At 66.0% G+C, this 213,818-nt stretch carries 194 protein-coding genes, 1 tRNA gene and 3 pseudogenes; 118 read left to right on the plus strand and 80 right to left on the minus strand.

Annotated features, from left to right (window positions below):
• The first annotated feature begins 323 nt into the window (after window positions 1-323).
• Genes ABIB49_RS09880 through fmdA form a run of 3 tightly spaced genes read left to right on the plus strand, consistent with a single transcriptional unit; the run spans window position 324 to window position 2,596 of the window.
• A complete protein-coding gene (locus ABIB49_RS09880) occupies window positions 324-962 on the plus strand; it encodes an AmiS/UreI family transporter (RefSeq protein WP_226774326.1) in 639 nt (212 codons plus the stop codon).
• Window positions 963-1,012: 50 nt separating this feature from the next.
• Entirely contained in the window at window positions 1,013-1,303 is a 291-nt protein-coding gene (locus ABIB49_RS09885) for an FmdB family zinc ribbon protein (protein ID WP_226774327.1), read from the plus strand.
• 36 nt (window positions 1,304-1,339) lie between these two features.
• The gene (gene fmdA / locus ABIB49_RS09890) at window positions 1,340-2,596 is read left to right on the plus strand and encodes a formamidase (protein WP_226774328.1); all 1,257 of its coding nucleotides are present in this window, start codon (window positions 1,340-1,342) and stop codon (window positions 2,594-2,596) included.
• A gap of 162 nt (window positions 2,597-2,758) precedes the next feature.
• Here the strand turns inward: fmdA and arfB are convergent, their stop codons facing one another.
• Window positions 2,759-3,181, minus strand: coding sequence for an alternative ribosome rescue aminoacyl-tRNA hydrolase ArfB (arfB, locus tag ABIB49_RS09895; protein WP_226774329.1), 423 nt, complete (start codon window positions 3,179-3,181; stop codon window positions 2,759-2,761).
• A gap of 111 nt (window positions 3,182-3,292) precedes the next feature.
• Here arfB and ABIB49_RS09900 point away from each other — a divergent pair, with 111 nt between their 5' ends.
• From ABIB49_RS09900 to ABIB49_RS09940, 9 genes are all read left to right on the plus strand, one after another.
• Window positions 3,293-3,664 carry a helix-turn-helix domain-containing protein gene (locus ABIB49_RS09900; protein ID WP_226774358.1) on the plus strand — a complete coding sequence of 124 codons (372 nt, stop codon included), beginning with the start codon at window positions 3,293-3,295 and terminating at the stop codon, window positions 3,662-3,664.
• Window positions 3,664-4,641, plus strand: coding sequence for a TIGR03086 family metal-binding protein (locus ABIB49_RS09905; protein ID WP_354157015.1), 978 nt, complete (start codon window positions 3,664-3,666; stop codon window positions 4,639-4,641). Before ABIB49_RS09900 ends, ABIB49_RS09905 begins: the two co-directional genes overlap by 1 nt.
• A gap of 154 nt (window positions 4,642-4,795) precedes the next feature.
• Window positions 4,796-5,122, plus strand: coding sequence for a YciI family protein (locus ABIB49_RS09910; RefSeq protein ID WP_226774331.1), 327 nt, complete (start codon window positions 4,796-4,798; stop codon window positions 5,120-5,122).
• Between the two features lie 137 nt (window positions 5,123-5,259).
• On the plus strand, window positions 5,260-6,516 hold the full coding sequence (locus ABIB49_RS09915) for an MFS transporter (protein WP_354157060.1): 1,257 nt from the start codon (window positions 5,260-5,262) through the stop codon (window positions 6,514-6,516).
• Window positions 6,517-6,700: 184 nt separating this feature from the next.
• Window positions 6,701-7,003 (plus strand): hypothetical protein, encoded by a 303-nt coding sequence (locus ABIB49_RS09920; protein ID WP_226774332.1) that lies wholly within the window; start codon window positions 6,701-6,703, stop codon window positions 7,001-7,003.
• A gap of 23 nt (window positions 7,004-7,026) precedes the next feature.
• Entirely contained in the window at window positions 7,027-8,490 is a 1,464-nt protein-coding gene (locus tag ABIB49_RS09925) for a protein adenylyltransferase SelO (protein WP_354157016.1), read from the plus strand.
• A 263-nt stretch (window positions 8,491-8,753) separates the two neighbouring features.
• On the plus strand, window positions 8,754-10,160 hold the full coding sequence (locus tag ABIB49_RS09930) for an MBL fold metallo-hydrolase (protein WP_354157017.1): 1,407 nt from the start codon (window positions 8,754-8,756) through the stop codon (window positions 10,158-10,160).
• An 82-nt stretch (window positions 10,161-10,242) separates the two neighbouring features.
• Window positions 10,243-11,559 (plus strand): MFS transporter, encoded by a 1,317-nt coding sequence (locus tag ABIB49_RS09935; protein ID WP_354157018.1) that lies wholly within the window; start codon window positions 10,243-10,245, stop codon window positions 11,557-11,559.
• Between the two features lie 82 nt (window positions 11,560-11,641).
• Window positions 11,642-12,850: an alanine racemase gene (locus ABIB49_RS09940; protein ID WP_226774336.1), complete on the plus strand. Its 1,209-nt coding sequence runs from the start codon at window positions 11,642-11,644 to the stop codon at window positions 12,848-12,850.
• Between the two features lie 34 nt (window positions 12,851-12,884).
• Here the strand turns inward: ABIB49_RS09940 and ABIB49_RS09945 are convergent, their stop codons facing one another.
• A complete protein-coding gene (locus tag ABIB49_RS09945) occupies window positions 12,885-13,790 on the minus strand; it encodes an MBL fold metallo-hydrolase (protein WP_354157019.1) in 906 nt (301 codons plus the stop codon).
• 760 nt (window positions 13,791-14,550) lie between these two features.
• Between ABIB49_RS09945 and ABIB49_RS09950 the strand changes: the two genes are divergently transcribed.
• The gene (locus ABIB49_RS09950) at window positions 14,551-14,853 is read left to right on the plus strand and encodes a DUF4193 domain-containing protein (RefSeq protein WP_226774338.1); all 303 of its coding nucleotides are present in this window, start codon (window positions 14,551-14,553) and stop codon (window positions 14,851-14,853) included.
• 22 nt (window positions 14,854-14,875) lie between these two features.
• Window positions 14,876-15,889, plus strand: a complete 1,014-nt coding sequence (locus ABIB49_RS09955; RefSeq protein WP_226774339.1) for a prenyltransferase/squalene oxidase repeat-containing protein — start codon at window positions 14,876-14,878, stop codon at window positions 15,887-15,889.
• Here ABIB49_RS09955 and ABIB49_RS09960 read toward each other — a convergent pair.
• Window positions 15,864-16,199 carry a YegP family protein gene (locus tag ABIB49_RS09960; RefSeq protein WP_226774340.1) on the minus strand — a complete coding sequence of 112 codons (336 nt, stop codon included), beginning with the start codon at window positions 16,197-16,199 and terminating at the stop codon, window positions 15,864-15,866. The two genes, ABIB49_RS09955 and ABIB49_RS09960, sit on opposite strands and share 26 nt — an antisense overlap.
• 392 nt (window positions 16,200-16,591) lie before the next feature.
• On the opposite strand from ABIB49_RS09960, the gene ABIB49_RS09965 reads away from it, so the two are divergent.
• Both ABIB49_RS09965 and hrpB read left to right on the plus strand, forming a co-directional pair.
• Window positions 16,592-17,605: an isopenicillin N synthase family dioxygenase gene (locus tag ABIB49_RS09965; RefSeq protein ID WP_282359973.1), complete on the plus strand. Its 1,014-nt coding sequence runs from the start codon at window positions 16,592-16,594 to the stop codon at window positions 17,603-17,605.
• Between the two features lie 170 nt (window positions 17,606-17,775).
• Window positions 17,776-20,439: an ATP-dependent helicase HrpB gene (gene hrpB / locus ABIB49_RS09970; RefSeq protein ID WP_283479703.1), complete on the plus strand. Its 2,664-nt coding sequence runs from the start codon at window positions 17,776-17,778 to the stop codon at window positions 20,437-20,439.
• Between the two features lie 194 nt (window positions 20,440-20,633).
• Here the strand turns inward: hrpB and ABIB49_RS09975 are convergent, their stop codons facing one another.
• Together ABIB49_RS09975 and ABIB49_RS09980 are read right to left on the minus strand one after the other, a co-directional pair.
• Entirely contained in the window at window positions 20,634-21,599 is a 966-nt protein-coding gene (locus tag ABIB49_RS09975; RefSeq protein ID WP_354157020.1) for a hypothetical protein, read from the minus strand.
• Window positions 21,596-22,318, minus strand: a complete 723-nt coding sequence (locus ABIB49_RS09980) for a cytochrome b N-terminal domain-containing protein (protein WP_226774344.1) — start codon at window positions 22,316-22,318, stop codon at window positions 21,596-21,598. Before ABIB49_RS09980 ends, ABIB49_RS09975 begins: the two co-directional genes overlap by 4 nt.
• 361 nt (window positions 22,319-22,679) lie before the next feature.
• Between ABIB49_RS09980 and ligD the strand changes: the two genes are divergently transcribed.
• Together ligD and ABIB49_RS09990 are read left to right on the plus strand one after the other, a co-directional pair.
• Window positions 22,680-23,702: a non-homologous end-joining DNA ligase gene (ligD, locus tag ABIB49_RS09985; RefSeq protein ID WP_226774345.1), complete on the plus strand. Its 1,023-nt coding sequence runs from the start codon at window positions 22,680-22,682 to the stop codon at window positions 23,700-23,702.
• A gap of 279 nt (window positions 23,703-23,981) precedes the next feature.
• Window positions 23,982-25,265: a class I SAM-dependent methyltransferase gene (locus ABIB49_RS09990; RefSeq protein ID WP_354157061.1), complete on the plus strand. Its 1,284-nt coding sequence runs from the start codon at window positions 23,982-23,984 to the stop codon at window positions 25,263-25,265.
• Between the two features lie 13 nt (window positions 25,266-25,278).
• On the opposite strand, the gene ABIB49_RS09995 is transcribed toward ABIB49_RS09990, so the two are convergent.
• On the minus strand, window positions 25,279-25,950 hold the full coding sequence (locus ABIB49_RS09995; protein ID WP_354157021.1) for an alpha/beta hydrolase family protein: 672 nt from the start codon (window positions 25,948-25,950) through the stop codon (window positions 25,279-25,281).
• Between the two features lie 70 nt (window positions 25,951-26,020).
• On the opposite strand from ABIB49_RS09995, the gene ABIB49_RS10000 reads away from it, so the two are divergent.
• Window positions 26,021-27,019, plus strand: coding sequence for a pirin family protein (locus ABIB49_RS10000; protein ID WP_354157022.1), 999 nt, complete (start codon window positions 26,021-26,023; stop codon window positions 27,017-27,019).
• 137 nt (window positions 27,020-27,156) lie between these two features.
• Here ABIB49_RS10000 and ABIB49_RS10005 read toward each other — a convergent pair whose 3' ends face one another.
• Together ABIB49_RS10005 and ABIB49_RS10010 are read right to left on the minus strand one after the other, a co-directional pair.
• Complete coding sequence (locus tag ABIB49_RS10005; protein WP_354157023.1) at window positions 27,157-29,415, minus strand: putative bifunctional diguanylate cyclase/phosphodiesterase; 2,259 nt, start codon at window positions 29,413-29,415, stop codon at window positions 27,157-27,159.
• 118 nt (window positions 29,416-29,533) lie between these two features.
• Complete coding sequence (locus tag ABIB49_RS10010; RefSeq protein WP_226774361.1) at window positions 29,534-29,836, minus strand: DUF4193 domain-containing protein; 303 nt, start codon at window positions 29,834-29,836, stop codon at window positions 29,534-29,536.
• A 231-nt stretch (window positions 29,837-30,067) separates the two neighbouring features.
• Between ABIB49_RS10010 and ABIB49_RS10015 the strand changes: the two genes are divergently transcribed.
• Window positions 30,068-30,334: a hypothetical protein gene (locus tag ABIB49_RS10015; RefSeq protein ID WP_226774349.1), complete on the plus strand. Its 267-nt coding sequence runs from the start codon at window positions 30,068-30,070 to the stop codon at window positions 30,332-30,334.
• A gap of 66 nt (window positions 30,335-30,400) precedes the next feature.
• Here ABIB49_RS10015 and ABIB49_RS10020 read toward each other — a convergent pair whose 3' ends face one another.
• The gene (locus ABIB49_RS10020) at window positions 30,401-30,904 is read right to left on the minus strand and encodes an HtaA domain-containing protein (RefSeq protein WP_226774350.1); all 504 of its coding nucleotides are present in this window, start codon (window positions 30,902-30,904) and stop codon (window positions 30,401-30,403) included.
• Between the two features lie 375 nt (window positions 30,905-31,279).
• Between ABIB49_RS10020 and ABIB49_RS10025 the strand changes: the two genes are divergently transcribed.
• Window positions 31,280-32,221 (plus strand): AfsR/SARP family transcriptional regulator, encoded by a 942-nt coding sequence (locus tag ABIB49_RS10025; RefSeq protein WP_354157024.1) that lies wholly within the window; start codon window positions 31,280-31,282, stop codon window positions 32,219-32,221.
• Between the two features lie 189 nt (window positions 32,222-32,410).
• On the plus strand, window positions 32,411-32,698 hold the full coding sequence (locus ABIB49_RS10030; protein ID WP_354157025.1) for a hypothetical protein: 288 nt from the start codon (window positions 32,411-32,413) through the stop codon (window positions 32,696-32,698).
• A gap of 13 nt (window positions 32,699-32,711) precedes the next feature.
• Here ABIB49_RS10030 and ABIB49_RS10035 read toward each other — a convergent pair whose 3' ends face one another.
• The 11 genes from ABIB49_RS10035 to ABIB49_RS10085 all read right to left on the minus strand — a co-directional run bounded on the left by ABIB49_RS10035 (window position 32,712) and on the right by ABIB49_RS10085 (window position 43,666).
• On the minus strand, window positions 32,712-33,332 hold the full coding sequence (locus tag ABIB49_RS10035) for an L-threonylcarbamoyladenylate synthase (protein ID WP_226774353.1): 621 nt from the start codon (window positions 33,330-33,332) through the stop codon (window positions 32,712-32,714).
• A 120-nt stretch (window positions 33,333-33,452) separates the two neighbouring features.
• On the minus strand, window positions 33,453-34,139 hold the full coding sequence (locus ABIB49_RS10040; protein WP_354157026.1) for a DUF5134 domain-containing protein: 687 nt from the start codon (window positions 34,137-34,139) through the stop codon (window positions 33,453-33,455).
• A gap of 10 nt (window positions 34,140-34,149) precedes the next feature.
• Window positions 34,150-35,277 carry an XdhC family protein gene (locus ABIB49_RS10045; protein WP_354157027.1) on the minus strand — a complete coding sequence of 376 codons (1,128 nt, stop codon included), beginning with the start codon at window positions 35,275-35,277 and terminating at the stop codon, window positions 34,150-34,152.
• Window positions 35,270-36,085 (minus strand): SRPBCC family protein, encoded by an 816-nt coding sequence (locus ABIB49_RS10050; RefSeq protein ID WP_354157028.1) that lies wholly within the window; start codon window positions 36,083-36,085, stop codon window positions 35,270-35,272. The genes ABIB49_RS10045 and ABIB49_RS10050 overlap by 8 nt, the downstream gene beginning before the upstream one ends.
• Window positions 36,085-37,317 (minus strand): vWA domain-containing protein, encoded by a 1,233-nt coding sequence (locus ABIB49_RS10055; protein WP_354157029.1) that lies wholly within the window; start codon window positions 37,315-37,317, stop codon window positions 36,085-36,087. Before ABIB49_RS10055 ends, ABIB49_RS10050 begins: the two co-directional genes overlap by 1 nt.
• A gap of 38 nt (window positions 37,318-37,355) precedes the next feature.
• The gene (locus tag ABIB49_RS10060) at window positions 37,356-38,279 is read right to left on the minus strand and encodes an AAA family ATPase (RefSeq protein WP_354157030.1); all 924 of its coding nucleotides are present in this window, start codon (window positions 38,277-38,279) and stop codon (window positions 37,356-37,358) included.
• Window positions 38,276-38,926, minus strand: a complete 651-nt coding sequence (locus tag ABIB49_RS10065; protein WP_354157031.1) for a nucleotidyltransferase family protein — start codon at window positions 38,924-38,926, stop codon at window positions 38,276-38,278. The genes ABIB49_RS10060 and ABIB49_RS10065 overlap by 4 nt, the downstream gene beginning before the upstream one ends.
• Complete coding sequence (locus ABIB49_RS10070) at window positions 38,910-39,830, minus strand: XdhC family protein (protein ID WP_354157032.1); 921 nt, start codon at window positions 39,828-39,830, stop codon at window positions 38,910-38,912. Before ABIB49_RS10070 ends, ABIB49_RS10065 begins: the two co-directional genes overlap by 17 nt.
• 1 nt (window position 39,831) lies before the next feature.
• Window positions 39,832-42,225 (minus strand): aerobic carbon-monoxide dehydrogenase large subunit, encoded by a 2,394-nt coding sequence (locus ABIB49_RS10075; protein ID WP_354157033.1) that lies wholly within the window; start codon window positions 42,223-42,225, stop codon window positions 39,832-39,834.
• A complete protein-coding gene (locus ABIB49_RS10080) occupies window positions 42,222-42,782 on the minus strand; it encodes a (2Fe-2S)-binding protein (RefSeq protein WP_282468151.1) in 561 nt (186 codons plus the stop codon). The genes ABIB49_RS10075 and ABIB49_RS10080 overlap by 4 nt, the downstream gene beginning before the upstream one ends.
• Window positions 42,783-42,787: 5 nt before the next feature.
• Window positions 42,788-43,666, minus strand: coding sequence for an FAD binding domain-containing protein (locus tag ABIB49_RS10085; RefSeq protein ID WP_226773163.1), 879 nt, complete (start codon window positions 43,664-43,666; stop codon window positions 42,788-42,790).
• Window positions 43,667-43,786: 120 nt separating this feature from the next.
• Here ABIB49_RS10085 and ABIB49_RS10090 point away from each other — a divergent pair, with 120 nt between their 5' ends.
• A complete protein-coding gene (locus ABIB49_RS10090) occupies window positions 43,787-44,767 on the plus strand; it encodes a LysR family transcriptional regulator (protein WP_226773162.1) in 981 nt (326 codons plus the stop codon).
• A gap of 108 nt (window positions 44,768-44,875) precedes the next feature.
• The gene (locus tag ABIB49_RS10095) at window positions 44,876-45,193 is read left to right on the plus strand and encodes a DUF6457 domain-containing protein (protein ID WP_354157034.1); all 318 of its coding nucleotides are present in this window, start codon (window positions 44,876-44,878) and stop codon (window positions 45,191-45,193) included.
• A gap of 160 nt (window positions 45,194-45,353) precedes the next feature.
• On the opposite strand, the gene ABIB49_RS10100 is transcribed toward ABIB49_RS10095, so the two are convergent.
• Window positions 45,354-47,705, minus strand: coding sequence for an FdhF/YdeP family oxidoreductase (locus ABIB49_RS10100; RefSeq protein WP_283479692.1), 2,352 nt, complete (start codon window positions 47,703-47,705; stop codon window positions 45,354-45,356).
• A 214-nt stretch (window positions 47,706-47,919) separates the two neighbouring features.
• Between ABIB49_RS10100 and ABIB49_RS10105 the strand changes: the two genes are divergently transcribed.
• Window positions 47,920-48,747 carry a dienelactone hydrolase family protein gene (locus tag ABIB49_RS10105; protein ID WP_226773159.1) on the plus strand — a complete coding sequence of 276 codons (828 nt, stop codon included), beginning with the start codon at window positions 47,920-47,922 and terminating at the stop codon, window positions 48,745-48,747.
• Window positions 48,744-49,259: a TspO/MBR family protein gene (locus ABIB49_RS10110; protein ID WP_226773158.1), complete on the plus strand. Its 516-nt coding sequence runs from the start codon at window positions 48,744-48,746 to the stop codon at window positions 49,257-49,259. Before ABIB49_RS10105 ends, ABIB49_RS10110 begins: the two co-directional genes overlap by 4 nt.
• A 9-nt stretch (window positions 49,260-49,268) precedes the next feature.
• Here the strand turns inward: ABIB49_RS10110 and ABIB49_RS10115 are convergent, their stop codons facing one another.
• Window positions 49,269-51,056 carry a long-chain-fatty-acid--CoA ligase gene (locus ABIB49_RS10115; RefSeq protein WP_226773157.1) on the minus strand — a complete coding sequence of 596 codons (1,788 nt, stop codon included), beginning with the start codon at window positions 51,054-51,056 and terminating at the stop codon, window positions 49,269-49,271.
• Between the two features lie 216 nt (window positions 51,057-51,272).
• On the opposite strand from ABIB49_RS10115, the gene ABIB49_RS10120 reads away from it, so the two are divergent.
• The 7 genes from ABIB49_RS10120 (at window position 51,273) to ABIB49_RS10150 (ending at window position 57,957) form a co-directional block, all read left to right on the plus strand.
• A complete protein-coding gene (locus tag ABIB49_RS10120) occupies window positions 51,273-52,655 on the plus strand; it encodes an MBL fold metallo-hydrolase RNA specificity domain-containing protein (RefSeq protein WP_226773156.1) in 1,383 nt (460 codons plus the stop codon).
• Complete coding sequence (locus tag ABIB49_RS10125) at window positions 52,652-53,965, plus strand: erythromycin esterase family protein (protein ID WP_354157035.1); 1,314 nt, start codon at window positions 52,652-52,654, stop codon at window positions 53,963-53,965. The genes ABIB49_RS10120 and ABIB49_RS10125 overlap by 4 nt, the downstream gene beginning before the upstream one ends.
• Before the next feature lie 171 nt (window positions 53,966-54,136).
• Entirely contained in the window at window positions 54,137-55,006 is an 870-nt protein-coding gene (locus ABIB49_RS10130; RefSeq protein WP_226773154.1) for a universal stress protein, read from the plus strand.
• 51 nt (window positions 55,007-55,057) lie between these two features.
• On the plus strand, window positions 55,058-55,648 hold the full coding sequence (locus ABIB49_RS10135) for a hypothetical protein (protein ID WP_502913791.1): 591 nt from the start codon (window positions 55,058-55,060) through the stop codon (window positions 55,646-55,648).
• A 281-nt stretch (window positions 55,649-55,929) separates the two neighbouring features.
• The gene (locus ABIB49_RS10140; RefSeq protein WP_282468152.1) at window positions 55,930-57,141 is read left to right on the plus strand and encodes an inorganic phosphate transporter; all 1,212 of its coding nucleotides are present in this window, start codon (window positions 55,930-55,932) and stop codon (window positions 57,139-57,141) included.
• A complete protein-coding gene (locus tag ABIB49_RS10145; RefSeq protein WP_226773152.1) occupies window positions 57,141-57,362 on the plus strand; it encodes a hypothetical protein in 222 nt (73 codons plus the stop codon). The genes ABIB49_RS10140 and ABIB49_RS10145 overlap by 1 nt, the downstream gene beginning before the upstream one ends.
• A gap of 43 nt (window positions 57,363-57,405) precedes the next feature.
• On the plus strand, window positions 57,406-57,957 hold the full coding sequence (locus tag ABIB49_RS10150) for a dihydrofolate reductase family protein (RefSeq protein ID WP_226773151.1): 552 nt from the start codon (window positions 57,406-57,408) through the stop codon (window positions 57,955-57,957).
• A 34-nt stretch (window positions 57,958-57,991) separates the two neighbouring features.
• Here the strand turns inward: ABIB49_RS10150 and ABIB49_RS10155 are convergent, their stop codons facing one another.
• On the minus strand, window positions 57,992-58,456 hold the full coding sequence (locus tag ABIB49_RS10155; protein WP_226773150.1) for a hotdog fold thioesterase: 465 nt from the start codon (window positions 58,454-58,456) through the stop codon (window positions 57,992-57,994).
• A 208-nt stretch (window positions 58,457-58,664) separates the two neighbouring features.
• Between ABIB49_RS10155 and polA the strand changes: the two genes are divergently transcribed.
• From polA to ABIB49_RS10175, 4 genes are all read left to right on the plus strand, one after another.
• Window positions 58,665-61,301, plus strand: a complete 2,637-nt coding sequence (polA, locus tag ABIB49_RS10160; protein WP_502913796.1) for a DNA polymerase I — start codon at window positions 58,665-58,667, stop codon at window positions 61,299-61,301.
• Between the two features lie 47 nt (window positions 61,302-61,348).
• On the plus strand, window positions 61,349-62,638 hold the full coding sequence (locus ABIB49_RS10165; protein WP_226773149.1) for a GNAT family N-acetyltransferase: 1,290 nt from the start codon (window positions 61,349-61,351) through the stop codon (window positions 62,636-62,638).
• Between the two features lie 198 nt (window positions 62,639-62,836).
• The gene (gene rpsA, locus ABIB49_RS10170; RefSeq protein WP_226773148.1) at window positions 62,837-64,318 is read left to right on the plus strand and encodes a 30S ribosomal protein S1; all 1,482 of its coding nucleotides are present in this window, start codon (window positions 62,837-62,839) and stop codon (window positions 64,316-64,318) included.
• A 379-nt stretch (window positions 64,319-64,697) separates the two neighbouring features.
• Window positions 64,698-65,135, plus strand: a complete 438-nt coding sequence (locus tag ABIB49_RS10175) for a VOC family protein (protein WP_226773147.1) — start codon at window positions 64,698-64,700, stop codon at window positions 65,133-65,135.
• Window positions 65,136-65,298: 163 nt separating this feature from the next.
• Here ABIB49_RS10175 and ABIB49_RS10180 read toward each other — a convergent pair whose 3' ends face one another.
• Window positions 65,299-65,823 carry a GNAT family N-acetyltransferase gene (locus ABIB49_RS10180; protein WP_354157036.1) on the minus strand — a complete coding sequence of 175 codons (525 nt, stop codon included), beginning with the start codon at window positions 65,821-65,823 and terminating at the stop codon, window positions 65,299-65,301.
• Window positions 65,807-66,508, minus strand: coding sequence for an IMPACT family protein (locus tag ABIB49_RS10185; RefSeq protein WP_354157037.1), 702 nt, complete (start codon window positions 66,506-66,508; stop codon window positions 65,807-65,809). The genes ABIB49_RS10180 and ABIB49_RS10185 overlap by 17 nt, the downstream gene beginning before the upstream one ends.
• Before the next feature lie 22 nt (window positions 66,509-66,530).
• On the opposite strand from ABIB49_RS10185, the gene coaE reads away from it, so the two are divergent.
• The 4 genes from coaE (at window position 66,531) to ABIB49_RS10205 (ending at window position 72,478) form a co-directional block, all read left to right on the plus strand.
• Window positions 66,531-67,736 carry a dephospho-CoA kinase gene (coaE, locus tag ABIB49_RS10190; protein WP_354157038.1) on the plus strand — a complete coding sequence of 402 codons (1,206 nt, stop codon included), beginning with the start codon at window positions 66,531-66,533 and terminating at the stop codon, window positions 67,734-67,736.
• Window positions 67,737-67,818: 82 nt separating this feature from the next.
• Complete coding sequence (gene uvrB / locus ABIB49_RS10195) at window positions 67,819-69,900, plus strand: excinuclease ABC subunit UvrB (RefSeq protein ID WP_282359950.1); 2,082 nt, start codon at window positions 67,819-67,821, stop codon at window positions 69,898-69,900.
• Between the two features lie 178 nt (window positions 69,901-70,078).
• Window positions 70,079-71,107: a TerC family protein gene (locus ABIB49_RS10200; protein ID WP_354157039.1), complete on the plus strand. Its 1,029-nt coding sequence runs from the start codon at window positions 70,079-70,081 to the stop codon at window positions 71,105-71,107.
• Window positions 71,108-71,143: 36 nt separating this feature from the next.
• Complete coding sequence (locus tag ABIB49_RS10205) at window positions 71,144-72,478, plus strand: MFS transporter (RefSeq protein WP_226773382.1); 1,335 nt, start codon at window positions 71,144-71,146, stop codon at window positions 72,476-72,478.
• Between the two features lie 27 nt (window positions 72,479-72,505).
• On the opposite strand, the gene ABIB49_RS10210 is transcribed toward ABIB49_RS10205, so the two are convergent.
• From ABIB49_RS10210 to ABIB49_RS10220, 3 genes are read right to left on the minus strand one after another with little or no spacing between them, the layout of a single operon-like run.
• Window positions 72,506-73,867: an alpha/beta fold hydrolase gene (locus ABIB49_RS10210; RefSeq protein WP_354157040.1), complete on the minus strand. Its 1,362-nt coding sequence runs from the start codon at window positions 73,865-73,867 to the stop codon at window positions 72,506-72,508.
• Window positions 73,868-73,922: 55 nt separating this feature from the next.
• A complete protein-coding gene (locus ABIB49_RS10215) occupies window positions 73,923-74,423 on the minus strand; it encodes a GNAT family N-acetyltransferase (RefSeq protein ID WP_226774870.1) in 501 nt (166 codons plus the stop codon).
• A gap of 22 nt (window positions 74,424-74,445) precedes the next feature.
• A complete protein-coding gene (locus ABIB49_RS10220; RefSeq protein ID WP_226774871.1) occupies window positions 74,446-76,992 on the minus strand; it encodes a DEAD/DEAH box helicase in 2,547 nt (848 codons plus the stop codon).
• A 116-nt stretch (window positions 76,993-77,108) separates the two neighbouring features.
• Here ABIB49_RS10220 and ABIB49_RS10225 point away from each other — a divergent pair.
• The 17 genes and pseudogenes from ABIB49_RS10225 (at window position 77,109) to ABIB49_RS10305 (ending at window position 96,807) form a co-directional block, all read left to right on the plus strand.
• Window positions 77,109-77,889 (plus strand): annotated as a pseudogene (locus ABIB49_RS10225) (trans-aconitate 2-methyltransferase).
• Window positions 77,890-78,034: 145 nt separating this feature from the next.
• Window positions 78,035-79,762 carry an ABC transporter ATP-binding protein gene (locus ABIB49_RS10230; protein ID WP_226774873.1) on the plus strand — a complete coding sequence of 576 codons (1,728 nt, stop codon included), beginning with the start codon at window positions 78,035-78,037 and terminating at the stop codon, window positions 79,760-79,762.
• 200 nt (window positions 79,763-79,962) lie between these two features.
• Window positions 79,963-81,699 (plus strand): ABC transporter ATP-binding protein, encoded by a 1,737-nt coding sequence (locus ABIB49_RS10235; protein WP_354157063.1) that lies wholly within the window; start codon window positions 79,963-79,965, stop codon window positions 81,697-81,699.
• A complete protein-coding gene (locus ABIB49_RS10240; RefSeq protein WP_226774874.1) occupies window positions 81,696-82,088 on the plus strand; it encodes a GntR family transcriptional regulator in 393 nt (130 codons plus the stop codon). Before ABIB49_RS10235 ends, ABIB49_RS10240 begins: the two co-directional genes overlap by 4 nt.
• A 206-nt stretch (window positions 82,089-82,294) precedes the next feature.
• A complete protein-coding gene (gene uvrA / locus ABIB49_RS10245; RefSeq protein WP_226774920.1) occupies window positions 82,295-85,135 on the plus strand; it encodes an excinuclease ABC subunit UvrA in 2,841 nt (946 codons plus the stop codon).
• A 111-nt stretch (window positions 85,136-85,246) separates the two neighbouring features.
• Window positions 85,247-86,023, plus strand: a complete 777-nt coding sequence (locus ABIB49_RS10250; RefSeq protein ID WP_226774875.1) for an HAD hydrolase-like protein — start codon at window positions 85,247-85,249, stop codon at window positions 86,021-86,023.
• The gene (locus ABIB49_RS10255; protein WP_226774876.1) at window positions 86,010-86,678 is read left to right on the plus strand and encodes a lysophospholipid acyltransferase family protein; all 669 of its coding nucleotides are present in this window, start codon (window positions 86,010-86,012) and stop codon (window positions 86,676-86,678) included. The genes ABIB49_RS10250 and ABIB49_RS10255 overlap by 14 nt, the downstream gene beginning before the upstream one ends.
• A gap of 44 nt (window positions 86,679-86,722) precedes the next feature.
• Entirely contained in the window at window positions 86,723-88,750 is a 2,028-nt protein-coding gene (gene uvrC, locus ABIB49_RS10260; protein WP_226774877.1) for an excinuclease ABC subunit UvrC, read from the plus strand.
• Window positions 88,751-88,872: 122 nt separating this feature from the next.
• Complete coding sequence (gene rapZ / locus ABIB49_RS10265) at window positions 88,873-89,796, plus strand: RNase adapter RapZ (RefSeq protein ID WP_226774878.1); 924 nt, start codon at window positions 88,873-88,875, stop codon at window positions 89,794-89,796.
• Entirely contained in the window at window positions 89,796-90,815 is a 1,020-nt protein-coding gene (locus ABIB49_RS10270) for a gluconeogenesis factor YvcK family protein (RefSeq protein WP_226774879.1), read from the plus strand. The genes rapZ and ABIB49_RS10270 overlap by 1 nt, the downstream gene beginning before the upstream one ends.
• Before the next feature lie 10 nt (window positions 90,816-90,825).
• Window positions 90,826-91,806 (plus strand): DNA-binding protein WhiA, encoded by a 981-nt coding sequence (gene whiA / locus ABIB49_RS10275; protein WP_226774880.1) that lies wholly within the window; start codon window positions 90,826-90,828, stop codon window positions 91,804-91,806.
• 172 nt (window positions 91,807-91,978) lie between these two features.
• Entirely contained in the window at window positions 91,979-92,602 is a 624-nt protein-coding gene (locus ABIB49_RS10280) for a superoxide dismutase (RefSeq protein ID WP_226774881.1), read from the plus strand.
• A gap of 255 nt (window positions 92,603-92,857) precedes the next feature.
• Window positions 92,858-93,868, plus strand: coding sequence for a type I glyceraldehyde-3-phosphate dehydrogenase (gene gap / locus ABIB49_RS10285; protein ID WP_226774882.1), 1,011 nt, complete (start codon window positions 92,858-92,860; stop codon window positions 93,866-93,868).
• A gap of 10 nt (window positions 93,869-93,878) precedes the next feature.
• Window positions 93,879-95,105 (plus strand): phosphoglycerate kinase, encoded by a 1,227-nt coding sequence (locus ABIB49_RS10290; RefSeq protein WP_226774883.1) that lies wholly within the window; start codon window positions 93,879-93,881, stop codon window positions 95,103-95,105.
• Window positions 95,106-95,186: 81 nt separating this feature from the next.
• Window positions 95,187-96,002, plus strand: coding sequence for a triose-phosphate isomerase (gene tpiA / locus ABIB49_RS10295; RefSeq protein WP_226774884.1), 816 nt, complete (start codon window positions 95,187-95,189; stop codon window positions 96,000-96,002).
• Between the two features lie 49 nt (window positions 96,003-96,051).
• Window positions 96,052-96,309, plus strand: a complete 258-nt coding sequence (gene secG / locus ABIB49_RS10300) for a preprotein translocase subunit SecG (RefSeq protein ID WP_226774885.1) — start codon at window positions 96,052-96,054, stop codon at window positions 96,307-96,309.
• A gap of 117 nt (window positions 96,310-96,426) precedes the next feature.
• A complete protein-coding gene (locus tag ABIB49_RS10305; protein ID WP_354157041.1) occupies window positions 96,427-96,807 on the plus strand; it encodes an RNA polymerase-binding protein RbpA in 381 nt (126 codons plus the stop codon).
• Window positions 96,808-96,838: 31 nt separating this feature from the next.
• Here the strand turns inward: ABIB49_RS10305 and pgl are convergent, their stop codons facing one another.
• From pgl to tkt, 6 genes are all read right to left on the minus strand, one after another.
• Window positions 96,839-97,645, minus strand: coding sequence for a 6-phosphogluconolactonase (gene pgl / locus ABIB49_RS10310; protein ID WP_226774887.1), 807 nt, complete (start codon window positions 97,643-97,645; stop codon window positions 96,839-96,841).
• Window positions 97,635-98,576 carry a glucose-6-phosphate dehydrogenase assembly protein OpcA gene (locus ABIB49_RS10315; RefSeq protein ID WP_226774888.1) on the minus strand — a complete coding sequence of 314 codons (942 nt, stop codon included), beginning with the start codon at window positions 98,574-98,576 and terminating at the stop codon, window positions 97,635-97,637. The genes pgl and ABIB49_RS10315 overlap by 11 nt, the downstream gene beginning before the upstream one ends.
• Window positions 98,573-100,135, minus strand: coding sequence for a glucose-6-phosphate dehydrogenase (zwf, locus tag ABIB49_RS10320; RefSeq protein ID WP_226774889.1), 1,563 nt, complete (start codon window positions 100,133-100,135; stop codon window positions 98,573-98,575). The genes ABIB49_RS10315 and zwf overlap by 4 nt, the downstream gene beginning before the upstream one ends.
• A 15-nt stretch (window positions 100,136-100,150) precedes the next feature.
• Complete coding sequence (locus ABIB49_RS10325) at window positions 100,151-101,785, minus strand: glucose-6-phosphate isomerase (protein WP_226774890.1); 1,635 nt, start codon at window positions 101,783-101,785, stop codon at window positions 100,151-100,153.
• 4 nt (window positions 101,786-101,789) lie between these two features.
• Window positions 101,790-102,920 (minus strand): transaldolase, encoded by a 1,131-nt coding sequence (gene tal / locus ABIB49_RS10330; protein ID WP_354157042.1) that lies wholly within the window; start codon window positions 102,918-102,920, stop codon window positions 101,790-101,792.
• A 66-nt stretch (window positions 102,921-102,986) separates the two neighbouring features.
• On the minus strand, window positions 102,987-105,104 hold the full coding sequence (tkt, locus tag ABIB49_RS10335) for a transketolase (protein ID WP_354157064.1): 2,118 nt from the start codon (window positions 105,102-105,104) through the stop codon (window positions 102,987-102,989).
• A gap of 516 nt (window positions 105,105-105,620) precedes the next feature.
• Here tkt and ABIB49_RS10340 point away from each other — a divergent pair.
• Window positions 105,621-106,583: a heme o synthase gene (locus tag ABIB49_RS10340; RefSeq protein ID WP_226774892.1), complete on the plus strand. Its 963-nt coding sequence runs from the start codon at window positions 105,621-105,623 to the stop codon at window positions 106,581-106,583.
• A gap of 106 nt (window positions 106,584-106,689) precedes the next feature.
• Here ABIB49_RS10340 and ABIB49_RS10345 read toward each other — a convergent pair whose 3' ends face one another.
• From ABIB49_RS10345 to ABIB49_RS10355, 3 genes are read right to left on the minus strand one after another with little or no spacing between them, the layout of a single operon-like run.
• Window positions 106,690-107,634, minus strand: coding sequence for a COX15/CtaA family protein (locus ABIB49_RS10345; protein ID WP_283479667.1), 945 nt, complete (start codon window positions 107,632-107,634; stop codon window positions 106,690-106,692).
• Window positions 107,635-107,641: 7 nt separating this feature from the next.
• Window positions 107,642-108,466, minus strand: coding sequence for an ABC transporter permease (locus ABIB49_RS10350; RefSeq protein WP_282359940.1), 825 nt, complete (start codon window positions 108,464-108,466; stop codon window positions 107,642-107,644).
• On the minus strand, window positions 108,463-109,431 hold the full coding sequence (locus ABIB49_RS10355) for an ABC transporter ATP-binding protein (RefSeq protein WP_226774895.1): 969 nt from the start codon (window positions 109,429-109,431) through the stop codon (window positions 108,463-108,465). The genes ABIB49_RS10350 and ABIB49_RS10355 overlap by 4 nt, the downstream gene beginning before the upstream one ends.
• Window positions 109,432-109,578: 147 nt before the next feature.
• Between ABIB49_RS10355 and ABIB49_RS10360 the strand changes: the two genes are divergently transcribed.
• The 6 genes from ABIB49_RS10360 (at window position 109,579) to ABIB49_RS10385 (ending at window position 114,816) form a co-directional block, all read left to right on the plus strand.
• On the plus strand, window positions 109,579-110,445 hold the full coding sequence (locus tag ABIB49_RS10360; protein ID WP_502913792.1) for a helix-turn-helix transcriptional regulator: 867 nt from the start codon (window positions 109,579-109,581) through the stop codon (window positions 110,443-110,445).
• Entirely contained in the window at window positions 110,445-111,908 is a 1,464-nt protein-coding gene (gene sufB / locus ABIB49_RS10365; RefSeq protein WP_226774897.1) for a Fe-S cluster assembly protein SufB, read from the plus strand. The genes ABIB49_RS10360 and sufB overlap by 1 nt, the downstream gene beginning before the upstream one ends.
• On the plus strand, window positions 111,908-113,194 hold the full coding sequence (sufD, locus tag ABIB49_RS10370) for a Fe-S cluster assembly protein SufD (RefSeq protein ID WP_226774898.1): 1,287 nt from the start codon (window positions 111,908-111,910) through the stop codon (window positions 113,192-113,194). The genes sufB and sufD overlap by 1 nt, the downstream gene beginning before the upstream one ends.
• A gap of 31 nt (window positions 113,195-113,225) precedes the next feature.
• Entirely contained in the window at window positions 113,226-113,585 is a 360-nt protein-coding gene (locus ABIB49_RS10375) for a non-heme iron oxygenase ferredoxin subunit (RefSeq protein ID WP_226774899.1), read from the plus strand.
• Between the two features lie 87 nt (window positions 113,586-113,672).
• Window positions 113,673-114,470, plus strand: a complete 798-nt coding sequence (sufC, locus tag ABIB49_RS10380; protein ID WP_226774900.1) for a Fe-S cluster assembly ATPase SufC — start codon at window positions 113,673-113,675, stop codon at window positions 114,468-114,470.
• A 13-nt stretch (window positions 114,471-114,483) separates the two neighbouring features.
• The gene (locus tag ABIB49_RS10385) at window positions 114,484-114,816 is read left to right on the plus strand and encodes a metal-sulfur cluster assembly factor (RefSeq protein WP_226774901.1); all 333 of its coding nucleotides are present in this window, start codon (window positions 114,484-114,486) and stop codon (window positions 114,814-114,816) included.
• A 93-nt stretch (window positions 114,817-114,909) separates the two neighbouring features.
• On the opposite strand, the gene ypfJ is transcribed toward ABIB49_RS10385, so the two are convergent.
• A complete protein-coding gene (gene ypfJ / locus ABIB49_RS10390; protein ID WP_226774902.1) occupies window positions 114,910-115,800 on the minus strand; it encodes a KPN_02809 family neutral zinc metallopeptidase in 891 nt (296 codons plus the stop codon).
• A 58-nt stretch (window positions 115,801-115,858) separates the two neighbouring features.
• Here ypfJ and ABIB49_RS10395 point away from each other — a divergent pair, with 58 nt between their 5' ends.
• Both ABIB49_RS10395 and ABIB49_RS10400 read left to right on the plus strand, forming a co-directional pair.
• A complete protein-coding gene (locus ABIB49_RS10395; protein ID WP_283479660.1) occupies window positions 115,859-117,265 on the plus strand; it encodes a class I adenylate-forming enzyme family protein in 1,407 nt (468 codons plus the stop codon).
• On the plus strand, window positions 117,258-118,463 hold the full coding sequence (locus ABIB49_RS10400) for a thiolase family protein (protein WP_354157043.1): 1,206 nt from the start codon (window positions 117,258-117,260) through the stop codon (window positions 118,461-118,463). Before ABIB49_RS10395 ends, ABIB49_RS10400 begins: the two co-directional genes overlap by 8 nt.
• 139 nt (window positions 118,464-118,602) lie before the next feature.
• Here ABIB49_RS10400 and ABIB49_RS10405 read toward each other — a convergent pair whose 3' ends face one another.
• The 3 genes and pseudogenes from ABIB49_RS10405 to ABIB49_RS10415 form a co-directional block, all read right to left on the minus strand.
• The gene (locus ABIB49_RS10405) at window positions 118,603-119,286 is read right to left on the minus strand and encodes an energy-coupling factor transporter transmembrane component T family protein (RefSeq protein WP_354157044.1); all 684 of its coding nucleotides are present in this window, start codon (window positions 119,284-119,286) and stop codon (window positions 118,603-118,605) included.
• Window positions 119,283-119,972 (minus strand): annotated as a pseudogene (locus ABIB49_RS10410) (energy-coupling factor ABC transporter ATP-binding protein); the annotation flags it as partial. The gene ABIB49_RS10405 and the pseudogene ABIB49_RS10410, both read right to left, overlap by 4 nt.
• Window positions 119,973-120,070: 98 nt before the next feature.
• Window positions 120,071-120,763, minus strand: coding sequence for a biotin transporter BioY (locus ABIB49_RS10415; RefSeq protein WP_354157045.1), 693 nt, complete (start codon window positions 120,761-120,763; stop codon window positions 120,071-120,073).
• A 286-nt stretch (window positions 120,764-121,049) separates the two neighbouring features.
• Between ABIB49_RS10415 and ABIB49_RS10420 the strand changes: the two genes are divergently transcribed.
• Window positions 121,050-122,648, plus strand: a complete 1,599-nt coding sequence (locus ABIB49_RS10420) for an ABC-F family ATP-binding cassette domain-containing protein (RefSeq protein WP_226774908.1) — start codon at window positions 121,050-121,052, stop codon at window positions 122,646-122,648.
• Window positions 122,649-122,661: 13 nt separating this feature from the next.
• On the opposite strand, the gene ABIB49_RS10425 is transcribed toward ABIB49_RS10420, so the two are convergent.
• From ABIB49_RS10425 to ABIB49_RS10440, 4 genes are read right to left on the minus strand one after another with little or no spacing between them, the layout of a single operon-like run.
• Window positions 122,662-123,138 (minus strand): YbaK/EbsC family protein, encoded by a 477-nt coding sequence (locus ABIB49_RS10425; RefSeq protein WP_226774909.1) that lies wholly within the window; start codon window positions 123,136-123,138, stop codon window positions 122,662-122,664.
• A 3-nt stretch (window positions 123,139-123,141) separates the two neighbouring features.
• Window positions 123,142-124,011, minus strand: coding sequence for an SURF1 family cytochrome oxidase biogenesis protein (locus ABIB49_RS10430; protein ID WP_226774910.1), 870 nt, complete (start codon window positions 124,009-124,011; stop codon window positions 123,142-123,144).
• Window positions 124,012-124,260, minus strand: a complete 249-nt coding sequence (locus tag ABIB49_RS10435) for a hypothetical protein (protein ID WP_226774911.1) — start codon at window positions 124,258-124,260, stop codon at window positions 124,012-124,014.
• Window positions 124,257-124,781: a DUF3099 domain-containing protein gene (locus tag ABIB49_RS10440; protein WP_226774912.1), complete on the minus strand. Its 525-nt coding sequence runs from the start codon at window positions 124,779-124,781 to the stop codon at window positions 124,257-124,259. The genes ABIB49_RS10435 and ABIB49_RS10440 overlap by 4 nt, the downstream gene beginning before the upstream one ends.
• A gap of 151 nt (window positions 124,782-124,932) precedes the next feature.
• On the opposite strand from ABIB49_RS10440, the gene fabG reads away from it, so the two are divergent.
• Window positions 124,933-125,658 (plus strand): 3-oxoacyl-ACP reductase FabG, encoded by a 726-nt coding sequence (gene fabG / locus ABIB49_RS10445; RefSeq protein WP_226774913.1) that lies wholly within the window; start codon window positions 124,933-124,935, stop codon window positions 125,656-125,658.
• A gap of 281 nt (window positions 125,659-125,939) precedes the next feature.
• Window positions 125,940-126,692: an SDR family oxidoreductase gene (locus ABIB49_RS10450; RefSeq protein WP_226774914.1), complete on the plus strand. Its 753-nt coding sequence runs from the start codon at window positions 125,940-125,942 to the stop codon at window positions 126,690-126,692.
• Window positions 126,693-126,764: 72 nt separating this feature from the next.
• Here ABIB49_RS10450 and serB read toward each other — a convergent pair whose 3' ends face one another.
• Window positions 126,765-127,661 (minus strand): phosphoserine phosphatase SerB, encoded by an 897-nt coding sequence (gene serB, locus ABIB49_RS10455; protein WP_226774915.1) that lies wholly within the window; start codon window positions 127,659-127,661, stop codon window positions 126,765-126,767.
• A gap of 133 nt (window positions 127,662-127,794) precedes the next feature.
• On the opposite strand from serB, the gene ABIB49_RS10460 reads away from it, so the two are divergent.
• The 5 genes from ABIB49_RS10460 (at window position 127,795) to lplAB (ending at window position 131,861) form a co-directional block, all read left to right on the plus strand.
• A complete protein-coding gene (locus ABIB49_RS10460) occupies window positions 127,795-128,580 on the plus strand; it encodes an ABC transporter ATP-binding protein (RefSeq protein WP_226774916.1) in 786 nt (261 codons plus the stop codon).
• Window positions 128,581-128,598: 18 nt separating this feature from the next.
• Window positions 128,599-129,384, plus strand: a complete 786-nt coding sequence (locus ABIB49_RS10465) for a sulfite exporter TauE/SafE family protein (RefSeq protein WP_226774917.1) — start codon at window positions 128,599-128,601, stop codon at window positions 129,382-129,384.
• A 40-nt stretch (window positions 129,385-129,424) separates the two neighbouring features.
• Window positions 129,425-130,234 (plus strand): TrmH family RNA methyltransferase, encoded by an 810-nt coding sequence (locus ABIB49_RS10470; protein WP_282359936.1) that lies wholly within the window; start codon window positions 129,425-129,427, stop codon window positions 130,232-130,234.
• A gap of 136 nt (window positions 130,235-130,370) precedes the next feature.
• A complete protein-coding gene (locus ABIB49_RS10475) occupies window positions 130,371-130,628 on the plus strand; it encodes a type B 50S ribosomal protein L31 (RefSeq protein WP_024365679.1) in 258 nt (85 codons plus the stop codon).
• A gap of 123 nt (window positions 130,629-130,751) precedes the next feature.
• The gene (lplAB, locus tag ABIB49_RS10480) at window positions 130,752-131,861 is read left to right on the plus strand and encodes a lipoate-protein ligase LplAB (protein ID WP_282359935.1); all 1,110 of its coding nucleotides are present in this window, start codon (window positions 130,752-130,754) and stop codon (window positions 131,859-131,861) included.
• Between the two features lie 68 nt (window positions 131,862-131,929).
• On the opposite strand, the gene pepN is transcribed toward lplAB, so the two are convergent.
• Both pepN and ABIB49_RS10490 read right to left on the minus strand, forming a co-directional pair.
• Window positions 131,930-134,533 carry an aminopeptidase N gene (gene pepN / locus ABIB49_RS10485; protein ID WP_354157046.1) on the minus strand — a complete coding sequence of 868 codons (2,604 nt, stop codon included), beginning with the start codon at window positions 134,531-134,533 and terminating at the stop codon, window positions 131,930-131,932.
• A gap of 4 nt (window positions 134,534-134,537) precedes the next feature.
• The gene (locus ABIB49_RS10490; protein WP_354157047.1) at window positions 134,538-135,569 is read right to left on the minus strand and encodes a YeiH family protein; all 1,032 of its coding nucleotides are present in this window, start codon (window positions 135,567-135,569) and stop codon (window positions 134,538-134,540) included.
• 163 nt (window positions 135,570-135,732) lie between these two features.
• Here ABIB49_RS10490 and ABIB49_RS10495 point away from each other — a divergent pair, with 163 nt between their 5' ends.
• The 3 genes from ABIB49_RS10495 to ABIB49_RS10505 all read left to right on the plus strand — a co-directional run bounded on the left by ABIB49_RS10495 (window position 135,733) and on the right by ABIB49_RS10505 (window position 139,139).
• A complete protein-coding gene (locus tag ABIB49_RS10495; RefSeq protein WP_226775878.1) occupies window positions 135,733-137,289 on the plus strand; it encodes a circularly permuted type 2 ATP-grasp protein in 1,557 nt (518 codons plus the stop codon).
• A gap of 75 nt (window positions 137,290-137,364) precedes the next feature.
• Complete coding sequence (locus ABIB49_RS10500; RefSeq protein ID WP_226762129.1) at window positions 137,365-138,291, plus strand: alpha-E domain-containing protein; 927 nt, start codon at window positions 137,365-137,367, stop codon at window positions 138,289-138,291.
• Window positions 138,288-139,139 (plus strand): transglutaminase family protein, encoded by an 852-nt coding sequence (locus ABIB49_RS10505; protein WP_226775877.1) that lies wholly within the window; start codon window positions 138,288-138,290, stop codon window positions 139,137-139,139. Before ABIB49_RS10500 ends, ABIB49_RS10505 begins: the two co-directional genes overlap by 4 nt.
• A 90-nt stretch (window positions 139,140-139,229) precedes the next feature.
• Here the strand turns inward: ABIB49_RS10505 and ABIB49_RS10510 are convergent, their stop codons facing one another.
• Complete coding sequence (locus ABIB49_RS10510; RefSeq protein ID WP_226775876.1) at window positions 139,230-139,718, minus strand: pyridoxamine 5'-phosphate oxidase family protein; 489 nt, start codon at window positions 139,716-139,718, stop codon at window positions 139,230-139,232.
• Window positions 139,719-139,887: 169 nt separating this feature from the next.
• On the opposite strand from ABIB49_RS10510, the gene ABIB49_RS10515 reads away from it, so the two are divergent.
• Window positions 139,888-141,588 (plus strand): GAF domain-containing sensor histidine kinase, encoded by a 1,701-nt coding sequence (locus ABIB49_RS10515; RefSeq protein ID WP_226775887.1) that lies wholly within the window; start codon window positions 139,888-139,890, stop codon window positions 141,586-141,588.
• 43 nt (window positions 141,589-141,631) lie between these two features.
• Here ABIB49_RS10515 and ABIB49_RS10520 read toward each other — a convergent pair whose 3' ends face one another.
• On the minus strand, window positions 141,632-142,360 hold the full coding sequence (locus tag ABIB49_RS10520) for a response regulator (RefSeq protein ID WP_226775875.1): 729 nt from the start codon (window positions 142,358-142,360) through the stop codon (window positions 141,632-141,634).
• A gap of 290 nt (window positions 142,361-142,650) precedes the next feature.
• On the opposite strand from ABIB49_RS10520, the gene ABIB49_RS10525 reads away from it, so the two are divergent.
• Entirely contained in the window at window positions 142,651-143,103 is a 453-nt protein-coding gene (locus ABIB49_RS10525) for a universal stress protein (protein WP_226775874.1), read from the plus strand.
• Between the two features lie 38 nt (window positions 143,104-143,141).
• On the opposite strand, the gene ABIB49_RS10530 is transcribed toward ABIB49_RS10525, so the two are convergent.
• From ABIB49_RS10530 to glgC, 3 genes are all read right to left on the minus strand, one after another.
• Window positions 143,142-143,612 carry a pyridoxamine 5'-phosphate oxidase family protein gene (locus ABIB49_RS10530; protein ID WP_226775873.1) on the minus strand — a complete coding sequence of 157 codons (471 nt, stop codon included), beginning with the start codon at window positions 143,610-143,612 and terminating at the stop codon, window positions 143,142-143,144.
• Between the two features lie 87 nt (window positions 143,613-143,699).
• Window positions 143,700-145,163 carry an SDR family NAD(P)-dependent oxidoreductase gene (locus ABIB49_RS10535; protein ID WP_283479638.1) on the minus strand — a complete coding sequence of 488 codons (1,464 nt, stop codon included), beginning with the start codon at window positions 145,161-145,163 and terminating at the stop codon, window positions 143,700-143,702.
• 72 nt (window positions 145,164-145,235) lie between these two features.
• The gene (glgC, locus tag ABIB49_RS10540; RefSeq protein ID WP_226775886.1) at window positions 145,236-146,651 is read right to left on the minus strand and encodes a glucose-1-phosphate adenylyltransferase; all 1,416 of its coding nucleotides are present in this window, start codon (window positions 146,649-146,651) and stop codon (window positions 145,236-145,238) included.
• Between the two features lie 95 nt (window positions 146,652-146,746).
• On the opposite strand from glgC, the gene glgA reads away from it, so the two are divergent.
• Window positions 146,747-147,952 carry a glycogen synthase gene (glgA, locus tag ABIB49_RS10545; RefSeq protein WP_226775871.1) on the plus strand — a complete coding sequence of 402 codons (1,206 nt, stop codon included), beginning with the start codon at window positions 146,747-146,749 and terminating at the stop codon, window positions 147,950-147,952.
• An 85-nt stretch (window positions 147,953-148,037) separates the two neighbouring features.
• Here glgA and ABIB49_RS10550 read toward each other — a convergent pair whose 3' ends face one another.
• Both ABIB49_RS10550 and ABIB49_RS10555 read right to left on the minus strand, forming a co-directional pair.
• Window positions 148,038-150,164 (minus strand): acyl-CoA dehydrogenase family protein, encoded by a 2,127-nt coding sequence (locus ABIB49_RS10550; protein WP_226775870.1) that lies wholly within the window; start codon window positions 150,162-150,164, stop codon window positions 148,038-148,040.
• An 83-nt stretch (window positions 150,165-150,247) separates the two neighbouring features.
• Window positions 150,248-150,994 carry a TetR/AcrR family transcriptional regulator gene (locus ABIB49_RS10555; protein WP_226775885.1) on the minus strand — a complete coding sequence of 249 codons (747 nt, stop codon included), beginning with the start codon at window positions 150,992-150,994 and terminating at the stop codon, window positions 150,248-150,250.
• Window positions 150,995-151,062: 68 nt separating this feature from the next.
• Here ABIB49_RS10555 and ABIB49_RS10560 point away from each other — a divergent pair, with 68 nt between their 5' ends.
• Genes ABIB49_RS10560 through ABIB49_RS10570 form a run of 3 tightly spaced genes read left to right on the plus strand, consistent with a single transcriptional unit; the run spans window position 151,063 to window position 154,736 of the window.
• Complete coding sequence (locus tag ABIB49_RS10560; RefSeq protein ID WP_282359929.1) at window positions 151,063-152,475, plus strand: acetyl-CoA C-acetyltransferase; 1,413 nt, start codon at window positions 151,063-151,065, stop codon at window positions 152,473-152,475.
• Between the two features lie 9 nt (window positions 152,476-152,484).
• On the plus strand, window positions 152,485-153,825 hold the full coding sequence (locus ABIB49_RS10565; protein ID WP_282359928.1) for a 3-oxoacyl-ACP reductase: 1,341 nt from the start codon (window positions 152,485-152,487) through the stop codon (window positions 153,823-153,825).
• Window positions 153,822-154,736 carry a MaoC family dehydratase gene (locus ABIB49_RS10570; RefSeq protein ID WP_226775867.1) on the plus strand — a complete coding sequence of 305 codons (915 nt, stop codon included), beginning with the start codon at window positions 153,822-153,824 and terminating at the stop codon, window positions 154,734-154,736. Before ABIB49_RS10565 ends, ABIB49_RS10570 begins: the two co-directional genes overlap by 4 nt.
• Window positions 154,737-154,813: 77 nt before the next feature.
• Here the strand turns inward: ABIB49_RS10570 and ABIB49_RS10575 are convergent, their stop codons facing one another.
• From ABIB49_RS10575 to ABIB49_RS10590, 4 genes are all read right to left on the minus strand, one after another.
• Window positions 154,814-155,944 (minus strand): FUSC family protein, encoded by a 1,131-nt coding sequence (locus ABIB49_RS10575; protein ID WP_226775866.1) that lies wholly within the window; start codon window positions 155,942-155,944, stop codon window positions 154,814-154,816.
• A gap of 117 nt (window positions 155,945-156,061) precedes the next feature.
• Entirely contained in the window at window positions 156,062-157,126 is a 1,065-nt protein-coding gene (locus tag ABIB49_RS10580; protein WP_226775865.1) for a glutathione S-transferase family protein, read from the minus strand.
• Window positions 157,123-157,923: a M50 family metallopeptidase gene (locus ABIB49_RS10585; RefSeq protein WP_283479635.1), complete on the minus strand. Its 801-nt coding sequence runs from the start codon at window positions 157,921-157,923 to the stop codon at window positions 157,123-157,125. The genes ABIB49_RS10580 and ABIB49_RS10585 overlap by 4 nt, the downstream gene beginning before the upstream one ends.
• Complete coding sequence (locus ABIB49_RS10590; protein WP_253032769.1) at window positions 157,920-158,306, minus strand: TraR/DksA family transcriptional regulator; 387 nt, start codon at window positions 158,304-158,306, stop codon at window positions 157,920-157,922. Before ABIB49_RS10590 ends, ABIB49_RS10585 begins: the two co-directional genes overlap by 4 nt.
• A 134-nt stretch (window positions 158,307-158,440) precedes the next feature.
• Here ABIB49_RS10590 and malQ point away from each other — a divergent pair, with 134 nt between their 5' ends.
• On the plus strand, window positions 158,441-160,675 hold the full coding sequence (gene malQ, locus ABIB49_RS10595) for a 4-alpha-glucanotransferase (protein ID WP_226775862.1): 2,235 nt from the start codon (window positions 158,441-158,443) through the stop codon (window positions 160,673-160,675).
• 218 nt (window positions 160,676-160,893) lie between these two features.
• Here malQ and ABIB49_RS10600 read toward each other — a convergent pair.
• A tRNA-Leu gene (locus ABIB49_RS10600) sits at window positions 160,894-160,976 on the minus strand.
• A 163-nt stretch (window positions 160,977-161,139) separates the two neighbouring features.
• On the opposite strand from ABIB49_RS10600, the gene ABIB49_RS10605 reads away from it, so the two are divergent.
• Window positions 161,140-162,444, plus strand: a complete 1,305-nt coding sequence (locus tag ABIB49_RS10605) for a M20/M25/M40 family metallo-hydrolase (protein ID WP_226775861.1) — start codon at window positions 161,140-161,142, stop codon at window positions 162,442-162,444.
• Window positions 162,445-162,464: 20 nt separating this feature from the next.
• Complete coding sequence (locus tag ABIB49_RS10610) at window positions 162,465-163,631, plus strand: acyl-CoA dehydrogenase family protein (protein ID WP_226775860.1); 1,167 nt, start codon at window positions 162,465-162,467, stop codon at window positions 163,629-163,631.
• 19 nt (window positions 163,632-163,650) lie between these two features.
• On the opposite strand, the gene ABIB49_RS10615 is transcribed toward ABIB49_RS10610, so the two are convergent.
• Window positions 163,651-163,884 (minus strand): DUF5703 family protein, encoded by a 234-nt coding sequence (locus ABIB49_RS10615; RefSeq protein WP_226775859.1) that lies wholly within the window; start codon window positions 163,882-163,884, stop codon window positions 163,651-163,653.
• A gap of 39 nt (window positions 163,885-163,923) precedes the next feature.
• Between ABIB49_RS10615 and ABIB49_RS10620 the strand changes: the two genes are divergently transcribed.
• Complete coding sequence (locus ABIB49_RS10620) at window positions 163,924-164,187, plus strand: hypothetical protein (protein WP_226775858.1); 264 nt, start codon at window positions 163,924-163,926, stop codon at window positions 164,185-164,187.
• 30 nt (window positions 164,188-164,217) lie between these two features.
• Here the strand turns inward: ABIB49_RS10620 and ABIB49_RS10625 are convergent, their stop codons facing one another.
• The gene (locus ABIB49_RS10625) at window positions 164,218-165,153 is read right to left on the minus strand and encodes an aldo/keto reductase (RefSeq protein ID WP_282359924.1); all 936 of its coding nucleotides are present in this window, start codon (window positions 165,151-165,153) and stop codon (window positions 164,218-164,220) included.
• A gap of 52 nt (window positions 165,154-165,205) precedes the next feature.
• On the opposite strand from ABIB49_RS10625, the gene ABIB49_RS10630 reads away from it, so the two are divergent.
• Window positions 165,206-166,039: an undecaprenyl-diphosphate phosphatase gene (locus ABIB49_RS10630; protein WP_226775856.1), complete on the plus strand. Its 834-nt coding sequence runs from the start codon at window positions 165,206-165,208 to the stop codon at window positions 166,037-166,039.
• A 15-nt stretch (window positions 166,040-166,054) separates the two neighbouring features.
• Window positions 166,055-167,335, plus strand: a complete 1,281-nt coding sequence (gene mshC, locus ABIB49_RS10635; protein ID WP_226775855.1) for a cysteine--1-D-myo-inosityl 2-amino-2-deoxy-alpha-D-glucopyranoside ligase — start codon at window positions 166,055-166,057, stop codon at window positions 167,333-167,335.
• Window positions 167,336-167,355: 20 nt separating this feature from the next.
• Here the strand turns inward: mshC and ABIB49_RS10640 are convergent, their stop codons facing one another.
• Window positions 167,356-168,261, minus strand: coding sequence for a PAC2 family protein (locus ABIB49_RS10640; RefSeq protein WP_354157048.1), 906 nt, complete (start codon window positions 168,259-168,261; stop codon window positions 167,356-167,358).
• A 130-nt stretch (window positions 168,262-168,391) separates the two neighbouring features.
• Between ABIB49_RS10640 and ABIB49_RS10645 the strand changes: the two genes are divergently transcribed.
• From ABIB49_RS10645 to ABIB49_RS10730, 18 genes are all read left to right on the plus strand, one after another.
• A complete protein-coding gene (locus ABIB49_RS10645) occupies window positions 168,392-169,141 on the plus strand; it encodes an HAD family hydrolase (RefSeq protein WP_282468153.1) in 750 nt (249 codons plus the stop codon).
• Window positions 169,134-170,342 carry a site-2 protease family protein gene (locus ABIB49_RS10650; protein WP_282359921.1) on the plus strand — a complete coding sequence of 403 codons (1,209 nt, stop codon included), beginning with the start codon at window positions 169,134-169,136 and terminating at the stop codon, window positions 170,340-170,342. Before ABIB49_RS10645 ends, ABIB49_RS10650 begins: the two co-directional genes overlap by 8 nt.
• A gap of 113 nt (window positions 170,343-170,455) precedes the next feature.
• Window positions 170,456-171,556: a tRNA (adenine-N1)-methyltransferase gene (locus tag ABIB49_RS10655; protein WP_226775851.1), complete on the plus strand. Its 1,101-nt coding sequence runs from the start codon at window positions 170,456-170,458 to the stop codon at window positions 171,554-171,556.
• 193 nt (window positions 171,557-171,749) lie between these two features.
• The gene (arc, locus tag ABIB49_RS10660) at window positions 171,750-173,435 is read left to right on the plus strand and encodes a proteasome ATPase (protein WP_396021308.1); all 1,686 of its coding nucleotides are present in this window, start codon (window positions 171,750-171,752) and stop codon (window positions 173,433-173,435) included.
• Window positions 173,436-173,494: 59 nt separating this feature from the next.
• Window positions 173,495-175,105, plus strand: coding sequence for a depupylase/deamidase Dop (dop, locus tag ABIB49_RS10665; RefSeq protein ID WP_354157065.1), 1,611 nt, complete (start codon window positions 173,495-173,497; stop codon window positions 175,103-175,105).
• Window positions 175,106-175,194: 89 nt separating this feature from the next.
• On the plus strand, window positions 175,195-175,398 hold the full coding sequence (locus tag ABIB49_RS10670; protein ID WP_282359918.1) for a ubiquitin-like protein Pup: 204 nt from the start codon (window positions 175,195-175,197) through the stop codon (window positions 175,396-175,398).
• A 69-nt stretch (window positions 175,399-175,467) separates the two neighbouring features.
• Window positions 175,468-176,301: a proteasome subunit beta gene (gene prcB, locus ABIB49_RS10675; protein WP_354157049.1), complete on the plus strand. Its 834-nt coding sequence runs from the start codon at window positions 175,468-175,470 to the stop codon at window positions 176,299-176,301.
• Between the two features lies 1 nt (window position 176,302).
• Window positions 176,303-177,010, plus strand: coding sequence for a proteasome subunit alpha (gene prcA, locus ABIB49_RS10680; RefSeq protein ID WP_253032757.1), 708 nt, complete (start codon window positions 176,303-176,305; stop codon window positions 177,008-177,010).
• Window position 177,011: 1 nt separating this feature from the next.
• A complete protein-coding gene (gene pafA / locus ABIB49_RS10685) occupies window positions 177,012-178,376 on the plus strand; it encodes a Pup--protein ligase (protein ID WP_282359916.1) in 1,365 nt (454 codons plus the stop codon).
• A 110-nt stretch (window positions 178,377-178,486) separates the two neighbouring features.
• Window positions 178,487-179,419: an FKBP-type peptidyl-prolyl cis-trans isomerase gene (locus ABIB49_RS10690; RefSeq protein ID WP_354157050.1), complete on the plus strand. Its 933-nt coding sequence runs from the start codon at window positions 178,487-178,489 to the stop codon at window positions 179,417-179,419.
• 43 nt (window positions 179,420-179,462) lie between these two features.
• Entirely contained in the window at window positions 179,463-179,858 is a 396-nt protein-coding gene (locus ABIB49_RS10695; RefSeq protein WP_282359914.1) for an FKBP-type peptidyl-prolyl cis-trans isomerase, read from the plus strand.
• Window positions 179,859-179,995: 137 nt separating this feature from the next.
• Window positions 179,996-182,005 (plus strand): helix-turn-helix transcriptional regulator, encoded by a 2,010-nt coding sequence (locus ABIB49_RS10700; protein WP_354157051.1) that lies wholly within the window; start codon window positions 179,996-179,998, stop codon window positions 182,003-182,005.
• Window positions 182,006-182,010: 5 nt separating this feature from the next.
• Window positions 182,011-182,415, plus strand: a complete 405-nt coding sequence (locus tag ABIB49_RS10705) for a hypothetical protein (protein WP_354157052.1) — start codon at window positions 182,011-182,013, stop codon at window positions 182,413-182,415.
• Between the two features lie 29 nt (window positions 182,416-182,444).
• Window positions 182,445-182,714 carry a Sec-independent protein translocase subunit TatA gene (gene tatA / locus ABIB49_RS10710; protein ID WP_226775840.1) on the plus strand — a complete coding sequence of 90 codons (270 nt, stop codon included), beginning with the start codon at window positions 182,445-182,447 and terminating at the stop codon, window positions 182,712-182,714.
• A 6-nt stretch (window positions 182,715-182,720) separates the two neighbouring features.
• On the plus strand, window positions 182,721-183,557 hold the full coding sequence (tatC, locus tag ABIB49_RS10715) for a twin-arginine translocase subunit TatC (protein ID WP_226775839.1): 837 nt from the start codon (window positions 182,721-182,723) through the stop codon (window positions 183,555-183,557).
• Between the two features lie 24 nt (window positions 183,558-183,581).
• Window positions 183,582-186,488, plus strand: a complete 2,907-nt coding sequence (locus ABIB49_RS10720) for a DEAD/DEAH box helicase (RefSeq protein ID WP_354157053.1) — start codon at window positions 183,582-183,584, stop codon at window positions 186,486-186,488.
• An 88-nt stretch (window positions 186,489-186,576) separates the two neighbouring features.
• A complete protein-coding gene (locus ABIB49_RS10725) occupies window positions 186,577-188,220 on the plus strand; it encodes an amidohydrolase (RefSeq protein WP_282359911.1) in 1,644 nt (547 codons plus the stop codon).
• Window positions 188,221-188,658: 438 nt separating this feature from the next.
• Window positions 188,659-189,402, plus strand: coding sequence for a polyprenol monophosphomannose synthase (locus tag ABIB49_RS10730; protein WP_226775836.1), 744 nt, complete (start codon window positions 188,659-188,661; stop codon window positions 189,400-189,402).
• A gap of 92 nt (window positions 189,403-189,494) precedes the next feature.
• Here the strand turns inward: ABIB49_RS10730 and ABIB49_RS10735 are convergent, their stop codons facing one another.
• The 4 genes from ABIB49_RS10735 to ABIB49_RS10750 form a co-directional block, all read right to left on the minus strand.
• Entirely contained in the window at window positions 189,495-189,842 is a 348-nt protein-coding gene (locus ABIB49_RS10735) for an RNA polymerase-binding protein RbpA (protein WP_024367218.1), read from the minus strand.
• A 297-nt stretch (window positions 189,843-190,139) separates the two neighbouring features.
• Window positions 190,140-191,144 (minus strand): SPFH domain-containing protein, encoded by a 1,005-nt coding sequence (locus ABIB49_RS10740; protein ID WP_226775835.1) that lies wholly within the window; start codon window positions 191,142-191,144, stop codon window positions 190,140-190,142.
• Between the two features lie 97 nt (window positions 191,145-191,241).
• The gene (locus ABIB49_RS10745; protein WP_226775882.1) at window positions 191,242-191,703 is read right to left on the minus strand and encodes an NfeD family protein; all 462 of its coding nucleotides are present in this window, start codon (window positions 191,701-191,703) and stop codon (window positions 191,242-191,244) included.
• A gap of 96 nt (window positions 191,704-191,799) precedes the next feature.
• Window positions 191,800-192,711 carry a methyltransferase domain-containing protein gene (locus ABIB49_RS10750; RefSeq protein ID WP_354157054.1) on the minus strand — a complete coding sequence of 304 codons (912 nt, stop codon included), beginning with the start codon at window positions 192,709-192,711 and terminating at the stop codon, window positions 191,800-191,802.
• Window positions 192,712-192,819: 108 nt separating this feature from the next.
• Here ABIB49_RS10750 and ABIB49_RS10755 point away from each other — a divergent pair, with 108 nt between their 5' ends.
• Entirely contained in the window at window positions 192,820-194,913 is a 2,094-nt protein-coding gene (locus ABIB49_RS10755; RefSeq protein WP_226775833.1) for a S9 family peptidase, read from the plus strand.
• 50 nt (window positions 194,914-194,963) lie between these two features.
• On the opposite strand, the gene ABIB49_RS10760 is transcribed toward ABIB49_RS10755, so the two are convergent.
• Entirely contained in the window at window positions 194,964-195,635 is a 672-nt protein-coding gene (locus ABIB49_RS10760; protein ID WP_226775832.1) for a peptide deformylase, read from the minus strand.
• Window positions 195,636-195,644: 9 nt separating this feature from the next.
• Window positions 195,645-196,526 (minus strand): hypothetical protein, encoded by an 882-nt coding sequence (locus ABIB49_RS10765; protein ID WP_282468155.1) that lies wholly within the window; start codon window positions 196,524-196,526, stop codon window positions 195,645-195,647.
• A 149-nt stretch (window positions 196,527-196,675) separates the two neighbouring features.
• Here ABIB49_RS10765 and ABIB49_RS10770 point away from each other — a divergent pair, with 149 nt between their 5' ends.
• The gene (locus ABIB49_RS10770; RefSeq protein ID WP_226775830.1) at window positions 196,676-197,080 is read left to right on the plus strand and encodes a nuclear transport factor 2 family protein; all 405 of its coding nucleotides are present in this window, start codon (window positions 196,676-196,678) and stop codon (window positions 197,078-197,080) included.
• 46 nt (window positions 197,081-197,126) lie between these two features.
• Here ABIB49_RS10770 and ABIB49_RS10775 read toward each other — a convergent pair whose 3' ends face one another.
• Genes ABIB49_RS10775 through ABIB49_RS10785 form a run of 3 tightly spaced genes read right to left on the minus strand, consistent with a single transcriptional unit; the run spans window position 197,127 to window position 200,196 of the window.
• A complete protein-coding gene (locus tag ABIB49_RS10775) occupies window positions 197,127-198,260 on the minus strand; it encodes an FAD-dependent monooxygenase (protein ID WP_282359909.1) in 1,134 nt (377 codons plus the stop codon).
• Entirely contained in the window at window positions 198,253-198,954 is a 702-nt protein-coding gene (locus ABIB49_RS10780) for a class I SAM-dependent methyltransferase (RefSeq protein WP_282359908.1), read from the minus strand. Before ABIB49_RS10780 ends, ABIB49_RS10775 begins: the two co-directional genes overlap by 8 nt.
• 6 nt (window positions 198,955-198,960) lie before the next feature.
• Entirely contained in the window at window positions 198,961-200,196 is a 1,236-nt protein-coding gene (locus ABIB49_RS10785) for a type III polyketide synthase (protein WP_226772958.1), read from the minus strand.
• A 131-nt stretch (window positions 200,197-200,327) separates the two neighbouring features.
• Here ABIB49_RS10785 and ABIB49_RS10790 point away from each other — a divergent pair, with 131 nt between their 5' ends.
• Complete coding sequence (locus ABIB49_RS10790; protein WP_354157055.1) at window positions 200,328-202,721, plus strand: ATP-binding cassette domain-containing protein; 2,394 nt, start codon at window positions 200,328-200,330, stop codon at window positions 202,719-202,721.
• Between the two features lie 19 nt (window positions 202,722-202,740).
• Here the strand turns inward: ABIB49_RS10790 and ABIB49_RS10795 are convergent, their stop codons facing one another.
• The 4 genes from ABIB49_RS10795 to ABIB49_RS10810 form a co-directional block, all read right to left on the minus strand.
• On the minus strand, window positions 202,741-203,658 hold the full coding sequence (locus ABIB49_RS10795; RefSeq protein ID WP_226772961.1) for a cation diffusion facilitator family transporter: 918 nt from the start codon (window positions 203,656-203,658) through the stop codon (window positions 202,741-202,743).
• Window positions 203,655-203,831 (minus strand): hypothetical protein, encoded by a 177-nt coding sequence (locus ABIB49_RS10800; RefSeq protein WP_226772963.1) that lies wholly within the window; start codon window positions 203,829-203,831, stop codon window positions 203,655-203,657. The genes ABIB49_RS10795 and ABIB49_RS10800 overlap by 4 nt, the downstream gene beginning before the upstream one ends.
• Before the next feature lie 220 nt (window positions 203,832-204,051).
• Window positions 204,052-204,288: a hypothetical protein gene (locus tag ABIB49_RS10805; protein ID WP_354157056.1), complete on the minus strand. Its 237-nt coding sequence runs from the start codon at window positions 204,286-204,288 to the stop codon at window positions 204,052-204,054.
• A gap of 196 nt (window positions 204,289-204,484) precedes the next feature.
• On the minus strand, window positions 204,485-204,787 hold the full coding sequence (locus ABIB49_RS10810) for a DUF4193 domain-containing protein (protein WP_226772966.1): 303 nt from the start codon (window positions 204,785-204,787) through the stop codon (window positions 204,485-204,487).
• A 319-nt stretch (window positions 204,788-205,106) separates the two neighbouring features.
• Between ABIB49_RS10810 and ABIB49_RS10815 the strand changes: the two genes are divergently transcribed.
• Both ABIB49_RS10815 and ABIB49_RS10820 read left to right on the plus strand, forming a co-directional pair.
• The gene (locus tag ABIB49_RS10815; protein WP_226772967.1) at window positions 205,107-205,547 is read left to right on the plus strand and encodes a DUF3054 domain-containing protein; all 441 of its coding nucleotides are present in this window, start codon (window positions 205,107-205,109) and stop codon (window positions 205,545-205,547) included.
• A gap of 99 nt (window positions 205,548-205,646) precedes the next feature.
• Window positions 205,647-205,928, plus strand: a complete 282-nt coding sequence (locus tag ABIB49_RS10820) for an Lrp/AsnC family transcriptional regulator (RefSeq protein ID WP_226772968.1) — start codon at window positions 205,647-205,649, stop codon at window positions 205,926-205,928.
• A gap of 56 nt (window positions 205,929-205,984) precedes the next feature.
• On the opposite strand, the gene trpD is transcribed toward ABIB49_RS10820, so the two are convergent.
• Window positions 205,985-207,043, minus strand: coding sequence for an anthranilate phosphoribosyltransferase (gene trpD, locus ABIB49_RS10825; RefSeq protein WP_354157057.1), 1,059 nt, complete (start codon window positions 207,041-207,043; stop codon window positions 205,985-205,987).
• Between the two features lie 148 nt (window positions 207,044-207,191).
• On the opposite strand from trpD, the gene ctaE reads away from it, so the two are divergent.
• From ctaE to qcrB, 4 genes are all read left to right on the plus strand, one after another.
• On the plus strand, window positions 207,192-207,830 hold the full coding sequence (gene ctaE / locus ABIB49_RS10830; protein WP_446698744.1) for an aa3-type cytochrome oxidase subunit III: 639 nt from the start codon (window positions 207,192-207,194) through the stop codon (window positions 207,828-207,830).
• Window positions 207,831-207,916: 86 nt separating this feature from the next.
• The gene (gene qcrC / locus ABIB49_RS10835; protein WP_226772971.1) at window positions 207,917-208,702 is read left to right on the plus strand and encodes a cytochrome bc1 complex diheme cytochrome c subunit; all 786 of its coding nucleotides are present in this window, start codon (window positions 207,917-207,919) and stop codon (window positions 208,700-208,702) included.
• A 101-nt stretch (window positions 208,703-208,803) separates the two neighbouring features.
• On the plus strand, window positions 208,804-209,874 hold the full coding sequence (qcrA, locus tag ABIB49_RS10840; RefSeq protein ID WP_226772972.1) for a cytochrome bc1 complex Rieske iron-sulfur subunit: 1,071 nt from the start codon (window positions 208,804-208,806) through the stop codon (window positions 209,872-209,874).
• Entirely contained in the window at window positions 209,852-211,531 is a 1,680-nt protein-coding gene (qcrB, locus tag ABIB49_RS10845) for a cytochrome bc1 complex cytochrome b subunit (RefSeq protein WP_282359905.1), read from the plus strand. The genes qcrA and qcrB overlap by 23 nt, the downstream gene beginning before the upstream one ends.
• A gap of 314 nt (window positions 211,532-211,845) precedes the next feature.
• Here qcrB and ABIB49_RS10850 read toward each other — a convergent pair whose 3' ends face one another.
• A complete protein-coding gene (locus tag ABIB49_RS10850; RefSeq protein WP_354157058.1) occupies window positions 211,846-212,613 on the minus strand; it encodes a GntR family transcriptional regulator in 768 nt (255 codons plus the stop codon).
• 188 nt (window positions 212,614-212,801) lie between these two features.
• Between ABIB49_RS10850 and ABIB49_RS10855 the strand changes: the two genes are divergently transcribed.
• Entirely contained in the window at window positions 212,802-213,095 is a 294-nt protein-coding gene (locus tag ABIB49_RS10855) for an HPr family phosphocarrier protein (RefSeq protein ID WP_354157059.1), read from the plus strand.
• Window positions 213,096-213,213: 118 nt separating this feature from the next.
• Here the strand turns inward: ABIB49_RS10855 and ABIB49_RS10860 are convergent, their stop codons facing one another.
• Both ABIB49_RS10860 and ABIB49_RS10865 read right to left on the minus strand, forming a co-directional pair.
• Complete coding sequence (locus ABIB49_RS10860; protein ID WP_226772978.1) at window positions 213,214-213,615, minus strand: cytochrome c oxidase subunit 4; 402 nt, start codon at window positions 213,613-213,615, stop codon at window positions 213,214-213,216.
• Window positions 213,612-213,818 (minus strand): annotated as a pseudogene (locus tag ABIB49_RS10865) (aa3-type cytochrome oxidase subunit I); the annotation flags it as partial. The gene ABIB49_RS10860 and the pseudogene ABIB49_RS10865, both read right to left, overlap by 4 nt.

Here is a 213,818-nt window from a genome sequence, read left to right on the forward strand (position 1 = left end):
ATGAATCCAGCGGGTCCGGCTTGGTCTGTCAGGAGTACTTCGGGAACACCCCCCACCCCGGATGGGTCACCCGGGAACCGTCACCAACCCGTTACTTATCTCGGGCCCAAGGCCCGGGCCGCCGCTCCGATAACCGCCCCGTCAATTCGGCCCTAGCGGCAGGGCCAAAGGACCTTAGTGGGTGCCGCCCGGGAGGTCTAGTCTAGGGATAAATCCTGAGTTCAGGACATTCTTTTGCTTCGGCTCTTTAGGCGGGCACAGCACTTGCCAAAGAACGCCGGGAGCGCCCGCAAAGTCTCTATTCACCTCGCGCTGGAGTTGACATGGGTAGTGTTGGTTTGCTTTACGTTGGAGCAGTTCTGTTTATCAACGGGCTGATGCTTTTGGGGGTCATCCCGGGGAAGTCTGCGGCAATCCTCAATTTTTTTGTTGGCACCATGCAGGTGGTGTTTCCGACGATTATCATCCTTCAGGCCAACAACGATCCCACTGTTATCTTCGGTGCGGCCGGTCTGTATCTGTTCGGGTTTACCTACTTGTATGTAGGGATCCTGCAAATGACAGGAATCAGCGGCGAAGGCCTGGGCTGGTTCTCGCTGTTTGTGGCAGCCTGTGCCGTTGCGATCGGAGTCCTGCAATTTACCTTGGTGGCGGACCCGGTCTTTGGCATCATCTGGTTTGTCTGGGCCGTCCTCTGGTTCCTCTTTTTCCTGGTCCTCGGGTTGAAGAAGGATTCGCTCACCACCATGACCGGTTGGTTCACCGTCTTCATCAGCCACCTGACCGGCACCATCCCCGCGTTCTTCCTGCTTCTTGGCCGCTATGAGACCAACAACGGGTATGCGGCCCTGGTTGCCGCGATTGCCGCGGTGGCCCTGGCCGCGGCCTACTTCCTCGGCCGGAAGGCGATGCGCAACAGGGCCCTGGCGCCCCAGCCCACCAATGTGGCCCGGACCGCTTAAACATCCCGTACGGGGAATAGTCTCCCACCCGGACAAGAGAGGACCCGGCCATGGCCACCTACGAATACCGTTGCCCATCCCATGAGGTTTTGTTCGAATCGCAGCACCCGATCGGAGAGGCGCCGGAGACCGCAGTATGCCCGGCCTGCGGCGGCGTATCCCGCCGCGTCATCAGCAGTCCCTACCTTTCACGGTCCGGGTCAGCCGCGTTCAAACTTATCGACAGCACCGTGCGCAGCGCCGCCGAACCCCAGGTGGTGAACTCCCGCATTCCGGGCGCCCCCAAGAGGGTCCAGCCATACACCTCCAACCCGTTACATCAGAAACTACCGCGGCCCTAGGAATCTAAGAAGCGGAACCTAGTCAAAGGAGACACAATGCCCGCAAAGATATTTAACCTTGACTCGTCAAAGAAGTTCGAGGACCAGGAGAAAATAGGCCATAACCGATGGCATCCGGAAATCCCTGCCATTGCCACGGTCAAGCCTGGTGAGTCGTTCCGGGTGGACTGCCGGGAATGGTTCGACGGCGCGATCGTCAATGACGACTCGGCAGACGATATCCTGAATGCTCCCCTGCTGACCGTCCATAAACTCAGCGGCCCCTTCGCCATCGAAGGCGCAAAACCAGGGGACCTGCTGGTGGTTGATATTCTCGACGTTGGTCCCATTCCGCAGGAAGATTCCGGCCCGCTCGCCGGGCAGGGCTGGGGCTACACCGGTATTTTCTCCAGAAACAATGGTGGCGGATTCCTGACCGATCAGTTCCCGGACGCTTATAAGGCCATTTGGGATTTCACCGGACAGATCGCAACATCGCGGCACGTTCCCGGCGTTTCCTTTACCGGGCTGATCCACCCGGGACTGATGGGCACGGCGCCGTCGGCTCAACTGCTCGCGAAGTGGAACAAGCGCGAAGGTGACCTCATTGCCACCAACCCCAACCGCGTCCCACCCCTGGCGCTGCCGCCCGAGGCCGGGCACGCTGTACTCGGACACCTGCCCGAGGCGGATTTTAGCCGGGTCGCAGCGGAAGCGGCCAGGACTGCCCCGCCGCGTGAAAACGGTGGAAACCAGGACATCAAGAACCTGTCCAAGGGCAGCCGGATCTTCTATCCGGTCTTCGTTGACGGCGCCAACCTCTCGTTGGGTGATCTGCATTTCTCCCAGGGCGACGGCGAAATCACCTTCTGCGGCGCCATCGAAATGGGCGGTTTTATAGACCTCCGGGTGGACATCATCAAAGGCGGCATGGACACCTACGGCGTCAGCGAGAATGCCATCTTTATGCCCGGCAACGTCGACCCGCAGTTCTCGCAGTGGCTGGCCTTCTCCGGAACGTCGGTGACACTTGACGGCGAACAGCGCTATCTGGACTCGCACCTGTCCTACCAGCGGGCTTGCCTCCACGCCATCGATTATCTGAAGAAGTTCGGCTACAGCGGAGAGCAGGCCTACATGATCCTGGGAGCCGTGCCCATTGAAGGCCGGCTCTCCGGTGTTGTGGATATCCCCAACTCCTGCTCGACTGTCTACATCCCCACAGCCATCTTCGACTTCGATGTCACACCGTCGGCTGCGGGCCCGCACAAGATAGATCCCGGCATGGGCGTGCCCATGTCCCGGAACGGCTGATCGCCTGGGCCGGGGCGCCCGCGGCGCCCCGGCCCACAGCACACCCAGCGTCACCCGGCCCGCCGCCGGAGGGAGCCGGACCGCCATCTTGGGCACGCTGGGTTGAGGCCTGCGCGGGCGCCGGCTCGCCCGTCAGCCGCAGGTCCGGGATCCGCCGCCCCGCTACTCTGCTGACGGCCGTTGCCGCTGCCGTTTTGTCGCCGAGCGCTGTTCCTTTGCCGCGAGTCGCCGGCGGTTGGAACCCCGCGTCGGTTTGGTGGCGCGGCGCCGCGCAGCCTCGGGCGCAAGGCCGCCTGCTATGAGGCCGGCGAGCTTTGCCAAGGCGATTTCGCGGTTGCGCAGCTGGGAACGCCGCTCGGAAGCGGTAACTGTGATGCTTCCGGCGATGAGGCGGGAATCCAGCCGGGTGACCAGCATCAGTCGTTGATCGTCCGAAAGCACCGCGGAGGCGACGACATTCCACGTGAGCTCGACGCGGCTGTCCGAGGTGTTGACGTGCTGACCTCCCGGGCCGGACGAACGCGAGAACCGCCAGCCCAGTTCCGCCGCGGGAATCGTGAGCGCGGCCGACACCTCCAGATCCATCCGCTAAGCCTCGCACAATATCGGCGCAGTTGGAGCCTCGCCATGGGCGAATCCACGGTCCCGGCAACGGCGGTCGGTGTCCGGGCCTGCGCCAACCAGCGAGCGGGTGTTATGCCCGACAAACACTTGCACAATACGTTAGCCAAGGCTAACGTATTAATTGTGCCTGATCTTCTGGAAGTTGCCACGGAGCCAACCAGGCGGGCACTGCTTCGACTCTTGGCAGCGGGGGAGAAAACGGTAACGGAGCTCTCCGCAAACTTTCCTGTGAGCCGCTCTGCGATCTCGCAGCATCTGTTGCTTTTATCCGATGTCGGTCTCGTCTCGGCCCGAAAGGACGGCAGGAACCGGTACTACGGTTTGGACTCCTCGGGGATGGTCCGGCTGCGTGAACAATTCGACTCCTTCTGGACCAACGAACTGGATCTGCTGGTCGCTGACGCCGGCCGGCTCCGCCCACCTTCACGGCAAGGGAAGAACTGATGTCCTACACAAAAACTGTTTTCCTCCCGGTTGACCCGGATACCGCCTTCTTGCTCATCACGGAGCCTGAACGGCTTCGCCGTTGGAAGGCCGTCGCGGCCAGGGTCGAGCTTCGCATCGGTGGAAGCTATCGCTGGACCGTTACCCCGGGACATGTGGCGCTGGGGACGTTTGTGGAAATCGAGCCGGGTAAACGTGTCATCTACACCTGGGGATGGGAGGGGGACACCCAGTTGCCGCCGGGTGCCTCGACTGTGACAGTGACCCTGGAAGCGGTCGACGGCGGAACGACTGTCCAGCTGATCCACGACGGGCTAACCGCGGAGCAGGAGATCGGCCACGCCCAAGGCTGGAACCACTTTATGGCGCGACTCGTACTTTTGGCCACGACCGGCGACGCCGGTGCCGATGACTGGGCGGCAGCCCCGGATCCGATCGATGAGCTTGCCAGCGCCGAAGCCACCCTCGCCGTAGTCCAACGCATTCTCCGCGGACTCAAGGACTCTGACATGGGAGCCCGCACGCCCTGCGCAGGCTTCACCGTGGAAGGCCTCCTGAACCATCTCTTCGGGTCGATTGCATCGATCGGCAGTGCACTCGGTGTTTCCGTTCCTGCCCAGCCGACGGCCCCGCCCGAGGTTAGAATCGCCGACGCAGCGCAAATCATCCTGGAAGCTTTCCGGGCCCGGGGCCTGGCGGGAAGCGTGGACATGGGCTTCGCGGAACTTCCCGCCACGATGGTGGCAAATATCCTGAATGTGGAATTCCTGGTCCACGCCTGGGACTTTGCGAAGGCCACCGGGCAGGAGCTCACCGTCTCGCCGGTACTCGCGGACTACGTGCTGGGCCTTGCCCGGAACACGATCAGTTCTCACCAGCGCGGCGGCGACTTCGCCCCGGGGACGCTTGTCGATGAGTCGGCGGCGAGCATGCAGCGCCTCGTTGCGTTCACCGGCCGTGAGGTCGCCGGCATCTGATAAGCCAACTCACGGCAGGAGCACACAATGCCAGGGCGGCCGCATCTGCTGCATCCCTTGCACAATCCCGCCTCCTAATAGTTCGCACGGGCGGGGCGGTCTCAGCGTCCATGCCGGGCCGTTCGAAAGGCGAACGCAGATGAAAGGACATGTTATGAGCAAGTTCATCTATCTCTACAAGGGTCCGGCCACACCGATGGACCAGTTCACCCCGGAGCAGTCAGCGGAGCAGACTGCCGCCTGGGGCGGCTGGGTGGAGAAAATCGGGCCGGCCCTGCTCGATATTGGCGCACCGTTTACGCCTTCCCGTACAGCGGTGGTGGACGACGGTGCCGTGGCGGACTCTTCGGATCTGAACGGCTATTCGATAGTCGAAGCCGAAAGCCTCGCGGCGGCTAGAGCCCTGGCGGACGGACACCCCTTCCTGTCCGAGCGGAAAGGGACGTTCACCTTGGAGATCTTCGAGCTCGGCGAGATGTAGCGCCGCAATGAGTGGTGCCCCGGCGAACCGAGCGAGCTGCGTGCGGGTTTCCTCCGCCCGCTTCTCTGGCTCTCATCGAGCAAGGAGACGAGAATGGCCTGGTGCCAGCCGCTCGCCCCGCCGGGGACGGCAACCCGATGAACGCCGCCGCCCTAACGATTCAGCGCATCTATCTGACGTTGACGCTGGGCAATACCCTTGCGGCCTCGTTCATATGGGGGATCAACACCCTCTTCCTGCTCGATGCCGGGCTGAGCAACCTTGAGGCTTTTGCCGCGAACGCCTTTTTCACCGCCGGGATGGTGCTGTTTGAAGTGCCCACCGGTGCGATCGCCGATGGCTGGGGACGCCGGGTTTCCTTCCTGCTCGGCACCGTCACGCTGGCGCTATCCACCTACCTCTATTACCTGCTGTGGCAGCTTTCCCCCCCATTCTGGTTGTGGGCAGTGGTCTCCGTTGTGCTCGGCTTGGGATTCACCTTTTTCTCCGGCGCGGTGGAAGCGTGGCTCGTCGACGCGTTGCGGTTTTCCGGATACGAAGGCGACCTGGAGACGGTACTCGGCCGGGGATTGATGGTCTCGGGCATCGCAATGCTTGCTGGCTCGGTGGCCGGCGGTGTCATCGCCCAGGCCACCAACCTCGGCGTGCCGTTTATGCTGCGGGTGGGAGTGCTGATGGTGATGTTCGTTGTGGCCTTTAGGCTCATGCACGACGTCGGGTTCACTCCGGAACGGAAGGGACACCCGCTTCAGGCGACCCGTGCCGTACTCTCCGCCTCGATTGAGAACGGCTTGAAGAATCCGCCCGTCCGGTACGTGATGTTCGCCGCGCCGTTCAGTGCCGGCGTCGGGATCTATGTCTTCTACGCGCTCCAGCCGTACCTGCTGGAGCTTTTCGGCGACCCGCACGCGTACTCCGTGGCCGGGGTGGCGGCGGCAATCGTGGCAGCTGCCCAGGTGATTGGCGGTTGGTTGGCGCCACGGCTGCGGCGCCTTGTGGAGCGGCGGACGACCTTACTCATTCTGAGCAGCGTTATGGGGGCGGTAATCCTGGTCACTCTTGGGTTTATCCAGGTGTTCTGGGTGGCCCTGGTGCTGCTGGCACTCTGGGCCCTGGTAACGTCCGCGGGCACCCCGGTGCGGCAGGCTTACCTCAACGACATGATCGCCTCGCGGCAACGGGCAACAGTGCTTAGCTTTGACTCGCTGATGGGATCAAGCGGCGGTGTGGTGGTGCAGCCGATGCTCGGCCGGGCAGCAGATGTGTACGGCTACTCCGCGTCGCTGGCGGTCGGCGGCATCATCGGGCTAGTCGCCGCGCCTTTCCTGCTGGCCAGCCGCCGCCAGCGCCACCGGGCCGATCAGGCCGCCGCGCCGACCGATTCCGCGCAGTAGTGATTCCGTGCAGTAATGATTCCCGCGGCCCGCGCGTGCTCTGCGTTGATCACCAGCAGGCAATAGTCATTTTGGCGCGGATCCAGGGACCGCCCCGCTTTCTGGCAGGTCCCGGACACCTTACGTTGAGCAGCCCTTCGGGCCTAGAGTTGGGCTTCAATAACCACGGCGACAGGAGAGTCACATGATTACCCTGCAGATCGAACACCAGGTCCGGGACTTCGGCATGTGGAGGAGGGCTTTCGACAGTGACCCGCTGGACCGGGCCGCTTCGGGAGTGCGGTCGTTCCGGATTTCGCGGCCGCTGGACCAAGAGGACTACGTCATGCTGGAGATGGATTTTGATACCCAGGAAGAGGCTGTGGATTTTTTGGGCCGTCTGCAGAACGACACCTGGAAGACCGGTGTGACGGCTCCGGCGTTGGTTGGAGAGCCCTCGACCAGGATTATAGAGATGGTAGCCATTAAGAAGGTGGCAGCCCGCTGAGGCGCCACAGTTAGTCTTGGAGTATGACTGCCACAGCTTCCTCACCTGTCAGCTTTGACGGCCGTTTTGCCCGGGAGCTGGGGGAAATGTCCATCCCCTGGCAGGCGGACGAGGCCCCGGACCCCCGGCTCGTGGTCCTCAACAAGCCCTTGGCCGGAGAGCTTGGCCTTGATCCCGCCTACCTTCGCGGTTCCGATGGGCTGCGGCTGCTGATCGGCAATCTGGTCCCCGACGGTGCGACTCCTGTGGCACAGGCCTATACCGGCCACCAGTTCGGCTCGTTGGCCCCTCGGCTGGGCGACGGGAGAGCGCTCCTGCTCGGCGAATTGATGGACGTGGAAGGCCGTCTCCGCGATGTTCATCTCAAGGGCTCCGGGCGCACCCCTTTTGCCCGCGGCGGCGACGGACGGGCAGTGCTGGGGCCGATGCTCCGCGAATACATCGTCAGTGAAGCGATGCATGCCCTGGGCATCCCCACCACACGGTCCCTGGCGGTAGTGGCCACCGGGCAGCAGGTGCAACGCGAAACGATGCAGCCAGGGGCCGTGCTGACGCGGGTGGCAAGCAGTCATCTGCGGGTGGGCAGCTTCCAGTACGCCAGGGGGACAGGGGACATCGGCCTGCTGCGGCGGCTCGCCGACCACGCCATCACCCGCCTCCATCCCGCCGCGGCCGCAGCCAGGCGCCCCCATCTGGCCTTGTTCCAGGCAGTGATCAGCGCCCAGGCGTCGCTGGTTGCGCAATGGATGTTGGTGGGGTTTGTTCACGGCGTTATGAATACCGACAATATGACAATCTCCGGCGAGACCATCGACTATGGCCCCTGCGCCTTCCTGGACGCCTTTATTCCGGCGACGGTCTTCAGTTCGATTGACGAGACCGGACGTTATTCCTACCGCAACCAGCCCGCCATTGCGGAGTGGAACCTCACGCGGCTCGCAGAGTCCCTCTTGCCGCTCTTCCACGACGAGCAAGAGCAGGCGATCGCCCTGGCGCAGGAGTCGCTCGCCGGTTTCCGGCAGCAGTACGGCGCTGCCTGGTCGGCCGGGATGCGGGCGAAGCTTGGCTTGGCTGCCGGCGTCGAAGACGATGTGGCTGCCACGATGGTGGATGAGCTGCTCAGCATCCTGCAGGCCGGGCGTGCCGACCACACCGCCTTCTTCCGAAGCCTTGGTGCTGCCGCCCGCGGCAACACCGGGCCGGCGAGGTCTCTGCTTCCCGACCCGGCGGCTTTCGATGCATGGGTGGAGCGTTGGAGTGCCGAAGATCCGGACGCGGATGCAATGGACCGGGTCAACCCCGCCTATATCCCGCGCAACCACCTCGTAGAGGACGCCCTCGCGGCCGGTACCGGCGGCGACCTCGCACCGTTAGGGCAACTTCTGGCCGCGGTGACCAACCCCTTCGTCGAGCGCCCGGGCCTGGAACGCTTCGCTGCCGCGCCGCCGGTCGAGTTTGGCCCCTACCGGACCTTCTGCGGAACCTAGCACCTCGCCACCGGCCGGTCTGCGGGTTCATTGCTGGCGTCCGGCGCCAGGTCCTCCGCGGCCCTGCCGGGGACTGGCGAGTCCGTTTCAGCGGCGATACCGAGGATACCCCCGTCAGTATTTTGACTACCCCCGGGGGTAACTGGGAGACTCGTGGCGTAGAACGGCCTTCGGCAGAATCGGCCGCTTGCCAGATACCCCCGGGGGTATTAGTGTTAAACCTAGTTCACGGGGACACCCCGACACATGACGAAGGAGAGCACATGCTTCTGGAACGCATTTACGACGAGGACCTTGCCCAGGCCAGCTACCTGATCGGCTGCCAGGCCAAGGGCGAAGCGGTAGTGGTGGACGGCCGCCGCGACATCGCGGTGTACCAGGCACTTGCTGCGAAAAACGGCATGAAGATCGTGGCCGTGACCGAGACCCATATCCACGCCGATTACCTCTCCGGCACCCGTGAGCTCGCCGCCGCTACCGGCGCGAAAATCTACGTTTCCGGGGAAGGCGGACCGGACTGGCAGTACGGATTCGACGGCGAACGGCTGCTCGATGGCGACAAGATTGTTCTTGGCAACATCAGCATCCAAGCGCTGCACACCCCGGGCCACACGCCGGAGCACCTGTCCTTCCTTGTAACGGACGGGGCGTTCAGTGACCATCCCGGGTACCTGCTCTCCGGCGACTTCGTCTTCTCCGGCGACCTGGGCCGGCCGGATCTGCTGGATGAGGCCGCCGGCGGTGTGGATACCCGATTCGCAGGAGCCAAGCAGCTCTTCACCAGCCTGCGGGAAAAGTTCGTGACCTTGCCTGACTACGTCCAGGTCCACCCTGCCCACGGGGCGGGCAGCGCCTGCGGAAAAGCCCTCGGCGCAATCCCGTCCAGCACTGTCGGGTACGAACGGCGCTTCGCCTGGTGGGCCCCGTACCTCGCGGCGAATGACGAGCAGGGCTTCATTGACGAGCTACTCGAGGGCCAGCCGGACGCGCATGCGTACTTTGGCCGGATGAAGCGCGAAAACCGGCAGGGACCGGCGCTACTGGGCGCCCGCGCACCGCTGCAGGAGCTCACCCTGGCGACGGTCGCCACCGATCTCGCCGCCGATACTGTGACATTCGTTGACACCAGGCCCAACGACCAGGTTCATGAAGGTACCGTCATCGGCTCTGTGAACATCCCGGCCGGGAAGTCCGTGGCCAGCTTTGGAGCCTGGGTGGTCAACCCGGAAACGGACAAGAACCCGCTGGTGTTGCTGGCTCCGGACCAGGCTTCCGCGCAGGAGATGTGGGACCATCTGGTCCGCGTCGGCATTGACTCGGTGGCCGGCTATGTCACCGGCTTCGAGGGTCTGCCCGTCAGCATTCCGAAACTCATCCAGCCGGAGGAACTCGCGGGCTTCGACGCGGCCATGGTCCTGGACGTCCGCAACCGCACCGAACACGCGGCCGGACACATCCCCGGCTCGCACCAGCTCAGCGGCGGCCGGGTGATGTGGAACCTCGACCAGCTCCCCGCCGAAGGAACCATCGTGAGCTACTGCCAGAGCGGCGTCCGGAACTCCGTCGCGGCCAGCGCCCTGCGCCGCGCGGGCTACGACGTCGTGGAACTGGACGGCAGTTACGCCGCCTGGGTATCGCGGCAGCCGCTGGATGCGGTCTCAGCGAGCTAGCTTCACACCCTGACACCGCCGTCGGCGGCCCTGGCGACAGGGCCGCCGTCGGTCTTCTGCTCAAACCACGTGAGGCATGCTGATGTCCGGCACCACCGATTCACGCCTGCAGCGGCGCAGCCCCAGCGGCATCACGTTGGGGCTGCGGCAGAACCTTGCGCAGTTTATGCTCCTCGTCGCAGTTAATGCCCTCGTCGGAGGAACCCTGGGCCAGGAACGCACAGTGCTCCCGCTGCTGGCCGGGCAGGTCTTCCACCTCGGCCTCTACACCAGCGCGTTGACGTACATCCTGGCCTTTGGCCTCGCCAAGGCCGCCACCAACTATTTCGCGGGCACCCTCTCGGACCGCTACGGCCGCAAACCCATTCTGATAGCCGGCTGGATAGTTGCTCTGCCGGTTCCGCTGATGCTTATTCTTGGGCCGAGCTGGGGCTGGATCGTCGCCGGCAACGTGATCCTGGGCATTAGCCAGGGCCTCACGTGGTCCACCACAGTCGTGATGAAAATGGATCTGGTGGGACCATCCGGGCGCGGGCTGGCGATGGGCCTCAACGAAGCCGCCGGCTACCTCGGCGTCGCCGGCACCGCCCTCGCCACCGGCCACATCGCCGCCACCTACGGTCTGCGGCCCGGGCCCTTCCTGCTCGGCGCCGCCTACATCGCTCTCGGCCTCGGGCTGTCGATCTTTGCCGTGAAGGAAACCCGGGACTACGCCGGGGTCGAAGCCGCCAATCACACGGCCCACCGCAAAGCGGCCGGCGCCGAGCTGAGCAACCGCCAGATCTTCGCGTTCACCAGCTTCCAGGACAAATCCCTGTCGTCGGTAAGCCAGGCCGGCATGATCAACAATCTCAACGACGGCCTCGCCTGGGGACTCTTCCCCGTTATGTTTGCCGCCGCCGGACTGACGATCGAAAAGATCGGTCTTCTCGCTGCGGCCTATCCCGCCGTCTGGGGTGCGGCGCAACTCTTCACCGGTGCATTGTCGGACAAATACGGGCGCAAAGGGCTGATCGTCGGCGGCATGATGGTCCAGGCCGCCGCCCTGGCAGTGATCGCCGTCGGCCATGACTTCGCCACCTGGCTGACCGCCGCCGTTCTTCTCGGTCTCGGAACTGCCATGGTTTACCCGACCCTGCTTGCGGCTATCGGAGATGTCGCCCATCCCCGGTGGCGGGCCAGATCGGTCGGCGTCTACCGGCTTTGGCGCGACGGCGGCTTCGCTGTCGGCGCACTGCTCTCCGGCATCGTCGCGGACGCCATGGGCATCCCGGCCGCCGTCGGCGTCGTTGCAGGACTCACAGCGCTGTCCGGACTGTTTGTGGCTGTGCGTATGCGCGGCGCCGACCATCACGGCGGCCGGGTGCCCGCACCAGTCCGCGGCCCGAACGCGGCGTGACACAATCAACACAGCGCCAGCGATGGCCTCCCGTGGACTGCTGCGGTTAGCGGGCCGTGCGGACCGGAGCGAAAGGAGCGCCGTGATCAGCCCGACCCACCCTCACTGCGGAAGCAACAAAGAGTCAGCGGCCGGAACCGCCAGCAACCCGGCGTATCCTCAACTGCGTCTCAATATCGAGGCCCTGGACAACAACATCCGAGTCATGGCGGCCTGGTGCCAGGAGCGGGGAGTTGAACTTGCTCCCCACGTTAAGACAACGATGTCCGCGCCAATCATCAACCGCCAGGTGGCTGCCGGGGCCGTTGGCGTCACGGTTGCCACCCTGGATCAAGCGCAATTGGCCATCGGCTGGGGACACCAGCGCGTCCTCGTCGCCAACGAGATCGTTGATCGGCACGGCCTCCTGCGCCTCCGTACCCTGCTGGAGGAGGATTCCGGTCGGCACATCTGCTGCTTCGTGGATTCTGCTGCCGGTGTTGCGGCGGCAGCCGAAGTCTTCGCCGGGGCCGCCGCAGGCCTTGAGGTGCTGATTGACGTCGGCACTCCCGGCGGGCGCACAGGCGTCCGGAACCTCCCGCAGGCGCTGCGCCTGGCCGAGTTGATCCATGGCACCGCGGGACTCCGGCTCGTCGGTGTTGCCGGCTACGAAGGGGTAGTACCCAACAGCCGGACCCAGTCGACGCTCGACGCCGTCGACCGGCACTGCCGGCTGGTGCGGGACGCGTATTATGCTGCCGCGAAATACTTCGACACAGTCGCTCCCATCTACACCATGGGCGGCTCCGCCTTTCCGGACCGCGTTGCCGCTCACCTTCCCGACGACAGCCAAGTGCCCGGCACCCGAACGATCCTGCGCTCCGGCTGCTACGTCACCCACGACCACGGGACCTACGCAAGTGTCAGTCCGGTTCCGGGGCTGGTGCCGGCACTTTCGGTCCGGGCCGTCGTAGTGTCCGTTCCCGAGGCGGGAACCGCCGTCGTCGGCGCCGGCAAACGGGACCTTCCCTACGACGCCGGAAAGCCGGTCTTCCTGGCGGCCCTGACTGCGGACGGCGGCCCACGAGACGGCGCAACAGCCCTGGTGCGGACCCTTTTTGACCATCACACCGTCCTGGCCGAAGCGGAGGGCCTTTCCGTCACGGATGTGGTCGACTTGGGGATCTCCCATCCGTGCTCTGCTTTCGATCGATGGCCAGAGTATGTGGTCACCGACGGCAACGGACAACCCACCGGGGTATGGCACACCGACTTCAACAGATCGTCCCTGGCATCGCCCCCGGGCAGCTAGGGCGGTGTGCTGGCTCGCCGGCCCAGGGGCACAGCTAGCGGCCGAGTCCGCGGCCCAGCGCCCGGGACAGGAGGAGCCGGACGGACTGGGCTACTGACTCGCGCCGGCACGGCCCGTTCCAGATGATGAAATTAGCGTGACGCTGCGCTCCGGGGCGGTCATTGAGCAAGGTGGCGTCCCTGATCGCCTGGAGTGTCCCGGCTGCCAACGGAAGCGGCGCTTCGTCTGGATGCCAGGTCGAACCGAGCGGGAAGTCCCGAAACGGGCGGGCTGGCATTTCGATGTGCGCACCAAGAACAGCAGCGACCGGATGGGCCGCAGCGAAATCGCAGAGCGTACGCAGCGAATGCTGAAAGGCCGGAAAGTCCTGCACGTAGAGCCGTCCCGGGTAGACGGTGTCCCCGGTGAGCAGGATGCCGGTGTCCTCGTCATAGACGGCGATGGCGGACGGATGATGGCCGGGGACGGGGATCAGTTCAAGAATGCGTCCGCCGAGGTCAAACCGGGCCGTGCCGTGCGGCCAATCGTGGATTCCGAAAAACGCGGCGACGTGCTCGGCACTGTGTCCCACGAGCCTTGTCCGGTGCCGGCCGGTAAACTGCCCGTCTGCGGAAATGTGATCTCCATGGGCGTGGGAGTGGGCAACAACGAGTTCGTAACCGTCGTGGGGGTGTTCGTGCAGCCAGCGGTCAATAAGGGTGTCCACCGTTGCACGCAGCGGAAACCTGGTGGGGTCCGCCGTCGCGCCCGTATCAAGAAGGAAGGCGCGCTCGTCGCCGAACAGCAGGTACAGGAACGGAGCTTCGAAATTGTCGGTGATGTTTTGCCGGAGCACTATGGTGTTCGGTGCGGCCCGGTGGACCTGGATTGGCGGTGCGGTGCGGCTGGGCCGCGATCGGGTTCCCTCGTACCAGCGCACGTCAAGATCGAGTTCGGTCATGGCGTTCCTCGGTGGTCATCGCTAGGTTTCATGTAGGTACATTACTGTCAGCTGGCTACCGGGCGGGGACGCACTCCCGCTGCCGGGTAGTGTGACGAGGCCGGAACAACCAGGGGGCCGACGACGGCTGGGGCAGAGAACCCCGGTCTCAGAGGGTTCTCAAGCGTCGCCGACCCCGTCTCGCACCGGGCCTCGCGGCTCCGGCAAGCAACTGGGGCCAGCCACCTTGAGCAATGTGGGAAGGGCGCCGCCCCTACTACTATTGAACACCCTTCCGGTCGAATCGGGGAGACCCGCTGGTGTCCGGAAGTGTTTTGTCGGCTGGCGGTCCGAGCGCGACAGCAGGGCGGCCCGGACGGCGCCTTTCACGGCGACAGCACGTCAGGGGTGGCGCCGAGCGCACACTCCTGGTCGCTGCATTGACGGGCGCGCACCCGCCAATCGGGCTGCTTGGAAGCCACGGACCGTTCATCTTTCCAAATCGGAATGACCCGTGAGCCGCATTCCGGACACGGCGGCTCCACGTGGGCACGCCTTTGCGCTTTGTTCATGATTTCCCCCAAAGAAACTTCCCCGAATCTAGCCTTAACGCCAACGAATGTACAAATCAATTGCTGTCCGTAATTCTTTGGCAACAGTCCCGCACTGGCTCGTGCCCGGGCCTTATCGGGGCTAATCTCTGGTGAGGGGGAATACCAGGGCACTCCTGTCTGTTGAACACCTATCCGACAAGCATTCCGTAGAAGAGAGAAACACCCCAGTGGCAACCGATTATGATGAAGTACGCTCCGACGTCAAGGAGTCGCAGGACAGGTCCCTGGAGGCGCTGCAATCTGAGAACGCTCCGGACGCCCGCAGTGTGGTGCGTGACCTGGATGAGGCGGATTCGCTAGACGGTTCGATTGCGCCGGGCGGAGAGTTCGTCGCCGAGGAACTAGTCGTCCAGGTCATACCCCAGGCGCAGGATGAATTCACCTGCTACTCCTGCTTCCTGGTCCGGCACCGCTCCCAGATCGCGCGCGAGAAGAACGGTCACCTGTACTGCGTTGATTGCGAGGGCTAGGCGCGGGCAGCAGTCTCTGCGCATGACAGTCCTGGACTGGCTGCGGGATTCCGATCCTGCCATTCGCTGGCAAGTGCTCCGAGATCTCGACGGCGCCACAACCGGCGTTGTGACAGCTGAGCGATCGCGGGTGGCCACTGAGGGGTGGGGTGCCCGGTTGCTGGCACTGCGCGGGGCGGACGGCCAATGGGCCGGGGGAGCCTATTTCCCGGCCGCCGCCGTTGGGACCGACGTTCCCGCCGCCGGGTGCCAGCCCTGGACCGCCACCACGTACAGCCTCCTGCAGTTGCGGGACTTCGGCGTCGACCCGAAAAACGACCAGATCCGCCGCACCGTCGAACTCGTGCGGGAAAACTGCCGCTGGGAGGAAGGCGCCCAGCCCTATTTCACCGGTGAGGTGGAGCCCTGCATCAATGGAATGGCAGTCGGGCTCGGCGCCTACTTCGGTGAGGACGTCGAGGGCGTCGTGGCCCGGCTACTAGGGGATCAGCTCAACGACGGCGGCTGGAATTGCTGGGCGGCCGACGGTGCCGTGGTTTCGTCGGTTGCAACGACGATCAATGTCCTCGAAGGCCTGCTCGCTCACGAGCAGGCAACCGGAGGTTCAGCTGAAACCAGCGAGGCCCGGCGGCGCGGCGAGGAGTATCTGCTGGACCGGCGGTTGTTCCGACGCAAAAGCACTGGCGAAACAGCCGACCCGGCCTGGCTGAAGTTCAGCTTCCCGACGCGCTGGCACTACGACGTCCTTCGCGCCCTTGACTACTTCCGCTCCACCGGGAATCCGCCGGACCCGCGGCTAGCCGACGCAACCGAGTTGCTTGGCTCGAAGAGGCAGCCGGACGGCACCTGGCTCCTGGAAAACACGCATCCGGGGCAGGTCCATTTCCAGCTCGAAGACGGCGACGGGCGGCCCAGTCGGTGGAACACCCTGCGGGCCTTGCGCGTCCTTAAGTGGTGCGGAGACGGAGTGCCGGCCCAGGCCCGCCTGCCGGTCTCATTCAGCGACGATCCTATGCTGCCCCGCTCCACCTGGTAGCTGTTGTGATCCTGCGGATTGTCCGGGCGCGGGAATGGAATTTTTCGCTTCGTTTATGCCGTTCATGACCCTCCGCCAGCGCCGGGCCGGAAGGCGCTGGTTCCCGGACAGGGCTTTGCGCGCTTCCCCCGGCGCACAGGTCGGTGATCAGGCCCATGCCTGCGCATTCGCGCACTTCGGCGATGCCGGCGACGGCTTTGGACTTGTCGTTGAACGCCGTCGATACTGCCACAACGGTCCCGTCCGGTGCCCGCAGGCGGAATCGGAAGTGCGACTCTGCGTCGATGAACAATTCAAAAGAGGCGGCCATAACAATCCTTCCGGTCTGCGGTTCCTCCCCGGTCGTCCACACTGCAGAAGACTCACCGGCTCATCGCTGCGTTGATCTTCCACTGTCCTGGCCGAACAACCACTGAACAACCACTGACTCTCGTCATCTCGTGATCAACAGTCTCTTGCAGGCAACGGGACGCCGCAAGAGATGGCATGTAAACCCTGGGTAAAAGCTGAGCCACGACAGTCCGCCGTCACGCCCATCACTCAGGTGACAGGCGTTGCCAGCGTCCACTGCTGCGCATATCCGGACCCGCGGCCCACCAGGGTCTTATTTCGACATCTGAATGCCGCGCATTGACCAGCCGTCCGTAATATTAAAGAGTATTCAGTCCGCAACTTGCCAAGTTCATTGATAAGGACTACTGGATGACACTCGAATCATTGCCCGTCCTGGACTACTCCCTCTTAAGTGCAGGTCACCGGGAGGCCACGCGTTTTCGCGATGAGCTGCGCAACGCCATGCACGAGGTTGGCTTCCTCTACCTGGCCGGACACGGCATCCCGCAGGAGCTGACGGACGCCATGCTCGACGTGTCCCGGCGCTTCTTCGAACTTCCCGACGAACAGAAGCTCGCCGTCGAAAATGTCCACAGTCCGCAGTTCCGCGGATACACCAGGGTCGGCGGCGAGCTAACCGACGGCGCTGTTGACTGGCGCGAGCAGATCGACATCGGCGTCGAGCGGGCGGCTGTGAGCCCGGGACCCGGCGTCGCCGACTATTGGCGCCTTGAGGGACCCAACTTGTGGCCGGACGCCATCCCGGAAATGCGGGACATCGTCCTGGCGTGGACCGAACGGCTCAGCGCCATTTCGCTGGACCTCCTGCGAGCGCTGGCTGTGTCCCTGGGGGCGCCGCAAAACACCTTTGATGCGGCCTTCGCGGCAAGGGCATTTCCGTTGCTCAAAGTGGTGCGGTACCCGGGGGAGTCCGACCCGGAACCCAAGCAAGGTGTGGGCTCCCACCGGGACGGCGGTGTCCTGACGTTGCTGCTTGTCGAGCCCGGCAAAGGTGGCCTGCAGGTCGAGTACCAGGGGCAATGGATCGATGCCCCGCAAGTGCCGGGCACGTTCGTCGTTAATATCGGTGAGATGCTCGAACTGGCGACAAACGGGTACCTCAAGGCCACGCTGCACCGGGTAATCTCGCCACTGCGCGGCACGGACCGGATATCACTGCCCTTCTTCTTCAACCCCGCGCTGGACGCGACGATGCCGCAACTCGCCGTGAGCCCCGAGTTCCAGGCCAAAGCCCGCGGCCTGTCGGTGGATCCGACGAACAGCCCGATTCTGGAAACGTACGGTGACAATGCCCTGCGCTACCGGGTGCGGGCCCACCCTAACGTGGTCGCTGCCCACCACTCTGATCTGACGAACGGCTGACCTGCCCGGACCTGGCCGCGGTTGGAAGCCCAAGCCCGCCTACCTCACCCGGGCAGCAACGAGCCCGCCCTGCGCCGGCTTAGGCATGCCGGACATGGTGCGCTGGCCCGCCGGGTCCAGGGGAACGTCCGGCTGCACTCCGGCCCCGGCTTTGTGGGCACAATGGGAACGTGACTTCTCCAGCCGCTCCGCTGCCCGCTGCTCCCGGCCCCTTCAATCTGGGAGTCATCGGGGCCGGCTTGGCATTCGCACACTCGCTCGGTGAGCTGGCCCGGGCGCTGCAGGGCGGGGGGCCCGGCGCCGCTGCTGTGGTGCAGGCGCCGCCGGGCACGGGCAAAACAACCCTGGTGCCGCCCTTGCTGGCCAACCTGGCGCTGGGCGCTGCCTGGCGGCCCGGCCCCGGGCCCGCCCCGGGCATCATCGTGACCCAACCCCGGCGCGTCGCCGCCCGGTCCGCGGCGAGGCGACTGGCGGCTCTGGACGGCAGCCGGGTTGGGGACCGCATCGGATACACAGTCCGCGGGGAACGGCAGACGAGTCCGGGCACCCTGATCGAATTTGTCACCCCGGGCATCCTGCTGAACCGGCTGCTCGCGGATCCTGGACTGGAAGGTGCCAGCGCCGTCATTTTGGACGAGGTGCATGAACGCGGCCTCGAAACCGACTTGTTGCTCGGTATGCTCACGGAAGTGCGCCAGCTCCGGGGCGACCTCGGACTCGTCGCGATGTCCGCCACCCTGGACGCGCCCCGCTTCGCCGCCCTGATCGGTTCGGCGGGTCATTCCGGAAACCACGACGGCGGCTTGCCGTCACCGGTGGTTGACTGCCCGTCCGCACTGTATCCGCTCGAGGTGGACTGGGTGCCCGCCGCGGTGCCGCGTCTGGATGAACGCGGGGTCACGCGCGCGTTCCTTGACCACGTGGCGGACACCGCGGCATCGTCGCACTCCCACGCACTCGCGGCGGGCCAGGACATGGACGCACTGGTGTTCGTGCCGGGAGCGTGGGAAGTGTCCTATGTTGCCGGCCGGCTCCGTGGCAGGACCGGTGCTGACGTCCTTGAGTTGCACGGACAGATTGGACCCGCAGAACAGGACCGCGCCGTCTCCGGGCGGGAAACCGGCGGGCGCCCGCGGATCATCGTGTCGACGTCGCTCGCAGAATCCTCCTTGACCGTCCCGGGCGTCCGTCTGGTCATCGACTCAGGCCTGTCCCGCGAGCCCCGTCGGGATGTGGGCCGGGGGATGTCCGGCCTCGTGAACGTTTCCTGCTCCCGGGCCTCCGCCGAACAACGGGCCGGCCGGGCTGCGCGCCAAGGCCCCGGACGCGCGGTCCGTTGCTACGACCAAAAGAGCTACGGTGCAGCGCCGGCCCACCAGACGCCGGAGATCGCCGTCGCGGACCTCACCGCCTCCGCCCTGATCCTGGCCTGCTGGGGTTCGCCTGGCGGCCGCGGCCTGTCCCTGCCCGACGCCCCTCCGCAGGCTGCGATGGACGAGGCCGTCGAGGTGCTGCGCGAACTCGGCGCGGTGGCCCCGGACGGCCTCGCCACGAATCTCGGCAAGGAACTGGCAAGAGTTCCTGCCGATCCCCGGCTTGCCCGCGCCTTGCTGGACGGCGGGGCCGTCGTCGGAATCCGTGCCGCCGCGGAAGCCGTCGCCGTCGTCGCCGGGGACCAGCGTGCCCCCGGCGCCGACCTGCCGCGGCTGGTAGCCGCGCTGCGCGCTGGCCGGGAACCAGCATCCCGGCGCTGGCTGGAGGATGTCCGGCGGATGGAGTCGGTCGCTCGCCAGAAGAAGTTCGGCGCCACAACCCTGCCGCAGGCGGCGGTAAGCGCCACTGAATCAGTCGGCTTCGTCGTTGCCCTCGCGTTCCCGGACCGCGTCGCTCGGCGGGTCGCCGGTGACGGCCCGGAGCGCTACCTGCTCAGCTCCGGGACGCGGGCCGGTCTCCCCACCGGAAGTTCCCTGGCCGGTCACGAATGGCTCGCTGTCGCCGAAGTTTCCCGGGCCCAGGGACGCGATGCGGCCGGCACCGGAGCCGTCATCCGTTCCGCTGCGCCGCTGACGGCGGACACGGCGGAGGCCGCAGCCCGGCACCTCCTCACCGAGAGCGTGGAAGCACGGTTCAAGCAAGGCAGGGTCACCGCCCGCAAGGACCGCCGGCTGGGCGCGATCGTCCTGTCCTCCACTCCCGTGCGTCCCTCTGTTGCTGAAGGGCGCACAGCCGTGGCCCGGGAGCTGGAAAAGGAAGGACTTGGAACCATTGGATGGTCGACGGCGGCGGACGCACTCCGCCGCCGTCTCGCCCTGCTCCACCGGGAACTGGGTGGGCCTTGGCCGGATGTTTCCGAGCCGGCGCTGCTGGCCCGGCTCGAGGAGTGGCTGGCGCCGGAGCTTGAGGCGCTGGCCGGCGGCGCCGCCACGAGCGGGATCGAGCTGACGGAGCCGCTGCGGCGCCTGCTGCCATGGCCCGAGGCCTCCCGTCTAGGGGAACTCGTTCCCGAACGCCTTGAGGTGCCGAGCGGTTCGTGGGTCAGGATCGACTACCCCGCTGATGGGGACGGCAGTGGCCGCCCCGTCGTCGCCGTCAAACTCCAGGAGTGCTTCGGCTGGGACCGGACGCCGCGGCTGGTGGGCGGCCGGGTACCCGTGCTCTTCCATCTGCTCTCGCCCGCCCGGCGGCCGTTGGCTGTTACCGATGATCTCGCCTCGTTCTGGTCCGGGCCCTACGCACAGGTCCGTGCCGAGATGCGCGGACGCTACCCCAGGCATCCCTGGCCGGTGGATCCTTGGACGGCGCCGGCGACCTCACGGACCAAAAACCGGAGCTGAGGAACGGGCTGTCCCATGCAGGGTCAGGAGTGGGTGGCTTCCTCGGCGAGGGCGGAGCGGTGCGGGAGGGGCGGCCGGCACTGTAGACGCACGAACACCACAGCGGCGAACCCTTGGGAACGAACCACATCGTCACCAGTTGGCTTTGGCCGGTAGTCCGCCCGACCGTGGCACCCGATCCGTTGCTGACGGGGTCAACGGTTTCGGTAGTAGTCTCTCCAGATCAGGCGGTGCACGGGTACCTGCCGCGGCAGCGACCTCAGGCCGGGAATGAACGGCAGTGCGGCCAGCAACGCGGTCAACACGAGCATTGTGACCACAACAAGGGCATCGGCATTAGGCGAGGACTTGAATGGTTCCACCTGATAGAGGAGCGAGAAAAGCCACAGCCAGGACTGCCCGGGCGTGTCGCCGGTCTCGTTCATGACGCCCCACTGGTCCCCGGTGAGGTGTTGGCTGGCCGCAAGGTCCGGGAAATAGGTGCCGTCGCCGAGAAACAGCAGGCTGCGGGTGTAGTCCATGTTGTAGAAGTTGCCGCCACCTTCCAGCACGCCGTCCAGATTGCCGTTCCGTGCCATGTCCAGCAGCGCGCCGGTCAGCGCAGGAACCGGGCCGTAGTCGCCCGCGGCTACGCTGGCCGGGGCGTTGTCCGGGGCGTTGTCCGGGGCGGCGTCGAGGGCATCGGAATAGGCGGCTGTCCAGTCGGAGCGTTGCTGATCCGTGGCGGCAGTCCAATCGGCTACGGCGGCCGGCGGAGAGGGCAACGTCTCCAGCGGCGCAATCACGAAGTCATTCGCTGTATCCACCCGAATGCGGACGCCCGAGAGGCTTTGCAGGTCGATGGGACCGATTTTCTGCGCTGCATCCGGAGTCGCGTTGTACGGCGGCCCGTACCCTGCGGTGTCGCTGGTGCTGCCAAGTTCCTTTGCGGCGGTGGCGACGAAATCAGCCGGGGCGGCAATCGCCCACCCCTTGAGACTGACACTGGGCTCATCAGGTGACCCGAAGATGGCGGACACCCCGAGCACAAGAAGGCCAACCACGACAACGCCGATGGTCAGTTCCTTGACGAGATCGTACTCGCGGACGCTGCCCGTCCAGGGCCGACTGGCGATGTTGTTCGCCTTACGCCAGGAGGTGCTGTTGTTCTGCCTCGTCACCGCGCGACGTCCTTGGTCTTGGTGGACTCCGGAGGTTCAGTGGGCTCCGGGCTGTTGTGCATCAATTGGGCGTCGCCCTCGCCTGCCTCCAGCGGGGGTGTTACACCGTGCACCCGGACCAGGAGGACGTGCAGAATAACGATGGCCCCGACGGCCAGGGGAAGCAGGGTGATGTGCCAGACGAAGATCTGCCCGAGGTTGGCCACATTAAACCAGGCGCCCACCCCGACGGCGTTCAACGCGTCCTTGGCTTCGAAAGCGATCCACTGGGAATCGAAGTTCGTCTGAAGCAGATACCCGGTAAAGGCAGCGACGATGGAAACGACAAAGGCGACTACTCCGGTAATCCAGGTCAGGACCCGGCCTCCGCGCCAGGCCGCCATCCAGAATTTCAGCCACAGGTGCACCACCATAAAGATGAAGAACAGTTCCACGCTCCACAGATGGGTGCTGTTGACGAAGCCGCCCAATGCGGACACGTGATACCAGTGGGGCCCGTTGAATCCCAGCACGACGCCGGAAATGATGATCCACAGCAGCGAAGCTATTGCCCCCATGCCGAACACATAGGCCCACGACATCACATAGCTGGGCTGGTCCTCGGGCAACAGCTTCTCCGGCGGAAGCTTCCCAAGCAGCCACCGGCGGGCCCGTCCGGTCCAGGTATGAGCCTCGCGTTCCTCCGGCAAACCGTGCGCCGTTGTGGCCCGGGCAGTCATTTGCGCCGATTCCCGCCGGGAAAGGGTAGGACGAGGGCAACGACGAACAAGATGATCATTACGATGATCACGACCAGGTTTCCTGACTGAATAGTAAAGCCATCCCAGCCAAAATAGGTTCCAACCCCTAGCGTGCCAACGCCTGCGGCCAGCCATCCGGTCATTGGATGCTCGATTCTCTATCTGTTTCGGATCCCGCATTAACGCAACCACGGGCAAAAATCCGTAGCTAGAGTCTTTCGCCTCCAGTGATCCCGAATGTCCGCAGCACCAAGTGCCACATGAAATGCGGAAACTACAGGCCACTGCGGCCATCCGTTCGCCTCTTCAGTTGTCCTGGGTCCGGGGGTAGGTTGTCCCCATGGCCAAGGAAGAAGCCACCATCACAGTCAGCCGCCCCGACGGCGATCGGGACATACGGATTTCGAGTCCCGGCAGGGTGCTGTGGCCGCAGCTCGGGCTTACCAAACTGGACCTCGCCCGGTACATTGTCGACGTCGGGGAGGCTTTCCTGGCCGCAAACGGCGGCCGCCCCCTCACACTCCAGCGGTTCGGCGGCACTATCGACGGCGAGCAGTTCTTCTCGAAGAACCCGCCCAGGGGCGCCCCGGATTTTGTCGGCTCTGTGACGGTGGTGTATCCGAGCGGACGATCACATCCCCAGCTTGTGCTCGATGAGGTTTCCGCTGCAGTCTGGGCCGTGCAGATGAATACTGTGGTCTTCCACCCCTGGGCTTCCCGGGCCGGCAATCCGGACAACCCGGACCAGCTCAGGATCGACCTCGACCCACAGCCGGGCACCGGATTCGATGACGCTATTCCCGCCGCGCAGGAACTGCGTACCGTGTTGTCTGAGGCCGGGCTGGATGCCTTCATCAAGACCTCCGGCAATCGGGGACTCCATGTCTTCTCGCCGATTGAACCCAGCAGGGAGTTCCTTGAGGTGCGTCACGCCGTGATCGCTGCCGCCCGTGAACTGGAGCGGCGTATGCCGGAGAAGGTCACCACCGCATGGTGGAAAGAAGAGCGCGGCGCTCGGATCTTCGTGGACTTCAACCAGGCGAACCGCGACCGCACCATGGCCGGGGCCTACAGCCCGCGGGCAATCCCCGGGGCGACCGTTTCCTGCCCGATCAGCTGGGCGGACCTCGAGCACGTCAGCGCCCAGGACTTCACCATCGCCACCGTGCCGGGACGGCTCAGGGCCACCGGAGACCCGTGGGCGGATATGCACGCGAAGCCGGGCACCATCGACGTTCTGCTCCAGTGGTGGGAACGTGACCTGGCGGCAGGGCTGGGGGAGCTGCCCTTCCCGCCGGATTTTCCCAAGATGCCCGGCGAACCGATGCGGGTGCAGCCCAGCCGGGCCAGGAACAAGGAGTAACGGCTCAGATACCCCGCATCCCTCGGCCGGTGAACCCGCCAAGCCGACGCAACCAGTTGTCATCAAGGCCCCGCTTCCGGAGGCGGTCCGGTCCCGCAGGACGCTGGGCTGAGGGGTAGCCGATATCGGGGCAGAACGCCGCGCCGGGAACACACTCGGCCCACCGGAAGGACAAGGCCGCCGCTACCGGGACGGCGTCAGGGCCATCCGGCCCCTGTCCGGCCGTGGGGCGCCGAATTAGATTGGAAGTGGAACGTCGTGCTGGAAGGGACCAAGATGATGGCGAAGCGAACCGGGGTGGCAGCGCGGCTGGCCGAAGTGCTGGCCATCGTCTTGGGCACGGCCGAGATCCCGTTGCGGCTGAAGGCATGGGACGGCTCGGAGGCGGGTCCGGTCGGCGCCCCGGTCGTCGAGTTCCGCACGCGGCGGGCCCTGCGACGAATGTTGTGGTCCCCGGGCCAGCTCGGACTCAGCCGCGCGTATATTTCCGGTGACATCGACGCGCCGGGTAATGTCTTCGCCAGCTTCGGCGCCCTCAGCTCCGCCGGTAAGTTTGCGGAGCCCGGACCTTTCCGCCCGCTGACGGTCCGGGAGTTTGGGACGATTCTCAAAAACGCCGCCCTACTTGGCGCCCTGGGGCCGAACCCGGCGCCGCCCCCGGAAGAGGCAAAGACCGTGCGCGCCGGCCGGCGGCACACCCGCAAGCGTGACGCTGCGGCGATCTCCCATCACTACGACGTCGGCAATGACTTTTACGCTCTGGTTCTGGGCCCGTCGTTGGTATATTCCTGCGCGGTGTGGCAGGACGGGAACACCGGGCTGGAAGCGGCGCAGGACGCCAAGCTGGGACTGGTCTGCCGGAAGCTGGGACTGCGCCCGGGTATGCGCGTGTTGGATGTCGGTTGCGGTTGGGGGAGCTTTGCCCTGCACGCGGCCGAGAACTACGGGGTCGACGTCGTAGGCGTCACGCTCTCGCGTGAACAGGCGGCCATGGCAGCCAAGCGGGTGGCAGACGCCGGTTTGACGGACCGGGTGGCCATCCGGGTCCAGGACTATCGCGACGTAGACGACGGGCCCTTTGACGCGATCAGCTCCATCGGTATGTCTGAGCACGTGGGCCGCGAGCAGATGGCCGGCTATGTTGCCAAGCTGCACGGGCTGCTCCGGCCGGGCGGCCGGCTGCTCAACCACGCCATCTCCTGGAACGCCGGCCCCACCGCGCCGGATCCGGACTCGTTCATCCCACGCTACGTGTTCCCGGACGGTGAGATGCTCGGCCTCGCGGAGATGGTTGGAGCCCTCGAGTCCGGCGGACTCGAGGTCCTCGACGTCGAAGCCCTGCGCCGGCACTATGCGCTGACACTCCGGGCCTGGGTGCAGAACCTCGAGGATCACTGGGGTCAGGCCACGCAACTCGCAGGCGAAGGCCGGTCCCGGGTGTGGCGGCTCTACATGGCCGCCAGCGCCCTGGGCTTCGAAGCCGGAATCTCCGGCGTTAACCAGGTACTGGTGCAGCGGCCCGGCGGCGCCGAGCCGCCGCTTCGCCGGACCGCGTGGCTCTGAGCCTTCGCACGCCTCAGTTGGCCTGGTGGGCTGCGATGAAGTCCGCGGTGGGTCCGGCCAGTGCTGCCCCGACCTCGTCCGGGCCGCGTTTGGTTCCCGCGACATCGAAACTGTGGACGCCGCCATCGCGCCACTGAAGCACCGCCGACGGGCCAATCCCGGCCACCACCGCCGCCAACAGCTCGGGCGTGGCAAACGGGTCACGGGTGCCCTGCAGGAAGAGCATCGGAAGGCCCAGCCCGTAGAGGTGTTCATCCCGGAGTTTTTCCGGCTTTCCCGGCGGATGGAGCGGGTAACCAAGGTAGACGAGTCCTGCTGCGGGCATTCCGTCGGCAACCGCCATGGAGGCCATCCGTCCGCCGAAGGACTTGCCCGCTGCCCAGAGCGGCTCGCCCGCGGAGCGGGAAGCCGCCTCGGTCATGGCCGCGCGCCAGGCCGCCATGGCCGCCGGCGGCCGGTCGGGGAACGCCCGGCCAGCCTCCCGGGAGGGGAAGTTAAAACGAAGTGTGGCTATGGACAGCTGGTTCAGGGCGCGGGCAAAGCCGGTGAGGAACGGATGCTCCATGCCGGCCCCGGCCCCGTGGGCGATAACCAGTGTGGCACTCGGATTCTCGGGGCGGGCATAAAGGCCCGAAACGGAGGATCCTCCCACAGGGATGGCGACGGGGAACTCGGTGACGGTCATAACTCCATCATGACGGCTGCAACGCCGCGGACTACTTCGGCAGGCGCGGCTCGGTCGCTACGCTGTTGTTATGAGCAATACCGAGGTGGCGCCGGAGGAGATTCTTTGTGCTGAGGACGTCGGCTGCGCCGGGGTGGAGATTCTCGTTCCGCGCCGGGTCCCGCTGGGCGGTCCGCGGGCCATGGACGTACGAAGGACACTGCCGCAACGGCGCAGGAGCCTCATCGGCGCGTGGTGCTTTCTGGACCACTACGGCCCGGACCGGGTTGGCGGGTCAGGGGGCATGCGCGTGCCGCGCCATCCGCATACCGGGTTGCAGACGGTCAGCTGGCTGTTCACCGGTGAGATTGAGCACCGCGACTCGGCCGGATTCCACGCGGCCGTGCGTCCCGGCGAGGTTAACCTTATGACTGCAGGTCGCGGTATCAGCCATTCCGAGTTCTCCACTCCCGCAACGGATGTCCTGCACGGCGCGCAGCTGTGGGTGGCGCTGCCGGACAGGGAACGCGGGATGGAGCCGACTTTTGAGCACTACCGCCCCGAACCACTGACCGGACCCGGCTGGATGATGCGGGTCTTTCTGGGATCCATCGCGGGAACAACATCGCCGGTCACCACCCACACCCCGCTGCTCGGCGCCGAGATCGTGCTGGACGCCGGAACCAGTCTCAGCCTGGACACCGATCCAACCTTCGAATATGGCCTGTTGGTGGACGCTGGAACCCTCATCCTGGACGGGCGCCCGGTCCTGCAGGACCACCTCGCCTTCGTGCCGGTCGGACGGACGTCCCTGACGCTGGTCGCCGGAGACGAACCGCTGCGTCTGCTCCTGATCGGCGGTGAACCGTTAGGCGAGCAGATCGTGATGTGGTGGAACTTCGTGGGCCGCAACCATGAAGAAATCGTCGAGTACCGCTCGCAGTGGCAGACGGAGATCGGCGCCGGGGATCCAGCTGCTGCCACGGGGACGGACCCGGCCGCACCACGGTTCGGCACGTTCCCCAACGGGGAACCGGCACCGCTGCCGGCCCCTGCGCTCCCGAACGCCAGACTCCGCCCCCGGGACTAAGCCTCGTCGGTGCACAGCACAGCACAGCCCGGCCCCCGCCACAGCAGTGCGTAGCCGCGGCCTGCCGTGCACTGAACCGGGACTGGACGGAACCGGGTCTGGACGGCCGGTTCAAAACCAGGCTGCGGGCTGCGTCCTCACAAGCCTGGCGCTGGCGAACCGCCGGCCGGCTGGAGCCGCGCTTCGGCGGCGAGAAGGGACTCGATCATTGATGCGGGCACCGGCGGGGAGAGGAAGTAGCCCTGCCCCATCCGGCAGCCCAGGCGGCGGAGCAGGGCCAGTTGCGCGTCGTCCTGGATGCCTTCGGCGATCGCGTCAAGGTTAAGTTTGTGGGCCAGTCCCAGGATGCCTTCGAGCAGGGCCGCGGATGCTGTGTCGGAAGCGCTGGCGGAGAGGAATGAGCGGTCGATCTTGAGGATGTCCGCAGGCAGCTCGGCGAGAGTGCTCAGCGAGGAGTAGCCGGTGCCGAAGTCGTCGATGGCGATCCGGACCCCGAAGGTCTTGAGCCGGTGGAGCGCCTGGACACCGCCGTCGATGCTGCTGGCCAGAGCCGTTTCGGTGACCTCCAGCACAATTTTGTCTGCTTCCGCAGCGGGATCCTCGAGAACACTCTCTATCCCGCCGAGGTTCCGCGGACTGGACAATTGCAGGGAGGAGAGGTTGATCGACACCCAAAGGTCTTCGCAGTGACCGATCGAGGCCCGCCAGCGGGCGCCCTGCCGGCTCGCCGTGCTGAGCACCCAACCGCCGATCGCCTCGATATCACCGGTTTCTTCGGCAAGGGCGATGAACTGGTCCGGCTCCAGCAACCCCAGTGTGGGATGGTTCCAGCGCACCAGTGCCTCCACGCCGAGGATTCTCCCGGTGTCCAGGTCAGCGACCGGCTGATAGGCGAGTTGCAACTGCCGCTCGGGCACTGCCGCGGCCAGCGCGGCACGCAGTGCCGCACTGTGCGTCATCCTGTTATAGCCCTCGGCATCGAAGCTCTGGAACCGCCCCTTGCCTCCTTGTTTTGCCATGTACATCGCGAAGTCGGCCTGCCGCAGCAGATCCGCGGGCTCCCCGGTTTCGGGCCGGTGAAGGGTGGCCCCCAAGCTGACTGAAACCTTCAACCGGACGTCTCCGACGGCGAATGGCGACCCGAGAACGTTGTGGATCCGCTCCGCAATCGCGGCCGTGGCGGACCCGTCGGCGTCGTCCGCCACGACGATCGCGAATTCATCGCCGCCGAGCCTGGCGGCGAGGTCGCCGGAGCGCACGCAGGCCCGCAGCCGGCCGGCCAGTTGGATAAGCAGCGCGTCGCCACCCTCGTGGCCCAGCGTGTCATTGACATCTTTGAAGTCGTCAACATCGACGATCAGAAGTCCTTCGTGCCGGGGCTTGCCTTCGGAAGCGGGCTCGAAGGAGACCGCGAGACGCTCAGTCAGCGCCGCCCGGTTGGCCAGCCCGGTGAGCGGATCGTGGGTGGCCCGGTGCGTCAGGGCCAGATGGCTGTTGTGGACAGCAGCGGCCATGGAGTTGAAGGCTTCTGCCAGTTCACCCAGTTCGTCGCGCCGGACGACGTCGATGCGGTGGCTGTAGTCCCCGGCCTGCAGTTTAAGGACACCGACGTGCATGCCCTCGACGGGCCGGATCAGGAACTTGACCAATCTGCCGCGGAAGTAGATGACGGCAGCCGCGGCCAAGGCGAAAAGGGCGCTGCGCGCTGCGATCACTGTCTGCTCCAGCTCAGCACTGTAGGCCAGACCGGAGTCCATCGCTTCAAGGGCCGACTGCTGGATCTCATCCAGCAGGACGCGGACCCCGGAGCCGGACATGGCAAGGGCCGGTGCGCCGGTCAGGCGGCTTGCCGTGACGCCCTGTACCTGGTTGCCCCACAGCCCAAGTGCTGCGAGACCGTCCTGCCACTGCGCTTGGGCTGTGGCGGCGGTCCCGCGCATGTCCCTCTCTGCCGGCAGGACCTGGATCGCCTCGTCGAAGCGGCGGGACACGTCCAGTTGCTGGCGCAGGAATTCCGTGCGGTCAACCGGAGCATTGGACAGCAGCCGCTGCGCGGCCTGTTCGTGGGTATCAACTGCAGTGCGCAACTGCGCGACTGTCTCTAACGCGCTGTGGAGTCCGGCGGAAGCGTTTTGAACCTGGTCACCGACGGCCCGAACTCCGGCAACCGTAGCGACGGCCCCCAGGAGGAGCGCCACCAGCATTACTGCGAACGCCCTGGACCATTCAGTCTTGAGGCTCCAGGTGCGCCCGGGGCGTCGGGTCGCGGTGCCTGCGGGAACAGCTTCGGTACCGGCATTGCCGGTGCCGAAGCTGTTGAGGACAACGTCCCCGTCCGGGGCAGCCCCGGCCGCCACCGCAGGCCTGTCTTCCGGCGTCGTGGTCCAGTTCCGCATGATTCCGCCTCCGGCTCCGCACCGGCACGCGCCGAATCGTCAAGGAAAAGCGTATCGGAACGGGCCGCGCAAGCCATGACCTGCGTCGCTATCGGGAAAATGTGACGCGGACAGTCCGTCAGTTCATGCAGTCAGCGCAGTACGAGTGGCCGGATTTCTCGCGGGCCAGCTGCGAGCGGTGCCGGACCAGGAAGCACGAATAGCACATGAACTCGTCGTCTTTCTGCGGAATGACGGTGACCGTCAGTTCCTCGCCGGACAAGTCAGCGCCCGGCAATTCCACACCTTCGGAGGTGTCCGCCTCGTCGAGTTCGCGGGTTACGCTGCGCGCGTCCGGTGCGTTCGCGGAGCGAAGAGCCTCCAGCGAAGCGTTGCGGGTCTCCGCAACGTCGGATCGGACTTCGTCATAATCGGTTGCCACCTGGTTGATTCTCGATTCCATAGTTCTGAGTTTCCCGGGATTGAACGGTACAGCATCCACGTGCGCAATAGCTGCGGGCGGGCGCCCCCGGGGCAGTGACCCTCACGACACCTCCGGCTGGCCGTCACCTACATCCCGGGTGTGTAAGGATCTTCGCCCGGATGTCATCTGCCGTTTACGCCGGGGTCTTAGCCTGATTACTTAGGCACCAGCCGCCGCAGAGGAGACGTTATGGCAGATATAACCGCAGTTCTAGGAAGGCTTACGCCCGAGGAAGTTCAAGGCCTCCGGGCCTGCGGGCCGGCCGGTCACCTGCCCAGGGATCTCACGGATGCGCTTGACCGGGCAGCAGGCGGTCCTGGCTCCGGGCGGGGCTACTACGTTCCCAGCGGCAGTGTCAGCGACACGGGCAGGCCCCACCTGGTGCTGCGCAGCGACGTCTCCGATTGGCTGTTTGGAAAACCTTCCCTGCTGCCGCAGGGCACCAAAGAGAACTAGGCAACACAGCGTGCGTGCCAGCACCCTGGATCAGGGGTGTCCGTGGCTGCAGCCCGCAGGGTTCTCCTACTGGGTGACCCGGATGAAGAGCGGATCCATCGGCTGGCCGGCAGCGTACTGTCCGTCGAAGAGTTCGGATCCTTCCGGAGATATGACGACGTCGATGTGATCCCACACCAGGGACCCGTCGGACTGGTTTGGTCTTGCAGGGCTGAGGAAACCAATAGTGGCGCGGTCCTGGCCGCCGCCGTCGCCGGTGCTGATGGAGAGCACTCCGCTGCCGCCCGTGAAGGTGATCCAAGGGTCCAGCAACCTGACCAAGAGCATTCCATGGTGGCCGGCGAGCCGGACGTCTCCGCGGAAGCGCAGCACTCCAGTTCCGCGCGCAACGTCGTAGTCGCAGGAACCGGGGCCGAAGCAGAAAAGCGAGTCATCGGCCTTGGCAGCCCCGCTGGTTGCTGAAACGGACCCATCAGCCAGGCTGGCGATGTAATCGATGAAGCTGCGCTTGACGCCCCAGCTGAGGCCCAGCGGGGGCAGTCGATCGGCTGGATCGGACGCTCGGTTCACGAAGGTTCTCCTGTAGGTGAAAGGCTGGTCTCCTCTGAGCCTATCGGCGGATTGCCCGGCAGCTGAACTGTGGCGCCGGGTTGCCCGGCTCCGGCGCTGTGTTGTGCCGCCGCAGCCCCACCGGTCCGGCGCTGCGGTACCTGCCCTACGTTGCGGGTACTCAGAATTCGCCCGCCTAATACTTGGGGCCACAAGGACGTATACCCGACTTTCCACGGAACAAAGGATCGGGTAGTTGCACTTCTTGTTGCACCCGGATCCGCGTGCAACGGTTTACCTAGAAGGCCGGATGGAATTGAGTCTCAGGGGCGGATCCGAATAGCTCCTTTCGGCGCTTCCAGGCGCGATTAGTTGATAGTTGGGGAGGGGATCAACGTGGAGAATCCGAGCGAACCCACGGTGGCAATTTCGGTCCGGCTGTTCGGATCGTTCGAGGTCCGGCGAAACGGCACCGTCCTCAAAGCAGCGGACCTGGGAGGCTGCAAGCCGCGCCACATCCTGGAGATTCTCCTGCTGAACCTTGGCACACCGGTGTCAAAGGCCCGGCTTGTGGAGATCCTGTGGGGACCCCGGGCCAGCGGCGGCGCCGTCGCCACACTGGAGAGCTATGTCAGCAGCCTCCGGCGCGCGATCCAGCCCGGCAACACCAAGTCGGGCCCGCTTCGGACCGCAAACTCTGGCTACGTGCTGGACCCGCAGCTGGTGACACTGGACTTGTTTGAGTTCCGTGAACTGCTCCGCACGGCCCGGAACTCTCCGCCGGCCCAGGCGCATGCACTCTCGATGCGGGCCCTGGAACTGGCGACGGAACCGCTGCTGGGCTTTGAACTTGCGGCCGACTGGGCTGAGGAGGCCCGGACCCGCCACGAAGCCGACAAATTGGGGGCCCAGATTCTCGCGGCTGAAACAGCTGCATTCCTCGCTAGGCCCCAGCTCGCCATTTCACTGGCGCAGGCCGTTATCCGGTCCGAGCCGCTCAACGAACGTGCATGGACGGTCCTTGTCGCCGGATATGAGGAGGCGGGCCTGCCGGTTGAGGGCCTCTCAGCGTATGAGCGCTGCCGCCGGCTGTTCGACCGCGACCTGGGCTGCGCTCCGGGGCCAGCCTTGCAGACTGCCCACCTGAGGCTGCTGAGGCAACAAGCCGAGGGAAACGCGGAGCTCTCGGAAGTCCTGGCAGCGGTGCTCTATCTGGGGGAGCGGCTGCATGGCTCCAAATCAGTGCAGCCTGCCGCGGCGGAATCCCGGCGCCTGCAGGAGAACGCCGGCCGGGTGCTCGGCTCTTTTATGCAACAGGCGCTGGCCATGGCCGTCTGAAGTCCGCTGCGGTGCCGCCGCTTCGGGAACGCACGCGAGTGAAAAGCCGCGTCGCACACCACCGATGAGCAGGAACCGGCGTTAGCTTCATCACGCGACGGGCATTCACCGAAAATCCGGGGGCTGCGGGCCCCATACTGGAAAAGGCCCAGCGGACCTCTTTCCTTTCCGCCCGCACGAGGACAATTTATGAAAACGATGAGTATTGCGAAAAACGCCGTCACCAGCGAGTACTTCCCCGCGGCAGCAGTGCTCGCCGCCGTGGCGCTGTTCTGGATCCTCGGACTCTGCGGGGGCCTGTCGCTGTTGAGCGACCACCAGACGCCGTTGACCACGCTTAGCTGGCTGTTGTTCGTTTATGTCGCAGCCGTCCTCACGCCGCTCGCGGGACTTCTCGCGGCGCTGGACCTGTCACGCCGCTGGCTGCGCAACCGGGCGCCGGGCGTCGCGGGGAACGCCGAAACGGCGTCGGCTTAGCCCCCGGGCCGCGCTACTCGAAGCGTGCGGGGTCACCCATGCCGCGCCGGACGATTTCCGCAGTGCCGCTGGAATAGTCGATGACTGTGGTCGGCTCCGCGCCGCAGTCGCCGGAGTCGATGACGGCGTCGACCACGTGCTCAAGCCGTTCCTTGATTTCCCAGCCCTGGGTCAGAGGCTCTTCCTCGTCCGGCAGCAACAGCGTGCTGGAGAGCAACGGCTCGCCAAGTTCGGCGAGCAAAGCCTGGACAACCCGGTTATCCGGGATACGCACCCCCACCGTCTTCTTTTTCGGGTGCAGCAGGCGCTTGGGAACCTCTTTAGTGGCGGGCAGGATAAAGGTGTAGCTTCCCGGCGTGACGGCCTTGATGCTCCGGAACACGTCGTTGTCGATCTGCACGAATTGGCCCAACTGGGCAAAGTCCTTGCAGACCAGCGTGAAGTGGTGTTTGTCATTGAGGTGGCGGATAGTCCTGATCCGGTCCAGCGCTTCCTTGTTGCCCAGCTGAGCACCGAGCGCGTAGCAGGAATCGGTGGGGTACGCGATCAGCCCGCCGGACCGGATCATTTCCACCGCCTGGCTGATGGAGCGCGCCTGGGGGTTTTCGGGGTGAACATCGAAGTATCTCGCCATGGCACGAGCTTACCGCCGCCGGTGGCTGGACCGCCTGCCGCAGGGCCCGTGAGTCAACTTCCGGTCCGCTGGCCGCAGGGGCGGATCGATCCCACGCGGGTGAATGCCAGCTCCGTGCTCTCATACGGCGAGAGCCGCGAACATAACTGCCATCGAAACCGAGGACACGAGTTCAAGGAACGGCGCGCCGCTGCCCGTCCGGTTGCCGCGTCGGGCCCGCCGGAGCAGGAGCACGCCCCACACGGCGCCGGCTGCCCCGAAGGCAACCGCCAGGACGGGAGCTGACAGGCTTGTCCATTCCGGCAGCGCGGCCGGAAGGGACCCAGCCGGCGACGGCCGCGCACTGGAGCCACCGTGGTGCGCCGCCAGGTCCGCAAGGCCGGCGGCCGTCGGAGCGGCCGGTGTCCCGTGGGTGCCACGTAAGTCCATGACCGCCAGCATGTAGGCCATGGCAGCCATGGTCAGCGCGTTGTACAGCAAACTGCCACGGCTGGCTTCGCCCTCGCGGCGGCCGTGCCATGGTCCGGCGGCGGTGATGTTCTGCACGGCGAGGGGCCTGGGGCGCCGGGAGACGGCGCGGAGCACGAACCACCAGGCGGCAAGGCCAAAGACCATGGTCTGGGGGAGCGCGGGCCACCGGACCCCGGGAACAAGCATGGCCGCCATGGCCGCCAGCATCGCGGCATGGAGGCCATATGCAACCCTGGTGGCCGGTGGCGACCTGCGGCTGGCCCGAAAAACCGCGAACAACGACGCTGCCAGCAGCAGGGCCGTCAGCCCCCAGCGCGCGACGTCGTTCGCAATCAACGGTGCCCGGTCAATGCTGCTCTTCGTGGTGAATGCGTTCCTCGAGTTGCCGAAGTGCTGCCCCGCTGCCGCCCCACTGCTTGGCGATGAACTCGGCAGCGATGGAAACCGCTGTCTCCTCGGGAGTCCGCGCGCCAAGGTCGAGTCCCACCGGGCTGTGCAGCCGCGCCAGCGCTTCCTCGTCCACTCCCGCCTCACGCAGCCTCGCGATCCGATGGTCATGGGTCCGGCGCGAACCCATGGCACCGATAAAAGCCACGGGCCGGCCGCGCAGGGCAACGCCCAACAGTGGAATATCGAACTTCGGATCGTGGGTGAGAACGCAGATCACGGTGCGCTCATCCACCAGGTCCTGTTCCAGCTGCTCGGTGAGGTAGCGGTGCGGCCAGGCATTGATGACCTCTGCGGCGTCGGGAAAGCGAGCGGGGGTAACGAAAACGGCCCTCGCATCGCACACCGTGACGCGGTAGCCGAGAAAGGTCCCCAACCGGGCCAGCGCGGAAGCGAAATCGATCGCGCCGAAGATGAGCATTCGCGGCGGCGGCGCGTAGCTCGCGAAGAAGACCCGCATCCCGGTGTCCAGCCGCTCGCCGTCGGGGCCGTAGCTCAGGATGCCGGAGCGCCCCGCGGCGAGCAGGCCCTGGGTGTCATCGCCCACGGCCTGATTTGCCCGCCCGGAACCGAGGTCGCCTTCGAAACCGTCGGACCGCACGATCAGGTGCCGGCCCAGCCAGCTGTTGTCCGGGTGTTCGATCACTGTCGCGACCCCGACGCGCCGCCCGTCCTCGATGTCCTGCCTGACGGCGTCGAGCTCGGCGAAGCGTTGCCGGGAAACCGGCTCCACGAAGATGTCGATAATCCCGCCGCAGCTCAGACCGACGGCGAACGCGTCGTCGTCACTGATCCCGTAGCGCACCAGGACGGGAGTGCCGTCCTGCCTGACCTGCATGGCCAGCTCGTACACGGCACCTTCGACGCAGCCGCCGGAGACCGAGCCGGCTGCCGTCCCCTCTGCCGTGACAAGCATGGACGCCCCCGGGAGGCGGGGGGCTGACTCGAACGTGCCCACCACCGTGGCGAGGCCGGCGGTGTCACCCCTCCGCCAGCCCGTCATCATGGCCGCCAGGACATCACGCACGGTCGGACTTCAGCCTTCCAATCGCCCGGATCAGGCGGAACGCCGAGAGCCGCCCGGCCACGTAGGAGATGCAAGCCACCACGGCTACAAGTACCAGCACCTTGACAGGGCTGGAGAGCTGATCCGCTGCGATGCCCTTGGCGAGGCTGAGTGCGTCCAAACTGCCGGCGGGGGCAGATGCCGGGGCGGTTGTCGGGGCAGGCGCGCCCGCTGCTGGCACGGCGCCCGGCCGCAGTCCCGGAAGTTCCGACGACGGCGCCGGGGCCACGGCGGTGGCCCCGGCTTCCGGGGCGGCCACAGGCCCGGGGACCCCGCCTGCCGGAACGGTGCCGGGCGCGGCGGGCGCGGCGGGCGCGGCGGGCGCGGCGATCATGGCCTGCAGATTGCTGGCGAAAAGGGTCATCATCTGTTCGGTGACGCTGCCGATCACGCCCTTGCCCATCGCGGCGGCCTTGCCCGAAAGCGATAGCTCGGCCTTGACTGTCCCTCGGGTTGTGCCGCCTGCCTCTTCCGTCAGAAGCAGCGTCACAGTGGCTTCGGCGGTGCCTTGGCCGCGGGTTTCCTGGGCTTTGCCGCCGAGTACGGCACGGTGTTCGCCGGCATTGCGCTCGATAACGTAGAGCAGGCCTTTGTACTGCATGTTGACCGGGCCCAGTTTCACGCTCATGCCCACCTGGTAGGCGTCGTCGGAGAGTTTGTTCAGGATTTTGGCGCCGGGGACGCAGCCAGCCACACGTTCAAAGTCCATAATGGTGTCCCAGACGGTGTCGATCGGTGCTAGGACCGCAAAGGTGCTGTCTATTTGCATCAGTTCCCTCTTCCCTTGAGTGATGGCTGGCTGTCGCCGCGGATTGCGGCCGCCACCGCAGCCAAAGCCGTGTAGCTGTGTCCGCTGACGAAGGCGTCACAGTATGGCAGCGCCGCCGCCATGCCGCCCGCCAGGGGCTGGTATTCCGGGGCTGCCTTGCGTGGATTGACCCAGATGATCCGTTGGGCCAGGCGCCGCAGCCGCGCCATCTGCGCCGCGACGTTGTTGGGGTCCTCCTGCGCCCAGCCGTCCGAGAAAATCACCACCACCGCGCCCCGTGCCAGCCCGCGGCGGCCGTGTTCATCAACGAAGTGCCTGATGCTGTCGGCAATACGGGTGCCGCCGGCCCAATCCGGGGCGGCCTCCGCGGCACGGGCCAGGGCCTCGTCCGGGTCGCGAAGCGCCAGCTGCCGGGTCAGACGCGTCAGCCGGGTGGAAAACACGAAGGCCTCGGCGCCGGCCGTTGCCACGGCTCCCTGCAGCAGTGAGATGAAGATCCGCGCGTACGGTTCCATGGAACCGGAGACGTCGCACAGCATCACGAGCTTCCGGCGCTGCTCGCGGCGCCGGGCGTACAACAGCCCCGTCGTGTCGGTGCCGGAGCGCCGCGACGCGCGGACCGTGGCGCGGACGTCCAGCCGGGCGCTGCTGTGGGCGGACTTGCGGGTGCGGCGGCTCAATCTCGTGGGGGTGGCGAGCAGCAAACGGGACGCCAGCCGCCGGATTTCCAGGACTTCCGCGTCGGTCAGCTGAGCGAACGCCATCGCGTGCAACTGCTCATCGGTGGAGGCCATGGCCAGGACTGCTTCCCGTTCCGGGGCGTGGTTGTCCCCGTTGCTATCCGGTCCCGCGGCGGCAACCGGCGGCGTCGCCCGCGGGTCGGCCGGCGCGTTGCCCGGGGCCCGGTCCTCGGCCGGGGAGGGCCTGGTGCGTGCCTGCTCCGGGGGACCGGGCGGCGGGGCGGCCGGGGCGGTGGCGCGCGGCGGTGCAGCGGGGTCGAATCCGGCGCGGAATACGGCAGCGAAGACGGCATCGAACGCGGGAAGCTGTTCGTGAGCTGACACCAAGACCACCCGGGATGCCCAGTAGAGGGTTTCGACGTCGGCCGGAGGGACCAGGCGGAGAGCCTCGGCCAGCCGGACTGCCCGGTCCGGAGAGCACGGTAGCCCGGCCCGGCGCAGGGCGGTGACAAACGCAGCGGACAAGGCGGCCGCCTCCACCGCGGGGGGCACGGGGGCCGTATCCTGGACTGTTCCGGCGTTCAACGCGCTCACCCGCCTGCACCGCCCACAAGCCAGTTGGCCCCCCGGGCGCCGACCAGTTCCAGGTCGTCGCGGTTCTTGACGATCGACCCGAGGGTTCGTTCCGCTGTCTTCGAGTCAATGTGCTCGATGCCAAGCACGGCGAGGGCAGACACCCAGTCGATGGCCTCGGAGATCCCCGGCGGTTTCGCGAGGTCCAGCGTGCGTAGCCTGGTGATCATGGCGGCGGCCTGCAAAGCGAGCGGGCCGCTGCTGGCAGGCACACGGCGGCGGACAATTTCAGCGATCCGCTCCGGACCGGGGTAATCGATCCAGTGGTACAGGCAGCGCCGGGTCAGGGCATCGTGCAGGTCCCGTGTCCGGTTGGAAGTCAGAATAACGATCGGGGGATGGGTGGCCCGGATGGTGCCCAGTTCCGGGATCGTGACGGCGGCCTCGGCGAGCAATTCGAAGGTGAAGGCCTCGAATTCGGCGTCGGCGCGATCGATCTCGTCCAGCAGCAACACCGCCGGGCGCGGTCCGGGATGTTCGATCGCCTGCAGCAGCGGCCGGCGCAGCAGGTACTCCGGGCCGAAGAGGTCGGTCTCGGTCACGGAGGCATCCCGCACTTCGGCAAGCCGGATTCCGAGGAGCTGCCGCTGGTGGTTCCACTCGTAGAGGGCCTCGCCGGCGTCGATCCCCTCGTAGCACTGCAGCCGGTACAGCGGCGTATCCAGCAGTCCGGCAAGGGTCTTCGCCACCTCGGTCTTGCCGACGCCCGCTTCGCCCTCCAGCAGAAGGGGCTGAGGCAGCCGGACGGCCAGGAACAGCGCGGTGGCCAGTCCGACGTCGGCCAGGTAATCGCTGCTGTCCAGCGCCGAGACCAGGGACGCAACGTCGGGGATCCGCCGCTGGATATCCTCCTCCGCGCCGGCGCGCGCAGCGGCGTTCACAGCTCGCCCTCCAGCCCGGCCAGGACCCGCCGGTAGTCCTCGTCGGTGTCGACGTCGAGCGGCACGGGTCCCGGAACGCGAAGTTCGACGGCTTCGTCGGACCGCTGCTCCAGCAGCTTCCAGACTGCCTTGTCGCCGTGCAGGGCGGCCAGATCCGGGAGCATCCGACGGGTAAACGCCAAGGGGTGGCCGACGCCGTCGTCGTAGCGGCAGACGGCGATGCCGGGGGCATTTTTCCCGCCATGGTCCGTATCCGTGGCCAGGAGCCGCAGCAGGGCGCGGGCGTCGACGGAACGGACACCCGGCTGGTCACCGAGCAGCAGGAGCACGGCGCCCGTTTCCGGGTGGAGAGCGGCGATGCCGGCGGCGATCGAGGAGGAACAGCCCGCACCGAAGTCCGGGTTGAGCACAATCTCGCAGCCTGTGGTGTCGACCGTGCGCCGGACCTCCCCGGCCGAGCCTCCCAGGACCAGCACGGTCTGCTCAAGGCCGCAGTCCCGGGCGACCGCCAGCACGGCGTCGAGTAGCACCCCCGTCCCGTAGGGAAGCAGCTGCTTGGCCCGGCCCAGGCGCCGCGACGCTCCGGCCGCCAGGATCAGCCCCGCCGTCCGGTGCCGTGCGGGTGGACGTTCAGGGGGTGAGGTCATAGTGCTCCGGATCTTTGCGGAAGGCGGCACGGCAGCCGGGTGAGCAAAAGTAGACGGTCACACCGTTGTGCTCAAGGTGGATCGAGGAGTCGGCCGCGGCAACGGACATGACGCAGACAGGGTCGATCGCGGTGGGCTGAACTTCCGCTGCAGTAGCAGGGGCTGCCGTCGCCGGCTGCCGTGATGTCGACCGCTCCTGGATGAGCTGGGCCAGGATCGAGAGCGCGATTTCGCCGGGAGTGCGGGCCCCCAGCTGCAAGCCGGCCGGGGTGAACACCCGCGAACGCTGCGCCGGGTCGACGTCAAGGGATTCCAGTACCGCTGCGCCCCGGGTCCCACTGGCCACAAGCGCGACATACGGCACCCCGGCACGCAGTGCGGACTCAAGCGCGGCCTCCTCCGCCTTGCCGTGGGAGGCCACAATCAGCGCCGCGTCGTCCCCCCGCGGAGCCGCGGATTCGCCGTCGGTGAGTTCCACTGCCATTCCGACGCCGGAGCCGAGGCTCTCAAGCGCCTGGGCCACGGGCGTTGTACCGACCACCAGAACCCGGGGCGCCGGGATGCGCGGCTGAAGGAAGATCTCGATTGCCCCGCCGCTCAGGCAGGGGTTGGACACCTCAACAGCCCCCTCCTCAGCGCTGCGGGACGGCTCGCCGGGGACAACGCGCAGCAGCAGGGGTTCCTGCGAGGCCAGGACCTGCAGGCTGTACTCCCGCACCGAGGATTCGACGCAGCTCCCGCCGACGAAGCCCTGGATCTCGCCGCCGGGCAGGATGAGGGCTGTATCCCCGGCGTGGGCGCTGGTGGGGTGCTGGGCCCGGACCACCGTGGCGTGCACAAACGGCTCACGGCGGGAGGCGAGGTCATTCGCCCGGGCCGCGAGGGAATCTCCAGTCGGTGCCATGTCAGATCGGCGGCCTTGCCCGGCCCTGCATGGCGGCCCAGACCCGGGCCGGCGTGCAGGGCATGTCCATGTGAACCACCCCGTAGGGGGCCAGTGCGTCGACGACGGCGTTCACAATCGCCGGCGGTGAGCCGACGGTGGCGGACTCGCCGATGCCTTTCGCCCCGATGGGGTGGTGCGGGGACGGCGTGACCGTGAATCCGGTCTCCCAGTCCGGCACCTCCATCGCGGTGGGGATCAGGTAGTCCATAAACGATCCGCCCAGGCAGTTGCCGTCGGCGTCGAACTCGATGATCTCCATCAGCGCCATCCCGACGCCGTCGGTCAGCCCGCCGTGGACCTGGCCCTCGATAATCATCGGATTGATCCGGGTGCCGCAGTCGTCGACCGCGATGAAGCGGCGGACCTTGACGTGCCCGGTGCCCGGGTCGATGTCGACCACGCAGATGTAGGCTCCGAACGGGAACGTGAGGTTCGGCGGGTCGTAGGTGACCTCGGCGTCGAGGTTGCCATCAACACCGTCGGGCAGCGTCATGGTGCCGTGGGCAGCCATGGCGATTTCCGGGATGGTCTTCCCGGCGCTGGGATCTCCTTTGACGAACCAGCGGCCTTTCTCCCACTCGAGGTCCTCGGGCCGGGTCTCCAGCATGGCTGCGGCGATCAGCTTCGCCTTCTCCCGCACCTTGCGGGCGACGAGGGCGACGGCGCCGCCGCTCACCGGCGTCGAGCGGCTCCCGTAGGTGCCGAGGCCGAACGGCGTCTGGTCGGTGTCGCCGTGGACGACGTCGATGTCTTCCGGCGGGATGCCCAGTTCTTCGGCGACGATCTGCGCGAACGTCGTTTCGTGGCCTTGGCCCTGGCTTTGCACCGAGAGGCGGACCACTGCCTTGCCGGTGGGATGGACCCGCAGTTCGGCACCGTCGGCCATGCCGAGGCCCACAATGTCGAAGTGCTTGCGGGGGCCGGCACCAACGGTCTCGGTGAAGAAGGAGATGCCGATCCCCATCAGTTCGCCCCGGGCGCGCTTCTCCTGCTGCTCGCGGCGCAGTTCGTCGTAGCCGGCGAGCTGCATCGAGAGCCGCATCGCGGGCTCGTAGTTGCCGGAGTCGTACACCCAGCCGGTCTTATTGGCGTAAGGGAACTGTTCGGGCTTGATGAAGTTCTTCAGCCGCAGTTCCGCCGGGTCCATTTCCAGTTTGCGGGCCAGGATGTCCACCATCCGCTCGACGAGGTAAACGGCCTCCGTGACGCGGAACGAGCAGGCGTAGGCGACGCCGCCGGGTGCCTTGTTCGTATAGACGCCAGTGACGGAGCAGTACGCGGCTTTCAAGTCATAGCTTCCGGTGAAGATGGAGAAGAAGCCGGCCGGGTTCTTAGTGGGCTGCGCAGTGGCGTTGAACGCACCGTGGTCGGCCAGGACGTTGGTGCGCACCGCGAGGATCTTGCCTTCCTTGGTGGCCGCAATCTCGCCCTGCATGATGTAGTCGCGGGCGAAGGAGGTGGACATCAGGTTCTCGGAGCGGTCCTCCACCCATTTCACCGGGCGGCCGGTGACGATCGAGCCGACGACGGCGAGGATGTAGCCGGGGTAGATGCCGACCTTGTTGCCAAAGCCGCCGCCGATGTCCGGGGACACCACACGGATCTTGTGCTCGGGGATCCCGGCGACGATCGCGAACAGGGTGCGGTGGGCATGCGGGGCCTGCGTGGTTTCGTACAGGGTCAGCTTGCCGTCGACGGCGTCGAAGTCGGCAATCGCGCCGCACGTCTCCATCGGGGCGGGGTGCACGCGCGGGTAGACGATCTCCTGTGAGACAACGACATCGGCGCTCGCGAAGACGGCTTCGGTTTCGGCTTTGTCGCCCATTTCCCAGTCGAAAATGTGGTTGTCCGTCCGGCCCTCGATCTCGTCGCGGATCACGGGGGCGCCGGCGTCGAGGGCCTTCCGGGCGTCGATGACCGGGGGCAGGACGTCGTATTCGACGTCAATCAGCTCGAGCGCGTCGCGGGCTGCGTAGCGGTCCTCGGCCACGACGAAGGCGACTTCCTGGCCCTGGAAGCGGACCTTGTCAGTTACCAGGACTGCCTGGACATCCGCCGAGAGCGTGGGGGCCCACGCGAGCTTGAGGCCAAGCAGGTCCTTGCCGGTAATGACGGCGAGGACCTTGGGGTGGGCGAGGGCATTGGTGGTGTCGATGGAGACCAGCCGGGCGTGCGCGACGGGGGCGCGCAGGATGGCGCCATGCAGCATGCCGGGCAGGACAATGTCGTCCAGGTAGTTGCCTTTGCCCCGCACAAAGCGCGGGTCCTCCTTGCGCTGGATACGGCCGTAGCCGATCGGGCGGTCCGAGTCACCGGCCGCCGGATTGGACGGCCGTTCGTGGATGACTGTCATGCCTTCACCTCTGCGTCTTCCGTGTGCGCTGCGATGTCCTCAACCACGGTGTCGGTTCCGTCGATGACCTCGTCGACCGTGGCGTCGCTGTCGGCGCCCGCCGGGTGGGAGGCTGCCCACTGCACCGACCGGACGATCGTGGCGTAGCCGGTGCACCGGCAGATCTGGCCCGAAATGGCCTGCCTGATCTCGGTGCTGTCCGGGTGCGGGTTCTTGTCCAGCAGGGCACGGGCGGTCAGCATCATGCCGGGAGTGCAGAAGCCGCACTGCAGCCCGTGTTCCTCCATAAAGCCCTGCTGGACAGGGTCAAGGGTTGCGCCGCTGGCGAGCCCTTCGACGGTGCGGATGTCGTGTCCTGCCGCCATCGCCGCGAGGACCGTGCAGGACTTCACCGGCTGGCCGTCCATCAGGACCACGCAGGTGCCGCAGTTGCTGGTGTCGCATCCCCAATGGGTGCCGGTCAGGCCCAGGACCTCGCGGATGTAGTGGACCAGGAGCACACGGGGCTCAATGTCGTTGGTGACTTCGTTGCCGTTGACGGTCATGCTGATTTGCATCCGCTTCAGCCTTCCTGTGTCTGGGCGGCGCGGGCACAGGCCTGCCGCAGTACCCGCCGGGTGAGTTCGTCGGCGAGGTGCCGTTTGTAGTCAATCGGGCCGCGCTGGTCGGCCACCGGGTCGCAGGCTTCCGCGGCGATCCGTCCGGCCGCCACGAACAGTTCCTCCCGTGGCTGCTGGCCGCGGAGCAGTTCGGTTGCCCCGGCGACAGTGTGGTCGAGGCCGAGGGCGGTGAGCCCGACGGCGGCATCAGTAATAGTGCCATCTGCTGCGAGCGTCACGGACGCGCCGGCGGCGCCGACAGCCCAGTCGCCCACTCGTCGTTCGACCTTTTCGTAGGCGCTGCCCGCGCGGGGGCGGATGGGGAAGCGGAGCTCGCACAGCAGTTCGTCCTGGCCCACCGCCGTCTCATAGGGCCCTCGGTGGAAGTCGGCAATGGCCAGGACGCGCTCGCCGGCGGGTCCCCGGATCACGGCTTCGGCACCCAGCACGTCGCAGACCGTGGACAGGTCCTCGGCCGGATCGGCCTGGCAGAGCGATCCGCCGATGGTTCCTCTGTTGCGCACGACCGGATCGGCGATCACCGCTTCGGCGTCGCGGACGATCGGGAAGAGCGCCGCGATCTCGTCAGATTCCAGCAGGGTCGAGTGGCGCGTCAGGGCGCCGATACGAAGCGTGTCGCCGTCACGAAGGACGAAGTCGAGCTCGTAAAGGTCGTTGATGTCGATCAGCCATTCGGGCCGGGAGAGCCGGAGCTTCATCATCGGCAGGAGGCTGTGCCCCCCGGCGATGACCCGCGACTCCGGCCCGTGGCGGGAGAGGAGCTCCAGGGCGTTGTCCACGGAAGTGGCCCGCACGTAGTCAAAAGGAGCCGGAATCTGCATTGTTCCCACCTCACCCCGGGGCGCTGGCAACGTCGCGCAGCACCGATTTGGGGCAAGTCTTGCCTCACCTGATACGCAGTGTCAATATCGTCATAAGCGAAAGGTTATGACGCTGTGGCCATGACATTAAGCCAGCTCCGCACGTTCGCCCTGGTCGCCCGCCTGGGGTCGCTGCACGCTGCCGCGGAAACCCTCGGAGTCAGTGAACCGGCAGTTTCCGCGGCCCTGGCGGCGCTCCGGCTGGACCTTGGCGACCCGCTCTTTGTGCGTGCCGGAGGGGGCATCGCGCTCACGCCGGGGGGCCGCGCCCTGGCGGACTACGCCCAGGACATAGTCGGCATGGCAGACCAAGCGCGCTGGCAGGTGGCGAACGCCAAGAACGACGCCGGACGGCTGAGGATTGCATCGACCGCTCCCTTTGCCGAACACGCTGCCGGTCGGTTGCTGGATCTCTTCACCCAGCGTGTCCCCGGAGCTGCGGTGGACGTAGTGGTCGAGTCCGCCGACGATCTGGCCTCGCTGCTGCAGGAGCGCGCGTACGACATCGCCCTCGGCGCCCGGCCGAGGTCTCCGGCCGGCACCGTCGGCATCGGAGCGGGAATGGAGTGCGTTGCGTTCCTGCGCTACCAGCGTGTTTTGGTAGCGGCGGCGGTACATCCGCTGGCCCGGCTGCACGGACCGGTTACGGCGGCCCGGTTGCTGGACCGGCCCTGGTTCGCCGGTCCGGCGGGGATCCAAAACAGCTCGGAGGAGGGCCGTTGGCTGGCCACGCTGGGAGTGGCGCCGGAGATCATCCGGCTCAGCAGCGAGACGGAGGCCCTGGCAGCGGTGCGGGCGGGGGAGGGCATCATGCTGGCGCTCGGCAACAATGTCCGAACCGAACTCCAGGGCGGCTCACTCGCCCGGGTACCCGTCGTCGGGACACCGGTCACCGGACTGTGGTGGGCGAGCACCCTGGACCACCGCCGGACCACCACCATGGCGCAGACGCTGCAGCGCTTCGCCGGAACCGCGGATGCGACTGCTGCGATGACGGCCCCCGGCGGTTCGAGGGGCTTGGAACGCCGGGGACCGAAGTTTCACGTCGCACTGTGGAGCTGAAGCTTCCCCGCCGGGTTTGACTGTCTCGCGTTGCGAAACACCGGGGTCGGTGCTAACCCTAGTGGGGGTAGATAATCACCCACCTACCGCTACGACGAGGAGCCATACATGACTTTGACCCGGGACGAAGACAGCTCACTGCGGCATTGGAGTGCCCGCCTGATTCAGGCGCTGCAGATTCTTGACCTGGAAGTAGACCACGAGAAAATCGTTCAAGTCGCAGACGAGTCACTCAAAGCCGTGGGGCCGCACGCCGATGCCGTCAGCGCATTCATCGTCGGATTCGCCGCGGGAACCGCTTCGACCGAGGGCCGCAAGGGGATCGATGAGGCCGTCCACGCCGCCGCCAACAAGGTTCTTGAGCTCTGTGAGCATGGCGAGTCGGGCGGACCCGACGAAGAGGGCTGGGCGAAGCGGGCACAATAGCCGCAGCAGCCGGCAAGCCAACACGGGAGCGGCTGCAAACCCCGTGGGAGCTGCGGGCAAACCCGCGGGACATGCCCACCCCTGGTTCCGGAGACTGGACATTGTTCCATGATGTCCAGTGGGCCCGGTCAGGGCTGGGCATGTCCCGCGGGAAAGCCTTCTACCGCAGCTGCGCCGCGCCGGATGCCGGCGAGCTCGAACTGTTCGCTGCCTGGTCCGGGCTGGGCTCAAGCCTGACGATAACGGCCTTGGACACCGGCGTGTTGCTGCCGTCGGCCGTATGGTCCAGGGGCACCAGCACGTTGGCCTCCGGGTAGTAGGCGGCGGCGCAGCCCCGTGCGGTCGGGTAGGACACCACGCGGAACTTCCGGATAATACGCTCCACGCCATCCCGGTACTCGCCCCGGATGTCAACCAACATTCCGTCGGCAAGGCCCAGCTCCACGATGTCGTCCGGGTTCACGAAGACCACATCGCGGCCCTTCTTGATACCCCGGTAGCGGTCATTGTGCCCGTAGATGGTGGTGTTGAACTGGTCATGGGAGCGCATGGTCTGCAGGATCAGGGTTCCCTCCGGCTTCTGCACGTGCTCCAGATCGTTGACAGTCAGCACAGCTTTGCCGGTCGGGGTGGGGAACGTCCGGGAATCCCGCGGTCCGTTCTCGAGAATGAAGCCACCTTCCTGCCTGATCCTGGTGTTGTAGTCCTCGCAACCGCCCACGACCTGCGAAATGTGGTCACGGACCAGGTCGTAGTTCTTCTCGAAGCCGTCCCAGTCGGCCTTGATCCGGTCCCCAACCAGCGCTTTGCCGAGCCGGCTGACAATCGCCGTCTCGGACAGCAAGTGGTGCGAGACCGGTTCAACGCTTCCCCAGGAAGGGTGCACGGCGCAGACGGTATCCTCCACGGAGACGAACTGCGGTCCGGACTCCTGGATGTCAATCTCCGTCCGGCCCATCGTGGGCAGGATCAGTGCCTCCGCGCCTGTCACAGCGTGGGAGCGGTTGAGTTTCGTGGATACCTGCACGGAAAGCTCAGTTCCCGCCATGGCCGCTTCGGTGGCGTTGGTGTCTGCCATGGCGCCTACAAAGTTTCCGCCGAGAGCCATAAAGAACCTGATCCCTCCATCGCGCATTTTGTTGATGGTTTCCACGGCGTCCACACCGTGTTCCCGGGGCGGTTCGAAGCCGAACTCATCGCCGAGGGCGTCCATAAAGGACTGCGGCATCTGCTCCCAGATACCCATGGTGCGGTCGCCCTGGACGTTGCTGTGCCCCCGGATAGGGGAGGCTCCGGCGCCGGGCTTGCCCATGTTTCCACGCAACAGCAGCAGGTTGATGATCTCCTTAATGGTTGCCACGCCCTTCTTCTGCTGCGTGATGCCCATGGCCCAGGTGATAATGACTTTCTCGGCTTTCAGGTAGCGCGACGCGAGTTCGTCAATTTCTTCGGTTCGCAGGCCGGTCGCAGCCAGGACCGCTTCCTCGTCTAGGTAGCTGAGGTGTTCCTTGAGCTCATCGAGTCCTTCGCAGTGCGCGGCCAGGAACTCGTGGTCCAGCACGGTGCCGGGGTTTTGTGCCTCAGCGTCGAGCACACGTTTGGAGATTGCCTGCAGCAGCGCCATGTCACCGCCGATGCGGATGTGCAGGAACTGGTCAGCGATTTCCGTGCCGCGGCCAACGATGCCTTTGACCTTCTGCGGGTTCTTGTAGCGGCGCAGCCCGGCCTCCGGCAGGGGATTGACAGCAACGATTTCGCCGCCGTTTTCCTTGCAGGCTTCCAGCTCGGTAAGCATCCGCGGGTGATTGGTGCCCGGGTTCTGGCCCATGATGATGATCAGGTCGGCATTGGCGTAGTCGTCGAAACTGACGGTTGCCTTGCCAATGCCGATGGTCTGGCCCATGGCCCAGCCCGAGGACTCGTGGCACATGTTGGAACAGTCCGGCAGGTTGTTCGTGCCATAGCCGCGGACCATCAACTGGTAGAGGAAGGCGGCTTCATTGGACGTGCGGCCGCTGGTGTAAAACGCTGCCTCGTCGGGTGAGTCCAGGCCCTTGAGCTTGTCCGCGACGATCCGGATCGCCTCCGGCCAGCTCACCGGCTTGTAGTGGTCCTCGCCGGCCGGTTTGTGGACGGGCTCGGTAAGCCGGCCCTGCATTCCCAGCCAGTATTCGGAGCGGGTCCGCAGTTCGCTGACGGAATGCTCCGCCCAGAACTCACTGCCAATGACCACCGGAGTCGCCTCCCAGGTGACAGCCTTTGCGCCGTTTTCACAAAACTCGAAGGTCTTGCGGTGCTTCGGGTCCGGCCACGCGCAGCTCGGGCAGTCGAAACCCTTCTTCTGATTCATCGCCAGAACGGTCTTGCGCGTCCGGTTCACACCCATGTGCTCGATGGCAGGCACCATGGAGTGCATCACTCCGGGGATGCCGGCGGCCCAGTCCTTTGGACCGTCTCCGACCACGAGGTCCTTGTCGTCGTATTCCTCGACCTGGGGGTTCTTGCTGGTCACGTGAACTTCCCTTCTGCAACCACCGCCTGTTTAGGCTGCGCTTCACTGATACCAAGCAGACTACCTTTTTGTCCTGAGACGGGCCTAGTAGTTGGCCCGGAGCGCCGGAAGGAATTCACCGTCGACGGCGGCGCCGCGGTTACGTAGCATGTGCGGTAGGCGGTGCGGCCAAAGTGAATCAGGGAGAGCCGGCCCGAATCCGAAAGGGTCTTAGATGCCGGAGCAAAAGGTAACGCTGGCGGGCTTCACCGAGTCGACCTTCAGCCACGGCGGCATCCACCACCAGGTGTTCCGGGCGGGAGCGGGCCCGGCGGTGGTCCTGATCCACGAGGTCCCCGGGATCCACCCGGGCGTGTTGGACCTGGCGCGCAGGCTGATCGAGAGCGGATTCACGGTCTATCTTCCTTCCATGTTTGGGCGTCCCGGCGGAAAAGCGGGTGAGGGAATTGTGAAGTCAATAGCGAAAGTATGCGTCTCGCGCGAATTCGCCGTCCTGGCGAACCGGAGCAGTCCCGCCACAGGTTGGCTGTGCGCCCTTGCCGCTACCGCCCATCAGGAGTGCGGGGGTCCCGGCGTCGGGGCGATCGGCATGTGCATGACCGGAAGCTTCGCGCTGGCCATGGCCCTGGAACCCGCAGTCCTCGCCCCTGTTATGAGCCAGCCAGCGCTGCCCGCGGGCCTGACGGCACGGCGGCGGGCCGCTGTAGGTTTGGACGACGTCGAACTGGACCGGGTGAAGGACCGGACCAGCCAGGGGCTGCGGCTCCTCGGATTGCGGTTCAGCAACGACCGGGCGTGCCCGGCAGAGCGATTCGAAACCATGCGGCGCGAATTCGGCGGGAGCTTCGAAGGGATAGAAATCGATTCCTCGCCGGGCAACCCGCTCGGAATCGCCCAGTCCGCACATTGTGTGCTGACCGTGGACCTGGTGGACACCCCGGGCCACCCGACCAGGGCGGCCCTTGACCGGACCATCGAATTCATCAGCGAGCGCCTGCTCCCGGGCCGTGCCGGTATTACAACACCCAATGAGGGGCCATGAAACTGCGCACAGCCGTGTGGACCGCAGCAGCGACCGCCGCCACGGCAGCGGCCGGGGGCCTAGCCACCGATCCGGACAGCCGCTGGTACCGGGGGCTGCGGAAACCGGGCTGGCAGCCGCCGGTTATAGCCTTTCCAGTGGTCTGGACTGCCCTCTATGCGGATCTCGCGGTCAGTTCCGCCGCCGCCCTGGACAGCGGCGAGGCGGAGGATCCGCCAGACGGCAGCATCGCAGCGGCGGAGACCCGTGCCTACCGGGGCGCCCTGGCAGTCAACTTGGTTCTTAACGCGACATGGAGTTGGCTTTTCTGGCGTGCCCGCCGGCCGTGGCTGGCAGCGGCGGAATGCGCTGTGCTGACCGCAAGCAGCGCCGATCTGGTGCGTCGTACATATCAATTGAACCGCGGTGCAGGCGTGGCCCTGGCCCCCTACGCGTTGTGGTGTGGGTTCGCCGCCGTCCTGTCGGCGGCTATCGCGCGTCTCAATCCTGGTGCGGCCGGCGGCCGGCAGTAATCCTTCGCCTCAGCGCACTGCCGCGAGGGTGTCCCGGATCTCGCGGCGCAGGACCTTGCCGATCAGCGAGCGGGGGAGCGTCTCAAGGACCACCACCCGGCGGGGTACCTTGTAGGCGGTCAGGTGTTTCCGGGCAAAGACCAGGAGCGAGTCGGTGTTAATGCTGGTGCCGGCGGCCGGCACGACTGCGGCGACCACGTCCTCGCCGCCGCCGGCGCGGGGCAGTCCGACGACGCAGACTTCGGCAACCCCCGGGAACGTGGCCATGACGTCTTCAACTTCGCTGGGCGAGACATTAAAGCCCCCGGTGATGATGAGTTCCTTGATCCGGTCACGAATGGTCACGAAGTAGTCCTCGTCCACGGAGACGATGTCTCCGGTACGGAACCAACCGCCGTCGAGCAGGGCCTCCTCGGTCTCCACCGGCCGGTTCCAATAGCCGGCGAATACCTGCGGACCGCGGATCAGCAGTTCACCCTCCTCGCCCGCCGCACGGTCCAGCGCGACGTTCCTGGGATCCACCACCCGGATGTCGGTCAACGGGAAGGGTACCCCGACGGTGCCCGGCTTTCGGCTGGCGCCGAAAGGGTTGCCAATCGCGATCGGAGACGTTTCGGTGAGTCCGTAGCCCTCGATCAGGTAGCCGCCGGTCGCTTTTTCCCAGGTCTCCACGGTCGCCGTAGGCAGGTTCATCGCGCCGGAGATGGCAAAGCGGATGCTTCCCAGCCCAACGCCGCGTTCCGCCGCGGCCGCAGCGATCCGGTCGTAGATCGGCGGCACGGCCGGCAGGAAAGTCGCAGGGGACTTCTTGAGCGCCTTGAACACCAGATCGACGTCGAATTTAGGGAACAGGACCAGTTTCGCGCCGATACTCAAGGCAAACGTCATGCAGAGCGTCAGCCCGTAGGCATGGAACATCGGCAGCACCGCGTACACGGTCTCCCGGCCGTCCTTGAGCCCGGGCACCCAGGCCCTGCCCTGGGCGGCATTGGCTTGCAGATTGGCGTGGCTGAGCATGGCCGCTTTGGGCAACCCCGTGGTGCCGGAGGTGTACTGAAGGACCGCGACGTCCCGGGGTGCGGGGCGCGGATGATTCTTTTTGAGTCTGCCGGCGTCGAGGAGGTCCCGCCACGGCAGTACCGTTCGCGGGGCGGCTACGGGCCGGGCCTTCGGCTGCTTGCTGCCCACGGAGAGGGCGGCGCGGGCCTTACGGGCCGCCGGAACCGGAAGCCTCAGCGCCAGCCGCTGCAGCAGCGGCATCGCCGGAATGAGTTCCACCGAGACGATGCTGCGCAGCCCAACGTCGGCCGGCAACTGGCGGACCCGTTCCACCGCTTTATCCCAAACAATTGCGACGACGGCCCCGTGATCCTCGAACTGGTGGCGCAGCTCCCGGTCCGTGTACAGCGGATTGTGCTCGACCACAACGGCGCCCAGGCGCAGCACGGCATGGAAGGCAATGATGTGCTGCGGGCAGTTTGGCAGCACGAGGGCGACCCGGTCGCCGGCCTTGACGCCGAGCTTCTCCAGACCGGCGGCGGCCCGGCTGATCAGCGTGCCGAGCTCGCGGTAGCTGGTGCGGGCGCCGAAAAACTCCAGCGCGGTCTTCGACCCATAACGCCGCACCGACTTGTCCAGGAGGTCGACGAGCGAGCCTTTCGGGAGCGCCAGGCGGGACGGTACGCCCGGCCCGTACGCGCGGGTCCAGGGGCGTTCGCTCCACGGCTGCCCATGTTCCCGGGCAGTATCCGCCGAAGCTGGGCCGGTGGACGAGCTCGACGTCGATGTCTTTTTCATGATCAGTCCTTGCCACTGCAATCCACAGGTGTTCGCGCGCCAGGAGGCCCGCCCAAAAAATCCTACCGGTGCCTGCGCGGTGCGGCTGCCGCGCCCGTGACTTTTGGCCCTATGGCCGGCCGCGGTGCGGGCGGAAGCTGAGGCTACATCGCTTGCGCGGGTCAGCGCCGCCCCGTCGTGTTGATGCCGGTCATTCCAGGCGGGAACGGGAACACCATGACGCACCAGCAGCCAACCCTCCGCTTCCTCGGAGCCACGGATACCGTCACAGGTTCCCGCTACCTGCTGGAAGCCGGCGGTAAACTGGTCCTGGTGGACTGCGGACTCTTCCAGGGCTACAAACGCAGCCGAGAACGCAACCGGACACCGTTTCCGGTCCCGCCGGAATCAATCGACGCCGTCGTCCTGACCCATGCGCATCTGGACCACACCGGTTACGTTCCCGTCCTGGTGCGCAATGGATTCGCCGGTCCGGTGATCGCCACTGAGGGCACCACCGACCTGTGCAAGCTGCTCCTTCCCGACAGCGGCTACCTGCAGGAGGAGGAAGCCCGGTACGCCACCCACAGGGGATCGGCCGGGCACAACCCGGCGCTGCCGCTCTACACCGCAGCTGACGCCGTCGCTTCGCTCAACAGTTTCACTGTCCGTGCTTTTGACGATCCACTGGACCTCGGCGGCGGGATGGTGCTGACGCTCCTGCCGGCGGGCCATATCCTCGGCGCCGCGCAGGTCCACGTGCGGATGGGCTCCCGGTCGGTGCACTTCACCGGGGACCTGGGACGGTCTGATGACCCGCTGATGTTCCCGCCACGGCCCCTGCCAGCGACCGACGTACTGGTCACTGAATCGACCTACGGGAACCGGAAGCACTCCACCGTGGCTCCGGAGAAGCAACTGGCGGACATTATTAACCGGGTCGCGAAGCGCGGCGGCGTGGTGCTGGTCGCGGCGTTCGCCGTCGGCCGGGCCGAGACGTTGATGCTGCACCTGTCCCGGCTCCGCAGCAAGAACCTGATCCCGGACATCCCCGTGTACCTGAACAGCCCAATGGCGATCGATGCCTCCGGGATGTATCAGCGCCACCCCGAAGAGCACCGGCTTGGCGAGCAGGAATACCGGAACATGTACAAAATCGCCCGGCTCACCCGCTCCGTTGATGAATCCAAGCTGCTGAACCTCCGCGGCGGCCCCATGATCATCATCTCCGCCAGCGGAATGCTCACCGGCGGAAGGATCCTGCACCATCTCGCCGCCTACGGGCCGGATCCGAAGAACGCTGTGATCCTCAGCGGATACCAGGCCGGCGGCACCCGTGGCGCCGCCCTCGCGGCCGGCGGGCGCGAGCTCCGCGTTTATGGTGAGGACATCGTGGTCCGCGCTGAAGTGATCCAAATGGAAAGCCTCTCTGCGCACGCGGACGCCGACGGCATCATCGCGTGGATGAAGGCCGCCGAAACAGCACCACGGATGACTTACATCACCCACGGAGAGCCGGACGCCTCCGATGCCCTGCGCCTGCGGATCAAGCGTGAACTCGGCTGGCGGGCCCGGGTTCCCGAGCACCTCGAAACGATCTCCGTTGAGGAGCCCTGGTGACCTCGGGCACCGCGAAATCCGCGGTATTGGCCGAAATACACTCGCTGGCCCGGCCCTTGACGACCGACCGGGACCTCAACGGGCTCGTCCGGCGGGCCGGGGACTGCCGGTTCGTCGCGATTGGCGAAGCGTCCCACGGAACACACGAGTTCTATACCTGGCGCGACACCCTCAGCAGGCGCCTGATCGAAGAGGAGGGCTATAACTGGATCGGTGTCGAGGGGGATTGGCCCGATTGCTGGCGGATCAATCGCTGGGTGCGCGGCGAGACCGGGGAGGACCAGGGGGTCCATGCCCTGCTCGCGGGATTTGGACGCTGGCCCACCTGGCTGTGGGCGAACGAGGAAGTTGCGGCCTTCCTGGACTGGCTCCGAAGCTGGAATATCCGCCGTCCGATGAGCCGGCGGGTCGGTTTCTACGGGCTCGACGTGTACTCGCTCTGGGATTCGCTCCGAGAAATCATCAGTTGGCTTCGGGACAACGAGCCCGGCGCGGTACCCGCGGCCCTGCGAGCCTGGCAGTGCTTCGTGCCCCACCACGAAGACCCGCAAAGGTACGCCTGGAGCACGAGGCTGGTCCCGCAGTCCTGCGAGGCTGACGTCATCGCCCTCCTCACCGAGGTCAGAAGCAGGGTGTCCGGCCCGGGCGGGCACGACGAAGGAGCGTTCGACGCGGTGCAGAACGCCGAGGTGGCAGCCAACGCCGAGCACTATTACCGGATCATGGTCCGCGGTGACCGCCAGTCCTGGAACATCCGGGACCACCACATGGCCGATACCATCGACCGGCTCAGCAGACACCTGGGTGCCGACTCGAAGGGACTCATTTGGGCGCACAACACCCATGTGGGGGATGCCCGGGCTACGGATATGACGCAGGACGGGCTGGTGAACGTGGGGCAATTGCTGCGCGAACGGCACGCTGCCGAGGGCGTGCTGCTGGTGGGCCTCGCCTGCCACCGGGGCGGGGTAATCGCGGCGGACGCCTGGGGCAGCCACGAGCTGGTCTTGCCGGTTCCGGCCGCGCGCCCGGGCAGCCACGAGGATTTCCTGCACGAGGTACTGGGGGCGGCAGCGGTGCTGGAGTTCAATGCCGACAGGAACGGGCCTTGGCTCTCGAGCTGGCTTGGCCACCGGGCGATAGGTGTCCTCTACCACCCTGAGCGGGAGCTGGGGAATTACGTTCCGACCCGGATGGGTGAGCGCTACGACGCGCTGGTCTGGTTCGAGCACACCCGCCCGCTGCGACCGATTCACCATGAGGCTCCGCCGCGGGAACCGGAATTTGCAACTGAGCCGACCGGCTTCTAGTCCGGGCCCGTTTCACGTCCCGGCGCGGATGAGGCACCGGTGCGCGGGGCTTAAGCCCCTAACCGGCGGAGCAGCCCCGGCGGAGAATAAGGTGTCGGCGGACTCCCGGTACTGCCGCCCGGATCACGCGAAGCAGGACAGACCCCGCTACGGAAAAGAGCACGATTCAGAATGAAAAAGCCAATCGTCGTCGGTATCAACGGATCAGCCGGAAGCAAGGCCGCGCTGGCATGGGCCCTCGAACGCGCGGCCCGCGACAAGCTTCCCGTCACGGTGATCCACGCCGTGGATGACCGCTGGATGACCCCGGATTTCCAGTACCACGAACTCATCAGGCAGGCCGGCACGGAACTGCTCCAGGAGGCGAAGGCCAGCGCCAGCGGACAGGCCCCCAGTGTCAAGGTCGACGTCGAACTCGGTCACGGCAGCGGCAGCTCGGTGCTGCGGGACGCCGCCAAGGAAGCATCGTTGGTGGTCGTGGGCGAGCACGACAAACACTGGTTGGACGGCGGCCCCATGTCGGATCGTGCCCTGCAGATCGTCTCCGCCTCCGAAGCTTCCGCAGCTGTCATTCCGCTCAAGGCCGGCGCGGGGAACCACGGCGTTGTGGTGGGAGTGGACGGTTCCGAAGAATCCCTCCAGGCCGTGAACTTCGCGGCCGCGGAGGCAGACCGCGGCAGTGACGAGTTGACAGTCGTCTTCGCCTTCCGCAGGCCGGCGCGCTGGATCGAAACCCAGCTGCCGGAGAGCGGGCTCGCGGAATCCATCCTTGAGGAGGACCGGGTCGTCCTGGCGGAATCCGTCGCAGGGCTGGGCGATAAGTATCCGGACCTGATTGTCCACCAGCGCCTGGAGACCGACACCGAACCCGCCAAAGCCCTGGTCGAAGCCGCCAGGGACGCACGGCTCCTCGTGGTTGGCAGCCGCGGCCACGGGGGCTTTTCTCGGATGCTGCTCGGCTCCACAGCCCACGCCGTCCTCCTCAGCTTGCCGTGCCCGACCATCGTTACCCGGGTCCACAAGGTTAAGCACAAGGACTGAGCGGCGCAGCGGACCTTTTAGCCTGCCCGCGCCGGGTGGGAGGAACCTCTGGTGCAGCCCGTCCTGGATTTTATTGGCCACTATTGGTGGCTGGTCTTCCCGCTCAGCGGAGTGTTCGGCGGTTGGGCACGTTCCTGGTCCCAAGCCAGTGAACGCCGGCACAAGCGGCGGGTTGAGCTCTATACGCTTCGCAACCAGGCCGCGGAGGCGGAGCAGGCCAGCCGGTCCGAGGCCTGGAACCTGGTGGAAAGCCACAACGCCGTCAACCGGCGGTGGCTCGACTATGAACTCGACGTGGGCAAGCTCATCGACTTTCCGGCCATGACCGACGTCCGCGAACCGCTAACGGTAGCGTTCCTGCGCGCCAAACGGACGGCCGACGCCATGCGACCCGAAGCCCCGGAGGACATCACAACGCTGTCGCGGTTAGCTGAGTACCGCGAAGCCGTGCACGGCTTCGCCCTCGCCGAGCGTGAGGCCCTGCGGATCAAGGACAGCAACTTCACCGGACCCGAGCGGCAGCGCCTCGCGACGGCCCGGAAGCTGCTGCGGATCGCGTCGGATGCTGCTGCCACACCGGCGGAACGGCAAACCGCGTACCGGCGCGCGCCGCGAACTGGACGGACTGATTGCGCTGCCTGACGTAACGGTTGCTGCGCTTGAGCAGAAGGCCGCCGCGATGATCGACGCCGCGCCGGCACCCGATCTCCAGCAGAACTGAGGAAAGGCGCTTGCGCCCCGCCCACTGACCCGGCCAGGGCGGCGCCGGGGCCAGTTTTTGGCCCTGCTACCCTTGCCCTTTACCCTTTAACGCGTCAAGCGATTTTGCTGAACCCCGCACGCCTATCCGGTGAATTCCGGATGAATGATGCGGCGCCGGCGGATGAAACTGCTGACCGACTACTCTGCAGATTGGGCAATAGGTGCAAATCACCATCATGGTGGCGCTGGTGATATCGCTGGCACTTTTTTTTGACTTCACCAACGGATTTCATGACACCGCCAACGCGATGGCCACCCCCATTGCCACCGGCGCCATCAAACCCAAAACGGCGGTCGCCCTCGCGGCGGTCCTGAACCTGGTGGGAGCATTCCTGTCCACGGAAGTGGCCAGGACCGTGTCAGGCGGAATTATCAAGGAAGGTGCCGACGGCATCCAGATCACACCGGAGATCATCTTCGCCGGCCTGATGGGCGCCATCCTCTGGAACATGATCACCTGGCTCAAAGGCCTGCCGTCGAGTTCCTCGCACGCATTATTTGGCGGTCTGATCGGTGCGGCCATCGCCGGGATCGGGATCCATTCGGTTAACTTCTCGTCCCTGACACAGAAGGTGATCCTGCCCGCCATCTTTGCGCCGATCATCGCCGGCGGTGTTGCGTACCTGTGCACCAAGCTTGCGTATGCGCTGACCTCCCGGCACGATCCGGATACCGGCAGCAAGCTCACCCAGAAGCGCGGCGGATTCCGGACCGGCCAGATTTTCACCTCCAGCCTCGTTGCCCTTGCCCACGGGACCAACGACGCACAAAAGACGATGGGCATCATCACGCTGGTGCTGATTGCTGCGGGCAGCCAGCAGCCGGGCTCCGGACCTCAACTCTGGGTCATCGCCGCCTGCGCCCTCGCCATAGCGCTTGGTACCTACTCCGGTGGCTGGCGCATCATCCGCACGATGGGATCCGGGCTTACCGACGTCAAGCCGGCACAGGGCTTTGCCGCCGAAAGCAGCACGGCTTCCGCCATCCTGGCCTCCTCCCATCTGGGGTTTGCACTGTCCACCACGCAGGTAGCGTCCGGCTCCGTAATCGGTTCAGGCTTGGGCCGGCGCGGGACCACCGTACGATGGGGCACCGCTGGGCGGATTGCGCTGGGTTGGCTCTTCACCCTTCCGGCTGCGGGGTTGATGGGGGCGCTCACGGCACTGCTGGTGAATACCGGCGTCGGCGGCGTGGTGATTGCCGCCGTGGCCGGCACTGCGGCCGTGACCTACATGTTTGTGCACTCGAACAAGTCGCGGGTCGGACACCACAATGCCGTAGAAGTCGAGGAAGCCGGCACGGCCGTGCACTTCCGCAAGAAAAAGGCACGCGCCGCCGCCGGCACCAACAACAAGCCGAAGGGCGAGCTCTGATGAAGTGGCTGGAACTGGTTCAAGTCGCCGGCGCAACGCTCGTCGCTGCGCTGACCGTTGTGGTCCTTTACTCCTTGGGAGTCCGCCTCACGGCCATCGCCGGCGACGTCGATGAGCGGAAACCGGCATGGGTCCGGCCGCTCGCGTACGTCTGCTTCGGTCTTTGCGGGCTGGCCGTCTTGTTCGGGTTGTACCTGATCATTCCCTACTTCAGCAAATAACCGGCAGGTGGGCGTCCGGGGCGGGTCCGGCTACGCTGGGGCCATGCCTGGATTCCAGTATTTTGTTGCGTCCTCGCTGGACGGATTCATCGCCACCGCCGACGACGAACTGGACTGGCTGCTCCAGTTCGACGGCTTCGCCGGGGGCAAGGAAAGCTATGAAGCCTTTATGGCGGAGGTGGGCTGCATCGTGATGGGCGGTGAGACCTACGCCTGGCTAAGGAAGAACGAACCCGGCCACTGGCCCTACCCAACGACGGCGTGCTGGGTCTTCACACGCCACGAACTCTCCGCCCCGCCCGGTGCGAACGTGACGTTTGTCCGCGGTCCCGTGGCCGAGTTCGTTGCTGATCTCGAGGCCGAAGCGGGAGACCGGAATGTCTGGATCGTCGGGGGCGGCGTACTCGCAGCCCAATTCGCGGATGCCGGCGCGCTGGACGAGATCATTATTTCGATAATTCCCGTTGTCCTCGGCAGCGGCAAGCCGGTGCTGCCGATGTCGGGGCCGACGGCACCGATGGAGCTGCTTTACGCGCACACCATGGGCCGGGGCATCATGGAACTGCGCTACCGTTTCGGGCGCGCCCAGGCATAGAACCGCTGCGGCGAGGCGCCGGGCTGCGGGGCTGCTACTCGGCGATGTCGCGGATCAGGTTGGTGATGCGCGCGGTCGAGAGCCTGCGGCCCTGCTCGTCCGTCATCACGATCTCGTGCGTGGTCAGGGTGCGGCCAAGGTGGATGGCAGTGCACGTGCCGGTCACCGTGCCCGCGGTGATTGCCCGGTGATGCGTGGCGCTGACGTCGATTCCCAGCGCCTGCCGCTGCGGCCCGGCATGCATTCCGGCAGCAAAGGAACCAAGCGTCTCGGCAAGCACCACGTGGGCACCGCCGTGCAGGATGCCGGCGACCTGGGTGTTGCCTTCCACCGGCATGGTGCCAACAGTGCGCTCGGGACTCATCTCCACGAAATGGATGCCCATCTTCACCACCAGGGCGCCCACACCGTAGTGCCCCAGCCAATCGTGCATTTCCTCGGGAATCCCGGCTGCCGCCAGCTCGGCCGTGTACGGGCCCGGCGTGAAATTGTCCGTCATGGGAACTAGGCTGGCACCTGTGAGCGAAACTACCAAACCGGCCCTTGCCCCCTCTGCCGCGGATACCCTTCCGGCAACGGAGACCGAATCAGCGATTGCGGCCAGGCCCGTGCCCTCCAGCCGGGCCGCGGAACCGGTTTCCGCCACTGCGGCGCCCGTGGTTCCGATCACCGGTCAGCCCCGGCTGATGGTCCTCGACGGCCACTCCATGGCATTTCGTGCGTTCTTCGCGCTGCCGGCTGACAAATTCTCCACCGCCACGGGACAGCACACAAACGCCGTACACGGCTTTACGTCCATGCTGATCAACCTCATCAAGGAGCAGAAGCCCACCCACGTTGCCGTCGCCTTCGACGTCTCCGATGACACCACCCATCGCAAGGCCGAATACAGCGACTACAAGGGCGGACGCAACGAAACCCCCCGCGAGATGAGCGGCCAGATCGACCTCATCGACAAGGTCATGGGAGCTTGGGGCATCAAGACCATCAAGATGCCCGGCTACGAAGCTGACGATATCCTGGCCACCCTCGCCACGATGGGAGACAAGGCCGGTTTCGAGGTGCTCCTGGTTTCGGGGGACCGGGATGCCTTCCAGCTGATCACTGACAACGTCTTTGTGCTGTACCCGAAAAAGGGTGTCAGTGACATTCCCCGCCTGGATGCCGTGGCCATCCAGGAGAAGTATTTCGTCACGCCAGCCCAGTATTCGGACCTCGCCGCGCTGGTGGGAGAGTCCGCGGACAACCTTCCCGGCGTTCCCGGCGTCGGCCCCAAGACGGCAGCGAAGTGGATTAACCTTTACGGCGGCCTGGAGGGGGTTCTGGCGAACATCGACTCCATCGGCGGGAAGGTGGGGGATTCCCTCCGCGAAAACGTTGAGGACGTCAAGCGCAACCGGAGGCTGAACAGGCTCCACACCGATCTGGAGCTCCCGGTGACGCTGGAAGAACTTTCGGAACCGCGGCCGGACCAGGCTGCCATCGAGGAGTTGTTCGATACCCTCGAATTCAAGACCATCCGTACCCGGCTCTTCGCCCTGTACGGCAGTGAGGTCGCTGAGCCGGAGAGAGAGCGCCTCGACACTCCGGACTTCGTGGTCCCTTCGGACGCTGCCGAGCTGGCTGCTTTCCTCGACTCGGGGGCCGGCAAGCGTTCAGCTGTCGCCGTCGACCTCGTGCCGGGCCGGATCGGCGAGGATGCCGCTGCCCTGGCCATCGTCCGTGCGGACGGGGCTGCCTACATCGACCTCACCGGCCAGGATGCCGCCGCCGAGAACGTCCTGGCCGGCTGGCTCAGGGACGCGGCCGCGCCCAAGGTCATGCATGGCTACAAGGCGGCACTCAAAGCTCTCTCCAACCGTGGCCTGGGCCTGGACGGCGTGGTGGACGACACCGCAATTTCCGGGTACCTCATTCAGCCTGACCGCCGCAGCTATGAGCTCGCCGAACTCGCCCAGCACCACCTGAACATCGGCGTCGCGACCGAGGCGGCCAAGGCCGGCCAGCTTGAGTTGGCGTTCGACGGCGATACTGCCGCCGCCGGCGCGCTCGTCCAGGTGGCCGCCGTCGTCCAGGCACTGAGCCGCTACTTCGAAACTGAGCTGCAGGAACGCGGAGCCCAGGACCTGCTGACCACCCTCGAGCTGCCCGTCAGCCGGGTCCTTGCCGACATGGAACTCGCCGGAATTGCCATCGACATGGCGCGTATGGACGAGCAGTTGGCGGATCTGGCCAAGGTCATCGACAACGCCCAGGAGCTTGCGTTCGCCGCGATTGGCCACGAAGTAAACCTGGGGTCGCCGAAGCAGCTCCAGACGGTCCTGTTTGAGGAGCTGGGACTGCCGAAAACCAAAAAGATCAAGTCCGGGTACACCACCGACGCCGCGTCGCTCAAGAACCTGCTGGAAAAGACCGGGCACGAATTCCTCGTCCAGCTAATGGCGCACCGCGAGTCCTCGAAGCTGCGTCAGATGCTGGAGTCGCTGAAGAAGTCCGTCACCGACGACGGCCGGATCCACACCAGTTACGCGCAAAACGTCGCAGCCACCGGCCGGATCTCGTCCAACAACCCCAACCTGCAGAACATCCCCATCCGCAGCGAGGAGGGCCGCCGTGTGCGCAGCATCTTTGTGGTCAGCGATGGCTACGACTGCCTGCTCTCGGCCGACTACTCGCAGATCGAAATGCGCATCATGGCGCACCTCTCGGGGGATGCGGGCCTGATTCAGGCCTACAAGGACGGCGAAGACCTGCATCGGTTCGTAGGTTCCAACATCTTCCATGTACCCACAGACCAGGTGACCAGTGCGATGCGTTCCAAGGTCAAGGCCATGTCCTATGGCCTTGCCTACGGACTGACCTCCTTCGGGCTCTCCAAGCAGCTCGAGGTTTCCGTCGATGAGGCGAGGACGCTGATGAAGGACTACTTCGACCGGTTCGGCGCCGTCCGCGACTATCTCCGCGGCGTCGTGGAGCAGGCCAGAATCGACGGGTACACCGCCACCATCGAGGGCCGACGCCGGTATCTTCCGGACCTCACGAGCACCGACCGCCAGCTGCGCGAGAACGCTGAGCGCATTGCGCTGAACTCTCCGATCCAGGGATCGGCAGCGGACATCATCAAGCGTGCGATGCTCGGGGTCTCCGGTGCGCTGGCCGAACAGGGACTGAAGTCGCGGATGCTGCTGCAGGTCCATGACGAACTGGTTTTGGAAGTCGCGGCCGGAGAGCGGGACACCGTGGAAAAGCTCGTGACCGAGCAGATGGGGGCGGCTGCCAGGTTGACTGTTCCGCTGGAAGTCCAGATCGGCGTCGGTTCGAGCTGGTACGAGGCGGGGCATTGATGCCTGCGTGAATTGTGGATTTTGCAGGATACCCAGGGGGAAAGCACATGACTGAAAAGTACGAGATCAGGAGGTTCCGGGCGGCCCAAAAGGGCGAACCGGACTACGCGCTGGGCGTCTCCTGGCTGCGCGGCGTCGGCGTCGGCTTTTACGACGAGCGCCACAAGGACGAGTTCGTGGACAAGGTCATGGCCATGTACCGCGCCGACAACCGCGAGCTGACGGGGGTCTACCAGCGCGGCACAGTGGCCGCGCATTCCCTGGCTGCCGACATCCCCGTGGCCACCTTCGGGACCCTGCGCAAAAACCTCAATGTCGGTTACGGCCGGCAGCTCGAAGCGCAGCTGATCACCGCCGTAACCGTCCGGGGAACCCACCGCCGGCAGGGACTCCTGCGCCGGATGATGACCGAGGACCTGGCGGCGTCGAAAGCCGACGGCCTGGCCATTGCTGCCCTGACGGCGTCCGAGGCTTCCATCTACGGTCGGTTCGGCTTCGGCGTCGCGACGTTCGAGCGCAGCGTGAAGGTGGACACCGGCCCGCGCTTCCGGCTGCGGCACAGTGCGAGCGGCTCGGTGGAAGTCGCCGACCGGAAAGTCCTGCTGGAGCTGGCCCAGGGCGTGTTCGAACGCGTCCACCGGGTCACGCCCGGGTCTATCGATCGGCAGGACGCCTACCGGCAGCGCAGCTCGGGGACACTAGGCCGGGACGGGGCGGAGGACGAATCGATCCGCTGTGCCCTGCACTACGACGCCGACGGTGCTGTGGACGGTTATGTCGCCTACAAATTCTCCGGCTGGGACACCACGCCAGCCACCATGGAAGTCGTTGACCTCGTCGCTGCCACCACGTCCGGCTACCTCGAGCTGTGGCAGTTCCTCGGCAGCATCGACCTCATTCAGCGTGTTGCGTGGGCCGAAGCCCCCGTGGACGATCCGCTGACGTGGGCCCTTGAGGACCCGCGTTGCATCGAGTCCGCCGAGAACGCAGACATGCTTTGGCTCCGGATCCTGGACACGGCCAAAGCCCTCGGCGCACGACGCTACTCGACCGACGGCAGCCTGGTCCTGCACGTCACCGACACCCTGGGCTTCGCGGCGGGCACGTACACGCTCACTGTGACTGACGGTGAAGCCCGCGTGGAGTCCGCCCCGGACGGCACCGAACCGGACCTGAGCCTCGACGTCGCGGAACTCGGGTCCGTCTTTCTCGGCGCAGTCTGCCCGGTGACGCTGGCGGCTGCCGGGCGGATCCTGGAGCACGTTTCCGGGGCCGCACTGACCGCACGGCTGATGTTCGCCGTCGACCGTGCACCGCACTGCCTGACGCACTTTTAGGCGAATTGGCCCCGAGCCGTTGCACTTTGACCGGCGTTCCCGTATACGACTAGACTAAACGGGCGTGTACTACGTGCCCGCATCTTCAATCCACAAATCAGGATGACCCGGCAAAATGCCGTGCCTGCTCCCGTGTCGCCGACGCGGGCGCAGCGGTTGGCCTGACCGACTAACTATCCACAACGGAGCCCCTACTACATGACCATCACCTCCACCGAGAAGCCCGGTACACCCGTAGTCGCAATTAACGACATCGGTACCGCTGAGGACTTCCTCGCAGCTGTCGACGCCACCATCAAGTACTTCAACGACGGGGACCTCGTCGAAGGTACCGTCGTGAAGGTCGACCGCGACGAAGTTCTGCTCGACATCGGTTACAAGACCGAAGGTGTCATTCCCTCCCGCGAGCTGTCCATCAAGCACGATGTTGATCCCGGAGACGTCGTCTCCGTTGGCGATCTCGTCGAAGCCCTGGTGCTCACCAAGGAAGACAAAGAAGGCCGCCTGATCCTCTCCAAGAAGCGTGCTCAGTACGAGCGCGCCTGGGGCGACATCGAGAAGGTCAAGGAAGAGGACGGCGTCGTCACCGGCACCGTCATCGAGGTTGTCAAGGGTGGTCTTATCCTCGACATCGGCCTGCGCGGCTTCCTGCCGGCATCCCTCGTCGAGATGCGCCGTGTGCGCGACCTTGCTCCGTACATCGGCCAGAAGATCGAAGCCAAAATCATCGAGCTGGACAAGAACCGCAACAACGTGGTGCTGTCCCGCCGTGCATGGCTCGAGCAGACCCAGTCCGAGGTCCGCTCCACGTTCCTCAACAAGCTGGAAAAGGGCCAGGTCCGTCCCGGCGTCGTTTCCTCCATCGTCAACTTCGGTGCCTTCGTGGACCTGGGCGGCGTAGACGGCCTCGTTCACGTTTCCGAGCTGTCCTGGAAGCACATCGACCACCCGTCCGAGGTTGTCGAGGTGGGCCAAGAAGTCACCGTCGAGGTTCTCGAGGTCGATCTGGACCGCGAGCGTGTTTCCCTCTCGCTCAAGGCTACGCAGGAAGACCCGTGGCAGACCTTCGCCCGCACCCACGCCCTCGGGCAGGTTGTGCCGGGTAAGGTCACCAAGCTGGTTCCGTTCGGCGCGTTCGTTCGCGTTGAAGACGGCATCGAAGGCCTGGTCCACATCTCCGAGCTCGCAGTGCGCCACGTAGAGCTGGCCGAGCAGGTTGTCTCCGTCGGGGATGAGCTGTTCGTCAAGGTCATCGACATCGACCTCGAACGCCGCCGCATCTCGCTGTCCCTCAAGCAGGCCAACGAGGGCGTCGACGCCGACTCCACCGAATTCGATCCGGCTCTGTACGGCATGGCCGCAGAGTACGACGAAGAAGGCAACTACAAGTACCCGGAGGGCTTCGATCCGGAGTCCAACGAGTGGCTTGAAGGCTACGAGACGCAGCGCGCCGCCTGGGAGCAGCAGTACGCTGACGCCCAGACCCGCTGGGAAGCCCACAAGAAGCAGGTTGCCCAGCACGCTGCCGATGACGCTGCAGCTGCAACGTCCGGCGAGAGCGACTCCGGCACCACCAGCTACTCCTCCGAGCCGGCTGCAGCCGAGTCCAACACCGGTGGCGGCACGCTCGCTTCCGACGAGGCTCTGGCAGCACTGCGCGAGAAGCTGACCGGCAACTAATTGCCCGTGGTTCCCGGGGATCCACTCCCCGGGCCCTGGCAGTTTGTAGCCTAAATTAGCGCCATAAAAATGGCCGTCCCTCCGGGGGCGGCCATTTTTGTGTTGTTTTACAAGTGCCACTGTTTTCGGGCCGGCCCTGGCTGCTCCCCGTGGGGACATGCCCGGTGGTGGCTGCGGCCACTGGACATAACAGTATTATGCTCAGGCCTGGTCCCGAGGGCGGGGCATGTCCGGAGGTATCCCGCCGGGCCTGGTGGACATGTCCGTCGCAGACCGAGCCAGGCCATGCCGTTGGTGGCGGGCGGAATGGTTGACTTTGCAGCTGCTTAGCGTCGATGCTGTCCGGGTTAGGTCAACGGAACACAAGGGGGCGGCCACTATGGGTGGAACTGCAGGAAATTTCCAGGCAACCGAGCCAGCTGACAACCGGACTTGGCCAGGGGCAATCGGAGCCATCACCTTATTCGTCGAGGATCTGCCCGTGGCAAAACGCTTCTACCGGGAAGTGTTTGGTCTGCCGGTGGCGTATGAAGACGAGGCCTCGGCTGTGTTTAGGTTCGAGAACACCCTGATCAATTTGTTGAACTCTTCCGAGGCACCGGAGCTCATCGGCCCTGCCAAGGTGGCTTCTGCCGAGGTCGGCGCCAGGATGCAATTCACCCTCGAGGTGGACGACGTTGATGCCTTGTGCGCGGATTTGACCGGGCGCGGCGTCGAACTCCTGAATGGACCGGTGAACCGGCCGTGGGGTATCCGCACGGCAAGCTTTCGCGACCCCGGCGGCCACATTTGGGAAATTGCGGCGGCTCTCGCCTGAATCCGGGTGGACCATGTCCAGCCGCGGACCCGGGCGATGGGAACATCAGGATTATGTCCAAGGGCTTGGGCTAACAGGGGGCATGCTCAGCATCGGGGGGTGCTGAACAGTGGGCATGTCCACCGGGGGGTGGTGAACGGCGGGCATGCTCAGGGTGGGGGAGTCAGCGCAACGCGATCCTGGCCTTGACCGGAACCGTTGCACCGGTGGCGGCTTCGCCTTCCTCGAGCTCGGCACCGGCTGACCTCAGGAGGGCCAGCGCCGCGGTGTTCCCTGCCGTTGTCTCGGCTTCCAGCACCGATGCCCCGGTCGCGGCGGCCCGGCCAATCACGAGACGAAGCGCTTCGCGTGCGATTCCGCGGCCGCGGAAGCTGCGCGCCAGCCAGATACCCGTTTCCAGCGCACCGGCTCCGGTCCGCCGCAGCCGGACCGCGCCCGCCAGTTCACCGCCGGAACTGACCGCCCAGCTTTGCTGCTGGCCTGGCCCGTCGAGTCCGGCGGCCGCTCGGTGGTATTCGCGGAACCAGCTGATCCGTTCCGAATTCCAGCCGGCGGCGCTGCCCATGGGTGGGGTCACGTCGTCCGCATCCGCGTCCTGGATCGCCACTGACAGGAGCTGCTCGAGGACCGCCCCTGAGACATCAACGAGCAACACGGCGGGACGGGAAGGCTCACCCGTGGGGGACATCGATCCACTCCGTTTCTCCGGGCACTAATTCGGCCGTTCCGGCAGACAGCGCGGCCAGCCGCTCGGCCGCCCGGGCCAGACCAGGCGGATCATCCGGCAGGGCAAGCCGAAGGATAGTAGCTTCCGCCGCGTAACTGGATTCTGCCATGACGTAACCCGCGGCGCGGAGCTCGTTTTCCAGCCGCCCGGCGGACGTGTGCGGAACGGCCACCCTGCAGATCCGCAGCCGGCGGCGCTGCACGAGGGGCGCCCGGTCCAAGGCAGTGGTCACGGCTTCCGAGTAGGCTCTGACCAATCCGCCTGCCCCCAGCAGGATCCCGCCAAAGTACCGGACCACCACAGCTGTTACATCACTGAGATCCGTCGCGCCCGGAGCGGTTTCGCGTTTGAGCAGCGCATCAAGCATCGGGTTGCCCGCGGTTCCGGACGGTTCGCCGTCGTCGTTTGAGCGTTGGACATCCCGGTCCGGACCGAGCACAAACGCGGAACAGTGGTGCCGTGCGTCGTGGAATTCTTTGCGCAGGGCGGCAAGGACCGAACGGGCCCCATCCTCGTCTGCGGTCCGTTGCAGCACCGTAATGAAGCGGGAGCGTTTAACCTCAGTCTCGTGGCGGAACTCCCGGTCCGCCGCCAGCGAGGTGTACACGGTGGCCCTGCTCTCCGGGAAAACCGCATCTTCAGCCACCGGATCAGTTTAGTCTGGTGGAGTGCTGAAAATCGGGTTGACGGGCGGCATCGCCGCAGGCAAGTCAGTGGCCTCCTCGCGCCTGCGCGAACTGGGCGCCGTAGTGATCGACGCAGACGCCCTGGCCCGGGAGGTCGTCGAGCCCGGCACACCCGGACTCGCCAAGGTGGTGGAGGCCTTCAGCAAGTCGGTTTTGACGCCCGACGGCGGCCTGGACCGGGCCAAGCTCGGCGCCCTCGTGTTCGGCAACCCGGACCGCCTTGCCGTATTAAACAACATCATCCATCCGCTGGTGCGGGAGCGGGCTGCCGCACTGTCCGCCGCCGCCCCTGTGGGCGCCGTGGTGGTCCAGGACATCCCGCTCCTCGTTGAGACCGGCCAGGGTTCCAATTTCCACCTGGTGGTGGTGGTTGACGCCCCCGATGAGGCCCGGCTGCAGCGGATGGTGCAACACCGGCGGATGAGCCCCGCTGACGCCCGCGCCAGGATGGCTGCGCAGGCGGGCAGGCAGGCCCGGCTGGCAGCAGCCGACGTCGTCCTGGACAACTCCGGTTCCAAGCAGGAACTTCGGGATGCGGTGGACCGGCTCTGGAAATTCCGGCTGGCACCATTCGCGGAGAACCTGGGCAGGCACCGCCCGGCACCCCGGACCGGCGCCCCGCTGCCGGCGCACGCCAACCCCGAGTGGCCGGTGCAAGCCGCGCGGCTTATGGCGCGCCTGCGGACGGCTGCGGGGGAGGACATCCTGGCCCTGCACCATGTTGGTTCCACTGCCGTGTCCGGCCTCGGCGCGAACGACGTGCTGGACCTCCAGCTCGGCGTCGAGGACATGGCCGCCGCGGACCGGATCTCGCTGCTGCTCGCCGAAGCGGGTTTCCCGGCGCCGCCCGGTGCGGTTTCCGGCAACCCCCAACCCCCGCCCCCGGACCCGGCAAGCTGGCCGGAGCGCCTGCACGCCAACGCGGACCCCGGACGGGCGGTCAACCTCCACGTCCGGGCCGTGGGCTCGCCGGGCTGGCGGTTCGCGCTCTGCTTCCGGGACTGGCTGCGCGATGACCCGGCTGCCCGGGAGGAATACCTTGCCGAGAAGCGCCGGGCCGGCAGGTTGCACGGCGCAGATCGGAGCACCGCTGGCTACGCCTCGGACACGGAGGACGGGATGGCCGGGCACGCCCCGGCGCAAATGGAAGCGTGGGCGCGGCGCACCGGCTGGCAGCCTCCCTTGTAGCCGGGGCCCGAAGCCGGACCGGAACGTACCGCCCAAAGCTGAATCAGGGCGGAGCGTCGGGGCCCGGCGGTACATTAGGAACATGAGTCTTGCCCAGCAGATCAACCGTGTCGTGGCGCCTTTCGAGGTCATCAGCGAATTCCAGCCGGCAGGCGACCAGCCGGCCGCCATCGGGGAACTGACCGAGCGCATCAAAAACGGCGAGAAGGACGTGGTGCTGCTCGGCGCCACGGGTACCGGCAAGAGCGCGACGACGGCGTGGCTGATCGAGCAGGTGCAGCGGCCCACCCTGGTGATGGTGCAAAACAAGACCCTCGCAGCGCAGCTCGTCAACGAATTCCGCGAGCTGCTGCCCAACAACGCCGTCGAATACTTCGTCTCCTACTACGACTACTACCAGCCGGAAGCCTACGTGGCGCAGACGGACACCTTCATCGAAAAGGACTCGTCCGTCAACGAGGAAGTCGAACGGCTCCGGCACTCCGCCACCAATGCGCTGCTGACCCGCCGGGACGTGATCGTGGTCGCCACCGTGTCCTGCATCTATGGCCTCGGCACCCCGGAGGAATACATCGCCGGCATGGTGACACTGAGCAAGGGCGCCGAGATGAACCGCGATGACCTGCTGCGGAAATTCGTTTCCATGCAGTATGCCCGCAACGACATGGACTTCCACCGAGGCACGTTCCGGGTCCGTGGCGACACCGTAGAAATCATCCCGATGTACGAGGAGCTTGCGATCCGGATCGAGTTCTTCGGCGACGAGATCGAGAACATCTATACCCTGCACCCGCTCACCGGAGAAATCATCCGTGATGAGACCGAAATGTACGTCTTCCCGGCATCGCACTATGTCGCCGGTCCGGAACGTATGGGCCGGGCGATCAAGCGGATAGAAGACGAGCTCGCCGGACGGCTCCAGGTCCTGGAAAGCCAGAACAAACTTGTGGAAGCGCAGCGACTCAGGATGCGCACCACCTACGACCTGGAAATGATGCAGCAGATGGGCTTCTGCAACGGCATCGAGAACTACTCCAGCCACATCGACGGCCGCGCCCGCGGAACGGCGCCGCACTGCCTCATCGATTACTTCCCGGACGACTTCCTCCTGGTCATCGACGAGTCGCACGTTACAGTGCCGCAGATCGGCGCGATGTACGAGGGCGACATGTCCCGGAAGCGGAACCTCGTAGACCACGGCTTCCGGCTGCCCTCCGCGATGGATAACCGGCCGTTGAAATGGGACGAATTCCAGGACCGCGTTGGGCAGACCGTCTACCTCTCCGCCACGCCGGGCAAGTACGAGCTCGGCAAAGCCGACGGCTACGTCCAGCAAATCATCCGGCCCACCGGCCTCATCGACCCCGAGGTGATCGTCAAGCCGACAAAGGGCCAAATCGATGACCTGCTCGGTGAGATCAAGACCCGCACCGCGAAGGATGAGCGCATCCTGGTCACCACACTGACCAAACGGATGGCGGAGGACCTTACCGATTATCTGCTCGGGCACGGCGTCAAGGTCGAATACCTGCACTCGGACGTTGACACCCTGCGCCGCGTCGAGCTGCTGCGGGAACTTCGGATGGGAGTCTTCGACGTCCTGGTCGGCATCAACTTGCTCCGGGAGGGCCTGGACCTGCCCGAGGTGTCGCTGGTGAGTATCCTGGATGCGGACAAGGAAGGCTTCCTGCGGTCGGCAACGTCGCTGATCCAGACCATCGGCCGGGCCGCCCGCAACGTCTCCGGCGAGGTCCACATGTACGCGGACCGGATCACCGACTCCATGGCGAAGGCCATTGACGAGACCAACCGGCGGCGCGAGATCCAAGTGGCGTACAACACCGCTAACGGCGTCGACCCGCAGCCGCTGCGGAAGAAGATCGCCGACATCACGGACCAGATCGCCAAGGAGGACGCCGACACCCGCGAACTCCTCGCCGCGGCCGGCAAGTCGCGCGGCAAGGGCAAGGGCTCGGCAAAGGTCCGGGCGGACGGCCTGGCCGCGGCACCGGCCGAGGATCTGGTGGGCCTGATCGAGCAGCTCACCGAACAAATGCATGCCGCCGCCGGGGAGCTGCACTTCGAGCTTGCCGCCCGGCTTCGTGACGAGGTAGGGGAGCTGAAGAAGGAACTGCGCCAGATGCAGTCCGCCGGGCACGCCTAAGGTAGGGTAGGACGAACGTAGGGGAGTATCCCAAGCGCTACGATCGTCAACACGCATGGCACAGACGCCCTGCCGGGCGTAGCGGGCTGCAAGTGGTACCTGGAGGCAATGGCCCGGGTGCGAGAGCTTGGCCGGAGAGACTTGCACCGCTTAGTTGTACCCTGCGAAAGGTATCTTCGTGCCTGAACTTCTCCTCTGGTTTGAGATCGGCTCCTTCGTTGTCCTCGGCACCATCCTCGCCGTCGATCTGCTTCTCGTCCTCAAGCGGCCGCATGAGCCCTCCATGAAGGAAGCAGGCCTCTGGGTCACCTTCTACATCGGGCTGGCGCTCGTTTTTGCCGCAGCGATGTTTGCCTTCACCGGTCCCGAGTACGGCGGGCAGTTCATTGCCGGCTGGGTCACGGAGTACAGCCTCAGCATCGACAACCTGTTCGTCTTTATCATCATCATGGCCCGCTTTTCGGTACCCCGTAAGTACCAGCAGGAAGTCCTGATGGTGGGCATCATCATCGCGCTGGTCCTGCGCGGCATCTTCATCCTGCTCGGCGCACTAGTGATCGAACAGTTCAGCTGGATCTTCTACCTCTTCGGCGCCTTCCTGCTTTGGACCGCGTGGAAGCAGCTCCAGGACGACGGCGGTGACGAGGAAGACCGGGAAAACCCGCTCATCGCCCGGATCCGCACTGTCCTGCCGATGTCCCAGACGTTCGACGGCGGCAAACTCCGCACCATGGTGGACGGCAAAAGGGTCTTCACCCCCATGCTGGTCGTCTTTGTGACCATCGGCCTGACGGATCTGCTGTTCGCGGTGGACTCCATCCCCGCCATATTTGGCCTGACGCAAAGCCCGTTCATCGTCTTCACCGCCAACATCTTCGCCCTGATGGGCCTGCGTCAGCTGTACTTCCTGCTCGGCGGCCTGATGACCCGCCTCGTCTACCTGAAGCACGCCCTTTCCGTGATTCTCGCGTTCATTGGTGTGAAGCTGGTCCTGCACGCGATGCATGTGAACGAACTCCCGTTTGTCAACGGCGGCCGGCACATCGAATGGGCTCCCGAGATCCCGACTTTCCTCTCGCTCGCGGTAATCATCGGCACCATCATCGTGGCCGTCATTGCCAGCCTGGTCAGCTCCGGCACCACAACATCGAAGGTGGACCCCCGGCTCGAGGAAGACTCCCGCAAGAGCCTGATCGACGCCGAGTAGCTTCCACGGTTCGGCTAAGCTCGGACCGTGAAAACCATCGACTCCAGCCCGGCGCACGGTTCGGTCCTGGACCCGCAGCGGGTCCAGCGCCGAACCGTCTGGGTCCTGAGCACGGCTCAGCTGCTCAGCGGCGTGGGCAGCGGCGCCAGCCTGTCCGTCGGGTCCCTCCTGGCCGTCCAGCTCTCGGGCTCGAACGCGTGGGCCGGAGCTGTCACCACCACCATGACCCTCGGCGCGGCGGCGGCCGCGCTGCCGCTGGCAGGCCTGGCCGGCCGGCGCGGCCGGCGCGGCTCGCTGGTTACGGGCCTGCTCGCTGCCATGGCCGGAGCCCTGCTGGTCATCGTTTCCACTGTGACGGGAAGCTTTCCCGTGCTGCTGCTGGCAGCGGCCCTGCTTGGACTGGGCACGGCAGCCAACCTGCAGGCCCGCTTCGCCGCCGTCGACCTCGCCGCTCCGGAACGCCGCGGCCGAGCCCTGGCGATCGTCGTGTGGGCTGTCACAATCGGCGCCGTGGCCGGACCCAACCTGATCCGTCCCGGCGCCCTGGTAGGCAGTGCGCTCGGCTTGCCGGAACTGGCGGGCCCCTTTGTATTTTCGACGGCGGGACTGGCCCTGGCCGCGCTGCTGCTGCTCATTGGCCTGCGGCCGGACCCGCTGCTGCTGGCTGCCAGGCTGCGGTCCGAAAGTCAGCCGACGCCCACCGCCGCCGCCCGGCGTCGGAACAGCCTCCGGCACGGCCTGGATGCCATCCGGGCCTCGCCGCGGGCACGCTTTGCGCTGCTGGCGATTATTTCCGCGCACGGCTGCATGGCCGCCGTGATGTCGATGACGCCGCTGCACCTGCAACTGCTGACCGAGGGACCGCTCACCGGCATGCCGGCCGGCCATGCGCACGCCGCCAGCACCGATGTCCTGGTCCTGATCGGCTTCACCATTTCGCTGCACATCGCCGGAATGTACGCACTCTCACCGGTCATGGGCTGGCTGACGGACAAAACGGGCCGGCTGCCGGTCATTTTGCTGGGGCACGGCCTGATCCTGCTCTCGGTCCTCGTGGCCGGCTTCGGCCAGGCCGAACCGGCGCTGGTCGCCGTGGGCCTGATCCTGCTCGGATTGGGCTGGTCCGCTGCCACGATCGCGGGTTCAACCCTGCTGGCCGAAAGCGTCCACGCCGGTGACCGCGTCCTCGTCCAGGGTGTCTCGGACACGATGATGGGGGTCGCCGGCGCTGTCGGGGCCGGCTTCTCCGGGCTGCTGATGAGTGGAGTTGGCTACCGGGGCCTCAACCTGGCGGCGGCCGCCGTCGCCGCGGTGGTGTTCACCGTCGGCTCCCTCGCCGCCATGCGTGCGCGCCGCCTGACGGCGCCCTAACCCTGCGGTGCAGCAAAAACCGCCGGGTTAGGGCCTGACGGAGCGGGTCAGGCCCAGGAGTCGGCCGAAGATACCCTCGCCGTCGTCCGCAATACCGTCGTGGTGGAAGTCCGCGGACTCCCAAACCTGCAGTCCGCGGACAGCAGCCGCGGTCTCCAGCGAAAGCCCACGGTCAACATAGATATCGTCCGTGTAGACGGCGGCCGCCACTGGCACGCTGTTCAGAGCGAGCCGTTCGGCATCATAGAGCCGTGGCCAGTCGTCCTTTTCGGCGAGCAGCCGGGCAATGTTCCGCAGCGGCCGTAGTGCGGGATCCTGCTCGAAGTACCAGGGGTAGACCATTTCACCGGTCAGCAACGGCTCGGGGGCCTCCGGGGAGAACTCCGGGAAGTCCTGCAGGACACGCCAGGCGGCCCAGTCGGTGGACTCACCCTGGCCATAAATTGATTCGTGCATCAGCGCGTACAGCGGGTTGGCGGACCGGGACACCAGCCCGCGGACCTGCTCCAGGAAGGCATCCGAAAGCCGCTCGCCGGCGGGTGTGCCGACGAAAGCGTCCTCCAGCAGGTGATGCAGGGCGTCCACCCTGGTGTTTCCGCCCAAAAATGACCCGACCATCTGGAAACGTTCCACGGTCAGGCGTTTGCCGTCGGGCAGCAACTCCGCCGTCTCACGAAGGTGCCGGGCAATCCGGCTGACCGCTGCCCGGTCCTCCGGATACCTGCCGAAATACTCGGCGTTGCGGGCCGCCACCCGCCCGAAGGTTTTTTGGTACACCCGGTCCGCGGGTCCGGAGAGCGGGCCCAGGCCGCCCGTAATCAGGGCCTCCCGCAGGCCCTCCGGAGCGAAGGAAAGATAGCTGAGGGCGCAGAAGCCACCGTAGCTCTGACCGTAGATCGTCCACGGTCCCGACCCCAGGGCAAGCCGGATGGACTCGGCGTCGGCGACGATCGAGTCAGCGCGGAAATAGCTGAGGTAGTGCGCCTGATCGGCGTCGCTGCCGCGCAGTGGAAGTGTCTTACGGTCTATCGCGGAGGACAGCCCGGTGCCGCGCTGGTCAAGCATCAGGATCCGGAAGTCCCTGGCGGCGGCCTTGCTCCAGCCGCCCAGCGCGGGAAGCCGGTTTCCGCGCCCGCCCGGCCCGCCCTGCAGGTACAGCAGCCACGGGAGCTGGGCGGCGGCTTCCTCGCTGTGGTCCGCGGAGACGTACTCGCGGGCGAAGACGGTGATGGTCTCGCCGGCCGGGCCGCCAGCGCCGAAGTGGTCCAGCGGCACTTCGAAGTAGTGCTCCGCCGTGCGCATCCCGCGGTAGGCGTGCCGCGACTTGATGGTGTGCGGGACAGTCGGCCGTGCGGCCGCCAGCAGGTCCGCGGCACCGGAACCGGTCATGGGCAGGTCGGCCGCAGGCCGTCCAGCAGCAACAGGCCGGCCAGCAACCGACCGGTCAGCCACGGGCCCGGGCCTTGCTGGCGCCGGCAAAGGCCTCCAGCGCTTCACCGGTGAGCCGGAACGTGGACCATTCCTCCATCGGGTGTGCGCCGAGTTTTTTGTAGAAATTGATCGAGGGCTCGTTCCAGTCGAGGACGCTCCATTCGACGCGGGCGTAGCCGCGTGCGACGGCGGTCTCAGCCAGGTGCCGCAGGAGCGCCTTGCCGTGGCCTTCGCCGCGTGCCTCCGGGCGCACATACAGGTCCTCGAGATAGATGCCGTGGACACCCTCCCACGTGGAGTAATTCAGGAACCAGAGGGCGAACCCCCGCACCTCACCGGTCTCGTTCTCAGCCATGGCGGCGAACACCCGCGGGTTCTCGCCAAACAAGGCCTCGCCCAGCATCTCCGGGGTGTTCCGGACGGCGTCCGGCTCCTTCTCGTAGAGAGCCAGGTCATGGATCATCTGCAGGATTGCGGGGACATCGTTTGCCGTCGCGGGCCGGATTAGACTCATTATTCGAGTTTACTAGGGCCGCTTAGAGCCGGTTGACGTCCGTCACGCGCACGACGGCGGTGCCGGTCTCATCCGAGGCGGCAAGGTCAACCTCGGCTGAGATGCCCCAGTCATGATTGCCGGCTGGATCGTCGAAGATTTGCCGGACCTTCCACAGCGCGGGCTCTTCGGTGATCATTAGCAGGCCGGGACCGCGGGCATCCGGGCCGGTGCCGATATCGTTATGTTCGTCGAAGTAGTCGTCCAGCGCGTCCTCCCAGCGTTCGAAGTCCCAACCGGAGCCGGAATCGAGCCCGGCCAGGGCGGTAGCGTCCTCATCTGCGAAGAGCTCCACCCGGCGGAACATCTCGTTGCGGACCATTACCCGGAAGGCCCGCACGTTGGAGGTCAGCGACGGCGGCGGTGGCGGCGGAGCATCGTGAGGTGTTGGCGCCTTGCCGGAGGTGAGCTCCTCCCACTCGTCGAGCAGGCTGGAATCAACCTGCCGGACCAGCTCGCCGAGCCACGCGATGAAGTCCTCGAGGTCCTCGCGGAGGGCGTCCTGGGGGACCGTCTGGCGCAACGCCTTGAATCCGTCGGCCAGGTAGCGCAGCACAATCCCCTCCGAGCGGGCCAGCCCGTAGAACTGGACAAACTCGCCAAAGTTCATGGCCCGCTGGTACATGTCCCGGACGATCGATTTGGGCGCCAGTTCAAAGTCGCCGATCCACGGGGCGGCCCGGCGGTAAACATCGAACGCCTCCCCGAGCAGCTCCCCGAGCGGCTGCGGGTAACTGACCTCGTCGAGCATCGCCATGCGCTGGTCGTAGTCGATTCCGTCGGCCTTCATCGCCGCGACGGCCTCGCCGCGCGCTTTCTTCAGTTGCGCTGAGAGGATTTGACGGGGTTTCTCCAGCGTCGACTCAATGACTGACACCACGTCCAGGGCGTACGACGGCGACTCCGGATCCAGCAGCTCCAGTGCCGCGAGGGCGAACGGGGACAGCGGCTGGTTCAGCGCGAAGTTGGCCTGCAGGTGGACGGTCAGCCGGACGGTGCGGCCATCGGGTCCCTGCTCCTGAACCGGGATCCGTTCCACCACTCCTGCAGCCAGGAGCTCCCGGTAGATCCCAAGCGCCCTTTTCATCAGCTGCAGCTGGGAGGACCGGGTCTCGTGGTTCTCGGTGAGCAGCCGGCGGGCGGCCTGGAACGGGTCGCCCGGCCGCTCCATCAGGTTCATCAACATCGAATGGGTCACGGAGAAACTGGATGTCAGCGGATCCGGGACGGATTCCACCAGGCGCTTGTAAGTCGGTTCGCCCCAGGAGACAAAGCCTTCCGGCGGCTTCTTCTTAACCACCTGCCGGAGCTTCTTTTGATCGTCCCCGAACTTGGCCGTGGCTTTGGCCATGGCCTTGACGTTCTCCGTGACATGCTCGGGCGCCTGGACCACCACGGTCCCCGCCGTGTCGTAACCGGCCCGCCCGGCGCGGCCGGCGATCTGGTGGAATTCCCGGGAATTCAGCAGCCGGGTTCGGACGCCGTCGTACTTGCTCAGCGCGGTCAGCAGCACGGTGCGGATGGGGACGTTGATGCCAACGCCGAGCGTGTCGGTGCCGCAGATGACCTTAAGCAGCCCGGCCTGCGCGAGCTGCTCCACCAGCCGGCGGTACTTGGGCAGCATACCGGCGTGATGGACGCCGATCCCGTGCCGGACCAGCCGGTTGAGGGTCTTGCCGAAGCCGGCGGCAAAGCGGAAGCCGGCGATCAGCTCGGCGATTTTGTCCTTTTCCTCGCGGCTGCAGACGTTGACGCTCATCAGGTTCTGGGCCCGGTCGATCGCCTCCACCTGGCTGAAGTGCACCACATATACGGGCACCTGCTTAGTGGCAAGGAGTTCTTCGAGCGTCTCGTGTACAGGTGTCTGCTCGTAGTAATAGTGCAGCGGGATGGGCCGCTCCACCGAGCTGACGGTCGTCGTCGGGCGTCCGGTCAGCGCGGTGATTCCGGCTTCGAAGCGGCTAACGTCGCCAAGCGTGGCGGACATCAACAAGAACTGCGCCTGGGGGAGTTCCAGCAGCGGGACCTGCCAGGCCCAGCCGCGCTGCGGGTCGGAGTAAAAGTGGAACTCGTCCATGATCACGGCGCCGAGCTCGGCGTCGGCCCCTTCGCGGAGGGCGATGTTGGCCAGGATCTCCGCCGTGCAGCAAATAATGGGGGCGTCCTGGTTAACGCCGGAGTCGCCGGTGATCATACCGACATTCTCGGCGCCGAAAATATCGCACAGTGCGAAGAACTTCTCCGAGACCAAGGCCTTGATCGGGGCCGTGTAGTAGCTGCGCTGGCCGCGGGCCATGGCCTGGAAGTGAACCGCGATCGCGACGAGGGACTTTCCGGATCCGGTGGGGGTTGCCAGGATCACGTTGGCGCCGGAGGCAAGCTCCATCACGGCTTCGTCCTGAGCGGTGTACAGGGCCAGCCCGCGGGTTTCGGTCCACTCGACAAAGCGGGTGTAAAGCTCGTCCGGGTCAAGGCCGGTCCGGCCTGGGACCCGGGCGGCCGGGGCGGGGAGCTGATCAACAAGTTTCATTGCCTCCCAGCTTAGTGTCCGGCGCCGCGGAGCCGGGCCGGACACCTCTTGGGCTGCTGCCCGGGCCGGGGTTAGGCTTCGCACGGCGCATCGTTGCCGGTGTCTGGAGGAACGCAGTGAAATGGGATCCCGCCAAGTACGCGAAGTTCGGGGAGTACCGTGACCGGCCGTACTTTGACCTGACTGCCCGGATCCATGCGGATGCTCCCCCGGAACGTCGTTGACCTCGGCTGCGGCTCCGGGGCCCTGACCGCCGCCCTCGCCCGGCGCTGGCCTATGGCGCAGGTGACCGGCCTGGACTCCTCTGCGGAGATGCTGGCCCGGTCCGATTCCGCTGCGGAGCCGCTGCCGAATCTCTCTTTCAGCCACGCGGACATTGCCAGCTGGATGCCTTCCGATGACACCGACGTGGTGGTGACCAACGCCGCGCTGCAATGGGTTCCGGACCACCGGGACCTGCTGGCCCGCTGGCTCGCCGCGCTCAAGCCCGGCGCCTGGTTCGCGCTGCAGGTGCCCGGGAATTTCCGCTCGCCTTCGCACACGCTGATGCGCGGCCTGGCGGAATCGGTGACATGGTCGGGCCGGCTCGCCGGTGTGCTGCGCCACGCGGACGCAGTGGGCCGCCCGGAAGAATACCTGAACATCATGCTCGACGCCGGCTGTGCGGCGGACGTGTGGGAGACCACTTACCTGCAGCTCCTTCCCGGCCCGGACCCGGTGCTCGAATGGGTGCGCGGGACCGGGCTGCGGCCCGTCCTGGCCGCACTGTCCGCCGCCGATGCCCGTGCTTTCGAAGCCGACTACTCCGCACTGCTGGCCCGGGCCTATCCTGCCGGCCCGCACGGCACAGTGTTCGGGTTTCGCCGGATTTTCGCTGTGGCCCGCACCCCGGGATGACCGGCCCTGGCGGGCGGCCCATCGGGCAGCCGGGCACCGGGTTACACTCGAGCACAGTGTGAGCGTGGTTACAATGGCGGGGCGGCCAGGGGGCAGCTGCCTTGAAATATCCCGATCGGCGCCCCGAGCTAGCGATGGAGGTTCGGTGCTTATTGGCCTGACACGACGCATTCTGGGAGCCCATAAAGGTTCCGTCTTGGCAATTGTGGCCCTGCAGCTCGTGCAGACGACTGCCAGCCTCCTCCTTCCTACCCTGAACGCCGCCATTATCGACAACGGAATCGTCCGCGGAAATGTCCCGGAGATCCTGCGGTTAGGGTCCTGGATGGCGGCGATTGCCGGCGTCCAGGTGGTAGCTGCAATCGGCGCCGGCTACCTGGGCGCTGTCACGGCTATGGAACTTGGCCGGAAACTGCGGGAAGAGCTGTTTGTAAAAGTACAATCCCTGTCCTCGCAGGAAATCGGCGAGTTCGGGGCCGCCAGCCTTGTGACCCGGGCCACAAACGACGTCGCACAGGTGCAAAACCTCATGGTTCTTGTGTTCACGATGCTGATCGCGGCACCGGCCATTTTCATCGGCGGCATGGTGCTCGCCGTCCACCAGGACATTGCGCTCTCCGGCATCGTCGTCGCGGTGATTCCGGTGCTTGCGGTCATTATGGTCCTGATCGTGCGCCGCCTCGTTCCGCTCTACCGGCAGGGCCAGGAGCTCATCGACCGGATCGGCCGGGTGCTGCGCGAGCAGATCATCGGCGCCAGCGTTATCCGCGGATTCGTCAGGCAGGCGCATGAGATCCGGCGCTTCGAAGGGGCAAACAAGGAGTTGACCCGGAACAACCTGAGCTCCGCGTTGCTGGTCGCCGGGATGATGCCGCTGATAATGCTCGTGGTGAATCTCTCCTCAGTTGGTGTGGTTTGGTTCGGCGGGCACCGCATCCAGTCCGGAGAAATGCGGCTGGGAGCCGTGACGGCCTTCATCGCCTACATCCTGCAGATCCTGATCGCGATCATGATGGCGATGTACGTTGTGATGACTGCTCCCCGCGCGGCTGCCTGCGCCGAACGAATCCAGGCTGTCCTCGACACGGTGCCAGCGATCACGGACGGCCCGGCGGGAGCCGCGCCGGTGGGCAACACCGTGGAGTTCCGAAACGTCTCCTTCGCATACCCGGGGGCTGAGGTCCCCGTCCTTGACGGTGTCAGCTTCACAGCCCTTCCCGGAACCGTCACGGCGGTCATCGGCGCCACCGGCAGCGGTAAGAGCACCCTGCTGAACCTGCTGCCAAGGTTCCTGGATGCCACCGCCGGGACGATCAGCATCGGCGGATCCGAAGTCCGCGGGCTGTCCCTGGCGACGCTGCGCAGCCTGATAGCCTTCGTTCCCCAGCACTCCTACCTGTTCTCCGGGACGCTTGCCGAGAACCTGAGAATGGCCGCGCCGGCAGCCACGGACGAGGAACTCTGGCAGGTACTGGGGAATGCGCAGGCCGGTGCTTTTGTCCGGCGGCTGCCGCAGGGGCTGCAGGCACCGGTGACGGAGGGCGGAACGAATTTTTCCGGCGGCCAGCGGCAGCGGCTTTGCATCGCCCGGGCTCTGCTCCGGCGTTCGGCGGTGTACGTGTTTGATGACAGTTTCTCGGCGTTGGACTACGGTACGGACACCCGGCTCCGACAGGCGATGGCGCCGCTGCTGCATTCGGCCACTGTCCTGATCGTGGCCGAACGTGTTGCCACGATCGAGGACGCAGGGCTGATCCTTGTCCTCGAGGACGGCCGGCTCGTGGCACAGGGAACACATCAGCAGCTGATGGAGTCCTCGCCGAGCTACCAGGAGATCGCAGCCTCCCAGCTGTTGCTTGAGGAGACCCCGTGAAGCCGGAGCCGCCCCCCGACGCCGGGACCGGCACTCCCGCCGCCGGCGGGACCACAGAGCAACCCGTGCTGGACACACAACCGGACGGCCGGCGCGCTGCCCTCCCGTCAGCGCCTCCCGGAACGACCCCGGGCGCCGGCCGGCTTCGCTGGCGCACGGCAGGGCGGCTACTCGGGCTGCTCCGCCCGTCGAGGTTGCTGATGGCAGGCGTCCTCGCTGCCACCTGCGCATTTGTGGTGCTCAACGTGCTGGCGCCCAAAGTCCTCGGCGACGCCACCGACGTCGTTGTTGCTGGCGTCACCGGCGGAACCTTCGACCAGGATCAGCTGGCTGCCCTGCTGGCGGAGGTCTCGCTGATGTATCTGGGGGCCTCGGCCTTCAGTTGGATCCAGGGCACCCTGACGGCCGTTGCCGCGCAGCGACTCAGCAGCGGGCTGCGTGCCTCGGTGGAGGTCAAACTGCACGTCCTGCCGTCGGGCCACTTCGACGAGCAGCACCGTGGCGACGTTCTGAGCCGAGCCACCAACGACGTCGACAACATTGCCCAGGCGCTCAACCAGCTGCCCAACCAGCTCATTATGTCGCTGTTGATGCTCTCCGGGGCGCTGGGCATGATGCTGTGGATCTCCCCGGTGCTGGCAGTGATCGCGCTGGTGTCCGTCCCGGTGTCGACCCTCATCACCGTCCTGGTGGCCCGGAAGTCACAGGGCCATTTCACTGAGCAATGGAGCAGCACCGGGGAGCTGCACGCACAACTCGAGGAGCTATTCACCGGACATGAGGTGATCAAGGCCTTTGGCCGGCAGGAGGCAGCTGCGTCCAGTTTCAGGGACGCCAACGACCGATTGTGCCGCGCGGGCGCACGCGCCCAGTACGTGTCCGGCGTCGTTCAGCCGCTGATGGTCCTGGTCTCCAACCTCAACTACATCGCCGTCGCCGTCGTCGGGGCGCTTCAGGTGCTGTCCGGGGCCATGACGATTGGCGGCCTTCAGGCCTTCATCCAATTCAGCAGGCTCTTCAGCCAACCGATGGGGCAGATTGGCGGCATGCTGACCCTGCTGCAGTCCTGCCTGGTCTCGGCCGGGCGGGTCTTTGACCTCCTGGATGCACCGGAGATCCCGCCGGACCCGGACCCGGGCCGGCACGGGGCCGGAATTGCGCCGCCCCATGCCGCGGGCCGGGTCACGTTTGAGCGTGTGACGTTCGGTTACCGGCCCGGTTCACCGGTGGTCCAGGATCTGAGTTTTACCGTGGAACCCGGCCAGACCGTGGCAATTGTTGGCCATACCGGAGCCGGCAAGACCACTGTGGTGAACCTGCTTATGCGCTTCAACGAACTCGATTCGGGCCGGATTACTGTCGACGGCACGGATATCGCGGAACTGACACGCGACGAACTGCGGGCCAGGTTCGGGACCGTGTTGCAGGACTCCTGGCTCTTCACCGGCAGCATCCGGGAGAACATCGAATACGGCCGCCCCGGCGCGGGCGATGCCGCAGTGATTGCCGCTGCTCAGGCCAGCCATGTTGACCAGTTCGTCCGGGCGCTGCCTGAGGGGTACGACACGATGCTCGGCAACGACGGAGACTCGCTCAGCCGCGGACAGCGCCAGCTGATTTCGATTGCCCGTGCGCAACTCGCCAGGCGCAGCATCCTGGTCCTGGACGAGGCGACCAGCTCGGTGGATAGCCGCACCGAAGTCCAGATCCGCCGGGCGATGCGCGGCCTCAGGCAGGGACGCACCAGCTTCGTGATTGCCCACCGCTTGTCCACCGTGCGCGACGCTGATCTAATTCTGGTCATGGATCAAGGACGGATCGTTGAACAAGGAACCCACCGCCAACTCATCTCCAGGGGTGGGATGTACCTGAAACTGTATAAGGCACAGTTCGCCCGCCGCGAACAGGCCACCTCCGGCCGGGAGCCCGGACAGTGACCCCCACGGACGCATCGACGGTCCCCTTTCCCGGTGCCTGGCGGCCCAACCCCGGCAGCACGGTCCCGTTGTTTGATCAGCTCCGGCTCAACATTATTGAACGGGCCGACAACGGCGCGCTGGCGCCCGGGACCAAGCTCCCTGCCGTCCGCAGCCTTGCCGGCGAGCTGGGGGTCGCACCCCATACCGTGGCCCGCGCCTACAAGGAACTCGAGGCCGCCGGCGTTGTGGTCACCCGGGGCCGAAACGGCACTGTGATGTGCGCACGGGACGAAGCCTGGAGCTCGCTCTCCGCTGTGGCTGCCGGGTTCGCCGATGCCGCGAAAGCCCAGGGCGCCAGCTTCGCCGAGGCCGTGCAGCTGCTCGCCGCCGCGTACGACCGCTCCTAGGACCGGCGCTAAGTTGCCGCGCGGGATTTCGCGGCACGGGGCGCCCCGGAAATGGATCTTCGAAGAAGTTTTCGATTAGCATTGGTAGCGTGCCTAAAGCCGTAGCTGACGATCCAGCCGTAGATTCCCAGTCCGCAGTCCTCCCGACGGAGTCCGCAAAACCGGGCCGCGCAGACGATGCGCGCCCCGCGGTGAAGCGTCCGGACATGTCGCGGCTGGTGGTCAAAGGCGCGCGCGAGCATAATCTGCGCAACGTGGACCTGGACCTGCCCCGCGACTCCATGATCGTTTTTACCGGCCTCTCCGGCTCGGGCAAGTCGTCCCTGGCGTTCGACACTATTTTTGCCGAAGGCCAACGCCGCTACGTCGAATCCCTCTCCGCCTACGCCAGGCAGTTCCTCGGCCAGGTGGACAAGCCCGACGTCGACTTCATCGAGGGCCTCTCGCCCGCGGTGTCCATCGACCAGAAGTCCACCAGCAAAAACCCGCGCTCCACGGTGGGTACCATCACCGAAATCTACGACTACATGCGGCTCCTGTGGGCCCGCGTTGGCCGCCCACACTGCCCCATCTGCGGGGAGCCCGTCGCGAAGCAAACCCCGCAGCAGATCGTGGACCAGCTCCTGGAGCTGCCGGAAGGCACCCGCTTCCAGGTCCTGGCACCGGTTGTCCGGGGCCGCAAGGGCGAATTCGTCGAATTGTTCAAGGAGCTCACCGCCAAGGGATACTCGCGTGCCCGGGTCGATGACACGCTGATCCAACTCAGCGACCCGCCCAAGCTGGGCAAACAGTTCAAACACACCATCGAGGTGGTGGTGGATCGCCTTGTGGTCAAGGACGGCATCAGCCAGCGCCTCACGGACTCGGTGGAAACTGCCTTGGGCCTTGCCGAGGGCAGGATCCTCGCCGAGTTCGTCGACCTCGAAGCTGACGACCCGGAGCGGGTCCGGGCGTTCTCCGAACACCTCGCCTGCCCAAATGAGCACCCCCTGGCGATCGATGAGATCGAACCCCGCTCCTTTTCCTTTAACAATCCTTTCGGTGCGTGCTCGGCCTGCAGCGGCATCGGCACGAAGCTCGAGGTCGATGAGGAACTGATCATCCCGAACGGGGAGTTGTCCCTGGCGGAGGGTGCCATCGCTCCGTGGTCGCTCGGCACGGCAACCACGGAGTACTGGAACCGGCTGCTCGGCGGACTCGCCAAGGAACTGGGTTTCTCCATGAAAACCCCGTGGGACAAGCTCTCCGAGGACACCCGCCAGACCGTGCTGCACGGCAAGGACCACAAAGTGGTGGTGCAGTACCGCAACCGTTTCGGCCGGGAACGCAAATACAGCACAGGCTTCGAAGGCGTCATCCAGTACGTCCACCGCAAGCACCTCGAAACGGACTCGGACAAGGCCCGGGACCGTTACGAGGAGTACATGCGGCAGATTCCGTGCCCGGTCTGCAACGGTGCACGCCTGAACCCGGCCTCGCTCTCGGTGCTGATCAACGGCAAGTCCATTGCCGCGGTCGCCGCGTTGCCAATGCGCGACTGCGCCTATTTCCTGGACAACCTGGTGCTGACCGGACGGGAGGCCCAGATTGCCAACCAGGTCCTTAAGGAGATCCAGGCCCGGCTCACCTTCCTGCTCGACGTCGGCCTGGAGTATTTGAACCTGGAGCGGGCGTCCGGCACTCTCTCCGGCGGCGAAGCCCAGCGGATCCGGCTGGCCACCCAGATCGGTTCCGGCCTGGTGGGTGTCCTTTACGTCCTGGACGAGCCTTCCATCGGCCTGCACCAGCGGGATAACCGGCGCCTGATCGAGACACTCACCCGGCTGCGGGACCTCGGCAACACCCTGATTGTGGTCGAACACGACGAGGACACCATCCAGGAGGCCGACTGGGTGGTCGATATCGGACCCGGCGCCGGCGAGCACGGCGGCATGGTGGTGCACTCCGGTTCCTATCAGGGGCTGCTCGAGAACACCGAGTCACTCACCGGTGACTACCTCTCCGGCCGGAAGCGGATCGAAGTCCCGAAAAAGCGGCGAAAGTACGACAAAAAGCGTGAGCTTAAGGTCGTCGGCGCCAAGGAGCACAACCTCCTGAACGTTGACGCTACGTTCCCGCTGGGTCTGTTCACCGCGGTGACCGGCGTCAGCGGCTCCGGCAAGTCCACCCTGGTAAACGAGATCCTGTACAAGGTCCTGGCCAACAAGCTCAACGGCGCCAAACAGGTGGCCGGACGGCATAAGTCCATCCAGGGCCTCGAGCATCTCGACAAGGTGGTCCACGTCGATCAGAGCCCCATCGGCCGCACACCGCGGTCCAACCCAGCCACCTACACTGGCGTTTTCGACAATATCCGCAAGCTTTTCGCGGACACCACTGAGGCCAAGGTGCGCGGCTACCTGCCGGGCCGGTTCTCCTTCAACGTCAAGGGCGGCCGCTGCGAGGCTTGCTCCGGTGACGGCACGCTGAAGATCGAAATGAACTTCCTGCCGGACGTCTACGTACCCTGCGAGGTGTGCCACGGCGCCCGGTACAACCGCGAAACCCTGGAAGTCCACTACAAGGGCAAAACGATCGCCGACGTACTGAACATGCCCATCGAGGAAGGCGCCGAATTCTTCGCGGCGTTCTCGCCGATTGCCCGCCACCTGAGCACCCTCGTCGACGTCGGGCTCGGCTATGTCCGGCTGGGGCAGCCCGCGACGACACTCTCCGGCGGCGAGGCCCAGCGGGTGAAGCTGGCAGCCGAACTGCAGAAGCGCTCCAACGGCCGCAGCATCTACGTCCTTGACGAACCCACCACAGGGCTGCACTTCGAGGACATCCGGAAACTGCTGCTGGTCCTGCAGGGCCTCGTGGACAAGGGCAACACCGTCATCACCATCGAGCACAACCTCGATGTAATTAAAAGCGCTGACTGGATCGTCGACCTGGGCCCGGACGGAGGGTCCGGCGGTGGCCGAATTGTAGCTTCCGGAACACCGGAACAGGTGGCAAAGTCCACCCAAAGCCATACCGCGGCCTTCCTGGCCGACATTCTGGCCTGAAGCCGGCCGGGGCCGGTGCTTCCACCGAAGCGCCGGCCTTGCCGCGTCGGATACATTCCTTTCGGGGCATACGGGTTTCTGGCATCGGGAGACTCGTGAGAAACTAAGCCGGTGACCCAAACAACAGTGCCCGTGATTTTCGACCTGGACGGCACTCTTGTCGATCCGGTGCACGGAATATCGGACGGAATCGCGGCGGCCCTTACAGAGCTCGGACTCCGCATTCCGGGTAAAGCCCGAATGGATGCCATGATTGGCCCCAAACTCAGCCATTCGCTCACCGAAATCGCCGGGGTGCCTGCCGGTCAACTGGACGACGCCATCCGCATCTACCGTGCGCACTATCTGGCCACCGGCATCGCCCAAAGCCGGCTCTATCCCGGTATTCGCGCGCTGCTGGAAACCTTTGCCGGCGCAGGCCGGCCCATCGCCGTCGCCACCCAGAAACCCGAGGGCCTGGCCCGGACAGTGCTGGAGCACCACGGGATTGCCGGCCTGTTCCTCACCATCCGAGGCTCGGCCGCGGATGAGGCAGCGGCAGCCGGGACCCAGTCGGGGAAGAAATCGATCGTTGCCGCGGCGCTCTCGGATTTCTCCGGCCGTGGCCTGGACACCCGCGGTGCCGTGATGGTGGGGGACCGTGCCCAGGACGTTGCCGGCGCCGCTGCCAACGGCCTTGACTGTATCGGCGTAGGCTGGGGATTCGCTCCGGCTGGGGAACTGAACACTGCCGGCGCCGTGGAGGTTGTGCACAGCAGCGCCGAACTCTACGGGAGCATTACCCGGCGGGACACCGCCGTGAATCCGGAGCCGCTGGACCCGGTTGCCGTGAACCCGAACCTGACGAACGACGCTGTAAACGAGGTGTGCACCGATGGCAATGTTTGATGCAATCCGCTGGACCACCCGGGGTCTGGTGACCTCGACCTGCCGGCCGACGGTCATCGGACTTGAGAACGTGCCCAAGCACGGTCCCTTCATCGTGGCCCCCAACCACCTCTCGTTCCTGGACAGCGTGATCGTCCAGGCGCTGATGCCCCGCCCGGTCGCCTTCTTTGCCAAAGCCGAGTACTTCACCACCGGCGGAGTCAAAGGCAAGGTCATGAAGTCCTTCTTCGAAGCCGTTGGCTCGATCCCGGTGGAACGGGGCGAGCAGGCAGCCAGCGTCCAGGCGCTCAAAACGCTGCTGGAAATCCTGGACTCCGGCAAGGGCATCGGTATTTACCCGGAGGGCACCCGCTCCCGCGACGGAATTCTTTACCGCGGCCGCACCGGCGTGGGGTGGCTTGCCTTGACCACCGGCGCCCCGGTGCTCCCGGTGGGGCTGATCGGCACCGAGCACCTGCAGCCGGCGGACAGCAAGTCGGTCAAGCCGCAGCACTTCACCATGAGGGTCGGCGAACCGATGTATTTCGACAAAACCGGACCGGACCACTCCCTGCCGGCCCGCCGGCAGGCCACCGACCGCATTATGGACGCGATCGCCGAACTCAGCGGCCAGGAACGTTCCACCAGCTACAACCAGAGCAAGGCAGTGGACTAGCGCAGCCGTCAAGGGCACTGCTGCAGGCTCAGTAGACTGGAATCGTGGCAGATCCAGCGGGTTACCGACCCCAGACAGGTGAGATTCCGACCAATCCGGGCGTTTACCGCTTCCGCGACCCGCACGGCCGGGTCATCTACGTCGGCAAGGCCAAGAACCTCCGCTCGCGGCTGAACTCCTACTTCGCCAACCCGGCCGGCCTGCTGCCTAAGACATATGCGATGGTGCATACCGCGAGCAGTGTCGAGTGGACAGTCGTCGGCAGCGAACTTGAATCCCTCCAGCTGGAGTACACCTGGATCAAGGAATTCAAACCCCGGTTCAATGTCATGTTCCGGGATGACAAGAGCTACCCGTATCTCGCCGTATCGATGGCGGAGAAATACCCCCGGGTGCAGGTCCTGCGTGGCGAGCGCCGCAAGGGGACCCGCTACTTCGGCCCCTACACCGCGGGCGCCATCCGGGACACCATGGACACCCTGCTGCGAGTTTTCCCGGTCCGCAGCTGCAGCCCCGGCGTCCTGAAACGGGCCGAAGCCAGCGGCAGGCCGTGCCTGCTTGGCTACATCGACAAGTGCGCGGCACCCTGTGTCGGGCGCATCTCGGCCGAAGACCACCGCGCGCTGGCCGAGGACTTCTGCTCCTTTATGGGCGGCGAAGCCAAACCCTTCGTGACGCGGCTCGAGAAAGACATGGCTGCGGCGGTCGCGGAACTGGACTACGAGCGGGCTGCCCGGATCCGGGACGACATCGTTGCGCTGAAAAAGGTCTTTGAACGCAACGCAGTGGTCCTGGCCGAGGATACCGACGCCGACGTTTTTGCCCTGCACGAGGATGAGCTCGAAGCGGCCGTGCAGGTCTTCCACGTCCGGGGCGGCCGGATCCGCGGTCAGCGCGGCTGGGTGGTGGAAAAGGTCGAGGACACCACCACCCCGGACCTGGTGGAGCATTTGCTCCAGCAGGTCTACGGCGAGGAAGCAGGACTGCAGGGCAGGCTGCCGCGGGAGGTCCTCGTCGCGACGGAGCCCAGCAACGCCGCCGAACTGGCACAGTGGCTCAGCGGGCTGCGCGGGGCCCGGGTGGACGTCCGTGTCCCGCAGCGCGGCGACAAGGCCGCGCTGCTGTCCACCGTCCGGGAGAACGCCGAGCATGCCCTCAAACTGCACAAATCACGGCGCGCGGGGGACCTGACCATGCGTTCCCAGGCCCTGCAGGAACTGCAGGAGGCGTTGGATCTGCCGATCGCGCTGCTGCGGATCGAATGCTACGACATCTCGCACGTCCAGGGCACCAACGTTGTTGGTTCCATGGTGGTGGTGGAAGACGGCCTGCCGAAGAAGTCCGAGTACCGGAAGTTCTCCGTCACCGGCGCCGCCGCAACTGACGACACTGCCGCCATGCATGACGTTCTCACCCGGCGCTTCCGGAACTATCTGCAGGAGAAAGCGGTCCAGGCAGACGCGGCCCGGCAACCCGGACACCAGGCGCTGCTGAACGCTGTGGCAGACGCCGCCGTCGCCCCGGCGGCCGGGACCACGGTGGCGGATACCACCACTCCGGCGCCGCGAACCAAATTTGCCTACCCGCCCAACCTGGTCGTCGTCGACGGCGGCAAGCCCCAGGTCAACGCGGCCGCCCGGGCCCTGGCCGAGCTGGGCATCGACGACGTGTACGTTGTCGGCCTAGCCAAAAGGCTCGAGGAAGTCTGGTTGCCGGACAGTGACTTCCCGGTGATCCTGCCGCGGGCCTCCGCCGGGCTGTATCTGCTGCAACGCATCAGGGACGAAGCGCACCGTTTCGCGATTTCCTTCCACCGGCAAAAGCGCGGCAAGGCGATGACCGTCTCCGCGCTCGACGGTGTGCCCGGCCTCGGTGACTCCAAACGCAAGGCGTTGCTCGCCCGGTTCGGCTCGGTGAAGAGCATCAAGGCGGCCAACATCGAGGAACTGACCGGGGCCAAGGGGATCGGTCCGTCCCTGGCTGAGGCGATCGTGCGGCACTTCTCCGCCGACGTCGAGAACGCCACAGTGCCCGCGGTCAACATGACCACCGGTGAAATCCTGGACACTTAGCTAGCGCCGGCAAACTTAGCTAGGGTTAGGACTTGGGATGAGGCGGGCCGCGACGGAACACTGCGCGGCCGCCACCCTTGAAGAGGCAGCGCACAACAGCACAGCAGAACGGGGCTTCACTGATGGCAGAGTCGACGGCAGGATCCGGTACAGAGCCGGACGGCATGACACCGGTAAAGCCCGTTGAGGCGGAACTTCTTGTCGTGACGGGCATGTCCGGAGCCGGCCGGAGCACTGCTGCGGACGCCCTGGAGGACCACGGCTGGTACGTCGTGGAGAACCTCCCCCCGCAGATGCTCGGCACCCTCGCGGAAATTGTCTCCCACGCCCCGGGTTCTATTTCCAAGCTTGCTGTTGTGATGGATGTCCGGAGCAAGGAGCTGTTCGCCGACATCCGTTCGGCCCTGCGGAACCTGGAAGCCAGCGGCGTCGGGTTCCGGGTCCTGTTCCTCGATGCCAACGACGACGTCCTGGTCCGCCGCTTCGAGCAGGGCCGGCGTCCGCACCCGCTCCAGGCCGGCGGCAGGATCCTTGACGGCATCGCCGCGGAACGCGAACTGCTCCACGAACTGCGAACCTCTGCCGACATTGTGCTGGACACCTCCGCGCTGAACGTGCACGGGCTCGCGACGGCGATCACCGAACTCTTCAGCGAAACGGGACCCGTGGCCCTGCGCCTGAACGTGATGAGCTTCGGTTTTAAGTACGGGCTTCCGGTCGACGCCAACTTCGTCGCAGATGCCCGTTTTATTCCCAACCCGCATTGGGTGCCGGCCCTCCGCCCGCACACCGGGCTGGACGAGGACGTCAGCGACTATGTGCTCAAGGCGCAAGGCGTCAGCGATTTTGTGGAACGCTACGTGCTGGCTCTTGAGCCGGTCCTGGACGGCTACCGCCGGGAGAACAAGCACTACGCGACCATTGCCGTCGGCTGCACCGGCGGCAAGCACCGCTCCGTCGCCGTCGCCGTCGAACTGTCCCGCCGGCTCGCGCAGTACCCGCGCGTCACCGTGACCACCACCCACCGGGACTTGGGCCGCGAATAATGGCGCTGCTCACCGGGCCGTTGCCCCTCGTTCCGCCGGCCAGTGCCGCGTTCGGCAGCCAGCAGGATAAGGGCCCTTCCGTCGTCGCGCTCGGCGGCGGCCATGGCCTCGCCGCGTCGCTCTCAGCGCTGCGCCTGCTGACCTCTGAGCTGACCGCCATCGTGACGGTAGCTGATGACGGTGGCTCCTCCGGACGGCTGCGCGAGGAGTATGGCGTGCTGCCCCCCGGGGACCTGCGGATGGCACTCTCGGCACTCTGTGACGACACCGACTGGGGCCGCACCTGGCGGGATGTGATGCAGCACCGATTCGCACCCGGCAAGGGCCGTGGCGGCTCGCTCGACGAGCACGCCATGGGCAACCTGCTGATTGTGACCCTCTGGGAACTCCTGGGCGACACCGTGGCGGGCCTCAAATGGGCCGGTGCGCTGCTGGGCGCGCGCGGCGAGGTCCTGCCGATGTCCAGCCTCCCGCTGACCATCGAGGGCCAGGTCCGTGTCACCGCCCCGGACGGCACCTCGGCGCTGCACACGGTGTCCGGGCAGGCCAAATGCGCCGTCGCGGGCTCACTGGAAAGCGTCCGGCTGTTGCCGGAGAACGCCCCGGCCTGCATCGAGGCACTCACCGCGATCGAATTGGCCGACTGGGTCATCCTCGGCCCGGGCTCCTGGTACACCTCCGTGCTGCCGCACCTGCTGCTGCCGGAAATGCGTGAAGCGCTGTGCAACACGGCAGCCCGCCGGTGCCTGACCATGAACCTCGCCACGGACACCAAGGAAACCCTCGGGATGTCCGCCGCCGACCACCTGCGGGTGCTCCGGCAGTACGCGCCGGACTTTACGATCGACGTCGTCCTGGCCGATCCGGCGTCCGTGGCTGACCTCGCCGACTTCGAACAGGCCGCCGGGATGCTCGGCGCCGAGGTGGTGTTGGGTAAAGTGGGGGCGTCGCGCCGCCAGCCCATCCACGACCCCCTGCGGCTGGCAACGGCTTACCACGACATTTTCGGGAACAGGTAGGAAAGGTGCCATGGCACTGACAGCATCAGTCAAGGAAGAACTGTCCCGGCTGGACATCAAGAAATCCTCGGTCCGCAAGGCTGAAGTGTCCGCCATGCTCCGCTTCGCCGGCGGGCTGCACATCATCTCGGGCCGGATTGTGATCGAAGCCGAGGTGGATCTCGCGTCGACTGCGCGCCGGCTCCGGGCAGCCATCGCCGAAGTGTACGGACACCAGAGCGAGATCATCGTTGTGTCCGGCGGCGGGCTGCGGCGCGGCAGCCGCTACGTGGTGCGTGTGGTCCGCGACGGCGAAGCGTTGGCCCGGCAGACGGGTCTCCTGGACGCCCGCGGCCGCCCGGTCCGCGGCCTGCCCTCGGTCGTGGTGAATGGATCCGCGGCCGACGCCGAGGCCGTCTGGCGCGGCGCCTTCCTTGCCCACGGATCCCTCACCGAACCCGGCCGCTCTTCTGCCATGGAGGTCACCTGCCCCGGCCCGGAGTCCGCACTGGCCCTCGTCGGCGCCGCCCGTCGGCTCGGCATCCAGGCCAAGGCCCGCGAAGTCAGGGGAGTGGACCGAGTGGTTATCCGCGACGGCGACACGATCGCCGCGCTGCTGACCCGGATGGGCGCCCACGACGCGCTGATGGTCTGGGAAGAGCGCCGGATGCGCAAGGAAGTCCGTGCCACCGCGAACCGGCTGGCCAACTTCGACGACGCCAACCTGCGCCGTTCCGCGCAGGCCGCCGTCGCTGCCGGCGCCCGCGTGGACCGGGCCCTGGAAATCCTCGGCGACGACGTACCGGAGCACTTGAAGTACGCCGGTGAGCTGCGGGTCGCGCACAAGCAGGCCAGCCTGGACGAACTGGGCCGGCTCGCGGACCCGGTGATGACCAAGGACGCAATCGCGGGACGGATCCGCCGGCTGCTCGCCATGGCGGATAAACGGGCGCAGGACCTCGGCATCCCCGGTACGGAAGCGAATGTGACACCGGAAATGCTTGACGAGTAGCCTCTCCTCAGAAACAACTGCAGAATTCAGATGGGGCAGCGGGAATACCTCAGCCGGACCGGAGGCTATGCCCACTGGATCCCGATCCAGAAACTTCCGGGTGCAAACACATCCGGATGCACAATCCGAGACTTACCAAACGGACAACCAGTCCACGACATTGGAGGATTTTGTGACCGAGTACGTACTGCCCGACCTCAGCTATGACTACGCAGCGCTGGAGCCCCACATCTCCGCGCGGATCATGGAGCTGCACCACAGCAAGCACCACGCCGCCTACGTGGCCGGCGCCAACAACGCCCTGGCCCAGCTGGCCGAAGCACGCGAAAAGGGCGACTTCGCCAACATCAACCGCCTCTCCAAGGACCTTGCGTTCCACACCGGCGGACACATCAACCACTCCGTGTTCTGGAACAACCTCTCCCCTGATGGCGGGGACAAGCCCGAAGGCGAGCTGGCGGCCGCCATCGATGACGCCTTCGGCTCCTTTGACGCGTTCCGGGCGCACTTCACCGCCGCGGCCATGGGCCTGCAGGGCTCCGGCTGGGCGTTCCTGGCCTACGAGCCGATCGGCGGAAACCTCGTGATCGAGCAGCTCTACGATCAGCAGGGCAACGTCGCCGTCGGTACCACGCCGCTGCTGATGCTGGACATGTGGGAGCACGCCTTCTACCTGGACTACGTCAACGTCAAAGCAGACTACGTCAAGGCCTTCTGGAACATCGTGAACTGGGCCGACGTCGCCAAGCGCTTTGACGCCGCCCGCCAGAACGCCACCGGCCTGATCACGCTGTAGCAGGTCATGCGGCTGTAACAAAGCTCACAATTGGGCCCGTTCGGCCCAAATTGTGGACGGTCCGCCCCCGCACTTGCGGGGGCGGGCCAAGCTAAACGTAAGATGGATCACGGAAGGCGGTTAGCCTTCAGCAATGTGGCTGGTCGCCCTCCGATCTGGTAATCATCTCTGCCCAATGGCGTGCGGGATCTGTTAGTTGGCTTGAGCGCCTTCTCAACTAGTCGTGCTTGTAAAAGCACCAAGGAGACTGAAAACGTGACCACCCGTATTGGTATTAACGGCTTTGGCCGTATTGGCCGCAACTACTTCCGCGCCGCACTCGCCCAGGGGGCGGACCTCGAGATCGTTGCAGTCAACGACCTCACCAGCCCGGAAGCACTGGCGCACCTCTTCAAATACGATTCCGTCGGCGGCCGTCTGGCCCAGACCATCGAAGTCAAGGACGGCAACATCGTCGTCGACGGCAAGACCGTTAAGGTCCTCGCCGAACGCGACCCCGCCAAGCTGCCCTGGGGCGAGCTCGGAGTCGACGTTGTGATCGAGTCCACCGGTTTCTTCACCAAGGCCGCCGATGCGCAGAAGCACATCGATGCCGGCGCCAAGAAGGTCCTGATTTCCGCCCCCGCCTCGGACGAGGACATCACGATCGTGATGGGTGTGAACGAAGGGCTTTACGACCCGGCCGCTCACCACATCATTTCCAACGCCTCCTGCACCACCAACTGCCTCGGCCCGCTCGCCAAGGTGCTCAACGACGCCTTTGGCATCGAGCGCGGCCTGATGACCACCATCCACGCATACACCGCTGACCAGAACCTGCAGGACGGCCCGCACAAGGACCTCCGCCGTGCCCGTGCCGCAGCCATCAACATGGTTCCCACCTCCACCGGCGCGGCCAAGGCAATCGGACTGGTCCTGCCCGAACTCAAGGGCAAGCTCGACGGCTACGCCATCCGCGTGCCGGTCCCTACCGGCTCCGCAACCGACCTGACCGTTATTGTGTCGCGAGAGACGACCGTCGAGGAAGTCAACGCCGCGCTCAAGGCCGCGTCCGAAACTCCCGAACTCAAGGGCCTGCTGACCTACACCGACGAGCCGATCGTCTCCTCCGACATCGTCGGCGACCCGGCATCCTCCATCTTCGACTCCGGGCTCACCAAAGTGATCGGCAACCAGGTCAAGGTTGTTTCCTGGTACGACAACGAGTGGGGCTACTCCAACCGCCTCGTGGACCTCACGGAGCTCGTCGCAGCCAAGCTGGGCTAGGGTAAGACTCATGACATTCCACACCCTCAACGAACTGATCGCTGATGGTGTCCGCGGGCGGTACGTTCTGGTCAGAAGTGACCTGAACGTACCGCTCGACGGCTCTTCAGTCACTGACGACGGCCGCATCAAGGCCTCCCTCCCAGTGCTGGCGAAGCTCACGGATGCCGGTGCCCGCGTGCTGGTTACAGCCCACCTCGGCCGCCCCAAGGGCGCCCCCGAGGACAAGTTCTCACTCAAGCCAGCTGTCGCGCGGCTTGCCGAACTCGCCTCCTTCAAGGTCGCCCTTGCAGGGGACACCGTCGGCAGTTCCGCTGCGGCCGGAGCGGCGGCGCTGCAGGACGGCGAGGCCCTGGTCCTGGAGAACGTTCGTTTCGACGCCCGGGAGACGTCAAAGGACGACGTTGAACGGGGCGCATTCGCCGATGAGCTGGTGGCCCTCACCGGATCCCACGGCGCGTTTGTGGACGACGCCTTCGGCGCCGTACACCGCAAGCACGCCAGTGTGTACGACGTCGCGACCCGCCTGCCCTCCTACCAGGGCGACTTGGTCCGCACCGAGGTCGAGGTGCTGCGCAAGCTCACCACCGACACGCAGCGGCCCTACGTCGTTGTGCTGGGCGGTTCCAAGGTCTCGGACAAGCTGGCCGTGATCAACAACCTCATCGGCAAGGCAGACACCATCCTGGTCGGCGGTGGCATGTTGTTCACCTTCCTCGCCGCCGCGGGCCACAAGGTGGCCGGCAGTTTGCTCGAAGAGGACCAGATTCCGGTCGTGCAGGACTATCTGGCGCGCGCAGCGGCCGCCGGGACCGAATTTGTGGTTCCCACCGACGTCGTGGTGGCAAATAAGTTCGCCGCCGACGCCGCGCAGGAGACGGTGCGTGCGGACGCGATGGAAGGCAGCAGCTTTGGCGCGCAGGGCATTGGCCTGGACATCGGTCCGGAATCGTCTGCCGCGTTCGCGGAACGGATCCAGGGCGCCAGGACGGTGTTCTGGAACGGACCCATGGGGGTATTCGAGTTCCCTGCGTTCGCCGCCGGGACACGGGCCGTCGCCGCGGCACTAACCGAAACCGGGGCGTTCACAGTCGTCGGCGGCGGCGACTCCGCCGCCGCGGTCCGGACCCTCGGTTTCGCCGATGATCAGTTTGGGCACATTTCCACCGGCGGCGGCGCCAGCCTGGAGTACCTTGAAGGCAAGGAACTTCCCGGCCTGAGCGTCCTGGACCGCTAAATCCTCCAGCCGGCAGGGCCCCTTCTCCAAGGACGGGCGCCCTGCCGGCTGTTTCACTGCTACGACCTTTTTGGAGACCACGTGACTACGTCAAGCAACGGAAAATTCGACCGGACGCCCTTCATCGCTGGCAACTGGAAGATGAACATGGACCACGTCCAGGGCATTACCCTGCTGCAGAAGCTGGCCTGGACCCTCTCGGACGCCAAGCACGACTACAGCCGGGCGGAGGTTGCCGTTTTCCCGCCGTTTACCGACCTTCGCGGTGTCCAGACGCTCGTCCAGGGCGATGAGCTGAAGGTTGTCTACGGTGGCCAGGATCTCTCGCCGGCCGACTCCGGTGCGTACACCGGCGACATTTCCGGGCAGTTCCTCGCCAAGCTTGGCTGCAGCTACGTCCTGGTCGGGCACAGCGAACGCCGCACCATCCACCACGAAGCTGACGAGGTCCTCAACGCGAAGACCAAGGCAGCCTTCCGGCACGGCATTACCCCCGTGCTGTGCGTCGGCGAAGGCCTGGAAATCCGGCAGGCCGGAACGCACGTTGACCACACACTCGCGCAGCTCCGGGCTGGCGTCGAGGGCCTCACCCCCGAGCAGGCCGCGGAACTCGTCGTCGCCTACGAGCCCGTTTGGGCCATCGGAACGGGCGAAGTTGCCGGTCCGGACGACGCGCAGGAAATGTGTGCCGCGATCCGCAGCGAACTGTCCACCCTTTTTGGTGCCGACGTCGCCGCCAAGACCCGGCTGCTTTACGGCGGTTCGGTTAAGGCCAACAACGCTGCCGCCATCATGAAAGAGCACGACGTGGACGGCTTGCTTGTTGGCGGCGCCAGCCTGGATGCCGCCGAGTTTGCTAATATTGTCAGGTTCGAGAGTCACCTGCTGACGGATTAGTCCGGACACCATCGTGGCCCCCGCAATCCAAATCTTCTGAAAGGCCGTCGTGGACGTTCTTCATGTCATTCTGCAGGTCCTCCTGGGCATCACCAGCCTGCTGCTGACCTTGCTCATCCTGCTGCATAAGGGTCGCGGTGGCGGCCTGTCCGACATGTTCGGCGGCGGCATGACCTCCGGCCTCAGCTCCTCCGGCGTCGCCGAACGGAACCTGAACCGCTTTACGGTCATCCTTGGCATCACCTGGGGCATTGTGATCATCGGGCTGGGTCTGCTGATGCGTTTCAGCGGTGCCGGCGACTCCTGACCCAACGGCCGAAAACTCAATAACGGGTCCTCTGGCCCTCCCGGCATCGGGAGCTCACCAACTACACTGTGGCTGATTGCATGCGCATTCCGTCCCTCGAGTAGCCAGGAGCTCCCGATGCTTCATTCTGCCTCCGGGTTCCGGGGAACCCGGGTAGGTGCCACAGAAGGGGCTCCAGCACGCCACGAGCCGCCTGCCAGCGCGGCCGCCCGGATACCGCGCACCCGGTTCTCCTACCGTTGCGCCAAGGGCCACGAGACTGCACTGGTTTTCGCGCAGCTGCCCGACGAGCAGATCCCCGGTGTCTGGGACTGCCGGCACTGCGGCGGAACCGCAACCCGGGACGAAACCCAATTCTCACTCGATGACGTCCCGGCGGAAAACTACAAAAGCCACCTCGAATACGTTAAAGAACGGCGCTCCAGCCAAGACGCCGAGGACGTCCTGGCCGGAGCGCTGGAGCGGCTGCGCGCCAGCCGATCCTTCCCGCCAGGATAGATTGGCAGGATAGGCGGTGGAAGAGAGCGGCCTAGGCCTTGCGCACCAACTGTTCCGGAACGTGCGAGGCCGCATTTTCGTCGATCAGCCACAGCGTCTCGTCCCGGCCCCTTGGACCTGCCGCCGGCACCTGTACCGGGTTGGCTCCGGCAAGGGCCAGTCCGACCGCACCGGCTTTGTCCTCGCCGGCAACGACCATCCAAATTTCCAGTGCCGTGTTAATGGCCGGCAGCGTCAGCGACACCCGCATCGGCGGCGGCTTGGGGGAGTTGCGGACCCCCACCACCGTCAGTTGCTTCTCCCTGACGCCGGCCTGTTCGGGGAACAGCGAGGCGACGTGCGCGTCCGGACCCACGCCGAGGAGCACGATGTCGAAGCGGGGGAGGACCCCGGGCCGCTCCGGCCGGTCGTCGGACATGTCCGCGGCGTGTTCCGCAGCCGCGGCCGCGGCCAGGCGGCGGGAATAGTCCGCGGCAGCCTCTTCCGGAGTGTCAAAGTCCGCGGTGGAACCGGGGGTGTGGATTCGCTCCGGATCGGCGTTGATATGGGAGAGCAACGCATCGCGGGCCTGTCGGGCGTTGCGTTCAGGGTCCTCGGCTGCGAGGAACCGCTCATCACCCCACCAGAAATTGACCTTCGACCAGTCCACGGCGGGCGCAGCAGGCGACTCGGCGACTGCCTTGAGCGACCCGATGCCCATCGAGCCACCGGTCAGCACCACCGTCGCTTCGCCGTGTTTGTCCTGAATGTCCACGAGCTTGGTGATCAGGCGGGCCGCGATGGCGGCCATCAGAACGGTCGAGTCGGGATGGATGCTTACTCTGGGCTCAGCGCTCACTGGGACGGACACTCCTTAAGTTGGTACGTGGCAGTCCAATAGTAATCACTTCACCAAACACTTCGTCCGGATCGAGCCGACGCAGCTCCTCGGCCAGGCAGTCCTTCAGGCTGCGGCGCGGAAGGGAGATGCGCTGCACCGGCTGGCCCGGCTGGCTCAGTTCCGCCACTGTCTGCCCGGGCCGGAACAGCTGCACGTCCCCGCTGGACCGGGTCAGCCGGACACGCCGGATTCCGGTGCCGGCCGGGTCAGCGACAATTGTCACCGGGGCATCCAGTGCCAGCGTCAGCCATGCGGCGAGCAGGATAGTACTGGGGGAGTCCGAGGCGCCTTCGACGGCGACGGCCGTGACCGGTGAGCTGTCCACCTGGTCCAGGACCGCCGCCAGCTGGATTCGCCAGTTGGTCAGGCGCGTCCAGGCGAGATCCGTATCACCGGCTTTATAGGTGCGGCGGACGTTCTCGAGGGCCCGCTGCGGGTCCGCCTCGTTGCCCGAGTCCGTGATGCGCCGGTGCGCGATCCGGCCGATGGACGTCTCGCACGCATTCTTCGGGGCACCGTGCGGCCACCAGGCTACAATCGGCGCGTCCGGCAGCAGCAGCGCCGCAACGAGCGATTCGCTTTCCTCCGCGAGTTCGCCGTACCCGCGGAGCAAAATAACCTCGGATGCGCCGGCGTCACCGCCCACCCGGATCTGCGCGTCGAGCCGGGTTGGAGCCTTGGCGCCGGCGTCGGCAAGGACGATGATCCGGCAGGGGTGCTCGCGGCTGGCCTCATTGGCGGCTTCGATAGCCTCCTCCTCGAGCCCGGACTTGGTGACGACCACCAGGGTCAGTACCCGTCCCAGGGCGATCACGCCGCCCTGCTCACGCAGTGCCGTGATCTTCTTGGAGATCTTCGAGGTGGTGGTGTCGGGAAGATCTACGATCATGGCCTTCTCCAGGTTCGTCCGTCGCGGGCAAGCAGCTGGTCGGCGGAAGCCGGCCCCCAGCTTCCGGGGGCGTACGGTTCCGGTTGTTCAGGCAGGGACGCCCAGTATTCCTCGAACGGGTCCAGGATCTTCCAGGACAGCTCGACTTCCGCGTGGCGGGGAAAGAGCGGCGGTTCACCAAGCAGCACGTCAAGGATCAGCCGTTCGTAGGCCTCGGGGCTGGACTCGGTGAAGGAGTGGCCGTAGCCGAAGTCCATCGTGACGTCCCGGACCTCCATCTGCGTGCCCGGCACCTTGGAGCCGAACCGGATGGTGGCGCCCTCGTCGGGTTGGACCCGGATCACCACGGCGTTCTGGCCGAAGTCGTCCTCACCGTGGTCGGTGAAGAGCAGGTTCGGTGCGCGCTTGAGCACCACAGCGATCTCGGTCACCCGGCGGCCCAGCCGTTTGCCGGCGCGAAGGTAGAACGGCACTCCCGCCCAGCGCCGGGTGTTGATGTCGACCCGGATCGCGGCGAAGGTCTCCGTTTTGGAGTCCGCCGGGATGCCTTCTTCCTCCAGATAGCCAACAACTTGCTCGCCGCCCTGCCAGCCGCCGGTGAATTGCCCTCGGGCCGAGTGGGTGGACAGGTCTGCGGGGAGCCGGACCGCTGCAAGGACCTTCTCTTTTTCCGCGCGCAGGTCATCGGCGTTGAATGAAATCGGCTCTTCCATTGCGGTGAGCGCCAGCAGCTGCAGCAGGTGGTTCTGGAGGACGTCGCGGGCTGCGCCGACACCGTCGTAGTAGCCCGCCCGGCCACCGGTGCCGATGTCCTCGGCCATGGTGATCTGGACGTGGTCGACGTAGTTGGCGTTCCAGAGCGGTTCGAAGAGCTGGTTGGCGAAGCGCAGTGCCAGAATGTTCTGCACCGTCTCCTTGCCCAGATAGTGGTCGATCCGGAAAACGGAATCGGGCGGGAAGACGGATTCCACGATGTTGTTGAGCTGGCGTGCCGATTCCAGGTTGTGGCCGAACGGCTTTTCGATCACAACGCGCCGCCACTTGTCTCCGGCGGCCTGCGCCAGGCCATGTTTGGACAGCTGCCGGCACACCAGTTCGAAGGCGTTCGGGGGGATGGAGAGGTAGAACGCGTGGTTGCCGCGGGTTCCGCGCTGTTCGTCGAGTTCGTCGATGGTTTCACTGAGGCGCTTAAACGCTTCGTCGTCGTCGAACTCGCCCTGCACAAAACGGATGCCCTCGGACAGTTGGGTCCACACGGTCTCATCAAACGGGGTGCGGGCGTAAGCCTTCACCGCCGTCTTCACCTCGGCGGCGAAGTCCTCATTCTCCCAGTTCCGCCGCGCAAAACCGACGAGCGCGAAACTGGGCGGGAGCAGCCCGCGGTTGGCCAGGTCGTAGACGGCCGGCATGAGCTTTTTACGGGCGAGGTCTCCCGTGACCCCGAACAGGACCAGCGACGACGGTCCGGCAATACGGTTCAGGCGCCGGTCCCTCGGGTCCCGGAGCGGGTTCCGCCCCCGGCCCGTGGAATTGCGGTTGCCGTTGTGGTTTTCTGGCATGGTTGGGTGGGTGCCTTAGCTTTCGGTGGAGGGGACTGCCTGGCCGGCCAGCGCCGCAACGATTTCCCGCAACTGGCGGACGCCTGCGGCGCGGTCCGTGAGGTGCAGGCGCAGGACCGGGCGGCCGTGTTCCGAGAGGACTTGCGCATCGCCGGCGGCTTGGGCCGAGATCAACTCCCCGAAGCTGAAAGGCCGATCCGGGATGGCCAGGTCGGTGGCTGCCGCTGCGCTCACCTGCAGGAAGACACCGATCGCGGGTCCGCCCTTATGGAACTGCCCGGTCGAGTGCAGGAACCGCGGGCCCCAGCCGAACGTCACGGGGCGGCGGGTGACGGCTGCCAGTTGGTCCCGGACGTCCTCAAGGGGTGCGTAGGCGAGTCGGTCAAAGTAGGCCTGGACACTGAGGTAGCTGTCCGGCTCCAGTTCGCCGAGCAGCGCGCTGAGAGCGCCGGCAGCGGTTCGGGCGCCGCCAAGCCAGGAACCTCCGCGGACCTCGATAGCACCGTCGGTAAAGGCCGCCGGCGTCGGCTCCGGCTGCGCGTCAAGGAGGCCGCGGGCGGCCACCTTGGCAGCTTCGACGTCAGGCTGGTCAAAGGGGTTGATCCCGAGGAGGCGCCCGGCGACAGCCGTGGCGAACTCCCACGTCATCATCTGGGTGGGCAGGCCGCCGGCAATCGCAACCTCGTTCTCACCGAGGTCGACGTCGGCATCGGCCGCCACAAGGCGGATGACAAGGACGTCCGCGGCGCCGAGGGTCGCTTCCGGGGAAGACGGTCCGGCGACAACCGGCAACACGCCGGTGCCGAGTTTGCCGGTGGACTCGGCGATGAGCTGTTCGGCCCAGTCCGCGAAGCCTTTGATCCCCGAGCCGTCCTCGGCAATAACGATCTTGTTGCGCAGCGGCTTGGTGCCGCCCAGCGCGGCGCCGAGGGCCAGACCGATGTTTTCCCCGCCGTCCTCGTTGAGGACCTCGGCGGCTTCCTCCGCTTCGTCCAGGAAAGCCTGGATATCCACCCCGGCAAGGCCGGACGGAACCATCCCGAACGCAGTAAGCGCCGAGTAGCGGCCGCCGACGTTTGGGTCGGCGTTGAATACCGCGCGGTACCCGGCCTCGCGGGAGGCCTTGTCCAGCGGGGATCCCGGATCGGTGACGATGATGATCCGGCTCTTCGCGTCGAGTCCGGCCGCGGTGAAGGCATGCTCGAAAATCCGGCGCTGGGAATCCGTCTCCAAGGTGGATCCGGACTTCGAGGACACCACAACAGCGGTTTCGGCCAGCCGGTCCGCCAGCGCGGCGGAGACCTGTTCCGGATCGGTGCTGTCCAGGACGGTCAGCTCGACGCCGGCGGTTCCGGCGATGACCTCCGGGGCCAGCGAGGAACCGCCCATGCCGCAGAGCACGATCCGGCGGACACCTTCGGCGCGCAGTGCGTCACGCAGGGCCAGGATGTCCGCCACCAGGGACTGGGAGACCGTGGCCGCCTCGACCCAGCCGAGCCGGACGGAAGCCTCGGCTTCGGCCTCGGAACCCCACAGCGTGGGGTCCTTGGCGAAGATCCGGGTGGCGACCTTGTCCGCCAGCAGGGCAGGCAGGTGCTGTTCGTGGGCGAGGCGGGCGGCGCCCGTGGCGTCGTAGCTGAGTGTGGTCATGGGACTAAGCGTCCTTCCGTGCAGCGGCGAGGGCGACCCCGACGTCGGCCAGCAGTTCCTTCCAGCTTGCCACGAACTTGTCGAGGCCTTCGGTTTCGAGGGTCGCGACGACTTCGTTATAGGAAATGCCGAGGGCATCGAGTGCATTCAGCGTGGCGTTGGCGTCGTCGTAGCCGCGGCTGATCGTGTCCCCCGTGACGGCGCCGTGGTCGAAGGTCGCGTCGAGGGTCTTCTCCGGCATGGTGTTCACAACGCCGGGGGCCACAAGCCCGGTGACGTAAAGGGTGTCGGGGTAGGCAGGATCCTTGACTCCGGTGGAGGCCCACAGCGGGCGCTGCGGGCGGGCCCCGGCGTCGGCCAGGAGGCCCCAGCGTTCGGTGGAAAAGAGCTCTTCGTAAACCTGGTAGGCAAGGCGGGCGTTGGCCAGGCCGGCTTTGCCCTTGAGGGCCCGGGATTCGTCGGTGCCGATCGCGTCGAGGCGCTTGTCAATCTCGGAGTCGACGCGGGAAACGAAGAACGACGCGACGGAGTGGATCGTGGCGAGGTCGTGGCCGTTGCCTTTGGCTTGTTCAAGGCCGGTCTGGAAGGCGTTGATGACGGCACGGTAGCGCTCCAGCGAGAAGATCAGCGTGACGTTGACGCTGATGCCGGCCGCCAGGGTGGCCGTGATTGCTTCGAGGCCTTCGAGGGTCGCGGGGATCTTGATCAGGACGTTGTCCTTGTTGACCCGGGCGTAGAGTTCCTTGGCTTCGGTGATCGTACCGGCGGTGTCCCAGGCCAGACGCGGGTCCACCTCGATGGACACACGCCCGTCGATGCCGTTGCTGGCAGCCGCCACCGGGGCGAAGAGCTCGCACGCGTCGGCGACGTCGGTTGTGGTGATGGCGAAGACGGTGTCCTCAACGCTGGCCCCGGCCGCGGCCTGGGCGGCGATGACGGCGTCGTAGTCGTGGCCGGTGGTGATAGCCGCGTGGAAGATCGACGGGTTGGTCGTGACCCCCACGACGTTTTTCTCTTCGATCAGTTTGCGCAGGGTACCGGTATCGAGGCGCCCGCGGGAGAGGTCATCGAGCCAGATGGAGACGCCGGCGTCGGACAGCTGCTGCGTGGGGGAAGAAGCGGGGGTGGTGGTCATATTTCACTCCTGGAGTCTGGGGCCGCCGCCTGTTGGGGCGGCGGCCCGGAAGGTATGAAGTTCGGGTCAGGCCGTGAGGCCGGCGAGGGATTCCTTGGCTGCGGCGGTGACGGCTTCGGCGGTGATGCCGAATTCCTGGAACAGGCGCTTGTAGTCCGCGGAAGCGCCGAAGTGTTCAAGGCTGATGGAACGGCCGGCGTCGCCGACGAACTCCCGCCAGCCCAGGGCAAGCCCGGCCTCGACCGAGACACGTGCTTTTACGGCACTTGGCAGCACGGCTTCACGGTACGCGGGGTCCTGCTGGTTGAACCATTCCACGCACGGCATGGACACGACCCGGGTCGGGATGCCTTCGGCCTGCAGTGCTTCGCGGGCCCGGACGGCGAGTTGGACCTCGGAACCGGTGCCGATCAGGATGACCCGGGCCTGGGCGGTTTGGCCGTTGGCGGAGGCTTCGGCGAGAACGTATCCGCCCTTTGCGACACCGGCGGTTGACGCGAACGTGTCCGCGTCGGCGTCCCCTCCGCCGCGGGCCCAGGTGGGAATGTTCTGACGGGTCAGCACGATCCCGGCCGGGTTCTGGTGGTTTTCGAGCATAACCTTCCAGGCCGCGGCGACCTCGTTCGCGTCGCCCGGGCGGACGACGTCCAGGCCCGGAACGGCACGCAGTGACGCAAGCTGCTCGACCGGCTGGTGGGTCGGACCGTCTTCGCCGAGACCGATTGAGTCGTGCGTCCAGACATACAAGGACGGGACTCCCATCAGCGCACCGAGCCGGATGGCCGGACGCTGGTAGTCGGAGAAGATCAGGAACGTGCCGGAGAACGCCCGGGTCGCCCCGTGCAGGGTGATGCCGTTCACGATCGACGCGGCGGCGTGCTCACGGATCCCGAAGTGCAGGACGCGCCCGTACGGGTTGCCCTTCCACGCGTTTGTGGACCGGGACACCGGGATGAACGACGCGGAGCCTTCAATAGTGGTGTTGTTCGACTCCGCCAGGTCCGCCGAACCGCCCCACAGCTCGGGCATAACCGGGCCGATCGCGTTCAGGACCTTCCCGGATGCGGCCCGGGTTGAAACGTCCTTGCCGGCTTCAAAGACCGGCAGGGAGGCGTCGAAACCGGCCGGGAGTTTACGCGCCTCGACGCGTTCGAGCAGTGCCGCGCCCTCGGGGTTCCCGGCCTGCCACGCCTCGAAGGACGCCTGCCACTCGGAACGGGCCGCGGCGCCGCGGTCTTGCGCTTCCCGGGTGTGCGCCAGGACCTCGTCGTCGACCTGAAACGAGCGCTCCGGGTCGAATCCCAGGACTTTCTTCAGGCCCGCGACTTCCTCCGCGCCCAGCGCGGAGCCGTGGATTTTACCGGTGTTCTGCTTTTTCGGTGCCGGGTACCCGATGATGGTGCGCAGCGAGATGATCGAGGGCTTGTCCGTCTGGGCCTTCGCGGCGAGGAGTGCGGCGTGGAGTTCCTGCACGTCCTCCTTGTATTCGCCGGTCCGGGTCCAGTCCACACGCTGGGTGTGCCAGCCGTAGGCCTCGTAGCGGGCCAGGACATCTTCGGTGAAGGCGACGTCGGTATCGTCCTCGATAGAGATGTGGTTCTCGTCATAAATGACAACGAGGTTGCCGAGCTCCTGGTGGCCGGCGAGGGAGGACGCCTCACTGGTCACACCCTCCTGCAGGTCGCCGTCGGAGGCAATAACCCAGATGGTGTGATCAAACGGGCTGGCACCAGCGGGAGCATCAGCATCGAACAACCCGCGCATCCGCCGCTGGGAATAGGCAAAACCCACCGCGGACGCCAGACCCTGACCCAACGGCCCAGTGGTGATCTCCACCCCGGCCGTGTGCTGATATTCCGGGTGGCCCGGCGTCAACGAACCCCAGGTGCGCAACGCCTTCAAATCCTCCAGCTCAAGGCCATACCCGGAAAGGAACAACTGGATATACAAGGTCAGTGAGGTATGCCCGGGGGAGAGCACAAAACGGTCCCGCCCCAACCAGTCAGGTCTCTTCGGATCGTGCCGCATCCACTTCTGGAAGAGAAGGTAGGCGGCAGGCGCCAAACTCATCGCCGTCCCCGGGTGGCCGTTGCCGACCTTCTCCACGGCGTCGGCAGCGAGAACGCGGACAGTGTCCACGGCGCGCTGGTCCAAGCTGGTCCAAGACAGTTCTTGCTCTTCCAAATGTGGCACGAAAACCGGGCCCCTCTCTGTGCTGACGGCGGGTGGTTTGGTCAGTCCCGTCCGGGCACAGTTCGGTGCCCGCTGCGGTACGTACCAGCCGTTCACCATCGAAACGTTGATCTATCATTCAGTCGCGCGTGCAATCGGACATCCGCGGAAACTCCGGACAGGCACTTCAGTCACTGGAACGGACCGTGCAGGGCGTTCCGTGCGCGCTGATCTGCAGACAGCTTAGCCCCATTCCACCCTCGGACGGCCGCGAATCTCACTAAATGGACGGGATTTCCGGTTATATGAATCACGGGCCGCCGCGGCCGCCCGTGAGCCCGCGTTAACCTGTTCGAAACACCCGGGGCTGCCGGCGGCACCGTCGGGACCCGCGCGCCGTGCCGTCACGGTATGATGGATCGTGGCTACCCGTGGGGGTGCGGACGCGCCGGTAGAATGCGCGTGGGCCCCCGCCGACATGCAACCTGTGTTGCGGAAAAGCCGGACTGATCAGCCAGACAGAACAGAGTGACTGCCACCGTGAGCACAACAGATACGCCGCTGAACGCTTCTCCCGTCCGTGGGAGGATCGGCTTTGCCCGCAAAGCCAAGGCCTATTTGTCGCTCACAAAACCCCGCGTCGTCGAGTTGCTGCTGGTCAGCACCCTGCCGACCATGATCTACGCCGAACGCGGCTTCCCGTCGATCGGCCTGATCCTGGCAACGCTCGTAGGCGGCGCATTCGCCGCGGGCAGCGCAGGTTCCTTCAACTGCTACATCGACCGCGACATCGATAAACTGATGCACCGCACCGAGAACCGGCCGCTCGTCACGGGGGAGGTCACCCCGCGGGAGGCCTTGGTCTTCTCCTGGCTGTTGGGCGCCGCAGCGATCGTCATCCTCTGGTTCGGCGCCAATCCGCTCGCGGCCTGGCTCGGGCTTGGTGCAATTGTCTTTTATGTCGTTATCTACACCATGATCCTCAAACGCCGCACGGCCCAGAACATCGTCTGGGGCGGCGCGGCCGGCTGCTTCCCCGTGCTCATTGCCTGGGCTGCGGTGACGAACACGGTGCAGTGGCCTGCCGTTGTGCTCTTTATGGTCATCTTCCTGTGGACGCCGCCGCATTATTGGCCGCTGTCCATGCGCTACGGCGAGGACTACCGCAACGCCAACGTTCCGATGCTCGGCGCGATCGCCGGTGCGAAGGTGGTCTCGGTGCAGGTGGTCCTGTACGCCTGGGCCATGGTGGCATGCTCGCTGCTGCTGGTCCCGGCCGGCGGCGCCGGCTGGGTCTACACGGTGACGGCGGTCCTCGCGGGGGCGTGGTTCCTTTACGAATCGCACTCACTGCACAACCGGGCGCAGGCCGGGGACGTGTCCAACAAGAGTGCCATGAAGGTCTTCCACGGTTCAATCAGCTACCTGACCCTGCTTTTTATCGCCGTCGCGGTCGATCCGTTCATCGGCCCGGCGATCATGGGCCGCTAGCCGCCACACATCCTGACCTCCGCTTGACCTCCGTAACAACAACGCGGGGTCACCTGCCGCCCATCCCGGGCGGCAGGTGACCCCGCGTTGTTTGTGTGGTGAATTGTTACTTCAGCGGGCTGCTGCGGGCGAGGTCGGCGGCGTTGGTTGCCGCGCTCATCAGTAGGGCAGACCCGAGCATGTGTGCGGCGACCAGCAGCGCCGGGATGCCGTTGTAATACTGGGTGAAGCCGATGGCGGCCTGCAGCACGGTGACGCCGAGGAGCGTCACGACGGCGGTGCGGAAGGGTCCGGTGATCCGGTCCCTAACGATGAGGTACAGCGCGATCAGGGCACCGGCGGTCACCAGGTAGGCCGGAACAGCATGAATGTGTGCGAACAGGTCCCAATCCAGGTCGTTGCGCGGGGCGTCCGCGTCGCCCGCGTGCGGGCCCGCGCCGGTAACCACCACGCCCAGACAGACTGCAACGGCGGATAGCATTGCGACGGCAATCATCAGCGGGCGGGTGGCCCCCGGAAGCGCCACCAGCACTGCCACCTGGAATTTTCCCGTCCGCCCGTAGGCGCGGTTAACCAATAGGGTTGCGAGGACCACGAGTGCCATGGAGACCAGGAAGTGCAGGCCAACCACCCAGGGGTTCAGCTGGGTCAGGACTGTGATGCCGCCGATGATTGCCTGTGCCGGGATGCTGGCGAGCAGCCCGAGGGCCAGCAGGAAGAGGTCGCGGCGTTCCTTGCGGAGCTTCCACAAATACACGAGCATGGCTACCGCGACCGCAGCCAGTGCGAAGGTCAGGAGCCGGTTGCCGAATTCAATGATGCCGTGGATGCCCATTTCCGGGGTGTTCACAAGCGAAGAATCCGTGCAGCGCGGCCACGTCGGGCAACCCAGTCCCGACGCCGTGAGGCGGACCGCGCCGCCGGTCACGATCAGGAGGGTCTGGCCGATGAGGGACAGCACCGCCAGCCGCTTTACCGTCGCGTTAACGGTGTCGGGCAGCCAGGCGATAACCCGGGCGGCGGTTCGGGGCAGGCGGGAGTCCGTGCTCACAGTTTTCTCAATTCCATTTGAACCAACGGGTTGCTGCGCCGCCGGCGATCGCCGTCCAGAGCAGCAGGACAATTACGGGCGCGGGGTTGACACTGCCGGAAAGAAACGCATCCCTTAGAGCCTGTCCGAGGGCGCCGGAGGGCAGGTAGTGCACGATCGCCTGCGCCAAGACGGGCAGCCGTTCGGCCGGGATCACAATCCCCCCGAGGGCACCGAGCAGGATCCAGAGCAGATTGGTGATCGCGAGGGTCGCCTCCGGCCGGACCGTCCCGGCGACCAGCAGGCCCAGGGCGCTAAAGGACGCAGCCCCGAGCACCAGCACAGCCAGACCCGGGGCCCAGCCCAGCAGATTCGGTTGCCAGCCAAGCATCAAGGCCACTGCGGTGACGACCAGGACCTGCAGGGTCAGGACCACCAGGACCGCGAGGACCTTACCGGCTATCAGACCGGTTCGGCCCAGCGGAGTGGTGGAGAGAAATCGGAGTACACCGTAGCGGCGGTCAAACCCGGTCGAGATGCCCTGGCCGGTGAAGGCTGTGGACATGGCGCACAGCGCGAGGATGCCCGGCACTGCGACATTGATCCGGCTCGCGCCGAATCCGTCCAGCAACGGTGTTACGGTCAGGCCCACCATGGCCAGCAGCGGCAGCACTATCGCCAGGATCAGCTGTTCGCCGTTCCGGAGCATGGTGACGGTCTCGTACCGTCCCTGCAGGAGGATGCGGCGAAGCAGCGGTGCGGGGGCGCTCCCCAGCTGACCGGCCGGCGAGACGGTGCCCGGCGGAACGCTCCCCAGTGACGTACTGCCGGCGGCGGAACTTTCGCGGGTCATCGGACTTCCCTTCCGGAAATGTCGAGGAAAACGTCCTCGAGGCTGCGCGCTTCCAGGCGCAGCGAGCGTGGCATGATTCCCCGGCCGGCCCACCATGCGGTGATCGCCGCGAGGTCCTCGGCGGTCAGCGCACCCGTCGCGGCATAGCTGCCGGCCCGCGTTTCGGTGACGCTGACGCCACCCCGCAGCACACCGGTGAAATCCAGTCCGGGCTCGGTCTCGAACAGCAGCGTTCGGATGTGCTGCTCGCCGGCGCCTGCCGGGAGGGGGTGCTGCAGGAGTTCTGCAACCGTCCCCTCGGCAACGTTGCGGCCGGCGTCGATGATGTAGACGTAGTCGGCAAGCCGCTGGGCGTCGTCCATGAGGTGGGTGGTCAGGACGATTCCCATCCCGAGGTTCCGGAGTTCGGAGATGAGCTCGAACACCAGCTGGCGCGACTGCGGGTCCAGGCCGGCACTTGGCTCGTCCAGGAACAGGACTTCGGGATTGCCCACAAGGGCGGCGGCAAGAGCAAGCCGCTGTTTCTGCCCGCCCGAGAGCCGCCGCACCGACGTCCGGCTGAAAGCGTCAATGCCGAGGCGTTCAATAAGTTCCCCGACCGGGCGCGGGTTCTGGTACATGCCGGCGATATGCCTGAGCAGCGGGATGGGCCGGGCCGAGGGCGGCAGGCCGCCGTCCTGCAGCATCACTCCTACGCGGGCGCGCAGGCGGGCCCCCGCCGTGTCCGGGTCCTCGCCGAGCAGGCTGATGTTTCCCTGGGTGCGCTTCTGCAGCCCCTGGGCGCATTCGATCGTAGTGGTCTTACCGGCCCCGTTGGCCCCCAGCAGTGCCGTGACCTGTCCGCGTTCGGCGACAAGGGAGATCCCGCTGACCACCCGCAGCATTTTACCGTCGAGGGTGGGGAGTGGGCCAACATCCTTGACGAGGCCGCTGATGGTCAGGACGGGGGATTGGGGGGATCGCACCAGAACATTCTACGGGATGTAGTAGCCCGCATTCCGGCCGTCAGCCGGGGTGCGAAGGCGGGCTGCTGGCGCCGGCCGGCGCACAGCATCAGCGGGGATAGTCCTGCCTTACTGGATCGGGGGACTAAATTACGACATTATTGTGTTGTGTATTCCATGAGCCCACCCCAGTCTGTTGGCCCTGCCGGGCGAACAAGCCTCCCGCGCACGGTGCCAAGGGCATCGTCCGGGTCCGTGGCGGCCGATGCGTCAGTTGCTTTTCCGGCGGCGGATGCCGAAGAGCGCACCCGGGACCGGGTGCTGAATGCCGTGCTCGAACACGGCCCCATCAGCGCAACTGAACTCGGGGATCTGCTGGGGTTCACGTCCGCGGCGGTACGACGGCACCTGGACCACCTCTCCAGCGGTGGCGTGATCGAAGTTAAGCGGGCGGCCCGCTCCGGAGCGGGGGCAGGGCGTCCGGCGCGCCGTTACGTCCTCAGTTCACAGGGCCAGCAAACACTCGGAAACGACTACCTCGACATCGCTTCCCTGGCGCTGCGGCGCCTGGGCGAAATGGCGGGCCCTGAGGCCGTGCGGCAGTTCGCCGTCGAGCGTTTCGGCGAAATGGAGCGCCGCTACGCGCCCGAGATTGAGGCGGCCGGGCAGGACATCACTGCCCGGGCCCAGGCGCTTTCGGAGGCGCTGAGCCGCGACGGGTTCGTGGCCTCCACTGCGTCGATCGAGGCGCGGGCGCCGCTGCCGGCGGCTCTCTCCAGCGTGCAGCTCTGCCAGGGACATTGCCCCATCCAACAGCTCGCCGCGCAGTTCCCGGTGTTCTGCGACGTGGAGACCGACGTGTTTTCCCGGCTGGTGGGCGTTGATGTCCGCCGCTTGTCCACACTGGCCCGCGGCGGCCACGTCTGCACCACCCACATACCTACAGGCCGTCCGGCGGCCACGGTGCCTCACAGCACCGCAACCAACCCGGGCAGCCTGGACGAAGTATCCAACCATCTGCAAGAAAGGCCGTGATGACGGACCAACTATCAGAGAAGAAGGTTGCTGAATCCACTGTGATTTCGGAGATTCTGGAAAAGAATCCCGAGCTCCACGGAATCGGTACCTATGAGTACGGCTGGTCCGACAAGAACGACGTCGGCGCCAACGCCCGCCGGGGCATCAACGAGGACGTCGTCCGCGACATTTCAGCCAAGAAGAACGAGCCGGAATGGATGCTGGACCTGCGCCTCAAGGGTCTGAAGTACTTCGACCGCAAGCCCATGCCAACCTGGGGCGCTGACCTCTCCGGCATTGACTTCGACAACATCAAATACTTCGTGCGGTCCACGGAAAAGCAGGCCAACACCTGGGAAGACCTGCCTGAGGACATCCGGAACACCTACGAGAAGCTGGGTATTCCGGAAGCCGAGCGCAGCCGCCTGGTCTCCGGCGTGGCTGCACAGTACGAGTCCGAGGTTGTCTACCACCAGATCCGCGAGGACCTCGAAGCGCAGGGCGTGATCTTCCTGGACACTGACACCGCGCTGCGCGAGCACCCGGAGATCTTCCAGGAATACTTCGGCACCATCATCCCGGTGGGCGATAACAAGTTCGCGTCGCTGAACACCTCGGTGTGGTCCGGCGGCTCGTTTGTGTACGTTCCCAAGGGCGTCCACGTGGACATCCCCCTGCAGGCCTACTTCCGCATCAACACGGAAAACATGGGCCAGTTTGAGCGCACGCTGATCATCGCGGATGAGGACTCCTACGTCCACTACATCGAAGGCTGCACGGCGCCGATCTACACCTCGGACTCGCTGCACTCCGCAGTAGTGGAAATCATCGTCAAGAAGGGCGCCCGCGTCCGCTACACGACCATCCAAAACTGGTCCACCAACGTGTACAACCTGGTCACGAAGCGCGCCATCTGCGAAGAGGGCGCCACGATGGAGTGGATTGACGGCAACATCGGCTCCAAGGTCACCATGAAGTACCCGGCGGTCTACCTTGTCGGGGAAGGCGCCAAGGGCGAGACCCTCTCGATTGCGTTTGCCGGCGAAGGCCAGCACCAGGACACCGGCTCCAAGATGGTCCACATCGCTCCGAACACGAAAAGCTCGATAGTTTCCAAGTCCGTGGCCCGCGGCGGCGGACGTGCCGCCTACCGCGGTCTGGTCCAGGTCCGCGAGGGCGCGAAGCACTCGGCCAACACCGTCCGCTGCGACGCTCTCCTGGTGGACACCATCAGCCGTTCGGACACGTACCCCTACATCGACATCCGTGAAGATGATGTGACGATGGGGCACGAGGCCACCGTCTCGCGGGTCAGCGAGGAGCAGCTGTTCTACCTGATGTCACGCGGTATGCGCGAAGACGAGGCCATGGCGATGATCGTCCGCGGCTTCATCGAGCCGATTGCCCGTGAGCTGCCGATGGAATACGCCCTCGAGCTGAACCGCCTGATTGAACTGCAGATGGAAGGATCGGTCGGTTAATGACTGACATCACTACTGAAAAAGCCCGCATCGGCGCGCCCTCCGCCCAGCCGTTCATCAACGGTTTCACCGAGGAAGGCGAAAGCCTCTCCCCGCTGAACTCTGCGGAGTCCAAGTCGCCCCTGGCCGGCGAAGCCGTCAAGGCCCACTCGCACGGCGGCGGCGTTGGTATTCCGGACAGCTCGCGCGCCGGGCGCCTGACCTCCTACAAACTGGCGGACTTTAAGCCGCTGACCGGGATGGAAGAAGACTGGCGGTTCACCCCGCTCAAGCGGCTCCGCGGCCTGCACACCGACGTCCTCGACGGCGCTGCGCCGACCGTGAGCGTCACCGCCCCCGAAAGCGTTGTGGTCGAGACCGTCGGCCGTGAGGACCGCCGGATCGGCTCTGCCGCGATCCCCGAGGACCGTGTCTCCGCGAACGCCTGGGAGAATTTCACCGAAGCCACCGTCATTACGGTTCCGGCCGAGGTCCAGGTGGAGGGCGAAGTCAGCGTCCTGCTGACCGGCCAAGGTACCGAAGCTTCCGCGCAGCACCTGGTGATTGTTGCGGAACAGTTCTCCAAGTCCGTGATTGTCCTGGACCACCAGGGCACGGCTGTCGTCTCGGAAAACATCGAGATCCTCGTCGGGGACGGCGCGCAGCTGACGGTCATCTCGCTCCAGGAATGGAACGACGACGCCGTACACGCCTCGTCCCAGCAGGTGAAGCTCGGCCGTGACGCCAAGTTCAAGCACATCGTCGTCAGCCTGGGCGGGGATCTGGTGCGGGTGACGCCGTCGGCCCGCTTCACGGCTCCCGGCGCTGAAGTGGAACTGTTCGGCCTGTATTTCGCCGATGCCGGCCAGCACCTGGAGCAGCGCCTCTTTGTGGACCATGCAGTCGCCAACTGCAAGTCCAACGTGCTTTACAAGGGCGCCCTGCAGGGCCGCAATGCGCACGCCGTCTGGGTGGGTGACGTCCTGATCCGCAAGGAAGCAGAGGGCACCGACACGTACGAGGCCAACCGCAACCTGGTCCTCACCGACGGTGCCCGCGCCGATTCCGTGCCGAACCTGGAAATCGAGACCGGCCTGATTGCCGGGGCCGGACACGCCAGCGCAACCGGAAGGTTCGATGACCAGCACCTGTTCTACCTGATGGCCCGCGGAATTCCGGAAGAGGTGGCCCGCCGTCTGGTGGTCCGCGGCTTCCTGAACGAGATCATCCAGCAGATCCAGGTCCCGGCCATCGAGGAGCGCCTCACGGAAGCCGTCGAGCGCGAACTCGCGGCGACGGAAAACTAAAGCGCAGCACGAGAGAACACGGAAACCAGCAATGACTGAACAGCCACAAGGCGAGCTCGTCTGCAAAGCCAGTGAGATCCAACTCAAGCAGGCGCTGCGGATCCTGGTCGACGACTTCCCCGTCGCGATCGTCAAGGACTCGATGGGGGAGATCCACGCCATCGGTGATACCTGCTCGCACGCGGACATTTCACTCTCCGAGGGTGAGGTGGAGGGCTGCAGGATCGAGTGCTGGGGCCACGGCTCACAGTTCGACCTGCGCAGCGGCGAGCCGCTGCAGCTGCCGGCGTACGACCCTGTTCCTGTCTTTGCCGTCACCGTCCTGGACGACGAGGTCTATGTGGACTTCACCAACGTCCTGAACGGTGCCGAGGCCCCGAACTTCAGCTAGCTGCCTGCAGCCGGCCCCCGCACAAGAAACTTATCGACAAAGAACCGCACAGTGCCACAGGGCACCGTGCAGAGGAGAACAAGGCACATGTCTACTCTTGAGATCAAGGACCTGCACGTCAGCATTGACACCGAGCAGGGCACAAAGGAAATCCTGAAGGGCGTCAGCCTGACAATCCGCACGGGCGAGACCCACGCCATCATGGGCCCGAACGGTTCCGGCAAGTCGACCCTGGCGTCCACCATCGCCGGTCACCCGCGCTACAACGTCACCTCCGGCACCATCACGCTGGACGGCGAGGATGTCCTCACCATGAGCGTCGATGAGCGCGCCCGCGCCGGCGTATTCCTGGCCATGCAGTACCCCGTCGAAGTTCCCGGCGTCAGCATGACGAACTTCCTGCGCACCGCCAAGACCGCGATCGACGGCGAAGCACCCAAGCTGCGGACCTGGACCAAGGACGTCAAGGCTGCCATGGCGCAGCTGCGCATTGACGCCGACTTCACCCAGCGCAACGTCAATGAGGGTTTCTCCGGCGGCGAGAAGAAGCGCGTCGAGATCCTTCAGCTGGAGCTGTTCAAGCCGAAGTTCGCCATCCTGGACGAGACCGACTCCGGCCTCGACGTCGACGCACTGAAGGTTGTCTCCGAAGGCGTCAACCGCGCCCACTCAGAGGGCAAAATGGGCACCTTGCTGATCACGCACTACACCCGGATCCTGCGCTACATCAAGCCGGACTTCGTGCACGTGTTTGTTGACGGCCAGGTTGTCGAAGAGGGCGGCCCGGAGCTCGCCGACCGCCTCGAAGATGAAGGCTACGACCGCTACGCCACCGGCGCAGGAGCGGCCACCATCGCTGCCGCTTCCGCTGCAGCACAGGCCTAGTGAGGACTATACGATGACCGAACTCAATGTGGCCCGCACGGCCCTCGAGGATGTCGAAGAGGCGCTTATGGATGTGATCGACCCTGAACTGGGCGTGAACATCGTTGATCTGGGCCTCCTGTACGGACTGAAGTACTCGGACGACGATGGCGCCCTGCTGATCGACATGACGCTTACGACGGCTGCCTGCCCGCTCACCGATGTGATCGAGGAGCAGGTCGGCAAGGCCCTCGACGGGGTCGTCGACGAATGGCGGCTGAACTGGGTGTGGATGCCGCCGTGGGGTCCGGAACGGATCACCGAAGATGGCCGCGACCAGATGCGGGCCCTCGGCTTCAACATCTAAGTCTGCACCGCGTCCCGGACGTACAGACGACGGCGGGCCCACCCCCTGGGGGCGGGCCCGCCGTCGGCGTTTCACGGCCTGCAGGGTCTGCGGCTACGGGGTGGCGCCGGTGAAGGTGTCGCACTGCTTGATATCCCCGGACGTGTAGCCCCGGTAGAACCAGGTCTGGCGCTGGGCACTGGAACCGTGGGTCCAGGCCTCCGGAGTCACCTTGCCGGTCGCGGCCTTCTGGATCCGGTCATCACCGACCGCCGAGGCAGCGGACAGCGCGTCCTTGAGGTCTTGCTCCTTGAGCGGTTCCAGGAACGGCACCCCGGTCGCGGGATCCTTCGCGGTGGTGGCGTAGTGCACCCACAAGCCCGCGTAGCAGTCAGCCTGCAGTTCCACCCGGACGGCCCCGGATTCGGGTCCTTGGGGATCCTGCTGGGCCCGGTCCAGGTTCCCCAGGATGTTCTGGACATGGTGGCCGAACTCGTGGGCCACCACATACTCCTGCGCCAGCGGTCCGCCGGAAGAACCAAACCGATCCACCAGTTCCTGGAAAAAGCCCGGGTCAAAGTACGCGGTACTGTCGGCGGGGCAGTAGAACGGCCCCACCTCCGAGGTGGCATTGCCACAGCCTGTGCCGGTGGCCGCAGCGAAGATAACAGTCTGCGGTTGCGGGTACCGGGTGCCGGTTTCCGCCAGGTAGGCGGGCCAGAACGCGTTCAGGCTGTTGACCGTTCCCGTGATCCGGCAGTCGAGGCGGGCGTCCGCATCGGCACCTGTCAGGCAGGCCGCGGCGGCGCCCTGCCCCTGCGGCCCGGGGTCCTGCGTGCTGCTTCCGCCAAGGCCATCCAGCAGGGCGGGATTTACGCCGAGCAGGACCGCGATCAACAGGACGATGCCCCCGCCAATCCCGCCGCCGACCTTAACGCCGCGGCCCGCGCCGCGGCGGTCTTGTACCTGGGATGGGTCCAGTTGGACGTTGTCATTAAAACTCATGGAGTCACAATATCGTGGACCGGCTGCCCGGCACTCCCCGGCCGGTAAAGTTGATTCGATGCCGTTTATCAACAGACTCCAGCAGTGGGCCGATGACCGCCCCGACGGTACCGCCGTCGTGGTGGCCGGGCAGCGCCTGAGCTGGGAGGAACTGCGCGAGGCGGCCGCCGGCCTGGTGGACGGCTCGCCCGCGGTGACGGTGCTCTGTGAGGAGAACTCCCTGCACTTCGCCGCGGCGTTTACGGCCGCGGTGGCGGGGGAGCGGCAATGCGCGGTGCTGGACCCGGCCTGGCCGCCGCACCTGCAGGACGAAATCAGGAAACGGATTGGCGACGCAGTTCCGGCCGCGGATGCGCTGGTCGCCGGGTCCGCTCTGGTGGACGGGCCGGCCGGGTCCCCGTTCCTGATCGGCCTGACCTCGGGCACCACGTCGGTTCCCAAGGCATTCAGCCGTTCCCGCCGGTCCTGGCGGCTGTCCTTTGACGCCTCGGTGGAGTTCTTCGGCCTGGAACCGGGGGACAGGACCCTGGCGCCCGGCCCGCTGGCCGCCAGCCTGAACCTCTATGCCCTGTCCGAATGCCTGTATGCAGGCTCGGAGTTCCACACCCTGGCCAGGTTCGACGTCGGAGAGGCACACGCTGCCGTCAGCCACGACGGAATCACCCGGCTGGTCCTGGTCCCTACGATGCTCCGGCTCCTTAGCGAACGGGGCCTAAGCGGTGGTGTCGACGCAGCCGGCATCCGGAGCATCATCTGCGCCGGTTCGAAGCTGGACGCGCGGACCCTCGAGGCGGCACGCCGCTGGGCACCCAATGCCACCATCTTCGAGTACTACGGCGCCTCGGAGCTCAGCTTCGTCTCCGGCGCGGGCCTCCTGCCCGGGCAGCCCCCGGAACAGCTCGGAACCGGTATCGGCACGGCATTTCCCGGCGTCGCAATCCGCATCCTCGACGACGCCGGAGACCCGTTGCCCGACCGAAGCGTTGGCAACATCTGCGTGCGCAGCGGGATGGTCAGTGACGGCTACCTCTGGGGCGACGACGGCCACGCGCTGCAGAACGTCAACGGATGGCACACCGTGGGAGACCAGGGCTACCTTGAGGGCGCCACGCTGCACATGCTGGGCCGACGCGCAGAGATGATCATCACCGCCGGCACCAACGTCTACCCGCATGAGGTGGAGCTGGCTTTGGCTGCCATTCCGGGCGTGGCCGCCGCTGTTGCCGCGGGCCCTGCGGATGATCTCCGCGGCCAGAAGGTCGTCGCCGGCATTGTCCCCTCCCACGGGGGCGTGACAGCGACCCAGCTGAAGGCGGGCGTTGAGGGCGTGCTGGCCCGCAGCAAACGGCCGTTGCAGTACTTCCTCCTGGCGGAGCTTCCCCTGACGGACCGCGGCAAACTCAGCCGGGAACTGATGCTCGACTGGATCGCCCGCAACGACCCCCGGGTCCGGCGCCTTGACTAACCCCAGCCCACTGATTCTTCCCGAGGACCGGCAGCCGGTCATCATCGCCGCCAGGCGCACCCCGATTTGCCGGGCCAACGGAGTCCTAAAGACCGTGCCCGCCCATGAACTCCTCGCCCCCGTCCTCCAAAGCCTGCTGCGCGACACGGCCGTGGCCCCGGAAGCTGTCGAGGACGTTCTGATCGGCAACGCCGTGGGCGGCGGCGGAAACGTGGCCCGGCTAGCGGCCCTCGGAGCCGGGCTGCCCGTCAGCGTCCCCGGTCTCACAGTGGACCGCCAGTGCGGCTCCGGTCTCGACGCAATTGTGCTCGCTTCCCGCTTTGTGGCCGCAGGCGGCGGCGGACTGTATCTGGCCGGCGGTGTGGAAAGCATCAGCACGGCCCCGCTTCGCGCCCGCACAAATAGCGCCGGCGTCCCGGAGTTCTTCTCCCGGGCGCAGTTTGTCCCCCCCGGATACGGTGACCCTGATATGGGGCAGGCCGCGGAAAACGTGGCCTCCCGCTTCGGGATCAGCCGGGAGCGCCAGGACGCCGGTGCGCTGCGCAGCCACCACCGCGCCCTGGCTTCGGCAGCGGCAGGACTCTTCGACGCCGAGATAGTTGAACTCCCCGGGGTGTCCGGACCGGACGGTCCGCGCACCATCCGGAGCGACGACGGGCCGCGCCGCGGGTTGACAGCGGCTGTGCTGGCCCGGTTCCCGCCGGCGTTTGCCGCCGCCGGTACCGTCACCGCAGGGAACTCATGCTTCGACGCCGACGCGGCCGCCGCCGTCGTGATCACCTCGGTCGAACGGGCACGTTCGCTCGGCGCCCGCGACGGGCTTTTGGTCCGGGACACGCAGACGGCGGGCGTGGATCCGGAACTCTTGGGCATCGGCGCGGCGGTGGCGGCCGCGCGGGTGCTGGGCCGCAGCCGCGTTACGGCCGCGGAGCTGGGCCTGGTCGAGTTCAACGAGGCATTCGCAGCCCAGACGATTGCGTGCCTGGACCGGCTCGGCATCGACCCGGAGCGCGCAAACCTCGATGGCGGGGCCCTGGCCCTCGGGCACGCCTACGGGGCGTCCGGCGCGGTGCTGGTCACCCGGCTGCTGGCCCAGGCCCGCCGCACCCCGGTGCAGGGACAGCTGGCGCTTGCCCTGATCAGCATCGCCGGCGGAATGGGAACCGCGGCGCTGCTGGAATACCGGAGTCTTCGGTAGTTGCGTCCCTGCCTCCGGTGGACATGCCCAACCGCCGTCGGCGCATGGACATGCCCAACCCCGGGCTCACCCGGTGGACATAACAGGTCTGGGTCCAGTGGCACGGGCCAGGGGAGGACATGTCCAGCGGCGGGTGCGGCTAGGGGAGGACATGTCCAACGGCGGGTGGGGCTGGCTCGCCATGCCCCTCGGTCCCGGTCCCGGTCTCGGCTTCGCCCAGGCCGCGAGCAGCCAGCGCCTCTCCGGTTTGCCGGGCAAAGGCGACTGTGGTGATAAAGACCGGGAGGATCAGGGCACGGGGGTTGCGTTCGAGCCCGCGGGCTCGGGCGGCATCGCGGACGTCGCCATAGGCGCCGGCGATGAACGGGATGCTGCGGAGCATAATGGCGATGGTCAATGCGAAGCGCTCAGGATCCGCACCGAGGCGCCGGAAGGGCCGCGCCAGCGAAGCCACCCCGTCGAGCAGCCGCTGCACCGGGGTGGTGGCGGTAAGGATCGACGCCGCCACAATACAGACCAGCACGTTCAAGACAATCCGTGCCGCGGTAGGACCGCCCAGCTGCCACCACTGGAACACCCCGATCACCAGCAGCACCGGAAGCACCGGCCGGACCGCCTGCATCAGCCGCGACAGGCCTGCGCCGCCCAGCAGGAACACCACGGACAGCACTGCCAGAGCTGCTGCCGAAGCGGCCCAGTCCACAATCAGGAACGACGCAAGGCCGCAGCCGACAACCAGCAGGAACTTCAGCCACAGCGGTGCGCGGTGCAGCAGGGTATCTCCGGGCACATAGTTGGCGAGCAGGAACGCGTGGTTGCTCATAGCTGTTCCGCCTGCGGATGCCCCCGCCTCGGCCGGACCGGACCGGGGGCCGGAGCTTGAGTGGGTCGTGGCCAGGAACCGAAGGGCCCGCCGGCGCAGAGCCCGCGGTAGTGCTCGACGGCGGCGGCAGGGCCGCCGTCGAACACCACCGTGCCGGCGTCGACCACAAGGACCCGGTCAAGGTCCAGCGCCAGCTCCAGATCGTGGGTGGAGAGGATGACCTGCTGGCTGAGCCCGGCCAGGGTGCGCCGCAGCAGTTCCCGGTTGCGCAGGTCCAGCAGGGTCGACGGCTCGTCCAGGACCAGCACGGCCGGATCCACGGCCAGGACCGCCGCAAGAGCCAACAATTGGCGTTCCCCGCCGGACAGCTCGTAGATGCTCTGGTCCGCCAGGGGCAACAGCCCAAAGCGCTCCAGCACCGCTTCGGCCTTGCTTCGCCGGTCCCGGGCATTGCGGACCGAACGCCGGAGGGAAAGTTCCACATCCTCTCGGCCGGTCGGCATGACGAGTTGGGACAGCGGATCCGTAAAGACAAAACCAACGCGCCGGCGTACTTCCCGGACTGCGCGGACGGTGTCCTGCCCGTCTACAGTGACAGTCCCGCTGCTTGGTTGCACGAGCCCGTTCAACAGCCGCAACAGGGTGGACTTGCCGGAGCCGTTGGCACCAATCACTCCGATCCGCTGCTCCGTGAATCGCAGGGTGAGCCCCTTCAGCAGGGTCTTCGGCTCGGCCCGGCCGTCGATGTCCACCCGCACCGCGGCCCGGTCCAGCACGATGGTGCTCATGGCCGCTGGGCCGCCTTGGCGTTGGAACTGCTGCCGGCCGCGGGGCCGGCCGGCAGAACGGTTTGGACCCGGCGGAGCAGCAGGTCCGGGAAGGCCTTGTGCAGGGTCAGCGCAATTGTCACGGCCAGCACGTTTTTGATCACATCTCCCGGGTAGAAGACCAGGTCACCGAGGAACGCTTTTTCGAAGTCAAGCTTTGCATTAACCATCACACCCAGGATGCCGAGGCCGTGGACGAAGATGATGCTGCTCACCATCGCAGCAGCAAAGAGAAGCGCCGGGCGGCCCCTGCCGGTACGGCCCGCGGTCCGCCGGAGCACCATTGCGCTGAGCCAGCCCACCGCCGTCGCGGCAAACACGAAGCCGATGATGTAACCCGCCGAAGGACCGGCCAGGACCCCGAGCCCGCTGCGTCCGCCGCTGAAGATCGGCAGCCCGGCGAGACCAAGGAGCACATAGAGCCCGACGGCGGCAAACGCCCTGCCGGGGCCGAGCGCGAGACCGGTCAGCATCACGGCGAGCGTCTGCACCGTGATGGGAACACCCAGCCCGGCCACCGGAACGGCGGCAATCAAGGCTGAGCCGGCCACCAGCGCGGCGAAAACCGCGACCAGTGCCAGGTCGGTGGCGTTCCAGCGGTTCCGTTGCCGGGCGCGGGTGGCGGCGTCGCTGCCAGTGGTCTCTGTCATGGGATTTCCTATCGCAAGTGACACGGGGACTGCTCCTGGATTTGACTCTACGGCCGCAGCGGCAAGGGTTTTTTGTAGATGACCTACTAACCAGCGGACCGCCGGCTGGAGGCCCCCGCCAACAGCTGGCCACCGGAGATTCGGGCCGCCGGCGGCGTCCTTGTCAACAGCCGTAGGCTGGGCCGGTAGACTTGAAGCGGCCGTTCTCTCGGCCACACTGCCCCGGCCCCCACCAGATTCCACCGTTGTGCCGCGGCGTTCCCCGTTGTGAAAGGCCTTAGCTGCATTGATTACCGTCCAGGATCTCGAACTGCGCGCCGGCGCCCGCCTCCTTATGGACCAGGTGAGTTTCCGGATCGACAAAGGAGACAAGATCGGCCTTGTTGGTCGTAACGGTGCAGGCAAGACCACTCTGACCCGGGTACTTGCAGGCGAGGGCCAGCCGGCCGGCGGCAAGGTCACCCGCAGCGGCGAGATCGGCTACCTGCCGCAGGACCCCCGGACCCCGGACATGGAGCAGCTGGCCCGCGACCGGATCCTGTCCGCCCGCGGACTGGACATCGCAGTCGGCAAACTCCGGCAGACCCACGAGGACATGGCCAGCGAAGACGCTGAGGTCCAGCGCAAGGCCATGAACCGCTACGACCGGCTTGAATCGGAGTTCCTGGCCGCCGGCGGTTACGCGGCCGAAGCTGAGGCCGCGGCGATCTGCTCCAACCTCGCACTGCCGGACCGGCTGCTGAACCAGCCGCTCAAAACCCTCTCCGGCGGTCAGCGCCGCCGCGTCGAACTCGCCCGCATCCTCTACTCCGACGCCGAGACGATGCTCCTCGATGAACCCACCAACCACCTGGATGCGGACTCGATCGCCTGGCTCCGCGAGTTCCTCAAGAACCACCAGGGTGGTCTGATAGTTATCAGTCACGACACCGAGCTGCTTGAGGCCACCGTCAACAAGGTGTTCCTGCTCGATCCCAACCGCGCCCAAATCGACTTCTACAACATGGACTGGAAGCGTTACCTCACCCAGCGCGAGACGGACGAGCGTGCGCGCAAGCGGGAGCGCGCCAATGCCGAGAAGAAGGCCCAGGTCCTCTTCGACCAGGCCAACAAGATGCGCGCCAAGGCCACCAAAGCTGTGGCCGCGCAGAACATGGCCAAGCGTGCCGAGCGTCTGCTCGGCGGCCTGGAAGCCGTGCGTGCCACCGACCGCGTTGCGGCGCTGCGCTTCCCGGATCCGTCGCCTTGCGGCAAAACCCCGCTCACCGCCGACGGCCTCAGCAAGTCCTTTGGCTCGCTGGAAATCTTCACCGACGTCGACCTGGCCATCGACCGCGGTTCCAAGGTGGTCATTCTGGGCCTCAACGGCGCCGGGAAGACGACCCTGCTGCGGATGCTCGCGGGCGTCGACAAGCCGGATACCGGCGAAGTCGTGGCAGGCCACGGTCTGAAAGTTGGTTACTACGCGCAGGAGCACGAGACGCTCGACGTCGACCGCACGGTCCTGCAGAACATGCGTTCCTCAGCCCCGGACATGAACGACGCCGAAGTGCGCAACATCCTGGGTTCGTTCCTGTTCTCCGGTGACGACGTCGACAAACCCGCCGGTGTGCTCTCCGGCGGTGAGAAGACCCGGCTGGCCCTCGCCACCATCGTGGCCTCCAGCGCGAACGTACTGCTCCTCGATGAGCCCACGAACAACCTCGACCCGGCAAGCCGCGCAGAAATCCTCGGGGCCTTGAGCAACTACACCGGCGCTGTTGTGCTTGTCAGCCACGATGAAGGCGCCGTGGCGGCGCTGAACCCGGAGCGGGTTGTGCTGCTGCCCGACGGCATCGAGGACCACTGGAACGAAGACTACCTGGACCTGATTACCCTGGCGTAGGGCGGGCCGCACGTTACCGTACGGCCAGCACTGTGGCTTCGGTGATCCGCTGCAGCTCAACGTAGCTGATGGAGAACATCGAGTTGTGGTCTCCGGCACCGGCCCAAAGAACGGGGTGGGCCGCCAGCGACTGATCGAGCAGCGTCCTGATTTTTTTCGGATGCCCGACCGGTGCGACGCCGCCTACTTCCTGGCCCGTATGTTCGAGCACAAAGCCGGGCGAGGCCCGGCGGATCCTGCCGGCGCCAAGTTCCGCGCTGACCTTTGGGAGATCAACTTTCGCCGCCCCGCTGGCCAGGATCAGCAGCGGCACCCCTTCGAGGTCGAAGACCAGGCTGTTGGCGATGGCGGCGACGTCGCAGCCCAGGGCGGCGGCCGCGGCGGCCGCCGTCGGGACAATCGAGTCGAAAACCGTAACGGTGTCCGCGGCACCGAGCGCGTGCAATGCGTGCTGCACCCTGGCCACGGGCCCCGGCAGCGGGCCGTCCACGCCTCAGAACCCCTGGGCGTCCAGGAGGGCGTCTTCCTCTTCCTCCGCGGTGGCTTGCTTCCGTTTGCGGGGGACCGGACGACGGCGCACGGCAGTGCCGCTGGAATGGGTCGGCCCGCCGTCGGTTTGGGCGTCCTCGGCGTCAATGGCCGCGTTTCGTGCCTGCTGCCTGGCCGCGTACCCGAAGCCGATGAACATCAGCACGCCAAACGCGAACCACTGCAGCGAATAGGAGAGGTGGGTTCCCTCGTCCGTGGAGGGCTTGGGGAAGGGGAAGGGCATATCCGCCGCGGCCGGGCTCTCTGACGCAAGCTGCCCGTAAGCGCCGCTGAGCAGGGGATACCCCAGCTGGGCGGAATAGGCGGCGAGGTCAATCGAGGCCAGCTGGCCGTCCGGGGCGCCGCGCTGGAGAGCGGGCTCGGCCGGTTTCAGGCGGGCGACGACTGTCACTGTGCCTTGCGGGGGGGCAGGAACCGCGTCGGGGCGTCCCGGGGTGTTGTTGCCGATCGGCAACCAGCCCCGGTCGATCACCACCGTCTCACCGGTGTCCACCCGGAATGGGACAACAACTTCGTAGCCCGGCTGGCCGTTGAGCGGGCGGTTGCGGACCACCCGCTGGCCACCGACGTCGTAGCTGCCCTTCAGTTCCACCTGTGTCCACTCGCGTTCGGGCGCCAGCGCGCTGAACTGGCCCTTGACCTCAGCGAAAGGAACGGGCGCGGCGGAATAGTTCGACGTGACGCGGTTGATGCCGGCCAGGGTCTCCGCCCGGCGATCCATCTGCCAGCGGCCCAAGCCGACGCAGGCCGCGGCAAATATGGCGGCCAGCAACAGGTACCCCAGCCATTTGCTGGAGAACAGAAAACGGTACATTCAGCTTGCCCTGCCTGCCGGGTTCAGTGCCACTGTGTCCTTCCAGAGCCCGCGGGCCTGCAGGTACTCCTCGAACCAGGGCCGGTGTTCTCCGCAGGCCAGCCAGATCTTGCGCCGGTCCGGGGTGTGGATTTTGGGGTTGTTCCAACGGAGCTGCCATTCAGCGCCGCGCCGGCAGCCCTTCCGGGAGCAGAAAGCTTCGGCCGGACCGGCCTCACCGCTGTTTCCGGTCAGGTCAAAGAGGTTCATGATGCGGCCCTTCCGTGTTTCCCGTCGCCGCCGGCGTTTCGCTCTGGAACCTCCGCGGACGCCTGCGTGAGGTCATCATCATCAACGATTTCGCCTTGCAGCAGCGTCATCGACGGGTCCTCCGGCGCCGGGGCAACCGGGCCGCCGGGACCGGTAGGGGCAGCCGGGCCGGCCGCCTCGCCCGGACCGGCGGGCGCTTCAAGCTGAGCCAGTGGCGCATAGTCCAGCAGCGAATCGGAGTGGATCTCGGCCGCATCGCTGCCGTTGGCCACTATAACGGCAAACCAGGGCAGGAACACGGCGCCGACGATCGGGAGGATCTTGAGCCAGCCGTCCACCACAAAAATCAGGACCAGGCACACCATGCGGATACCCATGGCGACGGCGTACTTGATCATCCGCTGGCGCATCTCTTCAGAGTGTGCGGCGGCGGCGTCAGTAATGCTGTGAACCTCGGAGTCACCGGACGGTAGTTCCGGATTCCCGTCCGCAGGTCCACGGGGTCGGTTTTTGAGTGTCAAGGCTGTCAGATCACGCTCCCAGGGCTCAGTTCAATTCTCTCACCAACGACGGGGCCGCCCAAACGCGGGCCCGCCGGGCGCTAAGATCGAAGGCAGGAAAAATCCCGCCCACCAGCGCGGCGCCGGCCGCCGCAGAATTCCGGAGCCCACCATGCCTGAAACAGCCAGCACCGGCCGCAGTGTCCTGATCACCGGCGGAAACCGCGGAATTGGCCTCGCCATCGCCGAAGCGTTCCTCGCCAACGGGGATAAAGTGGCAGTCACCTACCGCAGCGAAGCGGATCTCCCGGCCGGCATTCTTGGCGTTAAGGCCGACGTTACGGACGAAGCATCCGTGGACGCCGCGTTCGCGGACGTGGAGGCGGCCCACGGTGCGGTCGAGGTGCTGGTCGCCAACGCCGGTATCACCAAAGACACCCTCCTGATGCGCATGAGCGAGGACGACTTCACCTCTGTCATCGACACCAACCTTACGGGCGCTTTCCGCGTGATCAAGCGGGCCTCCAAGGGTATGATCCGGGCCCGCAAGGGCCGCGTGGTCCTGATCTCGTCCGTCTCGGGCCTCTTCGGCGCACCGGGCCAGATCAACTATTCGGCCTCCAAGGCCGGCCTCGTCGGCATCGCCCGCTCACTGACGCGCGAGCTGGGCGCCCGCGGTATCACTGCCAACGTTGTGGCACCTGGCTTCATCAACACCGACATGACGGCGGAACTGCCCGAGGCAACGCGGAAGGACTACCTGTCCAAGGTTCCCGCTGCGCGCTTTGCCGAGGCCTCCGAGGTGGCCAACGTGGTCCGCTGGATCGCCAGTGACGAGGCCGCCTACATCTCAGGTGCCGTCATCCCGGTCGACGGCGGCCTCGGCATGGGCCACTAAGCCGGATCCGGACGCGCCGTGGACCCGGCGGGAGCCGCGGCGCCCCCGGCGGTGGTGGCACCGGCCGGGTGGTTCCCGGACGGCACCATTGCGGCGGTGCAGACCGAAGTTCCGGGGAGTGATCCGCACAGGAGCGGAACCCGTGCCGGCGTCCTCGGCCCTGGTCGGCACTAGCCTGCCGCAGCTTCTTTGTTGACCCCAAACAACTGAAATCACCCGCAGCGCTGGCATGATGGTCTGCAGACCCACCGTTTTTGGACGTTTGGAACAAAGGAGCTCGAATGGGACTGCTGGATAACAAGACCGCAATCGTGACCGGTTCGTCGCGGGGCATTGGCGCTGAGGTAGCCAAGTTCCTCGCCGCCGAAGGCGCCGCCGTCGTGGTGAACTACCGCCAGAAGGCGCCCCGCGCCAACAAGGTGGTTGCGGAAATCGAGGCGGCCGGCGGCCGCGCTGCCGCCGTCGGAGCGGACCTCACCACCCAGGAAGGCGTCCAGGCTCTCGCCAGTGCCGCGATGGAGAACTTCGGTTCCCTCGACATCCTGGTCCTCAACGCCTCAGGCGGGATGGAATCCGGCATGGAGGAGGACTACGCGCTCAAGCTCAACCGGGACGCCCAGGTGAATATGCTTAATGCCGCAGTGCCGTTGCTGCCCGAGGGTGCCCGCGTGGTCTTTGTCACGAGCCACCAGGCGCATTTCATCAACACGGTGCCCACCATGGAGAACTATGAGCCGGTGGCACGCAGCAAGCGCGCCGGTGAAGACGCACTCCGCGAACTCATTCCAAACCTTGCCGAAAAGGGCATCTCCCTTGTCGTCGTTTCCGGCGACATGATCGAGGGAACCGTCACGGCGACTTTGCTGGACCGCTCCAACCCGGGCGCCATCGAAGCCCGCCGCGCCGAGGCCGGACGGTTGTACTCCGTGAAGGAGTTCGCGGCAGAGGTCGCCAAGATGGCCACTGCCGACGTCGAAAGCGGGCACACCGAATACGTCGGCGGGGCCGACTACTTCGACAAGAGCAGCAACTGATGACTGGCTGCTTATGCGGTTAGCGGCAAAGGCCGGGGCACCTGCCCCGGCCTTTGCCGCCGCTGCCGCGGTTCAAACGCCGGCGATAAACCGAACAGCGTCGAGATAGGGCAGGTTCACTGCGGCGTCCGCCACCGCCCGGACTGCAGGTTTGGCGTTGAACGCCACCCCGATCCCGGCCGCTTCGAGCATGTCCAGGTCGTTGGCGCCGTCGCCCACAGCAATTGTGTGCTCCATCGGGATGCCTTCTATGGCGGCCCATTCACGCAGGTATTTCTCCTTCGCCGCCCGGTCGATGACCGCACCGAGGACTTTCCCGGTCAGCGCACCATCGGCGATTTCCAGTTCGTTGGCGATCCAGTAATCAAGGCCAAGGCCCTCCGCGATCGGTTCCAGGATCTGGTTAAAGCCGCCGGAGACCACCGCCACCACATGGCCGGCGGCCCGGAAAGCTGCCACGAGCTCGGCCGCGCCGGGACTCAGCGCGACCTCGGCGCGGACGGCGTCGACGACGTCGGCTGGCAGCCCGGCAAGCACCGCCACCCGTGCGTGCAGGCTCTGGGCAAAATCCAGTTCTCCTCGCATGGCGGCCTCGGTCACCGCTGCCACTTCTTCGCGCTTGCCGGCGTGTGCCGCGAGCAGTTCAATCACTTCCTGCTGAATGAGGGTGGAGTCCACGTCCATGATGAGGAATTTCCGCTGCGCATTGCGGAGCGTGGCCGGCACGATCGCCGTGTCGATTCCGGCCGCGCCGTTTGCTGCAACTGCCCGGCGGAGGTCAGCGAGCGCCGCCCCGGACTGGCTCCCGGCAAAGCTCAGGTCCGCCATGTGAACATCAAAACGGCCGTCGCCGGTGCGGGTCTCCGCGTCCAGCGTCAGTCCCGCTGCCGCGAGCAGCGAACGGATCCGCTGCACCTCGGGAAGACTCAGTTTCGGGGCATAGCTCACGGCTGTCACTAACAGGTTCATGGCAGTAATCCTAGCGATCCGGCGGATACGGCTCCGAATTCGTTGCGTCCCGGTGACGCCTCGGCTGGCGGACAACACGGCCCCGGGGTACCGGTTATCAGTCGCCCGGTTTTTTGTCCTAGTGTCTACTCCTATGAGTGATGTTCTTGAAATGGCCGCCGTCAGCGTTGTACGTGGGGCAAAGACCCTCCTGGACAAGGTCGACTGGCAGGTCAAGGAAGGCGAACGTTGGGTGATCCTGGGTCCCAACGGTGCCGGCAAGACCACTCTGCTCCAACTGGCCGCCGCGCGGATACACCCCACGTCCGGGATGGCCGGCATCCTGGAGGAAATTCTTGGCGCCGTCGACGTTTTTGAGCTCAGGCCCCGGATCGGGCTGTCCTCAGCGGCACTGGCCAACCAGATCCCAGGACACGAGAAGGTCCTCAACGTCGTTGTCACGGCAGCCTACGGCGTCACCGGAAGGTGGCGGGAGGGCTATGAGAAAGACGACGAACGCCGCGCTTTCGCCCTCCTGAACGAGTGGGGCATGGGCCCGCTGCTCAACCGGAGCTTCGCTTCCCTCTCCGAGGGGGAGCGCAAGCGGGTCCAGATCGCCCGGGCCCTGATGACCGATCCCGAGCTGCTGCTCCTCGATGAACCCGCCGCCGGGCTCGACCTGGCCGGCCGGGAGGACCTGGTCTACCGGCTAAGCAGCCTTGCCCGCGACGAGGCTGCGCCGGCCATGGTGCTGGTCACGCATCACCTGGAGGAAGTCCCGCCGGGCTTCACCCACGCCATGCTGCTCCGCGACGGCGCCGTGGTGGCCAAGGGCCCGATTGAAGCCGTCCTCACGGCCGCGAACCTGAGTAAAACGTTCGGGCTGCAGCTGGACCTCAGCGTCGTGGCAGGCCGGTACACGGCCACCGCACGCCGCTGAACCGGCGGCTGAGCGCGCGTGGATTTCTTCAATAGCGTCTTCATTTTTTTCGCCGGACTCTGGGCCGGCACCATCAACAGTGTGGTCGGTTCCGGCACCCTGGTGACGTTCCCGGTGCTGATCGCGCTCGGCTACGCGCCCGTGACGGCGTCCATCAGCAATGCGATGGGCCTGGTCGCCGGGAACGCCGCCGGAGCCTGGGGCTACCGCAAGGAATTGTCGGGGCGAGGCAAACAGCTGCTTCGGCTGTTGCCCGCCTCGCTGCTGGGCGGCATCACGGGGGCGTACCTGCTGCTGCATCTGCCGGAAAAGGTCTTCCATTACGCCGCGCCGGCCCTGATTGTGCTGGCTCTGCTGATGGTGGTGTTCCAGCCGCGGCTGCAGCAGTGGGTCAGGGTCCGGGAGCAGAACCCCGAACACGCCATCCGGGACCGCAGCCACGGTGTAATCCTCGTGGGCCTGGTCTACCTCGCCGGTGTCTACGGAGGCTACTTTGTTGCCGCCCAGGGCATCCTGCTGGTCGGGATTCTGGGCATCTTTATGACCGGCACCATCCAGAACGCCAATGCGATGAAAAATATCCTGGTCCTGGGCGTGAACGTCGTGGCAGCGGCCTCCTATTTGCTATTTGCCTTCGGCCGGATCGAATGGGCCGTCGTCGGTTTGATTGCGGTCAGTTCACTGATCGGCGGTTTCGTCGGGTCCAAAGTCGGTCGACGGCTGTCCCCGGTGGTGCTGCGCGGCGTCATCTTCGTTTTGGGCCTGGTGGCCCTCGGTTTTATGATCGCCAACCTCTTCAAGTAGCCCGATGACCGTTGATAGCTTCCGCTGAAATGACCCGCCAGTGACTTTCCACCGCCTCGACTCCGCCGATGACCCCCGGGTCTCGGACTACACCCAGCTCACGGACGTGCACCTGCGTAAGCTCCGCGAACCCGCAGAGGGTATGTATATCGCGGAGTCTTCCCGGGTACTGCGCCGGGCCCTCGCCGCGGGGCACCGGCCCCGTTCCTTCTTCCTGGCCGACAAATGGCGTGCAGACCTCGCGGACATTTTTGAGCAGTACCCGGACGTTCCCGCCTACATCGGTTCCGCGGCCCTGCTGGAGGACATCACCGGTTTCCACCTGCACCGCGGCGCGATGGCTGCCATGCAGCGCCCCGAACCTGTGCCGCTGCCCGAGCTCCTCGCCGGGGCACACCGGGTCGCCGTGCTGGAGGACATTGTGGACCACACAAACGTGGGCGCGATTTTCCGTTCAGCGGCGGCCCTGGGGGTCGACGCCGTCCTGATCTCGCCGCGCTGCGGGGACCCGCTGTACCGCCGCAGCGTCAGGGTCAGCATGGGGGCGGTGTTCCAGGTGCCGTGGGCCCGGCTGGAGGACTGGCCGGGGGACCTGCGGGTACTCCGCAGCCATGGCTTTACAGTGGCAGCCATGGAGCTCACGGACGACGCCGTGGACCTGGACGATCTGGCTGCGCGGCAGCCGCAGAAACTCGCCCTGGTCCTCGGTACCGAGGGCGCCGGGATGAGCGCGTCCACCCTCGCCGCCGTCGATCTCGCCGTCAAAATCCCGATGCGCGCCGGCGTTGACTCGCTCAACGTCGCTGCTGCCTCCGCCGTAGCCTTCTGGGAGCTTCGTCCGCGCGGTTGAACAGCATCACCTGCCAGGCGGCGAAGGCGCCGGCTTTCCGCTATGATTGATAGCTGGCCGTCCGGTGCATTCCGCTGGCCATCCCATTCATACCTGGCAACTGGCAAAATCCAGTTGTGCGAACAAAGGTCCAATTATGAAGTCTGATACTCACCCGAAGTACGAAGCTGTTGTTTTCAACGACCTGGCTTCCGGCGTCAAGTTCCTGACCAAGTCCACCGTGTCTTCCAAAAAGACCATCGAGTGGGAAGACGGAAACACCTACCCGGTTATCGACGTCGAAATCTCCTCCGAGTCCCACCCGTTCTACACGGGCAAGCAGCGCATTATGGACTCTGCAGGCCGCGTCGAGCGCTTCAACGCTCGCTTCAAGGGCTTCGGCGGCAAGAAGTAACTTCTTCTCCCCAAGGTCTTTTGGAAAAGCCCGCACCGGTGACGGTGCGGGCTTTTTGCGTCCCGGGCGGTGCGGCGCTGCAGCGTGGTTGCGGTGCGGTCACCGCGTGGCAGGATTAAGGACATGACGTCCCCCTCCCCATCCCCGGCCCCCCGTTCCACCTCCCCTGACGACGACGGCCGCCGGCACGGGGAGTACAAGGTCCCCGGCGGCAAACTGGTGGTGGCCGATTTCGACGTCGTTGACGGCATGCTCGCGAACGTCTCACTCAGCGGGGACTTCTTCCTGGAACCCGATGAGGCGCTGCTGGAGATCAACCGGGCACTCACCGGCCTCGCCGCGGACACCAGTGCTGCGGACCTCGCGGCCGCGGTGGCAGCGGCCCTGCCGCCGGACGCCGTCCTGTTCGGTTTTTCCGCCAACGCGATAGCGGTCACGGTCCGGCGCGCCCTCGCTAAGGCCACCGGCTGGGGGGACCACCATTGGAACATCATCGCCCCGTCCGTGCTGCCCACCCGGATCAACGTTGCCTTGGACGAGGTGTTGACGGAAGAAGTTGGCGCGGGGCGCCGCAACCCCACCCTGCGCTTCTGGGACTGGGAAGAACCGTCAGTCGTGATCGGTAGTTTCCAGTCGTTCCGCAACGAACTGGATCCCGCCGGCGTCGAACGCCACGGCATCAGTGTGGTCCGCCGGATCAGTGGAGGGGGAGCGATGTTTATGGAGGCAGGCAACTGCATCACGTACTCCCTGTACCTGCCGCAGAGCCTGGTGGACGGCATCAGCTTTGCCGATTCCTACGGTTTCCTCGACGCCTGGGTGATGTCAGCCCTTGAGAAGGTCGGGATCAGCGCCTTCTACGTGCCGCTCAACGACATCGCCACCGAGCAAGGCAAGATTGGCGGTGCGGCGCAGAAGCGGCTCGCGAACGGCGGCATGCTGCACCACGTGACCATGAGCTACGACATCGATGCGGACAAGATGGTCGACGTCCTGCGGATCGGCAAGGAGAAGCTTTCCGACAAGGGCAGCCGGAGCGCAAAAAAGCGGGTCGACCCGCTCCGGCGGCAGACGGGGCTGAGCCGCGCCGAAATCGTCGCGGCCATGATCGATGTCTTCGCCGAACGCTACGCCGCGACTCCCTCGGAAATCACCCACGCCGAGCTCGCGGCCGCGCACCAGCGGGTTGAGGACAAGTTCGGCACCGCGGAGTGGCTGCACCGGGTGCCCTGAGCCCAGCTGCGCCCGGCGGTCCCGGGTCAGCCGCGGTCCCGGCCCGTACGGGCCTATACGGTACTGGCCTATACGGTGCGGGACTGTGCGGTCAATGACCGGTGCAGGTGGCTGCGCTGTTCGATGATGATCCGCCGCAGCGCCCGCGGTGCATCCGGGTGGCCGGCAAGCCACTGGTCCGTCCGGACAATAACGACGTTCGTATCCGCAGTGCCGGCGTCCAGATCCTGACCTGCCGGGTAGAGCCCGCGGACAATCCGGCTGGCTATTTCGATGCTGCGCCCGGCCCAGACGTCCTCCAGGGCGTCGAAATACCGGTCCGCGAACGGCTCCAGCAGCGGCGCCGGTGCCGTGGTGAAACCGGTGATCGTTGCGCTCAGCAACTGGTTGGACAGCGAGTTGCCATGCACCGCCTCGCGCCAGGCTGCCTCTTTCACAGCCGCCTCGGGGCGGGCTGCGAGGGCGGTGGCGTGCCCGGCCCTCCCGGCGGCGGTGTTGTCCCGGGCCAGCTCCGCGTCGAGCCGGGCGGGTGTGGCCTCGCCGTTGGCGGCCAGTGCGTGCCAGAAGTTCCAGCGGAGCTCCGCATCCACGGACAGGCCTTCAACGACGGTGCTGCCGTCCAGGATGCCGCGCAGCAGGTCAAGCAGGCCGCTGCTATGGCGGCTGGTTGTGGCGACCGTGCGGGCCCACGCCAGCTGCTGGTCGGATCCCGGCGCGGCCCGCAGCAGTTCGTCCGCAGCGAGCGTCAGGAAGCCGTGGCGGACGGCGTCCCGCCCGGCCGCGGGGACGTAACGTTCGATCGCGGTGGCGGCGTTGCCCAGGACGGTCAGGAGCACGCCGATCCCGGACTCCGCGGGCCCGAAGCGCTTGACGGCGTCCACGTAGAGGGACGCCGGAGTGACCGCGTCTCGGGCCGAGTCCCACAGTGCCGTCCAGCACAGGGCACGGGCCATCGGGTCGCTGAGCGCGCCGAGGGAGGACCGCACGGTGGCTTCCGAGCGGGGGTCCAGGCGGACCTTGGCGTAGCTAAGGTCCTCGTCGTTGACCAGCAGCAGGGCCGGCCGTAGCTTGCCGGTGAGGGACGTCACCTCGGTGTTTGCCCCGTCGACGTCAATCTCGACGCTGTCGGTCCTGACCAGGGCACCGTCTTCGTCCGCGTTGTAAAGGCCGATCCTCAGCCGGTGTGGGCGCGGCTCCTGCCGGCCCGTGGCCGGGTCTTCGGCATCCTGGCGAAGCGTCACAGTACCGATGACGCCGTCGCGCTCCTCGATCTCACTGCTGAGGGTGGAAATGCCGGAGGTTTGCAGCCACTGACGGGCCCAGCCCGCCAGGTCCCGGCCGGAGGCGGCGCCCAGCGCGGCGAGCAGCTCGGCCAGGGTCGTATTCCCGTAGGCGTGATCCTTGAAATACTGGCGCGAGCCGGCCACGAAGGCCTCGAAGCCCACGTAGGCGACGAGCTGTTTGAGTACCGAGGCGCCCTTGGCGTAGGTGATCCCGTCAAAGTTCTGCTTGGCGGCCTCGAGGTCGGGGATGTCCGCGACGATCGGGTGCGTGGTCGGCAGCTGGTCCTGCATGTAGGCCCAGGCCTTGCGGTTGTTGGCGAAGTTCACCCAGGCCGTGGCCCAGTCCGTGGTCCGGTCCACGCCAAGGGTTCCCATGTAGTCGGCAAAGGACTCTTTGAGCCACAAATCGTTCCACCACTGCATAGTGACGAGGTCCCCGAACCACATGTGGGCCATTTCGTGCAGCAGCGTGTTGGCGCGGGCCTGGTACTGCGAATCGGCGGCCCGGGAGGTGAAGACGTAGCCTTCCGTAAAGGTCACCAGCCCCGGGTTCTCCATGGCGCCAAGGTTGTATTCGGGCACAAACGCCTGGTCGTATTTCCCCCACGGGTACGGGAAGTCGAAGAGCCGGTTGAAGAAATCCAGGCCGTTCCTCGTGAGCGCGAACAGCACCTCCGGGTCGAAGGACGGTGCCATCGACGCCCGGCAGTAGAGGGCGAGCGGGACAACCAGGCTGCTCCCGTCGGCCAGGGTACCCTTCCAGGAATCCTCGGCTTTGAAATATGGGCCGGCCAGCACCGTCGTGATGTACGTGGACATCGCTTTTGTCGGGGCGAAGTCCCAGCGGCTCACGTCCGGCTCGCCCGCCACGGGCGTCCGCCGGGTCTCGATGCCGTTGGAGGACACCTGCCAGCGCGACGGCGCCAGAACGTGAAAGGTGAATTCGGCCTTGAGGTCGGGCTGTTCGAAGTTGGCGAACACGCGGCGGGCGTCGGCCGGCTCGTACTGGGTGTACAGGTAACATTCGTCATCGGCCGGATCGAAGAAACGGTGCATACCCTCCCCGGAGGTGCTGTACAGCGCGGTCCCGGTGACGGTGACCTGGTTCTCCGACTGCAGGTTCTCCAGCCGGATCCGGGACCCGTCCACAACGTCGGCAACGGCGAGCCGGTTGCCGTTCAGGGAAATGCTCTGCACCTCGCCGATGAAGTCAAGGAACGTTGAGCGGCCCGGTTCACGGGCGGAGAAGGTGATGACGCTGCGGCTTGTGTAACCGTCGACGTCCGCATCAGCGGCCGCCCGGACATCCAGGGTGACATCGTAGCTGTGGGTGGCAATCAGGGCGGATCGGTCGGCGGCTTCATCGCGGCGCAGGTTCTGGTTCGACACCCCGCTATCTAATCATGAGGAACGCGGCGCCAAGTCCCAGCGCCGCGATCAGCAGCCAGGACGCGAGGGCGGCCAGCAGCGCCCGTGCACCGGTGTGCAGCAGCTGACCCACCCGCACCGCAGAGCCGAGGCCGAACAGCGCCATCCCCAGGACCACGTCCTGGAGCACCGCGGCGCCCTCGAGGATGCCGGGGGCCAGCCAGCCCGTGCTGCGCAGGGCTGCGAGGGCCACAAAACCGAGCACAAACAGCGGAACGATCGGCGGCCGCTTGAGTCCGTCCCCGGCGTCGGCGCGGCTGCGGTGGTGCAGCCCCGCGGCGGCGACAATGGGTGCCAGCAGGATCACCCTGGTGAGTTTTACGACGACGGCGATGGCCAGTGCGCCCGCTCCGGCGGTCTGCGCCGTGGCCACCACCTGTCCCACGTCATGCACGGAGGCTCCGGTCCAGGCCCCAAAGACCTCAGGACTCAGTCCCAACGGCCGAACCAGCAGCGGCAGCACACCGATGGCCAGGGTGCCGCACAGGGTTACGAGGGCCACCGGCAACACGGTGTCCGGCTGCCGGATCCGGCGCACCGCGGCCATCGCCCCGATGGCCGAGGCGCCGCAGATGGCAAAACCGGTCGCAATCAGCAGGGAGACCTGGGGTGGCAGGCGAAAGAGCCTGCTGATGACATACGTCCCGGCGAAGGCGGCCAGCACAACGCCGGTGATGAGCAGCAGTGCGGCCCAACCAAGACCGAGCACATCCACCAGGCTGACTTTCAGGCCCAGGATCACGATTCCGGCGCGCATCAGGTGTTTGCCGGCGAAGTCCAGCCCCGGCCGCCCGGGCCCGGCGGACCAGGCGCCCAGGCCGGGGATATTTGCGGCCAGGAGCCCGAACACAACTGCCAGCGTCATGGCCGGGAGGGCCGGCACTTGGGTGTGGACCGCGAGGGCCAGGGCGACGGCGCCCGCGGCGGCCAGCAGCCCCGGCAGCAGCCTGCTCAGGCGACCGGCAGCCGGGAGCGATGGATGAGGGAAGTGAGGCACCTATCCACTGTCCCGCAAGTGCCCGAAAAAAGCCGTCACCGCCACGTCGGCAGCACCGAGGGCAGCCCGCAGCCCGAGCCCGAACTGCTCCCCGCGCCCGGACGCGCCGCGCTCAGCGGGCGCGGAAATGATTTCGCAACAAAAAGGTGGTTGTCTAGTGTCCATGTCTGACCTATTCCTGGATTACTCGGTGGCCGCCGAACGCACCGGCGCCTACGACGAGATGTTTACCCCCGGGCAACAGCCCCGGCAGTCGTACGGGCAGGTTGCCGGCGCCCTGCGGGAACTTTCGCTGGCCGATGTCACTGCCCGGGCAGATTCCATGGCGCGGACCTTCCTGGACCGCGGTGTTACGTTCGACTTTGCGGGGGAGGAACGGCCCTTTCCGCTGGACATCGTGCCGCGGGTGATCCCGGCCGATGAGTGGACCGTGCTGGAGAAGGGTGTGGCGCAGCGCGTCCGGGCCCTCGAAGCGTTCCTCAACGACGTCTACGACAAGATGACGGTAGTGGCCGACGGCGTCATCCCGCGCCAGCTCGTCACAACCAGCGCACACTTCCACCGCCAGGTGCACGGCTTTGAACCGGCCGGCGGTGTCCGTGTCCATGTCTCCGGCATCGACGTGGTCCGCGACGCCGCAGGAACTTTCCGGGTCCTGGAGGACAACGTCCGCGTCCCCTCGGGGGTCAGCTACGTCCTGGAGAACCGCCGCGCCATGGCCAAAGGCCTGCCGGAGGCCTTTGGCCAGCAGCTCATCCGGCCGGTCGAGGAGTACCCGCGGCGGCTGCTCTCCGCCCTGCGCAAGACGGCACCGTCCGGCGTCGATGACCCGACAGTCGTCGTCTTGACCCCCGGCGTCTTTAACAGTGCCTACTTCGAACACACCCTGCTCGCCGGCCTGATGGGCGTCGAACTCGTCGAGGGCCGGGACCTGATCTGCCGCGGCAACCGCGTCTACATGCGCACTACCGCCGGCGAGCAGCGCGTGGACGTGATCTACAAGCGCATCGATGACGAGTTCCTGGACCCGCTGCAGTTCCGCGCCGACTCGATGCTCGGCTGTCCGGGCCTGGTCAACGCCGCACGGGCCGGCGGCGTGACAATTGCCAACGCCGTGGGTAACGGCGTCGCCGACGACAAGCTGGTCTACAGCTACGTCCCGGACCTGATCCGCTATTACCTCAGCGAAGAACCCGTGATCGCCAATGTGGACACCTTCCGGCTGGAGGAGAAAGCGGCCCGCGAGGAGGTCCTTGACCGGCTGGCCGAACTCGTAGTCAAGCCCGTGGACGGCTCCGGCGGCAAGGGACTGGTGATCGGTCCGGATGCTTCCCGGGAGGAACTTGAGGCCCTGCGCAAACGCGTTATCGCGGACCCCAGGGGATGGATCGCGCAGCCGGTCCTGCAGTTGTCCACCGTTCCCACGCTCAGCGGCGACAAGTTCGGCCCGCGGCACGTGGACCTCCGTCCCTTCGCCGTCAACGACGGCGACGACGTCTGGGTGCTGCCCGGCGGCCTGACCCGGGTGGCACTGAAGGAGGGCTCCCTGATTGTGAACTCCAGCCAGGGCGGCGGTTCCAAGGACACCTGGGTGCTGGCGGATTCCCCCGCAGTGCCGGTGGAGACCCTCCCGCGTCCGGCCATCGAGGTCCGCGAGCGGGTCTCGGTCTGGCCGGTAGAGAGCAACTGGCGCGACAGCCAGAAGGAGCAGCAGCAATGACCAGAGGCACCATGTCGATCGCTTTTCCGCTGACCCGTCCTTTTTATGTTTCCGATGCGCCGGAGGTAACCGCCCATGCTTAGCCGTATCGCCGAGTCACTGTTTTGGATCGGCCGCTATGTGGAACGGGCCGACGGAACCGCGCGGATCCTGGACGTCCACCTGGAGCGCCTGAATCACCTGCCGATGGAGGAACAGCGCAGCGTCGCGCAGGAGCTCCTTGCCGTGATGGGCGCCCGGGCACAGAGTGAGGACTTCGGCCTCCCCGAACTGCTCAACGCCCTCGCGTACGACAAACAAAGTGCCACGTCGATTGCCGGTTCACTCGGTGCGGCGCGGGAAAACGCCCGTCGGGCCCGGGAAACGGTGTCCTCAGGCCTCTGGGAAAGCCTCAACACGACCTACTACGGGCTCAACCAGCACCGCAAGGACGTTGTGGGCACCTACCGCTTTTGCAACTGGGTGCTGGAGCGGACCGCCATGGTCAGCGGACTCGCGGACACCACGGTCAGCCACGACGAGAGCTGGCAGTTCCTGGTCCTGGGCCGCTCGCTGGAACGCGCGGACATGACAGCGCGGATGCTCTCCACCCGGGACGTCCTTTCGGCCGGCATGTCCTGGGTGAACATGCTCCGCTGCGCCGGTGCCTACGAATCCTTCCTGCGGACCCGCCGGGCGGCTTTCGGCGATCAGCATGCCGCCGAGTTCCTGCTCTTGGACCGGCTGTTCCCCCGGTCCATCGTCTATGCGCTGCGGGACGCGGATGAGTGCCTCGCCATGCTGGACCCTTCGGCCCAGCGCGTTGGCTTTATCAACGACGCCCGCCGGATCGTGGGGCAGGCCCGGACGTTCCTGGAGTTCCACCGGACCGACGACCTGATGTCCGAACTTCCGGAGCACATGGAGCGCGTCCAGAAGGCCGTCTCGCAGGCCTCGGACGCCATTTCCCGTAAGTACTTCAATCAGGCAGACGAACTGGCCTGGGTGGGAGAAGTTTCATGACCCGGCTGAGCATCATCCACAAGACCGCGTACAAGTACAACAAGCGCGTTACGCTCTCGTACAACGAAGCCCGCATGACCCCGCTGACGGACCCCCAACAGGTGGTGCTGGAGTCCTCGCTGAAGGTTTCACCGTCACAGGCGGCCCTGAGCAGTTACCGCGACTACTGGGGCACCCGGGTGACCGCCTTTGACATGCAGATGCCGCACGAGCACCTGGAGGTCCTGTCCACCACAACCGTGGAGGTACACCGGGCGGAGCGGGTCCCGGCGGAGGCGGACATTGTGGGCTGGGAGGTTCTTGGCGCCGCGGAAGCGCTCAACAAGTTCAGCGACTGGATTCCGCAGTCCCAGCTCACCGGCCCGGGCGCCGAAGTGCTCGGGATCATCCCCGGCGTGGTGGGGGACCGCAATCCGCACGAGGCGGCGATGGCTGTCTTTGGCTGGATGCGCGGGGAAATGACCTACATGAAGGGCACCACCGGAGTCACCACAAACGCCGAGGAAGCCTGGGGCCAGCGCCAGGGCGTCTGCCAGGACCTGGCGCACCTTGCCATCGGCGCGCTGCGCAGCCGGGGGATCCCTGCCCGCTACGTGTCCGGTTACCTCCACCCGCGCTCGACGGCGGAACTCGGCGAGCCGGTGGCCGGGCAGTCGCACGCTTGGCTGGAGTGGTGGGACGGTGAATGGCGCAGTTGGGACCCCACCAACCACAAACCGGCGGGCGACCTCCATGTCACAGTGGCGAGGGGCCGTGACTACCGCGATGTGGCACCGCTTAAGGGCATCCTGTCCGGCGGCGGAGGCTCAGCACTCAATGTCAGCGTCGAAATCACCCGGCTGGCCTGATTCCCGGCACCCCACCCGGTTGCCCTCTCAGTTGCGGCTGCTCCGGTAGCCCCGGGGTCAGCACAGCCGACGGGCATCCCTGGGGAGGGGCTATTCGAGTCCGGAGCGGGTGGCGTCATCCAGTGGTGTCCACCAGGTCAGGGGCGGAACCACTTTAAACCGGCGTCCGGTCACCGAGTCAGGGGTGATCCGGACAAAGTGTTCCTTTTTGCCCGCTTGCCAGGGGAACAGGAGCAGCCCCACGGTGTCCAGAACCTCCTCCACGTTCTGCACCGGGGCCGCCTGGCCCTTGATCACCACGCTCCACGCGATGCCGCTGTCGGCGTCCACCCCATCTGCCTCCACCGCCACCGGTGTGTCGCCGGTGGCAGCCTGCAGCTTGGTGCCGTCAGCCGTGCGGAAGACCAGGGTACCGTGGTCCACCTTGTAATTAATCGGGAATATGTCGGGATGGCCATCCACCCAGACGGCCAGCCTGCCAACGGTCACGCCGCGTAGCAGCCGCCAGCATTCGTGGTGGTCCAGGTTCTCAACTTCGTGTGCCTGCTGTGTTTTTTCCGGCTTCGGGTCAGTACTCATGTCAGCGACCCTACGTCAGCTACTGGGCGGCCGATAGGGCAAAAGGTCACAATCCGAAGCTCCGTCGTTGGGCTCCGAGGGCCGATGCGCCAGCATCAGGGTAGTCTGGCATCACCGTCGCCAGCGCGGACGACAGTTGTGTTCGTTGTATCGAATTGGGGCCATGAGCATGCATTCAGCAGGGAATCGTCCGGACCAGACCACCGCCGAGCCAGAGCCCATGATTGACGATACGTTCAAGGGGTTCGTTTCCCGGGCAGAGGAACTGCTCCAGTCCCAGGAACGGATGGCCGGCCTATTGGAGGCCGTTGTCGCTATTGCCGAGGACCTCAGCCTGGACGCCGTCCTGGAAAGGGTCGTCCAGTCCGCCTGCCGCTTGCTCCGGGCCCGCTTTGGGGCCCTGGGAGTCATCGGCGATGACCGGGCCCTCAGCCACTTCATCACTGTCGGCATCGACGAAGAACTGGCCCACCGGATCGGACCCCTTCCTACCGGGCACGGGGTCCTGGGCCTGCTGATTTCCGATCCCCGCCCGCTCCGCCTTCATGACCTGCGCAGCCATCCTGAATCCTATGGATTCCCGGCGGACCATCCGCCCATGAAGTCCTTCCTCGGCGTCCCGGTGCGGGTTCGGGACGTCGTTTTCGGCAACCTCTATCTGACCGAAAAGGAGGACGGCAGCGACTTCACGGCAGAAGACGAGGGTCTCGCCGTCGCTTTGGCGGCCGCCGCGGGGGTTGCCATTGAGAACGCCCGGCTCTACGACGACGCCCGGCGCCGGGCCCGCTGGCTGGAAGCCTGCATGGACGTCTCGGGGCTGATGCTCAGCAATGACCGCGACTACACCTTCGGCGGATTGGACCCCATCGCAAGCCGGGCCCTCCAGGAGTCCGGCTCGCAGCTCGCAATGCTGGTGGCACCCGCTGCAGGCGGCCGAGGATATCTTGTCGCCGGGGTGGCAGGAGCAAAAAGTGCGCAGTTCTCCGGCCGGGCGCTCACACTGGATTTGCCTTTGCTGGAAAGTGTCCTCGACGGCGGCGAGCCTGTTGTGCTCGCTGACGCCTCCGCCCTGTTCGGCGGGATCGACGGCGGCATCACCGGCCCGCTGCTGGCGGTGGCGCTGAGCACCCAGGGCGCCCATCACGGACTCCTGATCCTGGTCCGGGACACCGATTCGCTGCAGTACGCCAGGACCGACATCGAGATGGGCGCCGTCTTCGGCTCCCACGTCGCCCTCGCCCTCGAACTGGCCCGCGTGCACCGGCTCCGGGAAGAACTGCTGGTATTCACGGACCGGGAACGCATCGCCCGGGACCTGCACGACCTGGTGATCCAGCGCTTGTTCGCGGCCGGACTGAGCGTCCAGAGCCTGACCCGCTTTACCAAGGACGAACTCGCGACCGATCGGATCCGCACCATCACCGGGGAACTTGACGAAGCGATCCGCAGCCTGCGGGACACGATCTATTTGCTCAAGAGCAGCAGCAGCGAAACCGAGTTGCTGAGCGGACGGATCCGCCGGGTGGCACGCAGCTCGGCGAAGTCCATGCCGTTCGCACCCAGCCTGACCATCACCGGACCGGTGGACGCCGTCACCCCTGACAAAGCGGACAATGTTGTGGCTGTGGTGTCGGAGGGCCTCAGCAACGCACTTCGGCATTCCGGCGCCGACGCCATCTCCGTGTCGGTAGGTGTGGTCAAAGGCAGGGTGACAGTGGTCATCACGGACAACGGAGCAGGCTTCACCGAACCCGGAAAACGCCGGGGTTTGGCCAACCTTGAGGACCGTGCCCGGATGCTGGACGGCAGCTGCACCATCACGAGCGCTCCGGACGCCGGCACCAGCCTTGAATGGTCCGTGCCGCTATAGCAGTAGCCGTCGCGGGCAGTGATCGCGGTTCGAGGCCCGCCGGCTAACGGACGCTGTGGGGTCGATGTGCTTCCGCGTGGCTTCCTTGCGGTGCCGGCGACGCGGGGCTCGCGATAAACACCGCAGCCTGCGTCCGCCGTTCAAAGCCCAGCTTGGCCAGCAGTGACGAAACGTAGTTTTTGACGGTCTTCTCGGCGAGGAACATCTCCGCTGCAATCTGGCGGTTGGTGAGCCCACCGCCCACCAGCTCCAGTACCCGCCGCTCCTGCGGCGTCAGGGAGGCAGTCCTGGGGTCCACATCTTCGGCCGCCACCAAGCTGTCCACGATTCCGGCGGCGACGCCCTCCGCGAAGAGGGACTCGCCGGCAGCAGCCCGGCGCAGCGCCCCGATCAGGTCAGTGCCACCGATCTCCTTTAGGACATAGCCGCTCGCGCCCGCCAGAACCGCTCCGCGCAGTGCTTGCTCGTCGTCGTAGCTCGTCAGAATAATGCAGTTCAGCGACGGGTCCACCGAACGTACGTCGCGGCAGACCTCAATTCCGGTCCCGTCCGGCAGACGGGCGTCCAGGACGCAGACGTCAGGATGGAGGGCCGGAATGCGCCGGGTCGCCTCGACGGCGGAACCCGAGCTGCCCACCACCAGGAAGCCCTCACCCTCGAGGAGCTCCTGGAGCCCGCGCCGGACGAGTTCGTGGTCATCAAGGATAAAGACCCGGATAACGGCCGGTGCCCCGTCGGCTGCAGTGAGACCTGCGTCTGCCCAGGCAATCATGATTCTCCTGTCCGGCGGCTTATGCTGCCGTGTATGGTGCGGATACTCCGAGGCCCGCTCCGACGATTATGCCGGCGCGGGATTCCCAGACTCCCCATTGTCCGCTCCGGCCGCCGGTTCCGTTCCCAACGACTGCCATTCTTCTCCGTGTCCCGGGACCGGACAAGGGTCCTAGGTCCCGCAGGGACAGTTCCGGCGTGTGTTGCCCATGCCTTTTGGCCCTAGGCGCTGCTGCGGCCAGCAGGTCATGGTAGGCAGGACGTGCCAGTTGTATACCGAAGGGATCTGCCATGACCGAAGCCACCAAAGTCCGGACCATTGTGGTGGGAGTCGACGGTTCCGATGCATCGGTTGAAGCCCTGCGCCAGGCCCAGAGCCTCGCCGCAGCGCTCTCCGCGACGGTTGTGGCGCTGGCCTGCTGGGACGTCCCCCCGGTCTACGACGGATATGTCGCCATGGGCATCGACGACTTCGATGTCCGCGCCGATGAAATCCTGCAGGAAGCCGTGGAGAAGGCGTTCGGGGCGGACGTCCCCGCCAACCTCGAAACCCGACTCGTCCAGGGCCACCCCCGCCATACCCTGCTTGAGGCCAGCCGGAGCGCCGAACTGCTGGTGGTAGGGCGCCGGGGCCATGGCGGCTTCGGCGGACTGCTCATCGGTTCGGTCAGCTCCGCCCTGGTGGCACACGCCCACTGCCCGGTGCTGGTGGTCCATTCCCCGGAACCCAAAGCTGCGAGGTAGCGCCCGCAGGCTCCAGCCCGGTGGCAGCTACTCGAAAGCTACTCGAAAGAGGCCCGGCGGGGATCAGAGAGGCGGGTGTTCCACAGATCCGGGTTCCTCACTGTGAACCGGCGACCCGTCAAGGCCTTGGGGGAGAGCCGCACATAGTAGCCCTTGTCGCCCGGCTGCCACGGCTCAAGGAGGCGGGCGTCGACGGCGTCCTTGTCCTCTTGGCTCTCAATCAGCTGCGCCTCGCCGCGGGCAACAACACTCCACGCCTGCTGTTCGTGGGCGTCGTAGCCATCGATCTCAAAGGCGATCGGCTTCGCCGTCATAGCCGCCCAGAGTTTGGTGCCACCGGCGGTGCGAAAGACGATCGAGCGGCGGTCCAGCGCAAAGTTCACCGGAAATATCTCCGGGTGCCCATCCACAATCAGGGCGATCCGCCCCACCACTTCCGTGTCCAGCAGGACCCAGCACTGGTCAATGGACAGCCCGAATTCGGGCGCGGGCGTCGTCTCTGTATTCATGTGCACCAACGTTACGGGCACTGCCGGGAACCCATTAGGGCCATAGGGCCCGGACCCTCCCGGCACCGGCGTGAAACCAGCCCGCGCTCACCACGGACTAGGCTTGTAGTCCTTCAGGAAGACGCCGAACTGGTCCTCGCCGGACTCGCCCACCACAATCGGGTCGTAGACCCGGGCGGCCCCGTCGACCAGATCCAGGGGAGCGTGGAAACCCTCCTCCATCAGGCGGACCTTGGTGTAGTGCGGGCGCTCATCGGTGATCCAGCCGGTATCGACGGCGGTCATCAGGATGCCGTCCGCGTCCAGCATCTCCTGGGCGCTGGTCCGTGTCATCATGTTCAGCGCCGCTTTGGCCATATTGGTGTGCGGGTGGCCGGGGCCCTTGTAGGCTCGGGCGAACTGGCCCTCCATGGCACTGACATTGACGATGTACTTCCGCCGGGCGGTTGAGCGTTTCATCGCCCCTCGAAGCCTGCTAACCAGCAGGAACGGCGCGGTGACGTTGCACAACTGGACCTCCAGCATTTCCAGGGGATCCACCTCGTCCAGCACCTGGGTCCAGCTGTTGATACTGGCCAGGTCCGGGACCAGGCCGCCGGCGTCGATGGCGGTGCCGGAAGCGATGCGCTCCAAGGATGCGGAACCCGCGGACAACGCCAGCGAGGTGATGGCGTCTCCAGCCAGCACCGGGTGATCCAGGACGGTGCTGGCGAGGGCCAGCGGGTGCTTGTCGTGGGCGTGGCCGAAGGTGACTAGTTCCGGGCCGCCATTGGCCGCCTGGAGCGCCGCGGGGAGGGGTTCATCCTCGGCGTCGACGAGCGGCTGATAGGCATTGCCGGAGCGCCGGACGGTTTGGGCTGCGTTGTTGATAATGATGTCCAGCGGACCCGCCGCCTCGAGCGAATCGGTCAGTGCCATCACCTGGGAGGGGTCGCGGAGGTCAATCCCAACGATCCTGAGCCGGTGCAGCCATTCGCTGCTGTCTTCCATCGCGGCAAAGCGGCGGGCAGCGTCCTTGGGGAAACGGGTGGTGATGGTGGTGTGGGCGCCGTCGCGGAGCAACCGCAGCGCAATGTACATACCAATCTTCGCCCGGCCGCCGGTCAGCAGGGCTGCGCGTCCGGTCAGGTCGGTCCGTGCGTCCCGCTTACTGTGGCTGAAGGCGGCGCAATCAGGGCACAGCTGGTGGTAGAAAGCATCCACCTGGGTGTAATGCTGCTTGCAGATATAGCAGGGCCTGGATTTGATCAAGTGCCCGGCAATCTCGCCGGTGGCCGAGGGCGCGAGTTTGTTACCGCGGGTTTCGTCGTCGATCCGGTCCGGGGCCGCCGTAGCGGTCTGTGCGATCACGGCACGGTCCGCTTCGGCGATCATGTCCCGCTTACTGACCCGGCGGTGCCGCTTCACGGCCTTGAACATCTTCCCGGTGGCGCGGCGCACCGAGACGTAGTCCGGGTGCGCCTCGTCGTAGACGTGGATGCTGTTCAGGACCTTTAGGCAGGCCCGGATTTCCTCGGGAGTCAGATCGGACGGCACATCGGGAGAGCTCATTGCCCCAATTTTACAGCCTGACGGGAGCCCGGACCGACGCCGGTACCGGGCTCCCGGCGCAGCAGCGCCGGATCAGTGGGCTTCGGTCGGCTGTGGAGCAGCCACGCCCACCGCGGCAGCCTGCACTTCGGCTACCTTGTGCACGGATTCACGAAGCGCGGGCCAGTTTTCCGTGGCAGCCTTGACTGCGTTCGGCACCAGGATCAGGTTGGCGGCGGCCAGGGCGCGTTCAGCTTCGCCGGGTTCGGGAACATGCTGGCCCTTCGACAGGACAGTGATGCCGGAGTCTGTGACTTTGAATCCGCGGGCCCGGTCCAGATCGTGGTCGAGGCCGATCGCGGCACCCGCCGGGACCTTGACGTTTTTGTCGATGATGGCGCGCTTGACGACTGCGCCGGAGCCAATGGTGACCTTATCCATCAGCACCGAGTCGAGGACCCGGCTGGAGGTGCCGACGTAGACGTCGTTGGAGAGAACTGAGCCCTCCACGATGCCGCCGGAAATCACGGTGCCGCTGGCAACGATGGAATCCATCGCTGTGCCGACAGTGTTTTTCTGGCCGCGGACGAACTTGGCCGGCGGGGAAATGCTTTGCCGCGTGTAGATCGGCCATTCGGAGTTGTACAGGTTGAATACCGGAACGGGAGAGATAAGGTCCATGTGCGCATCGTAAAACGAGTCGATGGTGCCCACGTCGCGCCAGTAGGTGCGGTCGCGTTCCGTGGAGCCCGGGATCTCATTCAGGGTGAAGTCGTAGACGCCGGCTTCGCCCTGGTCAACGAAGTAGGGAATGATGTCCCCGCCCATGTCGTGTTTGGTATCAAGTCGCTCGGCATCGAGGTGCAGGGCCTCGACCAGGGCGTCGGTGCTGAACACGTAGTTGCCCATGGAGGCGAGGAACTGGGTGGGGTCGGCGGCGAGCCCCGGGGTGGTGGCGGGCTTCTCGACGAACGCGGCAATCTTCCCCGGATTATCCGGGTCCACTTCGATCACACCGAACTGGTCGGCCATGTGCAGCGGCTGTCGTACGGCGGCCACTGTGGCCTTGGCGCCGCTGGCGACGTGCTGGTCGACCATTTGCCCGAAGTCCATCCGGTATACGTGGTCTGCACCGACGACGACGACGATGTCGGGATTGGCATCCTGAATGAGGTTCAACGACTGGTAGATGGCGTTCGCGCTGCCGAGGAACCAGCTTTTGCCCACTCGCTGCTGCGCCGGGACGGAGGCGATGTAGTTGCCCAGCTGGGTGGACATCCGCCAGGTTTCGGAAATGTGACGGTCCAGGCTGTGCGACTTGTACTGCGTCAGCACAACGATCTGCAGATAGCGGGAATTGACCAGGTTGGATAACGCAAAGTCAATCAGGCGATAACTCCCGGCAAAGGGCACGCCGGGTTTGGCCCGGTCCGCCGTCAATGGCATAAGCCGGTTACCCTCGCCACCGGCAAGGACAATGGCCAAAACTTTCTTATTCGGCATAGTGATCGCTCCTGAACGCCTTTGTACTTCCACAAACAGTCCGGCTCGCCCGAACGTCTTCACACTAGATCAGTTCCACCGTAACGACTACCTTGGAGTTTGTGCGTATAGACATTGTGACCAAAGAATTTCCGCCCGAAATCTATGGCGGCGCCGGGGTCCACGTGGCCGAGCTCAGCCGTGTGCTGGCCCGGCACGTGGATCTGCAGGTTCGCGCCTTCGGCGCGGCCCGTGAACCCGACTATCACGGCGCGAGCGTCACGTCGTACGCCGTGCCCGGGGATCTGGGCACGGCGAACGCTGCGCTGCAGACCCTCGGAGTGGATTTGCGGATTGTGCCGGATATTGCCGGCGCCGACATCGTGCATTCACACACCTGGTATGCCAACATGGCCGGGCACATCGCCTCGTTGTTGCACGGCATTCCACACGTGCTCAGTGCCCACAGTTTGGAGCCACTGCGCCCGTGGAAGGCCGAGCAGCTTGGCGGCGGCTACGCCGTGTCCTCCTGGGTGGAAAAGACTGCCTACGAGGCCGCAGCCGCCATCATCGCAGTCTCCGAGGGCATGCGCCAGGACATTCTGCGCAGCTACCCGGAGGTGGACCCCGCCAAGGTCAAGGTAGTGCACAACGGCATCGATGTGAGCCTCTGGAACCGGGACGAAGGAGAGGACGTCGTCCGCGCCCTGGGGATTGACCCGGCACGGCCGAGCGTAGTCTTCGTCGGCCGCAATACCCGCCAGAAGGGCGTGCCCTACCTGCTTCGCGCGGCCGCCAAACTGCCGGCCGACGTGCAGCTGGTGTTGTGCCTTGGTGCCGCAGACACCCCCGAGCTTGCCGCCGAGACCTCCCGCCTGATCGCGCAGCTGCAGACCCAGCGCAGCGGTGTGATCCTGGTGGAGCGGATGTTGCCCCGCAACGAGCTGATCCAGGTGCTCAGCCACGCCACTGCTTTTGCCTGCCCGTCCATCTATGAGCCCCTTGGCATCGTAAACCTTGAGGCCATGGCTTGCGGTGCCGCCGTGGTGGCCAGTGCCACCGGCGGAATCCCGGAGGTGGTACAGCACGGCGAGACCGGACTGCTGGTGGACATCGAGCAAGTCACGGACGGGACCGGCACTCCGCTGGATCCGGAGAAATTTGTCACCGAATTCGCTGCCGCGCTGACCGAAGTTGTCACCGATCCCGCCCGGGCCCGCGCCATGGGCCAGGCCGGCCGGCGCCGCGCCGAAGAACACTTCTCTTGGGAATCCATCACCGAAACCACTCTTGCGGTCTACCGCTCGGTGCTCCCCACGAACTCCTGACCGCAGGCATCCGGCCACACACCACAACGGCGCCGCCCCCTTGCGGGGGCGGCGCCGTTGTGGTGTTCCGGACCGGGCCGGGACCTTAGGACTTTTTCCCGTGGCCCTTGCGTGCCAAGAGGATCTTCTCGTCCACGGGGGCATCCCCGTTGGCGCGCAGCCTGCGGAAGTACTCGCGGGCCTCATCCTGGCGGACCTTCTCAGCGCCCGTTGCGATCTCAGCGCGGAGGTGTTCCGGCCCGAACCCGAAGGCATCGACCAGGTCCAGGGCATGCGGACGGATCTTCACCAGCAGGCGGTTGATGTAGCCGCCCACGGTCCGGGCGCGCTGCATGGAGAGCCTGCCGTTCATCAGGTACCAGGACAGGTTGTCTTCAATCAGGGCCAGGCCGAAGAGATCGCGCAGCCAGGTCAGGACCTTTCGGGTTCCCGGGTCCGTGACCGTGCCAAGCGCCTCGGTAAAGGCTTCCCACTGCAGCAGCTCGGCGTGCGCCTGGGCGGCTTCGATGAGTTCGTCCTGGTGGCTGTTGAACAGGGCGGCGCCCTGCTGCTGGGGCAGCTTGTTGGCGCCCTTGAGCGCCGCGCCCACCTCGGCAACCATGGTTTGCACCCGGTCGGTCAGCAGTGCGCGCTGGCTGGCTTCGTCCTTAATCGCGATGGCCGCCTTCTGAACCGACCCGGAATCAGCCATAAACTGGGCGACGCCGCGCAGGCCCGTCCGGTGGATGGCGGCCCCCGTGGCCTGGCCCACCACATAGCGGGCGAGCACACCGAAGTTCACGGTGCGGAACTCCTTGGCATAGTCGGCCAGCAGCCGCTTGGCGACCAACTGCAGCAACACCGTGTTATCGCCTTCGAAGGTGGCGTAGACGTCGAGGTCCGCACGCAGCGAGGCAAAGCGGTTCTCGATCAGGAAACCTGCCCCGCCGCAGGCTTCGCGGCATTCCTGCAGGGTGTCAAGGGCGTGCCAGGTGCTGAGCGGCTTAAGCGCCGCCGCGAGGGTCTCCAGATCCTGCCGATCCTCGTCAGTGTCGGCCCGGCCGGAGAAAACGTCGTCGAACTTCTGCAACAGCTGCTCACTGGCGAAACCGGCGGCATACGTGGTGGCCAGACGGGTGAACAGCCGGCGCTGGTGCCGCTGGTAATCGAGCAGTACTTCCTCATCGGTTGGCGAGGAAGCGTTGAACTGGCGGCGTTCTGTGGCGTACTGGATCGCCGTTTTCAAGGCAAGCTTCGACGCGGTCACGGCGGCACCGTCTAGGGAGACCCGGCCCTGGACCAGGGTGCCAAGCATGGTGAAGAAGCGGCGGCCCGGGCTGGCGATGGGCGAGCTGTAGCTGCCATCGGCATCAACGTTGCCGTAGCGGTTCAGCAGGTGGGTGCGCGGGATCCGGACGCTCGTGAAGTGCAGCCTGCCGTTGTCAATGCCGTTGAGTCCACCCTTGACCCCGTCGTCCTCGCCCCCGATGCCGGGCAGGAATTCCCTGGTTTCGGGATCCCGGAGGTTCATGTAGAAGGCGTGCACACCGTGGTTGACGCCCTGCGTCACCAGCTGGGCGAAGACGACGGCGGCGAGTCCGTCGACGGCGGCATTCCCGATGTAGTCCTTCCACGCGGCCCGGAAGGGCGTGTGGACCACAAATTCCGCGGTGTCCGGGTCGTAGGTGGCTGTGGTGGCGATGCTGGCGACGTCCGATCCGTGGCCGGTCTCCGTCATGGCGAAGCAGCCCGGGATGTCAAGGTTCATAATGCCGGGCAGCCACTTCTTGTGGTGCTCCTCGGTGCCGAGGTGGTTGACGGCGGAGCCGAACAGACCCCACTGGACGCCGGCCTTGATCTGCAGCGAAGGGTCCGCGATAACAAGTTCCTGGAACCCGGCGACGTTGCCGCCGTGCTCGTCGGCGCCGCCGACGGCCGCCGGGAAAGCACGGTGTACGGCGCCGTTCTCCACCAGGATCTTCAGCTGGCCGAAGACACGCCGGCGGTGTTCGGTATGGGTAAGCCCCTCCGTCTTGTGCAGTTCGGGGTGCCCTGCGAGCGCCCGTGCGGTCCGGCGGGTGTCGGCCCACTTTCCCAGCAGCAGCTCGCCGAGCAGTTCAACATCGACGACGGGAGCCGCCATCCCGGTTAAGTTCGCCGGCCGGGCGGACTTGCGCTCCGCAGCAGGTCGGGGCGTGGCAGGGACCGCGTGGCGGTCGGCGAGTTCGGTCATGTCGATTCCTTCTTTGGTTCTGACACTTGGGTTCTAACACTTGAATTCTGGAAAAGTCGGTACTGGAACTGGGGCCGGCCGGCTCACGGTGATGCCGGAGCCGCGCCGGCCGGCGCGGACACAGCGGTGGCCGGGCGGAGCTCCGGGGCTATGCCCAGGCACAGCCAGTCGGTGATCTGGCGTGCCATCGCTTCCTGGCCGGGCTTGGCAGGCGTAGCCGGGCTGGCAAGCCATTGCTCACCGGCGTTTCTGACCAGGCCGATCGCGGCGGTCGGCCAGTACCCGAGTACGGCTTCGCGCCCCGTCGAGTCGCCGAGGTGGCTGTGCATGGGCCGGGCGATCATGCCGCTAATGGCCGCAAAAAAGTGGCCCAGGGCGCCGGCTGCGGGGATGCTGGCGCCCCCGGCATCCGCCTCGCCGGGGGTGTAGCGCGTAACGAAGGTGTAGACGGCGGGGCTTGTCTCCGCCATCTGGAGGTAGGCGGAAACCATCGCAAGCAGTCCTTCGCGGGGCGTCTGGGCTCCCTGCGCGGCTTCCTGGATGCGGCGCTGCATCTGGCTCAGAACCACTTCGCCGACGGCCTGCTGCAACCCTGCCTTGTCCCCGAAGTATCGGTAGAAGACTGACTTCGACGTACCGGCCGCGGCGGCAATGTCCTCCATGGAAGCGTCGCTGCCGAGCCTGTGCACTGCCTTGCGGGCAGCTTTGATCAGCTCCCGGCGCCGCTCCTCGCGATGCGGCTGCCAGCGCGAGGCCCGGCCATCCACGCTGCCGCTGCCGGCGGCGTGGGTGCCGGAGGTACTGCCGCCGGGAAGATCAGGCTGGGGAATGTTCACGATACCCAGCGTATCAGGTACGCTGGGTATCGGTAACCCGCTTTGATCAAAGGAGACAGCCCATGACCGTCGACGGACAGTCCACACCCGGACCGCAGGAACCGACTCCCGCAGCCACGGCGCCGGCAGGAGGCACAGCGGGAATCGCCACCGCCCCCGCCGCGCGCACGGCGGCGCCGCAGCTCCGCAAGGCGGTCATCGTGGGCGGAAACCGCATCCCCTTTGCCCGGACCGGTGGCGCGTACACCAAGTCCTCCAACCAGGACATGCTGACGGCGGCGCTGGACGGGCTGATCGCACGGTTCGGCCTCCAGGACGAACGCATCGGTGAGGTAGCTGCCGGAGCCGTACTCAAGCACTCCCGTGATTTCAATCTGACCCGTGAAGCCGTGCTTGGCTCCGCACTGTCCGCAGAGACCCCCGCCTATGACGTGCAGCAGGCCTGCGCCACCGGACTGGAAACGGTCCTCGGCCTGGCCAACAAGATTAAGCTCGGCCAGATCGATTCGGCCATCGCCGGCGGCGTCGACTCCGCCTCTGACGCTCCGATTGCCGTCAGCGAGGGACTGCGCGAAGTGCTTCTTGACCTCAATCGTGCCAAGACGCTGCCCCAGCGCCTGCAGGTCCTGAGCCGGCTCCGGCCCAAGGATCTCACCCCGGACGCCCCCGGCACCGGCGAACCGCGCACCGGCCTGTCCATGGGCGAACACCAGGCGCTCACCACCGCGCAGTGGAAGGTCACACGGGAAGCGCAAGACGAACTGGCTTTTAACAGCCACCGCAACCTGGCCGCTGCCTACGACGCGGGCTTCTTCGATGACCTGCTCACTCCGTATCGCGGCCTTACCCGCGACTCGAATCTGCGCTCCGACACCAGCCTGGCGAAGCTGGCCACGCTCAAACCCGTTTTCGGCAAAAACCTTGGCACAGCGGCAACCATGACGGCCGGCAACTCCACCCCGCTCACTGACGGCGCCTCGACAGTCCTGCTCGCCGCCGAGGAATGGGCCGACGCCCACGACCTGCCCAAGCTGGCTACCGTCGTCGACGGCGAAGCGGCGGCCGTCGACTTTGTGCACGGCAAGGACGGGCTCCTGATGGCGCCGGCCTTCGCCGTTCCCCGCCTGCTGGCCCGTAACGGACTAAGCCTTGCGGACATTGACTTCTTCGAGATCCATGAGGCTTTCGCCGGCACCGTACTGAGCACCCTGGCCGCGTGGGAAGACGAGGAATTCTGCCGTACCCGGCTGGGCCTGGACGGCGCCTTCGGCAGCATTGACCGGTCCAAGCTCAACGTTAACGGATCCTCCCTCGCCGCCGGCCACCCGTTCGCCGCCACCGGCGGACGAATCGTCGCCACGCTCGCGAAGATGCTCCACGCCAGGGGCCCGGTTAATGGCCGTCCCGCCCGCGGACTCATTTCCATCTGCGCCGCCGGCGGCCAGGGCGTCGTCGCTATTCTTGAATCTCACTAGGGGGATCCCATGCCTGATAAATACACCGCACTGGTGAGCCGGGGGCTCGGCCGGGACATCGCGCGCAAACTTGGCCTGCCACAGCCGGTGGTTCTGCGGCGCTACACACCGGGGCAGCCGTTCGTGAGCGGCCCTGTTCTGGTCCAGGGTACCGGCAGCGGAGCAGACGATCTCGCGTCGATCCTGCTGTCCTGGAATCTCGATGTTCGCCGTCACGCGGTTCCCAAGGAGAAGCTTGGCGCCATCATCCTGGTCCTCGATGGGCTGACCCGGCCGGAGGACCTCGAGAAGCCGGTCCTCACGGCAGCCGCCTCGCTCCGGGACCTGGCCGCTCACTCGCGCGTCATCACCGTTTCCCGCACCGCGACCGCCAACGCGGACCCCGCCGCCGCGGCGGCCCGCCAAGGCGTCGACGGTCTCCTGCGCTCGCTTGCGAAGGAGCTCCGTGCCGGTGCAACGGCCAACGGGATCCTGCTGTCCGGGGACGCCCGGACCACCAGCCCCAGCGCCCTCGGCGCGCTCCGGTTCTTCCTCTCCGGCCGTTCGGCGTTCATCGACGGACAGTTTCTGACCGTGAGCAGCACCGAAGGGCAACTGCCGGCCGACGCGGAGAAGCCGCTGGCGGGCAAGGTCGCCGTCGTGACCGGAGCCGCGCGCGGAATCGGCGCTGCGATTGCGCGTACCCTCCACCGTGACGGTGCCACAGTCGTAGCCGTTGATATCCCGGCGGCCGGGGATCACCTCGCAGCAGTCGCCAACGAAGTGCACGGCACGGCGCTGCAGCTGGACATAAGCGGCGCGGACGCCGGTCAGCGCATTATTGACCACGCCGTGGAACGCCACGGGCGGCTGGACATTGTTATCCACAACGCCGGCATCACCCGGGACAAGCTGCTGGCCAACATGGACCAGGGCCGCTGGAACTCCGTCATCGGGGTCAACATCGCCGCGCAGCTGCGGATCAATGCGGCACTGCTCGCCTCCGAACACTTTCGGAGCGCACCGCGGATTGTCTCCGTCGCGTCCACCAGCGGGATTGCCGGCAACCGCGGCCAGACCAACTACGCCGCCTCGAAGGGTGGCGTGATGGGAATGGTCCGGGCGACGGCCCCGCTGATCGGCACGCACGGCGGCTCCATCAACGCCGTTGCTCCTGGTTTTATCGAAACGGAGATGACCGCCAGGATCCCGTTTGCCACCCGCGAGATCGCGCGCAGGCTCAACTCGCTCCAACAGGGCGGCCGGCCGGGCGACGTGGCCGAGGCTATCGCGTTCCTGGCCAGTGACGCGGCCGGCGGCATAACCGGTGAGGTACTGCGCGTCTGCGGGCAGAACCTGGTGGGGGCATGAACCCATCACGGCCGCTCATCCTGGGGGAGTTGCCGTCACTGTCCAAGCTGTACGTCAACGCTGCGGCCACCGCTGCCCGACGACGGGTGTTGGGCACCCATGCCGGCGCCGGACTCCCCGAGACACAGCACGAGGTTCGCGGCGTCACGGCGGCGGTGGAAAACCTCACGGCCTATCAGCACCTGATCGGTGAGACCGCCAGCGACATCCTGCCGGCCGGATTTGTCCACGCGCTGTCCTTCCCGCTGGCAATGAGCGTTATGAACCGGGATGATTTTCCCCTGCCGCTGCTGGGGATGATCCACCTGGAGAACCGGGTAGTGCAATCCGGGCCGTTGCGTTTCACCCAGGCCCTGGACATCCGTTCCTGGGCGGAGAACCTGAGGGGGCACCGCTCAGGGACCCAGCTGGATCTCGTCACCGAGGTGCGCAGCGCGGGGGAGGACGCTGTGAGCTGGCGAGGTGTTTCGACGTACCTGGCGAAAGGGGTGTTCCTGCCGGGAATCGACAAGCCCACGGCCGCTCCGGTTCCGGCCGTTTTTGCGGCACCGAATCCGACCGCGCTATGGCAGCTGGGCGTGGACACGGGACGCGCGTACGCTGCCGTGTCCGGCGACTTCAACCCGATCCACCTGAGCGTCCTCTCGGCCAAGGCCCTGGGGCTGCGCCGGTCGATAGCACACGGCATGTATCTGGCGTCGAGGGCGCTTGCGGACGTGGGCGCCGCGAAGGCCGACGGATTCAGCTGGGAGGTTTCGTTTGAAGCGCCGGTTTTCCTGCCGGCCCGCGTGGCCCTTGAGATCGGGACCGGCCACACCGATGACGGGGCGTGGCGGCGCTCCGACTTCGTCGCCTGGAACCCGCGTACCGGACGCAAACACTTCAGCGGCTCGGTTGCTGCCCTGCCGTAGCGCCGCGGCAACCAGCGACGGCCGCCTTCGCCCCGGTCCGGGGCGAAGGCGGCCGTGCGGGATGCGAATGCCGGACGCTATGCCTGGTTCGCGAAAGCCCTCGCCACACGCAGCATCCGGTGCAGGCTCAAAAGGATCGATTCGACGGCACTGGGGCCCTCAGTTTGCACGTCCTCGGCGCCGAGGCGCGCCGTCAGGGACTTGACGGCGGCGTCGGCTTCTTCACTTAGTTCCGACTGGCGTTCCGGTTCCTCCTCCTGGAGTGCGCGCAGCACGTCGCCGACCGCAAACATGGCGTCGGCGAGTGGTGCTGCGTATTCATCCGGCACCACAAAGGGCGTGTCCGTGGCCCAAATGACATCCGAGAGCACCTGCGTCACGTCCTGGACGTGGAAGGTCACCCGCTCCAGGTCCCTCAGGTTGCGGTAGTCCCGCTCGATATCCCGCGGATGGAGCCTGCGCCTCGGGTTGGCGCGCCGGCTTGCATCGGCCTTCTCCACGGCCAGCCGAACGGAGCGGACGGACGCTTCAAGGGTGTCGGACTGCCGGGACCACTCTTTGTGCTCCGGCGGCCAACTCTCCTTTAATGCCTTTGCCATGTCGCTGAGCTGACTGGCGAGTGCCAGCCGGAGTTCGGCAATACTAAGCTCAGCGGCGCGGAAGTGCAGCGGCGGGAAGACCAGCAGGTTCACCAGGATGCCCACGCTGACCCCGGCTCCCATCTGGAGGAGATACCCGAAGGAGAACTGGTCCGGGTCGTGGCCGCCGACCAGCAGGACAAGCAGCGCGGCCGTCGGAATCCAGTCCCGGCCAGCGCCGAGCTTCGGCAGCCCCGCCAAAACAACGCCGAGGGCCATCACCAAAGCGACTGTCAGCGGCGTGGGACTGCCGCGCAGGAACAGCACAAAGGCCAAGCCAATGCCGATGGCAAGCCCCACCAGCGTCTGCACACCTTGCCGCATGGAGCCCGCAACGTTTTCATACATCACCACCAGGGCTCCCAGCGGCGCGTAATAGGGGTAATTGGCGGCCGAGCCCGGCATCAGGGGAGCTATGGCGAACGCAATGCCCGCGGCGAGTCCGGCTTTTACCGCCAGCTGCAATCGGGGCCACAGCAGCACAACGGAAGCGTTGCTGGCCACTACCCCCCAAGACCGCCGGAACAGCGAGGGGCGCCCGGCCTGGGTGGCCTCTTCTGTAGTTGTCATCAGAACCCACCCTAGGGCGGTGGTATTGCTGCTACAACTGGAAGAACGCTGAGCCGGCCAAGCAGCTCACCCCTGGTGCTGTCGGGAGCGTTGCTCTCCCGTCAGCAGCCCGCGCCCTCAGCCGGCCCCGTGGCCGGGGGCCACTTCTTCCCCTGCCCGGACCGGGCCCGGAGGTGTTCCATCCCCGAAGGGCCGGCCGCCGAGGGCTTCGCGGCCGTGTGCGCTCAGCCAGTTGCCCAGCGCGGGGCCCATCGGCACGATCCCGGTGGGGTTGATGTCCTCATGGACGATGTAGTAGTGCTGCTTGATCTGCACGAAGTCGGTGGTGTCGCCAAAGCCGGGGGTCTGGAACAAGTCCCTTGCATATCCCCAGAGCGCCGGCATCTCGCTGAGTTTTTGCCGGTTGCACTTGAAATGCCCGTGGTAGACGGCATCGAACCGCGCCAGTGTTGTGAAGAGCCGGACGTCGGCCTCGGTGATGGTGTCTCCAACGAGGTACCGCTGGCCCGTCAAGCGTTCCTCCAGCCAGTCCAGCGCCGTCCAGAGCCGGTCGTATGCAGCATCATAGGCCCGCTGGGAGCCGGCGAAGCCACAGCGGTAGACGCCGTTATTGACCTCGGTGAAGACCCGCCTGTTGACCGCGTCGATTTCGCCGCGGAGGGCCTGCGGGTACAGCTCGGGGGCACCGGGGCGGTGGTAACCGGCCCACTCGGTGGAGAAGTCCAGGGTGATTTGCGGGAAGTCGTTTGTGACCACCTCGCCGCTGCCGACGTCGATAATCGCCGGGACGGTGATGCCCCGGGGGTACTCCGGAAACCGGCGAAAGTACGCCTCCTGGATCCGTTCCATGCCCAGGACCGGATCCTTGCCGCCGGGGTCAAGGTCAAAAGTCCACGAGCGCGCGTCATGGGTTGGTCCGGGCTGGCCGAGGGAGATGACATCCTCAAGGCCCAGGAGCCGGCGCACGATCACGGTACGGTTGGCCCAGGGGCACGCTCGGGCCGCTATCAGCCGGTACCGTCCGGGTTCCACCGGCCAGCCTGGCTCCCCCTTCAGGCCCGGGGCGCCGTCGCGGGTAATCCGGTCCTCGATGTAGTTGGTGTCGCGGGTGAACTCCCCGCCGCCGGTGACGTAGGCACCCTTAGTGCTGAATGCCGGGTCATCAGTATGCTTCATATTCATGGTCCCAGCCTATGCCCCAAGTCCGGGAAGCCGGCCGAGCCCGGCAGCATGGCCCCGACCAGCACGTCGAACACCTGTAACATCGGCTGCCAGGCCACCCACCAGGCGGCCCCGACGACGGCGGCGAAGAGCACGATCCACAGCCCCGCAGGAACACGCGTGGCCCGGGCCAGCAGGTACGCGTCCGAGGATGCGAGCCGGTCCCGGTGCCGCAGGTGCACATTGGCCAGCTTCCCAAGGTCGCGGACGGCGGCGACCAGCAGCGCCAGGCCGAGCACGATCACCACGTGTCCGTTGAATTCGGGCGGGACGAAGAGCACCAGCAGCACGGCGGCAAGGACAGCGGCCGCGGTGATGAGCAGTCCGACCCCGTTGCGGATGAACAGGAATGAGGCCAGCAGCACAAGGGTTCCTACCGACATCGCCGCCGGACCCCAGCCGTTGAAACCGCACCAGACCATGGCTGCACCGACGACGGCCGGCACCGGGTAGCCCCAGAACGTCGACCAGACGGCTGCCAGCGGGCGGCGGCTGTAGGTGGTGGTGGTGCCCGAGTGGTCCAGGCTCAGCCGGATTCCACCGAGCCGCTGGCCGGTCATCAGCGCAGCGAAAGCATGGCCGAGTTCGTGGGTCACGGTGGCCAGCAAGCCGAAATACCGCCAGGTCACCCGTGGCAGGGACAGCGCAACAGCGAGCAGGACCACCAGCGCCAGTTCAATGCCGGTGACGTGGGGCAGGGGGGAGTGGGTGAACCCTGCCAGGATCCGGCTCCACCAGGTCTCGGCGGCGTTGGTCATGGCTTCGGTTGTCCTGTTCTTCCGGCCCGGCCCGCAGGACCTGCACTGTGGCGGATGCAGAACGGAGTCCACGCCCTGGCCTCCAGCCGGGCCTCTGCGATCTGTTCACCACACACCGCACAGACGCCGTACGTGCCTGCCTCAATCCGTTCCAGGGCCGCTTCAATGTGCGCGAGCCCCTGCCGGCTCTGTTCCAGCAGGGCCGACGCCTGCGAGAGCTCAAACGCGATCGTGGCACCTTCCGGATCGTGCTCGTCGTCGACGTTGGAGTCCTGACGGGCGGCATTGACCGAGCTGATGTCCTTGCTGAGTGCGGGGAGGAGGGCAAGTTTCCGGCGGCGCTCCTCCTGAAGAAGCACCCGGAATCGTTCGACGTCGATCATAGGACGCAACGCTAGCTTGGAGGTGAGCCCTGCACCTAAAGCCGGCGGGCCAGCATAGCTAGCCGGAACCGCCGGGCAGAACTTGCTTCCCTCGGGACGGGACGGGGCGGACGGCAAGCGTCTACAGTTGCCACATGGCGGACCGAACGCACCACAACAGCTCGACCGGCACAGCCGAACTGCTCAGGGAACTTGCAGCGGCCCATCGTGTCGGAACCTCCTACCGGGGCTGGGACGGCGTTGAACGGTCCGTTGCAGACGAGACCCTGCGCAGCGTCCTGGGCGCCCTGGGTGTGCCGGCCGGGGACCCCGCGGAGCTGGAACGCTCACTGGCTGAGGCTCAACTGGCACCGTGGCGGCGACTGTTGCCAGCGGTCGCCGTGGCCCGTGCAGGTCAGCCGCTCGCCATTGATGTCCATGTACCCCATGGGACCGCCGTCCGGGTGTGGATTGTCGCCGAGGACGGAAGCAGGTACAAAACGACTCAACAAGAAAATTGGGATGGCCCCGTCGACGTCGACGGCGTCCTCACCGGCCGTGCGACCTTCGTGATTCCGGACGGGGTGCCCCTCGGCTGGCACACCCTGCTGGCAGACAACGAAGGCACCGCGGCGCACTGTCCGCTCATCGTCACGCCGCTGACGCTGAGCACCACCGAGGCGCTCGCCGGGCGGCGGAACTGGGGACTGACCGCCCAGCTGTATTCGGTCCGGTCCTCCCGGTCCTGGGGCATCGGCGACTTCGCGGACCTCGCGGACCTCGCCGCGATCACCGGGCAACAGGGTGCAGGCTTCCTGCTGGTCAACCCCTTGCATGCCGCCGAACCCCGCCCCCCGGTCGAAGACTCGCCATACCTGCCGACCACCCGCCGCTTCTTCAACCCGCTCTACCTCCGGGTGGAGGAGGTCCCCGAGTACGGCTACCTCGACTCCGCAGGCCGGGCAGAAGTGGAGAACCTGGCCGGTCAGCAGCACACCGCCAATCAGGCGACCGGACTGCTTGACCGGAACTCCAGTTTCGCCGGAAAACTGGCGGCCCTTGAACTGGTGTTCGGCGTCCCGCGGGGCCCGGCCCGCGCAGTGGCTTTTCAGGATTTCTGTGCAGGGCAGGGCCAAGGACTCGACGACTTCGCGCTTTGGTGCGCCCTGGCCGAGAAACTGCCCCCGGAGGCACCGCAGTGGACTGCCGAGGCAGCCGCGCCCGACACCGCCTACTGCAAGGAGCAACGCACACTGCTCGCCGGCCGGATCGAATTCCACCGCTGGCTGCAGTGGCTCTGCGACCAGCAGCTCGAAGCAGCCCAACGCTCGGCCCGGCGCGCCGGTATGGAAATCGGGGTCATCCATGATCTTGCGGTCGGGGTGAAGCAAGGCGGCTCGGACAACTGGTCGCTGGCCGGGGTACTCGCCAGCGATGTCACAGTCGGCGCGCCGCCGGACATGTTCAACCAGCAGGGACAAAACTGGACCCAACCCCCCTGGCACCCGGGGCGGCTCGCGGAGACAGGCTATGCCGCGTACCGGGACATGCTCCGGACAGTGCTGCGCCATGCCGGCGGGATCCGGGTGGACCACATCCTGGGCCTTTTCCGGCTGTGGTGGATCCCGGCCGGTGCCGGTCCCGAACACGGCACCTATGTCTACTACGACCACGAGGCACTGATCGGCATCCTCGCCCTGGAGGCGCAGCGGGCCGGCGCGATAGTGATCGGCGAGGACCTGGGGGTGTATGAGCCGTGGGTCCGGGACTACCTGGCCGAACGCGGGATCTTCGGCACCTCAATTCTCTGGTTCGAGCACAACGCCGAGGGCCCCATCCCGCCGGAACGGTACCGGCAGCAGTGCCTGACCAGCGTCAACACCCACGACCTGCCACCGACAGCAGGCTTCCTGGCCGGCGAGCACGTCACCCTCCGCGAATCCCTGGGGCTGCTGCAGCGTCCGGTGGATGAGGAACTGGCCGCGGCCGCCGCAGAGCAGGCTGCGGTGCTCAGCCTGCTCCGGGACCGTGGACTCCTGCCCGAGCAAAGCCGCCCACAAGTGCCGGGGCATCCGGACGTGCAGGGCACGGTCGAGGCGCTGTACGCGTTCACCGCGCTGGCACCATCGTCGCTCCTGGGCGTCGCCCTGGTTGATGCGGTGGGCGAAACCCGCACGCAGAACCAGCCAGGAACCAGCACGCAGTATCCCAACTGGCGCATCCCGCTGGCCGGACCCCGGGGACCCGTGCTGCTGGACACGCTGCCGGAAGACCCCCGTTTCCGTTCGCTGCTCACCGTCGTGCGCGCTGCCTTGGGGGAGCCTGCCGGGCTTCGGGGCAGACCCTCGGGGCCAGAGGAGACCGCCAGCGCTGGCGGGCAGTGGCCCTGATTCCGGCCGCGCCCGCCGACCAGGTACCGGATAGCTTAGGCGGGCTCCCAGATGCGAACCGGATGTGCCCAGTTGCACCACGCAGATCCGACCGGCCCGTCCGGACCTTGGCCGGGATGGTGGGAAGGGCACGTGGCTGGTGGCCGTACCAAGCACCCAGTCCTGAAAGCCAAAAAAGGCCCCGGAATCCATACGGATTCCAGGGCCTTTTCCTGTTGTGCGCGGAGGGGGACTTGAACCCCCACCCCCTTTCGAGGACTAGCACCTCAAGCTAGCGCGTCTGCCATTCCGCCACCCGCGCAGGTGGTGTTCGGTGAACCTTTTCGCCTTTCAGCGTTTCGGTTTTCTCCGAAGCAGCGAGAAAGACTCTAGCATGAAGTTTCCGGAAACAAATAATCGGGGCCCCGGGGCGCAGGTGGGTAGGCTGAAGTGAGCACAACCACCCGACGCCAGGAGGAGCGACCATGACTGAAATCAGGCCCGAGGACGAAGTCGTCAGGATCTGCCAGGAACTGATCCGGATCGACACGTCCAACTACGGAGACGGCTCCGGCCCGGGCGAACGGGCAGCCGCCGAATACACCGCGGGCCTGATGACCGAAGTGGGACTCGACGCCGAGATTTTCGAATCCGCTCCCGGCCGGGCCAGCGTGGTGACGAGGCTGGCCGGGGAGGACCCGTCCGCCGGCGCCCTCGTGGTGCACGGGCATTTGGATGTCGTCCCGGCCCTGCGTGACCAGTGGTCGGTGGATCCCTTCGGCGCCGAACTCAAGGACGGCATGATCTGGGGCCGCGGTGCCGTGGATATGAAGGACATGGACGCCATGATCCTCTCAGTCCTGCGGAATTTTGCCCGCACCGGCCGCAAACCGAAACGCGACCTGATCTTCGCGTTCTTCGCTGACGAGGAAGCCGGCGGCACTTACGGCGCCCGCTATGCGATTGAGAAGAGGCCCGAACTCTTTGACGGGGCCACCGAGGCCATCTCCGAGGTCGGCGGCTTCTCCGCCACCATCGGCGGCCAGCGCACCTACCTGCTGCAGACCGCGGAAAAGGGAATTTCCTGGCTCCGGCTTGTCGCCCATGGCCGGGCTGGACACGGTTCCCAGATCAACACGGACAACGCCGTCACCCGGCTGGCCAGCGCGGTGTCCCGGATCGGGGAGTACCGGTGGCCGCTGGAGCTGACTCCCACAACCCGGCAGTTCCTGGACGGCGTGACGGAACTCACGGGCGTCGAATTCGATCCAGACGATCCGGACAAGATCCTCAAGGAACTTGGTACCGTGGCCCGCTTTGTCGGTGCCACGCTGCAGAACACCACCAACCCCACCCTGCTTAAAGGCGGTTACAAGCACAATGTGATCCCCGAATCGGCGGAGGCCCTCATCGACTGCCGCACCCTGCCCGGGCAGGAGCAGCAGGTCCTTGAAATCGTCCGCGAACTCGCAGGCAAGGGCGTCGACGTCAGCTACGTCCACAACGATGTCTCCCTCGAAGTTCCGTTCGCCGGCAACCTCGTGGATGCCATGATTGATGCGCTGCACTCGGAGGACCCGGGCGCGAAGGTTTTGCCGTACACCCTCTCCGGCGGCACGGACAACAAGTCCCTAAGCCGGCTCGGCATCACCGGCTACGGCTTCGCCCCGCTCCAGCTCCCGGACGAACTGGACTTCACCGGAATGTTCCACGGCGTGGACGAACGAGTCCCCACCGAGTCCCTGAAGTTCGGCTCGCGGGTGCTGGACACCCTGCTCACCAACTACTAGACACCCGAAAGGCACCGCGCATGCGCCCCGAAGACGTGCTGTCCGACGCCCTGCTGGACCGGATCCGCGGCCGCGCCGCCGGCTACGACCGGGACAACGCCTTTTTCCACGAGGACCTGGCGGACCTGGCCGCGGCCGGCTACCTGAAGATATTCGTGCCCGAGTCCGACGGCGGCTTCGGACTCGGGCTCGCGGCGGCAGCCGCGCTCCAGCGCCGGCTGGCGACGGCCGCGCCGGCCACCGCACTGGCAATCAACATGCACCTGGTGTGGACCGGCGTCGCGCATGTTTTGGCGGCCCGCGGTGATTCGTCGCTGGACTATGTCCTGAAGGAAGCCGGCCAGGGGGAGATCTTCGCGTTCGGAAACTCGGAGCCCGGCAACGACTCGGTGCTCTTTGATTCGCGCACCACAGCTGTTCCGCAGGCCGGCGGCGGCTACGCCTTCACCGGCCGAAAGATCTTCACCAGCCTCTCACCGGTGTGGACCCGGCTCGGGATCTTTGGAAAGGACTCCGCCGCCGCGGACGGCGCGGGGCAACTGGTCCACGGTTTTATCACCAGGGAGACCCCGGGCTACGAAATCCTGCCCGACTGGGACACGCTGGGCATGCGGGCCAGCCAATCGAACACAACGGTCCTGGCGGACGCCGTGGTGCCCCCGGAGCGGATCTTCCGGAAGTTGCCGGTAGGCCCGAACGCCGATCCGCTGATCTTCGCCATCTTCGCGTGCTTCGAGACGCTCCTTGCCGCGGTGTACACCGGCATCGGCGAACGCGCCCTGTCCCTGGGCGTCCAGGCCGTTAAGCGACGGACGTCGTTCAAAAACGGCGGGCGAAGCTACGCCCAGGACCCTGACATCCGCTGGAAGGTGGCCGACGCAGCGATGGCGATGGACGCGCTATACCCGCAGCTGGCCAGCGTCGCGACGGACGTCGACTCGCTTGCCGATCACGGCGGCCAGTGGTTCCCGAAACTGGTCGGTCTGAAAGTCAGTGCGACCGAGACGGCCCGTACCGTCGTGGACCTGGCCATCAGGGTCTCCGGGGGATCGAGCTACTTTCGCGGTTCCGAACTGGAACGGCTGTACCGTGACGTACTTGCGGGCATGTTCCATCCCTCGGACGACGAATCGGCACACAACACCGTAGCCAGCGCATGGCTGGGTCCGCTGGACCCCGACGCCTAGGTGGTCCGCTGGAGGCGCCCTAAACGGTTCGCTGGACCTGCGTCACCCGGCGGCGGAGCCAGAAGCGGCGGCCGCCGCCCAGATACAGCACACTGCGTTCCAGCTCCCATTTTCCGTACTCGGAATGTTCGACCAGACGGCGGTGCGCCTCGGGCAGGGAATCGTCAGGACTGACCGTCACCACGAGGTACTCGTACTGCTTGGCGTAGTCCCGTTCCCGCCGGACTGAGCTGTTGAGAAAATGTTCTTTCATTGCTCTCCATTTTCGTCCATTTCCGGCTAACGTGAAGTCATGAGCATCGATCCGCGTGTCGCGCTTGGAGCCCTCACGGCTGCGCTGGAAGAACACCTTGCCGCGGCGTCATCCCAGCGGCGGCCCGGGGACCCAGCAGTCGAGGCGGCGTTTTTCACCCTTGCCGATGCTTTTGAAGTCTACGACGATGCCCTCTATGAAGCGTACGGCGAAGTGACCGGGCTTGAGGTTATGGACGACGGCGGTGCTGAGGACGAGGACGAGACCGACGAAGAAGAAGACCTCGAAATCCTCCAGAACTGATCCGGCGGTGAAGCCGGCTGGGGTCGCCGCCTAAACGGGGCGGGACACATCTTCGAGGGCCTGCGCGATCTGCGGCGGGAGGGGCGCCAGTGTCGCATCCAGGATCTCCTTGAGCTGGACCGGGGTCCGCGGTCCCACGACCGCCGTTGCCACACCGTGCTGGGACAACAGCCAGCTCAGGGCGACGTCCATGGCTGTCCGGCCCAGGCCCTTCGCCGCCATTGCAACAGCCTCCACCACGCTGGATGCCGAACCTTCAAGGTACGGCTCGACATATCCTGCCAACCGCTCCTGGGCGGCCCGAGAATCCGCGGGAATCTGGCCGCGGTACTTCCCGCTCAACACCCCCCGTCCCATCGCGCCCCAAGCCATCAGGCCCAATCCGGCGTCCTCGACGGCCGGTATAAGTTCGGCTTCGGGGGAGCGGCACAGGAGGGAGTATTCGGACTGGTTGGCGACCAGCGGGAAACCAGCCACCGCTGCCGCCTTTGCCGTCTGCCAGCCGTTGAAGTTCGAGACGCCTGCATAGCGGGCACGGCCCGAGCGCACCGCGAATTCAAGTGCGGACAAGGTCTCCTCCAACGGGACGTTCGGATCCCAGGCCTGAGCGAACCAGAGGTCCACGTAGTCGGTCCCCAGCCGCGCAAGGCTCGCATCCAGGCCGGCAAGCATTCCGTTCCTCGAGGTGTCCACGCTGCGCCGGCCATCCGCCGTCGACAGCCCGGCTTTTGTGGAAATGACTACCTCCGAGCGCGCCACGACGTCGCCCAGCATGCCGCCCAGCATCGCCTCGGCCCGGCCTTCGCCGTAGGACGCTGCAGTGTCCAGCAAGGTCCCGCCTCCGTCCAGAAAAGTGCGGAGCAGGGCCGAGGCATCCTGCTCATCTGTTTCCCGGGACCAGGACATGGTGCCGAGGGAAAGGGAGGACACGCGCAACCCACTGTTGCCGACATAACGCTGCTGCATGTCAGCAAGCTTACGGGGATTAGGACGGCTTCATAACGTAGGGTCTATAAACGTGAACTGGTTTGAAGCGGCCTTTCTGGGCCTTGTACAGGGTCTGACTGAATTCCTTCCGATTTCCTCTAGCGCCCATCTGCGGATCGTTGGCTCGTTCCTGCCCACGGCGGCCGATCCCGGTGCCGCGTTTACCGCCATCACCCAGCTCGGCACGGAGACCGCTGTCATTGTGTATTTCCGCCGCGACATTGTGCGGATCGTGAGGGCATGGGCCGGATCCCTGACCGGCAGGGTGTCCCGGCAGCACCCTGACGCCAGGATGGGGTGGCTGGTGATCCTCGGCAGCCTGCCGATCATCGTCCTCGGGCTGCTGTTCCAGGACCAAATCGAATCCGTGCTCCGCAGCCTCTGGATCGTTGCCACCACACTGATTGTTTTCGGCATGATCCTCGCAGTCGCCGACGCCGTCGGACGCCAGCAGCGCGACTTGACCCAGCTCAGCTACAAACACGGCATCCTCTACGGCCTGGCCCAGGCCATGGCCCTGATCCCCGGGGTCTCGCGCTCCGGCGGAACGATCACAGCCGGGCTGCTAATGGGCTACACCCGCGAGGCGGCAGCCCGCTATTCGTTTTTGCTGGCGATCCCTGCCGTCTTTGGCAGCGGCTTGTACCAGCTCTACAAGGTGGTCTCCAAGGACGGCATCAGCGGCCCGTACGGTCTCCCGGAAACGGCCCTCGCCACCGCCGTGGCGTTTGTGGTGGGGTACATCATCATCGGCTGGTTCCTGAAATATGTATCCACCCACAGCTATCGTCTTTTCGTCTGGTACCGGATCGGCCTGGGCCTGGCCCTGTACGTGCTGCTCGGTTTTAACGTCATCAGCGCCTAGCACTAGGCTGGGACTGTGAAGTCTTGGATCTCCCGCCCCGTCCCCCACCTGCCGGGCAACATGCCTGCCCTCCGCCTCTTCGACACTGCCCAGGGCAGCGTCGTCACCCTTGGGGCAGCGGGTGAACAATCGATGTACGTCTGCGGAATCACCCCCTACGACGCCACCCACATGGGCCACGCCGCCAGCTACGTCGCGTTCGACCTGCTCAACCGAGCGTGGCGGGACGGCGGCCAGCAGGTCGCCTACGTGCAGAACGTCACCGACGTCGACGACCCCCTGCTGGAGCGCGCTACGGCGACCGGCGTGGACTGGCGGGAGCTTGCCGCCAGCCAAATCGAGCTCTTCCAGACCGACATGGAGGCCCTCAATGTACTGGCACCGGACCGCTATGTGGGCGCCGTTGAATCTGTCCCGCTGATTGTGCCGGCCATTGAGCGGCTGCTGCACCGGGGTCTCGCCTACCGGGTCCCCGGCACAGCCGGCGAGCCTGACGGTGATGTCTATTACGACGTCGAAGCCGCCAGCAAGCACGCCGCCGAGGCCACCGATGCCTGGACCCTCGGCGCGCTCTCCGGACTCTCCGACGCCGAAATGCTGGGACTCTTCGCCGAACGCGGCGGGGACCCCGGGCGCGTCGGCAAGCATCAGGCCCTGGACCCGCTGCTCTGGCGGGTTGCGCGGGCTGGCGAACCCAGCTGGCCCGGCGGGGAACTGGGGGAGGGCCGGCCCGGATGGCACATCGAATGTACAGTCATCGCGCACGAGTACCTGCCGGCGCCCTTTACGGTGCAGGGCGGCGGCTCGGACCTGGTCTTCCCGCACCACGAAATGAGTGCCGGGCACGCACACTCCCTCTCCGGCGTCCCGCTGGCGCAGCACTTTGCGCACGCCGGGATGGTCGGGCTGGACGGCGAGAAAATGAGCAAGTCCAAGGGAAACTTGGTCCTGGTTTCGAAACTCCGCGCCGCCGGCGAGGAGCCGGCCGCCATCCGGCTGGCCATTCTGGCCCACCACTACCGCAGTGACTGGTCCTGGACCGGGGCCGGGTTCGCCGCTGCCAAGGACAGGCTCCGCACCTGGCGGGCTGCGGCCGACGCCGCGCCGGAGGGCTCAGGTGCCGGGCTGCTGTCCCGCCTGCGGGCCGAACTCTCGAACGATTTGAACGCTCCCGGGGCGGTCGCGGCCGTGGACGACTGGGCGACGTCCGCCCTTGCAGCCGGCCGGCCGGGATCCCCGGCGGAGGGCGCCCTGGTCAGCGACGCCATCAATGCGCTGCTGGGCGTCGAACTCTAGGGCCCGAACCCGGCCTTGCGCTATGGCTTGTCCTTGCCGCGGCGCTTGAGGTAACGCTCAAATTCCCGGGCGATCGACTCGCCGCTGGCCTCCGGGAGGTCAGCGGTGTCCTTTGCCTCCTCCAGCTGGCGCACATAGGCAGCTATTTCGGGGTCCTCGGTGGCCAGCTCATCCACGCCGCGTTCCCAGGCGTCGGACTCCTCAACGAGGTCCTGGGTGTCCAGCGGAACCTGCAGCAACTCTTCGATCCGGTGCAGCAGGGCGAGCTGGGCCTTCGGCGACGGCGCCTGGGCCACGTAGTGCGGGACCGCGGCCCAGAGCGAGACCGTGGGCAGTCCGGCGAGCAGTGCTACTTCAGCAAGGACCCCGACGATTCCCACGGGACCCTCGTACTGCGATGCTTCAAGGTCCATCCGCTCCCGCAGCGCGGGGTCATCGGTGGACGTGCTTACCGGAATCGGCCTGCTGTGCGGCACGTCGGCGAGCAGCGCGCCGACGAGGATCACGCAGTCGGCGTTGAGAGCTTCGGCGTGGACCAACAGTTCGGCGGTGTAGGCGCGCCATTTGTAGGACGGCTCCGTGCCCTGGACAAAAATTACGTCCACGTTGGACCCGGGAGCACTCGCCTTGAAGATCCGGGTTGAGGGCCACTTGATCTTCCGCTCCCCGGTCGCCGTGCGGCGGATGGTGGGCCGGGTGAACTGGAAGTCGTAGTATTCGTCGGCGTCGACCGATCCGACTTTTTTGCCGCCCCAGAGCTTGTTCAGGTAGCGCAAGGCATCACTCGCGGCCTCACCGGCGTCGTTCCAGCCTTCGAAGGCGGCGAGCATTACGGTGATGCGCCTGCCCTCGGGAACGGGCTGCAGCAGCCGTTCCGGCTCGGGCACGCTGCCCGTTTCCGTGGGGTCTACCTCAAAGCTGTTCATCTCTTCACCCTACGTCCAAGGACCCGGCCGCCGCATGGAATGAAGCGCCGGGAATCGCCGTCCCGCGGTGGATATTCGCCACAGGCGTACTCTCGGGCCCCGCACAGGCCCGCACCGTAGACTGGAAAGTATGCAATCCACAGTTTCCCAGCCCCTCCTCAAAGCCGCGCTCTGGGATATGGATGGCACCATAGTCGACACTGAACCGTACTGGATTGAGGCCGAGCATGCCCTGGTCGAGGCGCACGGCGGGCAGTGGTCCCATCCGCAGGCGATGCAGCTGGTAGGCCAGTCCCTGGACTTCTCCGCGGGCATCCTGCAGGACGCCGGCGTCGCGCTGGAACGCCGTGAGATTATCAACATCCTCACGGCCCATGTCATCAGCCGGGTCCGTACCCTCGTGCCCTGGCGGCCCGGCGCCCGGGAGCTCCTGGACGAGCTCCACACCGCGGGCATCCGCTGTGCCCTCGTGACCATGTCCGAGGCCCCGCTGGCACGCGAGATCGTGGCGAGCCTTCCCAAGCCATACTTCGATTTCCTGGTAACCGGTGACACCGTCACACAGGGCAAGCCGCATCCCGAGGCCTATCTCAAGGCTGTCGAACTGCTCCAGGAGCAGGACCCCTCGCTGGCCCTGCACCACTGCATCGCACTCGAGGACTCGGAACCGGGAGTGGCGGCCGCCGTCGCCTCCGGAGTCCTGACGGTCGCCATTGCGCACATTGTGCCCCTGCCGCCGGACCCCCGCCACGCCAGCTGGGACACCCTGGCGGGCCGTACGGTGGCCGACCTCGAAGAACTCGTGGCGCTGCGGCACGAGTTCCCGGGTGCGCCCCTCGAACGGGAACCCGACGCTGCGAAGGTGCCTGACCATGACTGACACCGAAACCCGCGGACGCAATGGGCAGAATCCCCGGAAACAAGGCCGCAAAGAAGGAATCGCGCTGGGGCGCATCTTTGGTGTGCCGGTAATCCTCGCCTATTCGTGGTTCATCATTGCCGCCTTCACCGTGATCGCCTACGGCCCGGTGCTGCAGGCGAACAACCCCTTGCTGGGCATCGGCGCGTACCTTGTCGCCTTCGCCTACGCTGTCCTGCTGCTGATTTCAGTCCTGGTGCACGAACTCGCGCACGCACTCACTGCCAGGATCTTCGGCTGGCCCAGCGAAAAGATCGTCTTGAACCTCTGGGGCGGGCACACCCAGTTCGAAAGCTTCACGGCTTCGCCCGGACGGTCGGTCCTTGTGGCGATGGCAGGTCCTGCGGCGAACTTTGTCCTGGCCGCAGCGGGCTGGCTCCTGCTGACCGGCGCCGACCTGCGCGGAGTCGCGGGCATCCTGGCCAACATCTTCGTCTGGGCCAACCTGCTGATCGGCCTCTTCAACGTTCTGCCCGGGTTGCCGCTGGACGGCGGCCGGCTGGTGGAGTCCGCCGTGTGGAAACTGACGGGCAGCCAGGAGAAGGGCACCGTGGCGGCGGGCTGGGGCGGCAGGATCATTGTGATCGCCCTCGTGCTGTGGTTTGTGGCGCTGCCATTGCTCAGCGGCGGCCGGCCGGATGTTTCACTGATGCTCATCACAGCCCTCGTTGGCAGCTTCCTCTGGATGGGCGCCGGCGCCTCGATTGTGCAGGCACGGCTGCGGGGCCGGCTACCCCTGGTGGAAGCCGGGGCGCTGGCCGAACCCGCGCTCGGCTTCCCGGAGTCGGCCACCGTGGCCGAGCTGCTGGCGCTGGCCCCGAATCCGGCCACCGGGGCAGTTCCGGCTATTGTCCTTTACGGTCCGGACGGGCGTCCGGCGGGAGTGGTCGACGGCGCGGCAGTGGCCACCGTTCCTGCCGGCGCGGCTGCCACCACCGCCCTTACCGCCGTGTCCTACGCCCTTGGACCCGGCGCGTACGTGCCCGCTTGGTCAAAGGGGCAGGAACTGCTCCAGTACCTGGCCCAGCTCGACGGCGTGGAGTACGCCGTGGTGGACCGCGACGGCACCGTCACCGGACTGCTCCGACAATCAGTTGTGCTGGCAGCCCTCAAGGGCCGGCGTCCGGGGCCCGGCAAGCGGATGTTCGGCCAAAGCCGGTAGAGTTACCTGCCGGTCGTGTATTTCCGTGCCCGGGCCACGGCCCCGGGCACCCGGGGCCGGACCTCCGGCACCATCGGCGTCCACACAGCTTTCCAGGAGCGAGGAACATCTTCATGAGCAGCGACACCGCCGCCAGCATCAGCCCAGACGACGCCGGAACGGCCGACGGCGCTGCCGTCAGCAGCGCACCGGCAACGGCGACCGCACGGATGGCCGCCGCCCCCGTCGGGTCAGCGCGCCGACGCGGACCCTTCCGGGAGGGTGAGCGTGTCCAGCTCACCGACGAACGCGGCCGGATGAACACAATCAGCCTTGAAGCCGGCGGTGCTTTCCACACCCACCGCGGCTTCCTGAACCATGACGAGATCATCGGCATGCCGGATGGATCCGTTGTAGTCAACAACGTTGGCCAGCAGTACCAGACGCTGCGGCCCCTGCTCTCGGACTTTGTCCTGTCCATGCCGCGCGGCGCGGCCGTCGTCTACCCCAAAGACGCCGGCCAGATTGTCACCATGGCGGACATCTTCCCGGGCGCCCGCGTGGTCGAGGCAGGCGTCGGCTCCGGCGCGTTGTCCATCTCGCTGCTTCGTGCGGTGGGCGACAACGGCTACCTGCACTCTTTTGAGCGCCGGGAGGAATTCGCCGACATCGCCCGCGGCAACGTCGAGACGATCTTCGGCGGCCCGCACCCGGCCTGGCAGATCAGCATTGGCGATTTCCAGGAGGAAGTGGTCCGCACCGAGGAGCCCGGTTCGGTGGACCGGGTGGTCCTGGACATGCTGGCCCCGTGGGAATGCCTTGACGCCGTAGCCACTGTCCTGGCACCGGGCGGCGTGTGGATCAACTACGTCGCCACCGTCACGCAGCTGTCCCGGACCGCGGAGGCCATCCGCGCCGACGGCCGCTTCACCGAACCCGACGCCTGGGAATCCATGGTCCGCGGCTGGCACCTCGAGGGTCTCGCCGTGCGTCCGGACCACAGGATGGTCGCGCACACCGGCTTCCTGCTCGTCACCCGGCGGCTCGCGGACGGCGTCACGGGCATCTCCCTGAAGCGCCGTCCGTCGAAGACCGGCTTCAACGAAGAGGATGTAAATGCCTGGACGCCCGGTGCCGTAGGGGAGCGCGCCGTGTCGGACAAGAAGCTGCGCCGGGCGGCCCGGGACGCCATCGCCGGAACCAACGTCAAGGACGATCCGGAGATCACGAAGTAGTCCGCATTTCGGAACTCTCCCGCGTCACCGGTCTTCTTGGGACTAGTGTCTAAGGAGAAGCGTACGAAGGGGCTGATGCACCATGGAGACTCCGAACACCGATCCGGGCCGGACGCCGGCGCAGGACGCGGCGGCAGCCGGGGAACAAGCGCATACCACTGACGGTGCTGGCCCCCCGATTGGCGAACTGTCGATGGCCGAGCGCCAGCTCAATATCCTCCGGGACAAGCTCCGGCAGATTGACCGCCAGCTTGGCGCTGCGACGCAAAACAACTCCAAACTGGTCTCGATGCTGGAGACCGCAAAAGCGGAAATCATGCGGTTGAAGAATGCCCTCGACCAGGAGGGCCAGCCGCCGTACAGCTTCGGCACGGTCCTGCAGCTGAATCCAAAGCGCCAACCTGCCGCCGGGAACGGCGGCCAGGCCGCCACCGAGGAATCCGTGGACATCTTCAACGCGGGCCGGAAGATGCGTGTGGGGATCAGTCCGCTGGTGAACATAAACCAGTTGGCGGCCGGCCAGGAAGTCCTGCTTAACGAGGCACTGCTGGTGGTCGCCGGGCTGGGATACGAACGGGCCGGCGACCTGGTCACGCTGAAGGAACTGCTGGGACCGGACCGGGCGCTGGTAGTTGGCCGGGCCGACGAGGAACGGGTCATCCGGCTCTCGGGCGCCCTGCTCGCGCAGAAACTCCGCGTCGGCGACGCACTCTCGATCGATTCCCGTACCGGCTACGCCCTCGAGAAGATCCCGCGCTCGGAGGTCGAGAACCTGGTCCTCGAGGAAGTACCGGACATCACCTACCAGGACATCGGCGGCCTGGGGCCGCAGATCGAACAGATCCGCGACGCCGTGGAACTGCCGTTCCTGCACCCGGACCTGTACCGCGAACACGGCCTCAAGGCGCCCAAAGGGATCCTGCTCTACGGCCCGCCCGGCTGCGGCAAGACGCTCATCGCCAAGGCGGTAGCCAACTCCCTGGCCGCCCGGGCGGCCGAACGCACCGGCAAAACGGACATGAAAAGCTACTTCCTGAACATCAAGGGCCCGGAACTGCTGGACAAGTACGTCGGCGAGACCGAACGCCACATCCGGCTGATCTTTGCCCGGGCCCGTGAAAAGGCATCGGAAGGCAGCCCCGTGGTGGTGTTCTTCGACGAAATGGACTCGCTGTTCCGGACCCGCGGCACCGGCATCTCCTCCGACGTCGAAACCACAATTGTCCCGCAGCTGCTCAGCGAGATCGACGGAGTCGAACGCCTCGACAATGTAATCGTCATCGGCGCATCCAACCGCGAAGACATGATCGACCCCGCGATCCTGCGCCCGGGCCGGTTGGACGTCAAGGTCAAGATCAACCGCCCCGATGCCGAGGCCGCCGCGGACATCTTCAACAAGTACATCACCGCCGACCTGCCCTTCCACGAGTCGGACCTGGCCGAATACAGCGGGGACATCCAGGCCACCGTGGACGCCATGGTCCAGCGCACGGTCGAGGCCATGTACTCGACCGACAAGTCCAACGAATACCTCGAGGTCACCTATGCGAACGGCGACACCGAAATGCTCTACTTCAAGGACTTCAACTCCGGCGCCGTGGTGCAGAACGTGGTGGACCGGGCCAAAAAGTACGCCATCAAGGACCTGCTGACGGTGGGCCAAAGGGGCATCCGCATCGACCACCTGCTGCGTGCCGTCATCGACGAATTCCGTGAGCATGAGGACATGCCCAACACCACAAACCCCGATGACTGGGCGCGCATCTCGGGTAAAAAGGGCGAGCGCATCACGTATATCCGCACCATTGTCCAGGGCAAGGCCGGCCAGGAACCCGGCAAGTCCATCGAAACAATGCCGAGCACTGGCCAGTACCTGTGACATCCGCTGTGCCGGGGAAGCCCGCCGGCGGTCCCGGCGGGCTTCCCGTCGGCGGTGCCATGCGGGTGATGGGCTCTGAGACCGAATACGGCATCCACGCACCGTCCGCGCCGGGGGCGAACGCCACGATGATGTCGGCCCGGGTGATCCAGGCGTATGCCCAGGTGACGCGGCAGCGCGCCGCCGGCGGGGCCGAAACGCGCTGGGACTACTCCGACGAGGAACCGCTGCGCGATGCCCGCGGCTGGACGCTGGAACGAAGCCGGGCCGAACCGGACCAGCTGACCGATCAGCCGCCCGTGCTCGACGCCGAAGCCGTTGCCCTCGCCTACGGACGGCAGGAGCTGGAAGCCGACGGCGAGGACGAGTCCGGCACCTTGCTGATGAACATGGTGCTCGGCAACGGTGCCCGTCTCTACGTCGACCACGCCCACCCCGAATACTCCAGCCCGGAAGTGACCAGCCCGCTGGACGTCGTCGCCTGGGACGCCGCTGGAGACCTCGTTGCGCTGGCGGCGGTGCGGCGGCTCGCTGCCGACCCCGACCTGCCCCCGCTGAATCTGTACAAGAACAACACGGACAACAAATCGGTCTCCTATGGGTCCCACGAAAATTACCTGATGCCGCGCAGTGTGCCCTTCGGCGACATTGTCCGGGGGCTGACCCCGTTCTTCGTCACCAGGCAGGTTCTTTGCGGCGCCGGCCGGGTTGGTATCAAGCAGGACGGCTCCCTCCCGGGTTACCAGATCAGCCAGCGTGCAGATTTTTTCGAAACGGAGGTCGGCCTGGAAACCACCATCCGCCGGCCCATCATCAACACCCGGGATGAACCCCACGCGACGGCGGACAAGTACCGGCGCCTGCACGTTATCATTGGCGACGCCAACCTCAGCCAGGCGTCCAATTACCTGAAATTCGGCACCACCGCGCTGGTGCTCAGCCTGATCGAGGCCGGGCTTGCCCCTCGCATTGAAGTCCACGAGCCGGTCGCCGCGCTGCAGGCTGTCAGCCATGACACCTCGCTCACGGCCACCTTGCGGCTGCTCGACGGGCGGCGGATCACCGCCCTGGACCTGCAGTGGATCTACTTCGAGGCGGCCGCAAAACATGCCCAGGACACCGGCGTCGCCGATTCCGTGGACGGTGACGGCCACACACACGGGGTGCTGGAACGCTGGTCGGCGACGCTTTCCGAGCTGGGCAGCGACCGCGCCGCCGCCGCCTCCTCGGTGGAATGGCTTGCGAAGCTCTCGCTGCTGGAGGGCTACCGGGACCGCGACGGACTGGATTGGGGCCACGCCCGGCTGGGCCTGGTGGACCTGCAATGGGCAGATATCCGGCCCGAGAAGGGACTCTACTACCGGCTGCTGGCCCGGGACCGAATGCGGCGGATGGTCGACGACGGCGCGATCCAGCGCGCGGTCACGGAACCGCCGTCGGATACCCGGGCGTACTTCAGGGGCCGCTGCATCAGCCGTTTCGGGACCGGCGTGGTCGGTGCCAGCTGGGACTCGGTGATCTTCGATGTGCCCGGCCGCGGCAGGCTGCAGCGGGTCCCCACCCGGGAACCGCTGCGCGGAACAGAGGCCCTCACCGGGCCTCTGTTCGCCCGGCACCGGGAAGCCGGACCGTTCCTCGCCGAACTCCTCGGGCTCCCACCCGGTTCCTAGGGACAAAGGACCCCGCAGCGCCGCCGGGCGTGGCACTATGGCTTACAGGAAGTCCCTTGCGAAGGAGGGACGGACAGAAGGAGAAAATAATGGCAGGCCAGGAGCAGCAGCAGCCGCAGTCGCGGGACGCGGAAGTCGACGAAGACGTTCCGGCCGCCCCGCCGGCCCCCGCGGAGGGCCAGGCCTCGGCCGCAACCCAGGGCGTCGACGACCTGCTTGATGAGATCGACGGCGTTTTGGAATCCAACGCCGAGGAGTTTGTCCGCGCTTTTGTCCAAAAGGGCGGCCAATAGCGCGGCTGGCACCGGGCTCAGTGCTCAGGACCGGAAGCCGTTGATTCACTACGTTGAGGGAGTGCACCAGTGCAGGAAACCACCGCCAACCAGGTAGCCGCCAACGCCACGTCCTCCTTCGCTGAACACCTTCAACGCCAACGCCCCGATTTGTTGCCGTTCGGCCTGCAAGGCTCCGGCCAACAACTGCCGGCCGGGGTGCCTGCCGCGCCGCTGCAAGCGCCGCACGGGACAACGATTGTGGCGCTGACATATGCGGGCGGCGTATTGATGGCGGGGGACCGCCGCGCCACCATGGGCAACGTCATCGCCAGCCGGAACATCGAAAAAGTGTTCCCGGCCGACCAGTATTCCGTGCTTGGCATCGCCGGAACCGCGGGAATCGCCCTTGACATCACCCGGCTCTTCCAGGTCGAACTTGAACACTACGAAAAGATCGAGGGGACGCTGCTGAGCCTGGACGGCAAAGCCAACCGGCTTGGGGCGATGATCCGCAGCAACCTTCCGATGGCGATGCAGGGCCTCGCCGTTGTGCCGCTGTTTGCGGGATTCGACCGCCCGGCTGGCTTGGGCCGGCTCTTCTCCTACGACGTCACCGGCGGACGGTATGAGGAGCAGGAACACCACACCGTCGGCTCGGGCTCGGTGTTCGCGCGCGGCTCGCTGAAGAAGCTCTGGCGTCCCAACCTCACGGAGCCGGAAGCCGTGGCCGTCGCCGTCGAGGCCCTCTACGACGCCGCCGACGACGATTCCGCCACCGGCGGACCCGATCCGGTCCGGCAGCTCTGGCCCGTGGTCTACATCGTCAACCGCTCAGGTGCCTTCCGGGTTCCGGAGCGTCAGCTCGCGGCAGTGGCCGGCACCGTTATAGAGTCCCGGACCGCAGCCCGGCGGGAGGCTTGAGATGACCCAGCAGTTCTACGTATCGCCCGAGCAGCTGATGAAGGACCGCGCGGATTTCGCACGGAAAGGCATCGCACGGGGGCGTTCCGTGGTGGTCATCAGCTGCCGTGACGGGATCGCCCTGGTGGCCGAAAACCCGTCCCCGTCGCTGCACAAAATCGGTGAGATTTACGACAAGATCGCCTTTGCGGCCGTGGGGAAATACAACGAATTCGAAAGCCTCCGCCAGGCCGGGGTGCGCTACGCGGATGTGCGCGGCTACTCCTACGACCGGGAGGACGTCACAGCCCGGGGCCTCGCGAGTGTCTACGCCCAAAGCCTGGGCGCAGTGTTTACGGCCGAACAAAAGCCCTTTGAAGTCGAACTGGCCGTCGCCGAGGTCGGCACTTCCCCGGACGAAGACCACCTCTACCGGCTGACATTCGACGGTTCCATCGCGGACGAGAAGGGTTTTATCGTGATGGGCGGCCAGGCCGACAAGGTCTCCGAAGAGGTGGCGGCCGGCTGGCAGGGCGAACTCGACTTCGCCGCGGCCATCAGGCTGGCACTGGCGGGCCTCGTCGCGGACAAGGAGGCCAACACGCTGCCGGCCTCGGCCGTTGAGGTGGCGGTACTGGACCGGGGTTCGGAGAGCGGCCGCGGTACCCGCCGCGCCTTCCGCAGGCTGGACGACGCAGACATCACGGCAGTGCTGGTGGAGGAGAACTGAGATGGACAAGCGTATTTTCGGCATTGAGACCGAATTTGGAATTTCCTATTCAAGTCCGGAGTCCCGTCCGTTGGCGCCGGAAGAGGTAGCCCGCTACCTCTTCCGCAAGGTTGTCAGCTGGGGACGGTCCTCCAATGTGTTCCTGACCAACGGCTCCAGGCTGTACCTCGACGTCGGTTCGCACCCGGAGTATGCCACAGCGGAATGCGACGACCTCGCCCAGCTAATAGCACATGACCGGGCCGGGGAACTGATCCTGGACGACCTCGTCGACGAGGCGCAGCAGCGGCTCGCGGCCGAGGGCTTCAACGGCACGGTGTACCTGTTCAAGAACAACACCGATTCGGCCGGAAATTCCTACGGCAGCCATGAGAACTACCTCATTCCGCGGCGGGGGGAGTTCTCCCGGCTGGCCGAAATCCTGATTCCGTTCCTTGTGACCCGGCAGCTGATCGCAGGCGCCGGCAAGATCCTCAAGACCCCGCACGGGGCGACCTACGCGTTCTCGCAGCGCGCCGACCACATCTGGGAGGGTGTCTCCTCCGCCACCACCAGGTCCCGCCCGATCATCAACACCCGCGACGAACCGCATGCAGACGCCGAATTCTACCGCCGGCTGCACGTGATTGTGGGCGACTCCAACATGTCCGAGACCACAGCCCTGCTGAAGGTCGGAACCGTTGACCTGATCCTGCGGATGATCGAAGCGGGCGTGATCATGCGCGATATGCGGATGGAAAACCCGATCCGCAGCATCCGGGAGATCTCCCACGACCTCAGCGGCCGCGCACTCGTCCGGCTCGCCAACGGCCGGCAGCTCACCGCGCTCGAGATCCAGCGCGAATACCTGGCAAAGGTCACGGCGTTCGTCGCCGAGCAAGGGGCCCACAACGCCCACGTTCCGCTGATCCTGGATCTCTGGGAACGCACCCTTGATGCGATCGAAAGCGGCGACACCAGCACAATCGACACCGAAGTGGACTGGGCGATCAAAAAGAAGCTGATGGACAGCTACCGCGCACGTCACAATCTGGGCCTCGACGCGCCCCGGATCGCGCAGCTTGACCTGACCTACCACGACATCTCCCGCACGCGCGGGCTCTACTACCTCCTCCAGGCCCGCGGTGCCGTCCGCCGCGTGGTCGATGACACCGCAGTGAAGGATGCTGTGGACGCTCCGCCGCAGACCACCCGCGCCAAGCTCCGCGGGGACTTCGTCCGGCGGGCGCAGGAACTGGGCCGCGACTACACCGTCGATTGGGTGCATTTGAAGCTCAACGACCGCGCCCATCAGACACTTTTGTGCAAAGATCCGTTCCGCAGTGTGGACGAACGGGTCGATGCCTTGCTGGACTCTATGGGCTGATACCCAGCTTTCCGCGTTATTCTGGACGAGTGCCGCTCGCGGCCAACGCTTGCTTTGCCGCTGGCCTGTGCCCGGCAAGGCGTCCATCCTGCCCCGACGAAAGTTCTTAAGTGCGCCGACTACTAGCAATTCTTCTTCCCGGGCTGCTGCTCCTGACCGCCTGCGGCGGCGGCGAACCGGCCGCCCCGGAGCCCTCCAGCCAGTCCGCCGGCGAAACGGCCAAGCTGGACTCCCTCAAGCTCACGGAGAACGGCGACAAGAAGGCACCCGGTGTTGAATTCACCAAGCCGCTCGACGTCAAGGAACCGACCGTCAAGGTCGTCAGCGAGGGCGACGGCGACCGGGTCAAGGCGAACCAGATCGCTGCTATTTCCATCATTGCCCTCAACGGCACTGACGGCTCCACCCTGGAAGACACCTTCCCGAAGGACCCGGAGGAGCTCGAACTAAACGACGAGCTCAAAACCAACAGCGCCGTGATCTACAACGCGTTCGTCGGTACGAAGATCGGCTCCCAGCTGGCCCTCGCTGTCCCCGGTGCCGCAGCCGCCGAAGGTGCCGAGGCCAAGCCCACCCAGCTCCTGATCGTCAAGGTCATCTCCGCCAAGGACGCACCCCCCGTCCTCGACAAGCCCGAGGGTGAGACTGTCAGCCCGCCGGCAGGCCTGCCCACCGTGAAGGAAAACGACAAGGGCATCCCGGAGATTTCTGTCGAAGGCGTCGCCGCCCCGACAGCGCTTGTCTCGCAGGACCTGATCAAGGGCAGCGGACCCGCACTCACCGAAGCGGACACCATTACCGTTAACTATGTGGGCGTTGCCCTCGCCACCGGCAAGGTCTTCGACTCCAGCTTTGAGAGCGGCAAAAAGGCCACCTTCCCGCTGACCGGCGTTATCAAAGGCTGGACCCAGGGCCTGGCCGGCAAGACGGTTGGTTCCCGCGTCCTGCTGGTTGTCCCGAAGGACCTCGCCTACGGCGACGCAGGCCAGGGCGACGCAAAGGGCGACCTCGTCTTCGTCGTTGACATCCTGGGCAAGAAGTAACTGCTGCACCCCCACTACCTAAGTCACGCTAGAAGGAGCACCCATGTCATTTGGACAGCGAAACATCGACCGCCAGAAGCCGGAAATTGATTTCCCGGACGGCGCCGTTCCCACCGAACTTGTCATCACCGAACTGATTGAAGGCGACGGCGCCGAAGCCAAGGCCGGTGACACCGTCTCCACCCACTACGTCGGTGTGGCCTGGTCCACCGGCGAGGAGTTTGACGCTTCCTGGGGCCGCGGCGCGCCGCTCGACTTCCGTGTCGGCGTCGGCCAGGTCATCCAGGGCTGGGACCAGGGTCTGCTGGGCATGAAGGTCGGCGGCCGCCGCCGGCTTGAGATCCCCGCCGAGCTCGCTTACGGTGCCCGCGGCGCCGGCGGGGCGATCGGCCCGAACGAGGCGCTCATCTTCGTCGTCGACCTCGTCGCAGTCCGCTAAGCACCGGCACACTGTGACCGCAGCCGGCCCCGCCGGCTGCGGTCCTGAGCCGCTGGGCGCGGCGCCATCCGGGAAGTTCTTCCGGCTGGTGCCGCGCTTTTGCCATATTCGGGAGCAGACTTTAGTACCCTAGCGGGGTGTCAGCCTCCCGTACCGAACGCCTCCTGAACCTCCTGATAGCCCTGCTCAACACCACGTACGGCCTGCGCCGCGGTGAGTTGCGGCAAAAGGTGTATCACGACACCACCAGCACCGACGTCGCTTTCGGCCGGATGTTCGAACGCGACAAGGGCGAGCTGCGCCGCTTCGGCTTCGAGGTCGAGACCGTGACGGACAAGGGCTGGGGTTCGGATGATCCGGCCACCACCCGATACCGGATCGGCAAGGATTCCAACCGGTTGCCCGATGTCAGCCTCACCCCGGAAGAGTGCACTGTGCTCATCCTGGCAGCCCAGCTCTGGGAGCATGCAGCCCTCGGTTCGGCGGCCGTCAACGCGGTGCGCAAGCTGCAGGCATCCGGCGGGCTGGTCGACGCCGAGCTCCCCGCCGGGCTGCAGCCGCGGATCCGGCCCGCGGGCCAGGCATTCGAGGACCTCGTCGCCGCTGTGCACGCCCGGCACCCCGTCAGCTTCCGCTACCTGGCCGGCAGCACCGGACGGGAGGAGGCCCGGCTCGTGGAGCCGTGGGGGCTCGGAAGCCGGTTTGGCCAGTGGTACCTCGTCGGCCATGACAGGACCCGGGGTGCCAAGCGTTTCTTCCGCTTGTCCCGGCTCACCTCGGCCGTTGACGTCCTTGCGAAGGAGAACTTCACGGCTCCGCCGGACTTCAACGTACGCGCAGAACTTGCCACGCTGACGGAGCTGCCGGTACAGACCGCCGTCGTGGACGTCCGGGCCGGCAGCGTCCACGGCCTCCGCAGGCGGGCCACCGCCGTCCGCGGGCCGGAAGACGCCGGGGTGACCGCCGCCGGGCGGGACCGCCTCAGTGTCCCGTACCGGGACGCTGAGACGCTGGCGGAGGAACTCGCCTCCTACGGTCCCCGGGTACAGGTGGTATCCCCGCCCGGTCTGGTGACGTCCGTGCGCCGGCGCCTGGCGGGCGCCGCCGACTTCGCGGCGGCGCCGGCCCCGCCGATTGCGTTCCCGGCAACGGGTTCGGCACGGCACGGCCGCAAGCGCACATCCGAAGACCAACTCACCCGGATGCTTCAGCTTGTGCCGTTCCTGGTGCACCACCAGGGACTGCACATCTCGGAGGTAGCGGCAACCTTCGGCATCACCCGGGAAGAGCTGGAAGCTGACCTGCGCATCCTGATCTGCTCGGGCCTTCCGGAGGGCTACCCTGATGACCTGCTCGATATCCAGTGGGAGGACGACCACGTCACCATCACCCAGGACCTCGACCTGAACCGGCCCGTCCGCTTCACAGTGGAAGAGGCCTGCGCCCTGCTGACCGGGCTGGAAACACTCAACAGCCTGCCCGAACTTGCCGAGGGCGGGGCACTGGAATCCGTTACGCTCAAACTTTTGGCCGCGGCCGGGGAGGAAGGCCTGAAGGCGGCCGTCCTGTCCGGACCCGAGGTGGCCCCGGGGAATACTGCGGCCCTGGAGACGGCCCGCCAGGCCATCCGAAACGGCGCCCAGCTGCGGCTGCGTTATTTCTCACCGCTCCGCGATACCGCCTCTACCCGCAACATTGATCCGCTCAGGCTGTATTCGCTGGACAACACCTGGTATCTCGAGGCGTTCTGCCATTCCGCGGGTGCCCTGCGGAACTTCCGGCTGGACCGGATCGACGCCTTGGAAACCACCGGCCAGCCAGTGTCCGGTGAGGCAGCTCCAGACGGGAAGTTGCCGGTCAAACTCTTCACCCCGAACGACGACGACGCGGTGGTGGTGGTCCAGCTGACCCGGCAAGGCGCCGGCCTCGCCGACGAATACTACGCCGAACGGACGGCACAGCTGACCGACGGCGGTCTGCTGGCCGAAATCCGCTTCGGCAGCACTGGCTGGCTGCCGATGTTCGTGGCCCAGCACGGCGGGACTGCACGGATCCTGGAGCCCGAAGAACTTGCCGGCAGTTCCCGCGAATGGCTCGCAGCCGCACTTGCCCAATATGAAGACCAGCCGCTCCGGCGGCTAGAGTAGTCAGCATGCCTTGGTGGTCCTGGATCGTGATCTGGATAGCGCTCGTCGCGCTGTCGCTCTTGCTCTTCGTCGCGCTCGGCGTCCGCTTGTTCCGGACCTTTATGGCCACGGTCAAGGAGCTCGGGGAAGCAGCCGAGAGGTTCGCCAGCTTCCCGTCGGCCGGTCCGGCGTCGGGAAGCAACTCCGAAAACACCCGGCCGGACGGCGCGGGTGACGCCGGGGGCAAGGACCGATCCGTGCTCCCGGGGGAACCCGGATCGGCCGTATTTGCCTCTCCGGACCAGCTGCGGCACGATTACCGGGCAGCCAAAACCGCGCGGCAGGAAGCCCGCCGGCGGCGGCGCGTCAGGCGCAAGATGGACCGCGGCCAGCCCCAACGGCTAAGCGACATCGAATTCACTAAGACGTAAGATGTAACCAAACGAAAGGACCTCCTGTCATGAGACTTGAAGGCTGGCATCTCATCATCATCGTTGTTTTGGCATTGGTGCTTTTCGCGGCACCCAAGCTGCCCGGCATGGCCCGGAGCCTGGGCCAGTCGATGCGGATCTTTAAGTCGGAAGTCCGGGAAATGAAAAAGGACGGCGCTACCGACGACAAAGAGGGCTCCGAGCCTGTCGAGGGCAAGGTCGTCAACCATCCGAAATCCGCCGGCACGGAATCCCGCGCCGAAAGCGGAACCGACGTTCCGCCGCCGAACCGCGCCTAACACCGAATGGCAGTAACAATGGGCCGCCGGTCGAACCCCGAGGGGAAGATGGCGCTCCTCGATCACCTCAAAGAGCTGCGCAACCGGCTCTTCCGGTCCGCGATCGCCGTGATCCTGGGCACCGTCGTGGGGTTCCTCGTCTATCAGCCGATGCTCGCGGCGCTGATCAAGCCGATCAGCGACCTCAACCAGCACTCCGGCCGGCAGGCATCGCTGAACTTCGACGGCGTGGCAAGCTCGTTTGACCTGATGATCCAGGTCTCGGTGTTCCTTGGCCTGATCGTCGCCAGCCCGGTCTGGCTTTACCAGCTGTGGGCGTTTATTGTGCCCGGGCTGCACAAAAAGGAACGCAGGATGGCGCTGTCCTTCGTGGCAGTCGCGGTTCCACTTTTTATTGGCGGAGTCCTGCTGGCGTGGCTGGTGCTTCCGAACGCCGTCCGGGTGCTGACCGATTTCACGCCATCCGGCGGATCCAACTTCATCAGCGCCCAGGTGTACCTTTCGTTCGTGCTGCGGCTCCTGCTCGCCTTCGGCATCGCCTTCCTGCTGCCCGTTGTCCTTGTTGGGCTGAACCTGGCGGGAATCGTCAAGGGAAAGCAGCTCGTCAAAAGCTGGCGGATCACAGTTTTCCTGGTTTGCCTCTTCGCCGCCATGGCTGCACCCGGCGCCGACGCGATGAGCATGTTCTACCTTGCCGGACCCATGCTTGTGCTCTTCTTCAGCGCCATCGGGCTGTGTTTGCTGAACGACCGCCGGCGGGAACGGCGTGCCGTCAAACGGGCCGCCGAGACCGAAGCCACCGCAGACCAGGCGACTCCCGGCTCCGAGCTGGAGAATCTCTAGCTCCCGGCGCACTAGGCTGGAAGCATGTCCTCACTACCCGGTCCGGAATCGCCATCTGAACGCTACCGCGCCAGTGCCGAGCGGGCCGCCGAAGCCAAAACCTACCTGGGCGGATTTATCCGTTCGCTCGCCTTCGAACTCGATGACTTCCAGCGTGCAGCGTGCCTGTCACTGCAGTCCGGCCGCGGTGTCCTGGTGGCCGCCCCTACCGGTGCCGGCAAGACCATCGTGGGGGAGTTCGCCATCTACCTGGCGCTCCAGCGCGGCCTCAAGGCCTTCTACACCACACCGATCAAGGCGCTGTCCAACCAGAAGTACGCTGAACTCGCGGACAAATACGGTGCGGACCAGGTGGGCCTACTCACCGGCGACACCAACATCAACGGGGACGCCCCGGTGGTGGTGATGACCACCGAAGTGCTCCGCAACATGCTCTACGCCGACTCGAGCACTCTGGGCGACCTCGGCTACGTCGTGATGGATGAGGTCCACTACCTTGCGGACCGCTTCCGCGGCGCGGTCTGGGAGGAAGTCATCATCCATCTGCCCAGCGAAGTCCAGCTTGCCTCGCTGAGCGCAACGGTCTCCAATGCCGAAGAGTTCGGCGCCTGGCTGGATACTGTGCGCGGCCAGACCGACGTCATCGTCTCCGAGCACCGTCCCGTTCCGCTGTGGCAGCACGTGATGGTGGGCCGGAAGATCGTGGACCTCTTCGCCGGCGATACCAGCTTCGATGAGATCGCTCCGGCCGGCGAGGCCGCCGTGTCCGCCGTGCCCGCCCGGCTGAAGGCCGCGGGCTCCGGCGCCGTCAGCACCGAACGGCCGGGCCTTGACGTCAATCCCGAGCTGCTCTCCATGGCCCGCGCCGAGAGCCAGATGAACTTCCGCGGACGTTTTGGCCACGGCGGCCGGAACGTCCGGCGCCAAAGCAGCCGGCGCGACGAGGCCCCGCAGGGCGACCCGCGCAGCCCCGTCCGGAAAGCCAGCCGCCCCCAGGTCATCGCCAGCCTGGACAGACAGGACCTCTTGCCGGCCATCACGTTCATCTTTTCCCGGGCCGGTTGCGATGCCGCCGTGGCTCAGTGCGTCGCGGCAGGGTTGTGGCTTACCACCGAGCAGGAACAGCTCATCATTGCCCGGCGCGTCGATGAAGCGGCGCAAGACATCCCGCCCGACGACCTGGACGTGCTGGGCTTCTGGAGCTGGCGCGACGGCTTGCTCCGCGGCCTCGCGGCCCACCACGCCGGAATGCTGCCCACTTTCAAGGAAGTGGTGGAGAAGCTCTTCGTCGACGGACTCGTCAAAGCCGTGTTCGCGACCGAGACCCTGGCGCTCGGCGTCAACATGCCGGCGCGCTCCGTGGTCCTGGAAAAGCTGGATAAGTTCAACGGTGAGGCGCACGTTAACATCACCGCGGGGGAGTACACCCAGCTGACCGGACGCGCCGGGCGCCGCGGGATCGACGTCGAGGGCCACGCCGTGGTGCTGTGGCAGCCCGGGACAGACCCGGCGGCAGTAGCCGGGCTCGCCTCACGCCGCACCTATCCGCTGAATTCGAGCTTCCGGCCCACCTACAACATGTCCATCAACCTGCTGGCGCAGTTCGGCCGCCCCCGGGCCCGGGAAATCCTCGAGTCCTCGTTCGCCCAGTTCCAGGCCGACCGGTCCGTCGTCGGGCTGGCGAAACAGGTACGCGGACGCGAGGAGTCCCTGGCCGGCTTCAGTAAATCGATGAGCTGCCACCTGGGTGATTTCACCGACTACTCACGAATCCGCCGCGCCCTCTCCGATGCAGAGAAGAACGCTTCCAAGACCAGCTCCCGGGCCCGGAAGTCGGTCACCGAGGACTCCCTGAGCCGGTTGCTTCCCGGGGACGTGGTGGACGTACCGACCGGGCGGGCACCCGGACTTGCAGTGGTCCTCAGCTCCGACCACCACTCCCGCGAGCCGCGGCCGGCGGTGATGACGCTGGACAACCAGCTGCGGCGGATCGGAACCCAGGACGTGGAAGGGCCGCTGGCCCCGATTACCCGGGTCCGGATCCCTAAGTCATTCAATGCCAAGGTGCCCAAGTCACGCCGGGACCTGGCGTCCTCGGTCCGCAACGCCCTCCGGGAAAACCGGCCGCCGGCGCCGCCGAGCAGGAACGATGACTTTGGCCGCGCCGCTGCGCAGCCGGATCAGGAAAAGCGGATCGCTGAGCTGCGCCGCGAACTCCGCGCCCACCCGTGCCACGGGTGCAGCGAACGGGAGGACCACGCGCGCTGGTCGGAGCGCTATTGGAAGCTTCGGCAGGAGACGGACGGGCTGGTGCGCCAGATCCAGGGCCGGACCAACACCATCGCCAAAACCTTCGACCGGGTGTGCGGAGTCCTCTCCGGCTACGGGTACCTGGAGACGTCGGAGGACGGCGTGCTCACCATCGGAGCGGATGGTCAACGGCTGCGCCGGATCTACGGCGAAAAGGACCTGCTCATTTCGCAGTCGCTTCGCCTCGGCGCCTTTAATGACCTGGACGCCGCCGAAGTGGCCGCCCTGGCCAGCGTTTTGGTCTACCAGGCCAAACGTGAGGAACGTGGCCTCCGGCCCAAGCTGCCGAGTGTTTCGCTGGAATCCGCCGTCGACATTGTGGTGCGCGAATGGTCAGCCCTGGAGGATGTTGAGGAAGCCAACAAGCTCCCGCTGACCGGCGAACCCGAACTGGGCCTGGCCTGGCCGATGTTTAAGTGGGCCAAAGGCCGTCACCTGCAGGAGGTCCTCAGCGGGACGGACCTGGCCGCCGGCGACTTTGTCCGGTGGGTGAAACAGGTCATCGATTTGTTGGACCAGCTGGCGAAAATCCCGACGCTGGACCCGCGGGTCTCGCGGCTGTGCGCCGAGGCCATCAAACTCATCAAGCGCGGCGTCGTCGCGTACTCCTCAGTGGCCTGACCGCCGCTGCCGGCCGTCGGGCCGGGCCCCCACCGTCGTCGAACATGTCCGGCCACACCGGCCACCAGTTGCAAGGAGTCCAAGACCCATGACAGATTCACCGGCCATCCCCGCGCCGCGCAAGGTAACGCTCTACCGCAACGGCTCCGTCTACACGGCCGCGGATCCCTTCGCGACGGCGCTGCTGGTCGACGGCGACACCGTCGCCTGGGTCGGGTCCGAGCAGGCTGCCGGCTCGATCGCGGACGCCTCGATGGAGATCATCGACCTTAAGGGTGCGCTCCTGGCCCCCGGATTTGTCGATTCCCACGTCCATCTCACGGAAACCGGGATTGCCCTGGACTCGCTGCAGCTCGGCGACGTCCGCTCTGCCCGGGAACTGCTCGACGCCGTCGCCGGTTCCACAGCCAACGGCACAGTGCTCGGCCACGGCTGGGACGACACCCAGTGGACGGACTCAGCACTGCCTTCCCGCGAAGAATTGGAACGTGCCGCCGGGGGACGGGACGTCTACCTGTCCCGTGTTGACGTGCACTCGGCAATCGTCTCCTCCTCGTTGGCGGCAACCGCCGGTCTGCACGGGAGGGACGGTTTTGGCGAGGGCAGCCAGGTCAAGCGCGCGGCGCACACCGCCGCCCGGCTCGCTGCCCGTCAACTGCCGGCCGCCGCCTTGCGCGGCTACCAGCGGCGGGCGCTCACCGAGGCAGCGGCCAACGGCTATGTCGCCGTGGCGGAAATGGCCGCGCCGCATATTGGCAGTATCGAGGACCTGCAGCTCGCCGCGGCCTGGAACTCGGGCGCAGACGCCGTTCCGGAGGTCCTGCCCTACTGGGGTGAACTGGCAACCTCGGCAGACCAGGCCCGGTCTCTGCTCGACAGCCTGGGCGTGCCGGTACTCGGGCTGGCAGGGGACCTGAACATGGACGGCTCCATCGGTTCGCGGACCGCGGCACTGCGGGCGGACTACAGTGACGCCCCAGGCGAACGCGGGAGCCTTTATCTGTCGGTCGCGGAAGCCGCCGCGCACCTGTCCGTATGCTCGCTGTTGGGCATCCAGGCGGGCTTCCACGTCATTGGCGACGCCGGTCTGGATGCGGCGCTGGAGGCCCTGGACCTGGCGGCGGCAGACGTCGGTGAACAACGGGTCCGGGCAGCGGGCCACCGTCTCGAACATGTCGAGCTCGCTGACGCCGACTCCATCCGCAGGCTGGCGGCCTACTCGGTGACGGTCAGCGTCCAGCCCGGCTTTGATGCTTCATGGGGCGGCGGGGACGGTCTCTACCAGCAGCGCCTCGGGTCCCGGCGGGACGGCATGAATCCTTTTGCATCCTTCTACGCCGCGGGTGTGCCGATCTGCTTTGGCAGTGACAGTCCGGTCACTGCGATGCGGCCCTGGGCAAGCGTCCGGGCCTGCCTGCAGCACAACAACCCCGCGGAGCAGATCTCGGCCCGCGCGGCGTTCCTCGGCCACACCCGGGCAGGCTGGCGCGCCGCCCGGTATCGCAACCCGATGGCCGGCCAGCTGGTACCTGGCGCCCCGGCCAGCTTCGCAGTCTGGGAAGTAGAGGAACTTATGGTGCAGGTAGCTGACGGCCGGGTCCAGTCCTGGAGCACGGACCCCCGCGCCAGGACGCCGCTGCTGCCTGCCCTGGATACCGGCTCCGAGCCGGTCTGCCTGCAGACAGTCAAGGACGGCCGCGAACTATATTCCAGCGGCTCGCTGCGAGGCTGACCGACTGCGGATCCGGCCGCTGCCAGCGGAAAATTCGAGCCCCGACAAGCCCGCCTGACCTGCGGCAACGGATAAACCGGCAGGTCAGGAAGCGGTTGACAGATCGGGGCCGGCCCGTAGCATTGAGGGTCAACGGAGGGTTGCGTACGCCGCAGACTCCGGACGTCCCCCGGTCATTTCCAGGTTGCCGCAAGCCGGCAGCTGACTTGGTCATGGCCACGGGTACCACAGGGGGCAGGTCCACTTCGCAGCAGAAAACGGTTTCTGCGGCCCTATCCGCTGGCCGCCGCAACTGGCCCGAAGCGGGTGGATCTGCCCCGGGACCTGCCGCGGACCCAGCGGGCCCGGTGACTGCCTATAATGGAGAGTTGCGCCTGGTGTCAGTTCTGAAGTGACTGGCCGGGCGTTTGACCGCTCCCTCCAAGGAAAGGCCTCGCTGTGCGTGTCCTCACGATCATCCCGACCTACAACGAGCTGGAATCGTTGCCCAAGACTCTCGGGCGCCTGCGCACGGCTGTGCCTGGCTCCGACGTCCTGGTTGTCGACGACAACAGCCCCGACGGCACCGGGCAGCTTGCGGACCGCTTTGCCGCTGAGGACAGCCAGGTCCACGTCCTGCACCGAGCGGGAAAGGCCGGACTGGGCGCAGCGTACATCGCCGGGTTCAAATGGGGCCTCGCCGCCGGTTACGACGTGCTCGTCGAAATGGATGCTGACGGTTCGCACCAGCCGGAGCAACTTCCGCAACTGCTCGAGGCCGTCGAACAAGGCGCCGACCTCGCCATGGGCTCGCGTTGGGTACCGGGCGGCAGCGTCGTCAACTGGCCGCTGTACCGGCAAGCCATCTCCCGGGTCGGCAGCACCTATGCCCGGCTCCTGCTGGGTTTGAAAATCAAGGATGTTACCGGCGGTTTCCGTGCGTTCCGGCGCAGCACCCTGGAGAAGCTGAACCTGGACGCGGTTGATTCCGTCGGCTACGGCTTCCAGGTGGACCTTGCCTGGCGCGTGGCCAAGCTGGGTCTGACAATTGTCGAACGGCCCATCACCTTCGTTGAACGCGAACTGGGCGCCTCGAAGATGAGCGGAAACATCGTGGTCGAAGCCATGATCAACGTCACCAAGTGGGGCCTGGCCGCACGCTGGAACACTTTGTCCGGCAAGCTTGGCAGCCACAAGCGCTAGCCCTCGCCCGTCCGGGGACAAAAAAGGGGCCGGCCTGCACCGTCTGTGACGGTGCGGGCCGGCCCCTTTGCTGTGCCTGGACTGCGGGTTCCTTAGGCGGAGCGCCGTTCGCCCCGGCGTTCGCGCAGGATCGTCAGGCGGTCTTCGAGGATCTGCTCAAGTTCCGGCAGGGAGCGACGTTCCAGGAGCATGTCCCAGTGCGTTCGAACGGCCTTTTCGTTGAGGTTCACCGGGCGTTCGCCATCAACGAGCAGGGCTTCTTTGCCTGTTTTGGAGACCCACACCGGGGGGATCTCGGCTTCGGAGGAGAAGGTCACAAAAACCTGCTCGCCGTCCGCGCACCGGTACTCGACCCGCTGGCGCGGAGCCGGCTCGACACCGGACTCGGTCTCCATGCTTTGGGCGCCAAGGCGCATACCCCGCAGGCTGCGATCGCTCATCTTTTCTCCCTCTATTCGGTTCGCAGGGTCAGGCCCTGCGTGAGCCGGGGGCTGTGGGGCCGCGCCGGACTACGGTTTGCATTGCGCATTCTCACAGGACCCTTAACGGATACAACGTCACTAAAGAAAACGCTTTGCGAAGCTTAAATGTTCCGCCGGACCGAACCGGCCGGACAAATATTTAAGTATACGCGAACGGGCCGTCCCCGGTAAAGCTTAGGGAACGGGCTGCCCTCGCGGGATGCGGAAAGGGGAGGCACCCGCCAGCGGCGGATACCTCCCCTTGACCGGGAACGCTTAGGGCTCTTGCCGGCCCTTGAGATCCACTCCGCCGTCGGCGGGGCCTCCCGCGGACGCTGCCGGTCCGGCGGTTTCGGCCTTGGCCGCGTCAGAATCAGGCCCAAAAAGCCCATCGTTGGCCTGGCCGTCCTTGCTTCCGCCGAGGGCGCTGCCGATACCTTTGAGCGCCTCGCCGACTTCACTCGGAATGATCCACAGCTTGTTCGCCGAGCCTTCGGCGATCTTCGGCAGGGTCTGCAGGTACTGGTAGGCCAGGAGCTTCTGGTCCGGGTTGCCCTTGTGGATCGCACCGAACACCTTTTGGATGGCCTGGGCTTCACCGTCGGCCCGAAGGATCGCCGCCTTGGCGTCGCCTTCGGCCTTCAGGATCGAGGACTGCCGCTGGCCTTCAGCGGTGAGGATGGCGGACTGCTTGGTGCCCTCCGCCGTCAGGATGGCGGCGCGCCGGTCCCGTTCGGCGCGCATCTGCTTCTCCATCGAATCCTGGATGGAGTGCGGCGGATCAATCGCCTTGAGCTCCACCCGCGAGACACGGATGCCCCAGCGGCCGGTCGCCTCGTCCAGCACACCGCGGAGTTGGCCGTTGATCTGATCACGTGAGGTGAGGGCTTCTTCGAGGTTCAGGCCGCCCACAACGTTTCGGAGCGTCGTGGTGGTGAGCTGTTCGACGGCCTGGATGTAGTTCGCGATCTCGTACGTGGCTGCCCGCGCATCGGTGACCTGGAAGTAGACCACCGTGTCGATCGAAACGACGAGGTTGTCCTCGGTGATCACCGGCTGCGGCGGGAAAGAGACCACCTGTTCACGCAGGTCAAGCAGCGGCAGCAGCCGGTCCACAAACGGGATCAGGATCGTAAGGCCGGGGTTCAGCGTCCGCTGGTACTTGCCCAGCCGTTCGACGACGCCGGCCCGTGCCTGCGGGACAATCCGAACCGACCGGACCAGCACTATTATTACGAACGCAACGAGCACCAGCAGCACGATTGCGACTGCGATATCCATACTTCACCTATTCCCCAGATTTGGTCTTGCCATGGTGTGCGGCGGAGTCCCGCCGCGTCCCCGGCGCCGGTGACGGCCGCCGGAATTCTTGCTTCGGCTACTGGACGGCAGTTTCCTGCTGCGGGGCGACGACGGCAGTAGCGCCGTCGATGGCTCTGACAATTACGTGCTGGCCAGCGGCCAGCATGCCGGTCTCGGAGCGGGCGCTCCAGACGTCGCCGCCAATTTTAACCAGGCCGCCGCTGGCGCTGACCGGCTCCATGACCAGCGCGGATTCACCGATCAGCCTTTCGACGTTGCTCCGAAGGTCGTCCGGACCCTTGCGGAGGTGCTTGAGCGCGACGGGCCGGACGAAGCCGATCATCAGCAGCGACACGACGCAGAACGCCACGATTTGCAGGCCCAGGTCGGCCCCCGCGAATGCTGCCACCAGTCCGGCCAGAGCGCCACCGCCAAGCATGATAAAAAAGAGGTCCAGAGTGAGCATCTCTACCACGGCAAAAACCAGGAACACCGTGAGCCACAGCGCCCACCAGTTTTCGGCTAGCCAGTCCAGCATCATTCCCCCTTCGCCCCAGGGGCTGCAGGCGCAGACCCTCAGTTACTCTCATTCCATCCTAAGCCGATAGGCAAGCCGTGCGGAGGGCCGCAGAAATCAGTTTGCGAAAGTGGCCAAGTCGTTATCTGCGGCTTTGGCGCGCGGCTCAAAGACACTGATCCGGAACCGGGCAGAGACGGCTGTGCGCGGCGGCAGCCCGGCCGCGAAGGCCAGCAGGGCATCCCGGTTCAGATGGTGCCCGGCGGGGCCCATCAGGGCCAGCCGAAGGACGTCGTCCGGGGAGAGCAGCAGCGGCACATCCAGATCGTCGGTGGAGAGCGTCGAAAAGTGTCCTTCGAGTGAGGCCGCGAGCCGTTCGTCCTTTGTCGGCTCGATCCCAAGCATGCCGGACTGGCCTGCCACCTCTTGGAGATGTCCCGGCCGCGGAGTCACCACAATCAACCGGCCGACAGGGCGCAGCACCCGGACAAACTCATTTGGGTTGCGCGGCGCGAAGACCACAGTGATGACATCGACGCTGCCGTCACCCAGCGGCAGCGGCTGCCACACGTCGCTGACGAGGTTTACCGCCTCGGGGTTCAGTTTCGCGGCCCTGCGGAGGGCGAACTTAGAGATGTCCAGGCCGATCGCCCGGGCGGGCGTCCGGTCCAGCGCGGCCTGGTCCAGCACAGCCCGGAGATAGTGGCCGGTGCCCGTTCCTGCGTCCAGCACAACCGGAGGCGTTTGCGGGTCAACGCCTGCGAGGAAGCGGGCGGACAGTTCCGCCACGGCATCCGCGAGCGGACGGTAGTGGCCGGCGCCGAGGAATTCGAAGCGCGCCGCCACCATGTAGGCCGAATCGGCTTCGAATACGGTGCCTTTACCAACGAGGAAGTTGAAGTACCCCTGCTTCGCGGCGTCGAAGCTGTGCCCGGCAGGACACTTCAGGGCCGGCACGCCAGGTCCGCCGGGAGCCAGCCGGGCCCGGCAGACCGGGCAGAGCAGCAAGTCGGGGGAAACGGGGGGCATACTGTCCATCCTAGGTGGCCGGTCCGCGGCGGCGGCGTTCCAGAACGGCACAGCGCCGCCGACGTGAGCTATTTCACTGCTGGGGAAACTGGGGCTAGGCTCGCACACGTGAAATCCGAACATCTGCCGCTGCTGAATTCCGTGTCCGCCCCTGCCGTGCATCCAGACGGCGGGCACGCCGTGGTCTCCGTGATCCGGCCCGATTTCGATGCCGACGCCTACGTTGGGCAACTCTGGACGGTGCCGCTGGGACCGGGTCAGGCTCCGCGCCGCCTGACCCGCGGATTCCGCGACACCGCTCCGGACTTCTCACCGGACGGACAGATGCTGGCCTTCCTGCGCGCCGCGGACGGTGGAAAACCTCAACTCCACATTGTCGAGGCCGGCGGCGGGGAACCGCTGCCAGTCACCGGCGCACCGCTGGGAGTGTCCCAGTTTGCCTGGTCGCCGGACTCCCGGCAAATTGTCTACGGGGCCAGAACCCCGGAAAACGGCCGCTACGGCAGCACCCCCGGGGTATCCGCCGGCAGCGAGGACGCCCGGCTGATCACCGACTACAAGTACCGCATGAACGGCGTCGGATACACTGCGGACCAGCCAGTGCAGCTCTTCCTGGTCGAAGTGCCCGATCTTGGCGCTGAACCCAAGGTGGTGCCAACGGGCCGGGCTTTGAAGTCCGGCACCGCAGTTGCCGACGGCGGCACACCCGGTGTTGGTCTCCCGGCCGCACGGCAACTAACCACGGCTGCCACAGACCACACCGGTGCGGGTTTCAGCGCCGACGGGCTGGCAATCTATTTTGTCGCGGCCCTGCATCGTGGCAGCGACGCCGACCTTGCGAGCGGCATCTACCGCCTGGACACCGGCGACGGCACCGGGGGAGCCGAGCCGCTGGCCGTGGTACCGGAGAACACCGGCCGGCAGGACGTGCACGCCGTCCGCGCGTCGCCGGACGGACACCGGCTGTTTTTCCTCGCCCAGGAATTGGGCGCCTCGGGCCTGGACTTCGTGGCACGCAACACCGCTCTTTACGTGCTGCCGGCCGGCGGCGGCGACGCCACCCGGCTGAGCGACGCCGAGACGATGGACCTGAGCTGCAACGGCAGGATCGAACTGTCCGGCCCTGACGCGGTGCTGCTGCTCAATACTGTCTGCGGAACGGTCGAAGTGATCGAGTTCCACGCCTCCGGGAAGCACCAGGTGCTGGTTAGCGGAAAACGGGTGGCCACCGGCGCCGCGGCGTCGGGCGGCTCGCTGGTGGTCAGTTTCACGGACGCGGCGACGGCGGGGGACACTGCTGTGCTTGCGGGCGGACAGCTCCGGATCCTGACCGATTTCTCCGCGGCGCTGCGTTCCGGCCCCGGAATCATCAAGCCTCTGGAGTTCACAGTCCCCTCAGCAGACGGCTACCCCGTCCACGGCTGGCTTGTGCAGCCGCCGGGGCGCGGACCGCACCCGGTGCTGCTGAACATCCACGGCGGCCCGTTCGCCCAGTTCACCGGCGCGCTGTTCGACGAAGCACAGGTCTACGCCGCGGCGGGCTACGCGGTCCTGATGTGCAACCCCCGCGGTTCCGCCGGCTACGGACAAGACCACGGACGGGCCATCAAGGAAAAGATGGGAACCCTTGACATGCAGGACGTCCTGGCCTTCCTCGACGGCGCGCTCAGCACGTTCGAGGAGCTCGATGCCGGGGCGCTCGGCATTATGGGCGGGTCCTACGGCGGCTACCTCACCGCGTGGACCATCAGCCACGACCACCGCTTCAAAGCCGCCATTGTGGAGCGTGGATTCCTCGATCCCGTGAGCTTCGTCGGCTCCTCGGACATCGGCTGGTTCTTCGGCGGGGAGTACACCGGGCGCGCGGCCGAACAGATGGCGGCGCAAAGCCCGATGTCCCGGGTGGACCGGGTGCGCACCGCCTCGCTTGTGATCCACAGCGAGGAGGACCTCCGGTGTCCGGTGGAGCAGGGCCAGCGGTACTTCACGGCGCTCAAACAGCACGGTGTGGAGGCCGCCTTCCTCGTCTTCCCGGGGGAGAACCATGAGCTCTCACGCACCGGAACACCGCACCACCGCAAGCAGCGTTTCGACCAGATCCTGCGGTGGTGGGCCCGGTACCTCCCCACGGCGGCCAATCCGGCCCCGGCGGACGTCAAGGCTGACGGCACCGCGGACGGCCCCGGCGGACGTCAAGGCTGACGGCACCGGCTCATGTCAAGGCTGACGGCCAGCCGGCCTTCAGTCGGAGTTCAGTCGGCGCTATCGCCCGGAAGGAAGCCGAGTTCCCGGCGGGCGAGACTGATGTCGGGCTGCGCCCAGCGTGCGGAATACTCGGCGTTGCTGCTGATCGAGCGCAGTTCGGCACGGTCAAGGTAGAGGATGCCGTGCACGTGGTCAGTTTCGTGCTGGACGATCCGTGCCTGCCAGCCACTGAATTCCCGCTGCTGCCGGCTGCCGTCCGCTGCGGTGAAGTCGAGCCGAACCCGTTCGGGCCGGTTGACTGCGGCCTGAAGTCCGTGCAGCGACAGGCAGCCTTCGTAAAAGGCCACTGTGGTGCCGCCAAGTGGCTGGTAGCTCGGGTTGAGCATGGCAAAAAAGGGCAACGGCTCCCGTCCGCGGACAGCGGCGACGTCGGGATCGACGTCGAACTGGTCCTCGAGAACCGCGAGCTGCAGCGGGACGCCAAGCTGTGGTGCTGCCAGGCCCACGCCGGGTGCCTTATGCATAACGCTGCGCATCAGGTCGATCAACTGGCCCAGCTCGGCGTCACTCACCTGGCCGCTGAACGGCGCGGCGAGCTGCCTGAGCACCGGATGCCCGGCCTGGACAATGCCCGGAAGCACCCCGGCGGACAGTAGCTGCTGGACAGTTTCATGGATGCGGGCGGCGCTGAAGTCAGTGGGCTTGGCGTCGGAATACATGCCAACAGACTACTTGCGTCCGCAGGCGGCCGTAATAAAGTCGTAGATGCGTCCACGCAGCAGCGCGCCGGCGTCAACTTTCAAGACTCCCTCCCGTCCCCCCGAAGAGACACGGAGGGGGAGCAAAGTGCCCACTTTATCTTCAGCGACGGCGTGCGGATCGCAGCGTGCGGGTCGGATCACCAGCCGGAATTGCTGGCCGGCACCACCGGCGCTGATCGAGACAGAGCGCGGCCAGGGGTGGCTCGGGTCCTCGTCGAGCAGGGTTGTCCCGTCGATCCGGTCGATGGTCAGGCTTCCGAGCGAGCCGGGGTTCACGGCGCCCGGGACGCTGCGCGGTGTGACGTCAAGGCGCAGGACGGCGCTCTTGGCGTCAGCGGAGACCTCAAGTTCCGTTTCCAACCGGAGGTCAGCGACCGCACCGGCGGCCTGGGCAAGACACATTTCCGCGTTGTTCCGGTCCATCACGCCGTAGGGGTCGCCGGCGGTGACCGTCGAGGTGTGAACTGCTCCGCCGGCAACGGCCAGGCCCAGTGAAACATCCGGTCCCGCGCCCGGCGGCAGGGTCCGGATTCCGCAGTCCGGGGCACGCAGTTGGGCTGGCAGGATCTTGGTCTGGCCCGGTGGAATTTCGATTCCGCCGGGGGCTGCCTGCCACGGGATCGTGCCGGAAAAGAGCGGGCTGGCAACCCCTGCGCTGAGCACGGTCACCGGACCGTCGGTGTTGTTCGTGAGTTGCACGGCAATGATCTGCCGGCTGTAGTTGTCGCGGAGCTGGTTGATCTCGACAGTGATGGGTAAGGCGGCAGCCGACGTTGGTGGTGCGTTGACGGGACCGACGGGGCGGGTGGCGCCCGCGCTGCATGAGGCCGTCAGCGCAAGGCACACCATGGCCGCGGCACGCCTACACACCGGAATCCGATGGTTTTCGCCGGGAGGGCGCCGCACGAGCGGAAGAAGTCGGCCCATAGAATCAGTGTATTCCGGCCGCGGGCCGGTGCGGCGGCGCCTCGCGGCCGTCATCGGCTAGTCTCGTTGCCATGACGTCACCGACCCCCCTGGAATCTGTCCTGAACTTCCTGCGGGCTATTGAGGCCAACGGCGGCCCGGCGGAGATCGCCCCGCTTCTCGCCGAAGACTATACGCTGAGCGAGGCACCGCATCTGCTGGCACCGGCAGGTGCCGCGAGGAACCGCGACGAGGCCTTGGCCGGGGCCGCGGCAGCCCATCAAGTCGTCTCGGGGCAGTGCTTCTTGGTTCGCCGCACAACCTGCGAAGGGACCCGGGTGGTGCTGGAAGCCGACTGGAGCGCCACCTTGCTGATGGACCTGCCGCACTGGAACAGCGGCGAGGTCATCCGGGCCAGGATCGCTGCCGTCTTTGAGGTCCGGGACGGCACGATTGTCAGCCAAGACAGTTACGACTGCTACTTCACCCCGGCCTGAGTTACGCTCTCCGGCGTCCTGCCGGGTCGTCGCGGCGGGCGGGCCCTCACTGCATGGTGAACCGGCGGGCCACAAAGTTCTTTACGGCGGGCACGGCAGCGGCCGCCGCAATCGCGCGGTTCCGCGCAGACCATGGCACCGCCGGCAGCGGCCGCCCCAGCGCCATGTTGATCTCGGCCTGGCGGGCTGCCCGGGCGGCCGCAGCAATACGTCCGGCCTCGAAGGACCGCAACTGCGCACCCACGTCCGCGCCCGCCAGCGCCGCCAGCACAAGGGGAGCCAGCGCCGCGGCGTCGAGCCAGCCCAGGTTCATGCCCTGACCGCCGATCGGGCTGATCTCGTGGGCGGCGTCACCGATCAGGATTGTGCGGCCGGCCACCATGGTGCGGACCAGGCGGGTACGCACGCCAAATCGGCTCAGCATACTGTGGCCCGAGGGATCGACGTCGATCCCGGTCCGCTGCCTGACCAGCTGCACCAGCCCGGCGGCGTCCGTGCCGTTCCCGGAGCCCGTCACGCGCACTACCCAGCGGCGTAACGACCCCGGCAGCGGGAAGGACTCCACGATTCCCGCGGATTCCAGGAACAGGGCGGCATCCGCACCGAACCCTGTGGTGTCGGCAAAGTCGCCCATCAGGTAGCTGTCCGGATAGTCCCTCGCCCGGACAGCCGTGCCGAGCTGCGCACGGACTGTGGACCGGACGCCGTCGGCGGCAATAACAAAGGACGCCGAGTAGCGGCGGACCGATCCCGCTGCGGTGGCGTCGGCTGCGACCAGGCCGCCGTCCTCGTGCAATCCCGTGAGCTGGACCCCGCGGTGGAGGGCTGCGGGGTCCAGCTGCCGGACGCGGTGTTCCAGGATGGCCTCCGTCCTGGCCTGCGGCAGGGAGAGGACAAACGGATAGCTGTCCGAAACCCCGGCGAACGACATCCGTGCGAGTGTCCGGCCGCCGCCGAGGGCGACGCCGTTCCGGATCGGCACCCCTTCGGCCGCCAGGACTGCTGCCACACCGACCCCGTCGAGCGCGTCCAACGAGGGGGGATGGATGCCGATCGCCCGGGAGTGCGGTTCCGGGACTGCCCGACGTTCCAGGATCCGGACGCTGGCTCCCCGCTGGAGCAGCAGCGCGGCCATAAACAGGCCCACCGGGCCACCGCCGACCACAAGAACATCAACCACCGGCGGGAACCGCCTCACGGATCAGCAAGTTCCGGAAAGGGGCCCGGCTGAGGACAGTCCAGCCGGGCGGAACTGCCTTGCGCAATTCTGCTGCGGTGTAGCTGCGGCGGATGGAGGTGAGGCCGTCGGGCCTGATGTACGAGCCGGCAAACGGCCAGGACCCGGCAAAAAAGAGCCCGTACGCGGCCGCGCTGCGCCGGAGATCGTTGTGGATGACGGTGCCGTGGCTGAGCGCGGCGGACTCGGCGAGGAACACCGGAAGCTCATGCTCGGCCACGTGGTGGAGCACATGGTTGGACACGACCAGGTCAAAGCTGAGGCCTTCGAAGCCCAGCTCCGCAGCTGTGCAGCTGCGGAACTTCACGCCAGTGGACGAATGGCGTTCCGCGGCGAAGCGGCCGGCGCGGGGATCCGGATCAATAGCAGTGATCTCCAGGCGGAGGCCGTCTCTGGCCGCCCAGCGGGAAAGCATCACCGGCACGTCGCCGCCGCCGCAGCCAATGTCCAGCAGGGTGGCAGGGACGCCGGGGCGCAGGCGCGGCCGGAGCTGGCGAAGGTAGAGGCTGCGCCAGCCGGAGACGGCGCGGTTCACCAGGGCGAACTGGGCATAGGTGCGCTCCAGCCGGGCAGGGTCACAGTCGGGCAGGTCCATTTCCTCGACGGCGTGTGCCGCCCGTGCACGCAGGCTCAGCACCGAAACTCAGGCCAGGGCAGATTCCGGCTGCGGGGACCCGGCACCGACCGATTCCGCGGTCTGTACCGGGTCCCCGCCGCGCTTGGGAGCACCGCGCTGGACACTGCCGAGCTTCGTGAAGAGTGCGGATTCAACCGTCAGTCCGGGGCCGAACGCCATCGAACAGATCCGTTCGCTGCCGCCCTCGACCCCTTCCGCCGGCGGCAGGTCCAGGATGTGCCGGAGCACAAACAGCACTGTGGCGCTGCTCATGTTCCCGTAGTTGCGCAACGTCTCACGTGCCGGGACCAGCTGCTCATCGCTGAGGTCCAGCCTGGACTGGACCTTATCCAGGATGCTGCGGCCGCCAGGATGGATAGCCCAGTGCCGGATACCGCGGTAGGGCAAGCCCAGCAAGGCTCCTTCCCGGGCGAGCAGTGGTTCCAGGGCGCCGATGATGTGGTCATCAATAATGTGCGGGACGTAATTTCCCAAGACCATCTCGAAGCCCTCGTCGCCGATATTCCAGGCCATGGATTCCTCCCCGACCGGCGTCAGCACCGTCTCGAAATGGTCCAGCTGCAGCAGAGCGGGCTCGTCCGGGTCCTCAAGGGCAGTCACGATGGCGGCGGCGGCTCCGTCGGCGAACAACGCCGAACCCATGATGGTGTCCGGGTCGTTAGAGGTGCGCACGTGCAGCGAACAAAGTTCGGCGCAGACGACCAGGACGACGGCGTCCGGATCCGCCTCGCAGAAGGACTTGGCTGCCCGCAATGCGGGAAACGCCGCGTAGCAGCCCATAAATCCCAGGTGGTAGCGCTGCACCGCAGGATTCAAGCCGAGGGCACGGACGATTTTGTAGTCCGGTCCTGGGTTGAAGAAGCCGGTGCAAGACACCGTGACGAGGTGTGTGATGCCGGCCGGAGAGATTCCGGGGCAGGCGTCCAGGGCCTTCCGGGCCGCCTCGATAAAGAGTTTGGTGGCCTCGGCGGCGAAGATGTCGTTGCGGACCTTAGTACTGGGGCTCAACAGCAGCCCTGTGCCGGCGTCGAAAAACCGTGGATTCTCCGCTTGGAAGTCCTTTGTCAGTTCATCAACAGCGGTGTGGCGGGTGTCGATTGCGGCGGAATCGAAGCACGTGCTGACCAGCCGGGTACCGAGTCTGGTCAGTCCCGGTTGGGCGGCAAAAACATCCCGTGCTTCCGTCTGGATCAAGACAGTTGGCGGGACAGCAGTTTCCAGGGACCTCAAGTAGACCGTCATGGTTCATTCTCAGGGAGGCCTGCGCAGAAGACAATGGATGTCAGCTGACGATGCGTTGTCGAAGCTGGTTAGATTGAGCCAGGTGACCCGGCGGAGACTGCGGCCGCGGCGCCCCACGGGATGGAGTCACAATGAGCACGGCACCGACGCCGGATACCCAGTCGCCCGCGCTGCACGTTGCGGACCGCCACGATCTGATCCGGGTGGTAGGTGCACGCGAGAACAATCTCAAGGACATTAACCTGGAGATCCCGAAACGGCGGCTCACGGTGTTCACCGGGGTCTCCGGCTCCGGAAAAAGCTCGCTGGTGTTCGCGACTATCGCCGCGGAGTCGCAGCGGATGATCAACGAGACGTACAGCGCCTTTGTGCAGGGCTTTATGCCTTCACTGGCACGGCCGGACGTCGACATCCTGGAGGGCCTCACCACAGCGATCATCGTCGACCAGGAGCGGATGGGCGCCAACCCGCGCTCCACAGTGGGTACCGCCACCGACGCCAACGCGATGCTGCGCATCCTCTTCAGCCGGCTCGGACAGCCATACATCGGCTCGCCCACCGCGTTCGCGTTTAACGTCCCGACGCGCAAGGCGAGCGGAGTGATGAGTACCGAAAAGGGCGGCAGGGTCGAGCGGAACGTGGTGCGGGACGTGGTCTACCAGGGCGGCATGTGTCCGCGCTGCGAGGGCTTGGGCTCGGTCACCGATTTTGATCTCTCGGCGCTGTACGACGACAGCAAGTCCCTCAACGAAGGTGCACTGACCATCCCCGGCTACAGCATGGACGGCTGGTTCGGCCGCATTTTCGGCGGCTCCGGATTCTTCGACATGGACCGGCCGATCGGCAAGTTCACCAAGAAGCAGCTGCACGATCTGCTCTACAAAGAGCCGACCAAGATCAAGGTCGAAGGAATCAACCTGACCTACGAGGGGCTGATCCCCAAGATCCAGAAATCCATGCTGGCCAAGGACCCGGAAGCCATGCAGCCACACATCCGCGCCTTCGTCGAGCGGGCCGTCACCTTCACGACCTGCCCGGAGTGTGACGGAACCCGGCTCAGCAAAGAGGCGCGTTCCTCGAAGATCAACGGCAAGAACATTGCTGACGTCTGCGCCCTGCAGATTAGCGACCTCGCCGGCTGGGTCCGGGATCTGGACGAGCCGTCAGTGGCCCCGCTGCTCACCGGGCTGCAGCACCTTCTGGATTCATTCGCGGAGATCGGGCTCGGCTACCTCTCGCTGGACCGGCCGGCCGGAACCCTGTCCGGGGGAGAGGCGCAGCGCGCCAAGATGATCCGGCACCTCGGCTCCTCGCTCACGGATGTTACATACGTGTTCGACGAACCGACGATCGGCCTGCACCCGCATGACATCGAACGGATGAACCGGCTGCTGCTGCAGTTGCGGGACAAGGGCAACACCGTGCTTGTGGTGGAGCACAAGCCTGAAACCATCTCGATCGCGGACCACGTCGTCGACCTTGGTCCCGGCGCCGGCACGGGCGGCGGCGAGGTGGTGTTTGAAGGCAGCGTGGACGGGCTGCGGGGGAGCGACACCACAACCGGCCGCCATTTCGACGACCGGGCCACGCTGAAGGAGTCCGTGCGTACATCGCCGGCTGCGATGGAAGTCCGCGGCGCGGCGACGCACAACCTCAAGGACGTCGACGTGGACATTCCGCTCGGCGTCCTGTGTGTGCTCACCGGCGTCGCCGGTTCCGGCAAGAGCTCGATGGTCCAGGGCTCGATTGCCGGCCGGGACGGCGTCGTGGTGATCGACCAGGGAGCCATCCGCGGTTCACGCCGGAGCAACCCGGCGACTTACACCGGACTGCTCGAGCCGATCCGCAAGGCGTTCGCCAAGGCCAACGGCGTTAAGCCGGCACTCTTCAGCGCCAACTCCGAGGGCGCCTGCCCCGCCTGCAACGGTGCCGGTGTGATCTACACCGAACTGGGCGTTATGGCGACTGTCGAGTCCAGCTGCGAGGAATGCCAGGGCAAGCGGTTCCTTGCGTCTGTGCTGGATTTCACCCTGGGTGGCCGGAACATTGCCGAGGTGCTGGCCATGCCGGTGACCGAAGCGGCCGGGTTCTTCGAGTCCGCGGAGGCGGCGGTCCCGGCGGCCCATAAGATCCTCACCCGGCTTTCCGACGTCGGGCTGGGATACATCAGCCTCGGGCAGCCGCTCACCACCCTCTCAGGCGGGGAACGGCAGCGGCTCAAACTGGCCACCCAGATGGCCGAGCGGGGCAGCATCTACGTCCTTGACGAGCCGACGACCGGCCTCCACCTTGCCGACGTCGAGCAGCTGCTCGGTCTGCTGGACCGGCTTGTGGACTCCGGCAAGTCAGTCATCGTCATCGAGCATCACCAGGCCGTGATGGCGCACGCCGACTGGATTATCGACCTCGGACCCGGCGCCGGACACGACGGCGGCAGGATCGTGTTCGAGGGCACACCGGCGGACCTCGTCACGGCCCGTTCCACCCTCACGGGCCAGCACCTCGCGGCCTACGTCAGCGCCTGAAAGCACCAGGTACCTCAAGTCAGTGCGGAATGCTCTCCTGGTCGCGGTGCGCGGCCGGCTCAATTTGGAACGTGGAGTGTTCGATACTGACGTCGAAGTGTTCGGCGACGCAGCGCTGCAGCTCCGCCAAAATGGTTCCCGCGTGGCCGTCCGTCATACACCCGTCCTCGACGGTGACGTGCGCCGAGAGGACGGGTGTGCCGGAGGCCACCAGTGAGGCATGCAGATCGTGGACGTCGATGACATGGGGGAGTGCGAGGATGTGTTCGCGGACCTGGGCCATATCCAGGCCCTGCGGGGCGTTTTCCATCAGCACATTAACGGTGTCGCGAAGCAGTTTCAGGGTTCGCGGGATGATAAGCGCCCCAATCAGCAGCGACACAACGGCGTCTGCCTGGACCCAACCGGTGACGGCGATAATGATGGCCGCAACAATGACGGCAACGGAACCGAGGGCGTCGTTGAGTACTTCCAGGAACGCCGCCTTCATGTTGAAGTTGTGGTTCCGCCCGGACGCGAGGACAACCAGTCCCACGGCGTTCCCGGCCAGCCCGATGATGCCGAACCACAGCATGGTGCCGCCGCCGACTTCGGCAGGCACGATCAGCCGCCGGATACCTTCCACGATGACGAATCCTCCGACGCCGAGCAGCAGCGCCGCCTGACCGGCGGCGGCGATGATTTCGGCGCGTTTGTAGCCCCAGGTGCGTTTGAGGGTTGCCGGTTTTAACGCCAGGGAGGCCGCGATGAGGGCGATCAGCAGTCCGGTGGAGTCGGTGAACATGTGGCCCGCGTCAGCCAGAAGCGCCAGGCTTCCCGTCAGGACAGCCCCGATGATTTCAGCGACCATCACGGTGAAAGTGATGGCAAAGACCAGGATCAGCTTGGCGCGGTTCCCGGCAGCGATTGCACCGTGATCGTGATCATGCCCGCTCATACGAGTGTCCCTACGGTGCACGCTGTGTTGCTGCCGGCGTCGAACTGGACCTGCGGGCGGCGTGGTTCAGCGCAGCTGTCGAGGGATTCAACGCTCAGGATCGCAGCCCTGCACGGAGCCGCCAGGGACTTTCCGAGGCGGGCCGGGACGTCGGTGCTGAACGGAATACGCATGCTGAAAGGATACAGAAGGTCGTGGATCCGGCGGCTTTGGGTTGCGCAACGTCCCGGCGAGGCAAAGCCGCGCAACTTGCGCGAGTCACGCTGGATCCAAGGCCACTTCCAGCGTTGCAGAAAACGCCGATAATCAACATTATGTCAAGTAGTTGCAAATTGCCGGGGGAAGTGGACCGGTAATATGTGGTGTCTGCCGAATCTGCCTGCGTTCTGCCGTTCAGCGCGGTTCGGGGACTTCGCCATTGCCTACGGCCTCGATCCAGTCCACACCCTCGTCGGAGAAATAGAAGTCACCGGCCCGGTACTCACCAGACCACCATGCTTCGGAATCGACGACCCCACCGGCCCGCGTAATCTCGGCAACCATCTCGGCCGGGACGGCGCCGCCGTTGTTCTCAATCAGCCAGTCCCGCGTTGCGGGTGCCAGCTTCGGCCACCACTGCTCGATGCTCATAACCAAAGTCTGCCACTTCGGCAATCCGTTTACCCGACAGCTGGAGCGAAATCCAGCTACCCGGCAATCGCGTTCGGCCTGCACTCCGGGCCGCAGCTCCCCCACACCACCCAGGGTTCAGATATCGCCAAGGACGGCCGCTTCGAGCGCTACCGAAGGTGCGGGCCGCTCCCCCGGCAGCGGGTACCCGGCCGTCCTATCCTTCGCACTCCGTGCAGTACGAATGGCCGTTTTTCTTGCGTGCCAGCTGGGACCGGTGCCGGACCAAAAAACACGAGTAACAGGTGAACTCATCCTCGGCCTGGGGTATCACCTGCACAATGAGTTCCTCGGCCACAAACTCACCGCCGGGGGTAATGCCTTCATCCAGTGCATCGGATTCGTCCAGCTCGCGGACAACGCTGCGGGCATCCGGGGCGTTCGCGGACTGCAGCGCCTCCAACGAGCGGTCCTGTGATTCCTTAACGTCGGAACGTACTTCGTCGTAATCGGTTGCCACGGGAGTCCTTCTCTTTTCTGTCGTGCTTAACTAACGAAACTGCAACCTACACCATGGCCCTGATATTCCCTCCCTGCTTCGGGAGCCGGAAGCCGCTGTCCCCCGCTTCGGTCTTAGCGGCCGGTGGACTCCCCTGCCGTTTGCGTGCGCCAGGCCGACCTGCCATGCGGCAAGATTCGCGCCCGGTTCTGCACTCCGCCAGCCAGCGGCCTCGTTCTGCACGCGCCGGCCAGCCCGCCGGGGGCAGCCCCGCTGTGCCGCATTGAACCAGCCTGTGCTGATAACCGGCTTCAACGACCGCGCCGCTAGGCTTGGCAGCATGTCTTCCACAACGTCCCCGCTCCCCCGGACCTCCGGTACCGGCCGCCCTCTACTGCCCCGGACACGGCGCTCAGCGGTGTTGGCCGCCGGTGCCGACGCCGTTCTGATCCTGCTCTTCGCTGCCATCGGCCGGGACGCCCATCAGCGCGGGGACGTCGTCACCGGCGTGTTCGCCACCGCTTGGCCTTTCCTCGCAGGAGCGGCCCTGGCCTGGCTGGTCTTGCGACTCTGGCGCTCGCCCTTGTCCCTGGCACCCGCAGGCGTCGCCGTGTGGCTCGGCGCGGTGACGGTAGGTATGCTCCTGCGGGCGGTGACAGGGCAAACTGTAGTCCTGCCATTTATCATCGTGGCCCTGCTCAGCCTGGGCCTTTTGCTGCTCGGATACCGCCTGATAGCTGCCGGCGTCCGGCGGTTCACCACACGCCGTCGCCGGGCGTGATGGACTAGGCTGGCAGTGACACGGCCGGGGCCCCGAAGCACCCAACGGGAGCGCTGAAGTTGGCCGGCAACGACGCAACAGATCCGGAAAGGCTCACACGTGGTCACCGCTTTCGTCCTGATTAAGACAGATGCTTCCCGCATCCCGGAAACCGCGGAAGAAATCTCCGCTATCCAGGGGATCAGCGAGGTCTACTCCGTGACCGGCGAATGGGATCTCATTGCGATCGCCCGGGTTCCGAAGCATGAAGACCTCGCGGACGTAATTGCGGACAGGCTCTCCAAGGTCTCCGGAGTGGTGCACACGACCACCCAGATCGCCTTCCGAGCCTATTCACAGCATGACCTGGACGCAGCCTTCGCACTCGGCTTCGACGAGTAGGTTCCCGCAGGCTTGCCCGCTTACGGGCCGGCCTGCGGGCTAGTTACGCCTGCGGGTCAGTTACGGGAAAGTGCGACCCAGCGGTCAAGCACGGCAGTAGCAGCACCAGACTGGACAGACTCTTCCGCGCGCTTGAGGGCCGCGGCCATCCGTTCGTTGAACGGGCCGGCCGCGTCGAGATCAAACGCCACGAGTCCGGCGGCAGCGTTCAGCAGTGCAGCGTCCCGTGCCGGTCCCTGCGCACCGGAGAGAACGGACCGGACGACGGCGGCGTTGGCCGCGGCGTCCCCGCCGCGCAGCTCCTCAAGAGTTGCCTGGCGGATGCCCAGCCCGCGCGGGTCGAACATCTCCTCGGTCACCTCGCCGTTCCTGATTTCCCACACCCGCGACGGGCCGGTAGTGGTCAGCTCGTCCAGTCCGTCATTCCCGCGGAACACCAGGCCCCGGCTCCCGCGCTTGGCCAGCACCCCCGCCACCAGCGGAGCCATCCGCACGTTGGCGACGCCGACCGCTGAGGCCTGCACGTTAGCGGGGTTGGTCATCGGACCCAGGAAGTTGAACGCCGTGGGGACCCCGAGCTCACGGCGGGCAACGGCCGCGTGGCGCATGGACGGATGGAACACCTGGGCGAAGCAAAAGGTGATGCCTGCCTCCTCAGCGTTAAGGGCCACCCTCGGGATCGGCAGGTCCAGCCGCACACCCAGGGCTTCAAGCACGTCCGCGGACCCGGAGGTCGAAGAGGCAGCACGGTTACCGTGCTTGACCACCTTGGCACCGGCGCCGGCGGCAATGAGTGCCGCCATGGTGGAGATGTTGACGGTGTTCTGCTGGTCACCGCCGGTTCCGACGATGTCCAGCTTCTGCCCGGAGATGTCCATGGGACTCGCGTTCGCGATCATGGCCGCCACCAGGCCCACGAGTTCATCCACTGTCTCGCCCTTGGCACGCAGGGCCACGAGGAAGCCTGCAACCTGGACGGGCGTCGCTTCCCCGGACATGATCGAGTTCATCGCCCACTCGGTGCTGCCGGCCGAGAGATCGGTACCGTCGATGAGTGCCTTGATGAGCCGCGGCCACGAGTTGACTGCCGCCTGTGCAGATGCCTGAGAAGTCACGTTCCGATGCTATCGAGGTGCGCACCGCAATGACCAATGTGAACCGCTCCGGGAACTTTTCCGCTCGAATTCGCGTCTTTGTAGAAAAAGTCCTCCCAAAACGCGGTTTGCGTTGGGCAGCAGGGACTTTTATAGACATAATGTCTATGTGACATCTGCGACCCATGCCCCCAGTACCCCGGCGCACCCGACGCTGAATCGCCCGAACATGGTTTCTGTTGGAACCGTAGTCTGGCTGTCCAGTGAGTTGATGTTCTTCGCCGGTCTCTTCGCCATGTACTTCACACTCCGTTCGACTTCCGGACAAATGTGGGCCGAAGAGACAGCCAAGCTCAACTTTCCCTTTGCGCTCGTCAACACGATCGTCCTCGTGGCCAGTTCCTTTACTTGCCAGATGGGCGTCTTCGCCGCTGAGCGGCTTCAGCCGCGCCGAAGCGGCGGCCCCCTCAGCTTCACCCGCTGGGGAATGAACGAATGGTTCACCGTGACTTTCATCATGGGTTCCTTCTTCGTGGCCGGCCAGGCAACCGAGTACGCCATGCTCGTTTCCGAGCATGTTTCCCTCTCCTCCAACGCTTATGGCTCGGCGTTCTACATCACCACCGGGTTCCACGGCCTGCACGTTATCGGCGGCCTGGTTGCCTTCCTCCTCATAATGGGACGGTCCTTCGCGGCGAAGAAGTTCGGCCACTTCGAAGCGACCTCAGCGATCGTCACCTCGTATTACTGGCACTTCGTTGACGTCGTCTGGATCGGGCTCTTCCTGGTCATCTATGTCCTCAAGTAGCACCACTTGCCACTCTTTCTACAAGAGGTAGAATTTCAAGAAGCGGCTCCCGGAGCCAACGCACGATCGAATAAAGGAACCACCACGTGAAGGCACTCTCGCAGAAGCGACGTCACCCGCTGGCAGCAATTGCACTGCTGCTGATGGGCCTCCTGGTCACTGGTGGGCTGTACGCCGTTGCCACGACCGTCAACCAGGCCAAGGCCACCACCAGCTTCAGCGCCAACGACGCAGAGGAGGGCGGCAAGCTCTTCGCCGCCAACTGCGCCACCTGCCACGGCATGGGTGCCAGCGGGTCCCAGTCCGGACCGTCCCTGGTAGGCGTCGGCGCCGCAGCCGTCGACTTCCAGGTCGGTACGGGCCGTATGCCCATGCAGATGAACGGCCCGCAGGCGTACAAGAAGCCGGCCCAGTTCAACGAAGAGCAGACCCACCAGCTTTCCGCATACGTTGCCTCGCTCGGCCCCGGCCCGTCCATTCCCGAGGCAGGTGTCCTCGATGAAAAGGGAGACGCCGCCAAGGGTGGCGAGCTGTTCCGCACAAACTGCGCCATGTGCCACAACGCCGCAGCTGCCGGAGGGGCCCTGACCCGCGGCAAGTTCGCCCCGGCCCTGGCCGACGTCACCGGCAAGCACATCTACGAAGCAATGGTCACCGGCCCGCAGAACATGCCGGTCTTCAGCGATGCCAACGTTTCCCCCGAAGGTAAGCGAGACATCATCACTTTCCTGAAGCAGATCGAAGCCAACGGGTCTCCCGGCGGTGCTGATCTGGGCGCCTTGGGCCCGGTGTCGGAAGGTCTGTTTGTCTGGATCGCCGGCCTCGGCGTTATCATCGCCTTCACCATCTGGCTGACGTCCCGGACGTCCTAGCCACCTGTTGCACCTGTAAGAGTTTTGCTGCTGACCCGTCGGCAGTTTGAATTGAAAGCTAACTCGGCAATCGCCGAGACGAGAGAGGGATGAGGCGAATTATGGGCAACCATAGTGACGGCAGTCCGAACCACTCGGGCACCGTAGCTACGGCTGGTCAAAATGAGGTGGAGAAGTTCCAGGACCCTGGACTTCCTCCGCACCGTTTGCGCCTGGCCGACACGGACCCGAAGGCCGCAAAGCGAGCAGAACGGCAGGTAGCCCTTCTTTTCGGTATCTCAGTCGTTGGCACCCTGATATTTTTGGTGGCTTACTTCGCCATCGATCTGGGAGATGACACCGCGATCGCGACGATCCGGTTGCAGAACGCGCTACTCGGCATCGGCACGGCCTTTGCGATGCTCGGCATCGGTACCGGCATTGTGCACTGGGCCAAGGCCCTTATGCCGGACCATGAAGTGTCGGAAGAGCGCCACGCGATCCGCACCGAAGAAGACCGCCAGGCCGCCGTCCGCATCGTCGACGACATCGTTGAGGAAACTGGCATCAAGCGCCGCCCCCTGATCCGCAACACCCTGTTGGGCGCCGTCGCGCTGGCGCCGCTGCCTGCCCTTGCCGTCTTCGGCGACCTGGGTCCCCGTCCTGATAAGGCTCTGGCTCACACCATGTGGGCGCCCGAGGAGGGTAAGCTCAAGCGGCTTACCCGCGACCCCGACGGCACGCCCATCAAGGCCTCGGATGTCACCATCGGCTCGGCCTTCCACGTCATCCCTGAAGGGCTGAACGAGCTGAGCGAAGGCAAGCTGAACGAGAAGGCAAAGTCCGTCGTTCTGCTGATGCGTCTCAATCCTGAGTCGCTGAACCCGTCCGCCGGGCGTGAGGACTGGGGCTACAACGGCATCGTCGCGTACTCCAAGATCTGCACTCACGTTGGCTGCCCCGTTGCCCTGTACGAGCAGCAGACGCACCACCTGCTGTGCCCGTGCCACCAGTCAACCTTCGACCTCACCCGGGAATGCAAGGTTATCTTTGGCCCGGCCAGCCGTCCTCTCCCCCAGCTGCCCATTGCAGTCGACGCCGAGGGCTACCTGGTCGCCACCAGCGACTTCCATGAACCTGTTGGACCTAGCTATTGGGAGCGTGATGAGCATGAGCGCAGCAACAACGCCTGAGGCACCGGTCTTCGTCGCCACAACTAAAGGCGGCCGCATTACCGATTTCGTCGACCAGCGTGTTGGCGGCTCCGGTATGCTTCGAGAATTCGGCCGGAAGGTCTTCCCGGACCACTGGTCGTTTATGTTCGGCGAAGTGGCTCTTTATTCATTCGTCATCCTGCTTCTCTCGGGAACGTTCCTGACGTTCTTCTTCGATCCCTCCATGGCAGAGACCCACTATTCGGGTTCCTACACGCCGCTGAAGAACGTCGAAATGTCCGTCGCGTACAGCTCGTCGCTGGACATCTCCTTCGACGTTCGTGGCGGCCTGTTTATGCGCCAGGTCCACCACTGGTCCGCGCTGCTGTTTGTTGCTTCCGTCTCGGTGCATATGCTCCGTGTGTTCTTTACCGGCGCCTTCCGCAAACCGCGTGAAATGAACTGGGTGGTGGGCAGCGTGCTGCTCATCCTCGCAATGGCTGCCGGCTTCACGGGCTACTCCCTCCCCGATGATCTGCTGTCCGGAAACGGCCTGCGAATCATCGACGGCGTTATCAAGTCAATCCCGGTGATCGGCACGTACATCTCCTTCTTCCTCTTCGGCGGGGAATTTCCGGGCACGGCCATAATCGGCCGCTTGTACATGCTGCACATCCTGCTCGTTCCGGCGCTCATCCTCCTGATGATCGTGCTCCACCTGTTTATGGTTGTGGTGCACAAGCACACCCAGTACCCCGGCCCGGGACGCAACGACGGCAACGTCGTGGGCTACCCGCTTGGCCCGGTCTACGCTGCGAAGGCCGGCGGCTTCTTCTTCATCGTCTTTGGTGTCGTTGCGCTGATGGCTGGCTTCTTCACCATCAACCCGATCTGGAACTACGGCCCGTACGACCCCTCCCCCGTGTCCGCCGGCACCCAGCCCGACTGGTACATCGGTTTTGTTGACGGCGCCCTGCGCCTGATGCCGGGCACCTTCGGCGACTGGCATGTCGAGCAGATCTGGTTCGGTCACGTGTTTACGTTCAACGTCCTGCTGCCGGCGCTGGTCCCGGCCGGCATCTTGTTCACCCTTATGTTCACGTACCCTTGGATTGAACGCTGGATCACCAAGGACAACCGCGAGCACCACGTCCTGGACCGTCCCCGCAATGCGCCGACCCGGACGGCCATCGGCATGGCCGGGTTCGTCTGGTACTGCGTGATGTGGGCGGCCGCCGGTTCGGACCTCATTGCAACGCACTTCCACGTGTCGCTCAACGATGTCACCTACTGGCTGCGCGCGCTGTTCTTCATCGGCCCGATCCTCGCCTTTATAGTCACCAAGCGCGTTGCTCTGGCCCTGCAGCGCAAGGACCGCGAGATAGCCTTGCACGGCCGCGAAACCGGCCGCATCGTGCGGCTCCCGCACGGTGAATTCATCGAGGTCCACGCCCCGCTGGATGAGTACAAGCGCTACAAGCTCGTAGGCTTCGAGTCACCGTCTCCGTTGCCCGCGGAGCCGAACGCACACGGAGTCGTCGACAGAACGGAAAAGCGCCGTGCCAAGCTGTCGCAGCTGTTCTTTGAGGACCGCGTCGCGCCGGCAACTCCCGCTGAACTGGCAGCTGCCCACGGGGCCCACGGCGGGCACGAAGCAATTGAAACAGCGGATAATCAAAAGACACTCAGCCACTAACCTGCTGCAGTGATCCGCAGAAAGGCCCGGTCCTCCAGGACCGGGCCTTTTTTGTGTATTGCCTTAGCCCGTCATCCACTTGACCGGCGCCTCGTTGTGGTTCCCGAGTTGTTTTGTTCCCAAGTGTCCGGGCCACCGTCCGGACGGCGACCATCGGCCCGCAGGACATGCTCACTGGTCACAGCAAGGACAGCGCACAAGGCCAATATGTCCACTGCCGGATCCCGCCACAGGACATGCCCACTGGCCACACCTAGGACAGCCCACAAGGCCCCACACGAGGGGCGGTGAAGGATCAGCGCGCCCAAGGGCTGCTAGGGGCGGTATCCCGAGGCGTAGTTGCGTGTCGGGCGGACACCGGGCCGCTGCAGCGGCACCCACAGCTTGTACCGGTCGGCCCGGTAGTACGACACCGAGTAATCAACCATGGCCCGAGCCACAAAGGCATGACGCTGGATTTTCAGCAGCGGAGACCCAACCTCCACGTTGAGCAAACGAGACGTTGACGGCGACGCAGCCGTGGCCTCGATCATGTCTTCTCCCCACTCCATCACCAGTCCGTACCGTTCGCTGAGGACGTTGTAGAGCGAGGTGGGCGGTTCGCCGTCGAGCAGGCCCGGTACCCGGTGGGCCGGAATGAAATTCTCGTCCACGCTCATGGGCTCGCTATCGGCAAGCAGCAGCCGCCGGAAGCGCACCAAGGGTGTCCCCTCCTCGAGCTGCAATTCACGGGCCAGGAATGCGCTCGCACCGATCTGCTCAAAGCTAAGCACCTTAGCCGCGGGAACCATGCCGCGGCGCTGCATTTCTTCGCTGTAGGAAGTGAGCTTGACCTGAAGGTCCAGTTTCGGCTTTCGGACAAAAGTGCCCAGCCCCACAACACGTTCGATGACTTCCTCGCCGACGAGGGCATCAATGGCTTGGCGTACCGTCATCCGGGCCAGACCAAAACGCAATGCGAGATCCCGCTCCGAGGGAAGCGCCGAGCCCGGCGGGCAAACACTTACGATGTGCGCCCTGATGATCTCCCTCAGCTGGACGTAAATGGGCGTTCCGTTGTGACGGTCGATTTCACCGTCCATGCGCGAAGCATCAGTGGGCGCCACTTCACTGCCTTCCCGAATGAGCCATACCTCAAGATTAGGCCATGCCTGACCCCGGTCTAGACCACCAAGAAGTATAGGTTCGCCCGCGGGGCCGCCCGCCGATAGGCTTGAATGCGCTGGTCCCCCGCCGGCCGAAATTCCCGTTGCGAGATAAAGGAAGACCATTGCCTGTTCGGACCGCAATCGTCAGGGCCCGTGTTGGACTGCATGCCAGACCGGCCGCCCGGTTCGTGCGTGCAGTCCTCACCACCGGGCTTCCCGTCACCATCAGCAGGGACGGCAGGCCCGCCGTCGACGCCCGCTCACTGCTGGAAGTGATGACCGAGGACTTCCGCTTCGGGTGCACAGTAGAGCTCTCCATCGCCGATGAATCCCTCCCGCATCAACGCAGCCCTGCCGCCGTAGAGAAGGCCCTGGAGAATCTCAGGGACCTGGTGGAGTCATCCCTGGCCGGCTAGGTGCCCCGACCGGAGACTCGGCCGCCGCCCCGTCCAACAGGAAGCGTTAACGGCAGCGGGCCCCACCTCGATGGTGGGGCCCGCTGCCGTTGAATCCATGTTCGCGTCCGTGCGGACCTTAGTGCGCGTGATCTCCGCGGCTGTACTCGTAGACCCAGCCTACGAGGGCTACGACGGCGAGGCCGGCACCGATGTAGACGATCCAGAAACCCACCGCCATCCCAAGGAAGCCGGTGGCGCACGCCGTACCGAGAACCAGGGGCCACCAGCTCCAGGGGCTGAAGTGACCCTGTTCACCGGCGCCCTCATGGATTTCGGCGTCGCTGCGGTCCTCGGGACGCATCCCGACCCGCTTGCCCGTGAACGAAAGGTAGGCACCGATCATGCCTGCCAGGCCGGCGACCAGCATAATTCCGAGGAACCCAACGTACTCAGTCCAGCCGGTCAGAAACCCGTAGACCACTGACACCGGGACGAAAAAGAAGACTCCGAGGCCAAAAACCCTTGATTCAATCTTCACTTGGCGTTGTCCTTCTGGTCGGCGTTACCCAGCACGGCTGCGGCCGGGGAATCGGAGGTATCGACCGTGTAGGACTGGGAGAGCTCCGGGTGGTGGAGGTCCAGGGCGGGTCGCTCGGAGCGGATCCGCGGCAACGAGGTGAAGTTGTGCCGCGGCGGCGGGCAGGAGGTGGCCCACTCCAGAGAGGCGCCAAAGCCCCACGG

Origin of the sequence: Arthrobacter sp. UYCu512, assembly GCF_040547075.1 — a bacterium.
Taxonomy (GTDB): Bacteria; Actinomycetota; Actinomycetes; order Actinomycetales; family Micrococcaceae; genus Arthrobacter.

Coding starts and splice junctions, on each gene's coding strand:
- ABIB49_RS10145 (WP_226773152.1), top strand. CDS start 57,141: ATGAAGTGGCTGGAACTGGTTCAAGTCGCCGGCGCAACGCTCGTCGCT.
- ABIB49_RS09945 (WP_354157019.1), bottom strand. CDS start 13,790: ATGACCGAACTCGATCTTGACGTGCGCTGGTACGAGGGAACCCGATCG.
- ABIB49_RS10535 (WP_283479638.1), bottom strand. CDS start 145,163: ATGAGCTCTCCCGATGTGCCGTCCGATCTGACTCCCGAGGAAATCCGG.
- ABIB49_RS09925 (WP_354157016.1), top strand. CDS start 7,027: ATGACTGCCACAGCTTCCTCACCTGTCAGCTTTGACGGCCGTTTTGCC.
- ABIB49_RS10005 (WP_354157023.1), bottom strand. CDS start 29,415: ATGCGGAACTGGACCACGACGCCGGAAGACAGGCCTGCGGTGGCGGCC.
- ABIB49_RS10070 (WP_354157032.1), bottom strand. CDS start 39,830: ATGGCACCGACTGGAGATTCCCTCGCGGCCCGGGCGAATGACCTCGCC.
- ABIB49_RS10790 (WP_354157055.1), top strand. CDS start 200,328: ATGAGCACGGCACCGACGCCGGATACCCAGTCGCCCGCGCTGCACGTT.
- dop (WP_354157065.1), top strand. CDS start 173,495: ATGCGGGTGATGGGCTCTGAGACCGAATACGGCATCCACGCACCGTCC.
- ABIB49_RS10120 (WP_226773156.1), top strand. CDS start 51,273: ATGACGCACCAGCAGCCAACCCTCCGCTTCCTCGGAGCCACGGATACC.
- ABIB49_RS10375 (WP_226774899.1), top strand. CDS start 113,226: ATGACTGAACAGCCACAAGGCGAGCTCGTCTGCAAAGCCAGTGAGATC.
- ABIB49_RS10405 (WP_354157044.1), bottom strand. CDS start 119,286: ATGAGCAACCACGCGTTCCTGCTCGCCAACTATGTGCCCGGAGATACC.
- ABIB49_RS10640 (WP_354157048.1), bottom strand. CDS start 168,261: ATGAACAGCTTTGAGGTAGACCCCACGGAAACGGGCAGCGTGCCCGAG.
- ABIB49_RS10800 (WP_226772963.1), bottom strand. CDS start 203,831: ATGCGTATTCCGTTCAGCACCGACGTCCCGGCCCGCCTCGGAAAGTCC.
- ABIB49_RS10505 (WP_226775877.1), top strand. CDS start 138,288: ATGACCCGGCTGAGCATCATCCACAAGACCGCGTACAAGTACAACAAG.
- ABIB49_RS10670 (WP_282359918.1), top strand. CDS start 175,195: ATGGCAGGCCAGGAGCAGCAGCAGCCGCAGTCGCGGGACGCGGAAGTC.
- rapZ (WP_226774878.1), top strand. CDS start 88,873: ATGGCAGAGTCGACGGCAGGATCCGGTACAGAGCCGGACGGCATGACA.
- ABIB49_RS10050 (WP_354157028.1), bottom strand. CDS start 36,085: ATGCAAATAGACAGCACCTTTGCGGTCCTAGCACCGATCGACACCGTC.
- ABIB49_RS10525 (WP_226775874.1), top strand. CDS start 142,651: ATGACCGAAGCCACCAAAGTCCGGACCATTGTGGTGGGAGTCGACGGT.
- ABIB49_RS10550 (WP_226775870.1), bottom strand. CDS start 150,164: ATGACCGAACTCGCCGACCGCCACGCGGTCCCTGCCACGCCCCGACCT.
- uvrB (WP_282359950.1), top strand. CDS start 67,819: ATGAGTCTTGCCCAGCAGATCAACCGTGTCGTGGCGCCTTTCGAGGTC.
- sufD (WP_226774898.1), top strand. CDS start 111,908: ATGACTGACATCACTACTGAAAAAGCCCGCATCGGCGCGCCCTCCGCC.
- ABIB49_RS10760 (WP_226775832.1), bottom strand. CDS start 195,635: ATGTATTCCGACGCCAAGCCCACTGACTTCAGCGCCGCCCGCATCCAT.
- ABIB49_RS09920 (WP_226774332.1), top strand. CDS start 6,701: ATGATTACCCTGCAGATCGAACACCAGGTCCGGGACTTCGGCATGTGG.
- ABIB49_RS10305 (WP_354157041.1), top strand. CDS start 96,427: ATGCTTCATTCTGCCTCCGGGTTCCGGGGAACCCGGGTAGGTGCCACA.
- ABIB49_RS10805 (WP_354157056.1), bottom strand. CDS start 204,288: ATGAGCATCGAGCAGTGGTGGCCGAAGCTGGCACCCGCAACGCGGGAC.
- ABIB49_RS10475 (WP_024365679.1), top strand. CDS start 130,371: ATGAAGTCTGATACTCACCCGAAGTACGAAGCTGTTGTTTTCAACGAC.
- ABIB49_RS10795 (WP_226772961.1), bottom strand. CDS start 203,658: ATGAGCGGGCATGATCACGATCACGGTGCAATCGCTGCCGGGAACCGC.
- ABIB49_RS10395 (WP_283479660.1), top strand. CDS start 115,859: ATGCCGTTTATCAACAGACTCCAGCAGTGGGCCGATGACCGCCCCGAC.
- ABIB49_RS10255 (WP_226774876.1), top strand. CDS start 86,010: ATGGCAATGTTTGATGCAATCCGCTGGACCACCCGGGGTCTGGTGACC.
- tal (WP_354157042.1), bottom strand. CDS start 102,920: ATGACCACCACCCCCGCTTCTTCCCCCACGCAGCAGCTGTCCGACGCC.
- arfB (WP_226774329.1), bottom strand. CDS start 3,181: ATGGATCTGGAGGTGTCGGCCGCGCTCACGATTCCCGCGGCGGAACTG.
- ABIB49_RS09900 (WP_226774358.1), top strand. CDS start 3,293: ATGCCCGACAAACACTTGCACAATACGTTAGCCAAGGCTAACGTATTA.
- ABIB49_RS10065 (WP_354157031.1), bottom strand. CDS start 38,926: ATGACCTCACCCCCTGAACGTCCACCCGCACGGCACCGGACGGCGGGG.
- ABIB49_RS10625 (WP_282359924.1), bottom strand. CDS start 165,153: ATGCAGCAGCGTTATGTCGGCAACAGTGGGTTGCGCGTGTCCTCCCTT.
- ABIB49_RS10015 (WP_226774349.1), top strand. CDS start 30,068: ATGGCAGATATAACCGCAGTTCTAGGAAGGCTTACGCCCGAGGAAGTT.
- ABIB49_RS09935 (WP_354157018.1), top strand. CDS start 10,243: ATGTCCGGCACCACCGATTCACGCCTGCAGCGGCGCAGCCCCAGCGGC.
- ABIB49_RS10290 (WP_226774883.1), top strand. CDS start 93,879: ATGACATTCCACACCCTCAACGAACTGATCGCTGATGGTGTCCGCGGG.
- ABIB49_RS10725 (WP_282359911.1), top strand. CDS start 186,577: ATGACAGATTCACCGGCCATCCCCGCGCCGCGCAAGGTAACGCTCTAC.
- ABIB49_RS10735 (WP_024367218.1), bottom strand. CDS start 189,842: ATGAGCGATCGCAGCCTGCGGGGTATGCGCCTTGGCGCCCAAAGCATG.
- uvrA (WP_226774920.1), top strand. CDS start 82,295: ATGTCGCGGCTGGTGGTCAAAGGCGCGCGCGAGCATAATCTGCGCAAC.
- qcrB (WP_282359905.1), top strand. CDS start 209,852: ATGAGCGCAGCAACAACGCCTGAGGCACCGGTCTTCGTCGCCACAACT.
- ABIB49_RS10105 (WP_226773159.1), top strand. CDS start 47,920: ATGCCGGAGCAAAAGGTAACGCTGGCGGGCTTCACCGAGTCGACCTTC.
- ABIB49_RS10745 (WP_226775882.1), bottom strand. CDS start 191,703: ATGCTGGACTGGCTAGCCGAAAACTGGTGGGCGCTGTGGCTCACGGTG.
- ABIB49_RS10430 (WP_226774910.1), bottom strand. CDS start 124,011: ATGTACCGTTTTCTGTTCTCCAGCAAATGGCTGGGGTACCTGTTGCTG.
- tatA (WP_226775840.1), top strand. CDS start 182,445: ATGAGACTTGAAGGCTGGCATCTCATCATCATCGTTGTTTTGGCATTG.
- ABIB49_RS10460 (WP_226774916.1), top strand. CDS start 127,795: ATGAGTGATGTTCTTGAAATGGCCGCCGTCAGCGTTGTACGTGGGGCA.
- ABIB49_RS10740 (WP_226775835.1), bottom strand. CDS start 191,144: ATGGATATCGCAGTCGCAATCGTGCTGCTGGTGCTCGTTGCGTTCGTA.
- tatC (WP_226775839.1), top strand. CDS start 182,721: ATGGCAGTAACAATGGGCCGCCGGTCGAACCCCGAGGGGAAGATGGCG.
- ABIB49_RS10785 (WP_226772958.1), bottom strand. CDS start 200,196: ATGACGGTCTACTTGAGGTCCCTGGAAACTGCTGTCCCGCCAACTGTC.
- ABIB49_RS10385 (WP_226774901.1), top strand. CDS start 114,484: ATGACCGAACTCAATGTGGCCCGCACGGCCCTCGAGGATGTCGAAGAG.
- ABIB49_RS10165 (WP_226773149.1), top strand. CDS start 61,349: ATGACTGAAAAGTACGAGATCAGGAGGTTCCGGGCGGCCCAAAAGGGC.
- ABIB49_RS10270 (WP_226774879.1), top strand. CDS start 89,796: ATGGCGCTGCTCACCGGGCCGTTGCCCCTCGTTCCGCCGGCCAGTGCC.
- ABIB49_RS09990 (WP_354157061.1), top strand. CDS start 23,982: ATGGCGAAGCGAACCGGGGTGGCAGCGCGGCTGGCCGAAGTGCTGGCC.
- ABIB49_RS10570 (WP_226775867.1), top strand. CDS start 153,822: ATGAACCCATCACGGCCGCTCATCCTGGGGGAGTTGCCGTCACTGTCC.
- malQ (WP_226775862.1), top strand. CDS start 158,441: ATGGCGGACCGAACGCACCACAACAGCTCGACCGGCACAGCCGAACTG.
- ABIB49_RS10035 (WP_226774353.1), bottom strand. CDS start 33,332: ATGGCGAGATACTTCGATGTTCACCCCGAAAACCCCCAGGCGCGCTCC.
- qcrA (WP_226772972.1), top strand. CDS start 208,804: ATGGGCAACCATAGTGACGGCAGTCCGAACCACTCGGGCACCGTAGCT.
- ABIB49_RS10495 (WP_226775878.1), top strand. CDS start 135,733: ATGTCTGACCTATTCCTGGATTACTCGGTGGCCGCCGAACGCACCGGC.
- prcA (WP_253032757.1), top strand. CDS start 176,303: ATGACCCAGCAGTTCTACGTATCGCCCGAGCAGCTGATGAAGGACCGC.
- ABIB49_RS10520 (WP_226775875.1), bottom strand. CDS start 142,360: ATGATTGCCTGGGCAGACGCAGGTCTCACTGCAGCCGACGGGGCACCG.
- ABIB49_RS10500 (WP_226762129.1), top strand. CDS start 137,365: ATGCTTAGCCGTATCGCCGAGTCACTGTTTTGGATCGGCCGCTATGTG.
- ABIB49_RS10150 (WP_226773151.1), top strand. CDS start 57,406: ATGCCTGGATTCCAGTATTTTGTTGCGTCCTCGCTGGACGGATTCATC.
- ABIB49_RS10590 (WP_253032769.1), bottom strand. CDS start 158,306: ATGATCGACGTCGAACGATTCCGGGTGCTTCTTCAGGAGGAGCGCCGC.
- ABIB49_RS10565 (WP_282359928.1), top strand. CDS start 152,485: ATGCCTGATAAATACACCGCACTGGTGAGCCGGGGGCTCGGCCGGGAC.
- lplAB (WP_282359935.1), top strand. CDS start 130,752: ATGACGTCCCCCTCCCCATCCCCGGCCCCCCGTTCCACCTCCCCTGAC.
- arc (WP_396021308.1), top strand. CDS start 171,750: ATGGCCGAGCGCCAGCTCAATATCCTCCGGGACAAGCTCCGGCAGATT.
- ABIB49_RS10080 (WP_282468151.1), bottom strand. CDS start 42,782: ATGCAAATCAGCATGACCGTCAACGGCAACGAAGTCACCAACGACATT.
- ABIB49_RS10770 (WP_226775830.1), top strand. CDS start 196,676: ATGACGTCACCGACCCCCCTGGAATCTGTCCTGAACTTCCTGCGGGCT.
- ABIB49_RS10075 (WP_354157033.1), bottom strand. CDS start 42,225: ATGACAGTCATCCACGAACGGCCGTCCAATCCGGCGGCCGGTGACTCG.
- ABIB49_RS10180 (WP_354157036.1), bottom strand. CDS start 65,823: ATGTCCCCCACGGGTGAGCCTTCCCGTCCCGCCGTGTTGCTCGTTGAT.
- ABIB49_RS10325 (WP_226774890.1), bottom strand. CDS start 101,785: ATGACCACACTCAGCTACGACGCCACGGGCGCCGCCCGCCTCGCCCAC.
- ABIB49_RS10235 (WP_354157063.1), top strand. CDS start 79,963: ATGGCAGGCGTCCTCGCTGCCACCTGCGCATTTGTGGTGCTCAACGTG.
- ABIB49_RS10560 (WP_282359929.1), top strand. CDS start 151,063: ATGACCGTCGACGGACAGTCCACACCCGGACCGCAGGAACCGACTCCC.
- ABIB49_RS09960 (WP_226774340.1), bottom strand. CDS start 16,199: ATGGCCGCCTCTTTTGAATTGTTCATCGACGCAGAGTCGCACTTCCGA.
- ABIB49_RS10645 (WP_282468153.1), top strand. CDS start 168,392: ATGCAATCCACAGTTTCCCAGCCCCTCCTCAAAGCCGCGCTCTGGGAT.
- ABIB49_RS10515 (WP_226775887.1), top strand. CDS start 139,888: ATGCATTCAGCAGGGAATCGTCCGGACCAGACCACCGCCGAGCCAGAG.
- ABIB49_RS09915 (WP_354157060.1), top strand. CDS start 5,260: ATGAACGCCGCCGCCCTAACGATTCAGCGCATCTATCTGACGTTGACG.
- sufC (WP_226774900.1), top strand. CDS start 113,673: ATGTCTACTCTTGAGATCAAGGACCTGCACGTCAGCATTGACACCGAG.
- ABIB49_RS09980 (WP_226774344.1), bottom strand. CDS start 22,318: ATGACTGCCCGGGCCACAACGGCGCACGGTTTGCCGGAGGAACGCGAG.
- ABIB49_RS10130 (WP_226773154.1), top strand. CDS start 54,137: ATGAAAAAGCCAATCGTCGTCGGTATCAACGGATCAGCCGGAAGCAAG.
- fmdA (WP_226774328.1), top strand. CDS start 1,340: ATGCCCGCAAAGATATTTAACCTTGACTCGTCAAAGAAGTTCGAGGAC.
- ABIB49_RS10315 (WP_226774888.1), bottom strand. CDS start 98,576: ATGATCGTAGATCTTCCCGACACCACCACCTCGAAGATCTCCAAGAAG.
- ypfJ (WP_226774902.1), bottom strand. CDS start 115,800: ATGAGTTTTAATGACAACGTCCAACTGGACCCATCCCAGGTACAAGAC.
- ABIB49_RS10530 (WP_226775873.1), bottom strand. CDS start 143,612: ATGAATACAGAGACGACGCCCGCGCCCGAATTCGGGCTGTCCATTGAC.
- whiA (WP_226774880.1), top strand. CDS start 90,826: ATGGCACTGACAGCATCAGTCAAGGAAGAACTGTCCCGGCTGGACATC.
- ABIB49_RS09930 (WP_354157017.1), top strand. CDS start 8,754: ATGCTTCTGGAACGCATTTACGACGAGGACCTTGCCCAGGCCAGCTAC.
- ABIB49_RS10605 (WP_226775861.1), top strand. CDS start 161,140: ATGACTGAAATCAGGCCCGAGGACGAAGTCGTCAGGATCTGCCAGGAA.
- fabG (WP_226774913.1), top strand. CDS start 124,933: ATGCCTGAAACAGCCAGCACCGGCCGCAGTGTCCTGATCACCGGCGGA.
- ABIB49_RS10085 (WP_226773163.1), bottom strand. CDS start 43,666: ATGCAGATTCCGGCTCCTTTTGACTACGTGCGGGCCACTTCCGTGGAC.
- pafA (WP_282359916.1), top strand. CDS start 177,012: ATGGACAAGCGTATTTTCGGCATTGAGACCGAATTTGGAATTTCCTAT.
- ABIB49_RS10350 (WP_282359940.1), bottom strand. CDS start 108,466: ATGACCCGCGAAAGTTCCGCCGCCGGCAGTACGTCACTGGGGAGCGTT.
- ABIB49_RS10620 (WP_226775858.1), top strand. CDS start 163,924: ATGAGCATCGATCCGCGTGTCGCGCTTGGAGCCCTCACGGCTGCGCTG.
- ligD (WP_226774345.1), top strand. CDS start 22,680: ATGGCCAAGGAAGAAGCCACCATCACAGTCAGCCGCCCCGACGGCGAT.
- ABIB49_RS10155 (WP_226773150.1), bottom strand. CDS start 58,456: ATGACGGACAATTTCACGCCGGGCCCGTACACGGCCGAGCTGGCGGCA.
- ABIB49_RS10580 (WP_226775865.1), bottom strand. CDS start 157,126: ATGAATATGAAGCATACTGATGACCCGGCATTCAGCACTAAGGGTGCC.
- ABIB49_RS10210 (WP_354157040.1), bottom strand. CDS start 73,867: ATGACCGGTTCCGGTGCCGCGGACCTGCTGGCGGCCGCACGGCCGACT.
- ABIB49_RS10175 (WP_226773147.1), top strand. CDS start 64,698: ATGGGTGGAACTGCAGGAAATTTCCAGGCAACCGAGCCAGCTGACAAC.
- ABIB49_RS10575 (WP_226775866.1), bottom strand. CDS start 155,944: ATGACAACTACAGAAGAGGCCACCCAGGCCGGGCGCCCCTCGCTGTTC.
- serB (WP_226774915.1), bottom strand. CDS start 127,661: ATGAACCTGTTAGTGACAGCCGTGAGCTATGCCCCGAAACTGAGTCTT.
- ABIB49_RS10850 (WP_354157058.1), bottom strand. CDS start 212,613: ATGGACGGTGAAATCGACCGTCACAACGGAACGCCCATTTACGTCCAG.
- ABIB49_RS10435 (WP_226774911.1), bottom strand. CDS start 124,260: ATGAACCTCTTTGACCTGACCGGAAACAGCGGTGAGGCCGGTCCGGCC.
- ABIB49_RS10450 (WP_226774914.1), top strand. CDS start 125,940: ATGGGACTGCTGGATAACAAGACCGCAATCGTGACCGGTTCGTCGCGG.
- ABIB49_RS10720 (WP_354157053.1), top strand. CDS start 183,582: ATGTCCTCACTACCCGGTCCGGAATCGCCATCTGAACGCTACCGCGCC.
- ABIB49_RS09905 (WP_354157015.1), top strand. CDS start 3,664: ATGTCCTACACAAAAACTGTTTTCCTCCCGGTTGACCCGGATACCGCC.
- ABIB49_RS10095 (WP_354157034.1), top strand. CDS start 44,876: ATGACTTTGACCCGGGACGAAGACAGCTCACTGCGGCATTGGAGTGCC.
- ABIB49_RS10220 (WP_226774871.1), bottom strand. CDS start 76,992: ATGAAACTTGTTGATCAGCTCCCCGCCCCGGCCGCCCGGGTCCCAGGC.
- ABIB49_RS09955 (WP_226774339.1), top strand. CDS start 14,876: ATGACAGTCCTGGACTGGCTGCGGGATTCCGATCCTGCCATTCGCTGG.
- polA (WP_502913796.1), top strand. CDS start 58,665: ATGGCATTTCGTGCGTTCTTCGCGCTGCCGGCTGACAAATTCTCCACC.
- ABIB49_RS10585 (WP_283479635.1), bottom strand. CDS start 157,923: ATGACCAACGCCGCCGAGACCTGGTGGAGCCGGATCCTGGCAGGGTTC.
- ABIB49_RS10215 (WP_226774870.1), bottom strand. CDS start 74,423: ATGAGTCTAATCCGGCCCGCGACGGCAAACGATGTCCCCGCAATCCTG.
- ABIB49_RS09885 (WP_226774327.1), top strand. CDS start 1,013: ATGGCCACCTACGAATACCGTTGCCCATCCCATGAGGTTTTGTTCGAA.
- ABIB49_RS10705 (WP_354157052.1), top strand. CDS start 182,011: ATGCCTTGGTGGTCCTGGATCGTGATCTGGATAGCGCTCGTCGCGCTG.
- sufB (WP_226774897.1), top strand. CDS start 110,445: ATGACGGACCAACTATCAGAGAAGAAGGTTGCTGAATCCACTGTGATT.
- ABIB49_RS10415 (WP_354157045.1), bottom strand. CDS start 120,763: ATGACAGAGACCACTGGCAGCGACGCCGCCACCCGCGCCCGGCAACGG.
- rpsA (WP_226773148.1), top strand. CDS start 62,837: ATGACCATCACCTCCACCGAGAAGCCCGGTACACCCGTAGTCGCAATT.
- ABIB49_RS09995 (WP_354157021.1), bottom strand. CDS start 25,950: ATGACCGTCACCGAGTTCCCCGTCGCCATCCCTGTGGGAGGATCCTCC.
- ABIB49_RS09880 (WP_226774326.1), top strand. CDS start 324: ATGGGTAGTGTTGGTTTGCTTTACGTTGGAGCAGTTCTGTTTATCAAC.
- ABIB49_RS10030 (WP_354157025.1), top strand. CDS start 32,411: ATGAAAACGATGAGTATTGCGAAAAACGCCGTCACCAGCGAGTACTTC.
- ABIB49_RS10750 (WP_354157054.1), bottom strand. CDS start 192,711: ATGCCCCCCGTTTCCCCCGACTTGCTGCTCTGCCCGGTCTGCCGGGCC.
- ABIB49_RS10110 (WP_226773158.1), top strand. CDS start 48,744: ATGAAACTGCGCACAGCCGTGTGGACCGCAGCAGCGACCGCCGCCACG.
- ABIB49_RS10650 (WP_282359921.1), top strand. CDS start 169,134: ATGACTGACACCGAAACCCGCGGACGCAATGGGCAGAATCCCCGGAAA.
- ABIB49_RS10815 (WP_226772967.1), top strand. CDS start 205,107: ATGTCTTCCACAACGTCCCCGCTCCCCCGGACCTCCGGTACCGGCCGC.
- ABIB49_RS10765 (WP_282468155.1), bottom strand. CDS start 196,526: ATGGTGTGCCTTGCGCTGACGGCCTCATGCAGCGCGGGCGCCACCCGC.
- ABIB49_RS09965 (WP_282359973.1), top strand. CDS start 16,592: ATGACACTCGAATCATTGCCCGTCCTGGACTACTCCCTCTTAAGTGCA.
- ABIB49_RS10510 (WP_226775876.1), bottom strand. CDS start 139,718: ATGAGTACTGACCCGAAGCCGGAAAAAACACAGCAGGCACACGAAGTT.
- ABIB49_RS10695 (WP_282359914.1), top strand. CDS start 179,463: ATGTCATTTGGACAGCGAAACATCGACCGCCAGAAGCCGGAAATTGAT.
- ABIB49_RS10655 (WP_226775851.1), top strand. CDS start 170,456: ATGAGCAGCGACACCGCCGCCAGCATCAGCCCAGACGACGCCGGAACG.
- ABIB49_RS10615 (WP_226775859.1), bottom strand. CDS start 163,884: ATGAAAGAACATTTTCTCAACAGCTCAGTCCGGCGGGAACGGGACTAC.
- ABIB49_RS10090 (WP_226773162.1), top strand. CDS start 43,787: ATGACATTAAGCCAGCTCCGCACGTTCGCCCTGGTCGCCCGCCTGGGG.
- zwf (WP_226774889.1), bottom strand. CDS start 100,135: ATGCCAGAAAACCACAACGGCAACCGCAATTCCACGGGCCGGGGGCGG.
- ABIB49_RS10610 (WP_226775860.1), top strand. CDS start 162,465: ATGCGCCCCGAAGACGTGCTGTCCGACGCCCTGCTGGACCGGATCCGC.
- ABIB49_RS10115 (WP_226773157.1), bottom strand. CDS start 51,056: ATGAAAAAGACATCGACGTCGAGCTCGTCCACCGGCCCAGCTTCGGCG.
- ABIB49_RS10000 (WP_354157022.1), top strand. CDS start 26,021: ATGAGCAATACCGAGGTGGCGCCGGAGGAGATTCTTTGTGCTGAGGAC.
- ABIB49_RS09910 (WP_226774331.1), top strand. CDS start 4,796: ATGAGCAAGTTCATCTATCTCTACAAGGGTCCGGCCACACCGATGGAC.